Annotated in this window: 212 protein-coding genes, 2 tRNA genes and 1 riboswitch (1 of these 215 only partly in view); of the genes, 127 read left to right on the top strand and 87 right to left on the bottom strand. The window is 38.6% G+C overall.

Features of this window, described 5'->3' with window-relative positions; genetic code table 11:
- Positions 1-5: 5 nt before the first annotated feature.
- Both nadC and QQK06_RS05585 read right to left on the bottom strand, forming a co-directional pair.
- Positions 6-905, bottom strand: coding sequence for a carboxylating nicotinate-nucleotide diphosphorylase (nadC, locus tag QQK06_RS05590; protein ID WP_284243670.1), 900 nt, complete (start codon positions 903-905; stop codon positions 6-8).
- A 37-nt stretch (positions 906-942) separates the two neighbouring features.
- Positions 943-1464, bottom strand: a complete 522-nt coding sequence (locus tag QQK06_RS05585) for a retropepsin-like aspartic protease family protein (protein ID WP_284243669.1) — start codon at positions 1462-1464, stop codon at positions 943-945.
- A gap of 67 nt (positions 1465-1531) precedes the next feature.
- Here QQK06_RS05585 and ampD point away from each other — a divergent pair, with 67 nt between their 5' ends.
- The 7 genes from ampD to QQK06_RS05550 all read left to right on the top strand — a co-directional run bounded on the left by ampD (position 1532) and on the right by QQK06_RS05550 (position 11865).
- Positions 1532-2131: a 1,6-anhydro-N-acetylmuramyl-L-alanine amidase AmpD gene (ampD, locus tag QQK06_RS05580; protein ID WP_284243668.1), complete on the top strand. Its 600-nt coding sequence runs from the start codon at positions 1532-1534 to the stop codon at positions 2129-2131.
- Positions 2132-2169: 38 nt separating this feature from the next.
- The gene (ampE, locus tag QQK06_RS05575; protein WP_284243667.1) at positions 2170-3069 is read left to right on the top strand and encodes a beta-lactamase regulator AmpE; all 900 of its coding nucleotides are present in this window, start codon (positions 2170-2172) and stop codon (positions 3067-3069) included.
- A 630-nt stretch (positions 3070-3699) separates the two neighbouring features.
- Entirely contained in the window at positions 3700-4470 is a 771-nt protein-coding gene (pdhR, locus tag QQK06_RS05570; RefSeq protein WP_431313638.1) for a pyruvate dehydrogenase complex transcriptional repressor PdhR, read from the top strand.
- A 162-nt stretch (positions 4471-4632) separates the two neighbouring features.
- Positions 4633-7308, top strand: a complete 2676-nt coding sequence (gene aceE, locus QQK06_RS05565) for a pyruvate dehydrogenase (acetyl-transferring), homodimeric type (RefSeq protein ID WP_284243666.1) — start codon at positions 4633-4635, stop codon at positions 7306-7308.
- A 21-nt stretch (positions 7309-7329) separates the two neighbouring features.
- Positions 7330-8985 carry a dihydrolipoyllysine-residue acetyltransferase gene (gene aceF, locus QQK06_RS05560; protein WP_284243665.1) on the top strand — a complete coding sequence of 552 codons (1656 nt, stop codon included), beginning with the start codon at positions 7330-7332 and terminating at the stop codon, positions 8983-8985.
- 190 nt (positions 8986-9175) lie between these two features.
- On the top strand, positions 9176-10606 hold the full coding sequence (lpdA, locus tag QQK06_RS05555; protein ID WP_284243664.1) for a dihydrolipoyl dehydrogenase: 1431 nt from the start codon (positions 9176-9178) through the stop codon (positions 10604-10606).
- A 359-nt stretch (positions 10607-10965) separates the two neighbouring features.
- Positions 10966-11865, top strand: coding sequence for a THxN family PEP-CTERM protein (locus tag QQK06_RS05550; protein ID WP_284243663.1), 900 nt, complete (start codon positions 10966-10968; stop codon positions 11863-11865).
- Between the two features lie 83 nt (positions 11866-11948).
- Here QQK06_RS05550 and QQK06_RS05545 read toward each other — a convergent pair whose 3' ends face one another.
- Complete coding sequence (locus QQK06_RS05545; RefSeq protein WP_284243662.1) at positions 11949-13043, bottom strand: OmpA family protein; 1095 nt, start codon at positions 13041-13043, stop codon at positions 11949-11951.
- Between the two features lie 168 nt (positions 13044-13211).
- On the opposite strand from QQK06_RS05545, the gene QQK06_RS05540 reads away from it, so the two are divergent.
- The 4 genes from QQK06_RS05540 to QQK06_RS05525 all read left to right on the top strand — a co-directional run bounded on the left by QQK06_RS05540 (position 13212) and on the right by QQK06_RS05525 (position 18172).
- Positions 13212-13538: a hypothetical protein gene (locus tag QQK06_RS05540; RefSeq protein WP_284243661.1), complete on the top strand. Its 327-nt coding sequence runs from the start codon at positions 13212-13214 to the stop codon at positions 13536-13538.
- A 230-nt stretch (positions 13539-13768) separates the two neighbouring features.
- Entirely contained in the window at positions 13769-16357 is a 2589-nt protein-coding gene (acnB, locus tag QQK06_RS05535; protein ID WP_284243660.1) for a bifunctional aconitate hydratase 2/2-methylisocitrate dehydratase, read from the top strand.
- A 329-nt stretch (positions 16358-16686) separates the two neighbouring features.
- Positions 16687-17289 (top strand): LysE family translocator, encoded by a 603-nt coding sequence (locus QQK06_RS05530; RefSeq protein WP_284243659.1) that lies wholly within the window; start codon positions 16687-16689, stop codon positions 17287-17289.
- 73 nt (positions 17290-17362) lie between these two features.
- Complete coding sequence (locus QQK06_RS05525; protein ID WP_284243658.1) at positions 17363-18172, top strand: type 2 periplasmic-binding domain-containing protein; 810 nt, start codon at positions 17363-17365, stop codon at positions 18170-18172.
- A 180-nt stretch (positions 18173-18352) separates the two neighbouring features.
- On the opposite strand, the gene QQK06_RS05520 is transcribed toward QQK06_RS05525, so the two are convergent.
- Together QQK06_RS05520 and QQK06_RS05515 are read right to left on the bottom strand one after the other, a co-directional pair.
- On the bottom strand, positions 18353-19804 hold the full coding sequence (locus tag QQK06_RS05520) for a hypothetical protein (protein WP_284243657.1): 1452 nt from the start codon (positions 19802-19804) through the stop codon (positions 18353-18355).
- A 274-nt stretch (positions 19805-20078) separates the two neighbouring features.
- The gene (locus tag QQK06_RS05515) at positions 20079-20948 is read right to left on the bottom strand and encodes an AraC family transcriptional regulator (protein ID WP_284243656.1); all 870 of its coding nucleotides are present in this window, start codon (positions 20946-20948) and stop codon (positions 20079-20081) included.
- Positions 20949-21334: 386 nt separating this feature from the next.
- Between QQK06_RS05515 and QQK06_RS05510 the strand changes: the two genes are divergently transcribed.
- The gene (locus tag QQK06_RS05510; RefSeq protein ID WP_284243655.1) at positions 21335-22606 is read left to right on the top strand and encodes a polysaccharide deacetylase family protein; all 1272 of its coding nucleotides are present in this window, start codon (positions 21335-21337) and stop codon (positions 22604-22606) included.
- 42 nt (positions 22607-22648) lie between these two features.
- Here the strand turns inward: QQK06_RS05510 and QQK06_RS05505 are convergent, their stop codons facing one another.
- The gene (locus QQK06_RS05505; protein WP_284243654.1) at positions 22649-23374 is read right to left on the bottom strand and encodes a hypothetical protein; all 726 of its coding nucleotides are present in this window, start codon (positions 23372-23374) and stop codon (positions 22649-22651) included.
- 74 nt (positions 23375-23448) lie between these two features.
- Positions 23449-24198, bottom strand: coding sequence for a substrate-binding periplasmic protein (locus tag QQK06_RS05500; protein ID WP_284243653.1), 750 nt, complete (start codon positions 24196-24198; stop codon positions 23449-23451).
- A 160-nt stretch (positions 24199-24358) separates the two neighbouring features.
- Between QQK06_RS05500 and QQK06_RS05495 the strand changes: the two genes are divergently transcribed.
- The 3 genes from QQK06_RS05495 to QQK06_RS05485 all read left to right on the top strand — a co-directional run bounded on the left by QQK06_RS05495 (position 24359) and on the right by QQK06_RS05485 (position 29199).
- A complete protein-coding gene (locus tag QQK06_RS05495) occupies positions 24359-24736 on the top strand; it encodes a YacL family protein (protein WP_284243652.1) in 378 nt (125 codons plus the stop codon).
- Between the two features lie 93 nt (positions 24737-24829).
- A complete protein-coding gene (locus tag QQK06_RS05490; RefSeq protein WP_284243651.1) occupies positions 24830-26059 on the top strand; it encodes an efflux RND transporter periplasmic adaptor subunit in 1230 nt (409 codons plus the stop codon).
- On the top strand, positions 26059-29199 hold the full coding sequence (locus QQK06_RS05485; protein ID WP_284243650.1) for an efflux RND transporter permease subunit: 3141 nt from the start codon (positions 26059-26061) through the stop codon (positions 29197-29199). The genes QQK06_RS05490 and QQK06_RS05485 overlap by 1 nt, the downstream gene beginning before the upstream one ends.
- A 63-nt stretch (positions 29200-29262) precedes the next feature.
- Here the strand turns inward: QQK06_RS05485 and QQK06_RS05480 are convergent, their stop codons facing one another.
- Positions 29263-29595 (bottom strand): hypothetical protein, encoded by a 333-nt coding sequence (locus tag QQK06_RS05480; protein WP_284243649.1) that lies wholly within the window; start codon positions 29593-29595, stop codon positions 29263-29265.
- 343 nt (positions 29596-29938) lie between these two features.
- Positions 29939-30817, bottom strand: a complete 879-nt coding sequence (locus QQK06_RS05475; RefSeq protein WP_284243648.1) for an HDOD domain-containing protein — start codon at positions 30815-30817, stop codon at positions 29939-29941.
- 124 nt (positions 30818-30941) lie between these two features.
- On the opposite strand from QQK06_RS05475, the gene QQK06_RS05470 reads away from it, so the two are divergent.
- The gene (locus QQK06_RS05470) at positions 30942-32024 is read left to right on the top strand and encodes a WD40/YVTN/BNR-like repeat-containing protein (protein WP_284243647.1); all 1083 of its coding nucleotides are present in this window, start codon (positions 30942-30944) and stop codon (positions 32022-32024) included.
- Between the two features lie 82 nt (positions 32025-32106).
- Here the strand turns inward: QQK06_RS05470 and QQK06_RS05465 are convergent, their stop codons facing one another.
- The 4 genes from QQK06_RS05465 to QQK06_RS05450 all read right to left on the bottom strand — a co-directional run bounded on the left by QQK06_RS05465 (position 32107) and on the right by QQK06_RS05450 (position 39492).
- Positions 32107-33231: an NF038122 family metalloprotease gene (locus tag QQK06_RS05465; RefSeq protein ID WP_284243646.1), complete on the bottom strand. Its 1125-nt coding sequence runs from the start codon at positions 33229-33231 to the stop codon at positions 32107-32109.
- Positions 33232-33470: 239 nt separating this feature from the next.
- Entirely contained in the window at positions 33471-36353 is a 2883-nt protein-coding gene (locus tag QQK06_RS05460) for a M16 family metallopeptidase (RefSeq protein ID WP_284243645.1), read from the bottom strand.
- A gap of 346 nt (positions 36354-36699) precedes the next feature.
- Positions 36700-39135, bottom strand: a complete 2436-nt coding sequence (locus QQK06_RS05455; RefSeq protein ID WP_284243644.1) for a TonB-dependent receptor — start codon at positions 39133-39135, stop codon at positions 36700-36702.
- A gap of 51 nt (positions 39136-39186) precedes the next feature.
- The gene (locus QQK06_RS05450; protein ID WP_284243643.1) at positions 39187-39492 is read right to left on the bottom strand and encodes a hypothetical protein; all 306 of its coding nucleotides are present in this window, start codon (positions 39490-39492) and stop codon (positions 39187-39189) included.
- Between the two features lie 172 nt (positions 39493-39664).
- On the opposite strand from QQK06_RS05450, the gene QQK06_RS05445 reads away from it, so the two are divergent.
- The 12 genes from QQK06_RS05445 to QQK06_RS05390 all read left to right on the top strand — a co-directional run bounded on the left by QQK06_RS05445 (position 39665) and on the right by QQK06_RS05390 (position 59579).
- Positions 39665-40537, top strand: coding sequence for a helix-turn-helix domain-containing protein (locus tag QQK06_RS05445; RefSeq protein WP_284243642.1), 873 nt, complete (start codon positions 39665-39667; stop codon positions 40535-40537).
- A gap of 235 nt (positions 40538-40772) precedes the next feature.
- A complete protein-coding gene (locus tag QQK06_RS05440) occupies positions 40773-42122 on the top strand; it encodes a hypothetical protein (protein ID WP_284243641.1) in 1350 nt (449 codons plus the stop codon).
- Between the two features lie 52 nt (positions 42123-42174).
- Positions 42175-43317 (top strand): hypothetical protein, encoded by a 1143-nt coding sequence (locus QQK06_RS05435; RefSeq protein WP_284243640.1) that lies wholly within the window; start codon positions 42175-42177, stop codon positions 43315-43317.
- A 494-nt stretch (positions 43318-43811) separates the two neighbouring features.
- Positions 43812-44564, top strand: a complete 753-nt coding sequence (locus tag QQK06_RS05430; protein ID WP_284243639.1) for a 4'-phosphopantetheinyl transferase family protein — start codon at positions 43812-43814, stop codon at positions 44562-44564.
- A 677-nt stretch (positions 44565-45241) separates the two neighbouring features.
- Entirely contained in the window at positions 45242-47617 is a 2376-nt protein-coding gene (locus tag QQK06_RS05425) for an aminotransferase class I/II-fold pyridoxal phosphate-dependent enzyme (RefSeq protein WP_284243638.1), read from the top strand.
- 58 nt (positions 47618-47675) lie between these two features.
- Complete coding sequence (locus QQK06_RS05420; RefSeq protein ID WP_284243637.1) at positions 47676-54059, top strand: type I polyketide synthase; 6384 nt, start codon at positions 47676-47678, stop codon at positions 54057-54059.
- Between the two features lie 81 nt (positions 54060-54140).
- Entirely contained in the window at positions 54141-55487 is a 1347-nt protein-coding gene (locus tag QQK06_RS05415; RefSeq protein WP_284243636.1) for an aminotransferase class I/II-fold pyridoxal phosphate-dependent enzyme, read from the top strand.
- A gap of 59 nt (positions 55488-55546) precedes the next feature.
- On the top strand, positions 55547-55957 hold the full coding sequence (locus tag QQK06_RS05410; protein ID WP_284243635.1) for a gluconate 2-dehydrogenase subunit 3 family protein: 411 nt from the start codon (positions 55547-55549) through the stop codon (positions 55955-55957).
- Positions 55958-55973: 16 nt separating this feature from the next.
- A complete protein-coding gene (locus QQK06_RS05405; RefSeq protein ID WP_284243634.1) occupies positions 55974-57572 on the top strand; it encodes a GMC oxidoreductase in 1599 nt (532 codons plus the stop codon).
- On the top strand, positions 57565-58872 hold the full coding sequence (locus QQK06_RS05400; RefSeq protein WP_284243633.1) for a phytoene desaturase family protein: 1308 nt from the start codon (positions 57565-57567) through the stop codon (positions 58870-58872). Before QQK06_RS05405 ends, QQK06_RS05400 begins: the two co-directional genes overlap by 8 nt.
- 59 nt (positions 58873-58931) lie before the next feature.
- A complete protein-coding gene (locus QQK06_RS05395) occupies positions 58932-59111 on the top strand; it encodes a twin-arginine translocation signal domain-containing protein (RefSeq protein ID WP_284243632.1) in 180 nt (59 codons plus the stop codon).
- A 60-nt stretch (positions 59112-59171) separates the two neighbouring features.
- Positions 59172-59579: a DUF2141 domain-containing protein gene (locus QQK06_RS05390; RefSeq protein ID WP_284243631.1), complete on the top strand. Its 408-nt coding sequence runs from the start codon at positions 59172-59174 to the stop codon at positions 59577-59579.
- An 81-nt stretch (positions 59580-59660) separates the two neighbouring features.
- Here QQK06_RS05390 and QQK06_RS05385 read toward each other — a convergent pair whose 3' ends face one another.
- Positions 59661-60197, bottom strand: coding sequence for a Crp/Fnr family transcriptional regulator (locus tag QQK06_RS05385; protein ID WP_284243630.1), 537 nt, complete (start codon positions 60195-60197; stop codon positions 59661-59663).
- Positions 60198-60280: 83 nt separating this feature from the next.
- On the opposite strand from QQK06_RS05385, the gene QQK06_RS05380 reads away from it, so the two are divergent.
- The 4 genes from QQK06_RS05380 to QQK06_RS05365 all read left to right on the top strand — a co-directional run bounded on the left by QQK06_RS05380 (position 60281) and on the right by QQK06_RS05365 (position 62956).
- A complete protein-coding gene (locus tag QQK06_RS05380; RefSeq protein ID WP_284243629.1) occupies positions 60281-61012 on the top strand; it encodes an SDR family NAD(P)-dependent oxidoreductase in 732 nt (243 codons plus the stop codon).
- Between the two features lies 1 nt (position 61013).
- Entirely contained in the window at positions 61014-61451 is a 438-nt protein-coding gene (locus tag QQK06_RS05375) for a DUF2141 domain-containing protein (RefSeq protein WP_284243628.1), read from the top strand.
- Positions 61452-61460: 9 nt separating this feature from the next.
- Positions 61461-62141, top strand: a complete 681-nt coding sequence (locus QQK06_RS05370) for a TVP38/TMEM64 family protein (protein WP_284243627.1) — start codon at positions 61461-61463, stop codon at positions 62139-62141.
- A gap of 71 nt (positions 62142-62212) precedes the next feature.
- Entirely contained in the window at positions 62213-62956 is a 744-nt protein-coding gene (locus QQK06_RS05365) for a heparan-alpha-glucosaminide N-acetyltransferase domain-containing protein (protein ID WP_284243626.1), read from the top strand.
- Positions 62957-63619: 663 nt separating this feature from the next.
- Here QQK06_RS05365 and QQK06_RS05360 read toward each other — a convergent pair.
- Positions 63620-64783: an alpha/beta hydrolase-fold protein gene (locus QQK06_RS05360; protein WP_284243625.1), complete on the bottom strand. Its 1164-nt coding sequence runs from the start codon at positions 64781-64783 to the stop codon at positions 63620-63622.
- 165 nt (positions 64784-64948) lie between these two features.
- Entirely contained in the window at positions 64949-66475 is a 1527-nt protein-coding gene (locus QQK06_RS05355) for a winged helix-turn-helix domain-containing protein (protein ID WP_284243624.1), read from the bottom strand.
- A 550-nt stretch (positions 66476-67025) separates the two neighbouring features.
- Between QQK06_RS05355 and QQK06_RS05350 the strand changes: the two genes are divergently transcribed.
- Positions 67026-68444: a caspase family protein gene (locus QQK06_RS05350; protein WP_284243623.1), complete on the top strand. Its 1419-nt coding sequence runs from the start codon at positions 67026-67028 to the stop codon at positions 68442-68444.
- On the opposite strand, the gene QQK06_RS05345 is transcribed toward QQK06_RS05350, so the two are convergent.
- A complete protein-coding gene (locus tag QQK06_RS05345; protein ID WP_284243622.1) occupies positions 68431-68955 on the bottom strand; it encodes a hypothetical protein in 525 nt (174 codons plus the stop codon). The genes QQK06_RS05350 and QQK06_RS05345 overlap by 14 nt on opposite strands.
- A gap of 610 nt (positions 68956-69565) precedes the next feature.
- Here QQK06_RS05345 and QQK06_RS05340 point away from each other — a divergent pair.
- Positions 69566-69739 carry a hypothetical protein gene (locus QQK06_RS05340; protein ID WP_284243621.1) on the top strand — a complete coding sequence of 58 codons (174 nt, stop codon included), beginning with the start codon at positions 69566-69568 and terminating at the stop codon, positions 69737-69739.
- A gap of 10 nt (positions 69740-69749) precedes the next feature.
- Positions 69750-70517, top strand: a complete 768-nt coding sequence (locus QQK06_RS05335) for a hypothetical protein (protein WP_284243619.1) — start codon at positions 69750-69752, stop codon at positions 70515-70517.
- Between the two features lie 438 nt (positions 70518-70955).
- Here QQK06_RS05335 and QQK06_RS05330 read toward each other — a convergent pair whose 3' ends face one another.
- From QQK06_RS05330 to QQK06_RS19720, 6 genes are all read right to left on the bottom strand, one after another.
- On the bottom strand, positions 70956-71534 hold the full coding sequence (locus tag QQK06_RS05330; RefSeq protein WP_284243618.1) for a YagK/YfjJ domain-containing protein: 579 nt from the start codon (positions 71532-71534) through the stop codon (positions 70956-70958).
- Between the two features lie 301 nt (positions 71535-71835).
- A complete protein-coding gene (locus tag QQK06_RS05325; RefSeq protein WP_284243617.1) occupies positions 71836-72270 on the bottom strand; it encodes a hypothetical protein in 435 nt (144 codons plus the stop codon).
- Positions 72271-72279: 9 nt separating this feature from the next.
- Entirely contained in the window at positions 72280-72531 is a 252-nt protein-coding gene (locus QQK06_RS05320; RefSeq protein ID WP_284243616.1) for a helix-turn-helix transcriptional regulator, read from the bottom strand.
- A 105-nt stretch (positions 72532-72636) separates the two neighbouring features.
- Complete coding sequence (locus tag QQK06_RS05315; RefSeq protein WP_284243615.1) at positions 72637-73461, bottom strand: hypothetical protein; 825 nt, start codon at positions 73459-73461, stop codon at positions 72637-72639.
- A gap of 97 nt (positions 73462-73558) precedes the next feature.
- Entirely contained in the window at positions 73559-74797 is a 1239-nt protein-coding gene (locus tag QQK06_RS05310; RefSeq protein WP_284243614.1) for an integrase domain-containing protein, read from the bottom strand.
- A 385-nt stretch (positions 74798-75182) separates the two neighbouring features.
- Positions 75183-75569, bottom strand: coding sequence for a helix-turn-helix transcriptional regulator (locus QQK06_RS19720; protein WP_348541175.1), 387 nt, complete (start codon positions 75567-75569; stop codon positions 75183-75185).
- A gap of 173 nt (positions 75570-75742) precedes the next feature.
- Here QQK06_RS19720 and QQK06_RS05300 point away from each other — a divergent pair, with 173 nt between their 5' ends.
- Entirely contained in the window at positions 75743-77500 is a 1758-nt protein-coding gene (locus QQK06_RS05300) for an ATP-dependent nuclease (protein WP_284243613.1), read from the top strand.
- Positions 77501-77686: 186 nt separating this feature from the next.
- Here QQK06_RS05300 and QQK06_RS05295 read toward each other — a convergent pair whose 3' ends face one another.
- Genes QQK06_RS05295 through QQK06_RS05280 form a run of 4 tightly spaced genes read right to left on the bottom strand, consistent with a single transcriptional unit; the run spans position 77687 to position 84787 of the window.
- A complete protein-coding gene (locus QQK06_RS05295; protein ID WP_284243610.1) occupies positions 77687-80503 on the bottom strand; it encodes an Eco57I restriction-modification methylase domain-containing protein in 2817 nt (938 codons plus the stop codon).
- Complete coding sequence (locus tag QQK06_RS05290) at positions 80500-81954, bottom strand: McrC family protein (protein ID WP_284243607.1); 1455 nt, start codon at positions 81952-81954, stop codon at positions 80500-80502. Before QQK06_RS05290 ends, QQK06_RS05295 begins: the two co-directional genes overlap by 4 nt.
- A 25-nt stretch (positions 81955-81979) precedes the next feature.
- Positions 81980-83710, bottom strand: coding sequence for an McrB family protein (locus QQK06_RS05285; protein WP_284243605.1), 1731 nt, complete (start codon positions 83708-83710; stop codon positions 81980-81982).
- A 9-nt stretch (positions 83711-83719) separates the two neighbouring features.
- On the bottom strand, positions 83720-84787 hold the full coding sequence (locus QQK06_RS05280; protein ID WP_284243604.1) for a DNA adenine methylase: 1068 nt from the start codon (positions 84785-84787) through the stop codon (positions 83720-83722).
- A 163-nt stretch (positions 84788-84950) separates the two neighbouring features.
- Here QQK06_RS05280 and QQK06_RS19760 point away from each other — a divergent pair, with 163 nt between their 5' ends.
- Complete coding sequence (locus tag QQK06_RS19760; protein ID WP_488803635.1) at positions 84951-85247, top strand: hypothetical protein; 297 nt, start codon at positions 84951-84953, stop codon at positions 85245-85247.
- A gap of 14 nt (positions 85248-85261) precedes the next feature.
- Here the strand turns inward: QQK06_RS19760 and QQK06_RS05275 are convergent, their stop codons facing one another.
- From QQK06_RS05275 to QQK06_RS05260, 4 genes are all read right to left on the bottom strand, one after another.
- A complete protein-coding gene (locus QQK06_RS05275) occupies positions 85262-86098 on the bottom strand; it encodes an IS3 family transposase (protein WP_284246580.1) in 837 nt (278 codons plus the stop codon).
- An 8-nt stretch (positions 86099-86106) separates the two neighbouring features.
- Positions 86107-86409, bottom strand: a complete 303-nt coding sequence (locus QQK06_RS05270; RefSeq protein ID WP_284243603.1) for a transposase — start codon at positions 86407-86409, stop codon at positions 86107-86109.
- Between the two features lie 204 nt (positions 86410-86613).
- A tRNA-Ile gene (locus tag QQK06_RS05265) sits at positions 86614-86690 on the bottom strand.
- A gap of 275 nt (positions 86691-86965) precedes the next feature.
- Complete coding sequence (locus QQK06_RS05260; protein WP_284243602.1) at positions 86966-89731, bottom strand: choice-of-anchor B family protein; 2766 nt, start codon at positions 89729-89731, stop codon at positions 86966-86968.
- Positions 89732-89915: 184 nt separating this feature from the next.
- Between QQK06_RS05260 and QQK06_RS05255 the strand changes: the two genes are divergently transcribed.
- From QQK06_RS05255 to QQK06_RS05245, 3 genes are all read left to right on the top strand, one after another.
- The gene (locus QQK06_RS05255) at positions 89916-90689 is read left to right on the top strand and encodes an MbnP family copper-binding protein (RefSeq protein ID WP_284243600.1); all 774 of its coding nucleotides are present in this window, start codon (positions 89916-89918) and stop codon (positions 90687-90689) included.
- Positions 90682-91800 carry an MbnH family di-heme enzyme gene (locus tag QQK06_RS05250; protein WP_284243597.1) on the top strand — a complete coding sequence of 373 codons (1119 nt, stop codon included), beginning with the start codon at positions 90682-90684 and terminating at the stop codon, positions 91798-91800. The genes QQK06_RS05255 and QQK06_RS05250 overlap by 8 nt, the downstream gene beginning before the upstream one ends.
- Before the next feature lie 253 nt (positions 91801-92053).
- The gene (locus tag QQK06_RS05245) at positions 92054-92395 is read left to right on the top strand and encodes a DUF3718 domain-containing protein (protein WP_284243596.1); all 342 of its coding nucleotides are present in this window, start codon (positions 92054-92056) and stop codon (positions 92393-92395) included.
- A gap of 67 nt (positions 92396-92462) precedes the next feature.
- Here QQK06_RS05245 and rpoD read toward each other — a convergent pair whose 3' ends face one another.
- The 4 genes from rpoD to rpsU form a co-directional block, all read right to left on the bottom strand.
- A complete protein-coding gene (gene rpoD, locus QQK06_RS05240; RefSeq protein ID WP_431313637.1) occupies positions 92463-94310 on the bottom strand; it encodes an RNA polymerase sigma factor RpoD in 1848 nt (615 codons plus the stop codon).
- A 149-nt stretch (positions 94311-94459) separates the two neighbouring features.
- Complete coding sequence (dnaG, locus tag QQK06_RS05235; protein ID WP_284243595.1) at positions 94460-96217, bottom strand: DNA primase; 1758 nt, start codon at positions 96215-96217, stop codon at positions 94460-94462.
- A 160-nt stretch (positions 96218-96377) separates the two neighbouring features.
- Complete coding sequence (locus tag QQK06_RS05230; protein WP_284243593.1) at positions 96378-96824, bottom strand: GatB/YqeY domain-containing protein; 447 nt, start codon at positions 96822-96824, stop codon at positions 96378-96380.
- A gap of 38 nt (positions 96825-96862) precedes the next feature.
- Entirely contained in the window at positions 96863-97078 is a 216-nt protein-coding gene (gene rpsU / locus QQK06_RS05225) for a 30S ribosomal protein S21 (protein ID WP_206484954.1), read from the bottom strand.
- Between the two features lie 217 nt (positions 97079-97295).
- On the opposite strand from rpsU, the gene tsaD reads away from it, so the two are divergent.
- Positions 97296-98324, top strand: coding sequence for a tRNA (adenosine(37)-N6)-threonylcarbamoyltransferase complex transferase subunit TsaD (tsaD, locus tag QQK06_RS05220; protein WP_284243591.1), 1029 nt, complete (start codon positions 97296-97298; stop codon positions 98322-98324).
- A 6-nt stretch (positions 98325-98330) separates the two neighbouring features.
- Here tsaD and plsY read toward each other — a convergent pair whose 3' ends face one another.
- On the bottom strand, positions 98331-98930 hold the full coding sequence (gene plsY / locus QQK06_RS05215; RefSeq protein WP_284243589.1) for a glycerol-3-phosphate 1-O-acyltransferase PlsY: 600 nt from the start codon (positions 98928-98930) through the stop codon (positions 98331-98333).
- 141 nt (positions 98931-99071) lie between these two features.
- Here plsY and folB point away from each other — a divergent pair, with 141 nt between their 5' ends.
- From folB to QQK06_RS05195, 4 genes are all read left to right on the top strand, one after another.
- Positions 99072-99428, top strand: a complete 357-nt coding sequence (gene folB, locus QQK06_RS05210) for a dihydroneopterin aldolase (RefSeq protein WP_284243587.1) — start codon at positions 99072-99074, stop codon at positions 99426-99428.
- Entirely contained in the window at positions 99428-99931 is a 504-nt protein-coding gene (gene folK, locus QQK06_RS05205; protein ID WP_284243586.1) for a 2-amino-4-hydroxy-6-hydroxymethyldihydropteridine diphosphokinase, read from the top strand. Before folB ends, folK begins: the two co-directional genes overlap by 1 nt.
- 5 nt (positions 99932-99936) lie before the next feature.
- Positions 99937-100764, top strand: coding sequence for an undecaprenyl-diphosphate phosphatase (locus QQK06_RS05200; RefSeq protein WP_284243585.1), 828 nt, complete (start codon positions 99937-99939; stop codon positions 100762-100764).
- A 220-nt stretch (positions 100765-100984) separates the two neighbouring features.
- On the top strand, positions 100985-102139 hold the full coding sequence (locus QQK06_RS05195; protein ID WP_284243583.1) for an acyl-CoA dehydrogenase family protein: 1155 nt from the start codon (positions 100985-100987) through the stop codon (positions 102137-102139).
- A gap of 85 nt (positions 102140-102224) precedes the next feature.
- Here QQK06_RS05195 and QQK06_RS05190 read toward each other — a convergent pair whose 3' ends face one another.
- Positions 102225-103637: a diguanylate cyclase gene (locus QQK06_RS05190; RefSeq protein ID WP_284243582.1), complete on the bottom strand. Its 1413-nt coding sequence runs from the start codon at positions 103635-103637 to the stop codon at positions 102225-102227.
- Between the two features lie 184 nt (positions 103638-103821).
- Between QQK06_RS05190 and QQK06_RS05185 the strand changes: the two genes are divergently transcribed.
- A complete protein-coding gene (locus tag QQK06_RS05185; protein WP_284243581.1) occupies positions 103822-104670 on the top strand; it encodes a tetratricopeptide repeat protein in 849 nt (282 codons plus the stop codon).
- Between the two features lie 64 nt (positions 104671-104734).
- On the opposite strand, the gene msrA is transcribed toward QQK06_RS05185, so the two are convergent.
- Together msrA and QQK06_RS05175 are read right to left on the bottom strand one after the other, a co-directional pair.
- Positions 104735-105274: a peptide-methionine (S)-S-oxide reductase MsrA gene (gene msrA / locus QQK06_RS05180; RefSeq protein ID WP_284246578.1), complete on the bottom strand. Its 540-nt coding sequence runs from the start codon at positions 105272-105274 to the stop codon at positions 104735-104737.
- An 86-nt stretch (positions 105275-105360) separates the two neighbouring features.
- Entirely contained in the window at positions 105361-106473 is a 1113-nt protein-coding gene (locus QQK06_RS05175) for a DUF3083 family protein (protein ID WP_284243580.1), read from the bottom strand.
- 137 nt (positions 106474-106610) lie between these two features.
- Between QQK06_RS05175 and QQK06_RS05170 the strand changes: the two genes are divergently transcribed.
- Together QQK06_RS05170 and rmf are read left to right on the top strand one after the other, a co-directional pair.
- Positions 106611-106832 (top strand): DUF3820 family protein, encoded by a 222-nt coding sequence (locus QQK06_RS05170; protein WP_284243579.1) that lies wholly within the window; start codon positions 106611-106613, stop codon positions 106830-106832.
- 292 nt (positions 106833-107124) lie between these two features.
- Positions 107125-107298, top strand: a complete 174-nt coding sequence (rmf, locus tag QQK06_RS05165) for a ribosome modulation factor (RefSeq protein ID WP_284243578.1) — start codon at positions 107125-107127, stop codon at positions 107296-107298.
- Positions 107299-107386: 88 nt separating this feature from the next.
- Here the strand turns inward: rmf and QQK06_RS05160 are convergent, their stop codons facing one another.
- The 10 genes from QQK06_RS05160 to moaA form a co-directional block, all read right to left on the bottom strand.
- Positions 107387-108148 carry a HesA/MoeB/ThiF family protein gene (locus QQK06_RS05160; protein WP_284243577.1) on the bottom strand — a complete coding sequence of 254 codons (762 nt, stop codon included), beginning with the start codon at positions 108146-108148 and terminating at the stop codon, positions 107387-107389.
- A gap of 11 nt (positions 108149-108159) precedes the next feature.
- Entirely contained in the window at positions 108160-109233 is a 1074-nt protein-coding gene (gene modC / locus QQK06_RS05155) for a molybdenum ABC transporter ATP-binding protein (protein ID WP_284243576.1), read from the bottom strand.
- Positions 109230-109931 carry a molybdate ABC transporter permease subunit gene (modB, locus tag QQK06_RS05150; RefSeq protein ID WP_284243575.1) on the bottom strand — a complete coding sequence of 234 codons (702 nt, stop codon included), beginning with the start codon at positions 109929-109931 and terminating at the stop codon, positions 109230-109232. Before modB ends, modC begins: the two co-directional genes overlap by 4 nt.
- A 7-nt stretch (positions 109932-109938) precedes the next feature.
- The gene (gene modA, locus QQK06_RS05145; protein ID WP_284243574.1) at positions 109939-110733 is read right to left on the bottom strand and encodes a molybdate ABC transporter substrate-binding protein; all 795 of its coding nucleotides are present in this window, start codon (positions 110731-110733) and stop codon (positions 109939-109941) included.
- 2 nt (positions 110734-110735) lie between these two features.
- Positions 110736-111200, bottom strand: a complete 465-nt coding sequence (moaE, locus tag QQK06_RS05140; RefSeq protein WP_284243573.1) for a molybdopterin synthase catalytic subunit MoaE — start codon at positions 111198-111200, stop codon at positions 110736-110738.
- Between the two features lie 2 nt (positions 111201-111202).
- A complete protein-coding gene (moaD, locus tag QQK06_RS05135; RefSeq protein ID WP_284243572.1) occupies positions 111203-111451 on the bottom strand; it encodes a molybdopterin converting factor subunit 1 in 249 nt (82 codons plus the stop codon).
- 1 nt (position 111452) lies between these two features.
- Entirely contained in the window at positions 111453-111959 is a 507-nt protein-coding gene (gene moaC, locus QQK06_RS05130; protein WP_284243571.1) for a cyclic pyranopterin monophosphate synthase MoaC, read from the bottom strand.
- Positions 111959-112504, bottom strand: a complete 546-nt coding sequence (gene moaB, locus QQK06_RS05125) for a molybdenum cofactor biosynthesis protein B (protein ID WP_284243570.1) — start codon at positions 112502-112504, stop codon at positions 111959-111961. The genes moaC and moaB overlap by 1 nt, the downstream gene beginning before the upstream one ends.
- Positions 112497-113090 carry a molybdenum cofactor guanylyltransferase gene (gene mobA, locus QQK06_RS05120; RefSeq protein ID WP_284243569.1) on the bottom strand — a complete coding sequence of 198 codons (594 nt, stop codon included), beginning with the start codon at positions 113088-113090 and terminating at the stop codon, positions 112497-112499. The genes moaB and mobA overlap by 8 nt, the downstream gene beginning before the upstream one ends.
- Before the next feature lie 6 nt (positions 113091-113096).
- The gene (gene moaA / locus QQK06_RS05115) at positions 113097-114065 is read right to left on the bottom strand and encodes a GTP 3',8-cyclase MoaA (RefSeq protein ID WP_284243566.1); all 969 of its coding nucleotides are present in this window, start codon (positions 114063-114065) and stop codon (positions 113097-113099) included.
- Positions 114052-114206: riboswitch (molybdenum cofactor riboswitch) on the bottom strand. (Overlaps the previous gene by 14 nt.)
- Before the next feature lie 183 nt (positions 114207-114389).
- Here moaA and moeA point away from each other — a divergent pair.
- Together moeA and QQK06_RS05105 are read left to right on the top strand one after the other, a co-directional pair.
- Positions 114390-115625: a molybdopterin molybdotransferase MoeA gene (moeA, locus tag QQK06_RS05110; RefSeq protein WP_284243564.1), complete on the top strand. Its 1236-nt coding sequence runs from the start codon at positions 114390-114392 to the stop codon at positions 115623-115625.
- An 11-nt stretch (positions 115626-115636) separates the two neighbouring features.
- Entirely contained in the window at positions 115637-116347 is a 711-nt protein-coding gene (locus QQK06_RS05105; protein WP_284243562.1) for an alpha/beta fold hydrolase, read from the top strand.
- A 67-nt stretch (positions 116348-116414) separates the two neighbouring features.
- On the opposite strand, the gene QQK06_RS05100 is transcribed toward QQK06_RS05105, so the two are convergent.
- The 6 genes from QQK06_RS05100 to tkt all read right to left on the bottom strand — a co-directional run bounded on the left by QQK06_RS05100 (position 116415) and on the right by tkt (position 123906).
- Complete coding sequence (locus QQK06_RS05100; protein ID WP_284243561.1) at positions 116415-117188, bottom strand: DUF481 domain-containing protein; 774 nt, start codon at positions 117186-117188, stop codon at positions 116415-116417.
- On the bottom strand, positions 117178-118008 hold the full coding sequence (locus QQK06_RS05095) for a mechanosensitive ion channel family protein (protein ID WP_284243560.1): 831 nt from the start codon (positions 118006-118008) through the stop codon (positions 117178-117180). Before QQK06_RS05095 ends, QQK06_RS05100 begins: the two co-directional genes overlap by 11 nt.
- A gap of 188 nt (positions 118009-118196) precedes the next feature.
- Positions 118197-119261, bottom strand: a complete 1065-nt coding sequence (fba, locus tag QQK06_RS05090; protein ID WP_284243559.1) for a class II fructose-bisphosphate aldolase — start codon at positions 119259-119261, stop codon at positions 118197-118199.
- Between the two features lie 355 nt (positions 119262-119616).
- Positions 119617-120792, bottom strand: a complete 1176-nt coding sequence (locus tag QQK06_RS05085) for a phosphoglycerate kinase (RefSeq protein WP_284243558.1) — start codon at positions 120790-120792, stop codon at positions 119617-119619.
- Positions 120793-120837: 45 nt separating this feature from the next.
- Positions 120838-121851 carry an erythrose-4-phosphate dehydrogenase gene (gene epd, locus QQK06_RS05080; protein WP_284243557.1) on the bottom strand — a complete coding sequence of 338 codons (1014 nt, stop codon included), beginning with the start codon at positions 121849-121851 and terminating at the stop codon, positions 120838-120840.
- 69 nt (positions 121852-121920) lie between these two features.
- Positions 121921-123906 carry a transketolase gene (gene tkt, locus QQK06_RS05075; protein ID WP_284243555.1) on the bottom strand — a complete coding sequence of 662 codons (1986 nt, stop codon included), beginning with the start codon at positions 123904-123906 and terminating at the stop codon, positions 121921-121923.
- Between the two features lie 231 nt (positions 123907-124137).
- On the opposite strand from tkt, the gene QQK06_RS05070 reads away from it, so the two are divergent.
- On the top strand, positions 124138-124272 hold the full coding sequence (locus QQK06_RS05070) for a hypothetical protein (RefSeq protein WP_284243553.1): 135 nt from the start codon (positions 124138-124140) through the stop codon (positions 124270-124272).
- A 178-nt stretch (positions 124273-124450) separates the two neighbouring features.
- Here the strand turns inward: QQK06_RS05070 and QQK06_RS05065 are convergent.
- Positions 124451-124526: transfer RNA gene (locus tag QQK06_RS05065), tRNA-Arg, on the bottom strand.
- 62 nt (positions 124527-124588) lie between these two features.
- Positions 124589-125752, bottom strand: a complete 1164-nt coding sequence (locus QQK06_RS05060; protein WP_284243552.1) for a flagellar assembly protein T N-terminal domain-containing protein — start codon at positions 125750-125752, stop codon at positions 124589-124591.
- 227 nt (positions 125753-125979) lie between these two features.
- Between QQK06_RS05060 and QQK06_RS05055 the strand changes: the two genes are divergently transcribed.
- Together QQK06_RS05055 and QQK06_RS05050 are read left to right on the top strand one after the other, a co-directional pair.
- Positions 125980-126624: a FlgO family outer membrane protein gene (locus QQK06_RS05055; RefSeq protein WP_284243551.1), complete on the top strand. Its 645-nt coding sequence runs from the start codon at positions 125980-125982 to the stop codon at positions 126622-126624.
- 10 nt (positions 126625-126634) lie between these two features.
- Positions 126635-127102, top strand: coding sequence for an LPP20 family lipoprotein (locus QQK06_RS05050; RefSeq protein WP_284243549.1), 468 nt, complete (start codon positions 126635-126637; stop codon positions 127100-127102).
- Positions 127103-127319: 217 nt separating this feature from the next.
- On the opposite strand, the gene QQK06_RS05045 is transcribed toward QQK06_RS05050, so the two are convergent.
- The 3 genes from QQK06_RS05045 to flgA all read right to left on the bottom strand — a co-directional run bounded on the left by QQK06_RS05045 (position 127320) and on the right by flgA (position 128865).
- Positions 127320-127751, bottom strand: coding sequence for a flagella synthesis protein FlgN (locus tag QQK06_RS05045; protein WP_284243548.1), 432 nt, complete (start codon positions 127749-127751; stop codon positions 127320-127322).
- A 34-nt stretch (positions 127752-127785) separates the two neighbouring features.
- Positions 127786-128100 (bottom strand): flagellar biosynthesis anti-sigma factor FlgM, encoded by a 315-nt coding sequence (gene flgM, locus QQK06_RS05040; protein WP_431313636.1) that lies wholly within the window; start codon positions 128098-128100, stop codon positions 127786-127788.
- 75 nt (positions 128101-128175) lie between these two features.
- Positions 128176-128865: a flagellar basal body P-ring formation chaperone FlgA gene (gene flgA / locus QQK06_RS05035; protein WP_284243546.1), complete on the bottom strand. Its 690-nt coding sequence runs from the start codon at positions 128863-128865 to the stop codon at positions 128176-128178.
- A 176-nt stretch (positions 128866-129041) separates the two neighbouring features.
- Between flgA and QQK06_RS05030 the strand changes: the two genes are divergently transcribed.
- From QQK06_RS05030 to QQK06_RS04930, 21 genes are all read left to right on the top strand, one after another.
- Entirely contained in the window at positions 129042-129974 is a 933-nt protein-coding gene (locus QQK06_RS05030) for a chemotaxis protein (RefSeq protein ID WP_284243544.1), read from the top strand.
- Between the two features lie 34 nt (positions 129975-130008).
- Positions 130009-130839, top strand: a complete 831-nt coding sequence (locus tag QQK06_RS05025) for a CheR family methyltransferase (protein ID WP_284243543.1) — start codon at positions 130009-130011, stop codon at positions 130837-130839.
- A gap of 71 nt (positions 130840-130910) precedes the next feature.
- Positions 130911-131309 (top strand): flagellar basal body rod protein FlgB, encoded by a 399-nt coding sequence (flgB, locus tag QQK06_RS05020; protein WP_284243541.1) that lies wholly within the window; start codon positions 130911-130913, stop codon positions 131307-131309.
- 2 nt (positions 131310-131311) lie between these two features.
- Complete coding sequence (gene flgC, locus QQK06_RS05015; RefSeq protein WP_284243540.1) at positions 131312-131737, top strand: flagellar basal body rod protein FlgC; 426 nt, start codon at positions 131312-131314, stop codon at positions 131735-131737.
- Between the two features lie 19 nt (positions 131738-131756).
- The gene (locus tag QQK06_RS05010; RefSeq protein WP_284243539.1) at positions 131757-132446 is read left to right on the top strand and encodes a flagellar hook assembly protein FlgD; all 690 of its coding nucleotides are present in this window, start codon (positions 131757-131759) and stop codon (positions 132444-132446) included.
- A 62-nt stretch (positions 132447-132508) separates the two neighbouring features.
- On the top strand, positions 132509-133846 hold the full coding sequence (gene flgE / locus QQK06_RS05005; RefSeq protein ID WP_284243538.1) for a flagellar hook protein FlgE: 1338 nt from the start codon (positions 132509-132511) through the stop codon (positions 133844-133846).
- 167 nt (positions 133847-134013) lie between these two features.
- Positions 134014-134739, top strand: a complete 726-nt coding sequence (locus QQK06_RS05000) for a hypothetical protein (RefSeq protein WP_284243537.1) — start codon at positions 134014-134016, stop codon at positions 134737-134739.
- 261 nt (positions 134740-135000) lie between these two features.
- Entirely contained in the window at positions 135001-135741 is a 741-nt protein-coding gene (gene flgF / locus QQK06_RS04995; RefSeq protein ID WP_284243536.1) for a flagellar basal-body rod protein FlgF, read from the top strand.
- A 20-nt stretch (positions 135742-135761) separates the two neighbouring features.
- Positions 135762-136550 carry a flagellar basal-body rod protein FlgG gene (flgG, locus tag QQK06_RS04990; RefSeq protein ID WP_284243535.1) on the top strand — a complete coding sequence of 263 codons (789 nt, stop codon included), beginning with the start codon at positions 135762-135764 and terminating at the stop codon, positions 136548-136550.
- An 18-nt stretch (positions 136551-136568) separates the two neighbouring features.
- Positions 136569-137252 (top strand): flagellar basal body L-ring protein FlgH, encoded by a 684-nt coding sequence (gene flgH, locus QQK06_RS04985; protein ID WP_284243534.1) that lies wholly within the window; start codon positions 136569-136571, stop codon positions 137250-137252.
- A gap of 23 nt (positions 137253-137275) precedes the next feature.
- Positions 137276-138391 (top strand): flagellar basal body P-ring protein FlgI, encoded by a 1116-nt coding sequence (locus QQK06_RS04980; RefSeq protein WP_284243532.1) that lies wholly within the window; start codon positions 137276-137278, stop codon positions 138389-138391.
- Positions 138391-139377, top strand: coding sequence for a flagellar assembly peptidoglycan hydrolase FlgJ (gene flgJ / locus QQK06_RS04975; RefSeq protein WP_284243530.1), 987 nt, complete (start codon positions 138391-138393; stop codon positions 139375-139377). Before QQK06_RS04980 ends, flgJ begins: the two co-directional genes overlap by 1 nt.
- Before the next feature lie 49 nt (positions 139378-139426).
- On the top strand, positions 139427-141439 hold the full coding sequence (flgK, locus tag QQK06_RS04970; protein WP_284243529.1) for a flagellar hook-associated protein FlgK: 2013 nt from the start codon (positions 139427-139429) through the stop codon (positions 141437-141439).
- Between the two features lie 9 nt (positions 141440-141448).
- Positions 141449-142657, top strand: a complete 1209-nt coding sequence (flgL, locus tag QQK06_RS04965; protein ID WP_284243528.1) for a flagellar hook-associated protein FlgL — start codon at positions 141449-141451, stop codon at positions 142655-142657.
- Positions 142658-142778: 121 nt separating this feature from the next.
- Positions 142779-143591, top strand: coding sequence for a flagellin N-terminal helical domain-containing protein (locus QQK06_RS04960; protein WP_284243527.1), 813 nt, complete (start codon positions 142779-142781; stop codon positions 143589-143591).
- 284 nt (positions 143592-143875) lie between these two features.
- On the top strand, positions 143876-144685 hold the full coding sequence (locus QQK06_RS04955; protein WP_284243525.1) for a flagellin N-terminal helical domain-containing protein: 810 nt from the start codon (positions 143876-143878) through the stop codon (positions 144683-144685).
- Between the two features lie 87 nt (positions 144686-144772).
- Complete coding sequence (locus QQK06_RS04950; RefSeq protein ID WP_284243524.1) at positions 144773-145183, top strand: flagellar protein FlaG; 411 nt, start codon at positions 144773-144775, stop codon at positions 145181-145183.
- A 25-nt stretch (positions 145184-145208) separates the two neighbouring features.
- Entirely contained in the window at positions 145209-146585 is a 1377-nt protein-coding gene (gene fliD / locus QQK06_RS04945; RefSeq protein WP_284243522.1) for a flagellar filament capping protein FliD, read from the top strand.
- 93 nt (positions 146586-146678) lie between these two features.
- Positions 146679-147092 (top strand): flagellar export chaperone FliS, encoded by a 414-nt coding sequence (gene fliS, locus QQK06_RS04940; RefSeq protein WP_284243520.1) that lies wholly within the window; start codon positions 146679-146681, stop codon positions 147090-147092.
- Between the two features lie 19 nt (positions 147093-147111).
- A complete protein-coding gene (locus QQK06_RS04935) occupies positions 147112-147432 on the top strand; it encodes a hypothetical protein (RefSeq protein WP_284243519.1) in 321 nt (106 codons plus the stop codon).
- On the top strand, positions 147429-149588 hold the full coding sequence (locus QQK06_RS04930; RefSeq protein WP_284243518.1) for a motility associated factor glycosyltransferase family protein: 2160 nt from the start codon (positions 147429-147431) through the stop codon (positions 149586-149588). The genes QQK06_RS04935 and QQK06_RS04930 overlap by 4 nt, the downstream gene beginning before the upstream one ends.
- 55 nt (positions 149589-149643) lie before the next feature.
- Here QQK06_RS04930 and QQK06_RS04925 read toward each other — a convergent pair whose 3' ends face one another.
- The 16 genes from QQK06_RS04925 to pseB all read right to left on the bottom strand — a co-directional run bounded on the left by QQK06_RS04925 (position 149644) and on the right by pseB (position 164986).
- The gene (locus tag QQK06_RS04925; protein ID WP_284243516.1) at positions 149644-150333 is read right to left on the bottom strand and encodes a class I SAM-dependent methyltransferase; all 690 of its coding nucleotides are present in this window, start codon (positions 150331-150333) and stop codon (positions 149644-149646) included.
- A 14-nt stretch (positions 150334-150347) separates the two neighbouring features.
- On the bottom strand, positions 150348-151637 hold the full coding sequence (locus QQK06_RS04920) for a DUF4910 domain-containing protein (protein ID WP_284243515.1): 1290 nt from the start codon (positions 151635-151637) through the stop codon (positions 150348-150350).
- A 7-nt stretch (positions 151638-151644) separates the two neighbouring features.
- Complete coding sequence (locus tag QQK06_RS04915) at positions 151645-152415, bottom strand: AAC(3) family N-acetyltransferase (RefSeq protein ID WP_284243514.1); 771 nt, start codon at positions 152413-152415, stop codon at positions 151645-151647.
- 24 nt (positions 152416-152439) lie between these two features.
- Positions 152440-152679, bottom strand: a complete 240-nt coding sequence (locus QQK06_RS04910; protein WP_284243513.1) for an acyl carrier protein — start codon at positions 152677-152679, stop codon at positions 152440-152442.
- Positions 152672-153346, bottom strand: coding sequence for a cyclase family protein (locus tag QQK06_RS04905; RefSeq protein ID WP_284243512.1), 675 nt, complete (start codon positions 153344-153346; stop codon positions 152672-152674). Before QQK06_RS04905 ends, QQK06_RS04910 begins: the two co-directional genes overlap by 8 nt.
- Complete coding sequence (locus QQK06_RS04900) at positions 153339-153923, bottom strand: hypothetical protein (protein ID WP_284243511.1); 585 nt, start codon at positions 153921-153923, stop codon at positions 153339-153341. The genes QQK06_RS04905 and QQK06_RS04900 overlap by 8 nt, the downstream gene beginning before the upstream one ends.
- Positions 153920-155329, bottom strand: a complete 1410-nt coding sequence (locus tag QQK06_RS04895; protein ID WP_284243510.1) for a class I adenylate-forming enzyme family protein — start codon at positions 155327-155329, stop codon at positions 153920-153922. Before QQK06_RS04895 ends, QQK06_RS04900 begins: the two co-directional genes overlap by 4 nt.
- Entirely contained in the window at positions 155329-156411 is a 1083-nt protein-coding gene (locus QQK06_RS04890; protein ID WP_284243509.1) for a 4-hydroxy-2-oxovalerate aldolase, read from the bottom strand. Before QQK06_RS04890 ends, QQK06_RS04895 begins: the two co-directional genes overlap by 1 nt.
- A 34-nt stretch (positions 156412-156445) precedes the next feature.
- The gene (locus QQK06_RS04885) at positions 156446-157042 is read right to left on the bottom strand and encodes a GNAT family N-acetyltransferase (RefSeq protein ID WP_284243508.1); all 597 of its coding nucleotides are present in this window, start codon (positions 157040-157042) and stop codon (positions 156446-156448) included.
- A 150-nt stretch (positions 157043-157192) separates the two neighbouring features.
- Entirely contained in the window at positions 157193-158245 is a 1053-nt protein-coding gene (gene pseI / locus QQK06_RS04880; protein ID WP_284243506.1) for a pseudaminic acid synthase, read from the bottom strand.
- Between the two features lie 55 nt (positions 158246-158300).
- Entirely contained in the window at positions 158301-159857 is a 1557-nt protein-coding gene (gene pseG, locus QQK06_RS04875; RefSeq protein WP_284243505.1) for a UDP-2,4-diacetamido-2,4,6-trideoxy-beta-L-altropyranose hydrolase, read from the bottom strand.
- Positions 159858-159859: 2 nt separating this feature from the next.
- Positions 159860-161149, bottom strand: coding sequence for an aspartate aminotransferase family protein (locus QQK06_RS04870; protein WP_284243504.1), 1290 nt, complete (start codon positions 161147-161149; stop codon positions 159860-159862).
- 4 nt (positions 161150-161153) lie between these two features.
- Positions 161154-161927: a cytidylyltransferase domain-containing protein gene (locus QQK06_RS04865; RefSeq protein WP_284243503.1), complete on the bottom strand. Its 774-nt coding sequence runs from the start codon at positions 161925-161927 to the stop codon at positions 161154-161156.
- 1 nt (position 161928) lies between these two features.
- Positions 161929-162813: an aldo/keto reductase gene (locus tag QQK06_RS04860; RefSeq protein WP_284243501.1), complete on the bottom strand. Its 885-nt coding sequence runs from the start codon at positions 162811-162813 to the stop codon at positions 161929-161931.
- Between the two features lies 1 nt (position 162814).
- On the bottom strand, positions 162815-163981 hold the full coding sequence (gene pseC, locus QQK06_RS04855) for a UDP-4-amino-4,6-dideoxy-N-acetyl-beta-L-altrosamine transaminase (protein WP_284243500.1): 1167 nt from the start codon (positions 163979-163981) through the stop codon (positions 162815-162817).
- A 3-nt stretch (positions 163982-163984) separates the two neighbouring features.
- On the bottom strand, positions 163985-164986 hold the full coding sequence (pseB, locus tag QQK06_RS04850; RefSeq protein WP_284246576.1) for a UDP-N-acetylglucosamine 4,6-dehydratase (inverting): 1002 nt from the start codon (positions 164984-164986) through the stop codon (positions 163985-163987).
- Positions 164987-165305: 319 nt separating this feature from the next.
- Between pseB and QQK06_RS04845 the strand changes: the two genes are divergently transcribed.
- The 49 genes from QQK06_RS04845 (at position 165306) to QQK06_RS04605 (ending at position 217544) form a co-directional block, all read left to right on the top strand.
- The gene (locus tag QQK06_RS04845) at positions 165306-166784 is read left to right on the top strand and encodes a sigma-54 dependent transcriptional regulator (protein WP_284243499.1); all 1479 of its coding nucleotides are present in this window, start codon (positions 165306-165308) and stop codon (positions 166782-166784) included.
- Positions 166785-166963: 179 nt separating this feature from the next.
- A complete protein-coding gene (locus QQK06_RS04840) occupies positions 166964-168163 on the top strand; it encodes a sensor histidine kinase (RefSeq protein WP_284243497.1) in 1200 nt (399 codons plus the stop codon).
- On the top strand, positions 168150-169490 hold the full coding sequence (locus QQK06_RS04835; protein ID WP_284243496.1) for a sigma-54-dependent transcriptional regulator: 1341 nt from the start codon (positions 168150-168152) through the stop codon (positions 169488-169490). The genes QQK06_RS04840 and QQK06_RS04835 overlap by 14 nt, the downstream gene beginning before the upstream one ends.
- Positions 169491-169694: 204 nt before the next feature.
- Complete coding sequence (gene fliE / locus QQK06_RS04830) at positions 169695-170030, top strand: flagellar hook-basal body complex protein FliE (protein WP_284243495.1); 336 nt, start codon at positions 169695-169697, stop codon at positions 170028-170030.
- 52 nt (positions 170031-170082) lie between these two features.
- Complete coding sequence (gene fliF, locus QQK06_RS04825; protein WP_431313635.1) at positions 170083-171828, top strand: flagellar basal-body MS-ring/collar protein FliF; 1746 nt, start codon at positions 170083-170085, stop codon at positions 171826-171828.
- On the top strand, positions 171821-172870 hold the full coding sequence (gene fliG / locus QQK06_RS04820; protein WP_284243494.1) for a flagellar motor switch protein FliG: 1050 nt from the start codon (positions 171821-171823) through the stop codon (positions 172868-172870). The genes fliF and fliG overlap by 8 nt, the downstream gene beginning before the upstream one ends.
- A gap of 26 nt (positions 172871-172896) precedes the next feature.
- Positions 172897-173694 (top strand): flagellar assembly protein FliH, encoded by a 798-nt coding sequence (gene fliH / locus QQK06_RS04815; protein WP_284243493.1) that lies wholly within the window; start codon positions 172897-172899, stop codon positions 173692-173694.
- Positions 173695-173720: 26 nt separating this feature from the next.
- Complete coding sequence (fliI, locus tag QQK06_RS04810) at positions 173721-175088, top strand: flagellar protein export ATPase FliI (protein ID WP_284243492.1); 1368 nt, start codon at positions 173721-173723, stop codon at positions 175086-175088.
- A 33-nt stretch (positions 175089-175121) separates the two neighbouring features.
- On the top strand, positions 175122-175574 hold the full coding sequence (gene fliJ, locus QQK06_RS04805) for a flagellar export protein FliJ (RefSeq protein WP_284243491.1): 453 nt from the start codon (positions 175122-175124) through the stop codon (positions 175572-175574).
- An 80-nt stretch (positions 175575-175654) separates the two neighbouring features.
- On the top strand, positions 175655-177586 hold the full coding sequence (locus QQK06_RS04800) for a flagellar hook-length control protein FliK (protein WP_284243490.1): 1932 nt from the start codon (positions 175655-175657) through the stop codon (positions 177584-177586).
- Between the two features lie 78 nt (positions 177587-177664).
- Positions 177665-178210 (top strand): flagellar basal body-associated protein FliL, encoded by a 546-nt coding sequence (gene fliL / locus QQK06_RS04795; protein WP_284243489.1) that lies wholly within the window; start codon positions 177665-177667, stop codon positions 178208-178210.
- A gap of 47 nt (positions 178211-178257) precedes the next feature.
- Positions 178258-179325: a flagellar motor switch protein FliM gene (gene fliM / locus QQK06_RS04790; protein ID WP_284243487.1), complete on the top strand. Its 1068-nt coding sequence runs from the start codon at positions 178258-178260 to the stop codon at positions 179323-179325.
- 14 nt (positions 179326-179339) lie between these two features.
- Positions 179340-179747, top strand: coding sequence for a flagellar motor switch protein FliN (gene fliN, locus QQK06_RS04785; protein ID WP_284243485.1), 408 nt, complete (start codon positions 179340-179342; stop codon positions 179745-179747).
- Positions 179748-179751: 4 nt separating this feature from the next.
- Positions 179752-180171, top strand: coding sequence for a flagellar biosynthetic protein FliO (gene fliO / locus QQK06_RS04780; RefSeq protein WP_284243484.1), 420 nt, complete (start codon positions 179752-179754; stop codon positions 180169-180171).
- Between the two features lie 65 nt (positions 180172-180236).
- The gene (gene fliP / locus QQK06_RS04775) at positions 180237-180959 is read left to right on the top strand and encodes a flagellar type III secretion system pore protein FliP (protein ID WP_284246574.1); all 723 of its coding nucleotides are present in this window, start codon (positions 180237-180239) and stop codon (positions 180957-180959) included.
- Entirely contained in the window at positions 180959-181228 is a 270-nt protein-coding gene (gene fliQ / locus QQK06_RS04770) for a flagellar biosynthesis protein FliQ (protein ID WP_284243483.1), read from the top strand. Before fliP ends, fliQ begins: the two co-directional genes overlap by 1 nt.
- 15 nt (positions 181229-181243) lie before the next feature.
- Positions 181244-182026, top strand: coding sequence for a flagellar biosynthetic protein FliR (gene fliR, locus QQK06_RS04765; RefSeq protein ID WP_284243482.1), 783 nt, complete (start codon positions 181244-181246; stop codon positions 182024-182026).
- Positions 182026-183156, top strand: a complete 1131-nt coding sequence (gene flhB, locus QQK06_RS04760; protein ID WP_284243480.1) for a flagellar biosynthesis protein FlhB — start codon at positions 182026-182028, stop codon at positions 183154-183156. Before fliR ends, flhB begins: the two co-directional genes overlap by 1 nt.
- Positions 183157-183228: 72 nt before the next feature.
- Entirely contained in the window at positions 183229-185331 is a 2103-nt protein-coding gene (flhA, locus tag QQK06_RS04755) for a flagellar biosynthesis protein FlhA (RefSeq protein WP_284243479.1), read from the top strand.
- A 58-nt stretch (positions 185332-185389) separates the two neighbouring features.
- Complete coding sequence (flhF, locus tag QQK06_RS04750) at positions 185390-186922, top strand: flagellar biosynthesis GTPase FlhF (RefSeq protein WP_284243478.1); 1533 nt, start codon at positions 185390-185392, stop codon at positions 186920-186922.
- A gap of 28 nt (positions 186923-186950) precedes the next feature.
- Positions 186951-187793: a MinD/ParA family protein gene (locus tag QQK06_RS04745; RefSeq protein ID WP_284243477.1), complete on the top strand. Its 843-nt coding sequence runs from the start codon at positions 186951-186953 to the stop codon at positions 187791-187793.
- An 18-nt stretch (positions 187794-187811) separates the two neighbouring features.
- Positions 187812-188531: an RNA polymerase sigma factor FliA gene (locus tag QQK06_RS04740; RefSeq protein ID WP_431313634.1), complete on the top strand. Its 720-nt coding sequence runs from the start codon at positions 187812-187814 to the stop codon at positions 188529-188531.
- 48 nt (positions 188532-188579) lie between these two features.
- Entirely contained in the window at positions 188580-188963 is a 384-nt protein-coding gene (gene cheY, locus QQK06_RS04735) for a chemotaxis response regulator CheY (protein ID WP_284246572.1), read from the top strand.
- Positions 188964-188994: 31 nt separating this feature from the next.
- Entirely contained in the window at positions 188995-189738 is a 744-nt protein-coding gene (locus QQK06_RS04730; protein WP_284243476.1) for a protein phosphatase CheZ, read from the top strand.
- A gap of 13 nt (positions 189739-189751) precedes the next feature.
- The gene (locus QQK06_RS04725; protein WP_284243475.1) at positions 189752-191842 is read left to right on the top strand and encodes a chemotaxis protein CheA; all 2091 of its coding nucleotides are present in this window, start codon (positions 189752-189754) and stop codon (positions 191840-191842) included.
- 18 nt (positions 191843-191860) lie between these two features.
- On the top strand, positions 191861-192964 hold the full coding sequence (locus QQK06_RS04720) for a protein-glutamate methylesterase/protein-glutamine glutaminase (RefSeq protein WP_284243474.1): 1104 nt from the start codon (positions 191861-191863) through the stop codon (positions 192962-192964).
- Positions 192965-193004: 40 nt separating this feature from the next.
- Positions 193005-193778: a ParA family protein gene (locus QQK06_RS04715; protein ID WP_284243473.1), complete on the top strand. Its 774-nt coding sequence runs from the start codon at positions 193005-193007 to the stop codon at positions 193776-193778.
- A gap of 6 nt (positions 193779-193784) precedes the next feature.
- Complete coding sequence (locus tag QQK06_RS04710; protein ID WP_284243472.1) at positions 193785-194549, top strand: chemotaxis protein CheW; 765 nt, start codon at positions 193785-193787, stop codon at positions 194547-194549.
- Between the two features lie 98 nt (positions 194550-194647).
- The gene (locus QQK06_RS04705) at positions 194648-195142 is read left to right on the top strand and encodes a chemotaxis protein CheW (protein WP_284243471.1); all 495 of its coding nucleotides are present in this window, start codon (positions 194648-194650) and stop codon (positions 195140-195142) included.
- 71 nt (positions 195143-195213) lie between these two features.
- Positions 195214-195663 carry a DUF2802 domain-containing protein gene (locus QQK06_RS04700; RefSeq protein ID WP_284243469.1) on the top strand — a complete coding sequence of 150 codons (450 nt, stop codon included), beginning with the start codon at positions 195214-195216 and terminating at the stop codon, positions 195661-195663.
- Positions 195664-195825: 162 nt separating this feature from the next.
- Complete coding sequence (locus tag QQK06_RS04695; protein WP_284243468.1) at positions 195826-196608, top strand: MlaA family lipoprotein; 783 nt, start codon at positions 195826-195828, stop codon at positions 196606-196608.
- Positions 196609-196648: 40 nt separating this feature from the next.
- Entirely contained in the window at positions 196649-199393 is a 2745-nt protein-coding gene (locus tag QQK06_RS04690; protein WP_284243467.1) for an SLBB domain-containing protein, read from the top strand.
- A 212-nt stretch (positions 199394-199605) separates the two neighbouring features.
- On the top strand, positions 199606-200658 hold the full coding sequence (gene wecA / locus QQK06_RS04685) for a UDP-N-acetylglucosamine--undecaprenyl-phosphate N-acetylglucosaminephosphotransferase (protein ID WP_284243466.1): 1053 nt from the start codon (positions 199606-199608) through the stop codon (positions 200656-200658).
- A 440-nt stretch (positions 200659-201098) separates the two neighbouring features.
- Positions 201099-202814: a hypothetical protein gene (locus QQK06_RS04680; protein WP_284243465.1), complete on the top strand. Its 1716-nt coding sequence runs from the start codon at positions 201099-201101 to the stop codon at positions 202812-202814.
- Positions 202815-202956: 142 nt separating this feature from the next.
- Positions 202957-203778, top strand: a complete 822-nt coding sequence (locus tag QQK06_RS04675; protein WP_284243464.1) for a DsbA family protein — start codon at positions 202957-202959, stop codon at positions 203776-203778.
- A 56-nt stretch (positions 203779-203834) separates the two neighbouring features.
- Positions 203835-204266, top strand: coding sequence for a type II secretion system major pseudopilin GspG (gene gspG, locus QQK06_RS04670; protein ID WP_284243463.1), 432 nt, complete (start codon positions 203835-203837; stop codon positions 204264-204266).
- Entirely contained in the window at positions 204250-205944 is a 1695-nt protein-coding gene (locus QQK06_RS04665) for a GspE/PulE family protein (RefSeq protein ID WP_284243462.1), read from the top strand. The genes gspG and QQK06_RS04665 overlap by 17 nt, the downstream gene beginning before the upstream one ends.
- Positions 205941-207140, top strand: coding sequence for a type II secretion system F family protein (locus tag QQK06_RS04660; protein WP_284243461.1), 1200 nt, complete (start codon positions 205941-205943; stop codon positions 207138-207140). Before QQK06_RS04665 ends, QQK06_RS04660 begins: the two co-directional genes overlap by 4 nt.
- 14 nt (positions 207141-207154) lie before the next feature.
- Positions 207155-207568, top strand: coding sequence for a pilus assembly FimT family protein (locus QQK06_RS04655; protein WP_284243459.1), 414 nt, complete (start codon positions 207155-207157; stop codon positions 207566-207568).
- 28 nt (positions 207569-207596) lie between these two features.
- On the top strand, positions 207597-208013 hold the full coding sequence (locus QQK06_RS04650; RefSeq protein ID WP_284243458.1) for a type IV pilus modification PilV family protein: 417 nt from the start codon (positions 207597-207599) through the stop codon (positions 208011-208013).
- Positions 208010-208717: a PulJ/GspJ family protein gene (locus QQK06_RS04645; protein ID WP_284243457.1), complete on the top strand. Its 708-nt coding sequence runs from the start codon at positions 208010-208012 to the stop codon at positions 208715-208717. Before QQK06_RS04650 ends, QQK06_RS04645 begins: the two co-directional genes overlap by 4 nt.
- On the top strand, positions 208710-209585 hold the full coding sequence (locus QQK06_RS04640; protein ID WP_284243456.1) for a type II secretion system protein GspK: 876 nt from the start codon (positions 208710-208712) through the stop codon (positions 209583-209585). Before QQK06_RS04645 ends, QQK06_RS04640 begins: the two co-directional genes overlap by 8 nt.
- A gap of 37 nt (positions 209586-209622) precedes the next feature.
- A complete protein-coding gene (locus QQK06_RS04635) occupies positions 209623-210783 on the top strand; it encodes a hypothetical protein (protein ID WP_284243455.1) in 1161 nt (386 codons plus the stop codon).
- 5 nt (positions 210784-210788) lie between these two features.
- Entirely contained in the window at positions 210789-211334 is a 546-nt protein-coding gene (locus tag QQK06_RS04630; RefSeq protein WP_284243454.1) for a hypothetical protein, read from the top strand.
- A complete protein-coding gene (locus tag QQK06_RS04625) occupies positions 211331-211846 on the top strand; it encodes a hypothetical protein (RefSeq protein ID WP_284243453.1) in 516 nt (171 codons plus the stop codon). The genes QQK06_RS04630 and QQK06_RS04625 overlap by 4 nt, the downstream gene beginning before the upstream one ends.
- 73 nt (positions 211847-211919) lie before the next feature.
- Positions 211920-213902 carry a type II secretion system protein D gene (locus QQK06_RS04620; protein WP_284243452.1) on the top strand — a complete coding sequence of 661 codons (1983 nt, stop codon included), beginning with the start codon at positions 211920-211922 and terminating at the stop codon, positions 213900-213902.
- Positions 213903-213996: 94 nt separating this feature from the next.
- A complete protein-coding gene (locus tag QQK06_RS04615) occupies positions 213997-215295 on the top strand; it encodes a lipopolysaccharide biosynthesis protein (RefSeq protein ID WP_284243451.1) in 1299 nt (432 codons plus the stop codon).
- 22 nt (positions 215296-215317) lie between these two features.
- Positions 215318-216514: a polysaccharide pyruvyl transferase family protein gene (locus QQK06_RS04610; protein WP_284243450.1), complete on the top strand. Its 1197-nt coding sequence runs from the start codon at positions 215318-215320 to the stop codon at positions 216512-216514.
- Between the two features lie 37 nt (positions 216515-216551).
- The gene (locus QQK06_RS04605) at positions 216552-217544 is read left to right on the top strand and encodes a glycosyltransferase (RefSeq protein WP_284243449.1); all 993 of its coding nucleotides are present in this window, start codon (positions 216552-216554) and stop codon (positions 217542-217544) included.
- A gap of 106 nt (positions 217545-217650) precedes the next feature.
- Here QQK06_RS04605 and rfbD read toward each other — a convergent pair whose 3' ends face one another.
- From rfbD to QQK06_RS04560, 9 genes are all read right to left on the bottom strand, one after another.
- A complete protein-coding gene (gene rfbD, locus QQK06_RS04600) occupies positions 217651-218529 on the bottom strand; it encodes a dTDP-4-dehydrorhamnose reductase (protein WP_284243448.1) in 879 nt (292 codons plus the stop codon).
- A 14-nt stretch (positions 218530-218543) separates the two neighbouring features.
- Entirely contained in the window at positions 218544-219620 is a 1077-nt protein-coding gene (gene rfbB / locus QQK06_RS04595) for a dTDP-glucose 4,6-dehydratase (RefSeq protein ID WP_284243447.1), read from the bottom strand.
- Positions 219621-219661: 41 nt separating this feature from the next.
- Positions 219662-220210, bottom strand: coding sequence for a dTDP-4-dehydrorhamnose 3,5-epimerase (gene rfbC, locus QQK06_RS04590; protein WP_284243446.1), 549 nt, complete (start codon positions 220208-220210; stop codon positions 219662-219664).
- Positions 220210-221088 carry a glucose-1-phosphate thymidylyltransferase RfbA gene (gene rfbA, locus QQK06_RS04585; RefSeq protein ID WP_284243445.1) on the bottom strand — a complete coding sequence of 293 codons (879 nt, stop codon included), beginning with the start codon at positions 221086-221088 and terminating at the stop codon, positions 220210-220212. The genes rfbC and rfbA overlap by 1 nt, the downstream gene beginning before the upstream one ends.
- 10 nt (positions 221089-221098) lie before the next feature.
- Entirely contained in the window at positions 221099-222142 is a 1044-nt protein-coding gene (locus QQK06_RS04580; RefSeq protein WP_284243444.1) for a DUF1972 domain-containing protein, read from the bottom strand.
- A complete protein-coding gene (locus tag QQK06_RS04575) occupies positions 222135-223265 on the bottom strand; it encodes a glycosyltransferase family 4 protein (RefSeq protein ID WP_284243441.1) in 1131 nt (376 codons plus the stop codon). The genes QQK06_RS04580 and QQK06_RS04575 overlap by 8 nt, the downstream gene beginning before the upstream one ends.
- A gap of 67 nt (positions 223266-223332) precedes the next feature.
- Positions 223333-224430, bottom strand: coding sequence for a hypothetical protein (locus QQK06_RS04570; RefSeq protein ID WP_284243440.1), 1098 nt, complete (start codon positions 224428-224430; stop codon positions 223333-223335).
- 21 nt (positions 224431-224451) lie between these two features.
- On the bottom strand, positions 224452-225318 hold the full coding sequence (locus QQK06_RS04565; protein ID WP_284243437.1) for a glycosyltransferase family 2 protein: 867 nt from the start codon (positions 225316-225318) through the stop codon (positions 224452-224454).
- A gap of 30 nt (positions 225319-225348) precedes the next feature.
- The gene (locus tag QQK06_RS04560) at positions 225349-226329 is read right to left on the bottom strand and encodes a Wzz/FepE/Etk N-terminal domain-containing protein (protein WP_284243436.1); all 981 of its coding nucleotides are present in this window, start codon (positions 226327-226329) and stop codon (positions 225349-225351) included.
- A gap of 294 nt (positions 226330-226623) precedes the next feature.
- Between QQK06_RS04560 and ribH the strand changes: the two genes are divergently transcribed.
- The 4 genes from ribH (at position 226624) to QQK06_RS04540 (ending at position 229087) form a co-directional block, all read left to right on the top strand.
- On the top strand, positions 226624-227088 hold the full coding sequence (ribH, locus tag QQK06_RS04555; protein WP_284243435.1) for a 6,7-dimethyl-8-ribityllumazine synthase: 465 nt from the start codon (positions 226624-226626) through the stop codon (positions 227086-227088).
- 32 nt (positions 227089-227120) lie between these two features.
- The gene (gene nusB / locus QQK06_RS04550) at positions 227121-227537 is read left to right on the top strand and encodes a transcription antitermination factor NusB (protein WP_284243433.1); all 417 of its coding nucleotides are present in this window, start codon (positions 227121-227123) and stop codon (positions 227535-227537) included.
- Positions 227538-227651: 114 nt separating this feature from the next.
- Positions 227652-228620, top strand: a complete 969-nt coding sequence (gene thiL, locus QQK06_RS04545; protein ID WP_284243432.1) for a thiamine-phosphate kinase — start codon at positions 227652-227654, stop codon at positions 228618-228620.
- 5 nt (positions 228621-228625) lie between these two features.
- Positions 228626-229087 (top strand): phosphatidylglycerophosphatase A family protein, encoded by a 462-nt coding sequence (locus QQK06_RS04540; protein ID WP_284243431.1) that lies wholly within the window; start codon positions 228626-228628, stop codon positions 229085-229087.
- Between the two features lie 81 nt (positions 229088-229168).
- Here the strand turns inward: QQK06_RS04540 and serA are convergent, their stop codons facing one another.
- Together serA and rpiA are read right to left on the bottom strand one after the other, a co-directional pair.
- Positions 229169-230398, bottom strand: a complete 1230-nt coding sequence (serA, locus tag QQK06_RS04535) for a phosphoglycerate dehydrogenase (protein ID WP_284243430.1) — start codon at positions 230396-230398, stop codon at positions 229169-229171.
- A gap of 90 nt (positions 230399-230488) precedes the next feature.
- Positions 230489-230686 carry the final stretch of a ribose-5-phosphate isomerase RpiA gene (gene rpiA / locus QQK06_RS04530; RefSeq protein ID WP_284243429.1) on the bottom strand. The gene runs 459 nt beyond the window's last position, so 198 of the gene's 657 nt are visible here — the last part of the coding sequence; its start codon lies beyond the right edge, outside the window; its stop codon occupies positions 230489-230491.

The raw sequence follows: 230686 nt of genomic DNA, 5'->3' as shown, positions 1-230686 counted from the left end.
TAGTTTTAAACAAAACGCATTGAAAGGTCGACCGCTTTAATATGCTTGGTTAGTGCACCGACAGAGATAAAATCAACGCCTGCTTTAGCATGATTTTCCATGGTTGCCAGGGTCATATTACCGGATACTTCCAGTTTGGTTTTTCCTTGCGATATGCTGTCTCTTAAGCTAACCGCCTGTTCTATCATTTCTGGTGTAAAATTATCTAACATGATGATATCAGCTTGTGCATTTAATGCCTGAGTCAGTTCGTCCACACTCTCTACTTCCACTTCTACCGTTTTATTCGGATGATTTGTTTTGGCTGTGCTAATTGCCTGAGTAATAGAACCACAAGCGGCTATATGGTTTTCTTTAATTAAAAACGCATCAAATAAGCCAATACGATGATTAACGCCACCACCGCAAGTAACGGCATATTTTTGAGCGCTACGTAGGCCAGGCACAGTTTTACGAGTATCTAATAATTTTGTATCCGTGCCAGCTAAGCATTCAACATATTCACTAGTAATAGTGGCGGTGCCTGACAAGCTTTGTAAAAAATTTAACGCCGTGCGTTCACCAGTTAATAAAAGTCGGGCATTACCGCTAAGTTCAAATAAGGTGGTATTCGCTTTAACTGCTTGGCCATCGTTAACAAACCAGGTGATTTTAGTTGCCTGTTCGCCACTAAAACCATAAATAGCATCAAGTTGTTGAAACACTTGGTTGACCCACTCCACACCGCAAATAATACAATCGTCGCGACTGATAACGTTCGCCACCGCAGTATTTTCTGCAGGAATCAGTTCTGCGGTGATATCTTGGGCATTTTTTAGTTCTGTTTTATTCGTTGCCCCTAAGTCTTCACATAACGCCCAGGTAACGGTTTGTTTAATATCTTTTAAAAGCTGTGGAGCTAACATGGTTATTTAATTCTCTTGCTGATCTATTGATAGGTAATTACTGACGCAGTACCAGTTGTTTTCCTGATTGAGTGAATTCTACCTTTTTTAGTGCGCTCATGCCCAATAGAATTTCATCTGCTTGCATGCCTGGGTTTATGTTGGCATTAACATCATTCAGAATAATATTGCCAATGGTCAGTTCATTAATATGCGTTTGAAAAACACGCACTGAACCATTCGCTGTTTGTACTAAATAACTCCCTGTTTTTGTTAATTCAAGTTGTTTAGCTAAATGGGCCGGGATAGAAACACTGGTAGCGCCAGTATCTAGCAAAAAGGTCACAGGGTAACCATTAATAGTGCCCTGAGTGACGTAATGACCGTAATGGTTTTGTTGTAATACTACTTCCGCTTGACCGGCATTTGTTAAGCGATATTCCGGCTGTTGATTAGGGTTCCATTGCTTTTCTAACAGATCTTGAAATAAATAGATCAGCAGAATTATCGCGATAATCCAGGCAAGCCAGATAAAATATCGACCGAATACAGAAGAGTTGTCATTAACAGGTGCAGGCATGGCTTTTATTCGTTAAGGGCTCGCAGTATGATAGCGGGTATGCTGATAAATTTATCCTGACTATTGTATGACAACTGATGCTAATCACTCAAATCTTTCTCAAATTAAAGCTAAATTTCATCTCGTTGACGGATGGTTAACTGAGGTTACTAAATGCCCATCGCCCCATTATGATCAGCGTGAACAGTGCCAGAAAGGGCAAATAGACTTATTAGTGATCCATAATATCTCACTGCCAGCAGGAAAGTTTGGTTTACCTTATATAACTGACTTGTTTTTAGGACAGTTAGATCCTGCTGCTGATCCGAGTTTTGAAGATATTTATCAGTTGCGAGTCTCTGCGCATTGCTTAATTCGCCGAGACGGCCACATCATTCAATATGTTTCTTTTAATGATCGTGCCTGGCATGCTGGAGTATCAAATTATCAAGGCAGGGAAAAATGTAATGATTTTTCTATTGGTATTGAGCTGGAAGGAAGTGATGATATTCCTTATACTGAGGAACAATATCAACAACTTAGTGCGTTGACGCAGGCATTGAAATATCATTACCCCAAGATAAGCGATAATATCGTTGGTCATTGTGATATTGCCCCTGAGCGAAAAACAGACCCAGGCGATGCGTTTAACTGGGGATATTACCGCCGTTTATTACAAAGTCACTGAAACAACAACCTTTAGAGTATTATGATGGAATGTAACATATGAGTCTAATTAGTTTGCTAATTGCGTTAGCAGCAGAGCGTTATTTATCTTCGTCGGCCTGGCAGTTTGGCACCCATTTTTCGAAGTATAAGGCATTTTTTACTGGTGTTATTCGCATAGGTAAGCCACAACAATCCTTAGTGGCTAATGCTCTGTTTATTTTATTACCGGTGATTACTTGTTATTTATTGCTTGGATTAGTGGACGATGGTTTGCTCCACTTCTTATTGTCAACCTTGATTTTGATCAGTTGTTTTGGCTGTATAAAAACGCGCGATACTTTTAAACAATATTTATTGTGCGCATTTCGTGGCGAACAAACCTCCTGTGACATGCATTATCAGCAATTATTACAGGATAAAAATTTACCTGATATCGGTTTTGGTCAAACGCTGATCTGGCTTAATTATCGTTATTTTATTGCCATTATGTTGTTTTTCGTTATTTTCGGCGCGCCAGGAGCGTTAGCGTATCGATTAATCAGTAGAGTGAATGAGCAGGCAACTGAACGTGAACAGGATAAACTGCACAATATAGAACAAGAAAATGACGAACAGCAACCGTTTACAGAAAAGATAGATGCATCTCAGGAAGTAGCACAATTTAACCAACAACTTTTGTTTTGGCTCGACTGGCTGCCTGTGCGTATTGTTGCTTTTGGTTATATGTTAGTGGGGCATTTTTCTCGGGCAATGCCGACTTGGCTAGAAAACCTATTTGATATAGGAAAATTGCCACATCAAATACTGGTTTCAGTGGCAGAAAAATCAGAAGATTTTATGGTTGATCATAGTGACTGTACCGCAGAACCTTGTTTATTAGTGCGTTTAGCTAAGCGTACCTTACTGCTGTGCTTAGCCATTATTTCTTTACTGATCCTTACCGGTGTGATGAGTTAATTGTGGTTTAATCGCGCGCCTCGTGCATAACGAGGCTTAAGACCATTTAACAGTAGTTGTTAAAGTGTAAGTTATCATGGACTAACTCCCCAAAGGGCTATTTCTAACAGCTTATATACTGCGTGATTGATTTTAACAAGGGAATCACCATTCTTTGCATTCAATGCCTTGCTTCTAAGTTGTTAAACTCTTGCTAATTGACCAAATATTTATCTAGGTTGGTAGTTAATTTCGCCAAGTAAAACCTGTCTATCCGGCGTTATATCAACAAATTAATATAGACGAACTTTGAAACTGCATCAGTTTTTCGGCTTGTTACCTCTTTTGTTGAGCATAATTAAAAGACAAGCAGTAACTGAATAGCTATTCAGTTACTGCTTAAGCCATTCTTAGGGGATAAGTACAATAATAGAGCTTAGCTAGTCGTATTGTTGCTCGGTGTTATTTTCCTAATAATCCTCTCCCTTACTTAAATGGCTATAGTTGTTTTTTTGTTCGCCTGAACTATGTTCTATTTACAAAATCTATTTATTTTGCTATTTTTACGTCACTTTAAAATTGGTAATACCAATTTACCATTGTGTTTTTGTTATTTAAAAACGATTATTTCAGGCTATTTATTGAATTTTTATGGTACTAGGTCAGATTAAACATACCGTCAAACAGGCGAAACTTTCCGATGTGATTTTGTCGCAACTTGAGACAATGATCCTGGAAGGCAGTTTAAAGGCCGGTCAAAAGTTACCTGCTGAGCGAGATCTGGCGAAACAATTTAATGTTTCTCGTCCATCGTTGCGTGAAGCAATTCAAAAGCTAGAAGCTAAGGGGCTAGTCAATCGTCGTCAGGGCGGTGGAACCTTTGTTAGCGAGCAAATATTAAAAGGCTTTTCTGATCCGCTGTTTGATTTGATGTCGCAAAGCAATGAATCACAATTTGATTTGCTTGAATTTCGTCATGGTATTGAAGGTATGTCGGCTTATTATGCGGCGATGCGTGGCACTAAAGCAGATTACGAAGAAATTCGCCGTCAGCATGATGCTATTGGCGAAGCACAGCTTGAGCATAATTACCGCGAAGAAGCTAAAGCAGTATTTGAGTTCTATTTGGCGATTTGTGGTGCTTCTCACAATGGCGTGATTTTGCATTTGGCACGCAGTATGTCGGCGGTGGTTATTGATAATATTGAACAAAACTTAACGATATTAGCACAACGTCCTGATATTTTTGCCAAAATTGCCGAATATCGCACCCATTTAATGGACGCGATTTTAAGTGGTCAGCCACAAAAAGCGTGGGGGGCTAGTCATCGCCATCTCGCTTTTATTGAAGAAGTATTACTGAATTTAACCGAAGAACAAAGTCGCATGGAACGTTCAATGCGCAGAATGCAAAAGTTATAACAATTTTTGTAATAGTAAAGAAAAAGTCAGGAATATTAACCTGATAGCGGCAATGCGTTTGCCGAGCAGTTAGCAGATTAAAGCAACTTAAGTTAAGCGGTATTTAGCTTTCTTTAATCTACAAATTTTAATTTTATATAACAAAACGGAGACTAAGTGATTATGTCTGAGCTCCCAAATAACGACATTGATGCTATTGAAACACTGGAATGGATCGAGTCAATGGAATCGGTTCTGGAAAATGAAGGCCCAGAACGAGCACATTTTCTATTAGAAAAGTTAATTGATCAAGCACGTCGTAGCGGCACACATTTACCTTTTGATGCAACTACTGCCTATGTTAATACTATTCCGCCTGGGCAAGAACCTCATATGCCAGGTGATCTTACCATTGAAGCACGTATTCGTGCGGCAATTCGCTGGAATGCAGCAGCGTTAGTGTTACGAGCTTCAAAGAAAAACTTGGAACTTGGCGGTCATATTGGCTCTTTTGCATCATCGGCAACTTTATATGATGTCGGCTTTAACCACTTTTTTAAAGCGGCATCACCAAAAGATGGTGGCGACTTTATATTTGCTCAAGGTCATATCTCTCCAGGGATTTATTCTCGTGCGTTTGTTGAAGGTCGTTTGACTGAGGAGCAAATGGATAACTTCCGTCAGGAAGTGGATGGCAATGGTTTATCTTCTTATCCACATCCGCATTTAATGGATGATTTTTGGCAGTTCCCAACGGTTTCAATGGGCTTAGGGCCATTACAAGCAATCTATACTGCTCGTTTCTTAAAATATTTAACTGATCGTGGTATTAAAGATTGCTCAGGGCAAAGAGTGTACTGTTTCTTAGGGGATGGTGAAACGGATGAACCAGAATCATTAGGCGCTATTGGCTTAGCGGCTCGTGAAGGGTTAGATAACTTAACCTTTATCATTAACTGTAACTTGCAGCGTTTAGATGGCCCGGTTCGTGGTAATGGTAAAATTATCCAAGAACTTGAAGGTACTTTCCGTGGTGCTGGCTGGGAAGTGATTAAAGTGATTTGGGGGTCTTATTGGGATGCCCTATTAGCACGTGATACTTCAGGCAAGTTGCTACAGTTAATGAATGAAACCGTTGATGGTGAATATCAAAACTGTAAGGCGAAAGGTGGTAAATATACTCGTGATAACTTCTTCGGTAAATATCCAGAAACCGCTGCTATGGTTGCTAATATGTCTGATGAAGATATTTGGCGCTTAAACCGTGGGGGTCATGATCCAGTAAAAGTTTATGCCGCATATGAAAAAGCGATGAACACTAAAGGTCGTCCAACGGTGATTTTAGCGAAGACCGTTAAAGGTTATGGTTTAGGCCAATCGGGCGAAGCGCAAAACGTTGCCCATAATGTTAAGAAAATGGATCTTGAATCGATCAAAGCGTACCGTGATCGTTTCAATATGCCTATTTCTGATGATGAAATTGAAGATTTACCTTTCTTTAAATTTGATGAAGATAGCCCTGAATTAAAATACATGCGTGAGCGTCGCCAGGCGTTAGGCGGCTCTTTGCCGGCGCGTCGTCAACAGGCTGATGAGAGTTTAGAAATTCCACCACTTAAATCGTTTGATGCGATTTTGAAAGGTTCAGGTGAGCGTGAAGTGTCATCAACCATGACTTTTGTACGTGTGCTTAATAGCTTGTTAAAAGATAAGAAAATCGGTAAACGTATCGTGCCTATTATTCCGGATGAAGCCCGTACTTTTGGTATGGAAGGGTTGTTCCGCCAAGTAGGTATCTATGCCAACGAAGGTCAAAAATACATTCCGCAGGATGCCGACCAAGTAGCTTATTATCGCGAAGATAAAAAAGGCCAAGTATTACAGGAAGGGATTAATGAATTAGGTGCGATGGCCTCTTGGGTTGCTTCAGGCACTTCTTATTCAACTTGTAATGCCACGACTATACCTTTTTATATCTACTATTCAATGTTTGGCTTCCAGCGTGTTGGCGATTTAGCGTGGGCAGCGGGTGACAGCCAGGCACGAGGTTTCTTATTAGGTGCAACCGCAGGTCGTACAACCCTAAATGGTGAAGGGTTGCAACACCAAGATGGTCACTCTCACGTTCAAGCTGGATTAATTCCAAACTGTGTGACTTATGATCCAACTTATGGTTATGAAGTGGCGGTGATAGTGCGTGATGGTTTGCGCCGGATGTATGAAAATAATGAAAATATTTTCTACTATCTGACGTTAATGAATGAAAACTATCAGCACCCAGCAATGCCGGAAACAAAAGACATTGCTGATGAAATCATTAAGGGTATTTATAAGCTAGAAACAGTTGCTGCGAAAAAAGCGAAGGCAAATGTTCAGTTAATGGGTTCAGGCACCATCTTATTGCAGGTGAGAGAAGCGGCGCAAATTTTAGCCAATGATTACAACATCTCTAGTGATGTTTATTCAGTCACCTCATTTAACGAACTGGCGCGTGACGGTCAGGAAGTGACGCGTCAAAACATGCTCAACCCAGAAGCTGAGCAGCAAGTGCCTTATATTGGTCAGGTGATCAAAAAAGAAAACGGACCTGCGATTGCTGCAACTGATTATGTGAAAGCCTATTCTGATCAAGTCCGTGCTTTTATTGATACTCAATATCGTTGTCTTGGTACAGATGGTTTTGGTCGCAGTGACAGCCGTGCAAACTTACGTCGTCATTTTGAAGTGAACGCCGATTATATCGTGGTAGCTGCGCTCTATGAATTGGCTAACCGTGGTGATGTGGAACGTTCTATTGTCAGTGAAGCTATTAAACGTTTCGATATTGATACTAACAAACTTAACCCACTTTACGCTTAATCAGGAAATAGGAGAATTATTATGTCAGATGTTCAACAAGTTCTAGTTCCTGATGTTGGTGGCGATGAAGTTGAAGTGATTGAAATTTGTGTCGCTGTCGGTGATAGCTTAGAAGCCGATGAAGGGATAGTCACGGTTGAAACCGACAAGGCTTCTATGGACATTCCGGCGCCAATTGCTGGTGAGTTGGTGTCATTAAGCGTTAATGTTGGTGATAAAATCAAAGAAGGCGACTTAATCGGTGAAATGAAAGCCGTTGGGACGACAAGTGAAGCTCCTGTAGCTGAAGCTACTCCTGTAGAAAAAGCGGAACAAAGCCCAGTAGTGGCCGAGCAAACCGCGCCAGCGGCTGAGCAAGCACCTGCTGCAACTGGTGGCAGTGAAGTGATTGATGTTGTGGTACCAGATATTGGTGAAGATGGCGAAGTAGATGTTATCGATGTCTTAATTGCCGTTGGGGATGAAATTGCTGAAGAAGACGGCTTGATCACCTTAGAAACGGATAAAGCGACCATGGATGTGCCATCATCTCATGCTGGTATCGTTAAAGAAGTGTTAGTGGCAACTGGCGATAAAGTTAAGCAGGGATCGTTAGTGATCAAACTTGAAACTAACAGCGGCGCTCCTGCTGCGATTGAGCAGCCTGTTGCTCCAGCTCCTGTAGCTGAAGCACCAAAAACAGCACCTGCACCTGAGAAAAAGGCAGCACCTGTGCCTCATCATCCACAATCTGGCGTTAAGTCAAGCGGCGCAATTTATACTTCGCCATCCATTCGTCGTTTAGCGCGTGAATTTGGCGTTGATTTAACCTTAGTCAAAGGTAGTGGTAACAAAGGGCGCATTTTAAAAGAAGATGTTCAGTCTTACGTTAAGTATGAATTATCACGTCCGAAAGCCAATGCCGGCAGTTCAGTGGCTTCTGGTGAAGGTGGCTTACAAGTAGTAGCGGCTAAGCCGATAGATTTCGCTAAGTTTGGTGAAATTGAAGAAAAACCGTTAACACGGATTCAGAAGATTTCAGGACCGTTTTTACATCGAAACTGGGTGACTATTCCTCATGTTACCCAATTTGACGAAGCTGATATCACGGATGTAGAAGCATTTCGTAAAGAACAAAATGTTGTTTGTGAAAAACAACAGCTTGGTTTTAAGATCACACCATTAGTGTTCATTATGAAAGCCGCAGCTGATGCATTGCGAGCGTTCCCGGTATTTAATTCAAGTTTAAGTGATGATGGCGAAAGCTTGATCCTTAAAAAGTACTGTAATATTGGCGTTGCGGTCGACACCCCGAATGGCTTAGTGGTGCCGGTAGTACGCGATGTCGATAAAAAAGGCATTCATGAACTATCGCGTGAATTACTGGAAATCAGTAAAAAAGCGCGTGATGGCAAGCTTACGGCTAGCGATATGCAAGGCGGTTGTTTTACTATTTCAAGTCTAGGTGGTATTGGTGGTACGGCATTTACGCCGATCGTTAATGCGCCAGAAGTGGCCATTTTAGGGGTGTCAAAATCAGAAATGAAACCTAAGTGGAATGGTAAAGAGTTTATTCCGCGTTTAATGTTGCCATTGTCTATGTCTTACGATCATCGCGTGATTGACGGCGCTATTGCTGCACGCTTTACTGTTCATTTAGCTTCAGTGATGAGCGATATCCGTAAGTTAATATTGTAATTATCCCATAATTCAAATCGGTAATAATGAAATCTGCTTGTGAAGTTTTTATTATTACCGACATTATTTGATTAAAAGATGGCGATTTTTATTCACTTTGAGTAAACTTCGCACCATAAAAAAATTCAGTTCCAATGGCTTACGATTTATTTGAATGCCATTGTACAAACCAAAATAATTTGAGGTTAGCATGAGTAACGAGATTAAAACTCAAGTCGTTGTTTTAGGTGCAGGTCCTGGTGGTTATTCAGCAGCATTCCGTGCAGCTGATTTAGGTCTGGACGTAGTATTAGTTGAAAGCCGTGAAACGTTAGGTGGTGTTTGTTTAAATGTTGGGTGTATTCCTTCTAAAGCATTACTGCATGTTGCTAAAGTAATTGATGATGCGGCTGAAATGGCATCACACGGCGTTACTTTTGGTAAACCTGAAATTGATTTAGATAAAATTCGTGGTTGGAAAGAAAGCGTTATCGGTCAGTTAACCGGTGGTTTAGGCGGTATGTCTAAAGCGCGCAAAGTAAAAACTGTGACAGGTTTTGGTAAATTCACTTCTGATAAAACTATCGAAGTGGAAGGCGCAGACGGTAAAACTACCATCACTTTCGATAATGCGATTATCGCTTGTGGTTCTTCAGTCATTGATTTGCCATTTATTCCTAATGACGATCCACGTGTGATTGATTCTACTGGTGCTTTAGAGCTTAAAGATGTACCGGAAGAAATGTTAGTGCTTGGTGGTGGTATTATCGGTTTAGAAATGGGCACAGTATATAAAGCGCTTGGTTCAAACGTTTCTGTGGTTGAATTTGCTGATCAATTAGTACCAGCAGCCGATAAAGATATTGTGCAAATTTATACCAAGTACAATAAAAAGAAATTCAATATCATGTTGTCAACTAAAGTTGTGGCAGTTGAAGCGAAAGATGATGGCTTATATGTTTCTTTTGAAGGTAAAAATGCACCAGAAGGGCAAGTACGTTACGATAAGATCTTAGTTGCTGTTGGTCGTAAGCCAAATGGTCACTTAGTTGCCGCTGATAAAGCAGGCGTCAATGTTGATGAGCGTGGTTTCATTAACGTTTCAAATGAGTTACGTACTAATGTGAATCATATTTTCGCCATTGGTGATGTGGTTGGTCAACCAATGCTTGCTCACAAAGCGGTACACGAAGCACACGTTGCAGCTGAGGTAATTGCGGGTAAGAAACATGTATTTGACCCGCGTTGTATTCCTTCTATTGCGTATACTGATCCTGAAATGGCTTGGGTGGGTGTTACAGAGCGTGAAGCGAAAGATCAGGGTTTAAACATTGAAGTGGCAAATTTCCCTTGGGCAGCCTCAGGTCGTGCGATTGCTTCTGCGCGCACCGAAGGTAAAACTAAGATGATCTTCGAAAAAGAAACCGGTCGTGTGTTAGGTGGTGCTATCGTTGGTATCAATGCTGGTGAAATGCTAGGTGAAATTTGTTTAGCGGTTGAAATGGGTGCTGATGCAGAAGATGTTGGTTTAACGATCCATGCGCATCCGACATTAAATGAATCAATTGGTTTAGCGGCGGAAATCTTTGAAGGTTCAATTACTGATTTACCAAATGCCAAAGCGGTGAAGAAAAAGAAATAATTCGTTATTTTTAAAAGAAAAATTATCGTTAAAAAAGCCAGCATCAAGCTGGCTTTTTTATTACCACATTTTAAGTGTCAATATTTTTTACAATTATCTGGATCACTTCAGTGTGATGGATAGTTCCATATTTATAATATTCTGTTATTTTTTAGTAGGTTAAGAAAATTGGTATCTATTCAACTGCTATTTAAATTTATACAAACCTCAGTTTCAATAAATAACTGTCTAATTTTTATACTTATAAATCAGGTATCTAGTGAAATGGCTTCAGATATGCATAGAAAGTGTGCAGGGAAGCTACATTAGGTAGCGGTGCTTCCACTATATTTTACATTAATAGAGTAAGGTGGTTTGATATGAATAAGACTAATCGAGTTAGTTGTTGGCGTACGATAATTATTTCTGCTGTTTGTTATTTGTCGACGCTTACTTCTGTTCAAGCGGGAGTGATTGTCACAGAGTGGGAATTTGATACTTGGGCTGAATTTACAGCAGCAAGTTTTACCGGCGGTACAGGGACAACAAATTTTTCTGACTACGAGTTATCATGGGGAGCTGACGGGGGAGATTATGCTTCACCAACAGGCGATGCTTCAGATAACCAAAGTGCGTTAACTATTGGTACAGGTACATCAGGTGATGATCGATTTGGAGGTGGTCATGTGACAGGAACGGTTGATACTATTCTTGGTTTTGCTCCACCGACACCACCAGATGAAATTGGCTTAGGGGTCAGTATGACTCACTGGAACAACCCCATTAACAGCAATTTTAGTTTCCTTAGCTCAGGAACCTTAACTGACCATTTAACACTAACAGCTTTATCACCATATGCGGGGAGTACAGAGCCAGCCCCTACATTAGATATTATGTTTAACTTTTTGGAAACGCCAAATGCAGGTTCAGGAGGCTTTTGTTTAGATGGCTCTGCTGTGCCGGCTGCAGGTTGTGGCGATTTATTTGGCTTTGACAATATATCAACATCAGGTATTCCGTTTACCTATGATGGTGTAGATTATGGCCTTGATATTCTAGTGTTTGATGAATTTGGTGGCGCAGCACCAATTGAAGCATTAGGAGCTGATTATTGTGCAGCCTTAGGTTTAAGCGCTACCTGTGTTGGATTTGTTACACCAGAAGACGAGCATACATCATTGCAATTTGGTTTTAGTGTTAGACAGGTACCAGAATCTAGTACTATCGCACTATTAGCCATTGCGCTAATTAGCTTAAGTTTAAGGAAGCAAAAACGTTAATAGTATTAAGTAGTTAACTTATAGTAAAAAGCCAGCATTGTATTTAGCTGGCTTTTTTATACTTTAAATATTTAGCAGTTACCTTATCGTTTTACCGGTACTTTTTGAGCGCCTGTGATGGTTGCTTCAATGCGGCGATTTACCGCATGAGCTGAGGCGGTATTAGCGCTATTTTTTAATTGCTGCTCGCCATGGCCAATTGCGGTTAAACGGTTGGCAGCAATTGAGAAGTCATTCACTAACATATTAACAATTGCTTGTGCGCGTCTTTCTGAGAGCTTCTGATTATAGTTAGCATCACCTTGCGCCGAAGTGTGACCGTGTACGGTTAACCTGGTTTGACGATAACGCTGTAAAAAATCAGCCATTTTAGTAATTTCTTTTTTCCCTTCGGCATTGATATCGCTTTTATCATTATCAAAGTTAACTAACAATTCAAAAGTTTCTCTCTGCTTCATGTAAACAGTACAGCCTTGGGCGTTTACTTTATGTGTGAATGGCGTGTTAGCACAATTATCCTGGCTGTCAACTACACCATCCTTATCGCTGTCTTTTGGTAGCGTTTTTGTCACTTTTTTAGCTGTGGGTGAACTTGTTTTAGCGTGAGTAGGTTTTGGTGTATTGGTATCAAAGTAATAGATGAAGCCTATTTTGCTGGAAAAATCAGTATAGTTGTCATCTATTTGATAATGGCCTTTTCCTTCAATATAGAAAGCTGCATTATCGTTAATAAAGTAACGGTAGCCAGCACCTAGATCGGCAGATAGGTTAGATTTGTCGATATCAAGAAAATCGGCGCCAGCGACAAGGTAAAGGCTTTTTTGATAAGGGAAGTACAACATATCTAAAGCAACACTTGAACCATCTTCAACGTCATAGCCTTTATGTTGAGTGTTGATATTTAAGTTGCTATATGAAATACGAGCTTCGTATGATGGTGAAAGGCGGTGACCATATTCTGCACCAATACCAGAGCCATGAGCAATTTCAGAATGTTTGTCTTCGCTAAACAAACGATCATTATCAGCTTCAAGGTAAATGCCATGGCCTCCGATATAGCTTTGACCGACAAAGATGCTGGCATCGGGCTGTTCGTTAGCAAGTAGTGGCAAAGAAAATAGTGAAAGGCTGATCACCTGACAAAGTTTAGAAAATTTTGAGTTAGATAACAGACGCATATTGAGATCCCTTATATTGTCGTCAACAGAGGTAAGAATAAGTCGCATATTTTACGCGAGTACTGCCGATAGGCCTAGTATTACAAGCCTGTTTTTATTAGAAAAGTAGATTAAATAACTTGAAAAGCGCTATAATTTAGCTAGTTGTTGATTAAGGAAAGAAAAGCAATGAAAATCTTGTTGGTGGTTTTATTTATATTCTCTGGTGCAGTGAGTGCAGCTGAGCAAGAAGTCAATTATGATTTTGATCATAAAGTACATTATAAACAAAAGCGTCTGGCGCCTGGACACTATCAAATTGAAGCGTTACAGAAAGAAAAAACACGCTTTAGTCAGTTAGCAACTTTCTTGTTGCGTCATGCTTATAAGCTTTGTGGCAGTTATGACTTTGAATTAAAAATACTCAGCGGAGTGGAGCAATTTGACGATCGTCAAATGAGCCCTAATTATATTCAGCCATCATTATCTGCAAACCTTGTTTGTCCTAAGAAATAGACTATCTTTAATCTACATGAGCCTATTGTCTGGTAAACCAGTTTTTTCCAGGCAAGTGATTAATATTTAATAAGTATAACTATTTTTTATAATAGTTATAAGTTTGCTGAATGGTTGTGAGATTTTAATTACGAAACGGTTATCGTATAATCACGCCGAAAATTTTCTAATCAATAGTAATTGCTAAGTGGGCTACTTAGTGATTTCTACTTATCACAGGGGTGAACGCCGTGCTTCAAGAATATCGTAATCATGTAGAAGAGCGTGCCGCAGAAGGCATAGTACCAAAAGCGTTAGATGCAGAACAAACTGCTGCATTAGTTGAATTAGTGAAAAACCCTCCAGCAGGTGAAGAAGCGTTTTTATTAGAGTTATTAACCAATCGTGTACCAGCAGGTGTAGATGATGCTGCCTATGTTAAAGCCGGATTTTTAGCGGCTGTCGCGAAGGGCGAAGTAAGTTCACCAATTTTACCGGCTGAAAAAGCAACTGAATTATTAGGCACCATGTTAGGTGGTTATAACATTCAGCCGATGATTGATTTGTTAGACGATGCTGCACTGGCAGATAAAGCAGCACAAGGGTTATCACATACTTTATTAATGTTTGACGCATTTTTTGATGTTAAAGAAAAAGCGGAAGCAGGTAATGCGGCTGCGAAAAAAGTGATGCAGTCATGGGCAGATGCCGAGTGGTTTACCTCGAAAGAAAAAGTGGCTGAAAAAATCACGGTTAAAGTATTTAAAGTTACTGGTGAAACTAACACAGATGACTTGTCGCCAGCACCAGATGCTTGGTCTCGTCCTGATATTCCTTTACATGCCAAAGCGATGCTTAAAATTGAACGTGAAGGTATTAACCCGGATGAAGAGGGTTCTGTCGGTCCGATTAAACAAATTGAAGAATTACAAAAAGACGGCATTCCATTAGCGTATGTAGGTGATGTTGTTGGTACTGGCTCTTCTCGTAAATCAGCGACTAACTCAGTGCTTTGGTTTATGGGGGATGATATTCCATATGTACCAAATAAGCGCGCAGGTGGTGTTTGTTTAGGTGGTAAAATAGCGCCTATTTTCTATAACACGATGGAAGACTCAGGTGCTTTACCAATTGAGCTAGACGTTCAGAAAATGAATATGGGCGATGTTATCGATATTTATCCATACGAAGGTGTGGTGAAAAAAGGTGACGAAGTTATCTCTACCTTTAAGTTAAGCCCTGTATTACTTGATGAAGTTCGTGCTGGTGGTCGTATCCCGCTTATTATTGGTCGTGGTTTAACGGGGCGTGCTCGTGAAGCACTAGGCTTAGCGGAAACTGATTTATTTGCTAAACCTGTCGAGACAGAAGCGTCTTCAAAAGGTTACACCTTAGCGCAGAAAATGGTAGGTAAAGCTTGTGGTGTAGAAGGTGTTCGCCCAGGTCAATACTGTGAGCCGAAAATGACGACTGTTGGTTCACAAGATACTACCGGTCCTATGACTCGTGATGAGTTAAAAGATTTAGCTTGTTTAGGTTTCTCTGCTGATTTAACCATGCAGTCATTCTGCCATACTTCTGCTTATCCTAAGCCGGTAGATGTACAAACACATCATACTTTACCTGATTTCATTATGAATCGTGGCGGTGTTTCGCTTCGCCCAGGTGATGGTGTTATTCACTCATGGTTAAACCGTATGTTATTGCCTGATACTGTCGGTACAGGTGGTGACTCTCATACGCGTTTCCCATTAGGTATTTCATTCCCAGCAGGTTCTGGCTTAGTAGCGTTTGCTGCCGCAACTGGTGTTATGCCACTTGATATGCCAGAGTCGGTATTAGTGCGCTTTAAAGGTGAAATGCAACCAGGTATTACCTTGCGTGACCTAGTACATGCGATTCCTTACTATGGTATTAAAAACGGTTTATTAACTGTTGAAAAAGCCGGTAAGATCAACGAATTCTCTGGTCGTGTATTAGAGATTGAAGGTCTTAAAGGTTTAACGGTTGAGCAGGCATTTGAACTTTCAGACGCATCTGCGGAACGTTCAGCTGGTGGTTGTTCTATCAAGCTTGAAGAAGACGCTGTTAAAGAATACTTAGAATCTAACATTGTGATGCTTAAGTGGATGATCAGCGAAGGCTACGGTGATGTTCGTACCATTGAACGTCGTATCAAGGCAATGGAAGAGTGGTTAGCAAATCCATCTTTAATGTCAGCTGACGCTGATGCAGAATACGCTCATGTGTTAGAAATTGACTTGAATGAAATTAAAGAGCCTATCGTTTGTTGTCCAAATGACCCTGATGATGCCAAGTTATTATCGGAAGTAGCTGGCACCAGTGTTGATGAAGTATTTATCGGTTCTTGTATGACTAACATTGGTCACTTCCGTGCTGCTGGTAAGTTATTAGAAAACTACGGTGGTACGTTAAATACTCGTATGTGGGTTGCACCACCAACTAAGATGGACCGTGACCAACTAACGGAAGAAGGTTACTATTCTACCTACGGTAAAGCAGGGGTACGCATTGAAACACCAGGTTGCTCGTTATGTATGGGTAACCAGGCACGTGTTGCAGACAAATCGACAGTCTTATCTACCTCTACGCGTAACTTCCCAAACCGTTTAGGTACAGGTGCAAATGTTTACTTAACGTCAGCAGAATTAGCAGCTGCTGGTGCAATTATGGGTAAAATACCTACGCCAGCCGAGTATATGGAATATGCAAAAACTATTGACGCAACGGCGGCAGATACATATCGCTACTTAAACTTCCATAAAATGGAACAATATACTAAGAAAGCTGATACGGTTATTATGCAAGAACCAGCTTAATTTTGTCTTGTATTTGAACTTTATGCGGTATTGTCAGCGTTTATCTTTCCATCACATATATATCTATTTATGTGATGGGGCATAAGCTTGACGGCTTTGCCTAAAGCCCAATTATTTAGCAAAATCAATTAGCTTGATAAAAGTAAGAAGTCGTCCTTAGGGCGACTTTTTTTGTTTGAGCAGGAATAAAAAGCCTAAAACCAATGCGGTGTTAGGTGTATCGGATTTTTTAACTGTGTAGGTTGTATTTTATGATTTTTGTATATGTTAGGTATTCAAAATTTTAGGTACAGTGTTAATCACGTTTTGCATCTTTTAAGGACTAACATATGGAATTGATTGCATTAGTACTGTTTGTTTTATCTTCTTCGGGCACTCCTGGGCCAAATAATGTGATGTTGCTCACTTCGGGCGTGAACCATGGTTTTAGAAAAAGTATCCCTCATGTCCTCGGTATTAACATTGGCTTTCCATTAATGGTGATCGGCGTTGGCTTTGGCTTAGTGACTTTATTTAAACAGGTGCCTAGCTTCTATTTATTGCTTAAAGTGATTGGTATCTTATATTTGCTGTATTTAGCTTATAAAATTGCCACTTTATCCGGTAAATTGTCGACAAATGAGGAAAACAACCCGTTTACTTTTACCCAGGCAGCATTATTTCAATGGTTCAATCCTAAAGCATGGGTGATGGCGGTTAGTGCAATTGTTGCATTTTCTTCTACCGATGGTAGCGTAGCCATTGAAGTGTTTTCCATTGCGGCCGTGTATTTAATCTTTGGCTTACCTTGTTCGCTGTTCTGGTTGAGCATGGGGTTAGGGCTGCAGTCAGTGTTGAACAAGCCAAACTTTCTCATTTGGTTTAATCGTTGTATGGCTGTTATCTTAGTGCTTTCTGTTATTCCGATGATACAGTCAACAGTGACTAGATAATGCCGATTAAGTGGAATTTGCGTGTTTGTCGTTATAGCTAACAAAACATTATCGGTGCAATAGCGAAGATAAAGTGCCACACTTATTATTAGTACCTAGTAATTTGTCATGTGAGAACCTCGTTATTGCTAACTTAAATATTGTAGTGATAGTCGCTTTAACTCTTTTTAGCGCTAAGAATAGTAATGCTTGTTTATACCCGGAGAGGGTATTTGTTGTCGGGGTCGAAGCAATTGAATATAGTCCACACTATAACTTTGTTAGCCCCAGTCAGCCGAATTTTTTTGGTGACTTTATCAAATGGCTGGAAAGAAAAACTCAATGCCAATTTTTAGTGAGATCGTTGCCAATAAAACGTTTAGTATTGGAATATGAACAAGCAGGCAAGTTAGATTTTATTTACCCAGACAACCCAAACTGGCATCGTGGACAAGGGGGCGCCCGATATTTTAGTGAAGAGCTAATTACGGCGCTTGGTACAACAATCGTTCAACAGCAGAACCTTAATATTCAAGTGAGTAATTTTAACTCGTTAGCTTTTCCTCGCGGTTTTTCTCCTGTCGCCTGGTACCCACTTCAGAATATGTATGATATTAAGTTTATCGAAACCACCAATGCTTTAGCTGCATTGAAGATGGTTGATACCGAAAGAGCTGATGGTGCTGATATTGAATATAATGTTGCACAATATTTGATGCGGAAAAATCATATACAAAACCTTAAGATAGCGAAAAATTTGCCATTCACACCAACCTCTTTTCATTTATCTACGCTAAGGGAAGTTAAGATGCTGAATTATATTAATCTTATTACTCAACAGCATAAAAGTGAGATAATAAAAATAAAACAAAGGCTTCATATTATTGAAAAATTACCTCAATAATAAACAAGTAATGAGCGATGTTTACATCGTGTTGAGTAAAGCTAATATATAGCGCCAGCGCTGAAATTTTCTCTACTGTCAGCAGTTACCACAAGGTGAATGGTGTGTCTTATTATCAAATAAAAATTTTTATTACGTGGTGACGTTGCTGCTATCACTGATAGTGATAGCAGCGTCAATTTAGTCACGAATTGAAATTGAATAAGATGAGTTTATTAAGCCTTTATGACCCACTTTACGGGAAGATAATCCTCCGGTGAGGAAAATGGCTTGATCGGTTTGATAATTTCCTTTATTGGTAACATCAATAGCCCCCATAGCTAAATGCCATCCTGTAATATTGGAAAGATCTAGCCCTGTTAGTTCTGGTGCTAGAATTGACTGAATCGGTAGGGTTGAAGCACTTGGACCATAATAATGAATGCGGACGGAGTCCTTAAGGGTTGAAGGTGTTTTATCATTCAAATAGGCTAATAGTTCTATTTCACCATAATTGTATCCTGCACCAGAGAAGTCAAACTGATAGTCTTGCTCAAGGTTTAGTAACAAATCAACCATTTGTTGTTGGTAACTAAATTCTCGAATGGGTTCAGGTAAGTTGACATCTAACAGCTCATATATATTGTTTGTTAATTTTTGTTCATAGAAATAACTAAATTTATTGTTTGGCAAATCTATGCCTGGTAGATTCACGCCGACAATAGGGTTATAGACATCTAAAAGATGTAAATCGTCTTGTTTATTCAGGTGTTGATCATAACTTAAAACGCTAAAGTCATTGCCTGTTAGGTTTGAGGTCAAGGCAAGTGATTTACGCCAGTGGGTAAAATTACGAACAATAGGGGGAAGCGAAAGCTCGTTGATATCGTTTAAAATGTGCTCTTGAGCGGGAAGATTAACCATTGCCAACCAATTATTCTCACTGCTATCAAAATCAATACTTGCTGCCATCATGCCGGTATAAATAAAATTGGCGTTGTTAGGATCTGTGCTCTGGGCTTTACTGTTAACAAAAACGGGAGTTTCTGGGTAGTTGCCGTTTTCCGGTTTACATATTTTTTGAGTTGGAATGACATTTAATGGCTGGCCATCAAATGTGTATTCTACAACTGCGTTGCCAGGGACATGAATGGATATTTCAGCACCGTCTTGATAAAAATCATCCGGTACGGTGAAGTACAGATCACGGGTTTCACAACTACAGCTTTGTTCACTATTATCGCTAGTTAATACTAGGCCGTGATCTTGTGAAGGTACTCCCTCTATTACTGTTGCAAACCAGTTAACCGGAGTGGTTTGAGGGGAAGTATCTATCAGCTTGATAATGTTTAATTCAGCATGTTCAGAGGTAAAGGTTACGTCACCGTCGCCATCAGGAATGATTTCTTTGAGTTTATGCCAATCTTGGTCATAAATAAGTAATGAAAAGTCACTATTGGCAAGCGTTGTGCCGCAGCGAGTGAGCGATTTGAACTGAGCAGAAAAAGTATAAGTTTCTGGCTCAGGTATGGTTGGCTCTGGTAGTGAGGGCTGGGCAACCTCATTGTTTGAAGTTTTGTTACTTCCACCACATGCACTCAATAAAATTGTTGAGAGAACAAGTGCAATAGTTGGTAATTTATAGCGTGTCATGAAATGTCCTTTTTATTTTCAATATAGAATAAGCAAAATTGTGACTGTTTTTATATATAGCGATTAAAAATCAATAGGTTAATCTTGTTTGATGGCGTCTGATCTTTATTTGGGATAACTACTTAGCGCTAAAGTGTGTGCATAATTTATATGCTCTTTAATGCTAGATACAGTTAAAAGATGTAGTTAAAGGTAAGCAAATATGTAGAGGATCCCATTTTATTGATTAGAGGAACGAACTAATATTTACTTTCATGTCTTTGTTATTAAATAATTAAATTGTGACAGGGTTCTTTATTTTATTGCGGTATTCTTTTGGTGTTGCGCCTTTAATCATGCGAAATCGTCGATTGAAGTTGGAAATGTTGTTAAATCCGCAGAGATCGCTAATGGTTGAAATTTGGGTGTCGCTATCAATAAGTAGTTTACAAGCTTTGCCAATACGTAGTTGATTAATAAATTGATTCAGCGTGTGTTCAGTACGTTGTTTAAAAAATCTATGTAAATGGTTGGTACTCATATAGACCAATGACGCTAGCTTCTCTGCGGTTAATGGCTCGGTATAGTGCTGATAAATATAGTTAATTACTTTGTCGAGTTTAGCGACAGCTGTGTCTTGCTGATATTGATTACTAAAGGAGTTGGACGATAACACTTTTGCCTGTTGATCGTTAACCATCAAATCGAATAACTCGATTAACAATAAGTAGCGTTTAAGTGGCTCGGCATGACACATCGCTTTGCATATGTTGAGTGATTCTCTTGTGGTCGCTTGACTAAATTCTATGCCGCGCTTTGAGCGCTCGAGTAAGTTTTTAAGGATACCTAGCTCAGGATTGTTGTAAACCAGATCGTCGAGCCATTTTGCTGGAATTTGTGCGACATAAACAATCAATTCATTATGTGGGGGAGTTGGTTTACAGTGCCAACTATGAGGTAGTTTGGGTCCCATTATTACTAAGTTTGGACCATTATAATAGCTAGTATGATCCCCGATATGTTTAGAACCAGCACTATTAAGCGTCAAGCAAATTTCATATTCAGGATGATAATGCCAGTTAAATTCAATTGTGGTTAAATTCACCTTGGCAAAACGCCATGAGCAATTATCGCTGGGAATACTTTTGCCACAAATAGCTTTCATTCAAGCTTCCTATCTTCCAATATATTTATTGATTTGTTGTAAAATTCGATAATTTCATTTTTCGTTTTATCGATATCGGTTGATGAAGACTATCAAGAGTATCACGTGTTGATGGCTTTGTGTACTGGGAGTATTTATGATAAATGTAACAAAAACATTGGTGTATAGCTCTTTTTATTGTCGAATTCATGATGGTTTTATGAATTTTTTGCTATTTGTAATATCAAATTTAAGTATTGTTATTTTTCTGATGTTAGAAATTTACGTAAATTTGCTAGATTTGTACCACTTAAAGTTTTTCACTGACTTAGGATGTTTATATTCTTGGTATTGACATTGTATCTGCCAAGAACTTTTAACACTCATGAAAAGGAAAGGGGATAACTATGAAATTAACAAATTTAGCTTGTGGTATTGCGTTAGCCTGTACGGCTTCATTGGCTACAGCGGCGGATAAAACTATCTATTTAACTTTTGATGATGGTCCTATGAATGCTACACCAGCGTTATTAGATACGTTAAAAACGGGTGGGATCAAAGCGACATTTTATATTAATGCTTGGCATTTAGATGGTATTGGCGATGAGAATGAAGATCAAGCATTGGCGGCATTACAACAAGCGTTGAATGATGGCCATGTTATTGGTAATCATAGTTATGATCATATGGTTCATAATTGTGTTGATGAATTTGGCCCTGATAGTGGCGCTGAATGTAATGCGACAGGTAACCATCAAATCCATTCATACGTAGACCCGGTATTTGATGCGTCTATGTTTAGTAAAAACCTTACGGTTATTTCACAATACATTCCAACAATTTCAAGTTACCCAAACTACAAAGCTGATCAATTGGCACGCTTGCCGTATACAAATGGCTGGCGTTCAAGCCAAGAGCTTAAGGCTGATGGCTTATGTGCAACATCTGATGATTTTAAACCTTGGGAACCTGGTTATGTTTGTGATCCACAAGATCCATCAAACAGTTCGTTAGCGGGGATAGAAGTGTCGAACATCTTGGCTGATCAAGATTATATTATTCATGGCTGGGATGTTGACTGGGCACCTGAAAATTGGGGGATTCCATTTCCTGCTAATAGTCTGACAGAAGCTGATCAAATGTTAACTTATGTTGATGCGGCGTTAAATGCTTGTGCGCCAGTGACGATTGATCCTGTTAACTCTAAAGCACAAAATTTTCCATGTGGTGACCGTTTACATGCAGACAAAGTGATTATTTTAACTCATGATTTTTTGTTTGAAGATGGTAAGCGTGGTCAAGGAGCTAGCAAAAATCTGCCAAAATTAGCTCGATTTATAACATTAGCAAAAGCAGCAGGTTATAGCTTTGATACCATGGATAACTATGCGCCGCAGTGGCAAGTAGGGGCTGCGTATGACGTAGACGATTACGTTACTTACAATGGGGTTATTTATAAAACAGAAAGTGCCCATACTGCACAGGCTGACTGGTTACCAAGTACTACACCATCATTATGGTTACGTAATATGCCATCTGTTGTTTGGCATGAAAATGTCTCTTATCAGGAAGGTGACTTAGTGAGTTATATGGGGAAAGAATACCAGGTGGTTTCAGCGCATGTTTCTCAGCCGTCATGGTCACCTAATGTAACTCCTGCACTTTATACCGAGTTATAACTAAACGATAGTTAGTGTAAATAGTAAGCAGCTCTTTGCTTACTATTTACCTAATTTCTTTAACACTTTTTTCATGTGAGCTTTAAAGCTTTTATCAAATTTAGACTGACCACAACTAAAGCTTTCAACCGAGGTCACTCCTTCAATACCTACAGTAGATAGATCTTTTTTGATAAAGCAAGTACCGTCATTTCCCTTGATGATTTTTAAATCACTGCTCATTTGGTAGGTTGCTTGCTCGTTTTTTTCTTCTTTACTCAATTGTGTTGTTGAATGTCGAATTGGTTCGGGCTGACCGTTCATAATCGAGGCTGATTTTTTTTGACTATATTCAAAACTTTGTTGCTCAATTGTTTTTTGATCCAGCTGTTGCCTTAAATGTTCTAGTTGCTGGATTGCGGAAAACTTTAGAGCTTTTTTTGATGCAGTTCTTGGAGGTGTCTCAGGTTGTTTTTTTGTCGCTGGAGCTTGCGTAATTGTACTTTTTTCAGTTTGTTCCGCCGGCGCTTCAGGCGCTTCTTTACTCGTTTGCTGTTTATCTGAGTCTATTATTTTTTGTGATTTTTTCTGTTGTTGCTGTTCTACTATGTCATCAGCTAAAGGGTCTGATGGTGGAGCAGGTTTAGGGGGAATGTATAAAAAACTGTTAATTGCTTTCGGTGTGATTTTTTTTTGCGTAGGTATCACTAAGTTATAACTCACTAAAAAAATTATTGCAGCATGAATTATCAAGGCAAAACTGATTGCTGAAAAACGTCCTTTTAACACAAAAACACTATATCTTTTATAAGCCTAAGGTGTTCAATAGACAGTAGAAATATTTAATTGTTCACTTGGGGAGTTTATTTTTCTCGCCATTTTTCATATATCTCATCAATTTTACCTGAGGTGATCAATAATTGTTGAATATCATTTAAGCGCTGGAGCTGGTCAACTAATTGAGATTTTTTTGATATGGCAAAATAAGAACCGACAGCTTTTTGAAAATGAAAACTGGCGGCTTTGAGTTGCTGTTTAGTATTATCTGGTGACAACCAAGGAGTAATAGACTCTTCTCGTTCAGGGAAGGTATCAATGCGACCTTTTAATAATAATTGTATTAATTGCTCATACGTTGTCACAGGCATTTTTATCAGCGCATTATCTTGATCGAAAGTATCAAAGTAGAGCGCGCCACGAATGGTGCCAATACGCAGTTTTTTTAGGTCGTTATAATTATTGATTGTTAATTGACTGTCTTGTAATAAATAGAAATTTAACGGGTAATATTGAATACTAAAAGGCTGTGCTAAAAACTGCATATACTTCGCTCGTTCTGGTGATTTTTGTATGCCTACAACAACATCTATCTGACCTTCTTTTACTAGTAATATGCAGCGAATAAATGGACAAGGAGTATAAATAAGTTCGGTATTTAGCCGTTGGGCGAATGACTTAATAATGTCGATATTGATGCCAACGAACTCATTGTTTACATAATTGACATAGGGCGGTTCGATATAAACACCGACTTTTATTGGTAAAAATGCATAACTTTTACTTGAATACATTAACAGAAAAATAACGATGAGGAATAGTCGTTTAAACGTCAAATGTCTTACCGAGTAAAAAGCCTTGGTAATAATTATAATGGAGATCGTTGCTTCGTGCGAAAGTTTACTGATTTTGCGTTCTTTCAGGCGTTTTTTCTTCTATACTTAGCCAATAGAGATAAAACAATAAGGCTTTTAGCTGTGCGGCTTTGGGGTGACTATGGAATATGAATTTATTCATGATGCGATAACAGGTAATGCAAAAGCACAATTTTCATTAGAACATCAAATCATAGGACCGTGGTTAGAGACAGAAATAGGCGATAATACTGAGAAGCTGACCGAACTGTTAACGGCACTTGAACAAGTTTCATCAGGAAAAACACAAGAACTGCTGATCACGGGGCGTGAATATTCTGTGATATTAAGTCAAGATGATATTCAAGTACAGGTGAATGCTCTGCTCAATGGTGAATGTCAGTTACCTGAAGAATTACAATCTGATGAATTACAATTCGATGCACTGGATAGCTCTGCCTGTGGTATTGAAGATTTTAGAAGCATACTTTTATCTTGGGCTAAGTTTACTAAAGGCTAAGTTTACAATTTTTAAACAAAATCGTATTGAAATATATTCTATTAGCGCAATAATACCCTTTCTATTTTTTATACCTGAAACTCTGAGAACACTATGGCTAATAAACAGTCGTCTGCTAAAGTTCAACCTCGTATGGTGCCGTTACGTTATGTACTTACTCCTATAGCAATAGTTTTTCTTGCTATTGTTATTTTAATGATTGTCAGTGCTGTTGCACCAAAGCCAGCAAAGAAACCAATTGAAATTAAAGCGCCATTAGTCGAAATTATGCCGCTAGTAAAAGAGGCGGTTACCTTCCATATTGAATCGCAAGGTTCAGTTAGTCCACGTACTGAAACCACGTTGATTTCACAAGTATCAGGCAATGTCGTTAACGTGTCAGATAAATTTAAAGTGGGTGGTTTTTTTAAACAAGGCGAAGTGCTGTTAGAAATTGATGATATAAATTATCAGGTGGCGTTAGTACAGGCTGAATCTCGGCTAGGGACCGCCCAAGCTAGTTTAGTAGAGGAGCAGGCCAGAGTCGAACAAGCAAAAGAAGAGTGGCTGTTATCAGGTAAGTCATTAGCAGATGCGCCATTAGTTGCACTGCGTCAACCACAATTGCAAAAAGCACAGGCGGAATTGAAAGCTGCTCAGGCTAACTTACAACAAGCTAAAGTTACACTTAACAGAACCAAAATTGTTGCGCCATATGATGCCATGTTAAGAGCTAAATACGTCGATATTGGTCAGTTTGTTTCAACTGGCAGTCAAATCGCTATGACCTTTGCAGTAGATTATGCTGAAGTGCGTTTGCCGGTTAAACAACGAGATATCTTGTTTTTAGACTTGCCAAAAATTAATCAGGAAAAATCATTTGGCTCAGCGGTGGAGTTAACGCTTGTTATTGGCAATGAGCAATTTCACTGGTCGTCAAAAATAAGCCGTTATGAAGGAGTTGTCGATAGTCAAAGCCGAGTGCATTATGTGGTCGCTCAAATCGATAACCCTTATGCACTGTTAGGAGCTACTAGGCAAAGCGAATTACGTATTGGTACCTTTGTAAATGCTAAAATTACCGGGCAAACTGTTGAAAATGTTATTGCTATTCCTCGTAGTGCAATCTCGGGTGCTAATACGATTTATTTACTCGATAGTGACAACAAACTGCATATCCAAACGATTGACGTTTTACGCTCAGATAGTGAGTACCTTTATACACAGGATGAGTTAAACCCAGACTATCAATTAGTGAAGACTAAATTAGAAACCCCCATTGACGGTATGACATTAAGAACATTGGCGTCTGAAAGTACGAACGTGCAAACAGGTGAATCCTAATGACAGTTCATAAAGAGCAGTTTACCGGCACTATTGCTTGGTTCGCCCGCAATAGTGTTGCAGCTAACTTGTTAATGATGTTTATTTTAGTGGCGGGGTTTATTTCTTATCAACACATTAATAAGAAAATGTTTCCGGATTTTAACCCTAATAGTATTCAGGTCATGGTGCCGCATTTAGGTGCGTCGCCAGAGGAAGTAGAAAAAAGCGTTATTCTGAAAGTGGAAGAAGCACTGGAAGATATTGAAGGCTTTAAACGTGTGACTTCTCGTGCCGAGGAAGGGGTCGGTATCGTGACTATTGAGTTGCAATCTGGTTATTCGCTGGCAGAAAAATTAGACGAAGTGCAGATGCAGATTGATACGATCACTACCTTTCCTGAACAAACGGAAAAACCAATCGTCACTAAGCAGGAATTTAAAGGCCAGGTGATGTGGTTGTCGATGAGTGGTTCGATGTCGCGCAGAGCAAGACAGAACTTAGCACAGGATATACGTGATGAGATCATGTTACTACCGAGCGTTAATAGTGCCGAGGTAGTTGGTAAGCGTGATTATGAAATCAGCATTGAAGTGTCAGAAAACAAGCTGCAACAATTTGGTTTAACCTTTGATGCGGTGACGCGGGCTGTGCGTAGTTCATCGCTTGATATGCCAGGTGGTACTATTAAAACACATGGCGGTGACATTCAGTTGAGAACTCAGGGTCAAGCTTACACTGGGAAAGAATATAGTAAGCTGGTATTGAGAACTGGGAAAGATGGTACTCGCATCGTGTTATCTGATGTTGCGAATATCAAAGATGGTTTTGTTGAAAGTGAAGATTTTGCCACCTTTGATGGAGAAAGCACCACCAGTATTATGGTGCAATCAACCGGTGAGCAAAATGATCTGGCGATAGCGGCGGAAGTGAAGGCTTATGTTGCCAAGAAAAGTACTCAATTACCTGAAGGTGCAAAATTAGCGGTTTGGGGCGATTCTTCATTTTATCTATCGGAACGTCTAGATATGATGCTCAGTAACCTATTGATGGGGGCGGCACTGGTGTTTTTGGTGTTAACGCTATTTTTGCGGATCCGTATCGCGTTTTGGGTAATGTTAGGTATTCCGATCAGCTTTCTCGGTGCCTTGTTAATGATGCCGCTATTAGGTGACTGGTCAGTATCAATCAACCTGTTAAGTTTGTTTGCCTTTATTATGGTGCTCGGTATCGTTGTGGATGATGCAATTGTCATTGGTGAAAGTGCCTACTCGGAAATTCAGCGTTATGGTCATTCCAGTGATAATGTCATTCGCGGCACTATGCGAGTGGCAATGCCGGCCACTTTTGGCGTACTAACTACTATCGCGGCATTTGCTCCATTATTGATGATAGATGCCACCTTTTCGGCGTTCTTTCGCGCTATTGCTTTAGTGGTAACCTTTTGTCTGATCTTCTCCTTAATTGAATCAAAGTGGATCTTACCCGCGCATTTAGCGCATATGAAATACGTACCGTTAACTGATGAAACCGCGAATCGCTTAGAACGATTTCAAATGCGTTTTAAGGAAAAGCTAGAGTACTTTATTCACTATGTTTATCAGCCTAGATTAAGACAGGCATTGGCAATGCGTTACAACACGATGGCATTATTTATCGCTGGGTTGCTTCTAACGCTCTCATTGATCACTGGTGCGTTTGTTAAAGTAGAAGTGTTTCCTAATGTGCCGAGTGATTTTATTCAGGGCAATGTGACTATGATTGATGGTACTGCTCCTCGTGAACGTAATAAGGCGATTGATAAAATTGTCGCGGCGGCGCATAAGGTTGCAGAAGAAAATAAAATTGATGGTGTCAGTTTTATTAAACATACCATGGTGTTTACTCAAGGGAATACTCAGGCGACATTCTTACTGGAATTGGTTAAATCTGAAGACCGGGATTTAGATGCCTATGAAATCGAAAAACTGTGGCGGGATGAAATTGGGGAAATTGCCGGCACCAAAGAATTACGTTTTTTTGCTGGTACTAATGCCGGCGGTGGTGCTGCAATTGAGTTCCAATTAACTGGAAAGAACGATCTAGAACTGGAAGCCGCAGCTCATGACATTCAGGAACAGTTAAAAACCTACGACGGAGTTTTTGATATTCGTAATTCTTTTAGCCGTGGTAGTCAGGAGATCAAGTTAAGCATTCGTCCTGAAGCTGAAACGTTAGGACTCACCTTGTCAGATCTAGCCAAACAAGTGCGTCAGGCGTTTTATGGTGATGAAGCACAGCGTATTCAGCGAGGCCGTGATGAGTTAAAAGTGATGGTGCGCTATCCGAAAGAGGATAGGTTGTCGATATCAGATCTGGAAGATATGTGGATCAGAACACCTAGCGGTGAGCAAGTGCCATTTTATCAGGTGGCTGATATTGCCATAGGGCAAGGGTTTTCCTCGATCACTCGCATTAATCAAAAACGTTCGATCACCATTTCAGCGGATATTGATAGTGAAAAAGTAGAATCACGTAAAGTGATCAGTGAAATGAATGACACCAGCATTCCTGAGATTTTGTCGAACTACCCAAGCGTACAATATGGCGTTGAAGGAGCCAGTAAAGAGCAGCAAGATTTTCTTCGTCAGCTCGGCATTGCTGCTATTGGCGCATTGTTTTTGATCTACGGTCTGATTGCTATTCCAACAAAGTCTTATACCCAGCCGTTAGTGATCATGTCTGTGATCCCTTTTGGCATCATAGGCGCGATATTTGGCCACTGGTTACTAGGTAAAACCATTAATATGATGTCAATTTATGGTTTTATTGCCTTAACCGGCGTGGTTGTGAATGATTCCTTGATCATGGTGGATTTTATTAATAAGGCGAAAGATTCAGGGATGAGGATGATAGATGTGGTTTGTCAGGCGGGTACGCAACGTTTTCGAGCGATATTGTTGACCTCGTTAACGACCTTTTTTGGCATCTTCCCATTGTATTTTGAGCACAGCCTACAGGCGCAATTTATCATACCTATGGCTATTTCGTTGGGGTTTGGTATTGTTTTTGCGACAGTGATCACCTTATTCTTGATCCCTGCGTTATATCTGATTAAAGAAGATATACGTAATTTGTTTAGCAAACAACGAGAAGAAAAAGTTCAGCCAGTGGAAAGTTAACAGTCTTCGTTATTTTTAAGCAAAAGCGCCAGCATCATGCTGGCGCTTTTTTGCTATTAATCGTCAGTTGTTGTTAAAGGTGACAGTTACCGGAATGCGCATCGTGTCACGTTTAATATATTTTAACGCGTGTTCGGGGGTTAACTGATAAAAGCCACCGGCCGTTTGATAGTGTTTAATCGACTGTTTGATCAACGCACTAGCCGATTGAGCGTTAGCACAATGCATGGAAGAAATAACCTGATATTCACCGGGTAAATTAATTTTATGAGAAAGCTCTTGAGCAATTAATTCAGGATGTTTTTCACTTGCACCAACTCTAACTACATCTGTAATAAAGCTGTGTTGTAGGATATAGATAAACTGTGGGTTGGTATTAGTTAAACTGATGTCCATATCAAATCGCTTTATAATTATTCGTGACTGTTTTAAATTCTATCATATTGATGAAACTAAGGCGTATTGCTCTTTGTAGTATAAGCCTTGTTAAATTCCAAAGCTTACTGAACGCGGCGCCGTCTTAGAGGCACAGTGGCCTGCGTTAAAAGTTTTTATCGCTCATTTATCTAGAATAACTACACCGCAAAAATATATGCTAAAGCTCAACATGCCTTAGCTTTAATGTAAGCAAAAGCTTAATTATATTCGCGAGTATTGCTAGGTTAACGGGATTCTAGCTGTTAAAAATACATAGTGCAGCTTATTTTTTGTCATTAGCGCTGAATGTGTGAGTAAACCGCTAAATTTGCTGCTCTGCACTATCTTCGAGTAAGTCCTGATAATCTTCATCCGCCATATCTAATATTGCCAGTACTGAATCGCTGATATAAGGCCAGTCTGCTGCATCACGAAAATACTTATGCCGATGGACGATGTTTTCTGCCATTTTTAGAATAGCAAAGTAAAAGCGCTGGCTTTGATTGCTTGATGTGCTGAGAAACTCTCGGTCGTGATGGCACAAAATTAGCTGGCAAATGTCTTTCGGTAGTCGCCAGGAAGACGCAACGTAATAGCCTAAAGTGGCGTGGTTAACCTGATAAACACTTTCTTCAATGGCCGTTAGCGTTTCTGATGGTGTTTTTAAAGCGTGCTCATAGGTTTGGCTATAATCTGCATATTTTGATGCCATGACAGGAATTCCACAATCATGAAATAATCCTAACGTGAATAATCTGTCTTTAGAGACGTTTTGTGTTAATGAATTACCGATCAGTACGCTGGTATTGGCGATGTTATTGGCATTATGCCAAAATTCTTCCAAGGTGATGCTTGAATCACTTTGCTGAAAACTTTTTCTTAATAAACAATTGGTTACTAATAGTAAAATACCTTCGCTGCCAATATATCTTGCTGCCATATGAATGTCAGATATTGAGCGTGACAGACCATAAATAGGAGAATTAACGGTTTTTAATACTGTTGCCGAAATGGCGACGTCTTGTGAAATAACCTGTGCTAGCTCATTGATATCAGGTTCTTTATTCGCCATTAGTTGCTGCAGTTTTATTAATAAGCTGGGCTGAGGAGGAATAGCAAAGCCTCGGGCAATATCTGCAATTACTTTATCATCAACCTGTAGCATCTTTTTATCTAATACCGTGGTATAAAATTTAAGCAAATTACTATCGCTTAAAATCAATTGATTTACAATAATTTTAGCGCCTTTTCATTTTATTACTTGTACTTTGTTTTGATCTATACAATAGTGATTTCTTATCAATTTAACCAATAAGGACAAAATTTTGCTTAAGAAAATAAGTGCTTATCTAAAAGTTTTAATAAGTTACAGCTGTGGATTATTATCTCTGCTGTTACTTGCTATCCAAGTCAATGCGACGACTATGGCACAATTGCCCTCTTGGCAGCATCAGCAAATGGAAGGTGTGCCGTCATTGCGCGGTTCAGCGATTATTAACGATTCATTATGGGTAACAGGCTCCAATAACAGCGTTTTTGTCAGTCAGGATGGCGGTCACAGCTGGCATAATAAATCGGTGCCGCATTCGATTGTTACCGATTTTAGAGATATTGAATTGTTTGATAAAAACACTGCGATTGTCATGGGGGTTGGTAATGGAAAGCAATCGATGCTTTTTAAAACGACTGATGGTGGTGATAACTGGCAGTTACTTTATCAAAATACCGCTGAGCAAGGTTTTTTTGATTCTATCGCCTTTTGGGATAAATCTACTGGTTTACTGATGGGAGACCCGGTGGATGGCTATTATGTTGTCAAGAAAACTGAGGATGGAGGTAAAACCTGGCGTCGTATCGCGAGAAACAAATTACCAAAATTGTTAGAAAAAGAAGCCGCATTTGCCGCCAGTGGTAATACCTTAATTGTCGGAAAAAATGGACAAGCCTGGTTAACAACTGGTGGCTTTTTAGCATCGGTTTATCAAAGTAACGATTATGGAGAGACATGGCAGCGCTCTACGGTACCGTTACTAGATACCACTCAAACCGCGGGGGGGTATGGTTTAGGGCTTAATCATCAGCAACAGCCATTTGTCGTTGGTGGTGATTATCAGCAGCGTCCGTCTAGATACGCGAATATGGCAACCTTTGTGGATGGTCAGTGGCAAAAAGTTAATACAGGAGACCGAGGATTAAGAACCGCGTTTAGTTGCCAGGGGGTTATTTGTATCACTACCGGAAAGACCAATAATGATATTTCTTATAACGGCGGTAAAAGCTGGCAAATGTTAAAACATACAACGACAACCGAAGATAAAGGGTTTTATACGCTAGCGTCCGATAATTTTAGGTTTTTATTTGCAGGGGCTAATGGTCAGGTCGCAATTCTAGATTTTCGTTCTAAATAGTAACAAATAGAGTAAGTGAAAATATAAAAAAACGCTGAGTAACTAGGTAACTCAGCGTTTTTTATTATTTGCAATATGCTATTTACTTGGCGATGTTTAATTTTTTGCGACGTGACGTCATTAAACCTGCAGTAGCTAAACCAAATAAAGCGATTGTTGTTGGTTCAGGTACTTGCGTAACTGAGGCTAAATCCCAACCCATGGCATCAAAAGCAATTTCGTCCAACATGGAGATCTGGCCAAACTCACCAAATGCGAACGTTGGATCCATGATGCCGATACCTAAATTGTCTTTGAAGTGACTTGCTTGACGACCGTCACCACCATGTACGCCGGTTGAAAATGGGGCTAATGCTGTAGCGCCACCGTCAACGGAAAAATAGCTATCGGCACCTGGGCGCCAATCCAATACTCCAGCGCCCGCTAATACGCTTTCTTCCGAATAGCGGAATAAATCTAGTGTATTGGCAACGACATAATTGTCCAAATCTAAATCACCAAAATCTTCACCTGAATTATAAATAAAATCGTATGTATCAACACCACTGGTAAAACCTAAGGCATGACCGATTTCGTGAATTGCCACCCCAACAAAGTCCATTTTATCGTTATCGATACCGTTTTCCCGATCAAAATCAAAGGCAAAGGCCGAGCTAAATTGGACAATGGCATCGATTGCTTCAAAGTCCGAACCAGTTGCGTCTGTTGATAAGCCTAAGGCTTTTGCATTGGCTTGCGTCACAGCAATAGCGATGTTATCTATGGTGCCGTCTTCATCTAAACCTGGTGTCGCACCACCGATACCATCTGCTTCAGAGTCTAAAAAGCTACGGGCACAAACACCGGCACCTTGATCTTCACATGTTAATGTATTGGCGTTTAGTGCATCTGCAACGGACGTTGCATCATTAATCATAGCTAAAGCAACATCTTGATAATAATATAGGCTACGGTTTGAACGTGTTGAGCCAATGACGTTTTCTTCAAGCTCAGCAAAACTGATATTTAAATTAACGGTAATATCATCGGAAAATAAGTTTTCCCAAAAGCTCGCTGCTTGCTGAAAACCCGCTAATGCTTGTTGACCTTGATCACCTGTAAACTCTGAGGCATCGTAGTCTAGTGCGATAGTGGTAGCGTTGGCTGATGGCAGTAGTACTGTTGCTGCTAAAATTGCGCCTGCAACTAATGAATATTTTCTCTTCATACTTGATCCCTATTGTTATTATTACTTAAAGGTATTGTTGTTTTTATGTTAATGGTATGTTGCAATAAATAGACCTATTTTATAACCATTTGAATTATAAGTTTTTATTTTTCAGAGGGCTTCTTTGTTGTTAATGTATTGTAAAAAAAGTTGACAGTAAAAATGGAGTGCTGCGGGGTTGAAATAACAGTGACAGTAGCAGGTATATCAGAGGGTATACCTGCTATAAAGGTTGGATGCTAAATTTTGTTTCCGTTACGATCTAGTATTATTGGTTCGCCAAGTCCTAATGCTTTGATGCGAGGCAACTGAGTGTTCGCATCACCTACGACTAAATAAACCATCTTGTCGGGATTAATGTATTTAGCTATGGTTGCCTGTGCCTGAGCTAATGTCAGTTGTTCAAGTTGCTGTTGCTGTTGCTCAACATAATTGTTCGCTAGGTTATAGCTGCTAATGTTTTGTAGTACTCCCAATAAGCTACCGGTAGTTTCAAATGCCCGGCTATTTGATTTTCGTAGCACAGATTTAGTATTTGTTAACGCTTGCTGGTCAAAGTCTTTGCCGTAGTTAGTTAATATCTCTCTAAAGGTTTGTAGTGACTCTAGCGTGACATTCGAACGTACGCTGGAACGAGCACTAAATACGCCACCAGAATTTTCTCTGCTAAAACCAGAATACGCACCATAGGTGTAGCCTTTTTGTAAGCGTAAAATTTGGAATAGCTGTCCTGAAAAGCTGCCGCCTAAATTATGGTTAACGGCAACGGCAGGGTAGTAATCTTTGGCATTGGCAACCATGGCTGGATTTCCGATGCGAATAAATGACTGCTTTGCGCCTGGAACATCAACAAAATAGACCTGTGCTTTTTCTACCTGAGGCAATTGAGAGGCTGCTGGTAAGGTCACGCTTGATTTCGGTAGTTCTTGTTTTAATTGCGTTACGCTGGCTAGTACTTGATCTTCACTAATATCACCGGCGACATGCACGGTGGTGAGATTAGCGACGATATTTTGTTGATAATAAGCTTTGACATCGGTTAAAGATATATTATCAACATCATTGATATTACCAGTAACAGGTGACCCTAGCTTAGTGTTATCACCATACATTAACTTCGCGTAGACCTTTTGTGCAATATTGCCTGGGTTGGCATTGGCTTGCTGAATTGATGCTTTACTTTCTTGCTTGATTCGTTGCCATTCAGACTCATCCCAGCGAGGTTGCAATAATATCTCTTGGGCAAGTGCCATCGCTTGAGAATAGTTTTTCGCAAGGGTACTGCCGGATAAAGTAATAAATTCATCGTTGGCGGTAAAATTAAGTGTTGCGCCAATAGCGCCTAACGCTTCTTCCAGTTGTTGTGGCGTTTTGTCTTTTGTACCTTCCATCATGATGGAGGTCAGCAAATTAGCGACGCCATTTTTATTGGCAGGATCGAGTAAATGACCCCCTTGAACCCGGATGGAAAATGACACTAAAGGCAGTTCAGTATGCTCAATCGATAACACAGATAAACCATTATCAAATTGAGTTGCTTTAACCTCGGGTAGCGAGATCGGATTTAACGTTCCGGTTTTAGGCATTACTGAACGATCGAAAGAAGATGGGGCTTGCGCGATTGGTGCTAATTTTTGCTGCTCTGATTGAGCGGCCATTTGTTGTTCAGCTCCTTGAACTATTTTTTCTTCGACGACATCTGCTTTTTTGGCACCGGTTAATGCCAGTTTCTGCTTACCTTTAGGGACAAAACTGGTGGCAATATAATTTTTGTTAAAGATATACTGTTTAAAGACGCGCATGATATCGTCACGAGTGACGGCGCGATAGTGTTCTATTTCCTTTGTTACTAGTGCCGGATCGCCAGCAAACTCGTTATGTTGTGCGATAGTCGACGCTTTATTAAACACGCTGGTGAGCTGGTTGTAAAATGCTGTTTCGCGTTTCGTAAGTAAGCGCTTTAATTGCTGTTCACTAAACCCTTGTGTTGCAAACTCCTGCAACGCATTATCAATACTGACCTTAACTTTATCTAATGGGGTATCGTTAAAGGCACGCACCGTTAAAGTGAACCTGCCAGCCAGTTCAGCACTACTATTATTGGCGTTAACCGCTGGCGCTATTTTGTCTTTCTCGACTAGGTGTTTATATAAAACACTGTCTTTACCTTCGGTTAACAGTTCAGCTAAAATATCGAGGGCATAGGCATCTGCTTGATATTGCTCAACGGTGGGGAAGGTTAGCGTTAATTCCGGTAGAGTGGCAAAGTTATCTTCATGGTATAAAGAAACGCTTTCTTTAATACTGACAGGCATAGGTGGCAATGGCGTAACATCCCCTCTAGGTTGCAGCTCGCCAAAGTACTTCTCTATCCAGGTTTTAGCCTGCGCTGATTCAAAGTCACCTGCCAGTACTAAGGTCGCATTATTAACGCCATACCATTGTTGATAAAACTCGCGTACGTCTTTAAGGGTCGCATTTTGTAAATCTTCCAGGCTGCCAATGACATCCCAGCTATACGGATGACCTTCGGGATAAAGTGCTTTAAGGGTGACGTATTCGGTATGACCATAGGGTCTGTTATCCACGCCCTGGCGTTTTTCGTTTTTAACGACTTGCTTTTCGTTTTCTAATCCTTGCTGGGTGACGGTATTAATAAAGTAGCCCATACGGTCTGATTCCATCCATAGCACTTGCTCTAAACCATCGTTGGGAACCACTTCATAGTATATAGTGCCATCTTGCCAGGTACCGCCATTCAATACGCCGCCCATGTTGCCGATGTGCTTGATAAAGTTTCCGGCGCCAACATGCTCTGAATCCTGAAATAGCATGTGTTCAAAAAAGTGAGCGAAACCAGTACGACCAGGTTTTTCTCGGTTAGAGCCAACATGGTATTGAATCGCTAAGGCAACGACAGGGTCTGATTTGTCCTGATGCAATACTACTTCCAGACCATTCGCTAAAGTATATTTTTCTAATGCTAAGGTTGGCGTAGATGACTGAGTAGTTGTGGCAGGTAATTGCTGTGGTTGTGCTGTAATGCTTGATTCATTGCTAACACAGCCATTAATCGCAATGGTCAATGCGCCCAGTGCAAATAGTTTTGGTATTGATTTCATAGAAGACCCATTTGTATTTTGCTTGTTATTGTCGTTATTAATAGTTGTTAAATAGATGTTAATTGACTGTAGGCTAGCTGATAAGGTTTATCAACATTTAAGCCATATACCGGAGAGATATTTTGTAAAAAATAATAAACAGCCGCTACGTTTGCTGTGTTCAGAAAGTGAGTGACAATGAAAGCAGCGTAAAATCAGTTGTGCCAGCAATAAGCTTAAGCTGCAATGGTTAAAAAGGTAGCTGAGAGTCAATCGCCGTAAACAGAGAAAGTAGGAGTTGCCAAACCAGCAGTATAGTTAGTGCTGCCTAAAGCTGGTTTGACAACCGTTGATATAGCTTTATTTGTTAGAAACTACCACGAATACCGACAGCGATATTACGTCCCGGCAATGGGGCTATATTTTTCAGATAAGATGAGTGTACTCGGGCATCTTCATCGGTAATGTTGGCTAATTTAACAAACAAGGCGGTGTCAGCACCAAAACCATCAAGAAAATAGTTGATGTTAGCATCAACCATAGTGTAACCATCAGTCTTTGTTTCAAATGCTGCAATATCGTGTTGGTTAAAATAATGGCTAACCGAGAGCTCACTATTAACCTTCTCCCCTTGATAGTTCAACTGGGCGCCTAATCTCATTGGTGGAATACGAGGTAGGTTGCCGCCGTTATCAAGTTTTGCTCGGATATAATCGCTAAAGACGGTAAGTTTTAACGGCTTAGTAACTTGATAGACAAATTCAGCTTCAACTCCGTAGAGTTTTACATCATCTTGGCGGTAGGCAAATATCGGTAGGGCATCTTCTTCATGTTCATCGTCAGCACCAATAGCTTCATCATCATGTTCATGACCCGTTTCAATCGTAAAACCGGTATCTTGCTGATAATAATAGTCACTGACATGGTTATAAAAAGTACTGATAATAAAACCAAAATCACCTTCAAATTTACGCCAGGTAAGATCTATATTGTAGGAACTTTCTAAATCTACGTTTTGTGTACCTATGTCGGTATGTATGTCATCGCTTTGCTGATGGAGTTGATAAAGCGCGCCTACTTCAAAGGTGTTAGTGCCAATATGAGGACCATTGGAAAATAACTCTGATGCCGAAGGGGCTCGCTGCGAAAAGGCTAAAGACATGCCAAGGTTGTAGCCGGGTTGATAATCCCAAACTAAACCAAGAGAAGCACTGATCGGATTAAAGCTTTGCTCATTTAACGAGAGGCTTTCGTGATCGTCATGTTCTTCTTCATCGTGCTCTTCGTCGTGATGATGGCTATCCATAGTGCTATTCGGGGTGAGTGTAACGTGCTCAACCCGAGCACCCATTTGTAATAACCAATTGTTACTGAGGTGTTTTTCTTCTAACCAGCCGAGCGCAAAGGAAGTGGTTTCCGATGGTGGTGTAAAGGCTTCCTCTCCTTGCGCCTGAAAATCACTATTTTTAAAGTGTAAGGTCCAAGCTCCGCTCCAGCCTTGCCATTCCTGATGATAAAGATCGAAACGTGCTTCAGAGGCTTCATTTTTGAAGGTAGTACCCACTTCACCGTTTTCAATTTCCTGATGCTGGTAATCGGTATAAGCAAACTTGGTAGCGATGCGACTTAAAAACTTATCTTCAAAGTTTAAGTCGCTGATCATTTGAATACGATTTTGTGTCAGATCTGCGTAAACTTTTTCTTGGTGTGCTTCTGATTCTTCAACTTTTTGGTCGTGCTCTTCATCATGGTGTGCATGGCCCGGAATACCATATTCGCGATCTAGGCGGCCATAAGAAAAACCGATATAACCATTCTCCAGTAAATAACTTGCGCCAACAGTGAAACCGGATGAGTTAGATGCACTGTTGGCTAGTGTGCCTTTTTCTTGCTCACGATGATGGTCTTCTTGATGCTCGTCGTGCGCTTCGTCTTCTTCTAGGTTGGCAAATCCAGGAATATCATAATCATTAGATTCACGCCAAAAGCCATCTAAATGCATAGCATATTGACCTTGACCAGTATTAACGGCAAAAGATGCTTCATTTTCATCGGAAACACTATGATGTTGTGCTAAATATTCTAAGGTGGTATCAATGCTAGTTGGTACGCGATTATCTACCACGTTTACCACACCACCAATGGCACCACTGCCATAAAATAAAGTAGCTGGGCCGCGTAACACTTCAATTTGAGTTGCGGTACTGGTTTCACTGGAGACCGCATGATCGCCACCCACACGCGAAGCATCACCCACATCTAAGCCATTTTGGCTGATCAATACCCTAGGGCCGTCTAAGCCACGAATAATCGGGCTGCTGGATACAGGTCCATAGTAAGTTGAATGGACACCTACTTCATTTTTTAATGTTTCACCCAAGGTTGATGCTTGTTTCATTCGTAGCTCATCAGCTGACAGGACATTGACTGGTTGTGCTGATTCGATTGTTGATGAATGTAGTGGGGTAGCGTGAACATCAATAATTTCCATGACCGAAGGCGTTAACTGTATCTGTAAGTTGCTGACATCTTGTTCGGTAATGGTGATTTTTTGGTTAAAGTGATTGAACTTGCTTGCACTAACATGAAGCTCAGCAACCCCTTTATTGACGTTACTGATAACAAAATAGCCATCGTTATTGGTAAAGACGTGTGTTTTTTCTTTATCAATATGAACTTCGGCATTGGCGACTGGTTTGCCATTAGCATCTGTTACTTGACCAGAAATATCCTGTGCCCAACAGCTGGCACTACTATAGGAAGAAGTGATCGCCAAGGCGATCATTACTTTGTTAAATTGCATGGATTAACCCTTAAATAAAAAACTTTGTTTAGCCCGGAGGCATTTAAAAAATTAAAGTGTTTTAAATAAAGGAGGTGCGCGTAGCTGAGGCCTAATAAATTGAACCCGCGCTAATACAAGTAGCTGTTCAATTTTCGCCGAGGCACGAATAACCTGCTGATTGAAGGTAGTGACGACATCGACGTCGTCAACTTTATCTAAATGATTATGACATAAATGACATTCAACGCCGTTATCAAGTTGAGCTGTGATCTCAATATGTGAATTATGAACAAGCAGCGCAAACAGCCATACAGCAAGCAATAGTATACTGTATTGGCGATATATGCGGCTTTGAGTGTAAAAGTATTTGTTCATATAATTGTGATAATATAACACCTAAAAAAGTGAATCAATCAGCAGTCATATATATTTACATATCTAGCAAGGATAATGGCTTAATTATTTTTCATATCCGATTAGAAAGCGCTGATATCTTCATCTACACTTAGTGGCAATTCAAGATTATGACTGACAAGGATGTAGCATAATGAGTCAGGTGCAAGTTAATATCGCACTGATTAAAAAACTTCGGCGGACATTAGGATTGAGCCAATCTGATATGGCTGCTGCGAGTCAGAAAAAGCGGTTAAATGTCGCGCTATCAACTATCAAGCGGATAGAAAGTGGTAAGTCAGTTTCGCTTCGAACCATTCGTAATATTGCATTATTTCATCAATGCCCAATAGAAAATTTAATGCTAAATGATAAATATGATGAAGGTAATAGCATTGATGGCTTATTTACTGATGGGAAAACTTTTGGTGAAAAAGAGAGTGTATTGTGTTCGTCGGGTTACGATTTTGAGCTGGAGCAATTTGAAATGAGTTTGATGCGGGCGCTTAAGTTATCAAGCCCGCATCTAATTTGCTTAAAAAGTGATGAGCCAAACGCCATCGACTCATTGGTTGCTGATTTGTCAAAATTGGTGGCACGAAAAGATATTTGCTCTTATGAAGTGTCGATTGAAAAAGCGCATCACTTGTGGTTTACGCCGCTGCAGCATTTGGCAAACCTATTTATTGAAAGTGATGATAGTAGAGGTGGGTCAATCCCTCACCATTTTTATCAAGAAAAGAAGGGACAGTTCTGGTTACAGGATATTATTACCATAGCGAATAAAGATAAGCTGCCACGTGTTATTTTTATTAAGCAAATTGATAACGCCCAAAAGTTACTTATTAATAGTCTGGTTAAAATTATTCACGCCGCTAGGCAATGTCCGTTGGTTTTCGTTTTAACCACTAAAGGTGTGTGTGAAAACTTGTCACTGCTACAGCAAAGCCTCAACGTTAATGTGCCTAAACTCACCATTGAGTTAGCTGTTGGTGCAGCAAATCCTGCTTCTGTTGCTTTAATGTAAAAATCAACTCTAGTTTATCCGCTATTTTCATTGTTAAAACGGTTGTGATGCTGCAGTTTTTGGGGCGTTATTTCTTGCTATTTTTTTGACACCAAATTGAACTCAAACTGACACTAAGTTGAACCTACGGTTTAGGCAATGATGTCTTACACTTACCTTCGTTATTTCACCTTTTTGGGCTAGCCAATGTGCAGGATGGCGAGCTTTTCTATCTGTCATTACTTGGAGAAAAACTATGACAACTACTACGGATGTTTGGCAAAAGTATGCAACTGAACTAACTAACTTAGTCACCGCGGGTCAATTTGATAGCAATAGTCAAGTGATCTCATTTGCCGGTACTACGTTATCGGTAGATTTAGGGAACGCAAATGCAAAAGTAATTAATGATGTTGTTTATAATATCGCTAATACCATACCCGCTTATAGCCCTTCTTATGCGGCTAAAGGGGGGTTGATCAGCTCATATGCATCGTTTCTAGATGCGATTGATTTAAAAGGTGACCCTAATCCGAATCTAGATCCGGAAATTAATAACGCTACTACAGCATTTAATAATGCGCAAACTAATTTTATTGATGTGCAAACTAAAGCTTATAGTGCCTGGGCTAATTTTAAAACGGCTTCAGGTTCAGACGTTTCTTTCTTTACTTGGGTACAAAGTAACTATCCAGTTTACATTCAAGCGAAAAGCACGCTACAAGCGACAGAAAGTAAGCTGCAACAGTTAAATATTCAAAAATATGGTCAAGGTTATCAAATCATTGCAAATGCGATAAATATGGTGAGCTCATCTTCAGGGGCTTTAGATATTACTGCACAAACGCCATATAACATGGCGGTAGCTTCTGGAGCTACTGCTCCGGCAGGTAGTGGTCCTGCAGTATTACCAGGTGAAGCACCTCAACAACCAGCATCACAACTAGTTGATAGTTATGCGCCTGCTTATAACTTAAATGCATTTACTACTAAGTATCAGGAATGGCAGGCGGCCAGCACTAATAATCAACGTACCGGTGGCACTATTTCCGTATCATCGAGTTCAAAAGCTTCTCAATGGAGTCAATTTGGTTGGAGCGCTAATGTTGGTGGCCTATTTGGCGACTTTTTATCAATTGTTGGGGCTGGGTCAACCAGTGGTCAAACAACTACATTTAATACCCAATCAGAATCTTTTGGTCTAGAGGTGTCATTCACAGGCTTAGGTACTTTCCAATTGAATCAAGGAAAATGGTATCAAGCAGGCTTGGTTCAGGATTATAAAAATAATCTTAAGCCTAATTCTCCTGACTTTTTCGGTGAACATGGTTCTATGGGGCTTATTCCAACAGAAGCTATTGTTGGTTTTGAACCTGAGATTACCTTAACACTTGATCAGGCGGACTATGATAAGTTTGTGCAAACTTGGCAGGCGAATGCGTCAGCATCGTTAAATTTAGGGCCATTTCGATTAGGTAGCGCCAATGTTTCTACTTACGGTAGTCGTCAAGATATTAACTTTGATGCATCAAGTCGTCAGATCAAAATTGGTCCAGTGAAAAGTACCGTGCCATTATTACTAGGTGTCATTAGTACTAAAATCTAACCGGTAGCATTGAGGAATAGCGTTATTCGTAGCGCTATTCTTAATCATATATATGGACTCGACCAGCGCCTGGCAATATTATGCCGATAATATTGTGAAGCTAACCGTTGGGCAAATCGACCCTCAACTGCAGTGGTTTTGTAGTTCAGGGTTAACCACCCCATATGCGTTAGTGAATGCTGAAAATCAGCTCATCAATGATGCCGTTTACCGGCTCGGTAATAGCATTCCAGCGCTAAGTAATTCTTATATTCCGTATAGCGATTTATTTACCAGCTATCAATTGTTCCTAAACATGTTAACGCCAGAACTATTAGGCATGGCAAGCTCAGGTAAGGTTGCAGTTGCGCCAGATATAAAAGCGTTACAGCAGTCAATTGCTAAACAACTGTCTGGATTAAGTAGAAATCCACTATCTTTTGTCGATAATCCTGCGAACTTTATTAAGCAACGAAGTGTTGTTATCAAATCTATACATCAGCAGGAACAGTCGTTGTCACAGGCGTTTAAGCTCAGCGATCAGCAAAGATATGCCAATATTATTAGTGATGCCCGCAGTAAAATATGGCTGGCGAATAATATTACTGAGGCTACTGGCTGGAATATGAGGTCATCGACAACTGCTGGGCTTTATTTTCCACGTTATGAAATGCCGGGCTTTGTTGAGCAGTTTTCCCATTGGCGAAGTGCTAAAGTAAATCCGGTAACCATTGAAATTAATCAATCATCAATCAATCAACAAGCTTGTCACAATGTTTCTCAATGTCAGGCGATGGCACTTGATCAGAATTTATCCCCAAATATCAATATCAATGATCCTATTGTTAGGCAGGCCTCAACAATAGAAGTGGGTTTTCAGCGTCTAGGCAGCTTTGATATTAACCCCGGACTTTGGTTTAACCTGTCATTGATAAGACTGCAGCGCAGAGCAAAACCTGATGCTATGTCGTTATTCTTTGGTGACAATGGCACATTAAAACTCATGCCGAGTAAGATTATTCTGGGATTTCGTCCTTGGGTGCGGTATCGAATGACTAGCGCTAGTTATCAAGCAAGTAAAGCCGCATTTAAACAGCGAATTACCAGTTTAAGCGGTAAGGATTACAAATTTAAAGATGTCGAATCAACAATAGAATACGGCCCAACTACTACATCTTTACCAACATTCGTGGGGGTGTTATCTACTCGGTTGTAGTTTAAATGTATGATTTTTATTTAACTTACCCCTATTGGGGGAAAATATTGATGAGAAATTAGTTAGTAACTAAATTTGATTTCAGCATTATGCTTTAAACTGGTGCTTTATTAAAAATCTTATCGACCAGTAGTAATTAGTACTTGAGCTGCATATGATGTAACAAAAAGTGCAGGGCTAGGCATGCGTTGTTAGGGAAACTGTAAAGCAGATACATTTTTACTCTTTCAATGGGATTAAATGTTTTGCTTGTATTTTTCAAGTTTCTGTCTAATTTGGTTGGGGTGTTGATGATAGGCTAATGCCTTTATAACTTCGACTTATACATTGCTTTGTGAGTTTGTATTTAAGTGGACTAGAACACGAGACTTACCGATTATGAGCGATATGTATTACTCAATGTTATTCAGCAAGAATATTTAATGTGCTAGCTATCCTGAGATTGATGTGTGTTGTAAAATAATTCTCTATTGCTTATTAACATGTCATTTTTAGTGAAAGAAATCCAACAGAAAAGTTTATGCTCACATCGCGATAGCAACTTTATCACAGACCAAACATTCACCTATGACAAGAAAAGTCATATTTATTTCTTTTCTTGTCATTTTGACAATAAATTATATGACAAAACCTTATTTAACGATTTACAGATCTATTATCCCCCAGAACTGGACGCTTCTGTAGTCAAAAGGCAGGCTGAATTTCTTGCTGGAAGAATATCAGCAAAAGAAACATTACTGCGTTCAGGTTTATATCAATCGAATCCTCCCACCATTAACATTGGTCAACAGCGAAATCCTATCTGGCCAGAACATTTAATAGGCTCAATAAGTCATACACATAATCATGCGATGTGCGCTATTTCACTGAAAAAACATAATAGCTGTATAGGTATAGATATAGAAAACCATATGTCAGACGAACTAGCAGATAAAATAGGCTGTTCAATCTACTCTGAGGACGAAATAAAAAAATTAGTCAATGAGAAGTTATCCCATAAGCTTGCTAGCACGCTCATTTTTTCAGCCAAAGAAAGTTTATTTAAAGCAATCTACCCACTTGTAGGAAGGTATTTTGATTTTGATTGCGCTACTGTCACTAAATTTTCTTTAGCAGAGAAATATATATACTTGAAAGTCAGTAAAGCAATAATGAATGAAGGGATTAATATTGCCGATGAATATAGGTGCAATTTTATCCTTCTTGAAAACTCATTGATTACTACAATAAATCAGCGGGCTAGATAATATTAGAGATAATGTCTAAATTGAACCTACATGAAACCTCCCTAGACATAAATGTAACATTTTATATAATCATAAAAAGTGATAAAAGATACATATTATCAACCACGGAAATATTATACTTTTTTGACAGTTAAGTTTTATTTTTTTTAATTATTTCAATGGTATTCATATCATTTCCCGTCATAAAAGCGTAAGTTCCCCACTAAAAACTACCGAATAAAAAAAAACAGTTCACTTTGTTGAATAGTTACCACTTTTTTAACATATGTTAACGATTCACATTAGAAGATTCTCTAAATTATCCCCGTCAAAGATTATCAAGAAAAAAAGTTAAGAGATAAGGCATTCCTGCAACATTATTAGTAAGCGTATATCAACGATATAACCATGATTTGCTTTATTAATATTTGATGAATTGTTTATGAAAATATTGATATTTTTACGTTAGAGCACAAGGTGACACCCTAAGTGTTATATATTATAAAAGTATAAGTATCTGCTTTATTTAGAAGAATTTTGTATGTAAAAAGATAGTCTAACTTCCTATATAACAAGACTATAACCACCTTTTAGCAGTACGGAACGCTAAGCGAGTATATTTTATAGAATGAAATTTCATCTGAATTTCAATGGTTTAGTGATGCATGAATTTACAATTAAAATACAAAGGTATCAATATGGATATTAAAGAAGAACTTAAGTCGGATATAACAGTACACAAAAGTTTATCTATCGATAAATTAGTCAGTAATGAGTGGGACAGCATAGTACCTCGAGCTACCGGCCTAAAATACGATGTCCTTAGCACATTCGAAAAATCAAAAGTAAATAATTTGATATGCTCTTACTTAACCTTCAAACATAACGATAAGCTATTAGGGAAAGCAAACCTTTATGAAGTCTCTATGGACTTCACTTCAATGGATAAAAATTTATCTGATAACGCTAGAAAATTAATCAAAGATTGGTACCCTGATTTTTTAAACCTATCTATGATTGAATGCGGTTTATTTGCAATGAATGGTGATGGGCTAGTTGTATCTAATGAAGCAGATTTACCTAATGTAATTGCTAAAACAGCAGAAGACATTGAAGCTGTCGCCATAGAAAAATCATTAGACTTGTGTGTTTTTCGTGATGTAAAAATCAATGATTACCACCACTACGAGCAAGTTTTACTTCCTTTAGGTTACTTACCTTGTGCAGGATTCACTAATGCTGTTCTAGACATTGAGTGGGAAAGTTTAGACGACTATTTATTGTCAAGAAAATCAAAAACTCGCCATAAACTTAAAAATACCTTAACCATTGAAAAAGACTTTAATTTAACGATAGAGATCACTTCTCAATATAGTCATTTAGCAAAAGAAATGGCGACATTGTGGTCAAATGTTAATGCATCATCATCAGACTATAATCGCGAACAACTAGATGAGCAGTTTTTTTACGAATCAGGTCAACGCCTGAATGAATCCAGCGAAGCCATATTGTTCTTTCATAATAAAAAGCTTGTTGCTTTTATGTGGAACTTAATTGGCAGTGAAGATTATCATATGGCTGACTGGGGAGTTGATTATAGTTTTGAAAAATATCGTGAAGCCAATTTTTATCGCGCAGCATCAGTTTTATCAGTAAAGCGCGCCATTGAATTAAACAAACGACGAATGCAATTAGGTATGACAAATTATGTACCTAAGAAGCTACTTGGCGCAAAAATGCAGCCATTAATCTATTTTATCAAACACACGAAAAACTCGGACTTTACTTCAGTTGTGACTAGAATGATCACAGACGCTATTGATCATCCAGAAGAGCTAAACTATTACCCTAAAACACCTAACTGGCCTGACACAATGTCAGTTGATACCTACAAACAATTAATTAATAGCAAATCGTATTTATATAACGAACAAGACGTACTGCACTCAGTAGAATCTAATTATGAAATAGATATCCTAAAAGTAGGGGGGTTATATAGTTTTTATTCTGATATCAATGACACTGATATTGATCTTGCACGCAGTAACTTTTTTCGTTGTGCTGATGTGGGACAAACAACAGATATTATTGTAAAGACCTTATCTGACGGAACGAAGAATACCAGTAATGCACCAATGTTTTCTGGTGTCAGTAACAGCATTAAATCATTACAAGAACGGTTTGCGTTATTACTCAATAAAGAACAGAGCCAAATTTTTCCTTCGGCCACCTCAATTCATCAATCAGTATTGGGGGCAATATTAAATAATGACTCACTTATCTTCATAGACGACGCTTGCCACCCTGGTTTATGGCAGGCAGCACAACAATCAGGTGCAGAGGTTATTTCTTACTCTCACAATGATGTTAACTCTCTGGAAGCATTAATCAGTCAACATGAAGATCGCAATGCTTTAGTTGTCAGTGAATCCATTTTTTCTCTGTTAGGAAATAGTGCGGATTTAGAAGCACTTGTTTCACTTAAACAGCAGCACAAATTCAGACTATATATCGATGAAAGCCAGGCTTTTGGCATAATAGGTGAACAAGGCGCTGGTCTTGCAGAGTTTCTCAATGTTTCTCAAGATATTGATATTATTACCGCCTCTTGTATTCCTGGTTTTGATATTGACTGTGGCATAGTTTGGGGGACAAAAAAGTGTATCGATTATATTAAACATGCCAGCCTAGATTTAATATTTTCGGCAGGCGTTTCTGATATTGACAGTGCGCTACTGAATTATGCCCAAGACAATATTTCAACCGTTATCGCTAAGCGAACAAGCTTTTATCACCGTATCAACGAATTTGTAAATACGTTAGAACAGCAAAACTTTAGCGTTATTTATCATGACACATCGGTCGTCACTATCGTACTTTCAGACTTTATGTTGGCATTAACAATTCAACGGAAATTACTTGATCAATCGATAAAAACAATTGTCGTCGGTCCCCCTTCAGTACCTGAAGAAATGACGTTACTCAATCTAAGATTTCATGAGGATATTAATGAGTCACACCTAAACCATTTACGCCAAGCATTTAGCGGTATTTCAACAGCCATTTACGAATAATATGTAGGTTGATTCATCTACTAATCAACCAGTTTTTTTAGATATAAGGAAATAAAAAATGTTAACTACAAATAAAGAACCATTAGCTATCGTAGGTATAGGTTGTCGCTATCCAGGTGGTGCAAATGATGTCGAAAGCTTTTGGCAAATGTTAGCAGAAGGCGTTGACGGTATAAGTCAAGTACCAATGGAACGCTGGGATCAACGAAAATTTTTCGATAAAACAGATAACCGCCCAGGAAAAACCAAAGTGATGCAAGGCGGCTATATTAAACAATCTCTCAAAAAGTTTGACCCATTATTTTTTGGAATTTCACCACGAGAAGCAGCCTTTACAGACCCACAACAACGCCTTTTACTTGAAGTGCTTTGGGAAACATTTGAGGATGCGGGTTTAACACAAGATCGTTATCAAGGTTCAAATACCGGCGTTTTCATTGGCGCATTTAACCTTGACAATCTACTACTACAACTTGGTCGAGATAACTTAGAAAAAATAACGTCGTCTACTGCAGCTAGCGTTACTATGACAATGCTGTCGAATCGTCTCTCTTATACCTTTGATTTGAAAGGTCCTAGTTTAACAATCGACACGGCTTGCTCATCATCAATGGTTTCAACACACTACGCATGCCAAAGCATATGGAATGGCGAGTGCGAAATGGCGATCAGTGGTGGGGTCAATGTTATCTCCCGGCCTGAATACATGGTATCAATGAGTAAAGGTGGCTTCTTATCCTCTCATGGTCGTTGTAAATCTTTTGATGCCGACGCCCAAGGTTATGTTCGTGGTGAAGGTGCGGGAATTATTCTCATTAAACCATTAGCAAAAGCCCTTGAAGATAACGATCATATTTATTCTGTCATTCGAAATACCGGTGTAAACCAGGATGGTCATACACAAAATGGTATCTCATTCCCTAGCTCTACATCCCAAAAAGCCTTAATAAAGCAAGTTTATAAAGAGGCCAATATTAATCCTTTGGATGTTTCATATATCGAAGCACATGGCACAGGAACACAAGCTGGCGACCCAATCGAAATAGATTCTCTCGCATCCACATTCACACCAAAAAGATCTGCCGAAAAACCATGCTATGTTGGCTCAATTAAGTCAAACATTGGTCATACAGAATCGGCTGCTGGTGTTGCGGGCATTATCAAAGCATCTTTATCAATTGAAAAAGGAATCATTCCGCCAAACCTTCATTTTAACAACCCTAATCCAAACATTGACTTTAAAGATGGGGTAATTCAAATTCCAGTTGAAAATACGGTATGGGATGAAGGTAATAAACCCCGCATGGCATCGGTTAATTCATTTGGCTATGGCGGTACTAATGGTCATATCATTTTAGAGCAACATATCAACGGTAGCTCTGCGCGGAAGAATACAAAAAATGATACTGCATTAAATCAGCACCCTTTACATTTAATTCCATTAAGTGCAAAAACAACGGATGCTCTTAAAGAGGTTTGCCAAAAGCTATTCACACACTTACAAAGTAGCTCAGGTCAAAATATCTCAATAGATGAGCTAAATTACACACTCGCATTACGCAGAACTGCACTTCAAGAGCGAGTTTGTTTTGTTGTTAGTGACAAAGAGAATTTAATAGAAAAGCTAGCGCAATTTGCCAGAGGTGAAGTTCCTGAAGGTTGTGTAACAAGTAGTCAAAACAGCGATGAATCACAAGGCTTAGTTTTTGTCTTTACTGGTATGGGACCCCAATGGTGGAAAATGGGGCAAGAGTTGTATCACAAATCCCCTATCTTTAAATCTGTGGTTGACGAGTGTGACAACATATTTTACAAAATTTCAGGTTGGTCAATAAAAGCTGAAATGCTGGCTACGGAAGCAGAATCGAATATGGCGCGTACTCGTGTGGCACAGCCAGCAAATTTTATTATTCAAGCCGGATTATTAGCTCTTTATAAAAGTTGGGGGATCCAACCATCAGCAGTAGTTGGTCATAGCGTAGGTGAAGTAGCATCAGCATATGCATCTGGGGCATTGACCCTTTCTGACGCATTAAAAGTAAGTTTCCACCGAAGTCGACTACAACAAACAGTCGCAGGTCAGGGCAGTATGTTAGCTATCGGCATGGGAGGACAGAGTGCCTTTGATTTAGCTGACATGTATGACGAAGTATCTGTAGCTGCTGTCAATTCAAATTCAAGTGTCACGCTTGCAGGCAACGAAGAACAGTTAGAAGAAATTGCAGGAATATTAGAGCAGCAAGGTATATTTAATCGAATATTAGCTGTAGAAGTTGCTTATCACAGCTATCAAATGGATCCGATTAAAGATGAATTAATTAGCGTCTTATCTGATATTACCCCTAATCAAGAAACAACCCTTTTGTACTCAACGGCTACAGGTCAAGCAATAAGCGGCACCCAATTTGACGCTAACTATTGGTGGGATAATGTTCGTCAGCCTGTCAGTTTTGAAAAAGCTATCAAACAATTGATTGACGATGGTTATCAAGATTTTGTTGAAATTGGTCCTCATCCAGTAACTCGTAACTTTATTAGTGAATGTTTGTCTGATAAACAAACTGACGGAAAAGTAATTCCTAGTCTGATAAGAAAACAAGATGAGCAAATACAGTTTTTCCAATCTCTCGCCTGTATATTTAATCAAGGCTACAAACTTCAATGGCCTGATGCAGTTGTCAATGCCAATTATTGTAAATTGCCTAATTATCCTTGGCAGAGAGAGGAATATTGGAATGAATCCAAGCTATCTAATAATTTCTTACTTGGTAGCGGCGAACAACATCCTTTTTTCTACGAGAAATTAATGACTCCTGAGCCATCTTGGCAAGTAGAAATAAATGACAATTTCTTCCCTTTCTTACCCGATCATAAAATTTCAACTAGAGTCGTCTTCCCTGGCGCTGGTTATGTTGAAGCAGGTCTAGCTTTACAGAAGTATCAAAAAAATAAAGACGCAAGTTTTACCATAGAAAACTTAAAGTTCTATCGCATGCTAATGATAGATGAGGAAAAAGCCCAGCAACTAAGAATCGTTGAAAACCAGGGGCAGTATCGAGTTTATTCGAGCGATGTCAATAATGACAACTGGACATTAAATGCAAGTGGAGAATTAATTGCTCTACCAGTTGGCAAAAACGCAGAACCAGTCGACTTAACATCGTTGAAAGCAACTACCAATCGAACGATCAATATAGAAGAATTGTATCGAGCATTTGCAAAACGTGGGTTGGGCTATGATGCGCATTTTCAAACAATAAAAGAAATACATGCTGCAGATAATGTTGTCATCGCTAAACTTGTAGTCAATCAGGATGAATCAGACAATGATTTTGACCAATATCAAATTTATCCCACCTTACTTGATGGCGCTTTTCAAAGTTTAATTGCTTTAACAGATAACACTAATAATGCAACTCCGATGGTACCTGTTGAAGTTGGTCAAATAACACTTTACCGCCAACCTGGTAAAGAGTGCTGGTGTGTTGGAGAATTAATTGAGCAAACTGGCAGTGCGATGACATGTAGCATAAAGTTGATTGATGCTACGGGGGAAGTTTTAGTCGAATTACAGCAACTCGTTTGCCAAGCATTAGCGAGTGAAGAAAGTGAGCAACTCACCACAGATATAACGCAATGCTTTTATCAGTATCAATGGCTGTCAACTGAACAAGATACCACTGAACTTAATACGAGTGATTTGTTAATCAATGAAAACTGGTTAATCATCGCTGATCACAGTGATGAAAAAAGCTTTAAAGTATCTCAAGCAATACAAGCACGAGCATCTGATGCTAACGGCCAATACTCATCAATAGATTTGAGTCAAATGACAAATAACACTGAGTCCGATGATTACTTAGATGAGCTGTCAAACCTAGTAAGCGAGTATTTACAAAAAGGGATTACTCAATTAATTTATATTCCTGATTGCAACACTACCCCATTAGATTCTGAAGAAACAGTCAATCAATGTATTTCTCAGAGTTTACCTATGGTCAGTGTTGCACGCTGTATATCAAACCTCACCCTTGATAATGTAAAGAATAACGAAATAAACTTCGTATTTATAAGTCAAGGTAGCCAAGCGGTTACACCAGTAGAAAAAATTAACGCAGCTCAATCAGCAATTAGCTCACTCACGCATTTATTAGGCAACGAGATTGCAAATATTCAACCACGTCATATCGATTTTAGTGGTGAAGAAAGCTATTTCGCTGAAGAAATGTCGCAATTATGGATTGACTTAACAAACAAGGATAACTGTGAAGATATAGCATACCGTGGTGATTTAAGGTTTGTTAAAGTGTTAGCTGCTAAAAGTGTTGAATCAGGTGAACAAAACGTAATTGAACAGCATAATTCACAAACCTCGGCAATCGCAATTGACCTAACGGCGCAATCATCCAATCAGGGCGGCTATCAGCTAATACTTCCGAGTAGTCCAGGCGATGGGCAAATAACTATACGTTTGCATTCTGCTCATACAAATGCGGGTAATTTAGCAGCAAATAAACAACCTTTAAACGCTTTGTCTGTTCCACATGTAGCAATGGCAACTGTTGTAGAAAGTGAAAGTAAAGAGTTTGGCAAAGGTGATCTAGTCGTTGCGCTAATCACAGATCAAACATTATCTAACGTCGTTACCTTGTCAGAAAGCTACTGCGAGAAGCTTGAAAAAGACATACAACCTGAAATTGCATTACGCTATATTGGCCAATTAAGTGCATTAGCAACGCTTGATAGCGTCAAAGAAAAACTTCATGGCAATGTGTTCATTCAAAATGGTCATACAACCACAGGCACCGCGTTAATACAATTAGCGTTGGCGCAAAACTGCAAAGTTTATACAACGGCACCTACGTCTATATTACGCCAAGAATTAGCAGAACTTGGCGTATCTATGGTTGCAGATAATTCAGACTTAAGCTACATCAGTCAACTGAATCAATCAACGAATAATGAAAAATTTGCTTTAGTTATCAATGACCTTAATAAGGAGCATTTTACACACTGCTTTAAGTTACTAAGTGAGTCAAGCTTGTATTGCCACGTTGCACAAGAGAAATCAGGAGTTTTGAACTTTCCTGAAAGTGCTCAGCTACCAGATAATTATCAATACTGCTCAGTCAATGTTTTAAACCGTTTAATAACAGATACTTCATATCGTTCTGAATATCACGTGAATTGGTTGGCAGCTGTTAGAGATAATAAATTCTCCCAAGTAGCAGAAGCTCGTATCAATTTCTCTCAATGGCCCGTATTACAAAAACTCATCGAATGCGCCGATGAAACAGCCCCAATACGTATAGACTTTGATAACGCTAACATTGAAATTCATCGTACTGACAATATCCCATCAGTTAATCGTCAGTCGACATATCTTATTACAGGTGGAACAGACGGTTTAGGCTTAGAAATTGCGCGTTGGCTAGCTAATCAAGGAGTACAATCACTGGCATTGGTCAGTCGCAAAGGTTCAACTCGTACTCAGGCACGCAATTTTGTCGAAGAGATGGAAAAACGACAAATAAATGTTCAACTTTTCGATGTTAATATCACTGACAAACAAGCAGTAACAGATTTAGTCAAAGATATTGAAAGCACAATGCTACCACTAAAAGGCATTATTCATGGTGCCATGGTTTTAGATGATGATCTTACTGTCAACATGAACGCTCAACGTATGAAGTATGTATTAGAGCCGAAAGTTGCTGGAGCGATTAACCTTCACAATGCAACAAAAAACATCTCACTAGATCATTTCATTTGCTTTTCATCCATCTCCTCAATTATTGGCAACATTGGGCAAACTAACTATGTAGCCGCTAATGCGTATTTAGATGCGTTTGCACAACAACGTCACCAACAAGGGCTATCTTCAACCACGATAAATCTTGGGGTTTTACAAGAGATTGGCGTCGTTTCTCGAGATCAGGATTTAGCAAATATATTGACGGCAAAAGGCTTAAAAGGATTCACGACAAATGATGTACTAAAAGGTCTTGGCTATCTATTAAATGAGCAACCGAGACAAGTAGGCTTCTTCGACATTGATTGGTCAGCTTGGGCACAAGAATCACCCAAATCTTCTGCTTCTAGTCGTTTTAAAGGACTAGTAGAAAAAGCGAAGGCCAATAGTGAAATTCCTGCTGGACTTGTTAGCTTATTGGAGTTGATTGACGATCAGGAAGCATACTTCTCTCGTTTGAAAGAGATATTATCAATAGAACTTAGTCAACTACTCAATATGTCAGTTGATGACATTAGTAGTGACCGTAGCATTAGCGAGTTAGGTATAGACTCCATAATGAGTGTTGAATACTCTGCCAATTTACGGACAAAATTTGGCTTCAGTGTAACGTCAATGGAACTACTAAGTGGACCGTCTCTAGACCAAGTGGCTAATACTTTAGCCCTTCAAATAAGTGAAAAATATTAACCAGTAATATTGTAGCGGATTGAAAATAAGAATTTTCAATCCGCATTTACTACAACAGCGTGATAGTAAAAGGATAAAATTATGTACGCTTTAGAAAGTGAAAAGAAATCAATAGATTCGAAAAACTCAGACATTGCTAATCGTAAAGCTAACGTAATGGCATTATTAGCCAAACAAAAAAACACATCAAAAGTCGTCAAAGCACCACCATCACAACAAATAAATGCGCGAGCCTTTGATATTAGAGATTTTGATAATTACCCAGAAGTCAAACAATTTAATCAGGTAAAAGCACTGTTAAACAAATGTGGGGTTGAAAACCCATATTTTAGAATTAACGAAAAAGTTGCAGGTAATGTCACCCAAATTTCTGGCACACAATACATTAACTACTCAAGCTACAACTACCTAGGTTTATCAGGTCTAGAAGAAGTGCAAATAAAAGCGAAAGAAGCGATAGATATCTATGGTACATCGCCATCTGCTAGCCGCCTCGCCGCTGGTGAAAAACCCATTCACGGAGAGTTAGAACAGAAAATAGCTAACTTTATCGGTACTGAGGCAGCGCTAGTATGCGCCGGCGGTCATTCGACAAATGTTACCGTTATAGGTCATATGTTTAATAGTAACGACTTAATTATTTATGATGATTTAAGTCACAATAGTGTTGTAGAAGGTTGCATTCTATCTGGTGCTCGTCGCATTGCTTTTCCTCACAATGACACAGAAAAATGCGAACAAATCATCAAGGAGAATATTAATAACTACCAGAAAATCGTTATTATCATTGAAGGTGCTTACAGTATGGACGGCGACTTGGCACCACTGGACAAATTCGTCCGTTTAAGAAAAAAATATCCAGTATTACTTTATGTTGATGAAGCACATTCATTAGGTACTGTAGGTAAAACAGGGCGGGGCATAGGTGAATATTATGGTATCAATGCTCAAGAAGTCGACTTCTGGATGGGGACGTTAAGTAAAGCATTAGCAAGCAATGGTGGTTATATTGCTGGACGTAAGAGTTTAATTAACTACTTAAAATATACGACACCAGGATTTGTATACGCAGCAGGTATCACTCCAGCAAATGCTGCTGCCGCTGTCGCAAGCTTAGATGTTATTGAACGATCAAACGAACGTGTTCAACGTTTACAAAAAAATACCCAGCTCTTTATTCAAAAAGCAAAGCAGTCAGGCTTCAACACCGGCCCAAGTTGCGATACACCCATCGTACCAATAATTGTTGGTGATTCAGAAAAAGCCATTATTCTGGCAGACAAATTATTTAAAAAAGGGGTTAGTGTGCATCCTATGTTTTATCCATCAGTACCTTTAGGGGAAGCAAGGTTACGCTTTTTCATCAGTAGTGAGCATACAGTAGAAGATCTCGATACAACAATTCGCGTGTTATCTGAATCAATATAACACCTTTATTTACATGAGATTAATAATACATAACGTCCAATAAAGATTACGAGTCCAATATGAATTTTAATGAACAACAGTTTAAAGTCATCAGGGTATTACAGGACGGTATCATTCCTCCGTCAAATGATGCCCCGGCAGCTTCAGATTTACCTGTTGCAGAAATATTTGCCAGTATAGCCGCTAGTTGGGATAGCGATACGTTTAATAAAACAGCAACAGCTTTAGATATTATCAACGGCATTTCTTTATCTTTTTATAACCAAAATATTTGGGATTTGTCCGCAGACAACCTGCAAACGCTGACAAATGTAATCGCGGAAAATGAAGATCTTCGCCCATTTTGGGTCCCGTTCAGAATATTAACGACATTAAATTACTACGGATTACCCGCTGCCTATCAAGCCATAGGTTTACCTGGCCCAACAATAGATCAAGGCGGACTAACCCCCGAAGGTTACCCAGTTTAAGGATTTGGAAAAGAATATGTCAGATATACAAAAATATGATGCAATCGTTGTCGGTGCCGGAGCAATGGGAGCAGTGTTTGCGCACGAATTAACCGAAGCAGGTATGACAGTTTTATGCATAGAAAAAGGTCCTTTTTATAAGGATCATGAAAAAGAGTTTATCGAAAATGAGCTTGAAACTTTCCGCTTTATATGGGATTACACGGGCTATAAGATCACCGGTGATGCATTTGATGGTGGCCCAAACCTTGGAACTCAAGTTGGCGGAGGTACATTATCATGGACAGCAGCTGCCTTTCGTATGTTTAAACATGATTTTCGCTTTGCCTCTAAATTTGGTTGTCCAGAAGGTGCCAATACAGCGGATTGGCCCATCAATAAAAGGATGTTACAGCCATTTTATAATAAAGCAGAAGAACAAATGGGGGTTTCTGGAGAGGCAACCGTTTGGGATGAACAAGGTACGCCATTACCACCAAACCCACCGATGCCTATATACCCGAGTTCACGCCAATTACAGCAAGGCTTTGCAAACTTAGGATTGCGCTCACATGCTGGGAGAGTCGCCACCAACTCACAAGCATACAATGGTAGAAGCGGGTGCGTAAATTGTGGTTATTGTCGCTCTGGTTGTCGCACTGATGCAAAATATCAAGCTGATGAGGTTTTAATAAAGCCTGCGCTTCGAACCGGACTTTTAACCTTAGAAACACATAGTGTCGTCACAAAAGTCGAAACTAATAACTCTGGAAGGCGAGCTACAGGTATTAGCTATGCTAACTTAAACACAGGGCTGACATCTCAAGCAGAGGCCGATTTTATCATTTTAGCTAATAATCCTTTTGAAATTCCTCGATTATTACTAAGCTCTGTAAGTGACAAACACCCAAATGGCATAGGCAATAAATATGACCAAATTGGTCGAAACTTCTATTCTCATGCAACATGTATTGGCATGGGGATCACGCCTTATGAATTGAATACCTATGTTGGTCATAGTATGGCTAATGTCATGTCACTTGATACATGCGTAAACACTGAACGAGATGACTATATCGGTGGCTTTACATTACTTTCATTAAATGGTTCTGGCGCAGGTTCATTAGCCGCTTTTCCTCTGCATAAACTTAATGGTCTAGCGCTTAAAGAAGAAATGGCAGATTACAATAAATCTATGGTCGCCATTGCTTTTATTGAGGGAATGCCTGTGGAATCGAACAGAATTACTGTTGACTGGAATAACCTTGATGATTTGGGTATGCCGCAACCTCATATCCATTATGAATGGCATCAAAATGACAGAAATGCATTTGCTCATGCAACAGACAAATTAAATGAACTCATGTATGCCGCAGGATCAACTAGAACATACACATCAGAACTTTTTGAAAGTCACCCTATGGGGACAATGAGAATGGGATGGAACCCAAGAAAGTCAGCAACAGATCGTTTTGGCCGAGTGCATGGGGTTAAAAATATCTATATTAGTGGTGGATGTTTATTTCCAACAGGTAGCTCAGTAAACCCAACATTAACTATGCATGCGCTAGCACTACGTTCATCCAAAAAAATCATTAAAAAATGGCATAGAAAACAAGGTGACTACCATGGATGATGTCAATAAAAAGCATGTTGCCGTTATAGGGGCTGGCCTTGCTGGATTAATTTCAGCATTAACCATTCAAAAACAAGGGCACCAAGTTACCTTAATAGATAAACGCCACCAAGTTGGGGGGCTTTGTGGTACTTTTTACATCGGTGAACGTGAATTTGTTATTGCGTGCAATGACTTTGGTGAAGGGCTAGTTAAAATGCTGGCTCAACTAGATGTTAAGCTAGACTTTGAATATAAGAAATCCTCTATTTTCTATCGCAATAAATGGTTCAATGCCTCACCTGATATTGATATGGTAAAAAAATTAAAAGGTGATTGGAAGAACCTTTGTCGATTAATTTTAGCCATTTTAACGCAGCAACTTCCGTTTAAAAAAACACAGACTATTGGTCATTTTGTTGATAAACATACAACCCCTGGGGCAGTTAACGACTTAGCTAAAATAATCTCTTATTTTATGGGTGTTGCGCCTAATGATATTCAAACGTCCTACTTCACCTTAGACAAAACCTACAACTATGGTTACATCAATATGGCCTGCCCTGTTGGTGGACCGCAGGTGATGTCTGATGCAATTGCCAATGAGTTTACACGATTAAAAGGAGCGTTAAGACTCAATAGGCATGTCACTAACGTTACTCCTGATAATGATAAATACCATATAGAGTTTAATAACGGTAAAGATGAAATTATTGTCGATGCGGTAATTGATACATCTGAGCGTGCAAGTAACTACTCTGAAGGCACTAAGCGAGGCCTACCACTATCAATGCTATGCCTTAGTGTGAAAAAAGAATTTATATACCCAGAAGATACACATACCCTGTCTTACTATCAGGAAAATGTATCTTCTTGGTTTACAGCTTTAGATAAAGGAGAAAAACCTGATAAATTTGGCTTTCATGTTTTTAAGAGCGATTTAAAGCAACAAATTGAAGATGAGTACACTATCAATGCCTATTTCTATTTACCTAGGGATATCAACCAACTAGATGAAGAAGGCCGTTCATATTATTGTGATTACATTCTTAGTTGCTTAGAGCAAATGTTACCCGGGATAAAGCAACACATTGTGTTTCAAGAGCTCATAACACCTGATGACTTTGTTCATTATCATGGTTTATCAAGCCGAGTAATGCCATTTATCCACCACGACAATAAACCAACGATAAAAACCGATAATGACAATATTTTACGTGCTGGACATACCATTTATCCTCCAGGTGAACATGCAGGTGCAGCAGCCTTATCGGGGTATATGGCTGCTACACATTGGCTGAAAAAAAATAACCATACTTAAATTACTAAACACATGAATGATTAAGTTATTAGTAACATCAACCCAAAGAGGAAAAGTAAATGAAGTTAGTAATGGATCGGCGCAAGTTTTTGGCCAAAACACTCACCTTAGGAGCGGCAGCTGTTTTACCGCTACCTATTCTAGCCTCGGCAACAGAAAAAAAAACATCGAATAATTCACTCAATGTGAATTGTGGTCGCATGATGGCAAATGTCAATTTGAGACAATATTACCATTAAGCAAAATTAAACTATCTGCAAGGAAAGCACTGTAATTAACAACTGCAGTGTTTATCTATTATGACAAATACCGTTACATTAACTGAACAATCAAATAAATGGCGTGAAGCTGAAGTTATTATTTCAAACATTGATACGACCCGTGGAGGTGACATAGTGATATTAATCTATCAGAAAGATGGTTTTCCGAAAGATCATGCTAAGGCCCTAAAACGTTATAAAATCGTACCCAAAAATAAAACTCAAACATTACAAATTAATATTCCTAAAGGCGCATTTGCTATAAAAGTACATCATGATCAATTGAAACTGAACAAAGTCAGAAAAAATTGGACCCGAATATTGCCAGCAGATGGTTTAGGATTTTCAGCTGGTGCAAAGATACGCTTTGGCCCCCCGTCATTCAATGCAGCAAAAATTCAGCAACCCAAAAATGGTAAGATAAAAATTACGATGGTATACCCTTAATTTATCGCAAATGTATTCAAAAGAATCGCTTTACAACTGCATCAAACTATAACGTCGTACGCTTTCATGTTTAAGACTGCATTATTTAGTATTACTTGGTGATTGCTGATGTTTAATGCGACTTAATGCAACCGGTGTTATTCCTAAATACCTAGCGATGTCATTTTGTGTCACCACATCATAAATATCAGGCTTCTTTTCTAACAATTTTTGATATCGCTGAGCAGCAGACAAACATAATAATTCATATTCCCGCTCTTCTTTTTTCTTAGCAAATAACATCAGAATATCAATGACAGAGTTGGCAACCTCAATATTGGTTTTGGCCTCTGATAGTACTTTTTTATAAGGGACTTTGAGTATTTTTACTTTCTTTAAACAAAGTAAACTAAAATTACATCCTCCCCCATGTAACGCCTGTAAACTGCCAATAGTATCTCCAGGAAATAGAAATGATTTTATACATTCTTTTCCTTCTGCAGAGAGATAATATGCTTTCAAAACCCCTTCGAGAATAATATAAATATATTGATTTTCCTCACCTTGAGAGAAGATATAAGATTTTTTCTTTAATACTTCAACCTTGCCATAACGCTGGGCTAATTCATTGAAATTCATTTTTTTAACCTATGTTAACGACTAAGCGCATCAGATTAACTAAATTCGTATCCAAGTAGTTTATTGCTTAAATAGAGAAAGATATGCAATTAATCAATAAAAATATTCTGATAACGGGCGCAACTTCTGGGATAGGACTTGAGCTTGTAGAGCAACTTTATAAGAAAAATACTATTTATATCATCGCCCGTAACCAGAAAAAAATCAATACGTTAAAAGAGAAGTTTGCGTTAGTAAAAGTATTTAAAGCAGACTTAAATAATATAGATGAGCTTAAGTTGGTATCAGAGGCGCTTCGTTCAGAAACACCCCACTTAGATGTGTTGATAAACAATGCTGCTGTTCAGTATACACCAACCTTTATTGATGACGACTTTGATTTTGATTCCATTGAAAGAGAAATCACCACGAACTTTACATCTTTATGTTGCTTAACTCATCTGCTATTACCATTGCTTAATCATGAAAAGCCTGCTGCCATATTAAATGTTAATAGTGGATTAAGTTTAGTCCCTAAAAAAACATCCGCGATTTATTGCGCGACCAAAGGCGCACTCAATATTTTCTCGCAAAGCTTAAGGTATCAGCTTCAACATACCAATATAAAAGTTATGCAGGCATTTTTACCGCTCGTTGATACTGCGATGACTAAAGGGAGAGGCAAAGGAAAAATGTCACCAAGTAAAGTAAGTGCGCTGATCATTGATGGTATCGAAAAGTCAGTTGATGACAATGACATTGGAAAGGTCAAATTGCTGCGGATATTACTACGATTTTTACCCTTTATAGCAAGAAACATTATGAGGAATCATTAACATGAAAACACCTATAACGCTGTTTATAACCATCCTATTAACCCTCTTTATTGCCATGCCTTTATTCGCTAAAGAAGTTTCAGTTAATATTCTGAATATAGATGATAAAAAAGCAGGCAACATTATCGTGATGCTATTTGCCGAAGAAGGTTTCCCACAAAAGCATGACAAAGCCATCAAAACACACATAAAAAAGGCCACAACAAACCAAATGACATTTGTTTTTGAACAAGTGCCAGAAGAGTTCGCTGTCAAGGTTTTGCATGATGAAGATGAATCAGGGGAAGTAACCAAAAATTGGACGGGTATTATCCCAAGTGAAGGACTAGGTTTTTCAAACGGTGCTAAATTAAGTTTTGGCCCTCCAGACTTTGATGAAGCCAAGCTATTAAAAAGCAATATTGAAGATTCACTAGCAATACAAATAATTTACCCATAAGGATACGTTATGAAAGCCTTGATTAAATTAATGCTCATCTTAGCGCTCTTTTTTGCAAGCACTTTTATTGTAATAAAGCTTACCGGTGTGATCAGTGTTGATAAAATAGAAACTTGGCTTTCATTAGCTAAAGAAATTAACCTCTTCTATGTTGCACTAGTGGTAACAGCTCTATTATTCGCTGACTTGTTTATAGCTGTACCGACATTAACTGTGATGATCCTGAGCGGTTACTTCTTAGGTCACTTTTATGGTGCAATAGCCTCTATTACTGGCGTTATGCTGGCAGGAATATGTGGTTATGTCGCAAGCTACCTATATGGAGAAAAATTAGAAAAGCTCATTGTCAAAAATCTCGAAGAAAGAAAAGCTTTAAGAGCACAGTTTGAACAATACGGGGTATTCATGATTTTACTCTCTCGTGCAATGCCAATATTACCTGAAGTGACGGCATGCATGTCAGGTATCACTAGAATGAACTTTGGTAAATTTCTAATTGCTTGGATATGTAGCTCAGTACCCTACGCAATTATTGCAACTTATGCGGGTTCTATTAGTACATTAGACAACCCTAAACCAGCTATTATTACGGCAATAGGGCTGACTACAATATTTTGGAGTGGTTGGTTCATTTTCCGAAAAGTCCAAAAATATAAAGCCAATAGACAGCAGGCAATTCAACAAAGCTGATATTTCGTATTTTTTTACTGAAAATTAGCCTGACAAAGCTAATACATTAAGGCTTTTATGATGGAGATTTTATGTTAACAACCGGACTTTTTATCAATCTCAGACCGTACAGCACGATAACTAAAGCATCAACTGCGTCAGTAAGGCATGCTGGCATTGATATCATGAGAGCGACGGCCGTGATCTTGATGGTAATATTTCATTTAGCATACGATCTAAATTTTTTTAATGTTGCCGCTATTGATATTCCAAATGGAGATGGATGGCGAGAGTTTAGAGTACTTATCGTCACACTTTTTTTACTATCAATGGGGATTAGCCTTAAACTTGCTTATCCAAGCCAATTACATTGGTCAAAGTTTATAAAAAGAATAACAAAGCTCGGTGTAAGTGCTGTTCTCATTTCTTTCGCGTCATTATTGATAGTGCCTGAAAACTGGATATTTTTTGGCATCATTCATTTCATATTCTTTGCAAGCCTTTGTTGCATAGCATTCAGAAACTCACCCAATATAGCGCTAATAATCGGTGGTATTATTTTACTTGTCGATTACATGCAATTAGTGCCACGGCGCTGGCCATTCAATTACATTGAAGCTTATTTACCACAATATACAAATGACTACACGGCTATCTTTCCTTGGCTAGCAATACCTTTTATTGGCATTTGGTTAGCCCATCAAAAGTTATTTGTTAACTATCCATTTAAAAATATAAAGTGTCCCAAATACGCTGAGTTTATCAGCAAAAATGCGTTAATAATTTACCTGTTACACCAACCTATTTTTTTTGCTATTTTTTACCTTTTTAAATAGCTGTCTATAGATAGTCATTAAATTATGATCCAAATTACATTTACAGTAACCTGACTGTTAAATAGAAAACTAGCACTTGATAGAAAACTTGTTACAACAAAGCTCAATAAAAAATCCCGAATTACTTGTCAAAACAAACAGCCTAATTCAACGTCTCCAGGGTTCTCTTGGAATAGATACTTGGTGGCTCTACCAGTAAAATACATTTCGGCTGAGAAATTGTAAGGGCTGAACTTGATAACTAACAGCCGTTGGTAAGATTATGTTGACGCTATGGGCGGTGTTTTCGCCAGGCGTAATCAGCAACCAATTAAACTAACTTATGATGTTTCAGAGAATAGTGAAACGGGCGAATGTAAATCGAATAAATACGGTGATGGGTTCATAAAAACAGTGAAAGGCATTATGTATCAGGGGCAGAAAATTATGACGCGATTTTTAGTTGGAGAATAGAAAGAGCAAACGCAGTTTGCTCTCCCTTGGAATTCTGTAAATAATTGTACTAAGTATGATTTAGGTCGGAAAAGAGCGAAAAGCGGTTGTTCGCTTTAGTTTAATAATGAACACTAATGACTAAGTAAATAAAGAGTGCTTTACTTCTCTATGGTTTCATTGAAGCTTGTTGCGCTAAACCAACAAGCTTCAATGAAACCATAGAGTAATCTACTCTTTACTCGTTAGATTTTGAATTGCCAGCTCATAGGTTGACTTAAATGGACTAGATACTGGTACCAATTCATTAGCTTTAATATAATTCACGCGAGCTAATTTATACTCTTTCTTTGCTTCATAAGTTTTAGCTAGCTGAAAATAGGAATAGGCGTGACTTGGAAATAGCTTTAAGTTGTATTCATATGCTTCAATAGCTGAGTCGTAACTTTTCTTATAATACAAGCTGTTTCCTAAGTTTATTAGCCAATTTTCCGAGGTGAAATTAATTTTAAACGCCTCTTTTACTTTTTTACTATGTGTTTCAACTAGCTTTAACCCTTTAGCGCTCTCTAAGAAAGGTAACTCCCATTCCATGAATATCGCTTTAAGGCCGTGAAACTGAGCGTCAAATACTACAGTAAGGTGGTTTTCATCAGGAAATTCTTGAGCTATCATCGGGTATGTAGTGTCTTTCTCAAACAGGTTAATAATTGACGTATAACTGGTTGCGATAGTACCTTGCTCACTTCCTTTGCTAAGAAATAAAGGCTTTTTCGGTAAAGAATTATTTTTTATCAATTCTTTAGCTTCATTGACAATGCGCTCATTATCCCAGCCCAACGATGGACTGATCGCCATAAATCCATCAAAAAGGTTTGGCTTGTTTACATAAGTATAGATACTAAAAAGCCCGCCAAATGAATGACCGGAAAAAATTTTAAAATCTGCCGTTCTATATTTTTTATCCACATGCGGAATAAGCTCCTGTTCGATGAAAGCTAAAAACTTATTAGCTCCCCCATATTCTGTACTTTGGAACCACGGATGTTTTTTGTCTTCTTCATTAAATATTTTAGGTGTTAAGTCTCGAGTCCTGTTTGAGCTGGTTTGAATACCTATGAGAATCAACGGTGGGATAATGTCAGATTGTATTAAAAAATTGACCGTACTGACCATTAATTCAAAGTGGGCATCGGCATCAGTAAAATATATAACCGGATAAGAATATCCACTTTTATCGTAGCCTTTAGGTAAACTAACGAGAAGTCCTCGCTGTTCATTTAAAATAGCTGAATGAAGCGTTTCACTTTTTCCAATTGTTATTTCCTTTGCTACTGTGGCGTTGATTGAACAAATGGTAAGCAATAAAAGCAAACAGAATATTCTTATCATCATTTTCCCTATAATTAAAAAGTTGCGCAGTGCAATCCTTATCACTATCTACGCGTTATTGTTTGATAACTTTGTACTCCTTTCTCACTCTACTTTGTTAATAAAGCTTTCTATAATTTTCTAAAGCCACTGTTTTTATTGAATGTTTTTCGTATTGACACTATTGAATTAATTGAAACTCATGTGTTTGGTTTCAAGGAAATAATCCAATTGCGAATCCAGATTTCGATGTTTAGCAATGGTAATAGCCTGCTCTATTGAATATTGGAATTTTTCTAGTTGTTTTTGTATTTTTGCAAGCTTAGCTAAATTTGCCCAAGATTGAGCCTCGCCGACTGGACAGCGTAAAACTTGATAGTGTTCTTTTTCTTCTTTGTATAATTTCTCGACTAGTTCATAATCTTGAGTGTTTAACGCGATGGCTGCTTGTAGGTTTTTAATTTGTGCCATTAACAACCAGTCATTATTTTTCTTCGCAGATCTAAGTGCTTGTTCGGCGAATTTTGTCGAGGCTTTATCGTCATAGGTGACGTAAAAACTTAGGGCCTGTAGGTAAAGTAGCTGGGTTATCTGACCGTCATCTTTGGCTTTGAGCACTGCGGGTAGCACATTTTTAATGTGTGTTTTCGCTTTTTCAAACTGTTTTAACCTAAGTAAAACTTCTATCAATATCCGCTGGGCCGTGTAATTGTTTGGATTACTGAGTACGATACTTTCTAGCATTGATTTGGCTAGTTGATAGTTGCCTTCATCGCGCCTCTCAATAGCCGTACCGAGCATTTGATTATTGAAGTCAGTGTCATACGTGAGACTTGGTGACAGCGCCCCCCCACCTATTTGCTTTGCAATTAGTTGGCTAAAGTCATCAATTAAGGATTGTATTTTTCCATTAGTAATAACGCCTTTTTTCACATGGTTACGATAATGAAACGTGTAAACTAGCTGGTAATCGTGCGGTGTACCTAATAACTTTGATAAGACAATAAGTTCTGCACCAGAAACTTGAAAGATTTGTTGTATGTCTTTTACTTGAATATTGTTTTTGGGGGTGTTTGCTCGTTTTAAAACTTGTAAAACGTAATCGGTTGCCAAAACAGCATTGTGCTTTGAATTAGGTAAACGTTGAATGACCTGATCCATCATGCCAAGTCTAACCCAATTATGATCGTTACCAATAATATGATTTTGGGCAGGCAAAATCATGATTGAGCCTTTTAATTGTTGGTGAGTATTTTGATTTTCGGTCGACGTGTCGTATGTTTTAAAGGCAAACATTAACACGACCGCAGCAAAGAGCGAACAGATCAGAACAGTGAGTACATTTGCTTGGGTTTGCGTGCGCATAGTGTTAGCAGGTTGCGTTGAGTGACTGGCAATTTCGGCTGTTACCGAATCGAACGAACCAACTTCCGGTAGCCATAAATATCCCTGTTTTGGAATGGTCTTGATTACATTTTCATTCGGAAATAACTGTCGTATTTCATTAATAGACTGAAAAACAACCTGCTCACTGACAACCGAGTCTTTCCACACTGTTTCTAATAACATTTTTTTGCTAAGAGGTTTTCCAGAGTTCTTGATTAACAAGAGCAACAACTGGCAGGTTTTGGGGCGGATATCAAGTGGGGTACCGTCAACAATAGTGACTGATAATGCTTCCTCACAAACGTGGTGGTTTAAAGTTTGGTAAATCAAATTATATGTCTGTCCATAGGGCTAATATCTTTAACCTAACACGCAGTTTTAAAAGCAACAACAAACAAAACCATGATTGTTTGGAGCAGATATGAGTTTGAGTTCAATGTCTGCAAATGGCACTAAGCAGAACTTAAGAAAACAGTAATGAGAGTTAGCTACAAATTTGCTACTTTTCTTAAAGCTTGATAGAAAATGTTAGTGGCTAATTACGCTTGTGCATAAAAGCATAACTTGGCCGAGTTGCTAAAGCATAAAATGGCCGAAAAATAGTTTTAACTTTTGTTATTAATTTATCATTAGTTGATTCTATCATTTGGATTCAAGGATATTGGCGAGTTAAAACAAAAATAAAAAATTTAGAGCCCCCATGGATCCAATTACTAGTTATTTTGTGAATAAATCTTAATTTGGACTGTCATGATTTTTTTAGTAAGAATGAAATTTATTATTGAAAGTATATAGAACTTGAAACATCTTATTGAGTTTAGATTGTAGTTTAGCTGTGAATTAACCAGTTGAAACGTATTGAAATAAAGGACTTGGAAGTATGTTTAAAAAATTGCTAAACAGGTTTAGAAAAGACGAAATACAAGAACAAAATGTGGCAGAATTTACTGAGCTGAGTGAAATTAGCGAAGCAGAAGCATTGGAACTTATTGACGAATATAAATCAAAGAAGAGTTTGAGTGCCAGAGAAGAGTTAATTTTGGAGGTAGTTAGTGATGTACATGTCAATAAAAATAAACGAAGTAAACCTTCGAAGGTTGAAAGTGTTGAAATTATAAAAAAGGAAGATGGGCTGTTTACATTTCAAATGAGCGATCATGAAAGGCATGAACCAAGAAATCAATCAATAGCATTGAATGATTACGATAGGGTATTTTGGTTAAATATTATAATTGCATGCGATGGTCCAGATGTTGATAAAGGAAGCTATTCACAGGAAGAGAATAAAACAAAGAATTTTGGGACGTTAGATAATGCTAAGAATGATTTGAAGGCGTTCCTCCAGTTTTATACTCCAACCAGATTGGGAGCTCCAAATCTGGTTTATAAATATAAACTAGGCCGAAGTGCAGGTTATTTTGATAAAACTATTGAATTGGATAACCCAAGTAGCCAAGAAGTGATAGACGCAGTTGAGTTGGGAAAATTATGGGTAAAGAACAATGTTAACGATCCTGAATTTTTATCTATTCAAATAAACTTTTTCTTTAGTGGGCATGGTTTTAACAATAGTGAAGAAAGTGGAATTGTTATTTCAGATGGAGATTTTTCATCAGCAGCCATAGCTGAATCTATTTTAAGTTGCTTACCTAGTAGTGAAGATTGTAAAAGCCCTTGCAGATTGGACTTATTTTTAGATTGTTGCCACAGTGGAGCAGTAGCAAGGGATATAATGGATTACATTTATAATATTCAGGAGCCCGAAGAGAAATTAACTAGAAAACATGCAAAGCTAGGTTTTGGTAAAATATTTTGTTCATGCTTAGATGATGAATCAAGTATAGAGTTGAGTGATTTGAACCACGGCCTTTTTACATTTACTTTTTTAAATGAATTTTCGCGGAAAAGTTTAATATCTAGTAAAGAAAACAAAATAGGGCTTAGAGACGTTGGTTGGTATAGTGATCTGCAGCAGCACCCTTTTATGGTTGATTATACGTCAAGTGATAGCGGTTTAGGAATGGTTAAGTTCCCTTCTATGAAGCTTTTAAACGACAAAATAAAGACGGAATTATTTAATAACGCATTTGAAAAACAATTTAATAAGGTGCTAGAGAGCAATGACTTTAAAGTGGTGGATGGAGAAACTGTAGTCAACCCTCTAGAGATTACTTTGGGAGCACTGCGAGAATTAAGAGTAGCTTGTTATTCTCAAGAGACAGCTATTAGAGAAAAGCCTTCAATAAGAAAGGCTTTTTCGAGAAAGGAACATAAAAATCATGAGCTTAAGTGGTTTTAAACTGTGATTTTATGGCCATTGGTGCAATCATAGGAAGTGTAAAGCCTAAAAGTTGCGCGTATAATTGAAGGTCAGGGTAGTCAGCTTTTGAGAAATACAAAGTACCACCGATAGCATATACCCATGTAATGCAGCATATAGTTGACCAGAATACTAAGGACCACTGAACAGTACTCCAACTGCTCAATTTTGAAGTGTCCTGTGTTTGAAAAATTCTAATGGTTGCAGCAACTATCACGGTTAAAAAACTGGCAAAGTTGTCAAAGGCAGCTTGGTTTTTTGCAATACCACTTAATGATATTGCAAGAAAATAGATAGAAATGGCTTCACCAGGAATAATTTTTTGAAGCACTTCGAGGTGTGATGGAACTTCGACTTCGTTATTTGTTTTTTCTAGGGGTTTATCGTTAGTATTTCCTTTTAACACGTACTCCTTACCTAAAGGATATTTGGACTTATTTTCAAGCCTATATGCATTACCTGTTAAATATTTGTTTATCCAATTAATCATTTTATTCCTTGTTATTGTTAAGGCCATTGACTGATATTTATTTGAGATGTATTGGTCTGTAGTTGTCAACTAAAATTGGCCAAATTTATGTATGATCTTCCCCTACCAATGCGAATCTCATACAAGAAAAATACCTTAAGTTACTTTGTACTAAAAAGAATTTGTAGATTACGTCAAATATTAAAAATGTAAAGCTGGAGAATTATTAGTAATGTTTAGAGTGTGTTTTTTTGAAAAACTGGCCAGGTTATGCTTTCGTTGACACCATAATATGGCCAAAGTGGCCAAGTTATGCTTTGATGCACATACGCTGAAGGCATTGAATTAAATGGTGGCCCCTCCGTGACTTGAATTTTTAATTATTGCCTTTGATTTTGAAAGACTTTTTATTTTAGTTTCCTGGTGGTGTTACTATCATTGTTACTAAAGGTAAAAGTCAGCTTGTAAGGCTATATGGTTACATTTTGTATTTTTACATAGTTTGCCAATGTAGCGTTAATCGCGTATTGTTAAGTAATAAGCGGATTTAAACATATTACTACTAGAGTAAACTTAATTTAAGTAGTAGAATCCCTCTCCCATTGTACTAGTAAGAGAAAGGTGGTATTTCATGAACGTGAATTCTAAAAGCGCTGAGAATGCTGACTCTACAAGTGATAATGTAAAAATTAACAAAGATGGTATTGTCAGTCTTAACTTAAAAAGTAAGTCTGTACAGTCGAAACTAATAGAACAGATAAAAAAGCTTAAGCTTTATGAGAATGAGCTTAAAGTAGCAAAATAAAGGGACTTATATGGGCGCATTGGCGCTTGGTATAGTGCTTATCATTGGTTACTTCTATCAAAGTCACCATCCGTATAGGCGCTTAGAACTGATTCGTAGTACTGGTTATCATATATATTTTAAAGCGGGCCTTTCTGGTTTCGTCTTACTATCGATCTCATTATCCTTCTGGTCAATTATCGACTACTTTGACTTACCATCCTCTTTTATCGAGCATCTAAATCTAAAAGATTCAATAGTCTATATAAAAAATGGAAAACATTGGGCTGATATAAAGTTAGTAGCTATTTTTGCCTTAATGTTTATTTTTACTCTAGTTTATATTGGTATAAGAAGCTGTTTTAAAACAGATAATGAGTCGCTTAATAGAGTCAAAAAGATTGCTCATGAGTTAGAGTTACTTCTAATCGAAAGTACGGAAAATGTATCACCAATTCGGGTGGAGCTTGATTGCGGTAAAGTTTATGTTGGTATATCTGAGAAACCAAACATTGATCGCGGTGAAGTCAGTTTTATAGCGTTATTTCCCCTATTAAGCGGTTATGTCAACGATGAGAAAAAAATCATTTTCAACAACAACTATTACTTACATTATGAAAAATATATACATGGTAATGAATTTGAAGAAGGTGACTCTCATTCAAGCGTTGCCGATTTTTCAATAGTTATACCAATAGAGCAGATAGTTGTAGCAAGTCGCTTTAGTATTGACGCGTTTATTCAGTTTAGAAATGATAATGATTCCGAGCTAATAGGCCCGCCCAAACCTTCAGAATGATAGAGGCCATATAGGCCGCCAAAGCCGTTTCTTTGTAACATCCTAAACAATCGCTTTGGTGTCCAATGCTTTCCTCTACTCGTCTTAAAACTCACCTCGTTTAGGTGACTACAAACAAATTTATATGAGGGTGGGTGAAAACGCTTTTTCTTGATTAACCTATAAACAAATGAAATGACGTTATTGTTTAAGTCTTTTTGCTCTTGCCGTTTCATAGAATTCCTTGCGCGTATTGGTGTTCAAATACCCTTTTATGATGTAAGAAAATACCCTTTTTTATTGTGAGAATTAATACCCTTATTTGCTCTTATTTAAATAAACCATTATCTAAACCTAGTTGTATTTTCCGCAGTTAAAGTTAAGAATATAAGGAACGCTTTATTCGCATCTAAATTTATACCCTTTAAGGACTCCAAAAACTCCTAATCTGAACCTAACTTAGCTGGTTTTTAAATTAAATATTACACGACTTGTACCATAGTTTTTAGTTTGAGTTGGTTTATAGCCTTTGCCGCGAGCTTTAGCTAAATAAGATATGCGCCATATAGCTTTTTGAATTGAATCGTAATCATCGCGCTTTAAGTTGTAATAGCAATTCTTTGGTGTGAACTCTGAGCCTTGTAAACCCAATTCCCAGATTTCTTTTATCTTTGGCAATATCTCATGGGGATGACGTACTTTATGACCATCAACCATTAGCACATAGTGATAGTGTTGGTGCTTTTGGTTCTCTTGCTCTCTACACCAGCAAAAGCCAATTCTAGAAAGTTTATATTTTCGTTCAAGCCAGCGGTGAAAACGCTTATTAAATTTTGTAATTATGTCGTTGTTTTCTGTATATCCGTAAACTCTTAGGTCAAAGCGAATAAGGTGAATTTTGCTATGGTAACTTAACATAGCATCCACTTGACCAATCATGGACTTGATAGTGTGCGTAAGTAATCCACTTCCTTTTGAATTAACCCACCACGTTTTGCCATTTATAGTTATTGCTTTGTCTCTAGTTATATATTTCATTTGTATAATAAATAACTAATAGAGCATAAAAGGATATTATTAATTACCTAGTTCGAAGTTAGTAAACGCTATACATTGCCAGTATCAATAAATTTGGGGCTAGTCTATTAAAGTTGAAAATATTAAGGGGTAAAAACCTATAAATAACGTACAATAAAGAACAAGTCTTTTATATATTGATTGTCTGGGTTTGTAGTCACTAACGTTGTTTTCAATGCTGTCTTAGCTATAATTTTGTTGTTAGTTGGTGGAGTGGTCGCAAACTACAGCCACCAACTAGTTAATATAAAGCCTACTTTGGTTAGTCCTCAGTGGGCTTTTTGCTTTCTATACGTTTTTGGTACTCTTTGTCTGCTTCAGCCTTTTCTTGCTTTGCTTGTTCAAGGCGCTTAACAGCATTTCTAGAACCATAGTAAGAGCGGTCTTTATATTGCTTTCTAGCAATAGTACGGGCGTCTTTATCTTGCTCCCAGTCACAAGAAAAGTGTCTTTCATCAAGCCAATAGAAGGCTTGTTTCTTACCGTTGTACTCGTCTTGCTCCGTATGAATAAGCCAGTGTTGATAATACTCACCAGTAAGTTGTTGAAGATAAGCACGAAAACCGCCGCCTAGTTCATTACATAGATTATCTCTAGCATGCTTATCCCCATCGGCAAGAATTGAAAGTAACTCATAGGCAGGGCTATTAGACTCTGGTAAAGCTCCATCAGGGGCAGTAAATAATAAGTTATCCATTTTTCCCCCTTATATTGCTTGTTTACGTGATTGAATAAGCTCAGAAACTAGTGCTTTTATTTTCTCTGGCGGTTGCTCTGCGATCATGGCACTTAGTACAGCCTCGCATTCTGCTTGTACAAAACCAATGGCTCTTGAGCCTAAGCTAATTGGAGAAGGCCATAAGCCATCTTTAATACGGTTGTATAAAGTAGATTTAGAAAAGCCTGTGATATTTAAAACATCAGGCTTTCTGATGATTTTTTGAAAATTGGAGTTCATATAAAAGTCCTCTGTGTTTATTGAACTTTTATAGAATATTGGTGATTCACCTTAATTTGGTGGCTAGCCAAAAAGTTGTTTGGCTGATTTTGGCTAGCCAAAGCTTTAAAGCTTTAACCTCTCTTCTAACTGTTTTAGCGCCATAGAAATATCTTTGTTTAAATTACTTAATAGGATTTTGTTTTCCTCATCGTTGCTGATGCTAAGAGCATCAACCGCTTTTTCAATAGCTTCTTTAATCTGTTTCGCATTTGGCTTCTCGCCCCTTTCAAAAATATTGGATTTCTTACTTAATAGCCAAGCCATAATGGCTAAAGAGTCAATTAAAGAAGATTCAGGTGTTCTTAAGTTGTTAATCTTTGATGGTGTGTTAATACCTATTGAATATCCTGTTTTTAAGGTCTTGTAACTTTCAGAGGGATCAAATATGTTTGATTTTTCAGGTAAGTGCGCTTCGAACCATTTAGCTATACTAACTTTAGTGAACATAGTTTTATCCAAATCTGGCACAAAGCTTATTTCTGGATAATCAGGCCCGTATCTGAATAATTCAAAGACTTCCAGTGCGGTATCATTGGTAGGTGCTATATCAGGGGCAGTATCATAAAATCCACCCTCACCTGAACGATAGTCATACCATTGACAAGCAATTCTTGCCTCATCAATTAAGGCTTCATAAATGTTTTCTGCTAACTGAAGTTTCTCACAATCATCATAATAAACGTTTATTTCTTCTCTTGTTGTTCCGCCTTTAGTAATCCCTTCATCATTATATGGATTATTTAATTCCGCTTCCGCATCATCGATGATAGGTTTGTAACGCTTTAAATGGTCTTTAACCATTTTAATGGAGCTACTATATTTAGATAAATCAGAAGCAATTAATGCGGCATCGTTTATTGTAAGGCCGCGCTTGAACCTATTAATCATGTGACTTCCTCTTTTCACATCCTCACAATATATTGGGAAAATGCTGAGGTAAGCATCTTTCACCTAAAATGATCAGTTTTAAGCTATCCCAATGAAATTAACCTACTACCTTTAAACTTTTTTTGGAATTTATTATTTTTCCAGATTGAGCTTTTTCTATATGTTCGGACCACCAAGTCATCATTACACGTCTACGTTCAAGGTACTCAGCGCGATTGTAAGCGCGTCTAACTTCGTTTTTATCTATATGTGCTAGTGCTGCTTCAATCACGTCAGGATCAAAGCCTTGTTCATTTAAGGTGGTACTAGCTAACGCTCTTAGTCCGTGAGAAACAAGTTCTCCAGCAAAGCCCATACGTTTTAATGCCATGTTGGCACTTTGGCTGTTTACGTGGCTGTTATTGTTTCTGTGGCTTGGGAATAAATACTCGCTATTGCCGCGAATAGAATTTAGAAATTCTAGTAACTCTAATGTTTGCTGTGTTAGTGGGATAGTATGAGGCTTTTTCATTTTCATACGCTCAGCAGGGATTACCCACACTTTATTCTCTAGGTCTATATCTTCCCACTTGGCGGTAGCTGATTCGATAGGGCGCGTCATAGTGTGTAACTGCCATTCGACTAGTGTTCGTGTTACTCGGGTTATGCTGGCGTTATAGAGTGCTTTCATTAACTCTGGTAAGCGTTCAGGCTTAATGGTTGCCATGTTTTTCTTTTTAGGGGCAGGGAACAGCTTGGTTATATCGGCTAGATAGTTAATTTCGATTAAACCACTGGCAACAGCTAGGCGCATGATTTCATTAATATAGCGACAAAGGCGTTTAACAGTCTCTAAATTACCTTTGTTTTTTATTGGGGTCATTATGTCGATAATAGTTTTAGGCTTAATCGCATTAACAGGCATGTTCTTTAATTCAGGTAAAACATGTTTTTCTAACGCTTGCCATGCTTTGTCTGCTGTTTCTGCTTTAACTTGTTCTTTTTTTAACGCAAGCCATTTATTCGCAACAACACCAAAGGTATTTTCTAGCGCTTCTTTTTTTAGTTGCTCGGTTTCTTCGCGGTGAGATTTAGGATCAATATTTTGCGCTAGTAGCTCTCGTGCTTCTTTACGCTTGGCTCTAGCTTGTGCCAGTGTTACTTCGGGATACTTCCCAAAACCAATATTAGCGCGCTTTTTGGTATATGGGCGGTAGTAGTTAAACAGCCATAATTTAGAGCCGTTGGTTTTAACCCTAAGCTGTAGGCCTTCGCCATCAGCAAGGTTATATTCCTTATTTCTAGGCTTTGCTTGTTTAACTTCTGTATTGGTTAATGGGGTAGTAACTCGCGCCATAGTAACACCAAAGTTAGTAACATTAAGTAAGTGTTACTACGAGTGTTACTTAAAAACTTGAATGTAGCAAGTTCTTATTAACCGTTAGAAATCTTTAAATTTAGCTACTTTAGGTGTTTTTGTTGAGATGTTTGAGTATTGTTAACCATTTCTAAAGGTGGAAATGGTGGCCCCTCCCTGACTTGAACACGGGACCTACCGATTATGAGGCCCCGTTGGCAAGTTTGTAATCGCTCAGTTAATGCAGCTTTGAAGCTGGCTCTGGCCATTAGTTTACGAGTTTCGTTACCAGTGAATCGTTGAGTGGTCACATTTACTGGTAACGTCTTAAACAAGATTATTTTAGATAGGCTATCCTCAAAAGTTACCAATCACTCGTACCATACTATTGCTGCACTTTTTCTCTAATCCAATCATTGATATCACTTCTAACCCAAGCAACAGATCTGCATCCTAGTTTAACTGCTTTTGGGAACTCTTCCATTTGTTGTAACCGATACAAGCTGGATCTCGATAATCCTGTCATTTGAACTACTTCTTTCATTCTAATTAGATCACTGGGGTTTTTATTTTCGAATTTATCAGCGTGAGTATTTGACTGATTTGAATTAAGTTTTGGCATCGTCTGTGAGACAAACGAGCGTTTTGATATCTGCGATTGAAATGACTCGAGATGGCGTTGAACTTGCTGAAGTTCATGTATGGCGTTATTGGTTCTGAAAGATAGTTGTTCTAGGTACTTTTCTAGTAAATCATACTCAAGTTTATTCATGTGTTAGTTTTCCGTTGTGATAATAGTTGCAACTATCTTCCTTGATATACTTTAGTACTAGTAACAAACGTTTTGTCTAATTATTTAATTAGTAATCTTTAACACAATATTTAATAAGGTTATTATCAGGCTACTTTGTTTAAAAATTTATTTATTATCATAAGGATATGCTCGTGCACCGTATTGCTGAATTGGAAATTAAGAATTACCGCTCTTGCGAATTAACAAGAGTTAAACTGGAAGCATTTACGCCGTTAGTTGGCTATAACAATGCTGGTAAAACAAACATACTCAAATGTTTAGATGCTCTTGTGACAGGGAGAGGTCAATCGCTTGCTAACTTTAATGACCCGGAGAAACCAATTGAGATAGTTGCTCATTTAGTGGGGCTAGATGACGATACGTTAAGTCACCTTTCTCCAGCTCAAAAGTCTAGCTTAACGCCCTACATCGAAAACAACTCTTTGGATATCCGCTTCTATCAAGAAAAGCCCGGTACTGGAAGAAATGCAGCGACACTTGGAATTAGAGCTCCAAGTAATCTTCAAGATGAGTGGAGTAATCCAAATGGATTGCCTCAAGCCGTTACTACTCTATTTCCCGAACCTACATTTATTAATTCGATGGAAGACTCTGCTGAAGATGTTTCAAAGTTCAAAGCTGGAAATACTATTGGAAAACTTATTGCCAACTTACAAAAAGAAGTTGTTAAAGCTAAGGGCGATGAAATAAACACAGCGCTGGCCGCTATAGGTAAAAAGTTAAACCTAGATGGAGAGGAAAGGTTAAAAGAGTTCTCTGATTTTGATAACTCAATTAACGGGAAGATCGGAGACTTTTTCCCCGGATTAACCTTAAATTTAGATATACCAACGCCAAGCATTGGAGACTTGTTTAAACAAGGTAATATCAAAGTTAAGGAAAGCGGAAACCAGCAAACTACTGACTTCGCAAATATGGGACATGGAGCTCAAAGAGCGATACAAATGACACTGATTAGGCACCTTGCTGAAACTACTAAAGATGTAACAAAAGAAGGTAAAACAAACTTATTACTGATAGACGAGCCTGAATTATTTTTACATCCGCAAGCAATTGAGCAAATTAGAGGGTCTTTGAAGGTATTGGCAAAGAAAGGTTATCAAGTTGTCTTTTCTACACATTCTCCTTTTATGATCGAACAAGCTGATATTCCAACCACTAATATCGTCAGGAAAAACGATATCGGAACAGTTGTTGAGACAAGACTAAAAGAAGCTGTAGAAAAAGTACTAGACGACAACGAAGCTCAAGCAAGATTGTTATTTGACACATATAATCTAGGTCAGATTCTATTTTCGGATATGGTTTTGGTTGCTGAAGGCGATACCGAAAAACACGTTCTACCTACTCTATTTCAATCGGTAAGCGGTAAGACACTTGGTGAATCTAAGCTGTCTTTAGTGATCGCAACTGGTTCTCCCAATATTCCGGGAATGCTGTCGATTCTTAGAGAAATGAATATTCCTGCTAAAGCAATAGCAGATTTGGACTTTGCGTTTACTGTAGCGAAAAAGAAAAATTTGATTGAAAAACAACATCCATCACTAGAGTCTTGTTTAGACATCATTCAAAAAATTCAACCAGTACATGGGTTTTCCCTTGATGGCAGAAACCCTACGAAGGGGAATGGATTTAAAGCTGCTGACATTTATGAGTTGGTGGCAAAAGAACATGAGGCTCAGGAGCATATTACAAATTTACGCGAACATTTCAAAGACAACTCGATCTGGTTGTGGTCTTTAGGTGCTATTGAACCGCATTTATGTCTGAACGCTAAGGAAACTGGTGAGTGGTACAAGTTTAAGCAAAATCTTATAGAACAAGCCATAGAGGATGTCGTTGAAGACGTAGAACACATCAATGAATTTGTTGATTGGTGTTTAAATTAGCTCTTTAGATAATAATTAACCAAAAGGTACTTGAAGCCAACTCTTAAAAAATGGCCTTTTTACTTTTAAAAGGCCAACTCCGCTAAGGCTTTTCCTAACATGTGTCAGATCAACATAGTTAACTTTCTGTATTTACAGGTAAATTCCATGTAGGCATACTTATACTTTATAACTATCTAAACTTTATTAAATAATTATTGGTAAGTCAGTGTCACCACTCTCCAGCATTTCTTTTGCAAGTTCAGTTGGTACGTAACCAAAAGAACCTTGTTTTTTAGAGTTAACAATCTCTTGAAAAATATTACTTTCAGAACCTTTTTGTTTAGAAAAAAGATTGTTATATGTTAACTCGGTTACAGGAGTTCCGTTTCTCAAACACTCATAGGTGTATAATGCCATATGTTTAGTAATATTCGATTTGTCACCATTCATCTTAGGCTGTTTTCTATCTAAAATCTTAAAGTCTTCCAAAATCAATTCAAATTCTGATAACTCTAGGTTAAATATAGATGCTACACATGCGTCAATTCTTGCTCGAATAAATTCCTTGCTGTCTTCTTTCAACTCTTTCCTAGTATAACTAGATAACCAATTGTTAAGCTCTAGATTTTCAGACTGTATTGCGGAAAGCTGGGCGCAATCACTAATTAAAATTTTACCGATCTCTGAGTTAGGTTGCACTCTAGGAAACGGTATTAAGTTCCAATGAAAAAAGTTTAAAGTTGTTGTTATACGCCTTCTAATTAGCCAATCGATAACGAAGCTGTTTGCCATGGCTGTCCATATTAAATGTAGGCTAGGATCTTCATTATCAAACCTGCATGTAGGGACCTTGTTACCGCAAATAGTGTTTCCCGGAATTAATGCAGCTAATACTGTTCTTTCATTTAAGGGGCCAGTAACATCACAGAATCCAGCCCTGGGGCTTGTGCACTCAGGCCTTTTTTGTACGCAATCATCTTTGGACATATAGTAATGAGGAAGCACTTTTTTATTGGTAAAAGTTAGAGGCTTCCACACAGCAGTTCTAGCTTGCCCTGACATATATCCTTTGGCTGCATAATCATATTGGTGAACCATCTTTCCTTCAATTACAGGGAAATATGACTTTTTATCGTGACTTAACAGTCCCGATTTTGAATTGTGAGCTATCTCATCCTGATTTAATTCGCCTTGTCTAACAAAATGGTTACTTCCATTAGTCATATCTACTTCACGCACGAACTTTACATTCCATGCGTTTGATACTGTTTCCCCGAGCAAAGGGAAACCAGTACTTAGTTTTAGCAGTAGGTCTTTTTCATATTTGTTGGCAAGTTTCGGTATGTTTAGGATAGATTTACTAATCTTCTGAATCTGTTCGTATGGTAAACATATATTTTGACCATTATCTAAAGCAACTTTAGAGCTTATGTCAGGTAATTCTGTCAAATTAAATCTAAGATCTTGAATGCCAGCTCTGTGCTCCTTTTTATAAGATAGGATTAAAAACTGAAACATTGGGTGAATTTGAAAGAGGCGCTTTTTATTCAGAAAATCATAAATTTTCTCAAAAGTTCCATTTTTCAAATACAATTCTCTTAGTCCCGCCGCACCTTCTGAAAATAGAAAGGAGCTTGGAATTATCAGCCCTATTCTTGCTGTTGAAGTGCTTATTTCAAAAACTCTTTCCATGAAGTATTTGTATAGGTCTGCATCACCTCTAGTTGTAATACCATTTTTCGTAAATGATTGCGCAGAATAGATACCAGACTTCGACAATACTCTAGAATATATCTTTGTCTTTTTTATGTATTCTTCCCAAAGTTCTTTGTTTATACCTGACTTCGATACATATTCTTTTAAATCTTTCCCTTGATAGTTCTTACTGCAAGGTAATATGTGAGAATAAAACTCTTTGCTATTTGGTTTAATTTTTCCCCAAGGAGGGTTACTAATTACTACATCAAAGCCCGAATGCTCTCTTGAAAACACGTCTGGAAATTCATAGTCCCATGAAAAAGGCGTGTAAATAGCACTATTCTTAGTGGCTGTTTTTTCTAATACGCCATTAATATGTTCAGAAAAGTATTCATTATGAATTTTGTTATATTTATTCAAGCTCTTTAGCTCAGATGATTTGCTAAGAGCTGTTTCGTGACCATTTAATTTTGCTTTGTATCCCCCATATTTCAGTTTGTTAAGTGTTAGTCCAAGTAATGAGTCACCAACTTTTACGTTACGTTCTAAAGCTTTTGCAACATCTTTGCAATTGTCAGCTTCGAGCAAAAGTATTGACTTCGCAACTTCTACAATTAGCGGATCTATATCTACGCCATGTACACAGTTTTTAATGACTTCTTTTATTATTTCTTCTAATGGTCTGGTCTTATCAATCTCATAAATTTTTTGAGCTATTAGCTTTGAACTTTCTACGAGGAACAATCCAGGCCCTACGGCGGGATCAATGATTTTAATGTCGAGAATCTCTTCCACTGAAGTTTTGTTATTCAACAAAGGTGATAAAGAGTAATCGGAGAGCAGTTCAACCATACTCTTTGGAGTAAAATATACTCCTGAACTTCTTCTATCTTGCGTGGTTCCAATTTCTAAATTTCCACCTTCTCCCTTAATTGGGAGAGCACCATAAACTTGCTCAAAAGACTGCCCTAGATATTCTAAGGGGAAATTTGTTTTACTTAACGTTTCTGAGACACTCTCAAAGTATTGCTGGACTAATCCAAGAATTTTACCACTATGTATGTCTACGTCACTTTGATGACTAATTAGGTCTATCTGGATGGCAAAAGATTTAAACGTTTCACGCCAATTGTTCTCGTTTATCGATGTTAAGCTTTTGCTTTTTAGACTGTTAGTTATTACGTCAAAGGTTAAGGCTACAGCAGCTCTATATTCACCTAAATCTTTAAGTTCATCTCCGTCTGTAGTACTCAAGTGTTTGTAAAAACTATTGACCCCATTAATAAATATAGAGAAAAACTCTTTATAAGTTAGCTCTTTCAAGTTGTGCTCCAAATATTGTTATCAAAGGTCATCAGTTTTTCAGGATTGAGGCTTTCTACGCTCTCACTCAAGAGGAGCGTTAAAAATTTTGAAATTTTTTGATCCATTAAGTTTAATTTTTCTAAGCTAGTTAGACTCGCCAAATCTATCGTAATCGCTACTATTAACCATGTTAAACCATGGCTTTCTACTCTCCACGCTCTTATAGGGGGCCGCTTAACGTCATTTTCACTATCCCCAAGGTGTGGATACATTAAAACTCCAATTTGGCATCCGTGAGATACTAGCGACGCTACTAGTTGGTAGGTGTCTGAATTTTGTGGTTTTTTAGTTTTCCCTGACTCTTGTTCAAATATCTTTTTATATTTTGCATCAACTAAAATATGTGGTGATTTGTTTTTATAAATAACATTGTCGGGGCGTGTAAAAAAAGATCTCGTGTGAGCAGTAATTCCTTCGGCATATAGTTTTGTATCTTGTGAAGAAACAAAAACCTCACTCCCTAAAAATCCTGTCGCAACTTTAAGGGTCGCTTCAACATATTTTTCATATAGTACTTCTGTGTTTATGGTGTAACCATAGGTGTAAGCAGAACCACCGTTTGAAGTTACATGATTTCCAAGCGCAAGACTTGAGGCTATTTCCAAAGCCTCATCATAGTGTTTAAATTGTGATGGCGTCGAAAGAGGGAGCTTCCTTGGTAGGAAGTGGTTTCCGGAAAAGGTTGGAAACCTTTGCTCTAAATCTCGAAGCTTTCTTTTTACTGAAGAATCAAAAACGATGTTTATAAACTTTGATATTGCCCATGCTAGAAGCCTATTATATTGATTATCGGTGCTTCTATAGTCGACATCACAGACGAACTGATGGGGTTTCGAAAAAGAGTTTACTATTGTTCTTTCTATTAGTAATCGTCCCCTTAAAACAGAGCCTATCTCTTCAGTACTTTTATAAGTAGATATCATATCTTGATTTAAGGCGGCTTCAAGTGAATCGCAGTACGCCAAAGCAATGTGATCGATGAACCTTAGTTTTTTATTTTTTGTGCCGTGCCCCTTTAAATAGCTGTATCTTTTATGTTTAGCTCTATAAAGAAGTTCTAATAGTATGTCAGGCCAAATATCACTTTGCGTGCTGTGAATAAACTTTGGGATAACTTCGATTTGTTTGTTTGATAGAAGAATAGAGCCGGTTATGTTTGAAACTCGGAGACAATGATTACCATTAACTTTCTTAAATGAAAATGGTGAGCCTCTGAGTCCTAAATCTTTCTTTAGCCTCTGACTATACTTTTCAATATTATCTTTTATCAATAAATACTGGTCGTATTCAATATCACTACCATAGACATCTTCAAGTGGGAAAAATTTTCCTTCCAAAACTCGTATATGAGGTTTAATACCGCTATTTGCTGTTGAAGAAATGTTAGTAACTTGATTCTGCGTGCTCATTGATTGTTCCAAGTCAAATACATTGTTACCCTTCATGAGCTGTGTTTTCTTGGTCACCACAAATTATTTTTATGTGTCTTAAGCACTCCTCTGGTGTACTTCCCTGATTTGACTCTATGAATGAGGCAGCGCCTAATTGTTCGAACTCATCATCGGGCCTGTTGACTCTTAAGGGTTTTGTTTCTTCAGTTAATTTTAATATCGCAATAAGTTGTTCGATACGACTATGAAATAACTCTTCTAATTGTGGAATAACCTTATGCAGCCACACATCAACTAACACCTCTTCGCAATACTTTACGTCTTCAAAGTGATTACATAGAGGGCTGAAATACCAGTGACCTAATTGGTAATCTTTTCCAATAAATTGGGCGATTGAGCAATTTAGGTAGTCCAACAATTCTATAGATACCTTTTTAACCTCTTTAACGTCTTCCGAATCAGCTTCAAAATATAAGTGTTCTTTTAACTCTCTCAAGTCTGGCTCCAAGGGTACTATGTGAAATCTTCTTCTGATTGCAGCATCTAATGGAGCGACAGATTTATCAACAGAGTTCATGCTAGCTAAAGTGAACAAATTTTGAGGCAATGAAAAAGGAACTGGAACTTCTAAGGGTTCTCCTTTAGGTGATACGTTCACTTTGGAATCACTTTTCATGTAAGGAAGGGTAATTTCTACCGTTGATGATGTTTTTTCATTGCTTGAGTTGAGCCGTTTATTTGGTTCAATTAGTGTTATAAATTCACCGAGGATCCTCGATACATTACCTCTATTAATTTCATCAATAGACAGTAAAGACGCGTTTTGAGTATTTCTACAAAATTCAGATAATTCTAATAATACTCCCGGCGTTGGTACAAGACTCAACAATTTTTCGCTTTCCGGATCGGGTCGTAATCCAATAACAAAATCTTCGTAAGAGTAACTTTGATGGAAAGTAACGAACTTATGTAACACGTCATCAAACTCTGCATCCAAGCGAGAAACTACAGAGTCCTGTTCTTTTTCAGTGTCTAGCTCTATAGCTGGGCTATTAAAATTACTAATTACTTCTTGCATTAAATGAGTTTTGCCGGTTCCCGGAGGGCCGTATAAGAGTACATTCTTTTTTTCTTTTAAAAGCTTTATTATTTTTTCAGAGGTTACACTCATTTTACTTCCTATTTTGTAGGTACCAAATGAGCTTGATTCGATCTCTACTCTTATCTGGTGGGGTAATCTGTCAAGTTCTTGCTTCGTAAGCCACCTTGCATGAACTTTCCCTTCAAAGTCTTTCGCTAAAAAGATGTAATCATCATGGCCATTGTCAGGTTTGCAGGTTAATTTAGGACCTGTTCCTTTTGAGTTCTGTTTTACATTCCCATTTTCGTCTATTACCTCAACTATCTCTCCGTTAAAGCCTCTTGAATTTAACCAAAGTGGATAGCCACCTTCTGGGTTCTTTTTTTTGATTGGAGTTTGTTTTGGCAAATACCAAGTAGGTCTACTTTTATCTTCCGTGCCACGAAAGGTTACGTTTAAGCTGTATGCATCTATCGGTTGTTCACCTTCAAATGGCTCAATGGGAACGACTATTTGAAAGCCTTCTTTTATTTCATCCTCAGTTTTATTACTGCCACTAAGGAAAAAGTCTTGAAAAACCTCAAACCTTCCAAGCTCTATACCCTGCTGTGAATCACTAGCACCAGAGAGAGCATCTATAGTTGAGGTATTTGCTTTTCTCCATAGTATTTCTTTTAATTTCTTTTTGGCCATATTAGTCCCTTAATTTTTATTCATTTTTAAATGGTAAAGGCGCTCTACTAGTGTGTTACCTTTGTGAGAAATTGAACTACTTTTATACCGTTTGTAACTTTTTTCGTGTGTGGTGACCGAACCGTATTTTGAAAGTATTTCTAGAATGATCTCGTGCGGTATCTGACCATCTTCGTTATAGCTGAGCAGAAAATGGTCACATTTTGCTTCACTTAATAAATCTCTAAGAGCGTCGGGGGCTTTTCTCTTGTAGCAGTAATCTGATGATAAATCTTGCCAGCTTCTTAAACCTGTAGAACCAGTTATATTGGGCTCGTCACCAAGAGCAATTGTTTCAAGGATATGATAGTAAGCAGCATATTGTCTCTTTGTGTAAGGTGGATCAGCGTACACTACAGTACCACTAATCTTCTTAATTAATTCGTTAGCATCTTCGTTATAAGTTTGATGTTCTTTATCACTTGTGACTACTTCTATCGTTTCGAGTTTGAGCTGGTTCAGTGCTCTTTTTTTCCACTTCTTCAAGTAACACCCATAGGTGCCAGCCGTATTTGCAACTCGATTTGCTGCTTTCATTAAACTTACAATCAATAATGACTCTTCAGCTTTAGTTAGACTGTATTTCCAAGATTTAATTTTTTCTCTAATAGCATCTATTTTTCCCGCATTGGACTCTGTAAAGTACATCCGTTCATGTTCTGTTTTATGTAATGATGCGGGGGAATAGTTGGACCATATATAACCTTCTGTTGGAGGTAATGCATTAAGGTATTCAATGACCAATTCAAAAGGAGAGCTTTCACAAGCTGTGTTTGAGTTACCAGTAATTTCAGGTAATACACTTTTAAAGTTAGGAGTTTCTTTGTTTAGCAGAGCGGCTTCTGCAAATCGATTACACATCCCAAGCATATCATTTGCTTTGACTTCAAATCCTACCTTCATTGCTGCTGCTGATACACAACCAGTGCCACTAAACAAATCAATGAAAGAGCCGTCGGTCGGTATATTTTCTTTTTCAATAACGCCAAAAATAAAATCTAATAGATTGTTTTTGTGACCTAAAAACTCAATTGCCATTAATCTGTTTTTTACCTGTTTTACGTAAATTATACGGTTCGACATTCTAACCGATTGAAACAAGTCCGTGAAGACAGAAAGGTTAAAATACCTGTTTAAATATACAGACTGTTGGCTGTGCTTTAGAAGTAGGGGATTATTGGTTGTAAAGAAGGAAAATAGTATGTCAATCTACAAACGCAAGAACTCAAAATTTTACTATTGTGAAATATCCTTTAACGGAAAAGTATTGATTCGTAGTACAAAAACAACAAAGAAGTCACTGGCTCTGCGTTTTGAAAGTCAGCTAAGAGAGACATTGTATCGTCAGCACGTTTTAGGTGACAGGCCAACTATTAAACTCTCTACTGCCATACTTGAATACTCAAGTAGCAAACTAGGTTCAGTTAATAAACAAAATCTAGATGCTCAGATTAGAGTTCTGAAAACTCAACTATGTCGAGTTGTAACAGTCAAATAAACTTGGAGACTTCTTTAGGCTCTTTTTCTTAATTTCATCTCATATTCTGCTGGTGAGATGTTCCCCAATTTATAATGTCGCCGTTTCTGATTATAAAACGGCTCGATGTAATCAATAATATCAGCCATTGCCTCACGCCTAGTCTGATAACGGCGATAGTTAATTCTTTCTGATTTTAAGCTGCGGAAAAAGCGATCCGTAACCGCATTATCTAAACAATTTCCAGCACGACTCATACTAGAGACTAATCCGTGTTCTTTCAATGAGCGTTGAAATGCTTCACACGTATATTGCACGCCCTGATCTGAATGGAATAGCACTCCATCAGTTGGCTGTCGTTTATTTACAGCTAAGCGTAATGCGCGTGTTGTTAACTCGCTATTTGGCTTATCTGAGAACGCCCAGCTGATCACCTTGCGAGAGCACAAATCCATAATCACCGCTAAGTACAACCAGCCTTGCTGTGTGCGGATATACGTAATATCGCCAGACCACAGCTTGTTTAGTTTTTGTGGATTAAACTGACGATTTAAATAATTAGGTGCAATCACAGATGGTCTACCGCCAGCCGGATATTTATGCTGTTTAGGTCGTTTAGCTACTAAGCCTAGCCGTTTCATCGATGTACGGACACGATGAAGCCCAATATCAAAGCCTAATGCTTGCAACTCACCGTGCATACGTACTTTGCCGTAAGTAGCGTCCATGTCCACATGTATTTGCTTCATCGCAGCATCAAGCTTTACACGCTCAGCACAAATAGGCTTTGGTTTAGCTCGATAATAAAATGAGCTAAACGGTATCGATAAACAACGGCATATTTGCTGAACCTTACTTCCTGCCTTTTTCAGCTTGGCAGCTACTTGCTGCCGTTGCTCATTTCCATAGCGAAAAAGGCTGAAGCTTTTTTTAACAGTGTATTGTCACTTTGTAGTTGCTTAACTTGTTTCTCTAATTCTTGGATGCGGATTTGCTCTGGTGTTAAGGCGCTGGCTTTGGGGGTATAACCTTTTTGTTCTTTTCGGTATTGGCTTACCCAACGCTGAATTGATGACAATCCAACATTCATTGCTGCTGCCGCATCTTTGTGTTTATAACCGTGAATAATGACTAGCTCTGCACACTCACGTTTAAATTCTGCTGTTAATGTTTTCTTTGGCATTTTGACCTCGTTAGTTAATGTAATTTTACCTCTAACGAAGTCTCTAGTTAAATCATACCGTTACAAACGTGGCTACTTTTTAAAATGAAATTTAGGGAAAATAGAGGTGGTCCTAGTTGACCTTGGTCGGGATTGGCGACTTATCTGGTAAAACAGAAAATAGTGAGAAGTTATTCACCATCAAGCCCACGTATTTAGTGGAGATGGTGGCCCCACCCTGACTTGAACAGGGGACCTGCCGATTATGAGTCGGATGCTCTAACCAACTGAGCTATGGGGCCACATTTTTAAAGCTTGGACTTGCTTTTCTACTCTTACCACTTAAGCCCGCTCATTATGAGTCGGGTGCTCTAACCAACTGAGCTAAGGGGCCATTTTGATAGGTGTTTAACAAAGTAGATTTGTAAAACGGCGTGCAGTATAAGCATTTTTTATTTTGTTGTCACCCTAGTCTAATTAAAAAAATACTGCTTTTTAATTCGTTAGCTTATTTGTTAAGCAATTGGCCTGTCTTTGGACAATTGCTTAACGTATTTTTAAGTGTTGAGATGCTATTTTATTTTCTGCCAAGAGAAATATAACGCATGCTCAATACTAATAAACAACAGTATGTTAACCAGTAAGTGCTACCACCGCCACCGGATGATTTGCTTTTTGTTGGCGTTGGCGTTGGCTCTGGAGCGGCAACTAGGGTAACTGTGATTTCTGATGAGCTTGAGGCGCCACGAAAATCGGTGGCGGTAAATTTAAAGGTTAGTTCACCGGCGCTACCGGGCGCGGTAAAACTTGCTGATAATGAGTCGCTATTACTTAAATTGACGCTAACACCTGAGGTTTGCTCCCACAGGTATGTCATTTCATCATTTTCAGGGTCAGTGGCTTGTGCGGTTAGGGTGACGCTTTGTCCGGTATTGGCCTGGAAATTCTCATTTAGGATTACTGCTGGCGCTTCGTTGCTATCGTCATCGGCGATAGTGACCGTCATTTCACCGATAGCACCTATTTGGGTATTATTTGGTTCGCTAAAAACGATAGAAAGGCTTTCAATAGGCTCTTTTGTTTCATCATTGATTAATTGAACTGTAATTGTTTTATTTTCGTTATCACCTGTTAGCCAACTAATACTGCCTGATTGTGCTATAAAATCTTCTCCTGACAGTGCGGTCTCAGCTATTAATGTGTAATTAACGCTAATATCTTTGTTGGTATTGCCATTTCTCGCTGCTGCTATTTCAAATGTCTCCTGATTCTCACTAGTTTTTATTGTTTCCTGTATAAAGGAAACAGAGCTATTTTCAGCGTTTCCATCAATTTTTATTGTTAAGTAACTAGGACTGGATAAAGTAGCTCCATTTTGTGGATCAAATAATCGGACAAAAAATGTTTTGGCTTTTCCGTCTTCATTTAACTGTTCGACATTTATGTTGATCGATTGAATGCCATTTATATTTTCATCCCAGGTTAATTCACCAGAAGTAGATTCATAATCAACACCTGAGAGGGCACTACCAGAAAGTAGTTCGTAATTTACAGAAACAGAAGTTGCATCGTTTGATGCATTACTACGGCGGATAGGAACATTGACCTTTTCTCCAGGAAGTACATCTAAGTCACTACTATTGAAATAAATAGTGCCTTGTTCTGATGCTAACGTATTGTCTTCTAATATATATAAGCCGCTATTTATATCACTGACTAAAATATTACCTGAAGGCAGAAAAGGGTAAACGCCCCAGGCGCCGTTAAAGCTGGCGTTATTACTGACGGTAAAAGTATCAAAAAAACCTACTTGCTCGGGGTCCACAGGATCTGTGATGTCTAAAATTGTTAAGCCGCGTTCATAGTTCGACATATAGTAACGATTACCGCGGACAAAACCATTATGATCAATCGCATTTGTCGGGCCTGTCCAAGTACCAGTCAGTGTTGGTTGTCTTAAGTTATTGACATCAAAAACCCGTAATGTGGTATTTAATCCTAATCTGGCTTCGTCCAGTTCATCATGAACGAATACGTATTGGTTATCTTCGGTTGACCATCCGGAATGAACATATTGTGGGTTACTATAAGTGCCTTTGCCCAAGGAAGTCACCTGACTGCTATTGGTGATATCCCATAGCAGCATTTCTGTTTCGTTAAAGTCGATAAATACGCTACAGAAAGTATCAGCGTTGACACAATCACTGTCTTTTCGTTGATCAGTGATCATCATCGATGCACCATCGTGAGTATAAGGGCGGCTTCCTGTAGATAAAGAGTTACTATAGTTATCGGTTAATTTAGTAATGGTTCTTGGATTTGATAATGCGTAGTTTTGGTATTGGCCACTTTTACGATCTGTGCCTATTAAATGCAATAATGGGGCAGCGTCGGAATTGGCAATATTAAGTGTGTGATCGACATTCGATATATAAATATTATGCGCCTTGTAAACAGTGGTGTTTTTCTCTACCAGGCTGATGGAATGAGGTAGGTTATTTAAATCAATAATAGTGACATTGTCGGTACTGGTGGCATTGGAACCGTCTAAGGTAACATAGGCATAGGATTGCCAAAGGTTAAGTTCAGGATCAAAAAACTGATAGACTTTAATATCACGCCAAATTACATTATGCCCAGCGATGGCACCCACCTCTACCGGATTACTCGGGTTTGATACATCAACCACGGATGTCCCTGAATCTAACCCTATAATGGCGTATTCTTTGCCAGTATTTAAGTCGACATGCCCCCAAATATCACTACCTGCTTTGGCATCAATTGAAAAGCTGCTCAGTGGCATATGGCTGAGTAAGTTGACATTGTTACAGCTAAACCCACCTGCAAAGCCATTGTTACATGGTGTATTTTGCTGAGCTTGTGAAAGATGAGAATACGCGGCTAATTTTTCTGCTAGTGCCGGGTCTTTTGCCAGCGCTTTGGCATCGGTAATCACATTAAAACCTCTTTGCTCCAGTTCAGTAGCAAACTCGGGAGGAACACCCACTAAGGTTGAGACATTTATATCTGGACTCTGATTTTGATAATGATCAAATTTATTAAAGCCGCCTTTAATTGGCACTAAATTACTTTGCAGATAAAACAGCTCTTCGGTATTTTCTATTTTGTAACTGCCACCGGCCACTAATACCTTATCGCCTTTATTTGCTCTTAATGCGGCGTAGCCAATAGTTTTACAAGGGCGTAATACGTTATCACAGTTGCCGATATCTTTGCCGTCTGGCGAGACAAAACGCGCTTTATCATGCTCAGAATGAGCAAAGGCTAACCCGCTGGTTAACAACAGTAACCCTGCTGTTAGGTATGCTGTTAATGTTCTCATGACAATTCCTTGTTATCTGCCGATATAATATTGGAACAGATTTAAATAAATTAAATTTCTACTACTTCTATCGTTATAAGTTACACGTTAGCAGTAATAGGCGATATTTTGAACTTTTTTGCTGTCGCGAATGTTACAATAATGTAAAATAAATTGTGCATAAGCAATAAGAGATAGAAAATTAATGATAATTTCTCGTTTAATAGCAGGTTTGCTATTGCTGATATTGTTTGGTTGTAGCACGGAAAAAGTCGATAATCAGCTTGAAATTTCTATGCGCTTTAACCAAAAAATCGTTAGTTGTAGTAGCGAATTGAGTCTTGGTGACAAGGTTTGGCGTATCGGGCAAGTGCAGTTTTTTATCGCAAATGTTGAAGCACAAGACGCGAAGGGAAGGTGGCAAACGATACTGTTAAAGTCTATGGCAACACAATCGTCAACACTCGCTCTTGTCGGTCAAAATTGTGCTGAAAAAGACAAAGCTAACTGGCAGTTAACCTTTGAACCTGACGTTAAATTATCGCAATTTCAGCGACTGCGTTTTCAGTTAGGGGTACCGTTTGAGTTGAATCATCTTAATCCTCTAACGCAAACAAGCCCTCTTAATGTTTCCTCTATGTTTTGGGTGTGGCAAACCGGGCATAAGTTTGCGCGCATTGAAATGCAAAGTGCGTCAGATAACTGGATATTCCATTTAGGCTCAACTGGTTGTCTTTCACCTAGTGTAATGCGTGCACCAAGTGAGCCTTGCCGTTACCCTAATTTATATTCATTTGAGCTGGCGTTAGATAATCATGATCAATTGGTTTTTGATTTAGCTAAGCTGTTAGACAAAGTGGAACTAGGTCAACAGGCACATTGTCAATCAGAGCATGACAACCCTAATTGTCGGCGTTTATTTAATAATTTATCTCATGTAAGTGGGCAGTCAGTATTTAGGATGGCAACCAGTGAATAGATTTTTTGTCATTTTATGTTTGGTAGTTGGCGTATTTGCATGTTCCGAAAAACAGCCACCGCAAGTTGAGTATCAATGGCCGTTAATGAAAGGTTTTCCAAAACCTCAAGTTCCGAAAGATAACCCCATGACTGAAGAGAAAGTCGCATTAGGACGGGCTCTTTTCTACGACAATAATTTATCATTTAATCAGCAGCAGTCTTGCGCCAGTTGCCACCAGCAGCAATATGCTTTTGGTGAAAATATTGATCAATCGATAGGTAGTACAGGAGAGCAGCATAGGCGTAATGCGCCAGCCTTGGTCAATATAGCTTACAACAAAACCCTGACTTGGGCACATGATGGCTTAACGACAATCGAGCGTCAGTTGTTATTACCTATATTTGGCGAAGCACCGGTTGAATTGGGGGTTACTGGTCATGAGCAAGAAGTGCTTAAGCGTTTTACCAGTAAAGAATATCAGCGATTATTTGCGCAGGCATTTCCAGGGGAAGAGTTGAGCTTTGATTTAATTGTAAAAGCACAGGCGAGTTTTGTTCGCAGCTTGATTTCATTGAATTCGCCGTTTGATCGCTATGCTTATGCGGGCGATGATAATGCTTTGTCTGAGTCGGCACTTAGGGGAATGAATCTGTTTTTTTCTGAGAAGCTGGAATGTCATCATTGTCATGGCGGCTTTAATTTCACTCAATCAACCAGTCATGAAAAGCAGCTGCTTGATCGCCGGCCATTTCATAATACGGGCTTGTATTTTGTCGAACGGGTAAATGGCTATCCGGTAAAAGACATTGGTTTAGCGGAAATATCGACACTAGCACGCGATAATGGGCGTTTTAGGGCTCCAACTTTACGAAATATCGAAAAATCAGCTCCGTATATGCATGATGGCAGCATTAAGACTTTATCTGATGTCTTGGATTTTTATGCAGCGGGTGGTCGTAATATCCAGCTAGGGAAGTATCAGGGAGACGGCAGGAAAAATCCATTGAAATCGCCATTTGTTAAAGGTTTTGCAATGAGCGAACAGGATAAAACCGATCTCTTAGCGTTTTTATCGAGTTTAACTGATGAAAAGTTTCTGACAGATAAAAATCTTGCCCAACCTGAATAAGACTGCTATTAGCCGTGCGACAAGTGACTTTTAGTTATTAAATTCTGTGTATGAATGTAATAGTTTAGACATATATTGAGTAGAAAACTGTTCACAAAACAACAAGCTTTATCATAAAAATCAACGAGTAAACATATTCTTTTTTAGTCAATAATTTGACATTTCTATTTACATTTGCCTGCCGTTTTTTGAAACTATTTTCTCAATTTAGCTCACTATTACAGTGTAACCACTACTTGTAGGAGAGAGCACCATGAATACGTTTAAAAAATTAATTGTAGTATCAGCACTAAGCACAGGTTTTGTATTTTCTAGTCAGGCAGTAGAGTTAAAAGCAGCGGATAATAGTACTTATACTCAGCTTTGCCTGACTGCAGTGTCGAGTAGTCGCCCAGCGATGTATAACGCGATTAAAGCGAGCGGCTATAGTAAAAATTTTATAGCCAAGAATTTACGTTGTAATGCAGATGATCTTATTAGTTTTGTTCAATCATACGGTAAGAATGCAGATGATATGATCAGAGCAATACAGAATCGTGGAACTCACGTATCTATTAGCGATATAGCAATGCTGAAACGCGAGTATATGAAATAAGATAATATATAAAAAGCCAGCGATTAAGCTGGCTTTTTTAATGCTATTTTATAATGGTAAGTACTCTTTACTCACCATCTAAGAAGCTTTTTAGTTGTTCTGAGCGTGAAGGGTGGCGTAACTTACGTAACGCTTTTGCTTCAATTTGACGAATACGTTCACGCGTTACATCAAACTGCTTACCAACTTCTTCAAGTGTATGGTCAGTATTCATATCAATACCAAAACGCATTCTTAACACTTTAGCTTCACGGGCAGTAAGACCTGCTAATACCTCATGAGTAGCATCTTTTAAATTTTCAGAGGTTGCTGAATCAACTGGTAATTCACCGCTACCATCTTCAATAAAGTCACCTAAGTGCGAGTCTTCATCATCACCGATTGGTGTTTCCATTGAAATTGGTTCTTTAGCTATTTTTAATACCTTACGGATTTTATCTTCCGGCATTATCATACGTTCAGCTAATTCTTCCGGTGTTGGTTCTCGGCCCATTTCTTGTAGCATCTGACGTGAAATACGGTTAAGTTTATTAATCGTTTCAATCATATGCACTGGAATACGAATAGTTCTGGCTTGATCGGCAATTGAACGAGTGATCGCTTGTCTGATCCACCAAGTTGCATAGGTCGAGAATTTATAACCACGGCGATATTCAAACTTATCAACCGCTTTCATCAAACCAATATTACCTTCTTGAATCAAATCTAAGAATTGTAAACCACGGTTAGTGTATTTTTTCGCGATAGAAATTACCAAACGTAAGTTGGCTTCAACCATTTCTTTTTTCGCGCGGCGAGCTTTTGCTTCACCAATTGACATCCGACGGTTAATATCTTTAATGCCATGAACATTAAGGAAAGTTTCTTCTTCTAGCTGGTTTAGTTTATAGATACAACGCTCAACATCTGCCTCTATGTCAACCATTTTGGCTGAGTGAGGTAAACCTGCATTCTTTTGTTCTTCAAACCAGTCTTTTGATGTTTCATTGCCAGGGAAAACCTTAATAAATGTGGTTTTCGGCATGCCTGCACCAACAACACAATGTTTCATGATCAAACGTTCTTGCACACGCAAACGATCCATTACGCTACGCATGTTCTTCACTAAACGGTCGAACACTTTCGGTACTAAACGAAACTCTTTAAATACTTCAGCTAATTCATCGATAGCTTTTTGAGCATCAGCATGGCCACGACCTTTGGCATCGATAACTTTATTTGCTTTTTCATAAGCCGCACGCAATAAGCCAAATTTTTCACGAGCAAGTTCAGGATCTGGACCTGTATCTTCCTCTTCTTCGTCTTCGTCTTCTTCGTCGGTATCGGTATCATCTTCATCATCTAATTCTTCATCAGACAATTCAGAGCCTATATGAGTTGCAGCAACGGGAATTTCTTCTTCTTCGGCATCAGGATCTAAAAAGCCAACGATAATATCGCTTAAACGACCTTCTTCGGCTTCAAAATTATCCCATTGCTCTAATAAATAATTAATCGCAGGTGGATATTCTGAAACACTACGTTGTACTTCTTTAATGCCTTCTTCAATACGTTTGGCGATAACAATTTCGCCTTTACGTGTTAAAAGCTCAACGGTACCCATTTCACGCATATACATACGAACTGGGTCAGTTGTTCTGCCAATTTCACTTTCTACAGTGGCAAGTGCTTGAGCAGCAGCTTCGGCAGCATCTTCATCGGTATTGGCTTCACTCATCATTAAAGTGTCGCTGTCAGGCGCATGTTCAAATACCTGAATACCCATGTCATTGATCATACGAATAATGTCTTCGACTTGATCTGAATCGATTATATCCTGAGGAAGATGATCGTTAACTTCGGCAAAAGTTAAATAACCTTGTTCTTTACCTTTGGTTATTAACTCTTTAAGTCTAGATTGTGGGGCTTGATCCATTGACGAGTGTCCACCTTTTTGGCTATCAAATTACGAACAGTAAAGCCGGAAATTTTAGCAAATTGCTTATAAAATTACCAGCAAAAATGTTGTTTAACTTGAGGTTAATAATGTAAATTATAGCAAGCTTCTGGTTATTCTTACGGGTTTTACGCATTTAATAACGCTTGCAGTTCCTGTTTTTCGTTTGGACTCATTTGTCCCGTTCTTGCTTTTTGCAATAACTGCTCTGTACGTTGTTCGACAAAGCTATCTAATAGTTTTTCTATGCTGTCTAAAAAAACATTTTCTGCCGCTTCTGCAGTGACATGATGTTGCCAGCATATTAGTTTAGTCAGTTGTTTACCTTCTGCCGTTCCTCTAAAGTGTTCAATAAGCTGAGCGCTGTTTGCCTTACTGTTGTTTTTACACAAACTGATCAATTGGTTTAACAAGGCTACGCCAGGCATATCTAGCTGGGCTAAAACATATGGGTCTGGCAGTGCATCTACTATATGGGGATATTCAAGTAATAATGCAATAGCTAATCTTACCGGGGTTACTTTTGGTTGTTTTTGTGTGGCTTGTTGTATGCTACTTTGGTTAGCTTTTTGGTTGAGCTTGGCTAATTGTTTCTCACTGCCAGCGCCAAAATTATGCGCAAGTTTAGTGATGATGCCGTCTTTAATTGTGCTTTCTGGCATTTTTGTCAGCAAGGGTTGAAATGACCCCATTAAAGCCGCTTTACCTTCCAGAGAATTCATCTCTGTTTGTTGCATTAGATGTTCAAATAAAAATTCAGTTAATGGTGTTGCTTGTTCAAGGATATGCTCAAAGGCTTGTTGACCTTGTACCCTGATTAAAGAATCGGGATCTTCACCATCTGGTAGAAAAACAAACTTAAGCGAATAACCATCTTGGATCAGTGGCAAGGCATTTTCCATCGCGCGCCATGCTGCATCTTTACCTGCTCTGTCTCCATCATAACAACAAATGACTTCTTTTACGGTACGAAATAACGTTTGCAATTGCTCAGGTGTGGTGGCAGTGCCTAATGAAGCAACGGCGTATTCAACACCGTGCTGGGCCAGAGCAACCACATCCATATAACCTTCGACGATAACAATGCGTTCGAGTTGTTTATTGGCTTGTTTCGCTTCATATAGGCCATATAGTTCTTGGCCTTTATGATAAATTCGCGTCTCTGGTGAGTTAAGGTATTTCGGTGTACCATCACCTAATACTCGACCGCCAAAGCCAATAACTCGACCGCGTTTGTCGTGGATAGGGAACATAATGCGGCCACGAAAGCGATCATAAGGTTTATTTTTATCTCCTTGAATCGCCATGCCCAAATCGATCAGTTGCTGCGTCACATGCGAATTTTTAGCAAAGGCACGCATCATGTTGTCCCATTGATCGCTGATATAACCGATACCAAATTTTTTCGCTATCTGACCACTGAGACCTCTGCCTTTTAGATAATCAACTGCAACAGCTTTATCTTCAGCTACTTTTAGCTGTTGTTGGTAGAAGCGGCTGATATCTGCCATTAGCGCATAATCATCTTGTTTTTGCTGATAAGCTTGCTGCTGTTGCTTGATTTGTGCTGGAGACTGATTGTTTTGCTCTCTCGGCACTTCCATATTGTAATGGGCGGCAAGCTCTTCTATGGCATCGGGAAATTCTAAGCGGTCAAATTCCATTAAGAACGAAATGGCATTACCGTGTTCGCCGCAGCCAAAGCAGTGGTAAAACTGTTTATCTGGACTGACGCTAAAAGAAGGTGATTTTTCAGTATGAAACGGGCAGCAAGCCTGATAATTTTTGCCCGCCTTTTTTAATGGTACACGTAAGTTAATTAATTCAACAATATCAGCCCGAGCTAATAAATCATCAATAAACTGTCGGGGAATCATGCCTGCCATTAAAATAAAAGACCTGTTAAATAATGAAAAAGGTAGTACTCAGTTTACCTTTGATATTAGCGTTAAGACAATAAAAAGCGTTTATCTACTTTATAGTGAAATAAAAAAGCCGCCTTTATTTATATAGAGGCGGCTTTTAAGAAAAAGTTTAGATCCGTGACTATTGATTGAGTACGGCTCTGACTTGGCCACTAACGGCACCTAAATCAGCTTTACCCTGCATCGCTGGCTTTAAAATTGCCATCACTTTACCCATATCAGCCATAGAACTAGCACCTGATTCGGTAATTGCAGTTTCAATTAATTGTTGAATTTCATCTTTTGATAGTGGCTGTGGCAGGAATGTTTCCAGTGCCGCAACTTCTGCCTGTTCATTTGCAGCCATATCTTCTCGACCACCATCCGTGAACATCTTGATAGACTCTTTACGCTGTTTTACCATTTTGGTCAAAATAGCAATAATATTGTCATCAGTTGCTTCGGTGTTGTGATCAATTTCGGCTTGCTTGATAGCAGACAATGCCATGCGGATAACGCCAAGACGTAATTTGTCTTTGGCACGCATGGCATTTTTCATTTCATCTTTGAGGTGGCTATGTAAGCTCATTTTACTAAAGTTAGTAAACTCAAATAACTAAGGTGTTCTTAGTACATGCGAACGCGACGAGCGTTCTCACGAGAAAGCTTCTTCGCAGCACGTTTTACTGCCGCTGCTTTTTTACGTTTACGTTCCCAAGTTGGTTTTTCATAACATTCGCGACGACGAACTTCTGAAAGGATACCTGCTTTTTCACATGAACGTTTAAAACGACGTAGTGCTACGTCAAATGGTTCGTTTTCTCTTACTTTAATTACTGGCATTGTGCCTCTTACCTTAGTTATGTATCTATATAAATCGGCTTCAGACTCGACAATTTGCCTCGCCATTCACCCGCTCTATCAAAAATGGGTGACGTATTCTAATGCTAAGCTACCACCGTTGTAAAGTTATAATTGAAATTGGCTGGTGAAAACCTATCGAACTAGGTAGAATTGCGCCTTTGAAGTTTAGGTCTTATCAAATCGGTTAACAGAAGCTATGCGAATTTTAGGTATTGAAACATCTTGCGATGAAACAGGAATTGCGATTTATGATGAATCACAAGGTATTATGGCGCATCGTATCTATAGTCAAATAGCTGTGCATGCTGATTATGGTGGTGTGGTGCCGGAGCTGGCGTCGCGTGACCATGTGCGTAAAACTATTCCGTTAATCAAGGAAGTACTAAAAGACGCTAATATGACCCCGCAAGAGTTAGATGGCGTCGCATATACTGCGGGGCCGGGATTGGTCGGCGCTTTATTGGTCGGCTGCTCGATTGGCAGAAGTCTCGCTTATGGCTGGAATATTCCTGCGGTGCCAGTGCATCATATGGAAGGACACCTGTTAGCACCTATGTTGGAAGATGATGTCCCAGAGTTTCCGTTTGTCGCATTATTAGTCTCAGGCGGTCATACCATGCTGGTGCGGGTTGACGGCATTGGTCATTATCAACTTTTGGGTGAGTCTGTCGATGATGCCGCGGGTGAGGCATTTGATAAAACGGCCAAATTACTCGGTTTAGATTATCCTGGTGGGCCAGTACTTGCAAAAATGGCAGAGCAAGGGGAAAAAGGAAAATATAAATTCCCTCGGCCAATGACAGATAGACCTGGACTTGATTTTAGCTTTAGCGGCTTAAAAACTTTTGCCGCTAACTGTATTCGTAAAGAAACGGAACAACAGGGAGTTATGAGCGAACAAACCCATGCGGATATTGCGTATGCGTTTCAGGAAGCTGTGGTTGATACCTTAGCCATTAAATGTCGCCGGGCGTTAGAGCAGTGTCAGTTAAAACGACTCGTTATCGCAGGCGGTGTCAGTGCTAACACGGAACTAAGAGCCAAACTGGCACAAATTACCGCGAAATTAAAGGGCAAGGTTTATTATCCTCGGCCTGAGTTTTGTACCGACAACGGGGCGATGATAGCTTATGCCGGTATGCAACGATTAAAAGCAGGGGTAACCACAGATTTAACTTTTAAAGCGACGCCCCGTTGGCCGTTAGATACCTTGCCGCCGATATAGATAAGGTTAAGAGTTGAGTTTTTTACTGGTGATCTTTGGTTCTGTGCCTTTGATTAACCGGACAATATTTGCTTTGTGTCGAAGAAGGATCAAAATGGATAGCATCATCGCTGGATAGGTATAGAGCGGTTTTAACAACCAGATATAAAATGGTGCTAGTGAAACTGAAACAATTGCTGCCAGACTGGAATAATGAGTGATTTTCGCGACGCTATACCAGGTTAATACCAGCAAACCACCTAAATCTAACCCTATTGGTAATAATACGCCAAATGCCGTAGCAACGGCTTTTCCGCCTTTAAATTGAAAAAACACTGGGAACATATGTCCCAAACAACTCGCTAATGCGATGATACCTAAAGAGATAGGGTCTACTTTGAGAAAATAGGCGCCCCATACCGGAACCGCACCTTTTAAAATATCAAATACTAAGACACTGATAGCGGCAGCTTTACCGCCGATGCGGTAAACATTAGTAGCCCCGGGGTTATTTGAACCCTGAGTTCTTGGATCTGGCAGAGATAAAAGTTTGCAGACCAGAATTGCACTGGAGATTGAACCTACTAAATAGGCCAGGATAGTTAATCCTAGTGTCAGCCACAACATTGCAGCGCAATCTCCTTGAAAATATTTCTAGACTTTAGCAATTGTACCTTTATCTAAGCTAGTTTTTCTACTCTTAGGCAGGTAAACTCGCCATTTATTGTTAGCTTGCCACTGATCGTTATTGATTGAAAGAGAATAAACATGGATAAAGTCTTCATTAAGGGCCTGAGTATACAAACCACGATAGGGTTTTATGCCTGGGAAAAAGAAATTAAACAAACCTTAGTTATTGATTTATCTATGGGTTGGCATACTGCCGCGGCAGCGGAAAATGATGAACTTGCCAAAACCTTGGATTATGCAGACATTTCGGAAAGAATAGCAGAGTTTGCTAATCAGAATCCGGTGGATTTAATAGAGACCTTAGCAGAGCGTCTAGCGACATTCTTAATGCAGCAATATCACATTCCCTGGCTTAAATTGTCTATCGGTAAACCCAATGCGGTGCATAATGCGCAAACAGTTGGTGTTGAAATCGAACGAGGCCAAAGGGTGTAATGGCGCGAGTCTACCTATCAATCGGCACCAATATCGAGCGTGAAAAAAATCTTTTCAGCGGTTTGACAGCGTTAAACAGACAACTTGGTGCATTAACCTTATCTTCATTATTTGAAAGTGAAGCGGTCGGTTTTAGCGGCTCACCGTTTTATAATATGGTGGTTGGTTTTGACACTTCGTTAGATATTACCAGCTTGAGTCAGCAATTAAGAGAGCTTGAGTATGCACACGGCCGGGAAATTGATGCGAAAAAATTTAGTCCGCGAACTTTGGATCTAGATATTTTACTTTATGATGATTTAGTAGCTCAAGAGCCTGTGCAAGTGCCGCGCTCTGAAATTACGTTTAATGCCTTTGTCTTGTGGCCACTCGCCGAAATAGCGCCTGATGTGCTCCACCCAATATTAAATCAAACATTTGGCCAGTTATGGCAAGCATACGATAAATCACAACAACAACTTATAAAGGTGCCATTAAGCTGGTCACCAGAACAGGAATTTTAAAATTTATGTCAACATTGGAGATATTTTTCTTAGCTTTGATTCAGGGATTAACCGAATTTTTGCCAATTTCAAGCTCTGCTCATTTATTATTACCTTCACAATTATTTGGTTGGCAAGAGCAAGGGATAGCCTTTGATGTAGCGGTACATGTTGGGTCACTAATGGCGGTGTGTATATATTTTCGTAAAGAAATTGGCGATATGTTAATTGCCTGGTACGCAACATTAACGCCAAACAAAGAAGATGATGCGGCATTAACTTATGATCAAAAACTTAATGGTAAGTTAGCGTGGTGGATTTTATTTGCCACTATACCTGCAGGATTGTTTGGTTTATTTGGTAAGGACTTTATCGAAGCGCACTTGCGTACTGCACTCGTGATGGCGATAACGACACTTATATTTGGTGTGTTCTTAGGCTATGCGGATATTAAGGCTAAGCAAAATGTTAGTTTAGAAAAGCTTGGTTTCAAAGGGGCATTTTTGATCGGTTTAGCGCAAGCGATAGCGTTAATCCCTGGTACTTCTCGTTCAGGAATAACTATGACCATGGGACTAATGCTAGGCTTAACCAAAGAAAATGCCGCGCGTTTTTCATTTTTATTATCGATTCCTGCAATTGCAATGGCAGGCAGTTACTTAACGGCTAAGCTGATTTTTGATGTTGAACCGGTTGATTGGTATGCGATGGCAATGGGGAGTGTATTGGCATTTATTAGTGCTTATGCCTGTATTCATTACTTTTTGATCATCGTGGCCCGTATGGGAATGATGCCGTTTGTGATTTATCGTTTGTTGCTTGGCGCAGGGTTATTGTGGTTTGTACTTGCCTAAGACTAGCTTGATAAAGATTAATTGAACGCGCCAAAAGGCGCGTTTTTATGGACAGGATGTACGATATGTCGCGATAGCATGGATGTATGGATGCATAAAAGCGGCGATGAAATGACTAAAAGACAAGAAGGAAGTTAACGTAAACGTTAAATAATTGATGTGTAAAACTGGATCTTTGTTTACACTATAGCGATAAGAATATAGTGATTGTGAGGAATGTATGGATCTTTCATTAACTGAAGAGCAAATGATGATTCAGGATATGGCAAGAAAATTTGCTGAAACTGAGTTAGCTCCTGTTGCTGCGGAGCTTGATGAAACGCAGAACCAGGAAATATTTCTGGCTAACCTGGCTCAATTAACAGAGCTAGGTTTTATGGGCCTCAACGTTAAAGCTGAGTATGGTGGAGTTGAAGCGGGTTCAGTAGCCTTTAGTGTCGCAATCACAGAATTAGCAAAAGCTTGTGCATCAACAGCGGTAACAACCTCTGTGACAAATATGGTTGCGGAAGTCATTCAGGCGGTTGGTAATGAAGAGCAAAAGCAGTTATATCTTCCTAAATTATGTAGCGGTGAGTATAAAGCTGGCGCTTTTTGTTTAACGGAGAACACTGCGGGGTCAGATCCTGCAGGAATGAAAACTACTGCGGTTAAAGATGGCGATGAATATATTATCAATGGCAGTAAGTTATTTATTACTAGCGGCACTTTTGCTGGCGTTTTCGTGGTTTGGGCAGTAACCGACCCTGACGCGCCAAAAGGCAAGGGCATTTCTTGCTTTATTGTCGAAGCAGGTACACCGGGTATGACGGTGGGCAAAACCGAAGATAAAATGGGGCAAAAAGCCTCACCAACGAATGAAATTCATTTTGAAAATTGCCGAGTGCCCGCCAGTGCCATGATGGGACAAGAAAATAAAGGTTTCGCTGTGGCCGTTGGTGAACTTGCCGGCGGGCGTATTGGTATTGGCTCTCTTGCCTTAGGCGTAGGCTTAGCTGCGATGGATTATGCGAAAGCGTATATGGTAGAGCGTAAGCAGTTTGGTCAATCAATTGCTGATTTTCAAGGATTACAATGGAAATTGGCTGAGCGTTATACCGATCTAGAAGCGGCGCGTTTATTATTAATGCAAGCGGCTTATACCAAAGAACAGGGCTTACCATTTGGCAAGGCTGCCTCTATGGCGAAATTATTCGCTACCGAGAAAGCGAATATTGCATGTTATGATGCACTGCAATTAATGGGCGGTGCTGGTTATATTAAAGAGTATCCACTAGAGCGTATGGCGCGTGATGTGCGGGTGACTTCGATTTATGAAGGCACCAGCGAGATCCAGAAAGTGATCATCGCCCGCGATTTATTAAAAGACATTTAAATTCCGCAGAAAGTGAATTTTTATTAGCCCTGTAGCTATAAACTACGGGGTTTTTTATTGCTATATTTCAGTCATAGATGCAGTTTTATCTTTCGAGGCAGTGAACGGTATTTTTACCTTTATCTTTAGCGTAATACATCGCATTGTCGGCAGAGACAAACCACTGTTCAGCCGTTGTTTTACTGTCTAACTCTGCAATACCTATGCTACAGGTAACTACGGGAAAATCATCTTTATGTGCTTCAACTAACGCTTGTTGAAAGCGTTTAGCGATCACCATGGCTTCATCCGGTTCAGTTTCAGGACACAATAAGACAAATTCTTCACCGCCCCAGCGGGCAACAATATCTGAATCTCGGGCGCAGTGACTGAGAATTTTGGCAAATTGTTTGAGAATATCATCGCCGGTTTTATGGCCGAAGTTATCGTTAATTTGCTTAAAGTCATCAATATCTATCATTAACAGACAAGCGGTGGTGCTATACCTATGCTTTAAGCGAATTTGTTGTTCGATAATTTCAGCCAGATGACTGCGGTTATAGAGCTGGGTCAGCGGATCTCTGATGCTGATTTCAGCTAATTCCTGGTTTTTTTGATCGAGTTGTTGATAGAGGTTTTTTAAGATCTGATTCTTAGCTGCAAGTACCTTGCTGTATTTTACCGAGCGGATATAGGCAGCTGATAAGATCAGAATTAATAACGTAAAGAAAATTGCGGTTTTAAACACTACGGCATAATTAGTTTGTTTAACTAAATTGGCCATTTTTAAATAGCTAAAAACTTTATTGTGATCTTCTGAGGTTAGCTGGGCAATAGCTTGATTTATATAAGGTAAAAGTTCAGAACTCTCTTTAGCTACGCCCATTCGTAATTTATCTTCTAATTCTGCAATGCCAACAATTCTTAGTTGGGCGAGTGCATGCTGCTGAATGATTTTATTGGCGGAGTAAAACGAACCAACAAAATAATCAACTTGCTGATTGGCGACCTTGATTAAGCCAGCTTTTTCATTCTCTACCGTGATCAGCTTCATCTCGGGAAATTTACGTGTTAAATATTGATGCATCCGGTAGCCATCAACAACCGCAACAGATTGTTTGGTAATGCTGGAAAGATTACCTACCATGACTTGATCATAATGACCATAGAGTGCGTTGGGGGCATGAAAATAAGCATCGCTAAAAGATAGGAATTGTTTGCGTTCTATCGAGCTATTGAGCAAAGGGATCACTTGGCATTTACCATTTCTTATGAAAGAGAGGGTTTGTGCCCAGGTTTGAGTTGGTACAAAGGTAAAACGTAAAGAAGAGCGTTGTTCAATTAGCGTCAGATATTGTTTCGAGATACCGATATGCTGATTATTTTCGATTGATTCGTAAGGTGCCCAATCTGGGTCGACGCAATAGCTAATCTTAGTGGTTGCCATATCTTGAGGATAGGCGTCTGTGGTAGAAAAAAATACTAATAGCAGTATGGAAGTGATTAAGCTTTTCTTCATTGGTGTTTTTACACTATTGTCATGAATTATTGCGTTACATTCGGATACAGCCTCAATCCATTTATAACTATAAGTTGAAACAAGACTAATTGATAGTATTGATGCGTTTGCCAGAAGGAGCCCCTTGTTATCGCTGATTTAGTCCCCAAATTAATTAGCATAGTTTAGTTAACAGGAACTCCCAGTGTCGACGAATAGTATTGCCATGACCTTGGATAACTTTCAGCAAATTGTGCTGGAACAGTCAAAAGAAAAACTTGTATTAGTGTCATTTTGGGCGGAACAAGTCCCAGAAAGTGTTGAATTAAAAGATAAATTAACCACTAAGGTGGCCGATGCGGATGAGTATTTACTTCATGCGACGGTTGACTGTCAGGCGCAGGCGCAAATAGCGCAACAATTTGGTATTCAAGGTTTACCTACGGCGGTGTTAGTTAAAGATGGTCAGCCAATCGATGGCTTATCTGGCCCGCAAACCGAAGAATCTATTACTCAATTTTTAGATAAGCATTTGCCTAAACAAGAAGACTTATTACTTGCCCAAGCACGTCAGCAAGTGAGTGAAGGTGATGTTAATCAAGCGTTTGCAGTAATATCACAAGCGCACCAGTTAGCACCGGAGCGGGCTGATATTAAACTTTTACTCGCTGACGTTTTTATTAGTACAGGTAAAACTGCAGAAGCAGAGCAGTTGCTTGATAGTATTAAAATGGTCGATCAAGACAGTGAATATAAAGCGGTGATGGCTAAGCTGGAATTAGCGACTCAAGCGGCTGATTCTCCTGAGATTCAGGCATTAGAAGCACAGTTGCAATCGTCACCGGATGATATTGATTTACAAAGAAAACTTGCCGCACAATACAGTCAGGTCAATCGCAATGAAGAAGCGTTAAGCTTGTTATTCTCTATGGTACAAAAAGATGCCGGTGATCAAAAAAGTAAGGAATTATTACTGGATGTATTAAAGGCGTTGCCGGATGGCGACCCGCTTGCCAGTAAATTCCGTCGCAAGCTCTATACCTTAATGTATTAATTGTGTTGTAGTTAATGCTAACAATGCCGCTTACTCGCTACTAGCGGCATTGTTTTTTATTGCATTATTTTAATTTTTCGGCAAATTTCTTTCTAAACTTGGCTAGTTTGGGTGAAACGACTGCCTGACAATACTGATTCTCGGGATTGTTATTGAAGTAGCCTTGATGGTATTGCTCGCCACCGTAAAATTTTTGTAGTGTAACCACTTCTGTGACAATAGGCTGTTCCCAAGTTTGTTCCTGAGTCATTTGCTCAATTATCTGCTCAGCAGCGATTTTTTGCTGCTGATTATGATAAAAAATTGCGGAGCGATATTGCGTGCCAACATCATTGCCCTGGCGGTTAAGCTGTGTTGGGTCATGTAAGGCAAAGAAAATTTCCAAAATATCACGATAGCTTATTTTGCTGCTATCAAATGTCAATTGTACCACTTCTGCATGGCCGCTATTGCCCTGACATACTTGCTCATAACTCGGGTTTTCTGTCGTGCCGCCCATATAACCTGATTCAGCTTTTACTATTCCTTGTAAACTGTTAAATGCCGCTTCAATACACCAAAAGCAGCCACCGGCTAAAGTGGCTTGTTCAATTGTTGTTGTCATCATCTTCGCCTGAATATTTATTTACTTAGCTGCATAGTAATCAAAAATTTAGCCTGGCGATAGTGAATGTTTTTTATTAATTAGCGTTAATAATCATATGCAACATGCTGATGAAAACGGACCATGATTTCTTCTTTTTCTGGCTGAATCTCTAACTCTGTTGCCATTAGGCGCATAGCTTGCTCAATTTGATTTAAAAATCGGCCGTAGCCGTAATCATCGCTGTTATCCTTAGTCGCAACAAAAATCAGTTGAACATTATCAACCAGTTGGTCTGCCTGCCATTTACTGACAATGCCACATGGGCTCAATTCTGGGTTATAACCGAGCATTTGTAGTTCACCAACCCGTGATATTAATTCATGTTCGCTGTATCGGATAATCGGGACCAGACCATTGGCAACTAAGGCACCATTATTTAAGTTAAAACGCTTTGCAATTAATGAGAAAGTATCGGTGAGGTAGGTATATAAAGGGTTATATGGATCGTCAGAGCTTGGATCTATATCCACCAAGTTTAAAATATGGTTATTAATCGTGATATTGATCACCGCGTAAGTGATGGCGGAATGTATGATCGGCAAATTTACTTTTTGGCTGTGATAGCGCTGATTAATTGCTCTGAGTTTATGCGCTTTGATGCCAAGGCAGCCTTTTTGTTTCGCAAACAAATCATAAGTTAAGTGCTGGTGATCTCTCACTCTAAGTGCATTTTTCGCTAAGGCTAATGTTTCTCGGTAAGTAGCGAGCAGCTGTGCAACGCGTTGGTGAAAATTAGCGGCATTAACCCGTAGATCATCCCCCGTGGCTAAAAATAGCAAGGTGATCTTTTTTACTCTGACATTGGCGTCAAAAAATGAGTTTTGCAAACTGTGTTTTTGTGGATCATAGTAGAATAGGATTTGCTGACTGGTTTGCCATTGATGCATTTCCTGACTATACCTCACGCGCACGAGCTTATCATTGGCAACAAAAATGCAGCTCTCAAGTTGGTGATCATTACTTAAAGTAAATAGCAGTTGAGATAAACTTTGATAGAATTGATAATACGCTTGCTGGCTATCGTTAGCTAGCTCGGGTGATATACGCTTGATTAATTCATCGGTAATGGCAAATTCAGCCAAGATGTATTGGTTATCTCGGGCATTTGTTGGAATATAGGCTTTATGAGCTGCGCTACGTTTTCTAACAATGGACATTTAATTTCCCTATTTGTTAAATGCTAAATGTTAATTTTGCGGGAATTATAGGTGGCTGTTATGACAGTTTTATGTCACCTTAGCCACAAAATACGGGATTCGGTTATTTCTCTTTTTTCATTTATTGCAGTAAAAATATGTTTTCAGATCAACAAGCATTAGTTGCCGCTATTAACCAAACCATGCCGTTTGGTAAGTACGCAGGTAGAAAATTATTACAACTACCAGAACCTTACTTGGTTTGGTTTAACAGTAAAGGCTTCCCTGAAGGAAGGTTAGGGCAGCAACTGGCTTTGGTTTATGAAATCAAACTCAATGGATTAGAACAGGTGATGGCACCTTTGCTTAGCGATAACTGATTTTTCAATTTTGTGTGTTTTTTAAACAAATTTATTATATCAATATTGTGCTTATTGCTGAATGAACTATGTAGTGAAATTTAATCAGCTGTTTTTCAAATAATTATTAAATGTCAAATTTTTTAATGGTAAAAATGCACTATCTAGCAAGATATTTTTACATTTTTATGACAATCTGTTGCTTGCAATAAAAATTTAATTGTTCTTAAATAAAGTGTCGATAGTTGTTTTTATATCGGCCACCAAACATCTAATAAAGCTATATATATTAATTAGTTATGGAGACTCATTTATGAGAAGACAAAAAAGAGATCGTTTAGGTAGAGCGCATTCAAATGGTTATCAAGCTGGCTTGTCAGGTAGAAATAAAGAAAATTGTCCTTATCAAAATAATGATGCAAGATCCGAGTGGCTCGGTGGTTGGCGAGAAGCAATGACAGATAGAAATTCTGGATTATTTAAATAAAAACTAATATTTTCAAGCGAGTACTAAGCCCTCAAATTGAGGGCTTTTTAATGTTCAAGGGAAACGGTATATCAAAAATGACGGAGCATCATTTTCCTTCTGTAAGTGAACCACATACCTCACATTTTGCTTGTTTGCTCAAACTAAACTGCTGCCATTGGTTATGTAGGCCATCATAAAGATTAAGCTGATTATAACTTACCGGGATCTCCGTTAATAACTTGATAGTTTGCAATGCCTGCATGCCTGCGATAATCGCTAACACTGGCCCGATAATGCCTACTGTTTGGCAGTTGTTTGCCGGCGCTTTTTCACTTGCCGGAAACAGGCAGTGATAACAGGCACTGTCAGGTTGTCGAGGATCAATGACGAGTTGCTGACCGTCAAATCCCGTGGCTGCGCCGACAACAAAAGGTACTTGATGTTCTACACATAGGCGATTAACTAGGTAACGGCTGGTGATATTATCAGTGCAGTCAACTACAACATCCGCCAGAGGGATATAATATTGCGCGAGTTCCTGATCGAGCATCTCATCTACTACTTCAATAGTGACATCACCATTATTGTGTGCGAGTTTATCCGCCGCTTGTTGGGCTTTATTTTCACTGACATCCTGCTCGCCAAATAGCACTTGGCGTTGTAAATTGGTGATGTCTACCTTGTCACCGTCAGCGATGATCAGTTTACCAACACCCGCAGCGGTTAAATACATGGCAACAGGATTACCTAAGCCGCCCATGCCTACGATTAATACCGTGGCATTACGTAATTTCATCTGACCTGCTACGCCGATTTTATCAAGCATAATTTGTCGGCTATAGCGGAGTTGTTCATTGCTGGTTAACATAATATCCCCGTTTAAGTACGTACGGCACTGGCTTTAAATTGTATGTAAACCCATTGTGCTTTGGCTAACGCTAGTTTTTCCAAGGAGTAGGAAGAAATACTGGCGAAAAAGGTCTGGTTATCGCATATCAACTGAACCAGTGTTTGGTTGTTAATAGTGTCAATGTCAGCTATTTGTGCTTTTAACTGATTAACAATTGAGCTTGCGACGGGTTCTTGTCTGCTAATACTAATTTCATTGGCAAATATATAGCAGCGTAACTCCTGTCCTGGTTGTACCTGTTGCTTTAGTTGTGTAGTGAGTAGGTGAATTTGTTGATCACCGATTTGCAAACTAGTGATGCCGTGTTGGTTATCTTGTTCGACAATAGGTAATGACAAACTGGTTTGCTGTGCAATTAAGCCAGAATGATTGAGTTGGTGGATCACTTGGTGGACATTGCCATAATGTAATACCTGTCCTTGTTCCAGTACGAGTAACTTATCTGCTAATTGCTGTATTTCATCGAGATGATGACTGACATAAAACATGGGTAAATTTAGCTGTTGGTGAACTTGCTTTAATAAACTTAGTAACAGGCTTTTACTCTTTTGATCAAGTGCACTTAACGGTTCATCTAACAACAATAGTTTGGGTTCTGCCAGTATAGCCCGAGCCAATGCAACCCGTTGCTTTTCTCCTGATGATATTGTATCCACTCGCTTGTTAAGTAGTGGAGCTATCTGAGTCAGTTCGATAATATCGCTTAATGCTAACCTTGAATGCTGACAGCGTTTGATCGCAAAATTGAGGTTATCAACAACATTTAAGTGAGGAAATAAACGAGCGTCCTGAAATACTAACGAGATGTTTCTTTGCTCCGGTGCGATAAAGTGTTTGCTGTCGCTGTCCAGCAGCGCTTGGTCATCAAAATAAATGCTGCCATTGGTTTCTTTATTGAGCCCGGCAATACTCATCAATAAGGTAGTTTTCCCTGAGCCTGAATGACCTAAAATTCCTGTGATCCCATGCAGATCTAAGGTTTGATTGACCGAAAGGGTAAAGCCTAAATTAGCATTACTGACATTGAGTGCAAGTGTGCTCATCTATCATCTCCGCTTAATTGTTGATGATGATTTTTCGGCCGATGATTTAATAAATAAATTAATGAAAGCAAGACAGTGGAGGCAATTATTAGCGCAAAAGCCAGTAAATGAGCTTGCTGGTAATTAAAGGCTTCAACATGATCGAATAGTGCAATTGACAATACACGGGTTTCTCCCGGAATATTGCCCCCTATCATTAATACTACGCCAAATTCGCCAACGGTATGGGCAAATCCCAAACTGGCGGCGGTAATAAAGCTGGCTTTAGTCATCGGGAGTACAATATTGAAGAAGCGGTCAATCGGCCCTGCACCTAACATTGCGGCAGCCTGCAACATATTATCTCCTAATTGCTCAAAGGCTTTTTGCAGTGGCTGAACAACAAAAGGCAGTGAATAAAGTACTGAACCAAGCACAATAGCGCTAAAGCTAAATGCCAATTGATAACCAAAAAGCTGCTGCCAAAGTTTGCCAAAAGCAGAATTAGGGGCAAAAGTGATTAACAGATAAAAACCTAGCACAGTTGGCGGTAATACTAAGGGTAAGGCAACTATCGCTTCGATAATGACTTTGTAGCGTGAGCGTAAATTTGCTAAATACCAGGCCAGTGGCGTACCAAGTATTAATAACAGCAAGGTGGTGAGTCCCGCCATTTTAATCGTTGTCCACAGTGCTAACCAGTCGTTTGAGTATTCCATTATTTTTTTAGTTGTTAGTGATTGCGCTAGCGCTATGGTAACCGAGTTGGTTGAGCTTTTCTTGGTTTGACGGAGCAAGCAGAAAGTCACTGAATTTTTGTGCCTTGGCTATTTGCTGTGAGGCGGTGATAATGACTAATTGTTGCTTGATCGGTTGATAATGATTAACGGGAATTTTAATGCCTGAGTATTTGTTCTGTTTTAGCTGACTCAGTGCCACTATGCCTGTTGTTACCGCGCCACTTCTGAGCTGCTGAAATGTTTGATTGATATTAGTGCCAGTAACTAACTGTTTTTTTAGTTCTGGCCATAATTGCAGTTTGACTAAGGCTTGTTTTGCTGCCTTACCGTATGGGGCAAGTTTTGGGTTGGCGATAGCAAATTTTTGCTGATTCTGTCTTAACTGAGTAACCAGTTTGTCTAGTGATGGCTTTGATTCTTGCTGCCACTGGCTTGACCAAAAAGCCAGCTCACCTATGGCATAGGTTTTTAAGCTATTAGCATTGGCCTTACCTAAGCTTATTAACTTTTGTGGCCGAGTCGTATCCGCCGCTAGAAAAATATCGTAGGGGGCACCGTGGGCGATTTGCTGAAATAAGTTGCCGGTGGAACCGGTAAATACTTGTGTGCTAATGCCAGTTTGTTCGGTGAACTCTGGCAGCAGGCTATTAAGAGGGGCGACAAAATTAGCGGCAACGGCAATACGTAATACTTGCTTATCCTGACTGGCTGAAACTGAAAAAGTTAGCCATAGGGTAACAACTAAAAACCATAATCGAACAGGCTTGCTAGTTGTCAACATGGTTATTGCTCCCATTGCTTTGCTTTGTCTTGATCGCTCGCTCTTGCATCCAGCCAGTACGCTCCTTTATCGGTTAATTCTTTTTTCCAAAATGGGGCTTTGATTTTTAGAAAATCCATAATAAATTCATTAGCGGCAAAAGCATCGTGTCTGTGCTGACTGGTGACACCGACAAAAACAATCTGCTCACCAACTTTGAGTTCACCGATACGGTGGATGACGGTAACCCGATTGATCGCCCATTGTTGTTTTGCTTGTTCGATAATGTCAGCCAGCGATTTTTCTGTCATGCCCGGGTAATGCTCTAAAAACAGTCCGTGAATATTTTCACCGAGATTTTTATTTCTTACCCGGCCGCAAAAGGTTACTACCGCGCCATCACTGTCATTATCTTGCTCTAACAGGCTAACTTCATCAGCGAGACAAAAATCATGTTGCTGGACTGATATTTTAACCGCATTTTTCATAGTTAACCGCCTGTTACCGGAGGGAAAAATGCGACTTCATCACCAGCTGCTACCTGATGTTGGGCAGAAACCATATCGTTATTCACGGCGGATAATAATGAGCTGTGCATCAGGTGCTCACTCCATTGTGGGTGAGTTTCAATTAATTGCTGTTTTACCTGCTCAACAGTGTTGATATTTGTCGCTTCAACGGTCAGTTCACTACAGCCTAGCTTTTCTCGCAATGCCGCAAAAAATACCACTTTGATCATCTTATGCTCCTTTGCTTTTTGCTTGCCATGAACCAGACTTACCGCCTTCTTTACTTAACACTTTGATACCGAAAATTTCCATACCTGGATCAGCGGCTTTACACATATCAAATAAGGTTAAACAGGCAACAGAAACTGCAGTTAACGCTTCCATTTCTACGCCGGTTTGCCCGGTTAAGCGGCATAAACTGCTTACTTTTATCTGATTAAGATGCTCATCCACTTCAAAATCAACTTTTACTTTGGTTAACATCAAAGGATGACATAACGGGATCAGGTCACTGCATTTTTTAGCTGCCTGAATACCGGCGATACGGGCAACGGCAAAAACATCACCTTTTTTGTTATCCCCGTGATGGATTAACGCCAGCGTTTGCGGTGTCATCTTAATAAAACCTTCAGCGGTCGCGGTGCGGGAGGTAAGCGACTTTTCGGTGACATCCACCATGTTGGCTTCCCCGTGCTGATTGACATGGCTTAACTCAACATTTTTATGGTCAGTAGTCATTAGCCGCGAGTCTCACATGCATTAACATTTTCGGTATTTAAATGAGGAACAAAATTACAAGGGCGATGGCTGGCATCAAGTTGTTCTTTGATGAGTTTATCCCAGGCAGTGCGGCAGGCGTTAGTAGAGCCAGGCACACACAAAATCACCGTTTGGTTGGCAATACCACCAAAAGCGCGAGACTGAACGGTTGATGTACCGATTTCTTCTAATGAAATGGCGCGAAAAACTTCGCCAAAACCTTCAACGTTTTTATCAAATAACGGCATCAATGCTTCCGGAGTATTATCTCTTAAAGTAAATCCGGTGCCGCCTGTGCTGATCACCGCATGGACGTTTTCATCCGCAATCCATTTTGAGACGATGGCACGAAGTTGGTAAATGTCATCTTTGACAATTGCTTTTTCTGCCAGCTGATGGCCGGCAGTTGTGACACGTTCAACCAGTAGTTGTCCCGAGGTGTCGTTACTTTCATCGCGGGTATCAGAGACTGTTAATACGGCTATATTTAACGGAATAAAGCTATTTGAACCATGGCTAGACATGAGAACTCCTATGGTTAGAAAAATGTTGTTGTGCTTGTTGCCATTGTTCTGGTGTATTGGCATTAAACAAGGCTAAGTTATTTTTCGGCGTCAGTGTTTTGCTTGGTAACCCGGCTAATAACGCGCGAATAGAAGGGCCCTTACCTGTTTTTGTTATTGTATTTAAGCTTGCAAAGCTGTGATTAAAAAACTCTTGTACTAATGCGGTAATGGGTAAATAAAGTGGCAAGTAATTATCGCGAAAATAGCACGGTTGTTGAGAAAGCTCGCCTGCCAGTTTGAGTTGTTTTAGCGAATTCACATCCATTAAAGGCAAGTCAACTGGCAATATTAATAATGCATTGGGCTGATATTTATTTAATATGGTGTAAATACCGCCCATAGGGCCAAGTTGCTCTACCTCATCAGCAATGCCATGTTGTTTACCACTGACTACTACTTGAGCAACCCCTGTTTGTTTTAACAATTTTTCACTAAAGGCCAGCAGGCTGTCTTGTTTACGTGTCAGTAGGGCTTTATCTGTCCCCATGCGGGAAGACAAGCCTCCAGCAAGTACGACACCTAAACATGTATTCGTTAAAGCCATCGCTGATTACCCGCCTAACATTGCCAGGTTTTTAGTTGCGCCGGTTAAATTTTCATGCAAAAAGTGTGTTGCTTTTTTGTCATTCATCATGGCGGCGATATGAGCTTTGAGTGGTTCGACATCATCTTGTTGTAGATAATCTCTTAATTCCAACCCTTGTTCAGTAAATAAACATAGGTGCAATTTAGCTAATGCACTGACTCTGAGACGATTACAGCTAGCACAAAAGTCTTTGCTATAGGGCATGATCAGGCCAATTCTTCCCTGATAATCCGGGTGATAAAACTCTTGTGCCGGACCTGATGCTTTATCTCTGATCGCAGGGAGCCAACCATCCAAAATTAAGTTTTGTTTAATGCGAGAACCCTGAACATGTTGAGCGTCAAAGAATGCCTGATTATCACCGGTTTGCATTAATTCAATAAAACGTAAGGTCACAGGTGTGTCTTTTAGCCAGTCCAAATAACGTTGAATGTCGTATCCATTGTATTCCCGCATCAGTACGGTGTTGACTTTAACCTGTGTATTATTCGTCAGTGCAATATCGACCCCTTTTAATATATGGTCGAGTTTATTATGGCCGGTAATGGTGTGAAACTGGCGTGGATCTAAGCTGTCGATACTGACGTTAATCGCATCAATGCCTGCATCTAACCAATGGTTAATTTGCTCAGGTAACTTATAACCATTGGTGGTGATAGCCACTTTTTTAATGTTTGGCGTTTGCTTGCACATGGCAATGATTTCGGGCAGATCTTTACGCAGTGACGGTTCGCCACCGGTAATGCGGATTTTTTCCGTGCCCATTTCACCAAAAGCTTTAGCAATGCGGGAAATTTCTGCCAATGAGAGAAAGTTACGATCATTATCGCACTGATAACCATCAGGCAGGCAATAGTTGCAACGAAAGTTACATACATCGGTAATTGATAGGCGTAAGTAATAAAACTTACGGCCAAAGTTGTCTGTTAACATTCCACCTTTCCAAATGTCGGGAGGCTAATTTGTTTCCAAATTAACCCTGGCGATTATCGTAATAATCACGGCTAATAGCGCATATTTATCAAACATAGGTTAAATAAAGGTAGCGCGAGAAGCTCGGCGAATCTATACCAAATTGACGAATGATTTAGCCAATTTGGTATTAGCTATCACTATAGCAAAAATTTATGGAAGAATAATATTATTATTGCTGATCAGTTAACTTGATTTATATCAAAATATTACAAATTAGAGGATAGTTATCTGATTATAGATACTTGATAATAACGCCACGATAACAGAAAGAGTAAAAATATAATGGTTGATTGTTGTTCTGCGCCAGGTTTGTTGCCATTTTCACAGGCATTAACAAAAATGCTTTCCGCTATAACACCGGTAACGGATACTGAAGCTGTGCCGTTGACTCAGGCGTTAGGTCGAGTGTTAGCTCAGGATATTGAAAGCCCGGTAGCAGTTCCGCCAAATGATAATTCTGCAATGGATGGTTATGCCTTTGCCTTGGATAGTTTGACAGCCCAGCAAAGCTTAACCTTAGTTGGACGTTCTATGGCTGGACAGCCATTTCAGGGACAGTGTCAGGCGGGAGAGTGCGTTCGGATCATGACAGGTGCTAAAATTCCCGAGGGCTGTGATACAGTGGAAATGCAGGAAAACTGTCAGGTTCAAGGTCAGCAAGTAGAGTTTTTGGCAAAGAGAAAATGTGGTGATAATGTACGGCAAACCGGCGAAGATATAGCCGCCGGTGCGGTAGTTTTTACCTCCGGTCGTAGCTTAACGGCAGCAGATATTGGTGTCTTAGCATCATTAGGGGTTGCAGAGGTTAGCGTTTTTAGAAAATTAAAAGTGGCACTGTTATCGACTGGTGATGAATTAAAACAGCCTGGGCAATCTTTAGCTCCGGGTGATATTTATGAAAGTAATAGCCACTTTTTAACTGCCATGCTGAATAATTTAGGCGCTGAAGTCCTGGATTTTGGCATTGTTGAAGATAGTGAACAGGCAATTAAAGAAGCGTTTATTCAAGCAGATTTACAAGCAGATGCGGTGATTTCATCGGGGGGCGTTTCTGTTGGGGATGCGGACTACACCAAAAAAGTATTATGCGAACTTGGCGATATTAACTTCTGGAAAATTGCGATGAAGCCAGGCAAGCCATTTGCGTTTGGTACCTTGCCTAATTCTTATTTCTTTGGGCTACCAGGGAATCCAGTATCTGCGTTAGTGACTGCTCACCAACTCACATTGCCCGCGCTATTAACTATGCAGCAGGTTCGTTATCAACCGCCGCTGTTACTGAAAGCAAAAACGCTATCTGTTTTGAGAAAATCCCCAGGACGGCAAGATTTTCAACGCGGGATAGCGTTCAACAATGAACAGGGAGAGTTAATGGTTAAAACCACTGGCAGTCAGGGCTCAGGGATTTTAACCAGTGTTGCAGAGGCGAATTGTTATATTGTACTCGCGGCAGATAGCGGTAGGGTAGAAGCGGGTGAATCGGTTAATATTCAAATGTTTGATAAATATCTGCAATAGTGAGTAGTGCTTTGGATATTTATTTTTTACCAGGCACTATGTGCGATCAGCGGCTATGGTCAAATTTGGTGGAGGAGCTTGAAGGTTTAACGGCAAACTCGTTTCATTATCATTTTTTAACTTTAGCTCGGTCACAGACGATTGATGAAATTGTTGATGATGTAAAGCGTCAATTACCACAACGCCCTATCGTGCTGGTTGGTTTTTCCCTTGGCGGTTATTTAGCCAGTGCGTTTGCGGTTAAATATCCGCACAATATTGATAAGCTAGTGGTGTTATCTAATGTACCGAGTGCATTGCCACAGCAAGAGATAAAGCATCGTAGTCGTACCATTAGCTGGATTAAGCGACACGGCTACAATGGCATTCCAACGCAGCGGGTGTTGGATTTATTAGCGCCAAGTGCCCATAGAAATAACGCGGTTATCAAACTGATTAAAGCAATGGATGCTGCCCTTGGCAAAGAAGTGTTATTACAGCAATTGCAGGCAACAACACTGCGCGAGAACTTAGCGGCTAAGTTAAAGAGACTTGCTTGTAATAAATATTTTGCTGTTGGGGATAAAGACACCTTAGCTAGTGCAGAGTTGCTAAAACAAATGGCAAATGAAGATGTAGGGATGCAATTAACAGTTTTTGCCGGTACTGGCCATATGCTGCCGTTGGAGCAACCAAAACAATTGGCGTTGTGGTTAGCTGAATGCCTAGAGAATTTCAACTAGGTATCGTTAGTAATAAAAAAGCAACCTCTTAGGGTTGCTTTTTTTGGTGTTAAAATACTGGACTAAATTAAAAGCTATAGACCAATGTTAACGCCGTTTGAGTATCGGTATTTTCGACACCATCATCCACTTTTGTGTTGTGGTCGATAATAAAAGCAAATTTTAATGCTAAGGTTTCAATCAGTTTAGTCGTGATTGAGGTTTCTGCTTTGTATTTGCTATTTTCACCACTTTTTGGTGCATATTTAGCGCTAAGCGTTTGTTTAAATTCAACGTGTTCGTTGATTTTTCTAAGGTATAATGCCTGCGCCTGAATGATAAATGCGCTCTTAGTTTCACTATCCATATCTTCTGTTGCCGCAGTAACGTCACGTTTATAACCCGGTCCGATATCAGCAAAAAATGACGCTTTCTCATTTTTAAACCATTCGCGACCCCAACCTGCAGAAACTGAGCTTTGGTTGTCAAAGCCGCTGAAACGGTTATCTTCATATGAAACTGCACCATAGACATAATTTTTGCTATTAGTATCTAAGGTGTAGTTGGTTTTTGAGTCAAAGGTCCATTTTTGATCGGTAGTATCAAAATGCTCGTCACCGTTTTCATCTTCTTTTTCCGTTTTTTTCACTAACAAATCCAGCGCAACGGTAGAGCGCCATAGGTCTTTTTCATATTTGAAATCAAAACCGGTTTTAATATCTGCACTTTTAGTGTTGCCGGTTTTATAAAGCATACCTAGTTCTGCTGAGGCGGTAATCAGTGATTGTTCTTTTTCCGCTTCTTCGGCATGACCGATCAAAGGTAAACAACACAGGGTGGCAAGGATTAATTTATGATTCATTGGCATTCTCTTGGTTTACATGTACAGATAATTGTGGATAAGGAATTTCGATACCGGCCTTGTCGAGCTCGACTTTAATGTTTTCTAGCAAGGCAAAGTGTACTGGCCAGTAGTTTTCAGTTTTCACCCAGGGACGAACAACCAGGTTCACTGAGCTGTCAGCTAGCGCACTAACACCTATAGTCACTGCAGGTTCTTTTAATACTAATTCATGTTCGTTAACAACCCTGGTTAATACTTCCTTGGTTTTTGCTAAATCGGCATCGTAACTAACACCTATTACCAAGTCGATACGTCGGGTTGCCTTTCTTGAGTAATTAGTGATAGTGCCGCTGGTAATAGAGCCATTTGGGATGATCACCGTTTTATTATCACCAGTGCGTAGCTGAGTAGAAAAAATATGCACTTCTTCAACTATGCCAGCGGTACCAGCCACTTCAACGAAATCGCCAGATTTAAATGGTTTAAAGCTGATCAATAAGATCCCTGATGCAAAGTTAGATAATGAGCCTTGTAACGCTAAGCCAATCGCTAAACCTGCTGCACCGACAATAGCAACCAGTGAGGAAGTGTTAAATCCTAAGTGCGAAATAGCGGCGATAAAGGCAACCAGTACTAATAAGCCATAGGTGAGACTGCCGATAAAGGAAATAACTGTTTGATCAACGCCTTTATGGGTTAATATTTTTTGTACGCCTTTGCTAATGAGCTTAGCGATTAATTTACCAATAAATAATATCGCTAACGCGACAATAAATTGAATGGCAAATGCTTGTAGCATGGTTTGGTTGTCGGTGAACCATTGACTGATTGAGTCCAAAATCACTCTCCCTTCGTTATTTTGGGAGAATTATAAACAATCCAAGTTGTCAGACCAATATTAAATTGTGTTATCGCAGGATTAATTGCTATTAGTTAAGGCTAATAGCGAGGGACATAGAAACTATGTGAGTTAACGCCAGCATTTATTGTGATTGTTGCTGGCGTTAATTTTTTAGAATAACCGCATTATTTAATTAACGCGTCTAATTCACCAGCGCTGTATTTTTCGAACATTTTTTCTAATGAAATAGGGTTAATTTTGCTTGCATTACCAGCAGTACCGAATGCTTCATAACGGGCAATACAAATTTCTGTCATTGCTTTCGTGGTTTCTGCTAAGAATTTACGTGGATCAAACTCACTCGGGTTATGTGCTAAAAAGCGACGGGTGGCACCGGTAGACGCTAAACGTAAGTCGGTGTCGATGTTAACTTTTCTGACCCCGTTTTTAATGCCTTCCTGGATCTGTTCAACTGGGACACCGTAAGTTTCAGGGATATTACCGCCGTATTCATTGATCACGGCTAACCATTCTTGAGGTACAGAAGAAGAACCGTGCATAACTAAATGAGTGTTCGGGATACGCTGATGAATCGCTTTAATGCGATCAATTGCTAAAATATCACCCGTTGGTGGACGGGTAAATTTGTAAGCACCGTGTGAAGTACCACACGCAATGGCTAAAGCATCAACCTGAGTTTTTGCGACAAAGTCAGCAGCTTCTTCAGGATCGGTTAACATTTGATCCATAGTTAGCTTACCCTCAGCGCCAATTCCGTCCTCTTCACCTGCCTCACCGGTTTCCAATGAACCCAAACAACCCAATTCACCTTCAACGGAAACACCACAGGCATGAGCCATTTCTACGGTACGACGGGTAACATCAACATTGTATTCATAACTGGAAGGGGTTTTACCGTCTTCCATTAATGAACCGTCCATCATTACTGATGAAAAGCCAAGCTGAATCGAGCGTTGACAAACGCTTGGTGACGTACCGTGATCTTGATGCATAACTACTGGAATATGAGGAAATTCTTCTATAGCTGCTAGAATAAGGTGACGTAAGAAAGGAGCACCAGCATATTTTCTTGCACCTGCAGAGCCTTGTAAAATAACAGGACTATTAGTTTTATCAGCAGCAATCATAATTGCTCTAACTTGTTCTAAGTTGTTAACGTTAAATGCTGGGATGCCGTATCCATTTTCAGCCGCGTGATCTAACATCTGGCGCATAGAAACTAAAGCCATGAAATAACTCCTAAATTGTCATTTATATTGGATCTTGATAGTAAAAATAATGGCAGGTAAGTTTCAAAGTGAAAGTTAACTGCTTTCATTTCGTAATTGTAACAGAAAAAAAAATGATTGTGCACTGGCTAAAATAGAGAATAGTGTGGTCAGAGTTGCTGAATTACAGCGAAATATTACTTTTGGTCGACTTTTACTAAAATATTGGCTTCGAAGTGAAACTTTTTGCAAGATAATCCTGATATTGATGTAATTTTACTACGAAAAAAGATGCGTTTTTTTAAGAAAAAGGTAATAAAAAACCCTTAGCTTAAGGTTAAGGGTTTTTTATTCAGTTAACAGACTTTAGTACCTGTTATTTTGCTCTTTGTTCGAGTATTTCGACTGCCGGCAATTTTTTGCCTTCTAAAAATTCTAAGAACGCGCCGCCACCTGTAGAAATATAAGAGACTTTATCGGCGATATTGTATTTATCTACTGCCGCTAGCGTATCTCCGCCGCCGGCAATAGAAAACGCATCACTGTTAGCAATTGCCTGAGCGATAACTTCTGTACCTTGACCAAACTGGTCAAACTCAAACACACCGACCGGACCATTCCAAACAATAGTACCTGCATTGGCTATGATATCAGCAAGTGCCTGCGCAGAATCAGGACCAATATCAAAGATCATATCGCCATCGCTAACCTCATTCACTGCTTTTAGGGTTGCTACCGCATCTTGAGAAAATTCGGTACCGGTAACAACATCTGTTGGTACTGGAATTGAACCATTATTGGCTTTTGCCTGTGCTGTTAGGCGCTTAGCTTCATCAATTAAGTCAGCTTCGTATAACGACTTTCCTACTGGATGGCCTTGAGCGGCAATAAAGGTATTGGCAATACCACCACCAACGACTAGCTGATCAACTATGCCTGCTAATGAGTCTAAAACGGTTAATTTTGTCGAGACTTTTGAACCACCAACAATGGCGACTAATGGGCGCGCTGGGTTATCGAGTGCTTTCCCTAGTGCTTCAAGTTCACCCGCTAATAACGGACCTGCGCAAGCCGTTGGAGCATATTTGGCGACGCCGTGAGTACTGGCTTGGGCACGATGCGCTGTCCCGAATGCGTCCATGACAAAAATATCACATAATGCCGCTAGCTTTTGCGCTAACGCATCATCATTTTTCTTCTCGCCAGGGTTAAAACGAACGTTTTCAAAGATCACTAACTCACCTGGTTGGATTTCTATGCCATCAAGGTAGTCTTTTTCCAGACGAACATTGGCTGTTAAAGCGTTTGCTAAATAGTCTGCTACTGGCTGCAGTGAAAACTCTGCGTTGTATTCGCCTTCTGTTGGTCTGCCTAAATGCGACATTACCATGACCTTGGCACCAGCATCTAACGCAAGTTTGATTGTTGGTAATGCGGCTCTTAAGCGAGCATCTGAACTGACTTTTCCGTCTTTGATAGGAACGTTTAAATCTTCACGGATCAAGACGCGTTGTCCGGCGAGATCCAAATTCGTCATTTTAATCACTGACATGATAATTTCCTGATTGTGTTAAAAGTTAAATAAAAATAGAAAGTATTAAAGTAACTTAGCCATTGCTTTAGTCGTGTCCAGCATACGGTTAGCAAAGCCCCATTCGTTATCGCACCAAACCAACATTTTCACTAGGCGCTTATGACTGACCCGGGTTTGATTGCCGTCGACGATGGCTGAATGTGGATCATGGTTATAATCAATCGACACTAAAGGCTCTTCGCTGTAGCCTAAAATACCTTGCAGACCATTATTTTGCGCGGCGATAATCGCCTGATTAATATCGCTGATACACACATCGCTAGATACCGTCAAACTTAAATCCATCGCAGTAACATTAGTGGTTGGCACCCGAACGGCAATAGCTTCAAAGCGTCCGGCAAATTTTGGCAAAATACGCTCTATGCCGGCGGCAAGTTTGGTATCAACTGGAATAATAGACTGACTCGCGGCTCGAGTACGACGTAAATCTGGATGATAAGCATCAATTACCTGCTGATCATGCATTGAAGAATGAATAGTGGTTATTGTGCCACTCTCCACGCCGAAAGTGTCATCAATCACTTTAATTACTGGCACTATACAGTTAGTGGTGCAAGAGCCGTTACTGATCACTTTATCTGCAGGCGTTAAACTTTGCTCATTGATACCATAGATAATAGTGGTATCAACATTGGGATCGGCTGGGTGAGAATAAAGTACTTTTTTAGCCCCGTTCGCCAAATAACGTTCGCCGTCTTGCTTAGTTGCATATTTTCCAGTGCAGTCTAAAACAATATCGACCTGAGCATCTTGCCAATCAATGTGTTCAATATTTTCACAGTGCGATAGCTTGATATCATCCCCGGCAATATTGAGGGTGTTATCTACCAGACCGACGGCAAATGGAAAACGTCCATGGGTGCTGTCATATTTTAATAAGTGGGCGATACCTTGTGGCTCAGCTATTTCATTAATAGCAACGAGTTTAAGATCCTTGCGGTGATTATTTTCATATAGGGCTCGGGCAACATTGCGACCAATGCGGCCAAAACCGTTAATAGCTATATTTATCGGCATAAGATTTGAGTTGGGCCAAGTAGGCCACGACTTAATATTAACTTAATAATATCAAGTCGTAGCGGCTTTTTACGCTAAGTTATTAACTGTGTTAATAACATTGTCGACAGTAAAGCCGAAGTGCTCCATTAATACGCCACCAGGTGCTGACTCGCCAAAGGTAGTCATGCCAACAACAGCACCATTAAAGCCAACATATTTATACCAGAAATCAGTATGAGCTGCTTCAATAGCAACGCGCTTAGTCACGGCACTTGGAAGTACTGATTCTTTATAGTCAGTATCTTGCGCATCAAAAATGTTCGTAGAAGGCATAGAAACGACACGAACCTTTGAACCTAACGTATCCGCCGCTTCAAGTGCCAATGCGACTTCTGAACCAGTCGCCATAAGGATAACTTCTGGTGTGCCTTCACTGTCACGTAGGATATAACCACCTTTAGCAATATCTGCTACTTGCTGACTGTTGCGTGCAAGGGCTGGTAATCCTTGGCGAGAGAATATTAATGATGTCGGTGCTTTTTGACGCTCAATCGCATTTTTCCAGGCAACTGCTGATTCAGTAGCATCGGCCGGTCGCCAAGTCACCATATTTGGTGTAGTACGTAAGTTCGTCAGTTGTTCAATAGGTTGATGGGTTGGGCCATCTTCACCTTGACCGATAGAGTCATGAGTATAAACAAAGATGTTTTGTATGCCCATTAATGCCGACATCCGCACTGCGTTACGAGCGTACTCCATAAACATCATAAAGGTTGCGCCATAGTTAATGAAGCCACCGTGTAATGAAATACCGTTCATAATGCCTGACATGCCAAATTCACGCACACCATAATAAATATAGTTACCAGCAGCGTCGCTATCTATGCCTTTTGAACCAGACCATAAGGTTAAATTTGAGCCAGCTAAATCGGCAGAACCACCTAGAAGTTCAGGTAAAATTTTACCGAAAGCTTCGATAGTATTTTGTGAGGCTTTACGCGAGGCAATATTTTCTGATTTTTCCTGGCATTGCTGAATAAAGTCATTTGCTTTAGCTTCAAAATCTGCTGGTAAGTCACCATTAATTACGCGGCGTTGATATTCGGCCGCTAATTCAGGGTAAGCAGCTTGGTACGCAGAAAATTTCTCGTTCCAAGTTGTTTGTGATGCTTGGCCTTTCTCTTTTTGATCCCATTCGGCATAGATATCTTCTGGCACTTCAAATGCAGGGTGTGACCAGTTTAAAAATTCGCGCGCAGCGATGATTTCATCATCTCCTAACGGGGCACCGTGACAGTCGTGGCTGCCTTGTTTGTTTGGAGAACCAAAACCAATAACTGTTTTACAACAAATCATGGTTGGTTTGTCGGTAACAGCTTGAGCTTCTTTTATTGCTTTAGCCACTGCTGCTGCGTCATGACCATCAACATCGGCAATGACATGCCACCCATAAGCAGCAAAGCGTTTTGGTGTATCATCTGTGAACCAGCCTTCAACGTCACCGTCGATAGAAATACCGTTATCATCCCAAAATGCGATTAATTTACCTAATCCTAAGGTACCAGCTAGTGAACAAGCCTCGTGAGAGATGCCTTCCATTAAACAGCCGTCACCTAAAAAGCAGTAAGTGTAATGATCAACGATATTATGCTCAGGACGGTTAAATTGCGCTGCTAGCGTTTTTTCCGCAATTGCCATACCTACGGCATTTGAGATCCCTGCACCTAATGGCCCTGTGGTAGTCTCAACACCTGGGGTGTAACCATATTCTGGATGGCCTGGCGTTTTTGAATGTAACTGACGGAAGTTTTTGATCTCTTCCATTGGTAGGTCATAACCACTGAGGTGAAGCAATGAATAGATCAACATCGAACCGTGGCCGTTTGACAAAATAAAGCGATCTCTATCGGCCCAATTTGGATCGGTAGGATTATGCTTTAAAAAATCACGCCAGAGGACTTCGGCGATATCCGCCATACCCATAGGGGCACCTGGATGACCTGATTTAGCTTTTTGAACGGCGTCCATGCTTAATACACGGATGGCATTGGCGAGTTCTTGACGCGATGGCATATTTGCTCCAACTGTAATAATTTTGATGAGGGTGTTTTAGTGACGCTATTTTCGCCTAGACCGACCCTTGACTGCAAATGATATTATGTGATTTGTTATATTTTTTAGCAAAATTCTCAACTTACCTTTGTTTTTTTATTTAAATCATTGAAATAAAAATGTTTATCGTATAAGTTCTTTCGTGCAGTAAGAGTTTGACAATAATAATAAAACCTATAGCAGGACAGAATAATGAATAAACCGTCTTCTAAAGGGATCAAACTGACAACCGTTATCATAGCTGTATTTGTATTAGCATTGTCAGCGGTATTGAGTAATACCTCAGTAGCTGAAAACACGGAAGTGCTAACAGAACAAGCCAATTAATTTTTGGTCAGATGTACATAAAAAAGCCTCGCACTTCAACTGCGAGGCTTTTTTATGTACAGGATGTACGGAACATCGAAATTTCAGGAACATAATTTCTCTTTTATTTAGCTATTGTAGGGCGATTCGAGTGCAACGAGGCAGGACAAGCAGTTTAATAAATGTGTGGTGGAATAAATGGCGTCCCCACCAGGACTCGAACCTGGAGCAGCGGCTTAGGAGGCCGCAGTTTTATCCGGTTAAACTATGAGGACGTAATATTTTAATAAATTTTAACAAATATCTTAATACTGTAAAGGGGAAAATCACTAATAGATTAATACCTTACCGCGAGATCATATCTTTGGATATTACCTAATACGCTGGCATCATTGGTGACAGCTTGCGCACTTTCCAAGTTGACTTGTTCGACCTTAACCATAAATGGACTGACATTAAAGCCTGCGTAAATCTTACCGTTTTCAGTAGTAAAGTTTTTGAGATGTAATAATGAAAATTCATCACCTACTTTGACACCATGTTTACTGCCAATGTTAATCATTATCTCGTCCCCGGCTACGCGGATAATTTTGGCTCGGGTTGGCTGACACATCATATTGTCATCAATATCAGTAATTACGTCATTCAGCGTTTGTTCTATGGTGCTACCAAATTTGCTTTGCCAGAAAGTGTTGGAGTTCACATCGACTTGGGCACGTTTAGTAAATGTCCACGGGGCTGAGCTCTGGTAGCTGTGATTGAATATTAACTCGCCGTTTGAACCGTTATAAATATAGACAGCAAAATTGAAATGGCGATCGTATTCGTCTTCCTGCCAAAATAGCCAGCTGTTATTTTCCTGATTGGCAAATGAAATATCTTCTATTTCAGAAAACATCACGTATTGGCTATCAGTAATATCGGCCAGCGACATTGCAATATGTTTAATTTTTTCCGCTCTGACGCTATTATTATAACGAGAAAACGCAGAGTTATTTTTTAATGCCAGTTTAGTATCGAGATACATGCCCTGATGGCGAACTTTTTCTGATAATTTTTTAACTAACACTTTATCTAGCTGATAAATGCCACCAATGTTCGCTTGTTCTCTGTTTTTTAAATGGCTTTTGGTGATCAGTAGCGATTTGCGATAGTCCGCAGAAAAACACTGCCGTTCCTGTGGTAGAATATCTGCACGAATAGTGACGGTAATCGTATCGTTATGATGTAACTCATCGATGAGCTCAAAAGAATTAATAGTGCCACTGGCGCGGATATTGATTTCATCCTGAGTCAATAATCCATTGACGACTTGTTGCACACTTGATACTGAGGCTCCGGCGACCAGTAATGCCTTTTTCAATGCATTTTCGATGGCTTTGGTTTTAGCAAGCTTGCTATCATCTTTAGTGACAAATGCTTGTCCTTGAGCCTGGTACCATTGTCCATAGGCGAAATGGCTGTTGAGCAGTGTTAGTATCAATATGGCGATGAAACGCATGGCTTTTCCTACATTACTAAATTTGGCATGGTCTGAGCCTATCTCACTTTATGAATAAAGTGGCTACACTCAAAGTAACTACTAAACCAATATACCGACAAAAATTAAACGGAACTTACATATCTTGGATTAAGCATTATTTATGCCTAAAATGAAATAGCATAAAGTTGGCGTAAATAATGCTAGAAAAACCACAGAGAATTTTGATTGCGATTGAGGAGTACTCAATGAAAAAATGGCTATTATTAACATTACCTTTCTTGGTGTCATGTAGCATGATGTCAAGTAACGACGATTTTTATCGGGTTGTACAGCAAGAACGAGGTGAGATTGATGCCTTTAAACTCCCTAAACATGCAATAAATGATGTAGTAAAAGGGCTTGCTTATCAAATGCTTGAAACGAGTTCTTTCGTCAATCCACAAACACCGATAGCAGTAACCTCATTTGTTGATTTAAAAGATTTAGAATCAACTAACTGGTTAGGTAATCAGCTATCTGAAAACTTTATTCATGAGTTACAGCGTCACGGCTTAATTGTTGTCGACTTTAAGACTACTGGGCATATTCGTGTCACTAAGGATGGCGATTATGTTTTTACCCGTGATTGGAAAGAGTTGCCTGAACGCCAGATTATTGACTATGTCGTCACAGGTACCATGACCAAACAAGACGATGGTATTATGGTTAATGCCCGTATGATAGGTATGCAATCAAGAGTAGTGGTGGCTAGTGCTCAGTCATTTATTCCTAATTGGGTTATTGGTGATGAAATCAGTCGTATAGAAAATGTCAGAATGGTAGATGGCATGATTATCAGAGACAGTGAGATGCTCACCAATGAAGCACGAGCAGTAGAAATTCAGCAATAGGTGGCGAGCAATGAAAAAATCTCTAATAACTGCCGTAATCCTTGGCATGAGTACCTTATATTTAACTGGTTGTAGTAGTATTTACGATAAACATGTGCAGTGGCAACGGGTTAAACCAGAGCGTTTTCCGGTGTTAAAGGCGATAGGGCAGGCTCCTATTAGCTTACAAAAATCACAGAATAAAACCCAGCGGATGTTAATGGCAATTAAAGCATCTAAACTTGCCGCTTATGCAGAGTTAGCCGAACAAGTTTATGGTCAGCACATTAATGATAGCACGACAATGGCAAATCTAATCGTAAATAATCAAGAACTTACCGCTTCGGTTAACGGTATTATTCGCGGTGCAAAAGTATTAAAGAGCTATCCAGTTGGTGATACTTATACTACTGAGTTGTCATTAGACTTTAACGATGTTTATGATTTGTATCTTGCTAACAGCAATCACAAAGAAATAAAAGACGTGCGATATTACTGATCCTATATTTCCATCAATAAAAAGACAGTTAAAAATCCGGCAACTTGCCGGATTTTATGTATAGGGTGTACGGTATATCGCAATAGAAGTGTGCCTGTATACGAGTGGATGGGTATAGAAGCTAGAGCGCAGCAGAATGTCAGAGTCAAATATGAGGGAAATGTTGCGGGCTAAAAATATGTATAGCAGTAACGAAATTTATTTGATTTGTGGTTAATTAGGCTTTGATCCCCAAACTACTTAATCCACCGCTGGTTTTGCCTTTATTATCGTAGGTCATTGAAGATTTATTATGATTTTGTAACAGCGTCGTTTTCATGCGTTCTACGGCGAGCGATGATTGCTGAATAATTTGGCCATTGATTTGATTTTTTTCTTTGCAACGAACTAGCACAGCTTCTATATCGGTAAGTATTTCAGTAAACAAGCCTTGTGCTTTTTCATTTTTAAATTGTAGACTTTGTTCAAATTGCTTATCTAACGCTTGGATAGTCAGTAATAATTGATTTTTTTGCTCAGAAATTTCCGTCAGCTTATCGGGATCGTGTTGTTGTAAGATCTGCTTTTCATTATCAATAATTACTTCTAATTGTTGCAATTGTTCAAGCTGGGTTTGCAATTGAGAAAAATATACTGATTCTGACGACACCTGACTATCCTTAATTCATTATTATGCTTGGTTATTACCCAAGTTTAAATTCAAAGTTAGCTATGCTAGCGGCTAACTTTTCAGGGTTAATTTTGTACTCGCCAGACATTATGGCTTTCTTAAGTTGTTCTACTTTTTTCTGGTTTACAGCTGAACTTTCATTGGCCTTTTTCTGTAATTCGCCTAATTGTTTTGCCTGAGGGGTAATAGAAACTGAGTCTTTACTCGCTACTTTTGATTGCTCAGCCGCAGCAGAGTTTTGTGTTGCTTGCTGTTTTACTTGAGTTTGCTGATCAATTTTCTGTTTAACTTGATTATTATTGGTCAAGTTGTTGATATTCATAGCCATAATTAAATCCTATTGGCAACTAATACTAGATTTCTATCTTTTTATCGGCAAATTACCCTGTTACTTTAACATTTTTTATAAATTAATTACCACTTGATTAATCGATTTAACCTGCGCGGTGATCACCTTACCGGAACGGGAATTTCTCACTCTGACTTGCTCATCAAAGGTTGCATTTTTAAGCGCAATGCCAGAGGTTTTAATGATAAAGCTATCAGATTCGGCACTGATGGTTACAGTTTCTCCTTTACACACTACACAAATCACCTTGTTAGTAATTATAGCTCCTGCTGTTAATGTACGCTTGGTGCGGGCACCTAATACTTTTGATGGTTCGTCAATAACTTCACCTCTGATCCGGTACAAGTCATGCCATTCGATGCGGATATTGTCATTTGATAAGATACTGCCTTTAGCAATTTTTCCATTACTGACTAACACTGGCACGGTAGTTTCTACTTTAACCGGGAGAAATAATTGCCAGGGTGTTGAACTTTCACAAGAAATTTTCACATTTAGATTTCTACTAGAATAGTTTTCAGGTATATTTGCGCTCAGCGGCACCGAGCAAGGCTTAATAGTGATCCTGGGGTCGATTGTTGCCGGAGTGACCTGAATTTTTCCGTTTGCTGGTTGCTCGATGTTTTGTTCAACATATGCTTTTGCAAAATTTATGACATCATCAGCACTATAGCTTTTCGCATTGCTGGAAGCTAAAACGGGTAACAACAGTGAAAATGTTATAAATATCTTTAATTTGCTCATAAATTTTGTAATCTAGTACTAGGGAAATTCAAATACTCGTCTATGCTTTATTTATAGAGAGAGTAACGGGCTAAATCCGTCAATTTTCAGGCGAATTTAACTAGGTAATATGTACAATCAAGAATTGTGCCTAAATGAGTGAGCGGTTAATTAGGTCCATTCTATATGAGGTTTTTATGGCTGGTATTTTAGATTCAGTAAACCAACGAACCCAGTTGGTTGGTCAAAACAGGCTTGAGTTATTGTTATTTAAGTTAGTTGGCCCGCAGAGGTTTGGAATAAACGTATTTAAAGTGCGGGAAGTGATGCCATGCCCTCGTTTAACCTTGTTACCTAAGCAGGACAAATTTATTAAAGGGGTGGCTCATATCCGTGGGCAAACGATTTCCGTTATCGATTTAAGTAAAGCGACAGGCGGCCCCGAAATTACCCCTGATGAAAATTCATTCGTTATTATTGCTGAGTACAATCGCAGTGTGCAGGGTTTTTTGGTTGCAGGTGTCGAACGTATTGTTACCTTAAGCTGGCAAGACATAATGCCGCCGCCAGAAGGGACTGGAAAGTCCAGTTATTTAACTGCGGTGACAGAAATTGATAAAGAAATGGTTTCCATTTTAGACGTAGAAAAAATTCTTAATGAGATCAGCCCTGTGTCAACGGAGCTTAGTGACGATGTTAAAGATGAGTCTTTCGGTAAAAGTATTGGTGAGCGGGTAATTATGATTGCCGATGACTCCACCGTTGCCCGTAACCAGGTAAAAAGAGCGTTAGAGCCACTTGGGCTAAATATGGTGTTGGCAAAAAATGGTCAGGATGCATTAGATCAGTTAAATGCGTTAGCGGAAGGCTGTGATTCCATCGACGAAAAAGTGGCATTATTAATTTCTGATATTGAAATGCCGGAAATGGATGGCTACACCCTGACGGCAGAAATTAAGAGTAATGAACAGTTGCGTAAAATGCCAGTGATATTGCATACTTCGCTCAGCGGCGTCTTTAACAACGCTATGGTCGAAAAAGTAGGTGCTGAAGATTTTATCCCTAAGTTTCATCCTGATGAATTAGCGACAGCGGTGAAAAAGTGGTTGAACAAAAAAGAGCTATCTTGATTTAGCGAGTAATTATTAAGGTGGAAACAATATAGTGGCATCTCGTCAGCTTGATGATAAGAGCTATCATCAATTTAGAGAGTTTTTGGAGCAACAATGCGGGATCGTACTAGGTGAAAATAAGCAGTATCTAGTAAAAAGCCGCTTGGCACCGTTAATGGCAAAATTTGATATTGCCACCTTAGGTGAGTTGGTTAACCGCACGTTAAGCCCAACGGAGCGGCAACTACGCGCCTCGGTTATTGACGCCATGACCACCAATGAAACCTTATGGTTTCGTGACGAATATCCGTTCGAATTGTTGAAAAAACGTTTATTTCCAGAATTTAAAGGACAAAAAACACCCGTTAAAATTTGGTCGGCGGCTAGTTCTTCTGGTCAGGAACCTTATTCTATTGCAATGTCCGCGATGGAGTATCAGCAGAGTAATCCGGGGAATTTGCCTGGCAGCGTGCAAATTATTGGCACTGATATTTCAAATACCATGTTAGAGCACTGTAAATATGCGCGTTATGATTCATTAGCGTTAGCGCGAGGTTTGTCGGCAGAACGTAAGCGTTTGTTTTTTGAGTCGGCTGATAACGGTATGCTTAAAGTCAAAGATCCCGTCAAAAAATTGGTTAATTTCAGACAACTCAATTTATTAGGTAGTTATAGCCTAATGGGGCGTTTTGATATTGTCTTTTGTCGCAATGTATTAATTTACTTTGCACCTGAAATTAAAAAACAAATTTTATCGCAAATACACGGCGTGCTAAATCCTGGAGGTTACCTATTTTTAGGAGCTTCTGAGTCGTTATCTGGCCTGAACCAAAACTTTGAAATGATCCGTTGTAATCCCGGTATCGTTTACCGTAAAAAGTAACCCTCCTCCTATTTAAAAAATCTATGGCATAAATATTGAATGGCTTCTTCCAGAAGATTGGAGGTAGCTTTATGGCCATAAGTTTTGAGAAAGCATTTGGGATCCTTCCTGATAGTTTACAAGTGCGGGCAAAAAATGCTGAAGTAATAGCGGCAAATATTGCCAATGCAGATACCCCTGGCTACAAAGCCAAAGGCATGGATTTTCAAACCGCATTAGCACAAGCGGCAAACCGGCAACAGGCCGGCATGACAAAAACCCATGAAAAACACTTCGATGTCCGCACTGAAATTAATAATGATGTAGATTTTCGTGTGCCAAATCAACCAGATACAGGTGATGGTAATAATGTTGATGTACAGATGGAACGAAACTTGTATCTAGAAAATTCAATGCACTATCAAGCCAGCATTCAATTCCTTAATAGTAAGATTAAAGGGTTGAAGCAAGCGATATCTGGAGGTAAATGATAATGAGCTTATTTAATGTCTTTGACATTTCTGCGACTGGGATGAGCGCTCAATCTGTCCGCTTAAACACCACGGCGAGTAATATTGCTAATGCCGACAGTGTTAGCAGCAGTATCGATCAAACCTATCGTGCTCGCCATCCAGTTTTTGCCGCCGAGATGCAAAAAGCTGCCGCAGGGCAAAGTAATGGCGAATCGGTTGGTGTTCAGGTATTAGGGATAGTGGAAAGTAATAAACCGCTCAATGTTGAGTATTCGCCGGAGCATCCAATGGCAGATGCTAACGGTTATATATATAAGCCGAATGTTAATGTGGTGGAAGAAATGACCAATATGATTTCAGCGTCTCGTTCTTATCAAACTAACATTCAACTGGCTGAATCAGCGAAGAATATGTTGAACAAAACCTTAATGTTAGGTCAACGCTAGTGACTAGAGGGGAATAATTATGGAATCGGTAACTGGCGGTAACACATTAGACAATATGCGCTGGAAAAAGGACGACAATACTGTTAAGGAAGAAAATGACCGTGGCATGTTAACGCAAGAAGATTTCTTTGCCTTGTTAACCAAAGAATTATCTCATCAGGATCCGACCAAGCCGGTTGAAAACAATGAGATGATTTCACAAATGACAGCATTTTCAACTACTGATGGCGTGTCTGAATTGAATGAGCAATTTAGCGCCTTTGCCGCGACTATGTCGTCGGGCCAAGCCTTACAGGCGTCATCTTTAGTTGGACGCAGTGTATTAGTGGATGAGAATGTGTTTGGTAAAGCGGCGGGTGAGTCGGTAAAAGGTAAATTAGTCACTGATGAACCGGCTAGCAACGTTAATATTTATGTTGAAAATACCGCTGGTGAAATTATTCAAACGGTCCCTATTGGTTCAGTACAAGCTGGTGAGTTTACCTTTACTTGGGATGGTCAAATGTCTGACGGTGAACCAGCTCCTGAAGGCGCCTATCGTTTTCGTATTGCCGGTTTAGTCGATGGTCAGGCATCAGAATTGCAAGCAATGACTTATCGCAAAGTCGACAGTGTCACCCTGGCTGGGCCGGGCGGCAGTATTTTATTAAACCTAAATGGTGGTAGCTCAATGGCATTATCTGATGTTGTTGAAGTTTCCGAAGGCTAGTAGCCTGAATATTTAAATATTCAGGCTACAGCAAGTACAGAATTTTTATATGAGGTGAAGTTATGTCATTTAATATAGCACTAAGCGGGTTAAATGCCGCGCAAAAAGACTTAGATGTTACATCTAATAATATTGCCAATGTGAATACCACAGGGTTTAAAGAGTCACGTGCCGAATTTGTCGATGTTTATGCTGCGTCGTTATTAGCCGGCGGTAAAACCAAAGTCGGTGACGGTGTGTTGACTGCCGATGTTGCGCAGCAGTTTGCTCAGGGCAGTATTAAATTTACCAGTAATGCGCTGGATTTGGCGATCACCGGCAATGGCTTTTTCGCTACTGTACCTGAATTAGATAGCTTGGAAGTGTCTTATACTCGGGCCGGTGAATTTAAACTCAATGCTGACAACTTTGTTGTTAACTCGGCTGGCGGTCATTTATTAGGCTTCCCGGTTAATGCGGATGGTACTTCATCATCGGTCGCCTTAAGTACCGCAAAACCAATTCGTATTCCAACGGCTTCCGGTGCGCCGCAGCAATCATCGGAAGTAGATATTCGGATGAACTTACCGGCCGGTGATGCGGTGCCACCATTTGCCTTTGACCATACCGACCCGTTAACCTTTAATAATTCGACTTCGGTAACTATCTTTGACTCTTTAGGTGACAGCCATGTCATGACCTATTATTTTCGAAAAGTCGCTGCCAATGAATGGGATGTGCATACCGCAGTTGACGGTACCTTAGTGAATGTTGTTGATACCGGTACCGGTACTGGTACACAAAGCGATGGTGTTACCCCTGCAGCAGCTGGTGCTGCTGGTGCTGCCCGTTTGTATTATAGTCCTGGTGGTGATTTTGTCGGTCAATATCCTGATACTATAACAACGACTATCTTGGGAGCTGGTATTTTAACTAACGGCGCAGATCCTAATCAGACAATTACCGTAGACTTTAATTTAGATACTACCGGGCCTAACCCGAATGAACCAACCCAGTTTGCTTCCAACTTTGAAGTCACTTCGTTAGAGCAGGATGGTTTGGCGGTTGGCCGTTTAACCGGTCTGGATATCGATGCCGATGGTCTGGTACGGGCTACTTACAGTAATGGTACCTCTGAGCCATTATCTCGGATTGCTTTAGTCGGTTTTGCCAATAACCAGGGCTTAACTCAGGTCGGCGGTACTTCGTGGAAAGAAAGCCTGGTTTCCGGTGAACCACTAGCCGGGGAAGCAGGTTCAGGAACGTTCGGGACTATTAACTCGTCGGCGCTGGAACAATCGAATGTTAACTTAACGTCCGAGCTTATCGACTTGATTTCCGCCCAGCGAAACTTCCAGGCGAACTCACGGGCACTGGAAGTGGACAATCAGCTCAACCAGACGATTTTACAAATCCGTTAACACTAATGTTTAATTGATAACAACAAAAGCAGCACGATGTGCTGCTTTTTATTTTTAATTTTTTTCTTTATAGTTGCTTGTGAATGGCAAAAATGGATTTTTGCATTTGCAATCTTTCCTTTTTGATATTCTTATAAATTTTAAATAGTTATAGAAAGAGGATAAAAATGATTAAAGGAATTATTGTTAGTGTTGCATTATTGAGTGCCTCAGCCCACGCTGAATTTATTGTAAAAGACTGGAAAGTTCCAGGTGATGGGCTAATTATAGAAGATACTGTTTCTCAGCTAGAGTGGTTGAGTCCATCGGTTACTATGGGAAGTCATGTTTCAAATTCTTTATTCAATGTCTATCGAAGAACACAGGAAACTGTCGAACCAGGATATGAATTTTTGAATTATGATCTTATTGGCTGGCGTATTGCCAACCATGAAGAAATGTCTAGTTTGTTTATTCATTCATTTCCTTCTATTCCAGAGTATATAACCCGTGATGATCAATTCTCTATTGATTATCCTGCTCCAACTCCTGTAGAGGCTCAAGCGGCAATAGATTTTGTTTCTCTATTTAAAACGGCTAATTATACTAGCTCTGGAATTTATTGTAGGAATGATATAGATGTAACTCAATATTCTTCGACCGACTCTGGTTGCTCAGTATGGTCTGTAATTACTGGAAGCAAAGTGGAAGGATTAGATCAAACTATATATGGTGCTAATGTGATAGGAAGTTATGGTAAGTGGTTGGTTAGAGGGACACTTGTACCTGATGAAGATACATGCCCATCGATACTTACTGAAATGACTCGTCAACAGGCAATTGAATATATAGAGCATTTAAGTAGTCAATTGACGGATCCGAATGCAACAGTAATTACTCCTTTAGATTTTTAGTCAATAATACTAAGCCCTTTTAAATAAGGGCTTTTATGTACAGGATGTACGGTATAGCGTGGGTTCATGGACGAACAGGAACGCATATGTACCGTAGGCCGTCCTGAGCGCAGCGAAGTGCGATAATTACGTTTTTTGTTGAGGCAAGTCTCAACCTACACCTCGCCATCCACCAATAGATTTTTCTTTATCGTTTAACTTTTCATCTCTGGCACTTTATTTGCATTTATCCAGTTAAGATAGATTTTACCTGGATTGACGATGGATAAGATGCTCTATATCGCCATGAGTGGCGCCAAGCAAAATATGAAAGCGTTAGCGATTAATGCCAATAACTTAGCCAATGCTAAGACCACTGGTTTTAAGGCAGACCTAGCGCAGGCGCGCTCGATGCAGGCATTTGGTGAAGGGCTGCCAACCCGAGTGTTTGCCATGACGGAAAAATCCAGCCAAAACTTTGACAGTGGTGCTTTGTTAACTACGGGACGGGATCTGGATATTGCGGTGCAAGGACATGGCATGATTGCAGTTCAGGCAAGAGATGGTCGTGAAGGTTACACCCGTGACGGGCATTTATCGATAACTGAAGATGGCTATTTGCAAACTTCCCGTGGTGATTTAGTAATGGGTGACAGTGGACCTATTAGCTTACCGCTGCCAGTCAATAATATCGAGATCACTGCCGACGGTACCATCATGGTTCAACCTGCCGGAGCACCAACTACCATACAGGAAGAAGTGGCACGGATAAAACTGGTTAATCCTGATACCCGTACCTTAAAACGTGACAATGACGGTTTATTCCGTGGCAAGTTAAATGAATCTGATGCCGACGTTTCCGTACAGCTACGTAGCGGTATGTTGGAATCAAGTAATGTGAATCCGGTTGGTGAAATGACTGAGATGATTGCTTTGCAACGACAATTTGAAATGCAGTTGAAACTTATGAAAACCGCTGAGGAAATTGACTCAGCCAGTGCATCGCTATTGCGTGCATTCTAGATGAATTATTGAGGTGACTTATGAACGCAGCATTATGGATCAGTAAAACAGGCTTAGATGCACAATCGAAAGATATCGCGGTGATCTCCAACAACCTGGCTAATGCCAGCACCGTTGGTTTTAAGAAAAGCCGGGCGGTATTTGAAGATTTACTTTATCAAACCATTAATCAGCCCGGTGGTCGTTCAGCACAAGATACAGAAATGCCGTCTGGCTTAATGCTAGGTGCTGGTACTAAAGTGGTGGCAACCCAGAAAATTCATTCACAAGGGGATATGATCACTACAGATAATTCCCTAGATATGATGATTCAGGGCGAAGGATTTTTTCAGGTACAAATGCCGGATGGCTCTTTGTCTTATACCCGTAATGGTCAATTCACTATGGATGAAGAAGGCAATATGGTGACGCCAGGCGCCGGTTATTTATTGCAACCACAAATTACTTTGCCGGAAGATGCGCAGAGTGTGATCATTTCACAAGACGGTGAAGTGTCAGTAACGTTGCAAGGTCAGGCAGAACCTGCGGTAGTCGGGCAAATCAATACCGTTAATTTTGTTAACCCAACCGGGTTAGAACCTATCGGACAAAATTTGTTTGTTGAAACTGCGGTTAGTGGTACGCCACAAGAAGGTGTGCCTGGGCTGGAAGGCTTCGGCATGATAGTTCAAGGGGCATTAGAAACGTCTAATGTTAATACCACCGAAGAATTAGTGAACTTAATAGAAAGCCAACGGGTGTATGAAATGAATTCAAAAGTGATTTCAGCCGTTGACCAAATGCTTAGTTACATTAATCAGCAATTATAATTGATTGAGGTACGTCATATGAAAAAGTTAAGTCTACTACTTTGTGCATGGATGACGTTAACTGGCTGTGCCAGTGTAGAACAAGCGAAAACATTACCCGACGATCCGGAGTTTGCACCGATCTTACCGGAAATGGAAGAAGAACCAATTGTACCTACTGGCTCATTGTTTCGACCTAACTATGTCAACAATATTTATTCCGATTCAAAAGCCCATCGCGTCGGTGACATTATTTCGGTGATCTTAAGTGAAAGTACTCAAGCACAGAAAAATGCCAAAACCGAATTGAAGAAAGAGAATAGCGCCAAGCTTGATCCTATTACCGGTCTTGGTGGCACTTCAGTCACCTTTAAAAATGATGCGCTACAGTTTGGGCTGGATCAGGAGTCTGAGTTTAAAGGGGATTCAAAAAGCAATCAGGGTAACAGTTTAAGCGGTAATATTTCTGTCCACGTCTTGCGGGTATTGCCAAACGGTAATTTAATGATCCGCGGTGAAAAATGGATGACGCTTAATAACGGCGATGAATATATTCGACTAACCGGCATTATTCGTTCTCAGGATATCAGTTCCAGTAATACCATTATTTCTTCTAAAGTGGCTAATGCCCGTATTCAGTATTCAGGTACTGGTGCGTTTGCTGAGGTGCAGGAGCAAGGTTGGTTATCGCGTTTTTTCAGTAGTTCTTGGTGGCCGTTGTAGGCAGTCTGCCAGTGGAGATTAAGATGAACATACATTTAATAAAAATTGTCAGCCTAAGCTTATTCCTGTTAACACAATCTGTTAGTGCGCAACGGGTTAAAGACTTAACCGACGTAGCTGGCGTAAGAACTAACCAATTAGTCGGTTATGGTTTAGTGGTAGGTTTACCTGGCACCGGCGAGCAAAGTCCGTTTACTGAACAAAGCTTTAAAACCATGCTTAGCAACTTTGGTATAACCATGCCGAGTAATTTAAAGCCAAAAATTAAAAATGTTGCCGCAGTTGCTGTACATGCAGAGCTACCGGCTTTTGCTAAGCCTGGACAAACAATAGATATTACAGTTTCTTCCATGGGGAGTGCGCAAAGTTTACGTGGCGGTACATTATTGCAAACGATTTTAATGGGTATTGATGGTCAAGCCTATGCCGTTGCTCAAGGCAGTTTAGTGGTTAGTGGCTTAGGTGCAGAAGGTTTAGATGGTTCAAAAGTGCTGGTTAATACGCCAACGGTTGGTCGTATTGCTAATGGTGCGATTGTCGAGCAGGAAGTAGCATCGCCTTTTAATACTGGCGACCATATTACTTTTAATTTGCATAATGCTGATTTTAGCACTGCCAAGGCGCTTGAAAAAGTGATCAACAGTGAATTTGCTAATCCAAATGATCCGGCAACTTATATTGCTCATGCCATTGATAATACTTCAGTAAAGGTGACAGCACCTCGTGATCCCAGTCAGCGAGTGAGTTTTTTAGCGGTATTAGAAAACTTAGAATTTGAGCCAGATTCTCCATCGGCGAAAGTTATCGTTAATTCTCGTACAGGCACTATTGTGATTGGTGCTGATGTTCGTTTATTACCAGCGGCCATTACCCATGGTGGCATCACAGTGACCATTAATGAAACGCAAGATGTTTCTCAGCCAGATGCCTTTTCTGAAGGAGAAACTGTGGTAACCACGCAATCGATTGTTAATGTCGATGAAAGTGATAACCGGATGTTTGTTTTTGATCCAGGTATTACCTTAGATACCTTAGTACGGGCGATTAATAATGTTGGTGCCGGCCCCGGTGATGTGATGGCAATTCTTGAAGCATTAGAACAAGCGGGTGCGTTAAGAGGAGAGCTGATCATTATTTAATGATCAGTGATGTTATGACTAACCGAATGAACGAAGCACAAAATTATTTAGACCTTAACGGCTTAAATAGTATTCGTCAGCAATCAAAAGCAACCGATAAAGCATCTAAAGATGAAGCATTAGCAACGGCTGCCAAGCAGTTTGAAGCGATATTTATGCAAATGTTGCTCAAAAGTATGCGTAGCGCGCAAGATGTGCTGGAAGCGGATAGTCCATTTAATTCACAATCAACAAAATTCTATCGTGATATGCACGATCAGCAACTTGCACTGGAATTATCAAATAACGGTTCGTTAGGTTTATCTGATTTAATTGTTCGTCAATTAGGTGGTGATAGTGAAAACTATACGCCAAGCAGTGTATTAAAATCGCAGGTGGCGAGTTTTGACGCTGCTAACAAAAAAGATCCAACTGAGTTAGCCATGCCTGAGCGACGTCAATTTACTGACTATGTGACTCAGCGCTCGGCAGCGCAAAATTCTGCAGATTCCGTTAGTACGGCAAAAGAAAATGTCGCCTTTAAACAACCACAAGATTTTGTCAGCGCTTTAACTGAACCGGCAAAACGGGTCGAGCAGAAATTAAATGTGCCGTTTCAGGTGGTGATTGCTCAAGCGGCGTTAGAAACTGGTTGGGGACAGAAAATCATTAAGACACCTCAAGGTCAAAGCTCAAACAACCTGTTTAACATTAAAGCGGATAGCCGCTGGTCAGGTGATAAAGCACATAAAGAAACCTTAGAATATCAACAAGGCGCTATGGTGAAAAAACGCGAGCCGTTTCGTGTCTATCAAAATATCAGTGAAAGTATTAATGATTACATTGATTTTCTATCTTCAAGTGACAGATATCAAGGCGCTCTAGAAAAAGCTCATAATGTGGAACATTTCCTGCATGGATTACAGAGTGCTGGTTATGCGACAGATCCAAACTATGCCAAGAAGATCATGGCAACTCTGCAAAAAGTATCCAGCCTAATTAAATAAAACAACTTGATGATTAAGTGTTTTAAGCCATTTATTAGGAGTATCAGTTATGTCGGTAAATTTGTATCAAACTGGGGTGAGCGGCTTGCTAGCTGCGCAGCAACAGTTGGCAACGACTGGTCACAACATTGCCAATGTTAATACTGAAGGCTATAACCGCCAACGTGCAGAACAAAATGCAGCTATTGGTATTTATACCGGAAATGGTAACTTTATTGGCTCTGGTACTTATGTTCAAGATGTTACCCGAATTTATAATCAGTTCTCTTATAAAGAGCAGCTACATAGTAAAACCAATCTCGGCTATTCCGACACCATACATAACAGCCTTAATCAGTTAAATGAAATTACCAGCTTTTCTGGTGGGGCAATTGGTAATTCAATTGAAAAGTTTTATCAAGCCATGAATAGTATTGCGGATAACCCAAGTGATTCAGGGTTACGCAGCATAGCATTGAGTCAGGCAGAGATTTTATCTAGCGACTTTCGCTCGCTTAATGAAAATATCGATCAAATGGAAAAATCAGCTAACGGTGAAATTCAATTAATGGCTGACAAAATAACCAAAATTTCATTTGAATTAGCAAAAATTAACGATCAAATTTTGCAAAATGACGCTGCTTCATTAACCGGCCAACCTAATGATTTACTGGATCGTCGCGATCAGCTAATAACTGAATTGAGTGAATACACTTCAGTTAATACGGTTACTGATGCCAATGGCGTGATGACGGTGATGATAGGCAGTGGATCGACGTTAGTTGCTGGTATTACCCCGTTATCCTTGTCAATTGAGGCAGGTGATCCTGATCCAATGCAAACCTCATTACAGTTGAGTAGTGCTAATGGCCAGGTAGAAATCAATAAAAATACTATTGGTGGAGCACTTGGAGCGAAATTTGAATTTCGTGATGAGCATTTGAGCAAGATCCGTAATGAAGTTAATCGCTTAGCAATGGCGATTTCACAGACGTTAAATAAAAGCCAATCTGAAGGCTTAGACCTTAATCAGCAGCAGGGACTCAATGTATTTACCGATATTAATAGCGCAGGATTAATGCAGAGCCGGGTGAGTAATTTCAGTGATAATACAGGTACGGTTTCAGCTAGTGTTAATATTACCGATGTTTCTTTAGTGCCAACGGATGAGTTTCAAGTGGAATGGGATGGCGCTAACTATGTCATGACTAATATGACTGACAATAGCACACAAACTTTAGTATTAACGCCACCAAATACTTATGACACAGGTATGGGCTTTTCATTTGTTATTGATTCTGGTGCTCCAGCTGCGGGCGATAAATTTTTGGTTCGTCCTACAGAAAATAGTGCAGCTTTAATGCAAGTTACCTTAAAAGATGCGGATGGTATTGCAGCCAGTACGCCAGTTGAAGTGAAAGCGTCGGAAGATAACGTCAGTTCAGGCGCGTTGAATATTATTGCTATGAATGATCCTGTGGCAGCGCGCAACTTTGTAAATGTTACTAACAGTGGCCTAACTGTTGATGTCTATCAAAATGGTGCTAACTATGATTACCGTATTTATGATGCGGGTGTCACGCCACCTAATCCGCCTTCTACTGCTGGTGCGATAACATCAGGCAGTTTTGCACCTGGTGCTACTGCGGTCATTGACTTACCTCCTGCGCCAGCAACAATGGCGTTTCAGATAGAGATCAGTGGCGACCCAGTAGGACAAGGAGCATTGGCACCTGAAGTATTTGAAATTAAAGATGCTTTTGGTATAGGTAATGGTAACAATGCTGGCTTAATGGCGTTAACCCAGGAGAAAGGGATTTTAAATAATGGCAAGGAAACTTTTAGCCAAAGTCTGGGGATTTCAACGGCGCGTGTTGGCTCTGATGCTAAGTCAGCTGAGTTAGTGGCTGATACCGCCGATGCACTTTTTACTCAGGCCTATAACCGAAATCAAGAAACTTCTGGAGTCAATTTAGACGAAGAGGCGGCGAATATGTTGAAATTTCAGCAAGCTTATCAGGCATCTTCGCGGATCATTTCTGTTGCTAATGAAATTTTCGATACCTTGTTGGCGGCAGTGTAGCAGGAGTAAATGATGAGAGTTTCAACCGCACAATTTTATTATCAAAATAGCCAACGATTAAGTGAGAAACAATCGGGCGTTAATGATCAAATGAAGTATATCTCTAGTGGTAAGCGAGTACTTACTGCTAAAGATGATGCCGTTTCTTATGGTACATTAGTTGGTTATAAAGATGAATTGGCAAATATTGAAAAGTACCAAAAAAATATTATCCAGGCAGAAAACCGTAATCAATTGCAGGAAAATTCATTTGCTAATGCAGAATTATTAATGCAGCAATTAAAACAGCTTTTTATTCAGGCAAACAATGGCACGTTATCCGACAGTGACTTATCTTCTTTAGCAGACTTAGGTGAAGATATTCAAAGTCAAATGCTTGATATTGCTAATGCAAAAGATGAAACGGGTGGTTATGTTTTTGCTGGGTATCAAATTGATAAAAAGCCATTTAACTTACAACCTGACAATAGCGTGACATATGTAGGGGATAATGGGAAAAGAGAACTACAAATAGCTAAAAGTATTTTGGTCGAAACCAATCAACCAGGTGATGAAGCTTTTCAACAGGTTGATAATCCGATTGGCGATTTTTCTGCGACATATGTCAATAATAACTCAGGTATTTCAGTAGGGCGTGCGGTTGTGGCTACTCCAAGTGCTTATGATCCGTTAACTAATCCACCTGATTACAAATTTGTCTTTACTTCTGCTACCGATTTAACTGTTACCGATGGTGGTGGTGCGACTGTTTTTACTACTGCTGCATATGTTCCTGGGCAAACTGTTGCCTTTAATGGTGTGGAAGTTCAAATTAGTGGCAATCCGTTGCCGGGAGATGAATTTGATTTAACTCCCGATGATAGTGTCGGCATTTTTGAAACTATTAAATCAGCGATAGATTGGATGAATGTTGGGGCTTCACCCGTAAATAGCCAACTGCACCAAGTAGATTATGGTGAAATTTTAGATCAGATTGAGGCAGGTTTAAACCATATCACCACTCAGCGTACTGAATCTGGAGTGCGACTGAAGATGATTGAAACTCAAAAAAATAATCATTTAGATTCAGAGCTTTACCTCTCACAGGGGCAATCACAAATAGAAGATTTGGATTTTGCGAAAGCAATCGCAGCCTTTGAACAATCACAAGTTGCGTTACAAGCAGCACAGCAAACGTTTATTCAAATAAAGGGATTATCTTTATTCAATTATATTTAAATCAATACTTGGCATAAATAGTGCTTTAAATAAATTGTGTCAAAAATTAATGTGTAATGTGGTTCCTATTTAATGTTGTTATCAGCACAGAACCACTACCTAAACTTAGGAGATGATAGCAATGGCTTTAGTAGTTAATAGTAATATTTCATCATTAAATGCCCAACGTCAGTTGCAGCGTTCGACCAATGATCTTGGAACGTCTTATGAAAGACTTTCATCTGGTAAGCGTATTAACAGCGCAAAAGATGATGCGGCAGGTTTACAAATTTCAAGTCGATTAACTTCCCAGGTAAACGGACTTAATCAGGCGTCACGAAACGCAAATGATGCAATCTCACTTGCACAAACAGCAGAGGGGGCATTAGACGAATACACTAATATGATTCAGCGTATGCGTACCTTGGCAGTTCAGTCATCAAATGGTTCAAATACTGATGCTGACCGCATAGCGCTTAACGCTGAATTTACCGAACTAGAATTAGAACTTGTAAGAATAGCAAGCTCAACCAGTTTTGGTGGGGTTACTTTGTTAGATAGTACTTATTCTGCTAACTTCCAAATTGGAGCTGATGCCGGTCAAACGATTTCTATCTCAATTCCTGCAAACTTTGGAACTATTGTTGGTACCGCAGAAACGATAACTGACTTTGCTGGTGCTCAAGCGGCGATTGACAAAATGGATAGTGCGTTGGCAACAGTGAACAGTACAAGAGCTGATTTAGGTGCCAAGCAAAACCGCTTTAGCTCGGTTATTCGTAGTAATGATAATACCGCACAAAATGTTTCAGCATCTCGCTCTCGTATACAAGATGCCGATTATGCGAAAGAGTCTGCAATACTAGCCCGTAATTCGGTATTGCAACAGGCATCAAGTTCAATGTTAGCTCAGGCTAACCAACAACCACAAATTGCACTTTCATTATTGCAATAATGTGCAGCTATTGAGAATAAAAAAACGGCAAATTATTGCCGTTTTTTTATATTTAATGGAAAATTTACACTATTAATATTATTAGGGATGAAAAAATATAAATAACAAAATGATTTAATTTCAATGTGTTGTGTTGTCTGTGAGTGATTTTTATTAAATTTTTTCTAAAAAGTTTAAAGTTATTTTTTTTATGTCCGATAAAGGTTGTAAGAGGCAAATAGACAAAACGTTAAGCCTCTACCATTAATTAACTAAATGGGTGGCTTAACCCGGAGGCTTTTATCATGGCATTAGTAGTAAATAGTAATATCTCATCAATTAACTCACAACGTCAGCTTGCTCGTTCTACAAATGAATTAGGTACTTCATATGAAAGACTATCATCAGGTAAGCGTATTAATAGCGCCAAGGATGATGCAGCTGGTTTACAAATTTCAAGCCGTTTAACTTCTCAGATTAATGGCTTAAATCAGGCTTCACGTAATGCAAATGATGCTATCTCATTAGCGCAAACTGCAGAAGGGGCGTTAGATGAATATACCAACACCATCCAGCGTATGCGTACCTTGGCTGTACAATCATCTAATGGTTCAAATACAGATGCTGACCGTCAAGCATTAGATGCTGAATTTTCTGAACTAGAATTGGAATTAGTAAGAATTGCCAGCCAAACGAGTTTTGGTGGTGTTAGCTTATTAGATAGTACTTATTCAGCAAACTTCCAGGTTGGTGCTGATTCAGGGCAAACTATCTCAATTAGTATTGGAACTAACTTTGCAACGCTTGTTGCCGCGGCTGAAACCATTACTGATTTTGCTGGCGCTCAAGGGGCGATTGACAAAATGGATAGTGCTTTAGCGGCAGTAAACAGTGTTCGTGCTGACTTAGGTGCTAAGCAAAACCGTTTTGGTTCAGTAATCCGCAGTAATGATAATACCGCGCAAAATGTATCAGCTTCACGTTCACGTATTGAAGATACAGATTACGCGAAAGAGTCTGCTACACTAGCTCGTAACTCAGTGTTGCAACAAGCGGCAAGTTCAATGTTAGCCCAGGCTAATCAACAACCACAAATCGCATTATCGTTACTATAATAGTAGTTGATAATGGACTTACTAAAATGGCACTCCATCTTAGGGGTGTCATTTTAGGTTAAAGTCATCACAATTTCGGAGGTGTTTATGGCAGTTAAAGTATCAAACGATCTTAATAGCAACGCCGTAAGTGTTAACCCTTTAAGTTTAGCAACTAAAGAACAACAACCAACGGGTGATGTAGATGATAAGTTGGTTGAATTGAAAGAAAAAGTTGATGAACCAGAAAAATCGCAGTTAACAGCTGAAGAAGAAGTGAAAGAGTTAGAAGAAGCTGTTGCAGTCATCGCTGATTTTATCAACATGCCAATGAAAAATATCAACTTTGCTAAGGATGATGGTTCAGATAAAACAGTAATTAAAGTATTTGATTCAGATAGTAAGGAGTTAATTAAACAATTTCCTTCTGATGAAGTACTGGAAATTGCTAAGCGAATAGTTGAATTGCGTCAAGATATTGGTAAAAGAACTGGTATACTTCTTGATGAAAGGGTTTAATTTGTATTATTAATTGGAGGCCAATATGGCTACTATTACCGCGCTCGGAATAGGATCAGGTTTAGATCTTGAAGGAATTGTCGAAGCATATGTTAATTCTGTTGCAATTCCGGAAGAGATACGTCTCCAAGAAAAAGAAGAAAGACTAGGTTTAGAGTTATCAGGAGTAGGAAGCTTTAAATCTGCTTTAAGTAGCTTTGATGATATTTTATCCCGCCTTGCCGAAGACGATGCTTTTAGTAAGCAAATTCTAACTTCTTCAAGTTCTGCTGTTGAGGTAACCAGTAATGGTTTTGCCAGTAATGGTAGCTTCAGTATTGATGTAGAACAACTTGCCCAAAGTAATAAATATAATTCTACTGTATTTGCCGGTGGTTCCTCTTCAACAGTAGGTTCCGGTAATTTAACTTTTGGTAATGGTACCGATAGTTTCGTTGTTGCTATCGATGCTGCCGATTCCCTTTCAGATATCCGCGATAAAATTAACTCAGCTAGTGATAATTTTGGTGTAAACGTTAATATTGTAAACGGTGATACCGGTTCATTTCTGGTTTTTGGTAATGAAAACACAGGTGTTGATAATCGGCTAACTATTTCAACCGATGATGCAAGCTTAGATAATATTTCAACCAACAATACTGAGGTTCAGTTAGCTCAGGACGCTAAAATCATTATTGATGGAACCACAACTGCGTACAGTGGTACCAATGAGTTTAAAAATATTATTGAAGACTTAACTATTAACGTAAGTGAAAAAACAGTTGCAGGATCGCCTGCTACAATTACTATTGAACAAGATGTTGAGTCAGGCGAGGAACTAATTGATGAATTTATTAAAGGCTATAATGCCGTTTTTGATAGCTTAACTGGGCTAGGAGCGCCTGAACAAGGTCGTTTGGCATTCGATCCAAATGTTCGACAAGTAAAGCAAGGCTTGGCGAATATGGTGATTGAGAGTATTAGTGGTTTAACAGGCTCAATTGATAGCTTGCGTGATATTGGGCTTGAAGTTAATAAAGATGGTTATTTAGAAAAGTCGACCTTTAGTTCACCTAATATCCCTACGGGTAGCGAGCGATTAAATAACGCTCTTTCTACTCAGTTAGAGGATGTGGCTGAATTTTTTAGTTCAAGTAATGGTTTAGCACAGCAGATGTCAGATTATCTCGGCACTTTTATTGATAGTGACGGAGTTTTGACACAGAGGCAAACAAGTTTAAATGAACAAATTAGTGAAATTCCAGATGAATGGCAAGCGTTGGAAGATAAATTACGTAACTATGAAAGTACATTGCGCTCGCAGTTTACTTATCTTGACTCTGTTGTTTCACAGTTTAATGCAACAAGTGCATTCCTGACATCATCACTGGCCAATATCAATGGCAGTGGAGGAAAGGAGTAAGCTAAAGTTACCATTTTATTAGCTTATTAACAAAAAACTCCCTAGGATGGTATGCTTTATGCTTGTTCTTAAATGAGTTCTATAGGAGTTATCATGAGAAAAAATTTACAATCTTATAAACAAGTGGATATTAAATCTTCTTTACTGTCTGCAGATCCCCATACAGTTATTTCTATGCTTTTCAATGGTATTTTTGATGCGTTAGCTATTGCCAAAGGTAGTATTGATCGTAAGGACTATGAAACTAAATCTGTTTCAATATCAAAAGCGATCAGTATTCTTAGATCATTACAAGATTCGTTAGATTTTGAAAGCCAACCGGATATTTCTAAGAATTTTAATGAATTTTATGAAGTTTGTATTGATAGGCTGATTGATGCTAGCACAACTTTAAATGTTGAAACTATTGATGAAGTCGTTGGGTTACTTCGCTCAGTTGCAGACGCGTGGCGAGATATACCTCAGGATGCTAAAGAAGAAGGCTTAGAAAAGCTTAAACAGAAATAAGAGGCGTAATCGGGTTTTAATGAATCAAGCTTTGATTGAAAAAATTAAAAAATTAACGCTTGATATTGACAAGCTTGTCCAAGAAGGAGATATCTTTTCTTGTGAAGGTTTGTTAATAGAGAGGCAGCAACTTCTTGAACAATTGTTTGCGGAGTTTAGTGCTATACCTGAGCCGAAAGTTGAACAAACAAAAACAATAGAAGCACTTTTTACCTGGATAAAGAATACGGATGATTTAGCGTTACAAAAAGTTGTTGAAGAGAAGCAGCTTATTGGAGAAAAAGTGTTATCCAAAAATAAAGCTAATAAAGCGATAAAATTATATCGAAGTATAGAATGATGAACGATGAGCTAGGTAAACAAAAATTATTAGATAAGTATCAACAGTTAGAACAACAATTAAAACGAATTAAATTAAATTTTACTAGCTTTGCAGAGCAAGAAAGTGCTTTACAACAAGAAGCGAATAAAATGTCTTTGCTCGTTTCTCCTGAAGAAGAGCTACTTGCTCGTTATCAAGTTAATTTAGAAGCATTTAAAAATTATTATCCTGATATTTATAACTTTTACCTAGATTTTGAACCGAAAAAGTATGCACTGAATATACAGGATGGTTTTGTAAATGCTGTTGATGTAAAGGCCGCTCGTAATTTTTATGAATATCCTGCCTTTTTAACGACTAAATTACAGTTTGATCAATTTTTACATTCAGATATGTTAAAAAAGTTTCATTTCAATGAGTCAGTTGAAAATGAAGCTAAATTTTCTCATGTTGATTGTCTTGATAACATCCAAGCGCTCAATCACCCTAAAAAACAGCCATTTTCTTTTGATAAAAGAAAACATTTGTGTTCTATGATAATTTTTGGTGTAGCTGCTGGCTATCATCTAGAAATGATTGCACAAAAATTTGTTTCTCAATGCCTTTATATTATCGAACCAGATATAGAACTTTTCTATTTATCTTTGTTCTGTATAAATTGGCAACATATTTTGGAAACAATAGATAAAAAGAACGGTAGAATTTATATCTCTATTGGCGAGCAAAAAGACACCTTTTTTGATGAATGTATGGATATGTCAGCAATTAGTGGACGTTATCAAATGTCGCATATTGCAGGATATATTCACTATATATCGGACGAAATGGATGAAATTATAAAAGAGTTTAATCGCCGTTATTTTGAAATGGGCCAAGGTTGGGGTTTTTTTGACGATGGTGTGATTGCTATAGCGCATATGTTAGGAAACTTTAAAGACAATGTGCCGATTATAAGTAAGGATGCTCAGTTTAAAACGAATTGCCAGGAAAAACCGGTATTTATAGTGGGTAATGGACCTTCATTGGATGATTTAATTGGTTTAATTGAATCATATCAAGATAAGGCTATTATTATCAGCTGTGGTAGTGCGTTAAGCGCACTATATGAATATGGTATTAAACCAGATTTTCATTGTGAACAAGAACGAACTTTTCCTGTTGCTGAAAAAATTGATCATTATTGTCCTAAGGAATTTTTAGAAAACATTATTTTATTTGCTCCGATGAATGTTCATCCCGAGGTCTTTAATAAGTTTGAGCGAAAATTTATGGCGGCTAAAAGTAACGAACCGTCTACTGCAATGTTGATGGCAACTGAGTCTGCTCAAAAGTACTATGATGCTTATCTTTATATTAACCCTACTGTCGCGAATACTGCGTTATGTTTAGGTTATGCTCTTGGTTTTAAAGAGTTTTATTTTATGGGGGTAGACTTAGGGCATAAACGTGGGGGCAGTCATCATAGTATTAATAGTCTTTATTATTCAAAAGACAATGAAGATAAAGGGTTGTATAAAATTGCGGAAGGAAAAGAAACTGAACTAGATGGAAATCTAGGTGGTAAATTTATCTGTGACGATTTCTTTTATACCTCAAATCTTTCGTTAAGCAGAATGATCATGTCTAATGAAGATCTTAATTGCTTTAATCTTAGCGATGGTTCCTTAATTAAAGGTGCAAGACCTCTTTTACCAGAAGAGTTTTCGCAGCAATTTTCAAAACTTTCAGCTTTTAATAAACCTGAGTTGGTTCAAGATGTTTTTGAAACAGCGACTATTGATGATAATCATCAGTTGTATCAAGAGCTAGTGAATAACTTGGCGTTTGATGACTTTGATGAAATTTGTCAGCAGCTAATATTGTTATCACAAAAGCCCATTGAAACATTTGATGATGCGATAAATTATCTGATGGATAATACTAAGGTACTAAGAGCTTCTAAAGGGCATGTGCATGACCTTCTTGTAGGTACCTTGATGCATGTACAAGTAACGCTAAATCATTTGCTTTATGGTGGAAAGTCAGAAGAAGATGGCTTAGCTGTTTTTAAACAAGGGATAAGTTATTTTAATGACTTTTTAGCAATTGCCCCTCAATATTATCGTGAAAATGCTTTAACTAGTCATTATTCAGACTCTAAATGGATCCGAAAATTAGCAGAGAGCTCTAAATAATCGTATGTGATTCATTAAGTTTTATAGTAATGAATCACATAAATTTACATCGTAATTACTTTTTTTGTGCTACAAAAACATGCCAGTGGTAGTTTAAGCCAAACCAATCCATGTGGATATCTGCAAAACAAAAGTTTTCAAAATGTGAGGAAAATTCTTCTTGGATTTCTTGTTGACTTGAAAAACACCTCATTATTTCTCCATTACGCTGATTAAAAAAATCATTTTTAATCACCTTATAGCCAGATATCTCACTGTCTTGGCTTTTGTCAAAAATAAAGCTAGTGGCTTTGGGAATTGAGCAAATAATCCATCCACCTTTTTTAATTACTCGCGCAAGCTCGTTTACATGTTGAGGAAAGCTTGTCTGTTCATGTGACATATAATAGCAACTGTTCCAGCTCAATAAAAAATCAGAAAAGTTCTCATCAAATGGAAGGTTTGAATTTGATCCAACAAGCAAGTTTGTTTTAATGTTTAGAGCTTGTAAGTTACTTGATACAGACTCTACTATTTCTTCTGATATTTCAACACCATAAGACTCCATACTTAGCGCTGAAAATAATGATAAGTGACGACCATCACCACAACCAACATCTATAATAGACTGACCCGCCTTAGGTTTTGGCATTTTTAACTGTGGAAATTCGCCTTTAAAAATTCTAATGACCCCCTCAGCAGGGTAGGCAATTTCAATGTTGTTATTATATAGCTCATTCCAATTTTGTGCTGCAGAATAAGTCATAGTTATACCTCTATTTAAGTATCTGTCTTCTTTTTAATAATGTGATGGCTTAAGAGTGTTTGGCATATCTGGTCAACGTCCCAAATGGGTAAGTTTAATTGATCTGCTATCTCTAATAAATCTGCTTCACCATCACAATAGGTGATGGTATCCATCATGTTTTTAACTTCTAAGTCTAAAGATTTTGTGCTTGTGGTTGGGTACAAATCTCGTCGACCCATTTGAGGTTCGCAAAGAATACTGGTTACATATTTTTCGTTTATTTCTATTGCTAATATAGCATGCTTGATTGTGTTATACCCGCCATGTAGACCTTCTTTTGAAATCAACGAAAGGTTATCTAAAGACGTATGATATTCAGGGTAGCAACCATATTTACTTCTCATTACTGAACAAATAGGTAAGTCGATGCCCGGGCTACAGTATTGTCTTTCATCACTTCCTCTATCTAAAAAACTATAACGGTCAAAACATTCAACCTGGTGGTTGAGAGTGTGTATGGCAGCTCGATCAGCGAGAGTATTTCCTTTACGAGATGGCAAATAAGAATATGCTCTATCATCACCAACACAGGTAATATTAAAACCAGCAACAATATTTTTTTTCATCTTGGCTAAGTTTTTACTTAAATATGCAATTGAGCCAATTGTTTCAGGAATAAAAATGATACGATAAGTGTATTTACGATTACTCAATGCTTTTATCCATTGAGCTAAAAATGTTGTCACTGCTGGTCCAGATAATTCGTTATTTGCCATTGATGGGTGACATATATAAGTTGATAAAAATATCTCTTCAGATGTCTCACCAGGTATAATTAATTCTCCATAAGTTAGTGAACCATTAGTGAGATTACTATCGATATATACATGATATATACCATCGGTTAGCTCTTTTCTTTGACTCTCAGTCAAACAGAAACCCCATTGCTCTTTATAATATGAAGTAATATAGGGAATCGCATTGGGTTGTTCTGGTAATGAAAAAAGGTGAGGTTGCAAAGCTTCCAAAGTGATTTTTTGATTTACTGGGGTTGAGTAACCGACTACATGTAGATTACTTTGCTTGAAGCTTATTATTTTGTTACCGTTAGGGTCTATAACATACGCATCATTAATGTTCCATTCCTTGGGTATTTGCCAATCGAAACATTGTGTTCCTGTCGGTACTTCGTGTATTGATAATTCAGGAAGATACTCTTTTAGTATTGACAGCGTTTCTCTTACTCCGTTGCCTGTGATGCTACGGCAGATAGGATAAAGCCTTTGACAAAGTTGAAAAATTTCCTGACCAATATCTAGCATAATAATCCTATGTTGTTTTTTGTAATAATAGGTTGGGAGATGATTTTATGTTTTGTTTTATAAGCTCAAAGGTATCTTTAGCTGAAATTGCACCAATCATTCCTCTTCCCACGTTACATTTTTTATATTTTAGTGTGTTAACTGCTAGAGAGTTAAATTTTTCAAAGTTGGCTTCGCTATTTTTTAATTCTAAGTCTCTTACCCATATTATTGACTTTTTATTAAAAATCTTGCCTTGTTGAATAACCATTCCTTCGAAGGTTTTATCGTACCTGTAAGGAACCTTTAGGCATCTTTCTACATAGTGAATAAAAGTTGAACCAGCGTCAAAATTGAAATTACAGATAATACCATTTGCTTTGTAAAATCGATCAAAAAATGAGTCTTCGCCATAACTGTTTTGAGGCAAATTTTGCGTTAATTCCATTGCCTTTTGTCCAATTGCAGCCACCGAAATGTTAGCATCTAAAGAGCGGCATGCACCTGGATGTTTTCTAAGCATTTCAGTGAAAAAACCGCAAGTAGAAGGAGTGTTATCAACATCGAAAGGTAGTCCATTTGAGTGTGAATAGGTAAATGTTGGTACGACTAATGTTCCTTCTGCTCCTATTACATCAAATACCCCATCAAGCAAGGTATTAAAGATGTTTTCGTGTGAACGCAGCCCTTTTGGAATGCCAAAAAAGCCAACGTTACTATGTGAAAATAGAATATCACCTTTGGAAATACCTATATTTTTTAACGCATTAGAAATATCTTGTTGGGTATAATCATGCATTTTATATATTCATAATGTCGTTTTTTATGTATTTATCGTTGAAAAGATGATTTCAGAAAGACCTTGTATGGTTGCAAAGCGTCTATCCTGAAAGTGCTCTTCAGTTAAAGTGATGTCAAACTCAAGTTCAATGTCGTTTATTAAAAAAATGACATCCATTGAATCAATAAAACCTGACTCAAAATAATTCATCGTTAGATAGTCAGCTGGTAATTCAACTTTAGTGGCAAAGTAATCTGTGAGCCATTGAATAACTTTATCCACAGTCAATATCCTCAATAACAAAGCAGCGAGCCGGTGCTCCATCTCCATTTTCAATTTTTAGTGGTGCAACATATAGAGAAACTTCTGGTTGAACTATTTTGTCCAAGTCTATTAAATACTCAACAATAATGACGCCAGCTCCAAGTAATATTTTGTGGTTAGGTGCGTCTTTGGGGGCCATTCTGTGATTTTTTGGATTGTCTGGCTGAGGAGTGTCTAACGCTATGAGTTTACATCCTTGCATGACTAACCATTGACATGCATCTTCAGATAGATAAGGGTGGTCAGAATAGTAAGCGTTAGTACCAAGTCTTTTATGCCAATCAAAGCGAAATATTAATTTTTCAATAGTACGGTTATTAACTTTTTCTTTTAGCATTTCCTTTGATATTTCTACAAAGTCATCAAGTTCAGAAAAGTCTAAAACAGCGGCTTTGCCGATAAGCCTATCCATGTCTATTTGCTCTACTGTTTCCCCCTCAGGAATAAAATGGCGAGGAGCATCTATGTGTGTACCCGTGTGCGTACCTAGAGTGAGCTTTCTCGTCTCTCGATTTTCTATACCATGGCGTCCTAATTGGGTAATTTCTACAAATGGGTGCCAGTGGGCAGCAAATGTTTGCATGCCTTCCTTTATTGTCATGGTTAAATCTATTATTTTACTCATCTTGTACCTCTATAAATTCACAATAAGCTCCTGTTGGAGTTTTTGCGATGAATATAGTTAATGTTTTATTGTTGATGTTTACGGTAAAAAGCTCCGTAACTTGATTACCATTTCTTACCATCTTTTCACGAAAACCTGCCACATCTTTTGATAAAAAAGCAATACAAGTGAGACCTTTAGAATCTAAATATGAAGGCGGTAAAAATTCATTATATTCTAATGTAAGTTCCATATTCCAGTTACTAATAGGTCTGACTAACTTTAATGTCTTGTCGAATTTAAATCCCAATTGATTTACCCAAAAATCTACTTCTGCTTTTATATCATTGGTGAACAGGCTTAATTTTTTATCAACAAGTAGGAATCTTCCAACTCCTTTAGGGATGATGTTGTCACTATATTGAATATCTTCAAATTGGTAAGGGTGACTATTGAAAAGTGTTAATGTGTGAATTTTACTGTTGCTATTCATCCACAGAAGCTTGTTACTAGGGTTAGTGATAGTTTCTCTAAAAATAACTTCAGCGTTAGGTGTGTTGGAATTAACACTAATAATATGTGAAATGCCTAATATCATAAAACACCGTCTGTTAGCTTTTCTTTAAGAAGTTGTTTTTGGATTTTGCCAGTGCTGGATTTTGGTAAAGCCGATATACTTATGAATTTTTTTGGGACGGCCTCTTTGATTAAATGATGCTCGCAGTGTTTTATAACCTGTTGTTTATCAATGGGGTTGTTAGATACAATAAACGCTACGGCAATCTCTCCCCAAAGTTCGTTATGCTCACCGATAACTGCGACCTCTTGAACCCCTTTAATATTATAGATAGTTTCTTCAATGGCTCTTACACTAAGGTTTTTACCACCACTGATGATAATGTCTTTTTTTCTACCCGTAATATATAGGTATCCATCTTCATCAACCTTGCCTATATCACCGGTTTCAAATAATGCTGACATGTTATTTTCGGATAATTCTTCATCAGTAATAATTTGGGTGTAAATGGTATTGGACTTTATATAAATTAATCCTTCATCATTTTCATCTAATGTCGTTGAAATAGGGGAAATACGCACAGTGTTATTTGCTAACAACTTACCGACAGAGCCTTTTTTTTCTTTTGTGTATTTACTATTGGTACTGATAAATAAAATCTCAGTCATACCATAGCTTTCATAGCAATTCACACCGAAAATTTGCTCAAATTTATTTTTTACAGCTAACGGTAGTGGAGCTGTACCGACAAATGTATTTGAAATATTGTCGTTTATCCAAGCTTTGGTTTCTTGAGATGCGCCTAATCTATTTAAAAGCATCAGCATTGTTGGAGTTAACCAAAGAGTATTTCCTGATAATTGTATTGCACTTTTCCAAAACGTTAAGGCGGTTAGCGCATTAAATTGTGGGCAAATTACTACACAGCCTCCGGTAAGTAATGGGCAGAGAATAGTATTTAGAAAACCTGCCATATATCCCATGGGTAAGCAATGTATCATCCGACAAGTCTGATTAATTCCTGTTGCCTCATTGAATTCTTCAGCACTAGTTAGTAAGGAATTTATGTGATGGCATATCCCTTTAGGTTTTGATGTAGTACCTGAAGTAAATGCTATTAAGTAAGTTTTTGATATCACTGGAGAGATATTTATTTCGCTGGTGGTTCTTGAAGGCGCAGCTTTGATATGTAATTTAGGTTTTGTGATATCAATAATATATTCTTTGTCCCTATCAGGAAGTTCTGAATTTACAGGGACAATTGTATAGCCACCCCATAAAGCCGCTAAGTAGCAAAGAATAAAATCTAGGCTATTCTCTAGTTCTACGGCAATGATATCATTTGGTTTAAGGCCTTGTTGTCGCCATTGAATAACTAAGCCGTTAACTAGCTTTGTTAATTGAGCATAACAAAGAGTTTCAGTGTCACTTTGGATAGCTATATTTTGGTTATTATGAGAAAAATGCTTGGAGAGCTTTTCAATCATTAATACTCTCCCTGCTCATTAATTGCATAGTGCTGATAAAGTGGCTGCCACTTGGATGTAGAATCTTGCTTTTGTAATAAGGAAGCTACTTTCTCCACTAATGGTTTAGGAGCATTTAATTGGTCATGTTGGCATACGGCAATAATCAATCTTCTTGGGTCAACACGGTATTTTTTGGCTACATCGGTAATTATTGGCATATAACTGGAGTGAAATTGCCCTAAGCCAGAGGTAATATCAATTGAAGATAACCCTCTTTTTTGAATAAGGGGTTTAATATGTTTTTCTCCTATTGTCATTAGTTCAATGGGATCTATGTCGAGTAGTATGCCTTTACGCATTAAAGCGCAAATAAAATGTTCAGTGGCTGTATTACCTGCGCTGCGACCAAAGCCTTGAAGTGATGTATCAATCAACTCGACTCCATTTTCTTGTGCAATTAAGCTGTTTGCCATTCCCAAACCTAGGTTGTTATGACCATGGAAACCTAGCTTTATATTTGGAAACTTACCTTTTATTATATGAATATAATTTTTTAATTCTTGTGGTAACATGCCTCCAGCAGAATCAACTATATATATAAAATCACTGCCTTTTTCTGATGCATCGTGTGCTATTTCTGCAAAATCACTTGGCTCAGAAGTATAAGATTTCATAAAGTTAGAGCATACTGTCATTCCTAATGCTTTAGCTTTTTCAATAAAAGGGTACGCTTTTTTATAGTCATCAACGTTTGTCCCTATGCGAATAAAATCCATGCCATAGTCTTTCGCTATATTTAAATGAGCCAAATTTGCTATTCCAGGTATACAAAACATGCCCCATTTTGCGGAGCTAATAGCTGTGGCTGCCGCTTTCATATAATTTTCATCAGTATCAGCAGCAACTCCCAACCCTGCTTCTGAAGCACCTAAACCAATACCGTGCCCAACTTCGATTAATTTTATCCCTGATTTGTCCAAGGCGGCGGCGATAGTCACTGTATCATCATAAGAAAATTGAAAGTCAATTTCATAACTTCCATCTCTAAGTGTGCAATCTAGAATGTCTGGCTTGTTTAATTTATTTTCTGTACTGCTCATTTTTATCGCTGCCTCAGGCTAGGTGAAAATTTAGCTAATTATCTTTGTCACTAGTTTTTTCTATAAACAAATCATTAAGGTAACTCTTATCATATTGAGAATTAAAGTAGCATAATTCTATAAGGTCATTTGGGATACCATTATTATCGATATAATGTAGCTTCCTGACTCCTTCTTGGAGATAGCCAGCTTTCAAAAATGCTTTTATACTTGCAATATTTGATTTATATGAATAGGCCATAAGTTTTCTTAGCTTTAATTGTTCAAAAGCGTATTGGCTAATGAGCTTAATTGCTTTATTAGCGAAGCCCAAACCCCAGAAGTTTTTATCGCCAATGAATAAGCTTACATCTCCTATCCCATGGTGAAAATAAATAGGGCCTATTTTAATATTACCGATATGATGGCCTGTTTTTTTGAGTCTAATGGTAAATAAAAACTCTTTGTCTGAATTTATAATGTTTGTTACAAACTGGGTTATCGAAGTGATATCTTGTTTTTGAAATCGAGTTTCAAGAAATTGGTTTATTGACGAGTCGTTCAACCAATCTACGTAAGTTGAAGAAATATCATCTAATGTAATCTCTTGTAGATAAATCTCTGAGATCTGTTTGTCGATAATTTTTATCATAGTTTAATTCGCGTCAATAACATACTTCCTCACATTATTTAAGCTAAATATATGCCAGCTTGTTATCGTTTTAGGGAGTTTATTTTAATGAAATACAAAGTGACTTCAAAGCCAAAAGAAGGTCTTTTGCTACAGTTTATCAAGTAGATATTAGATGTCATGATTAATTAGCTTCCAATTAACAGCTGTGCCGGCTGAGATATTACAGTTTACAGTTTTACCTAGAATACTTTTTAAATGTTTAGGTGCTAAACCAAAACCAGGACGAATACGTTTAACATGTTTACTTGTAATTGTTTCGCCTTTTCTAATAGGTTGTACAAAATACAAGGAACGACGAAATTTTCGGTTATCAAGCTCCGCAGTTTTACATTCATAGCCTGCATGGCCTATAGCGGCATAAGCAATTTTAGTTTCTTTTACTAGCTGTTTAAATTCTATGGGATCTAAAGAGAATTCTACGTCTGGACTGGGCTCGTTTTTATTAAGTGTAAAATGTTTTTCAATTACACACGCGCCTAAAGCAATCGAGGTCACCGATACTGTTGTTTCTACGGTATGATCTGAGAGTCCAACCAATATGTCAAAGCGTTTAGCAAGATCTGGAATTGTGGCTAAATTAGCTTGTTCATATGGCGTTGGATACCCGCTAATGCAATGAAGAACGACAAGTTGTTGACAACCATTGCTTTTTGCAGTTGCAATTGCTTCATCAATTTCTTCTATGTTTGCCATCCCTGTTGACATAATTATTGGCTTGCCTGTTTGGGCTACTTTTTCAATCAATGGTAAATCTGTAATTTCAAAAGAGGCTATTTTATATGCTGGTGCATTTAACTCTTCGAGCAAATCAACAGCAGTTTCATCAAAAGGCGTCGAAAATAATGTTATGCCAACTTGTTTTGCTTTTTCAAAAATTGCTTTATGCCACTCATAAGGAGTCTCCGCCCATTTATATAGGTCATATAGAGAATAGCCATCCCATAAGCCACCAGTTATTTGAAAGTCGGGCTGATCGCTTTTAATGGTCATAGTATCTGCTGTATAGCTTTGGATTTTTATTGCATCAACACCTGTTTGAGCTGCAACTTCGATAGCTTTAAGTGCTTTTTTAATATCACCGTTATGATTAGCCGACAATTCTGCAATGATATAAGGTGGATAATTAGGGCCTATTTTTCGGCCATCTATTTCTATTTCCATAGATAGTTCTTGTCTCAATTCTGAATGTTTAAGCATATATAATATAGCATCCACTTTACGTTGAATGTTGGTACATATCTGTTGATATTTTTGTAAAGCCAGCCAATAAAAATAATTTATTGGATGGCACATTTTCTGGGTGCACCTGCGCTAAAAAATAGCTATTGGGTTTTTGCTTTATTAACGTTTTTAGTGCTAAAAGCCCAAGTTTTTTTCCTTGGAATTGTGGATCGATAATAATTGAAATCGTATGAGTAGGTTTAGTTGACTTTACCTCAATTGGTGTAGATTTATCTAAACGTATCATGCCAACAGCTTGCTGGTTGGCTAGTGTTAATATAAATAGCTCTTTATTTTTATCGAGTATACATTTATCAAACCATAAGGAATGCTCATGCCAACTTGGTGGCTTTGGGGTATTTGAATATTGACGAATACTTTCTTGACGTTGCCAAGAGAATAGTAGTTCTTTATCAAGTGCCGTTGCAGGTCTTAACGTTAGTTCTTGATTTAACCCAATGAGTATTGGCGTAACTCGCCTTGAACCATTAGCATCACAGCAAGTGAAAGCGTTTCTACTTAATTGTTGATACAGAGTATTATCATTGAGTAGTACCATTAAATTTTGATAAATACGTGTAGCATTTATTTCATCAATTAACCCCGTTGTTAAAACAGCATTTTGCTTATTTAATTCTTGGTTTAATGTTATTTGATTTTCAGCCGTGACTATTGAAAGAGTTGGTAAACCAAGACTACAACGCTCCCAAGAAACTGAACCACAACTACCAATAGCTATGTCTGCTTGATACATAAGTTCAGCAACGTTGTCAGATCCAATAATCAATTGGATATTAGTTATACCCTTAATTTTTTCATGAACACGATCAGAAAATTGAATATTACTTGGTAATATGATGGTTAAGCTGGAATTTTTTCCTTCTTTTTGTAATCGTCCAAAAGCTGATAATGTCTCAGTCACCATTTTTAATGGATCACTACCACCTAGCATAAGTAAAATGCTGGAGGTTGTTAGATTTGCCTTTTTTCTTTTTATTTGAGCTTGCTCTCGCCACAGAGAAAACTCTTCTCTAAGTAACATATACGCTTGCCCTAACATCAATAGGCAATGATTTGGCACTAGATTTTTATAACTAGTCGCTTGTCGGTTTAATGTTTGATCTAACAATATATCACAATCGTATTCACGGTTTGCGAGGTCATCAATGACCATTAGCTTTTGACAGTAAGGCCGCATTGCTTGGTGCCAATACTTATCAATTGCGTAGTGATCAACAATCAATAAATCAACTTTGTTACTTTTTATTGAAGAAGTAGTAAAGTAAGGACTAATTTGTTCTATTTCCGTGTCGAATGACTCTCCTAACCAAGTAGATGTATCTGACTTAATTATTTTTTTTCTCGGCTTTGGTAAAGGATATACTTGATAACCAGCAGCGATTATATCAGCGAAGATATGACCTGTAAGGATTCTAGAGATAAAGCAAATTTCAGCGCCACGTTCTGTTAATGCTTTGGCCAACGTTAAGCAACGCATAACATGGCCTATACCTATAACATTTGATGCATCAACACGAAAAGCTATTTTCATTATTACCTAACCTTAAACACAGGCTCAAGTAGCTTACCATGAAAAACGTGCTCAAAGTTTTCATGTTTAACCGTGCTTTTAATCAATGAAAGTACTTCTTGATAAGCGTTAAGTAGCGCATCAATGTCTTCTTTCTGATGAGCAAAATTAAGGTTATGACCACCTCCGAGCAAAATGCCTCGTGCAGCCATTTCTTGTAACAATAGTGATTTTAACTGTAGCGCAGAGTAGTTACCATAATCGGTAATATGTAAGAAAGACCAAGCTGGGTGACCAGTAACCGATAGCCATTCATTCGCATTGAGTTCATCGATAAGTTTACAAAGTTGACTTTTTAAATACTCTCCCAACTGATGGATATGTGTTAAGACGTTGTTTGTTCTCATTTTATCTATAGTGGTTTTAGCTGCAGCAAGTGAAAGCGTTTCTCCAGCAAAAGTACCTGAGAAAAAAATATCTTCCATAAAAGCCATGATATCTTTGCGGCCAGTAACTACGGACAGTGGGTAGCCGTTTGCCATACCTTTACCTAAAGTTGCAAGGTCTGGTGTCACATTAAATAGGGCTTGTGCACCACCTAAAGCAAAACGAAAGCCTGTTATGGTTTCATCAAAAATAAGTAAAGTACCATGCTGATGGCACAACTCTTTGACCTTTGCTAAAAAATTATCTTCAGGATAGGCGATATTCATCGGCTCCATGATAACAGCAGCAAGTTGTTCTGATTGCTTGGAAAATAGCTTTTCTAATGAAGCGATATTATTAAATTCAAATTTATGCGTAAGTGCTTTGGTCGCTTCTGGCACGCCTAAATCTCTAGTGGTTGAACCTATATACCAATCTTGCCAGCCGTGGTAACCACAAACAGCGACATGTTCGCGGCCTGTATAGGCTCTTGCAAGGCGAATCGCAGCAGATGTTGCATCACTGCCATTTTTGCCAAAACGTACCATTTCAGCACAAGGGACTAGTTCTACAATTAATTCAGCTAGCTCCATTTCTAGTTTATGGGGTAACGAAAAAGTGACGCCTGATTTTATTTGTTTGATAACAGCGGCATCAATATCAGGATCGCAAAAACCTAAAGAAACGGAGAGTAAGCCACTAACAAAATCAATATAAAGGTTACCGTCAACGTCCCAAGCATGACAGCCGTTAGCTCGCTCGATAAATAGTGGGGATGCGCCTTCTGGGTAGGAAAATTTACTTTTACTAAAGGTTTGTGAGCCAAGAGGAATTGTTTTTTCCGCTTGTTTAAGTAAGTCTATAGATTTTTGATATCTGTTTGCCATGGCTTTACTTCTGTTGTTTCGATATTAAGTTATCGGCTAATTGTGACTTTTTTAAACCTTCATTGCGTTTAAATTTACTGTTTATTTGATTGAGCTCAGGATGTTCTGTCAGTAATGCGAGGATGTCATTAAGGTCAAAATAAGGTTTTTTAGGGGATAAATATTGAAAAAATTGTTGAATCAACTCAAAGTCTTCTGGCTCATCAACTGTCCAGCGCAGGTGCGAGTAATCTGTAGGGTGAGTGTAGTTTTGGTAATTAAATTGTTCTGCGTGGTTTCTAAAATAGGTTGTCACATGTTCAAATTCTATCGGGCTAATGGCATTATTTCTCGCAACTTTTAGCGCTTTGGCCGTAAAAATTTCAACATCCAAACCATCGGGTAACGTAGCTGGTATGCAATTGGATGTATAGTCAGCATGAGTCGACATGTGTAAGTTAATGACTTTGTTGATAATGTTAACATCAATAACAGGGCAATCACCTGTAATTCGAATGACATGCTCACTTGGAAATTGCAAATGGGCTTGGTAGTAACGTTCGAGTACGTTACTTAAGCTTCCCCGAAAACAGTTAATTTTTAAATCAAGACAAAGTTGCTCAATAGCATCATCATCTGGTTCTATACTGGTTGCGACTATAATGTCGTTAATCGTTTTTAGTTGTTTTAATCGTGCAAGCTGGTGAGCAAGCATCGGAACACCTAAAATTGGTTTAAGCACTTTGCCTGGTAAGCGCGTCGAGCTCATACGTGCTTGTAAAATAATATTGATACTCATTTTAACTGGTTGACCAATAGCTAGGGTTAATTAAATTTAGTTGGTTCGTGGCAATTGATGCAAGTTGTTTGTTGCTATTTTCGCTTAAAGGGGAGCTTTTTAACTCTTTAATTGTTTTGGTTATTTCTTTTAGTTGATTAAGCTCAGTGATTCCGACAACCCAGTAATCAATAGCTTTTTGCATCATAGCAAAACTTAAGCAAGCCTCTATGGGGCTATATTGATGTTGCTGACAATACAGGTAGAAACGTTCTAATTCATACTGAAACTGATGGAAATAGAGGGGTAAAGACTCTCTATTCATTAAAAGTAAGCCTTGTAGAAAAAGTGAACGGGCGTGTACTTCAATGTTGTATTTTTCAAGTTTTTGTTGAATGGGGGTGGCAAGAAAACGTTGATCGAGAATATTACATGGGACTTGCACTAAATCTACGTTGAAATTTTCTAAAATTGTCAGTAGCTGCTCCGGGTTGTAGACTGAAACTCCAATTTTATGACAAAACCCTAATGTTTTTAAATTTAACAGTTTTTGGTAATTTTGCTTTGCATCTTTGCCTGTTAGTTCATCTGCATTGTGTAGGAGTAAGCCGTATAATGAAGGGCTGTTTAGTCGCTGACAGCTCTGCTTGACTTGGTCTGTGAGTTCTTTATCAGTTAGGTCAGTAACAGATAACTTACTAATTATATTAAAGTATTCAGGATGTTGAATGTTTTTGCCAAGTACATGCTCACTATTGCCATAAGCTATCGCTGTATCTAGCGTGTGAATACCTTGTTGTAGAGCATACGCTAAAATTGCTTTTACTGCTGATTGCTCTACTTTGCCTTGTTGATTTGAAATCCCGTAATCTAGACCAAACTGTGCAGTTCCTAGGGCTAATTGCATACTAATTCTCTAGTAAGGCTAGTAAGGTATCGATAACATATTGCTGTTCTTGAGAGGTCAAATCAGGGTAAAGCGGTATTGAAATTGAATTTAGGTAATATTGCTCTGCATTTGGGAAATCACCAAAAGAAAAGCCTAGTTGTTGATAATAAGGTTGCATATGAATAGGGATATAATGTACTTGTGAAAATATGCCTTTTTCCCTTAATGAAGTAAAAATTTTCTTATGTATATTGGCACAATTATAAGGGAGTTGTATAACATATAAATGATATGAAGAGTAAGTCTCTATATTCTGATACAAGCTATCTAAAACTGTTTTTGAGAAAGCTTGGTCATATGTTTTTGCTAATTCATTTCGTTTTGCAACAAAATCATCTAAACGATTTAATTGACTAATTCCTAATGCCGCCTGCAACTCAGTCATTCTATAGTTAAAGCCAAGCGTTTGTTGTTGATAGTACCAAGGGCCATGACTTGGCTCGGTAAACAGGCTAGGCTCAGTTACTATGCCATGACTTCGATATTGTCGTAAGTGTTTTGCTAGTTTGGGCTGATTAGTGAGTGCCATACCTCCTTCTGCGCTGGTAACAATTTTTACTGGATGAAAGCTAAAGACGCAAATATCACTGTATAAGCAATTGCCAACTGGAAGGTTTTGATATTTTGCACCAATAGCATGTGATGCATCTTCGATTATGGCAAAATCATACTGTTTAGCGAGTTCAGCGATAGCTTGCATATCGCAAGATTGTCCAGCTAAATGGACGGGTATCACCACTTTCGGTAAACAGTTATTTAACTTCGCAATTGCTAATTTTTTGGCGAGAGCCGTTATCGACATATTACCCGTGTTAACATCGATATCTACAAAGTCTATGTTTGCTCCACAATACAGTGCGCAATTGGCAGAGGCTACAAAAGAGATTGGTGAAGTCCAAACGTTATCTTCAGCCTTTACACCAAGTGCTAAGCACGCTATATGCAGTGCTGATGTTGCACTGTTTACAGCTACAGCCATACTAGCCTGGCAATATTGCGCTACTTTTTGTTCGAATTTAGGTACTAGCGGACCCTGAGTGAGATAATCTGAATGTAGTACTTCGATGACAGCTTCAATATCGTCACTCGAAATATTTTGTCTACCATAAGGAATAACCTTATTCATTGCTTACAAACAAGCCTCTTGGTTAAATGCTTTAATTTCATCTATAGAGAGGTAATGGTTATTTGATTTAGAGTTGTATTCAAAACCGTGAACAACGGGTTTACCCTTTTCATTTATTGCATTAACAGTAAAGTCATTACTTCGGCTGGAAAATATAATGGTTGGGGCAATAACAAAATGATCTTCATATTCGTATGTATGGTACGAATCATCTGCAGGGCACATTACTTCATGTAATTTTTCACCGGGTCTAATACCAATAATTTTATGTGGTAAATTAGGGGCAATGGCTTTTGCCAAATCTACAATATTGATTGATGGAATTTTAGGGACAAAAATCTCACCACCAAACATACGTTCGAAGTTCTTTAAAACAAAATCAACCCCTTGTTGTAAACTTATCCAGAATCGAGTCATTTCCTGATGCGTAATAGGTAAATGATCAGTGTTTTCTGTTATTAGCTTCTCAAAGAATGGCAATACAGAACCTCTAGAGCCGACAACATTTCCATAGCGAACTACGGAAAATTTAGTACGATGCCCACCAGAAATATTATTTGCGGCGACAAAAATTTTGTCTGATGCTAATTTTGTTGCTCCATATAAATTTACCGGGTTCGCCGCTTTGTCGGTAGAAAGAGCGATAACTTTTTCAACATTATTATTTAAAGCAGCATCAATGACATTTTCTGCGCCATTAATATTCGTTTTTACACACTCCATGGGATTGTATTCTGCCGCTGGTACTTGTTTCATGGCGGCAGCATGGATAATAAAGTCCACTCCTCTCATCGCCCTATTTAAGCGCTCTTTATCACGAACATCACCGATAAAATAGCGCATACAAGGTGCGTTATAGACCTGCTGCATTTCAAACTGTTTAAGTTCATCTCGAGAATAAATGATGATTTTTCGGGGACTACAGGTATTTAGTAGTGTTTCGACATATTTTTTACCAAATGAACCAGTACCACCTGTAATAAGGATACTTTTATTGTCGAACATAGATGCCATAGTACTATTCTCATCGGCTAGTGTTTGATAATTAGAAAAGCAAAAGCTGTTCCAGTTAATTTGTTTTTAAACCAATCTATTTAAATCAAGTATATAGAAAGATACTAAACTATGTAAATTATTGTTATTTAATTGACTTATTTGGCTCAATCAATAAGCAGTTTTTAACTTTTTAGGTGAATGATAATGGTTAGTTTGGTTTTTACTGTCAAACATATGACAGTAAGCGTCAAAAATTTGTTGATAAATTCCTGTTCCCAGATACAATCAAAGATAGTATCTGAAGAACTTATAGGTTTATCAAAGAATTATGCATGGCCAAAAACATATTCTTGTAGTTGATAATGACGTTGCCAGGCGTCAGCAAATGGAAACGGTATTATCTTTTATTGGTGAGCATTTTTATACTTGCGCAGAAGATGAAATTGATGAGACGTTTCAAAAATACAGCAATACGCTGACTGTTATTATTTGTGGCCAGCTGTCCGAACATTTAGTGCGTTTAGTGAAAGCTAACCCGGCTTGTCCTTTTATTTTACATGATGTATTTGATAAAAATGCTGTTGAAGATTATATCAATGTGATTGGTGAGATCTCGACGCCGCTCAACTACGCGCAATTAACAGAAATAGTGCATCATTGCCATCAATACCATAATAAGTTGCCGCATAAAAAAGGCGGCCATGCCAGTAATAAAGTATTATTTCGTTCACTAGTGGGCAGTAGTGAACCGATGCAGCACGTACGGTTTTTAATTGAGCAAGTAGCATCAACGAATGCCAATGTCTTAATCCTAGGCGAATCAGGTACGGGTAAAGAAGTTGTCGCTCGTAATATTCATAATCTATCAAACCGCAGTAAGGCACCGTTTGTACCAGTCAATTGTGGCGCAATACCACCAGATTTATTGGAAAGTGAATTATTTGGCCATGAAAAAGGCGCATTTACCGGTGCTATTTCTACTCGCAAAGGGCGTTTTGAATTAGCAGAAGGCGGGACTTTATTTCTCGATGAAATCGGTGATATGCCGCAGCCAATGCAAGTTAAGTTACTACGAGTATTGCAAGAGCGCACTTTTGAACGAATTGGTGGAGCTAAGAGTATTAAGGCTGATGTCCGCGTGATTGCCGCGACTCACCAGAACTTGGAAGAGATGATCAAAGAGGGTGGCTTTCGTGAAGATTTATATTATCGGTTAAATGTCTTTCCGATTGAAACGCCAGCTCTTCGCGAGCGAAAAGACGATATTCCGTTATTATTACAGGAGCTGATTTCACGCTTTGAACATGATCAGGGACATTCTGTTCGTTTTACCGAGCAGGCAATTGCCTCGTTGCAGGAGCACCCTTGGTCTGGGAATGTCCGCGAGTTATCAAACCTTATTGAACGAATGATCATTATGTACGGTGAACAGGTGGTCAATGTTAGCGAATTGCCACGTAAATATCGGCATATTGATGTTGAAGAGTATACACCGGAATACCCAGAAGAGTTGCAAGAGCGGGAAGCTATTAATGAGTTGTTCGCTGGATTTGACTATGACTATGAAGAAGATGACTCATTCGCAGATGATAAAAACAGTGAAGAGCAGCAGGCAAATCAGGTCGATAAATTGCCAGAGCAAGGACTCAATTTAAAAGAATATCTGGCAGATCTGGAAGTGTCTTTGATCACTCAGGCACTGGAAAAGAATGACTGGGTCGTGGCGCGTTCAGCTGAATTACTTGGTATGCGCCGTACAACACTGGTTGAAAAAATGCGTAAATATAATATGCAAAAGTCGGATTAACCTCGTCTGATGAATGGTAAAAATAGCGTAAGTTAATTGTTAAGTTTTGATAAAAAGTCAATAAAGACAATTTATTGACAACATACTTTATACATTTAACGCTTTGTAATTTATATAAAAATACTATTGGCATAAAAGCTGCTTTAACTAGATTGTTATTAGTAATCGAGTAAAGCATTATGGTTGTTGCCTATTCTAATCAATCAACAGAAAGTTCCAAATCAGCAGGCGAAAATAGTCACCTATTTCGCCAGGCAACTTTTGAGTTTATTGAACAGTCATACCGGGACAATCGTCTGGTACTCGAACAAGAATCTTATCAGGGTGAGTTGGCACTACTTCGTCAGCAATCAAACCAGTTAGAAAAGCTTATCGATGTGATGCCAACGGGTATGATAATGCTCGACGGTGATGGTGTGGTTGTTAAAATCAATAAAATAGCCAGCCAGTTACTTAATGAACCGATTTTGGGTCAGCCTTGGTATGACGTGATCCGTCGCTCGTTTAAGCCACGGGCAGATGACTGGCACGAAGTTTCCCTAAATGATGGTCGAAGAGTGAAGCTGGAAATCAGCGCATTAGTTGATCAGCCAGGGCAGCTTATTATGATCACAGATCTTACCGAAACCCGATTATTGCAAGATAAGTTAAGCCAATTACAACGTTTGTCATCGTTAGGACAAATGGTGAGTAAATTAGCACATCAAATTCGTACACCGCTCTCAGCAGCCATGCTTTATGGTGCGAACTTAAAAAGTAAAAAGTTGCAGTCACAGGAGCGTGATAATTTTCAGGAGAAACTGATGTCACGCCTTCATGATCTAGAGCAGCAAGTCAACGACATGCTGTTATTTGCTAAAAGCGGTAAGCAGCAAGTGGTTTCCCCTCTATCCGTGAATGAAATTGTCCAGTCATCAACTGATGGTTTGGAAGCGTTAGCGGCGCAAGCGGATGCAAAAATTAATATTCAAACGTGCCCGGATGATTGTCATGTGCTGGGTAATCAAAATGCGCTCACTGGAGCAATCCAAAATTTAATTCACAACAGTTTGCAAGTGATAAAGACAGGTGCGGTCATCGATATTTCCGCATATTGCCGTGATAACTTCGCCTATGTCAGTGTGAAAGACAATGGGCCAGGGATCAGTAATGAGCTGGCAGCAAAAATTTTTGAACCATTTTATACCTCTCGGGTACAAGGCACAGGTTTAGGTCTTGCTGTTGTTAAGTCGGTTGCACAAGCACATCAAGGTGATGTTTATTTGTTGAGTAAAGCGCATGAAGGCGCACATTTTTGTATCAAATTGCCGCTGCTTATGAGCGAAAAACCGTCAACTGAAGTTAAACCATCACAGGAGCATACTGATGAGTCAAAGTAAAATCTTAGTGGTTGAAGATGATGCAGGCTTACGTGAAGCCTTAATCGATACGTTGAAATTAGCGGGTTATCAATGCGTTGAAGCTGAATCTGGTGAATCGGCTTTATTGCTATTAAAAAATCAATTAGTTGATTTAGTGGTTAGCGATGTTCAGATGGGCGGTATGTCCGGGCTTAGTTTATTGAAAAGCATTAAATCGAGCTATCCCAATCTGCCGGTATTGATCATGACGGCGTACGGCACCATTGATGATGCGGTTCAGGCGATGAAAGATGGAGCTTGTAACTATATGGCGAAACCTTTTGCTCCTGAAGTCTTGCTTAACATGGTTAACCAGTATGTGCCAATGCAAACATCTGAAAGTTACGAGCCTGTGGTTGCCGATGCTCGAAGTGTTGAGTTACTAAATTTGGCGAAAAAAGTGGCGACAACCGATGCTTCTGTCATGGTACTTGGCCCGAGTGGCTCAGGCAAGGAAGTGCTGGCGCAGTATGTTCATTATCATTCTGTTCGTGCAGACAAACCTTTTGTTGCGATAAATTGTGCAGCTATTCCTGAAAATATGCTGGAAGCTACTTTATTTGGTTATGAAAAAGGGGCATTTACCGGTGCTATTCAGGCTTGTCCTGGAAAATTTGAACAAGCACAGGGCGGTACTATTTTACTCGATGAAATCACCGAAATGGACTTAGGTCTGCAGGCAAAAATTTTACGGGTATTACAAGAGCGTGAAGTAGAACGCTTGGCTGGCCGTAAAACCATCGCCTTAGATGTGCGAGTTATCGCTACTAGTAACCGTGATTTAAAAGAAGCTGTTACTGAAGGGGTTTTCCGCGAAGATTTATATTATCGCTTAAATGTCTTTCCGTTAACCTGGTTACCTTTAGCGCAGCGCCCTGATGATATTGTGCCGTTAGCGAAACATTTAATTGAACGCTTATGTCAAAAAAGTGGCGAAGCGATTCCAGAATTAACCGCGGCGGCGCGTAATAAGTTAACCACTTATCAGTGGCCGGGAAATGTGCGGGAGTTAGACAATGTTATTCAGCGAGCATTGATTTTACATAGTGAACAAAAGATTGATGCCAGTGATTTACTAATCGAAAATTTCGACACGCCAAGTGTTGCTGAAGTTGGAGGGATTGAGAGGGCAGAAGATAAGCTGGGCAGTGAACTAAAAATGCAGGAACATCAAATTATTTTAGATACGCTGCAGGCCTGTCATGGAAGCCGTAAAGCAGTGGCGGAACGTTTAGGGATCAGTCCTCGTACCTTAAGGTATAAAATTGCTAGAATGCGCGATAGCGGCATTCAAATACCAGCCTAACTATATTTTCTAATATTGATATCAGTCAACCCTAGGGTTGGCTGATTTTTCGTCATGCCTTTTATTTTTTGTCTTGTATTGTTTTTTAATTCTTATTATTCAAAGTGTTAATGTGGTGGTAAAAAATTTACTTCTTGGCACTGAGCTTGCTTTAATTACTGTATTAGTTAGTTACTCAATAAATTGACACAAGCGAGAAAGCTCATGGATATCAAAACAAACTCATTGTATGCCCAAATGCAAAGTATGCAACTTGAAGCCATGGGCAATCGTACTTCACCCGTTGAGAATAATGTCAGTCCGGTTAACTCATCTACTAATGATTTTGGTAGTATGTTGAAACAGGCAATAGGCTCGGTTAATGACGCTCAAATGGCAGCGAAAGATAAACGTAATGCCTTCGAAATGGGAGATCGTAGTGTCACATTGGCTGATACTATGGTGACCGCCGCGAAAGCTGGTATTGCTTTTGATGCTACAGTTCAGGTGCGTAATAAGTTTGTTGAAGCTTATAAAGAAATCATGAGTATGCCGGTATAAGTACCGATAATTTTATTGACGTAGTAACGCAATTATTAAGCGGAGAAGTTAAGTGGCCGATACCAGTAATACAGCATTAGCAGCCCCTGATAGCGGATCAGATCTTGTGGCCAGCGACAATGTTGACAGTCAAATCGAAGATCAAAAGTCGGGTTTTTCCTCAGCACTTGGCAATGTCGATGTACTGCGTCAGCTAACCTTGATCATGGCCTTGGCAATATGTTTAGCCATTGCTGTGTTTGTGATTTTATGGGCAAACCAGCCAGAATATCGTTATTTAACTAAGCTGCCGACCGAGCAGTTGATTAAAACCATGGATTTTCTTGACGCCAATAAGGTTGAGTATCGTCAGGAAAACAATACCATTTCGGTACCATCGGAAGAATATCAGGATATTCGTTTGTTATTAGCGCGTGAAGGTTTAACTGATGAACCTGAAGCGGGTAATGAAATCATTATGCAGGATATGGGCTTCGGAGTTAGTCAGCGTTTAGAAAGAGAACGCTTAAAGCATTCCCGTGAGCAACAATTATCCCGTACTATTGAAGAGTTAAAAACGGTGAGCAGGGCTCGGGTACTATTAGCCATTCCGCGTGACAATGTTTTTGCCAAGAGAGAGAAGAATCCATCGGCTACAGTAGTATTAACGCTACGTAAAGGGCGTCTACTTTCAGAAGAAGAAGTTGATTCTGTTGTTGATATTGTTGCTTCTGCTGTGCAAGGGTTAGATCCTAATCGCGTTACTGTAACCGATCAAAATGGTCGTTTGCTCAATTCTGGTTCACAAGATTCTATTTCATCGCGCTCACGTAAAGAATTTGAGATCGAACAAAAACGTGAAACCGAGTACATGGAGAAAATTGATAGTATTTTGATCCCAGTCGTTGGCTTAGGTAATTATACCGCGCAAGTTGACGTTACTATGGATTTCACTAACACCGAAGAAACCCAACGCCGTTATAATCCCGATTTACCTGCACTGCGCAGTGAAATGAAAGTGGAAGATACCTCGCTTGGCGGTTCTGTTGGTGGTATCCCGGGCGCGTTAACAAATCAACCGCCACTGGATTCAAACATTCCTGAAAATGCAGTTGGGGCAAATGGTCGAAAAACCATGCCGAGCCGCAAGCATTTAGAGTCGACAAAAAATTATGAATTAGATGAAGCGATCAGTTATACAAAACAACAAACTGGAGTCATTCGTCGTATTAGTGTTTCCGTCGCTCTAGATTATTTAAGTCAAACGACGCCGGCACCTGATGGTGCAGAAGATGGTCAATCTACTATAACTCAAGTACCGCGAAGCGCAGCAGAGCTAGCGAATATTCGCCGGTTACTACAAGGCAGCATAGGTTTTGACTTGCAACGTGGCGATGCGCTAGAAGTTGTCACTCTGCCATTTTCACGTGTTGAAGTGGATGATGTAGTTGAATTGCCGCTTTATCAACAACCCTGGTTTTTCAAAATGTCAAAGTTGGGGGTGGGCGGTTTAGTGATCATTATCCTAATCTTGTCTGTGGTACGTCCAATGTTGAAACGTTTAATTTACCCAGATCAAACGCCGTCAGATTATGGTGATAAATCACTGGATACTCATATTGATCTAGGTGATGAAACCATGGATATGTTAACATCAGACTTTGATGCAGGTTCCGTTGGTTTTGCGCCGGATGGTAGCTTACAGTTACCGGATCTGCACCGTGATGAAGACGTATTGAAAGCGGTTCGTGCACTCGTGGCAAATGAACCTGAATTGTCCTCGCAAGTAGTGAAAAGTTGGTTGAACGAAGATGAGTGATGAATCCCAAGAATTAGCACCAATCAAATCAGGTTTTGATGTCGATAAACTTGATGGCTCAGAAAAAGCGGCAATTTTATTGCTGAGCTTATCTGAAGAAGATGCTGCACAAATCTTAAAACATCTTGAACCTAAGCAGGTACAGCAGGTTGGGATGATCATGGCGGCGATGGAGGATTTTACTCAAGAAAAAATCACCGCTGTCCATAAGCTATTTATTAATGAAATTCAAAACTTTAGTACCATAGGTTTCCAAAGTGAAGAGTTTGTTCGTAAAGCATTAACCGCGGCATTAGGTGAAGATAAAGCGGGTAACCTTATCGATCAAATCGTTATGGGTGGTGGCGCTAAAGGCCTAGATTCCTTGAAATGGATGGACTCTAAGCAAGTGGCTAATATCATTCGTAATGAGCATCCACAGATCCAAACTATCGTCCTGTCATACTTAGAGCCGGAACAATCGGCTGAGATCATGAGTCAGTTTGCCGAGAAAACGCGCTTAGATTTAATGATGCGCATTGCTAATCTGGAAGAAGTACAACCTGCCGCACTACAAGAGTTGAATGAGATTATGGAAAAACAATTTGCCGGTCAAGCCGGGGCACAAGCAGCGAAAATGGGCGGCTTGAAAGCTGCTGCTGATATTATGAACTATCTGGATACCAATATTGAAGGTATGTTGATGGATTCTATCCGTGAACATGATGAAGAAATGAGTCAGCAAATCCAAGACTTGATGTTTGTCTTTGAAAACCTTGCCGATGTTGATGATCGTGGTATTCAGGCGATATTGCGTGAAGTGCAACAAGATGCCTTGATGAAAGCGATAAAAGGTGCCGATGATACGCTGAAAGATAAGATCATGAGCAATATGTCGAAACGAGCGGCTGAAATGATGGAAGATGATCTGGAAGCCATGGGACCTGTACGTATCAGTGAAGTGGAAGCGGCGCAAAAAGAAATTCTTTCGGTTGCGCGTCGACTTTCTGACGCAGGTGAAATTATGCTTGGTGGCGCAGGTGGCGGCGATGAGTTCTTATAAGCTCGTTAGCCTAAAATTTAGCTGATATGAAAAATTTTAACTCTGTTAATCAAACCGACAAGATAGTTAAGGTTGCTGAACAAGATGAGCTTGATGTCTGGTCTTTACCATCCGTTGAGCAGGAAATTGACGAATCTGATGTTGCGACTAATGCGTTAGGTAAAAAACCAACCTGGCGTTATGAGCCTCCCGAAGAAGTTGAAGAAGAAATCGTGCCGTTAACTGCGGATGAGATCGAACAAATTCGTCAGGCCGCTTATGATGAAGGTTTTAATCAGGGTAAAGAAGAAGGCTTTGCCACAGGGTTTGACGAAGGGAAAAAATCTGGCCATGAAGAAGGTGTGAAACTTGGCCATCAAGAAGGAGTAGAAGCCGGACTGGCGGAAGGTCAAGCGACTATTGAACAATTAGCGCAACAATGGCAGACATTAACTGAGCAGTTACATCAGCCTTTAGCTCAAGTTGAGCAAAATATTGAACAACAGTTATTGCATTTAGTGGTACAGCTTACTGAAGCCATTACCTTAGAAGAAGCGAAAACCAATCCGGCTATTTTAATTTCGGCCATTTCTGCCGGAATGAAAGCCTTGCCGAGCCATGATGTGCAAACACAAATATTACTGCACCCTGAAGATATTAAATTAGTTGAACAACAGTTTACCTCAGAATATGTTGAGGAGCAGGGATGGCGGCTAATGGCTGCACCGCAACTGGATCGCGGTAGCTGTCAAATTGAAAATAGCACTTCCAATATCGATCTCTCGATAAAATCTCGTATCCGAGAAGTCTTGGACTCATTTTTGCAAGATGCATTACATCAATAAATTTTTTGTAAAGTGTCAAAACACTGATGATCGATGTTCAACGAATTAATCAACGATTAACAAATTGCCAGCAGTTTATTCACCCTCATAGAGTGTCTGTTGCTGGTCGTTTAGTGCGTGTGGTTGGTCTGACACTAGAAGCGGTTGGTGTTAAAGCGCATGTTGGTAGTCAGTGTCTGGTGGAAACGGCGCACGGGGATCTGATCGCCGAAGTCGTTGGCTTTTCGAATGAAATTACTTTTTTAATGCCAGAACAAAGTTTGCAGGGCGTTTTGCCTGGCGCCCGAGTCGTGCCGTTAGCAACGAAAACCCGGTTGCCTTTATCGATGGATTTATTAGGCCGAGTGGTTGATGGTGTTGGTAAACCGCTCGATGGCAAAGGACCGATTAAGCATGCAGAAGATTATCAGTACAACAGTAAACCGATAAACCCATTAGCTCGGCGTGCGATTTCAGAGCCTTTAGATGTTGGTGTCAGGTCAATTAACAGTTTTTTGACTATAGGACAGGGACAACGTATGGGACTTTTTGCTGGTTCAGGAGTTGGTAAAAGTGTCTTAATGGGCATGATGACCCGAGGGACGACTGCGGATGTGATTGTGGTTGGTTTAGTGGGTGAACGTGGACGGGAAGTAAAAGAATTTATCGAAGAAATTTTAGGTGAGCAGGGGCGAGCACGCTCTGTAGTGGTAGCGGCGCCTGCTGATAATTCACCGCTGATGCGCTTAAAAGGTTGTGAAACTGCAGTGCAAATTAGTGAGTATTTTCGTGACCAGGGATTAAATGTTTTATTGCTTATTGATTCTGTTACCCGTTACGCACAGGCACAGCGGGAAATTGCGTTAGCGGTTGGTGAGCCACCAGCGACTAAGGGGTATCCGCCGTCAGTATTTTCTAAATTACCGCAGTTGGTTGAACGTGCGGGTAATGGTGGTGATGGACAAGGCTCGATCACCGCATTTTTTACTGTGTTAACCGAAGGTGACGATCTGCAAGACCCTATAGCTGATGCGGCGCGAGCGATATTAGATGGTCATGTGGTGTTGTCACGAGAATTATCCGAGGCGGGACATTATCCAGCGGTGGATATTGAAGCGTCTATTAGTCGGGTAATGCCTATGGTGACCAGTGAGGAGCACCAGGAATTAGCCCGTCAATTAAAACAAGTGTATTCGCTCTATCAGCAAAACAAAGATTTAATTTCTATCGGCGCTTATAGTAAAGGCAGCGATCCGCGCATCGATCAGGCAATTCAGCTATTACCGGTAATTAACTTCTTTTTACAACAAAAAATGAATGAAGTGATCCCTTATGATCAAAGCTTAGTGCAACTACAGGAGATACAGTCTGCCGCACAAGCTCATGCACAGAATCAGCATAGCGCTGAACATTAGCCTGATAGTCGTTAAATCAGCAGGAGGTTGACGATGTCGATGAAGCAACTTGATACCTTATTTAAGTTCGAGTCAGATAAAGAACAAAAAGCGGCGCAGCAACTGCAAATGGCTGAACGTGATTATCAGGAAAACCTCACCCGCCTGGAAAGCGTTGGTGCATTTCGTCTGGAATATATGAAACGTTTAGATCAACGCTCAATTGCGGGTATTGATAGCGCGACCTACCGTCATTTCCATGCTTTTGTTGCGAAACTGGATAATGCTGCTGAGCAAGTGAAAGTCGCTATCAGGCAAGCAAAATCTTTAGTTGAACAGCGCCGGCAGCAGTGGTTAACGCAGCGGCAAAAGGTTCAGGCGGTTGAATTATTGCGCGAGAGTAAACGTAAACAAATGCAAAAAATAGCGGCAAAACAAGAACAAAATATGTTTGATGAAATTGCTACTCAGCAATATATCCGACGAAGAAACTCCCGATTTGCATAATTTGGAATGAGTTTTGCAGAAGATCTCTCAGGTGGTGGAGAGCACAGGTAAATTCGCTCAATAATTTTTAAGGTAAAATTATGTCACAGGTTAGTGTTTTAGCTATAGATGTCGTTCAAGGTGTTGATTCTATTGGAGGAAATAGCAACAAAGCGGCTGGCGAACAAAGCAGTTCCGCAGATTTTTCTCAAGTGATGAGTCGACAGCAACAAGGAAAAAGCGGCAATACTGGAGACAGTAACGGCAAAAAAAGTCAGGATCTAGAGTCGCATGTCTCATCAGTACCGGCTAACGCTAGTGAGCAAGTATCACAAGATGAAGCTAAACAGGCAGGGTCTGTGGCTGATGATAGTGATGCAGCCAGTAAACAACAGACAGTGCAGCAAGGCGGCAAACAAACGAATAGCCAAGATGAAACCGAAATAGCTAAAGATGTCAGTCAGTTAACTGAACCTTTGGATGCTGAGGGTAAAGCTAAAGTTAACGATATTGCGCAGCAGTTATTAGCATTTATTCAAGCGTCAGATGATGTTAATACTGAAACCACTGAGCTTATCCGTGGTGCCGGTGAAAAAATGCCGGTTTCTGAGCTGGCTATTTCATTGAATAACAAAGGTAAAGTCGCTTTTGCCAGTGAGAGTGAAAAAGTTACTAAAGTAACTAGTACCGCAAATGAGTTATCAGATAACGCTGAAGAAAATACCAAACAAAAAGAATCAGCATCATCGGAAATTAAAAAAACATCAATAGAAAAAAATGGCTCAACAGCTGAGAGCGTTATAAAGAATAATGGTGAAGTGATTAGCAAAGAGGCGGCTAAGCAAAACTCTAAAAGCAGTAACGCTGGTGAACTTGAGCAGTTAGTAAAAGAGGGGACGGCGGCACAATCAACTAAGGTTGCGAAAAGTATTTCGATTCAGCAAACACCACCTATTATCAAGCAAGAAAGTGAAAATGTTGAGCAACTTGTACGTAATAAGGAATTACTACTATCTGGTGCAGATGGTGAATCAGGTATTGCTGAAGTTGAACAGAAAACGGCTAGCTCTCAGTCAGCAAATAACAAACAAACGGTTAATATCCAAGGTGAAGCTGTTAAAGTAGCGGTTGAAACGCCAGTAAAAAGTAATACTGATAATACCGTTAGTCAAGAAAGCTCAGATAGCGAAATTTCTGCTGTAGTGACCGCGGAAAATAATAGTGAACGAAAAACCTCAGCTTCGACAACTCAGCGCAGCACTAATCAAACAATAGCGGCTAATAATGTAATGGCACAGCAAAATAGCCAACAACAGACGTCGTCAGAGCAATCTTCAAATCAGTTTTTGCAGCAGCAATCTGGAAAAGAAAGTAATGAACAGCTTATTGAACAGACATTAAATGTAAATAAAGCGCAGGCTACTAGTGAAACTTCTCCCGCGATGCCGGCAAAACCGTCTGTTATCAATGAGCCAAGTGCCAGTCATTTAGGGCAACATGCAACTGTGATGGCTGAAGAGCACATGTTCCAGCATACCATGGCAAAAGAGCATGCGGATTCTATCTCAGTGCAGTCGGCGAAAACAGCCGTACAAATACACAATGAAACTATCGCTATTTATCGTAAAGATTTTTCAAGTGCGGTTAAAGATAAAGTGATGGTGATGATCAACCAGAAAATCAAACAACTGGATATTCGCCTTGATCCACCAGAACTTGGTAGCATGCAAGTGCGTTTGAATTTGCAAAATGAACAAGCAGCTGTGAATTTTGTCGTGCAGAATCAGCAAGCAAAAGAAGCGATTGAACAAAATATCCATAAATTAAGAGAGATGCTTTCTGATAGCGGTGTTGATGTCGGTGACACCAATATTGAACAACGGCAACAACAAGGTGCTGAGCAGAGCTTTGCTGGTCAGCAAACTATGGAAGGGGATCATGGTGTTGAAGGGGAGTTACATGACGAGACTATGGTTAGATCTCAGGTGAATTTGTATAAAGCTTCAGCAACTGGTGTTGATTACTACGTATAATGCAAGAAAAGCATTTGCTAACAAGGCAATCAAGGATATAGTTTAACTATTAAGAAATTCAGTAGTTAAGGACTGAAAATGGCTGATGAAGAAAAAGAATTAGAGCTAGATAAATCAGGCAAAAAGAAAAAAATGATTATTATTATCGCAATCGTGGCGGTATTAGTGATTGGTGGTGGTGCGGCATATTTCTTCTTAGCAGGGGGAGAGCCGGAAATTCCACAAGCTGAGCTGGATGCAGCGTTAGATTCCGGGAGCGGTGATGGTGCGACACAAACTGCTGAGCCAACAGGGGCGAAAGCTGGGACAGCGTTATATGTGCCTATGCCTAGGCCTTTTCGGTTTAATGTCCCAGGCGCTTCGCGTGATCGTTTTGTCGAGATCCGTGTGCAATTATTAGTACGCGGTGGTGATAATGAAGAGGCGGCGAAAAAGCATGTACCTCTAATTGAAAGTACCCTGTTAGCTGTGTTTTCACAGTCTAATGCCGATGATTTGGCCACTAGTGCAGGTAAAACATCGTTAAAGCAGAAATCGTTAGCAGAAGTACAAAAAATTATGACGGATGTCGAGGGTAGTAACATAGTAGAGCAAGTGTTATTTACCGGGTTTGTTATGCAATAACAGTGTGAATATTGAGCGTTAATTAAAGCGGATAAAGAGACTATCGAGTGAGTGACTTATTATCACAAGACGAAATCGACGCGCTATTACATGGCGTAGATGAAGTTGAAGAAGAAGAAGTACAAGAGGATCAAGTCCAGGCCGAAGGGACGAGTGACTATGACTTTTCCTCGCAAGATCGTATTGTCCGTGGTCGGATGCCGACCCTCGAAATGGTGAATGAACGTTTTGCCCGTCATATGCGTATTAGTTTGTTTAATATGATGCGCCGTACCGCTGAAGTGTCAATCAATGGTATCCAGATGATCAAGTTTGGTGAGTACGTACATACTTTGTTTGTACCGACCAGCTTGAATATGGTGCGTTTCAGACCGTTAAAAGGTACCGGGCTTATTACCATGGAAGCCCGTTTAGTGTTCATCTTAGTCGATAATTTTTTTGGTGGTGATGGCCGCTATCATGCGAAGATTGAAGGGCGTGAATTTACTCCTACCGAACGTCGTATTATTCAAATGTTACTTAAGTTGATCTTTGAAGATTATAAAGAAGCCTGGTCGCCAGTGATGGATGTCTCGTTTGAGTATTTAGATTCAGAAGTGAACCCGTCGATGGCAAACATTGTCAGTCCGACGGAAGTGGTGGTGATCAGTTCGTTCCATATAGAACTGGACGGCGGTGGTGGCGATTTCCACGTTGCCTTACCTTATTCTATGTTAGAACCGATTCGTGAACTGCTTGACGCAGGTGTGCAAAGTGATAAAGAAGACACAGATATGCGCTGGTCTAAAGCATTGCGTGATGAAATTTTAGATGTGCCAGTAGAGCTATCGACGAAATTTTTAGAAGTGGATTTACCCTTATCCAAAATTATGGAATTAGAGGCTGGGGATATTATTCCGATAGAAATGCCGGAACATATCACCGTATTAATTGAAGAACTACCGACCTTTAGAGCAAAACTTGGTAAGAGCCGAGACAATGTTGCGCTGCAAATTCAAGAGAAAATTAAACGTCCAGAGTCAGTGAAAAATGAACTAACTATCCTAACTAAAGGCGGTAAACGTTTAGACAGTGATGCTGAACTGCATCTGCTAGAAGATGATTTAGAGTATTAGATAGAGGCAAAAGCATGAGTGATGAAAATGAAGATTTAAGCATGTGGGATGAGGCAATGGATGAACAAGCCGATGCTGAAGCCGCAGGTGACGAAGATTCGGCCGAAACGGTCGAATTAGATGAGCTTAAAGAAGAGGATGCCCCCGTTAGTGGTGAAGAACAGCGTAAACTGGACGCTATACTAGATATTCCGGTCACTATTTCAATGGAAGTAGGGCGTAGTCATATTAGTATTCGTAACCTGTTACAGTTAAACCAGGGCTCGGTAGTAGAGTTAGACCGTGTTGCCGGTGAAGCGTTAGATGTCTTAGTTAATGGTACCTTAATTGCCCACGGTGAAGTGGTGGTAGTCAATGATAAGTTTGGTATTCGATTAACTGACGTTATCAGTCAGGTTGAACGTATTAAAAAGCTTAAATAACGTTATGACTTTGCGAAATTTAGTACTGCTTATTGTGACTTTTTTTTCTTGCGTTAGCCTCGGGCAGGAAGAAACTGTGCAAGTGGGTAAGCATGCGAATGTCAATTTAGATGCCATGAGTATGATCATGTCATTGTTAATGGTGTTGGTGCTGATCATTGTTAGTGCTTGGCTGTTAAAAAAGTTTAACTTAACCAATCATTCAGTCGCTGGCATGAAAGTAATTGCTAGCTTACCGTTAGGGACGAAAGAAAAATTAGTTGTAGTGCAAGTGGGAGAACAGCAGTTGTTATTAGCTGTCAGTCAGCAGCAAGTATCGTTAATTAAAACGCTGGAGCAGCCCCTTGATATTGCGATGCCTGTCACTCAGGAATTTAATCAAACCGTTAGTCGTTTTTTTAATAAGTCACGCCAAGATAAATAGAGCAATAATTCATGCAAAAGAAAGTTAATAGAAACCATATTTTTTACTTAGTAACGTTTTTATTAATGGCTTTTACCGGTGGTGTGTATGCGGCAGATGATTTGTCAATGTCGGCATTAAAGCTGACTACTAATCCAGATGGCTCGCAAGAGTATTCGATTACGCTGCAAATTCTGATCTTTATGACGGCGCTGAGCTTTATTCCTGCCGCCGTGATCATGATGACATCTTTTACCCGAATCGTTGTCGTGATGGCCATATTAAGGCAGGCGTTTGGCTTGCAACAAACTCCATCAAATCAGGTGATCATTGGTCTGACGTTATTTATGACCTTGTTCATTATGACGCCGGTCTATAACAAGATAAATGAGAGTGCGATTCAGCCTTATCTGGCAGAACAATTAACCTCAGTGCAGGCAATTGATAAAGCTAAAGTACCGCTGAGAGCCTTTATGCTTGAACAAACCCGATTGAAAGATTTAGACACCTTAGCGCAAATGGCAGGTATTACCGAAGTGGATAAGCCAACGGATCTGCCAATGACAGTGATCATTCCGGCATTTGTTATCAGTGAACTGAAAACAGCATTTCAAATTGGTTTTATGCTATTTATCCCGTTTTTGATCATTGATTTAGTGGTTGCCAGTATCTTGATGGCGATGGGGATGATGATGTTATCGCCAATGATAGTTTCTTTGCCATTTAAGTTAATGCTATTTGTCTTGATCGATGGGTGGAATCTTGTTATCGGCACCATTGCTACTAGCTATGGTATGGGAGGTCCCTGATGAGTCCAGAAGTCTTTGTTGATATTTTGCGTGATGCGTTATTTCTGGTCATTGTATTGGTTAGTGCTGTTATTGTGCCCAGTTTGATTGTTGGTTTAATTGTCGCGGTATTTCAGGCGGCAACATCGATTAATGAACAAACCTTAAGTTTCCTACCACGATTAATCGTCACCCTATTAGCGTTGATTTTCGGTGGACACTGGTTAGTGCAAAAGTTAATGGATTATTCTTTTCGCTTGATTGCCAGTATTCCCAGCGTTATTAGTTAATAAGGCGTAATGCTAATGGAATTTACCGAGTCAGTCGTTAATCAATATATGGCAGACTTTCTCCTGCCTTTAGCACGAGTGTCCGCACTGATTATGTCAATGATAGGCTTTGGTGCCAAAGCGATCCCTCGACGTATTAAATTGTTTTTATCCATTGCCATTACGATTGCGATTATGCCTGCTATTCCACCGACTGAAGTGGCTAATCTATTTTCATTTCAAACCACCATTTTAGTGGCTGAACAGACAATTATTGGCGTGATGCTAGGGCTAGTGACTATTATGGTTGTTAATACTTTTACCATGGCGGGTCAAATAATTGCGATGCAAACTGGTTTAGGTTTTGCGTCATTAGTCGATCCTGCTAGTGGCATGAATGTCCCGGCAGTTGGGCAATTCTTTCTGATCTTATCGTCGTTGCTGTTTTGGGTTATGGATGGCCATTTAGCTTATCTTCACTATATTGTCGCCAGTTTTGACACCTTGCCTATCCCGTTAGAAAATTTTAGCACGATAAAATATAAAGAAGTGGTGGAGTGGGGCAGCTGGATGTTTGCTACTGCATTATCTTTGGCTATGGCGCCGCTAACGGCGATGCTATTGATAAACTTTTCTTTTGGTATTATGACTCGGGCAGCTCCACAGTTAAACATTTTTGCTATTGGATTCCCTATTACCATGTGTTCTGGTTTATTAATTATGTGGTTAACCATGGGCAATTTTCTTACCCATTTTGAAGCGCAATGGCAACGGGCGTTAGAATTTAGCTGTTATTTGATTGACTGTGAGGCGCGCTAATGGCTGAGTCTGATAGCGGTGAAAAAACAGAAGAGCCGACGGCGAAAAAGCTCTCAGAAGCGCGAAAAAAAGGTCAAATAGCCCGCTCTAAAGATCTAGGCACTATGTTTGTTCTGGTTGGTAGCGCCATTGCTTTGATGTTCATGGGAAATTCACTCGTAGAAAGTCTCGCGTTTATGATGAAGAATCAGTTTTCTTTAAGTCGACAGGAAGTGATGGATATTAATGCATTATTTGCTGTCGCCAGCACCAATGTTTCACTCATTATTAAGCCTATGGGATGGATTTTTGCCATTATCATATTAGCGGCTTTTATTGGTAATACGTTACTGGGCGGTATTAGCTTTTCCTGGGAAGCCATGATGCCAAAACTCAGTAAGATGTCTCCCATTGCGGGCTTTAAACGTATGTTTGGTATAAAAGCCTATGTTGAGCTGATTAAATCCTTAATGAAGTTTTTCGTGGTATTTTTTTCAGCTTATTTATTATTAACCAGTTTGTTTGAGCAAATTCTGTCGTTAAGTATCGAAGCTATCCCATTTAATTTTGCTCATGCAGTCGACCTATTGCTGTGGATGTTTTTGGCACTAGGGCTTTCTTTGATCATTATTGTTGCGGTAGACGCTCCTTATCAAAAATGGGATCACACCCGGCAATTAAAAATGACGAAACAAGAAATTAAGGATGAGCATAAAAATTCAGAAGGGAGTCCTGAGAATAAAGGTCGCATTCGTCGTACTCAATATGAAATGTCACAACGTAGGATGATGGCAGATGTCCCTGAATCTGATGTGGTGATCACTAACCCAACGCATTTTTCTGTCGCCCTTAAATATGATGCCAGTCAAGGAGGGGCACCGCAGTTAGTGGCGAAAGGTATAGATGAAATGGCGATACATATTCGCACTATTGCTAAAGAGCATGGCGTCGAAATTATCGCTTCGCCCGCACTTGCTCGTTCATTGTACTATACAGCCGAAGTTAATGAAGATATCCCTGAAGAGCTCTTTGCTGCTGTTGCTCAGGTACTGGCCTTTATTTATCAGTTAAACGAGCATAAAAAAGGCAAGGCTAAGCGTCCAGTGCCATTAGCAAAAAGCTTACCTATTCCAGATGATTTTCGTTATTAGCGCTTTACACTATTAATTGGTACAAGATTTGCAATTTTGGCGTATGCGTCAAATTATTATCGTGTCGATTAAATGCAACTAGTAGCTCATTTAAATCAAATCAAACAGAAAAAGCTCAGGGTGTTATCCGGTATAGGAACGCCACTGTTAGTGATGGCGGCATTAGGTATGGTGATCCTTCCTATGCCCGCGTTTTTATTGGATATTCTTTTTTCTTTTAACATTGCTTTATCCTTAGTGGTGTTGCTGATCACTGTTTATACCTTAAAACCATTGGAGTTCGGCTCGTTTCCTGCGGTATTGCTTATTGCAACTATTTTGCGCCTGGCATTAAACGTTGCCAGCACCCGGGTAGTATTACTTGAAGGGCACGCAGGACCCGATGCCGCGGGTAAAGTGATCGAAGCTTTTGGCTCTGTGGTTATTGGTGGTAACTATGCTGTTGGGTTAGTGGTTTTCCTTATTTTAATCATTATTAACTTTGTCGTGGTGACTAAAGGTGCGGGTCGTATTTCAGAAGTAACCGCACGTTTTACTTTAGATGCTATGCCAGGGAAGCAAATGGCGATTGACGCGGACTTAAATGCTGGCTTTATAAATGCTGAGCAGGCACGGGAACGTCGTGTTGAAGTCACTAGTGAAGCGGATTTTTACGGTTCGATGGATGGTGCCAGTAAGTTTGTTAAAGGGGATGCTATTGCCGGAATTCTCATTTTATTTATCAATATCATCGGTGGACTGGTGATTGGTATGGTGCAACATGATCTATCTTTTGACAGTGCGGTAGAAATTTATACCTTATTGACTATCGGTGATGGTCTGGTGGCGCAAATTCCTGGGTTATTATTGTCGGTTGGTACGGCAATTGTCGTAACGCGTCAAAATACCAGCGAAGATATGGGATCTCAAGTTAGTACTCAGCTTGGGCAGGAAAAGTCATTATATATTGCAGCAGGTGTGATGTTTGTTATGGGAGTTGTCCCTGGCATGCCACACCTGGTGTTTTTGTTGTTTGCCATACTTATCGCAGGTGGTGCTTTTATTGGTAGTAAATATAAATTAGCCAAAGCAGCAGAAGATGCAAAAAAAGCGGAAGTTGAACAAGTTGAAAGTAAGAAACAGCAAGCGGAAGTCAAAGACCTTGGCTGGGATGATGTTAACCATGTCGACATTGTTGGGCTGGAAATTGGCTATCGTTTGATCCCCTTGGTCGATAAAGCACAGGGGGGCGAGCTACTTAATCGGATTAAGGGAGTTCGTAAAAAATTATCACAAGAGTTTGGTTTTTTAGTTCCGGCGGTGCATATCAGGGATAATTTAGATTTAGACCCAAATTGCTATCAAATTTCTCTGATGGGGGTTACGGTTGGTGAAGCGGAAATACGTCATGACCAAGACTTGGCGATTAACCCAGGTCAGGTATATGGTAAGCTAGATGGCATCGCCACTAAAGATCCTGCGTTTGGCTTAGATGCCGTATGGATTGCTCAGTCACAGCGGGAACAGGCTCAGGCGTTGGGCTATACCGTAGTGGACGCCGCTACCGTATTAGCAACCCACCTTAGTCAAGTTTTAACCAATAATGCTGCACAGTTATTAGGACATGAAGAAGTACAAAACTTACTGGATATTCTAGCGAAGAGTTATCCTAAATTAGTGGAAGGCCTGATCCCGGATGTCTTAACCTTAGGTACGGTCGTGAAAGTACTGCAAAATCTAATGAATGAAGGGGTTGCTGTGCGCGATATGCGTAGCATAGTACAGACGTTAGTGGAGTATGGTCCTAAAAGCCAAGATCCTGAAGTATTAACCGCTGCAGCTCGTATCTCTTTACGTAAATTTATCGTTCAGGAGCTAGTCGGCTCTGAAAATGAAATCCCCGTCATAACTTTGTCACCAGAGTTGGAACAAATGTTGCACCAGTCAATGCAAATGGCAGGAGACGATGGTGCGGGTATTGAACCTGGTTTAGCGGAACGGCTACAGAAATCGTTAACCGATGGTGCACAACAGCAAGAAATGGCAGGAGAAACGCCAATTCTGTTGACCTCGGGCATACTAAGAACTGTATTGGCTAAGTTTGTTAAATATACAATTCCAGGTTTGAGAGTAATTTCTTATCAAGAAATTCCAGATGACAAGCAAATTAAAATTGTCAGCTCTATTGGCCAATAGTCTTCTGTAACAGCTTGTTGGCAGTCAGATACCGTTAAGCATTCGGTAAGGGGTTTTCGTGAAAATTAGACGTTTTGTAGCAAAAGACATGAGATCAGCGTTGGAGCAGATCAAATATGAATTGGGCGCGGATGCGGTGATCATGTCTAATAAAAAAATACCTGAAGGTGTTGAATTAATGGCCGCGGTTGATTACGCACAACAAGTACCTGCTGCAGAAGCCGACGTTACTGATGCTGGCGCAGCTGGTACTGATGATGCTGCTCAATCACGGGATATTGACAATGATGTCGTTTCATTGAGTAGCCAACGTCAGACTACACCTATAACACAGACCCAGTCGCAAGCTCATTCAGATAGCGTCCAAACTAACACACCAGCAGACAGCTTATCGGCATTATTACAACGTCAACAACAAGCGACGGCAACTGCCAACGTTCAGCGAACTCAAGGTTCACCAGTGAACAATGATATTGAGCAGCAGTTAAAGGCGTTTACCGACAGATTAGAGCAAGGTGATATATCGAAAACTGGCACTGATGCCACGGCTAAGATAACTGAAAGCATTCAAATGGCAAGGCAGGATATTAGTGAGCTAACGCCTCAGCAAGCTACTCAGTCGCAGCAACAAACGATAGCTGCGGGGCAAACAGCCGCACATAGTTCAGCAGAGATAGAACAAATGCGTCAGGAAATGCTGTCAATGCGCCAATTATTGGAACATCAGTTGTCTGGATTAATGTGGCAAGATATGGCGCAAAAAGATCCAATGAAAGCATTATTAGTCAATCGTTTATTAGAACTCGGCCTCAATGAACATGTCGCAGATCATATTGCCAGTTGTATTCCTACTGATTTAAATGAAGAAAATGCCTGGCAGCAAGCAAAAGCATTGCTAGCTCAGCAATTACACACAACGAATAATGACATCATTCGCCGTGGTGGTGTGGTATCACTAGTTGGTCCGACTGGAGTTGGCAAAACAACGACGGTAGCTAAATTAGCCGCGCGTTTTGCTCAAATTCATGGTGCGGATCAAGTGGCAATGATTTCAACCGATAGCTACCGTATTGCTGGTTTTGAGCAATTATCAACTTACGGACGTATTATCGGCTGTCAGGTGAAATTAGCCAAAGACGGCGAGGCGTTAGAAACATTACTGCAACAATTTTCGAATAAAAAGCTGGTCTTGATTGATACTGCGGGAATGGGGCAAAGAGATATGCGTTTAGCTGAGCATTTAGCTACCTTGATCACTAATTCCCGTGTTAGAATTCGTAATTATTTAGTGCTAGCGGCCAATGCGCAGCATCGGGTGATGCAAGAAAACGTTGAGCGTTTTAAAAAGGTGCCATTAGCCGGCTGTATTTACACAAAACTTGATGAAAGCCTAAGTGTTGGTGAAATTATTGCAACTTCTATTCAAAATGGTTTACCAATAGGGTATCTTACTGACGGACAAAGGGTTCCTGAAGATATTAAAGTTGCAAATACTGAAAAATTGGTTACGCTTGCAGATAGACTTGCAACAAAACTTAACCGTCAGGTAACGCGGCGTCCTATGCCGACATCACAAGCGATGGCTATGTGATAAAATTGATATTAGTAGAGTAAAATGAATGATAGATCAGGCAAGTGGCTTAAGAAAAATGCAGCATAATAATCAAGTAAAAGTCATAGCAGTTTCTGGTGGTAAAGGTGGTGTCGGTAAGACTAACGTTTCATTAAATACTTCGATCGCATTAGCAATGCAAGGCAAACGGGTGTTAGTGCTTGATGCTGATTTAGGTTTGGCAAATGTAGATGTCATGCTTGGCTTAAGAGTCAAACGAAATATCTCTCACGTGTTATCTGGTGAGTGCGAACTTGACGATATTATTATTGATGGTCCTGCTGGCATTAAAATTATTCCGGCAACTTCTGGCACTCAATCTATGGTGGATTTAACACCGTCTGAACATGCGGGGTTGATCCGCGCCTTTAGTGATATGCGGACCGGATTTGATGTGCTTATCGTCGATACCGCAGCTGGGATCTCAGATATGGTGCTCAGCTTTGCCCGCGCTGCACAAGATGTGTTATTGGTGGTGTGTGATGAACCGACATCTATTACAGATTGTTATGCATTAATGAAACTGCTGAGCAGAGATCATGATGTTTTTAAATTTAAAGTGGTAGCTAACATGGTTCGTGGTCCCAGAGAGGGGCAGCAACTGTTTGAAAAACTTTCTAAAGTGTCTGACCGCTTCTTAGATGTCGCACTTGAGTTAGTCGCCATTATACCGTTTGATGAAAATATTCGAAAATCAGTACGCAAACAACAAGCAATTGTGCAAGCGTTTCCAGATTCTCCTGCAGCTAAGGCATTTATGGCGTTAGCAACTAAGGTGGCTAATTGGCCAATTCCACACCATCCTTCAGGGCATCTCGAATTTTTTATTGAGCAATTATTAGAGCATTAGTCATAAGAGTGGACTATTTTGGTAAAAGCGAATGCCTATAACGTACACATCGATAAGAGTGCTTTATTAGAACAGCATACGGTTTTAGTTAAACGCATTGCTTATCATTTATTAGCGAGACTTCCTGCCAGTGTCATCGTCGATGATCTGATTCAATCTGGCATGATTGGCTTGTTAGAAGCGGCTAATAATTTTGATGCGACCAAAGGTGCAAGTTTTGAAACTTTTGCTGGTATTCGCATTCGTGGTGCCATGTTGGATGAAATTCGCCGTGGAGACTGGACCCCTCGCTCTGTTCATAAAAATAGCCGGATGATCAGTGATGCGATAAAAGCGTTAGAAGCAGAATTAGGCCGTGATGTTACTGATATTGAAGTTGCTGAAAAACTTGATATTTCATTAAATGAGTACCATCATATTCTTAATGAAGTCAGTACGGGTAAAATTGTCGGTATCGATGACTTAGGGGTGAGCGAAGATGTTATTCAAAGCTCTGAAGACAGCAACAGTAATGACCCCTATCAAGACATCGAACAAGTTATCTTTAAAAAAGCATTGTCTGAATGTATTACTACTTTACCTGAAAGAGAAGCTTTAGTACTGTCATTATATTATGATGAAGAATTAAATTTACGTGAAATTGGTCAAGTACTTGACGTCAGCGAGTCAAGGGTAAGCCAAATTCATAGTCAGGCATTACATCGATTAAAAGCGCGTATGCAATCTTGGCAAAGTTAAGTACAATATATATATATAGAATTATGAATGAACTCCCTGGAGGGTGCCTTGGATAAAAATATGAAAGTACTTGTTGTTGATGATTTTTCAACAATGAGACGTATCGTGAAAAATTTGTTACGTGATTTAGGGTTCACTAATATTCAAGAAGCAGACGATGGCAGTACCGCCTTACCTATGCTGAAAGAGGGTGACTTTGATTTTGTTGTTACAGATTGGAATATGCCAGGGATGCAAGGTATTGATTTACTTAAAGCTATCAGGGCCGATGCGAGTTTAGCCCATATTCCGGTATTAATGGTGACTGCGGAAGCTAAAAAAGAGCAAATTGTTATGGCGGCTCAGGCGGGTGTGAATGGTTACATTGTGAAACCGTTTACGGCAGCAACATTGAAAACCAAGCTTGATAAAATCTTTGAACGCTTAGGTTAATTATACGCTTGTTGTTACGTAAGGACGTTACATGACTATAGATAATGGTGTCCATGTTTCATTGGAACAAGCGAAGTTGCTTGTTGAATATCTTGAAACGGATCAACAAGATAAAGCTGATGAATTAATTGCTGAAATTCAGAACCCGATTAATTCCGAGTTATTTGCCGAGATAGGTAAATTAACCCGTCAGCTTCACGATTCACTAATGAATTTTCAGTTAGACTCTCGTTTGAATGATTTGGCAACGGCAGATATTCCGGATGCTAAAGAAAGGTTAAACTATGTCATTAGTCGTACCGAAGATGCAGCCAATAAAACCATGGATGCTGTTGAGTCTATTTTTCCTGTTGTTGACACCATTCAAAGCCAAATCCAAACGGTTGATCCCTTGTGGACAAAGTTAATGCGTAATGAATTAAGTGTCGACGAATTCAAAAGTCTGTGTCAAGACATCGATATTTTGCTCAAAACCACGAGCAAAGAAACCACTCATATGCATGCCTTAATGACGGATGTATTAATGGCACAAGACTTTCAGGACCTGACCGGCCAGGTGATACGTAAAGTTATCGATTTGGTCAGAGAAGTTGAAGATAGCTTAATTAATATGTTAACGGCATTTGGTATTTCTTCAGGTGAAGCAGGAGAAAACGTTAAGCCGAAAACGGGTGAAAATTTAGTAGAAGGTCCAATCGTCAACAAAGAACAAAGGGATGATGTTGTCGCCGATCAGGACGATGTCGATGATCTTTTATCTAGTTTAGGTTTTTAATAGGAGTTGCTGGATGTCTTATGAAGCGGATGAAGAAATTCTTCAGGACTTTTTGATTGAAGCTGGCGAAATACTTGAAAGTTTATCAGAGCAACTTGTTGAACTTGAAAACGATCCAGATAACGCTGAATTATTAAATGCAATATTCCGAGGATTTCATACTGTTAAGGGCGGTGCTGGCTTTTTATCCTTAACCGAACTTGTCGATGTATGTCACGGTGCGGAAAACATTTTTGATATCTTAAGAAATCATCAGCGCACCGTTACCTCAGAGTTAATGGATGTCATTTTACAAGCACTTGATACCATTAATGATATGTTTGCCTTAGTGCAGGCGCGTGAAGAATTAACTCCTGCATCCCCCGAATTATTAGCTGAATTACATCGATTAAGTGTGCCAGAAGGTACAGAAGCGGCGGCACCTGAAACAACACCCACACAAGCAGAAGTGTCAGAGCAAAAAGAATCGGTGCCAGGTTCAGATGATGAAATGACCGAGGATGAATTTGAACGCTTACTCGATGAGCTGCATGGCGAAACCAAACCAAGTGCACCAGTACCATCTTCTTCGACCAGTTCCAATGAAATTTCTGATGACGAGTTTGAAAGCTTACTTGATGAATTGCACGGTCAAGGAGCTTTTTCTGCTGAAATGGCTAAAGCGAGTAAGGCTGAAACAGTTCCTAATGATCAAATTGATGACGATGAGTTTGAAAATCTGCTCGATGAATTACATGGTAAGGGCAAAGGGCCACAAACAGTAAGTCAAGCTACGACTGCAGTAACTCCGGCTCCAGTTCAGCCAGCAGCTAAACCTGCTGAAGCGGTAAAACCTGCTGCCAGTGCGCCGGTAAAACCGGCAGCGAAAAAAGCCGCAGCAGATAAGAAAGCAGCGCCAACGACAGCTTCTCAAGGCGAAACTACTGTTCGCGTTGATACTCAGCGACTCGATCAAATAATGAATATGGTCGGAGAGTTGGTATTAGTGCGTAATAGGTTAACCAGTTTAGGCATGACCAAGGAAGATGAAGAATTAACTAAGGCGGTGTCTAATTTAGATGCAGTTACCACTGACTTGCAAGGGGCAGTGATGAAAACACGGATGCAGCCAATTAAAAAAGTCTTTGGCCGTTTTCCCCGTGTTGTACGAGATCTTGCGCGTAGCTTAAATAAAGAAATTAAGTTGATCCTGGAAGGGGAAGAGACTGATTTAGATAAAAACCTAGTGGAAGCGTTAGCAGATCCACTCGTGCATTTAGTACGTAACTCGGTCGACCACGGTATTGAAGAGCCAGATGTACGTCAGGCGAATGGTAAAGAACGTGAAGGAACCGTGATCTTATCTGCATCACAAGAAGGTGATCATATTTTGTTAACCATCAGAGATGATGGTGCAGGGATGAATGCGGAAAAATTAAAAGAAATTGCTATTGAGCGTGGCGTGCTTGATATTGATGCAGCAAATCGCTTATCAGAGCAAGATGCATTTAATTTGATTTTTGCCCCTGGTTTTTCTACTAAAACTGAGATCTCTGAAGTATCGGGTCGAGGTGTTGGTATGGACGTGGTGAAAACCAAAATTACTCAGTTAAATGGTACGGTTAATATTGATTCTGAATTGGGTATTGGTACTGTATTAGAAATAAAAGTACCACTCACTCTAGCTATTTTACCTACCTTAATGGTGATAGTAGGTGAGCAAACTTTTGCCTTACCACTGGCTGGTGTTAATGAAATATTCCATTTAGATTTAACTAATACTAATGTAGTTGACGGTCAGTTAACAATCATTGTCCGTGAAAAAGCGATCCCACTGTTTTATTTAGATCAATGGCTGGTAAGAGATTATCAGGAAAAACCAAGAGATAAAGGCCATGTGGTTATTGTGCAATTAGGGGCTCAGCAAATTGGTTTTGTTGTTGATAGTTTGATTGGCCAAGAAGAAGTGGTAATTAAACCGTTAGACAGATTATTGCACGGTACACCAGGTATGGCAGGAGCCACTATCACAAGTGACGGCGGTATTGCGCTGATTATAGATGTGCCTAGCATGCTTAAATATTATGCTAAAAAATCTATCGTCAACAAAAAACTGCGTTCATAATATTTAAAGAGATGACAAATGACCTATAAGGTTTTAGTGGTCGATGACTCGAGTTTTTTTCGTCGTCGAGTCAGTGATATTATTAACAGTGACAAAAACTTAACCGTTATTGATGTTGCTGTTAATGGGATTGAAGCAGTAGAAAAAGCAAAGCAGTTAAAACCTGATGTCATTACTATGGACATTGAAATGCCGTTACTTAACGGTATTGAAGCGGTTAAGCAAATCATGGCCAGTTCACCTACGGCTATTTTGATGTTTTCTTCTTTAACTCATCAAGGGGCTAAGGCTACTTTAGAAGCCTTGGATGCTGGTGCATTAGATTTCTTGCCGAAAAAGTTTAATGAAATAGCCAAGAATACCAGTGATGCCGGCAGTGTTTTAAAGCAAAGAGTATTAGAACTTGCGCGTAAGAAAGGACGTTTTCCTATTCGTTTGTCGTCGCGGCGAGAAACGAACACGACTGCATCTGCCAACCGACAGCAGCCTGTTCGCGAAACGACTCCTAAAACAACGACTTCAACAAGACAATCTAGCACCCCGATCAAATCATATAAATTGCTTGCAATAGGCACTTCTACCGGTGGACCTGTGGCATTACAGAAAATTTTAACCCAATTACCGGGGAATTTTCCTCTGCCAATTATAATGGTACAACACATGCCTGCCGCATTTACTAAAGCGTTTGCTAGTCGGTTAGATAGCCTTTGCCAGATATCTGTTAAAGAGGCAGAAAATGGTGATGTGCTCAAACCAGGTTGTGCATATTTAGCACCCGGTGGTATGCAGATGGTGTTTGACGGTAAAGACAGTTCAGCTAAAATCAAGGTGATGTCAGACGATTCAGATCGCATTGCATTTAAACCGAGCGTTGATATCAGTTTTGGCTCTGCCGCTAAAATTTACGGAGAATCTGTACTTGGTATTATTTTAACCGGTATGGGGTCAGACGGGCGTGAAGGTTGTCGTATGCTGAAGGCAAAAGGAGCCACCATTTGGGCGCAAGATGAAGAATCCTGTGTGGTTTATGGTATGCCGCAAGCGGTGACAAATGCGGGTATTTCGTCGATGAACTTATCCTTACTAGACTTTCCATCAGCGATATTGAAAGAAGTGCAATAAGGCCGGTAATTTTTATTTGATAATAGGTTAAGGTGGCATTTTGGTTGTTTGGACAATAGCAAATCAAAAAGGTGGAGTTGGAAAGACAACAACAACCATTTCATTAGGCGGATTATTGGCTGAACGGGGCAAACGCGTTTTGCTCGTTGATACTGACCCGCATGCCTCTTTAAGTTATTATTTTGGTATCGAATCCGAAGATCTTGAATTAAGCGTTTATGATTTATTTGTTCAGGTGTCGAGCAAAGAGCAAATCATGCAGAGCTTATGTCCTACTAAATATGCCAACATCGATATTCTTCCTGCCACTATGGGGTTGGCGACGTTAGATCGCTCTCTAGGTACTAAAGGTGGTATGGGACTGGTACTGAAAAAAGCAATGCAAAAACTAACGGGTGAGTATGATTATGTGTTAATGGATTGTCCGCCTGTTTTAGGGGTGTTAATGGTAAATTCATTAGCGGCTTCTGACCGTATTATAGTGCCGGTACAAACGGAATTTTTGGCATTAAAAGGCTTGGACCGGATGATGAAAACTATGGATATTATGCAAGGCGAGCAAGACAACCCATTTACTTATTCCATAGTTCCGACCATGTATGATAAACGAACTAAAGCATCACTTTTAGCTTACCGTAAATTACAAGAACTATATGGCGACAAAGTTTGGCCAGGCGTGATCCCTATTGATACTAATTTTAGAAATGCTAGTGAAGCACAAAAAGTGCCTTCAGACTTTATGGCATCGACTCGGGGCGTTTTAGCCTACAAAAATCTGCTAGACTATTTAATGAAACTACAAGGTAAGAATTAAAAGATAATGAGTAAATCGTTAGCTGCAAGCAAAAAATTAATGCAAAATTACCTGTCGGAGCTTTTAACCGAAGATCCCCAGGAACAGGCAGCTGAGCAAACCGAAATTGTAGATAAGAGTAAGCTTGATAAGTTATTGCAACAGGCCAGTGTTGCTCATGAAGTTGATAAGGCAAAACTGGATGCGATTACGTCAGTAAAATCTGAAAATAAACTAGTTGAAAAGTTAGATATTCCAGTAGAAAAGGGTGCTGAGTTAGCACAACAAGAGATTACCACCCATAAAAGCCAGGCTGACTTTGTTATTCAGCCGGAAAAAGATTATCGCAAAGGCAGTTTTCAGGCGATGTTTTTTGATGTTGCCGGATTAATCGTAGCAGTGCCGCTGATCGAACTCGGTGGTATTCATAATGTCGATAAAACAACACCGCTTATGGGAAAACCTGATTGGTTTAAAGGGGTGATGTTGCATCGCGAGGAAAAGATCAATGTGGTGGATACTGCATTGTGGGTGATGCCTGAAAAATGCAATGAACAGCTATTAAGCTCGATAGAATATCAATATATTATTATGCTTAATAATAGTCATTGGGGTTTAATGGCTGAAAATTTGGTCGATACTGTTACCTTAGAACAGGACGATGTTAAATGGCTGGAAAATTCAACTAAGCGCCCCTGGCTTGCTGGTTTAGTAAAAGACCGAATGTGTGCGTTAATTGATGTTGATGCTTTGATCAAAATGCTCGATGACGGTGCTAATATCAGTCAGTAACTGGATTAAACAAAAAACACTATTAATATAAATTAGTTAGCTACTATACTATATTGGTAGATAGATGAATAAAGTCAAAAATTTAAGAGGCTAGCAGTATGTCTGATGAAAGACGCAGTGCGAATGAAAGTATAGATACTAATGATGAAGTGCTTCAATGGGTAACTTTTCAATTAGATAGCGAAACTTATGGTATTAACGTAATGCAAGTACAAGAAGTGCTGCGTTATACCGAAATTGCCCCAGTGCCTGGCGCTCCGACCTATGTGTTAGGTATTATCAATTTACGCGGTAATGTAGTGACGGTTATTGATACCCGTTCTCGCTTTGGTTTGGAATCCTCTGAAGTTACCGATAATACCCGTATCGTCATCATTGAAGCTGAAAAGCAGGTCATTGGTATACTCGTAGATAGTGTTGCTGAAGTGGTTTATTTGAAAGCGTCTGAGATAGACGTTGCTCCTAATGTTGGCAATGATGAAAGTGCGAAATTTATTCAAGGGGTATCAAATCGAGATGGCGAGTTATTAATTCTGGTTGACTTGAATAAGTTACTTTCAGATGAAGAATGGGATGAATTAAAACAGTTCTAGCTTGCATGGTATTTAGTAATTAGATGTATGCGTTAATGATGATTTAGTGTGTGAGTGTTGAAATAGATTTTATGGATCAAACGATATTGCTGCTCGTTGCGATTGTTTTTATTGTCAGCATTTATTTGCTTTATTATCTTTTAAAAAGACGATTTGAGCAGCGCATCAATACATTAGCAACCCAACTGTCGAGTATTGAATTTGTCGTCAATGACGTCAAAGAGCGTTTTCACTCACACGATGATGTTTATGCCAGTAAGCAACAGGAATTACAATCTTGGCAGTTAGAGCATCAACAAGTGAGTCAGCAACTCGAACATCGCATTAAAGTCATCCAAGAAAAGTTGCAAGCCTACCAAGAACAGTTAACGCAACTGCAACAACAGCAACCACAAGACAGGCTTTATACCAGAGCGCAAAAAATGGTTGCGCTTGGCGCAGATATTGAGGAAATAGTTCAAGAATGTGGCTTGCCAGTGGCAGAAGCTGAAATTTTAATCGCTATGCATAAAAAATCTTAGTGAACTTCCGATCTATATATTTTTTTCTTTCTAGATTACTTCTTTACAATTTTTAGACATTTTTCTGCCATTTTTAAGCGTCTTATGATACCGCCTATCTCTTTCGCGTGGTAAACTCCCGCCTTGTTAAAATTTATAGATGAAAATCAAGGAAAGGTTGCAGTGCAAAAGACGAAATTTTTCAGTTTATCCACTCAATTTTTAATATTACTAAGCTTGATTATAATCACAGGCTGTTCTTCTGTTCCAGAACAGTCTCAAGCTAATGGTGATGTAAAAGATCCTTTGGAGTCTATTAATAGACCGTTTTGGACATTTACCTGGGATTATGCCGATAAATATGTACTTAAGCCAACATCGCAGGCTTATGTCGAACATGTTAATGAAGATGTGCGTTTTAGTTTATATAATATGGCACTGAATTTAAATGAGCCTTCAACCATTATCAATCATTTGCTACAAGGTAAGTTTTCAGACGCCGCAAAAAGTACGGGTCGTTTTGTGTTAAATTCAACAATAGGTCTGTTGGGGATATTTGATCCCGCCAGTGATTTTGGCTGGGGCAGAAATCAGGAAGAATTTGGCGAAGTTTTAGGTAAGTATGGCGTAGGTGACGGTCCGTATTTAGTAGTACCAGCTATGGGACCAACATCGGTTCGAGAAGAAGTCGGTGATTATGTTGATCGGTACTATTGGCCATTAGCCATCATCGATTTTTGGCCAAATGCCTTAAGGGTTGGTGTTATTGCACTTGAACAGCGTGCTTCGCTGACTGATCAAGAACAGTTGATAAATGATTCGGTTGATTCTTACGAGTTTGTGAAAAACGCCTATTTTCAAAATATGAGATATAAGGTGTATGATGGCAATCCACCGATTGAAGTTGATGAAAGCGATGAAGAATTAGAAGCCTTTATGGATGAATTTGAAGAGCTTGAGCAATAATTTCCTTTTGTAGAATAATAGAAGAAATCTGGTCTAATAAATGAAAAAAATACTACACACAATTGGCTTATGTGCGTTTATAGTCTTATTTGGTAATGCTAATGCTGCCCAGCTGGCAAGCAATATTACACCTCAACAATTGCAACAATTTAAGCGATTATCGCCGGCACAGCAAAAAAGTTTGGCGCAAAGTATGGGAGTGGATTTACGTACCATTCAGAAGCAAATTAATTCGTCAGAAAAAAATCAAAATACCAGTGAAGATACTCAACTTCAACAGTATATGCCTCGAGGTACTCAGTTTGATGAATTAGGTAATCCGATATTTGATCCTGAGGAAGAACTACTTGACGAAGAGCAAGAAGATGATAGTGAGCCTAAGCCTTTTGGTTACGATGTTTTTGCTAATGCACCATTAACTTTTGCGCCAACATTAGATATTGCGGTACCAGAGAACTACATTGTTGGTGCTGGTGATAGTTTATCTATTCAAGTATTTGGGAAAGATAACTTTGATTACCAGTTACCCGTAACGCGAGAAGGAAAAGTCATTATTCCTGAACTTGGTGCGTTTGCGGTTTCTGGTATGACATTTAATGAAGTGAAACAATTTTTAGCTAATGAAATCAAAAATAAAGTATTAGGTGTAGAGGTTGTTGTTGCCTTGAGTGATCTTAGGTCAATTCGGGTATTTGTTTTAGGGGATGCCTATAAACCTGGGCAATATGTTTTGAGTTCATTATCAAGTATTACTCATGCATTATTTGCTGCAGGCGGTATCAGTGATATCGGAACGCTTAGAAATATTCAGTTAAAAAGAGGCGGTAAGTTAGTAACTACGCTGGATTTATACGACTTATTGATCAATGGCGATTCTTCAAACGATGTGTTGTTAAAATCAGGTGATGTGGTATTTATCAACCCTATAGGAGATAAAATCACTGTTGATGGTGAAGTTACCCGCCCGGCAATTTATGAATTACAAAAAGGTGAGACTTTTCAAACGGCAATTAAAATGGCTGGTGGGTTGTTACCTTCAGCTTACCCTACTTCGACTGTGGTTGAGCGTTTTAATGCGCGTAATTTAAGAACCGTTAAAAATATCGATTTAACCCAAAGTGATGTATTAACACAAGAAGTGCGTGCTGGTGATTATATTAAGGTAATGAAAACCTCTGATATTGTTGAAGATTCAGTAACTATTATCGGCGCTGTTGCCAGACCTGGTAAGTATCAATGGCATCAAGGGCTACGGATAAATGATCTAATACCTGATGTCAACATTCACTTATTGGCTGATGCAGATTTAGCTTATGGCTTGGTGGTAAGAGAGAGAGATAAAGCGCGAAATATTGAGATACTGCAATTTAGTTTATTTAATATTATTGCCGATAATCGCTCTCAAGATAATCTGGAATTACAGCCTCATGACAAAGTGTTAATTTTTTCTATGGATGAAATTAAAGCAGAGCGTTTGAGCCGGCTTGATGACTTTGCTTTTACGTCTGAGCAATTAAAAAAAGAAGAAAAGCAACAAGCTAAAGATAACTTTCAAGAAAAAATGTTTTGGCTAGAATATGATGCAGAAGATAAATATCAGAAAAAAGATGAGTTAGATGAAACAGTTGAGTTAGCATCAAAGACGTTAGAAGAGTTAACCGGGGGCAAGGTAAAAGAGGAAGTGGGTATTAGAGAGCTTAATCCGTTTTCTCGAAAGAGGCTTTTATCACCGATTATTGAAAAGTTAAAATTACAGGCTGCATCTGGAAAGCCGATTCAGTTAGTTGAGATTGTTGGCTCAGTCAAGTTTCCAGGTATTTACCCGTTAGCAAAAAATGCCAAAGTTAACGATTTATTAAAAGCTTCCGGTGGCTTATTAGAATCTGCGTTTTTACAAAAAGCTGAAATTACCAGAAATGAGGTTGCCAATAATATGGCGTCAAAGAATGCGATTGCTTTGAATTTATCTCAAGTGTTAGCAGGAAATGAAGAAGATAATATTCTATTACAGAGTAAAGATAGATTAAACGTATTGCAAATACCTTCATGGCAGGAAAACCACTTAGTAGAACTACGTGGCGAATTTATGTTTCCTGGTAAATATACTATTCGCCGAGGTGAAACTCTTGGTCAGTTAATTGAGCGGGTTGGTGGTTTTACTGAATATGCCTATATAGAGGGCTCAGTGTTTACCCGCGAAAAATTGAAACAGTTAGAGTTACAAAATTTATTGAAAGTTTCTGAAAGTTTACGGATGGAAATAGCATCAAAGAGTTTGGCACAAGATAAAAACTCTCAAATGGTGGATTATAGCCAGGCAAAACTGTTACTGGCTGATTTAACCAAGGTCAAGCCTGTAGGGCGATTAGTTGTAGATCTACCTCGCCTGGAAACTGACAAAAGTGTTGATGTGTTACTAGAAAACGGTGATGTTTTGTACGTGCCGACTATTCAAAATTCTATAAACGTTATCGGGCAAGTACAAGTGGCGACATCGCATTTTTATCAAGATAGTTTAAGTGCGTTTGATTATATAGAGTTAAGTGGTGGTGTTAAGCAGCAGGCTGACGATGACAGAGTCTATATTATTAAAGCAAACGGTGCAGTTGAAGTACCGAGCTCGTCTAGTTGGTTTTCATCTAATGATAAAAGCCAGTTAAAGCCAGGAGATACAGTGGTAGTACCGTTAGATTCAGATTATATGAATAACTTGACACTATGGGCGACAGGTACTCAAATTATTTATCAAGCTGCGGTAGCTATTGCTGCGATATCAGGAATATAAGTGTTGTAATTATTGAAAAGGTAAGAGCCTGATAGAACTTACCTTTTCAAATTTTTTACTTAGTTGGCTATCTAAATTGTTAAATTTAGTTATTAAACGTAATTATTTCCATTATTTCCTAGATTCCCGTAGGTGAGCCGACTATAATTGGCGCAATTTTATATATTCATTTGTTGATTCGAGTATTTGACTAAAAATACCAAGGCTTTTCCATGTTTCTTATATTAAGCGCTTTAATTGTTGCTTTTATTGTTTCGATTTCTACCATTAAAGTATTATTGCCGTTAGCCCCACAAATAGGCTTAGTTGATTTACCTAATGAACGCAAAAAACATGATGGTGCGATTCCGTTAATTGGTGGTATTTCTATTTATACTGGCGTATTAATTGCGTCGACGCTATTTATTGAACAAAGTCAGATTGTGAATTTATATTTTATTTCTTCTGCGTTACTTGTTTTTATAGGCACTATGGATGATATTTATGATTTAAACGTTGCACCAAGAATGATTTTTCAAGGGATAGTTGCGACCTTAATGGTATTTGGTGCTGGTATTTATATTCAGGATCTCGGCAATTTATTTACAACAGGTAATACAAACATAGGCAATTATGGTATGCTATTTACTATGTTTGCCTGTGTAGCTGCGATTAATGCGTTTAATATGATAGATGGTATTGATGGCTTGGCGGGTTCCATGAGCATTGTTAGTATTGCTTCTATCGCTATTTTAACCTTGTTAAATGATAACTCAGCCGATATTTTATTGCCGCTTATTTTGGTCGTCGCCATTATTCCTTATTTGTTTTATAACGTGAGTACGCGAAACCCTCGTGGTAAGAAAATTTTTATGGGAGATGCTGGCAGCATGTTTATGGGATTAACAGTTGTTTGGTTACTTGCTCTTAGCACGCAAAACACGCCTCACGGGCAGGCTGCTTTTAGGCCGGTTATCGCACTATGGGTAATAGCAGTGCCATTAATGGACATGTTTGCGATAATGCTTAGACGAATTCGTAAAGGGGTTTCGCCATTTCAAGCAGATAATGGCCATTTACATCATATCTGCATTCGGTTAGGGTTAACTTCTAGGCAAGCATTACAGGTTATAACCGGTTTAGCTGTTTTATGCTCATTAATTGGTATTTTAGGTGAAGTCTTATTAGTGGATGATTGGTTGATGTTAGTCGGGTTTCTATTGCTATTTATTGTATATTCTTATGCTTTGCAGCATGCGTGGAAATTTGTACGTATGTTTAAGTAATTCTGTAATGTGTTTGTTTGTATCTGGCAAATAGAGTTTTTGATTGATTTTTGAAAAAACAATCTTGATTGTCCTTTTTTTGAACACTTATACCGATAAAATTGATTATAATCGAGTTTTTACCAATAATGTGTTGACATCACAGTAACTTGAATTTAAATTTCCTTATGTTTGTAATGTTAGATAATATCTCTTTTGTTTATGTAGGCAGTGATAGCTTAGTTAATAAATAGGGGAGGGCATGCCAATAAATTTCGTTATTTATTAGTTATGGCTGAACTATTAACAAAAACAGAAGGAATGTTAGAAAACTAGAAATTACAACGACAGAAAACTAACATTATTTTTTATAACAACTTGTTAGTTTTACATGAACACGTGTTCACAAGTCTTAACGATATAATTGTTAAGATTTAGAAATAAAATGGAGAATATCTCAAATGAAAAAATTTAATTTAGCCGCGCTACCGTTAGCTGTTGCAGGTATTGTTGCTTCTAACTCGGCGTTTGCTGGTACTCAAGCTTGTTTTGAAGTGTATAAAGGTGCTGATGCACTAGCTGTTGCTGCTTTTGATACAAACTACGCTGCTGCCGCTTGTATTGCTGAAGCTGATCGTCTTGCTGCCGGTGCTGCAGATTTAGAACCAACTGCAGAAGCTGCTATTGCTTACGAGTTAACTGGTGACTTAGACGTAGATTTTGACGCATTAGATGGTGTGGATACAGATTTACACATTGTTTACATCCCAACTACAGATATTCCATCTGGTACGTTGATCACAATGACAATTACAGGTGCCACATTTGCTAATAACGCTGACATCATTCACTTAGTGCAAGATGAAGATGGCGCTGGTGCAGGCACAACGTTTGCTGCTGTAGCTTCTACTGATGGTGCGGTAGATGGTGAAAATACCATTACTTTCTTAACGAAAGCTGGTGTGACTATCACAGCAGGTACTCGTTTAGCGTTATCTCAAGTATCAACTGGTGCTGTATCTACAGCTATTGAACCTATAAGTATTAATATTTTAAATGAAGGCTGTACAGATCCATCTTCTTCTCAAACTGTTACTATCCAAGCAAACAGCGCAGTAACTGATGGTGGTACAGGTTTCTCTATCGCTGGTGCTGCTTCAACTGCTCAGTTAGTTGCTGATATTAGCCCTCAATTTGTAACTTTCTCAGGTTCAACTTCAATTGAAGAAGAAGTAAACGCAGAAAGTACAGATAGTGAAGGTGCTGCTATCGTTGCTCGTACAGAGTTTGTTTATGACGCTTCTGCTACTTTAGCTGACAGGTTCACTGTTAATGCAAGCCAAGTATTAAGTATTGCTGGTTTTGCTGACCGTGCTCCGTTACTTGACCAATCAATCGCATTAGATGCAGACGATCATTTAATTACTCGCTTTGTTACTAGTGCTGATCCAGGTGCTACAGTTGAAGCTGGTATTTATAATTCAATGACAGCTGCATCAGGTGTCCTAGCTGCACAAATCGATGTTGAAACAGGTACAACATTTGGTACTATCGCACAAAGCACTGCTGATGCGACTGCGTATTTGACAGAAGCAACTGATTTATTCACGGCCGTTGCAGGTACACAAGCTGAAGCTGCGCCTGCTGCATTAGCTGGTTCAGTATATAACGATGTTTGGTATGTACTTGAAAACACTGACCCAGGTGTTGGTGTAATGAACTTTAACTATACACATACTCCTGAGTATACGTTAGAGTTAGACACTGCTGGTGAATTAGATCACTGTGTGCAAGAAAGAACTATTCACGATATCGGTGTAAATGGCGCGGTATTGAAAGTTCCTTATACTTTCGACACAAATAACAACTTCGTACGTATCACTAACGAGCACAACGAAGAAGCTGAAATTACTTTAGACATCTTTGATGAGTCAGGTAACCAAGCAACAAGTATTGCTGTTGGTAATGTTGGTGAGCATGCATCAGTTGTATTACGTGCCAATGAGTTAATTGACTTAGCTCAAGCTGCTGGTTACATGGGTGTTGGTGACCGTCACACTATGACGTTCACAGTTACTGCTCCTCGCGATTCTGTACACGGTGTAAGTGTTCAAGCAATCCCAGGTGGTGTTGACCGTGTAATGCCGGTATTAGATCAAAATGTCTGGACTCAGTAATAGCTTAATTTGCTATTTAATAGCTTAGTTAAGTTATTTAAGAAAGCCCCTTTCGGGGCTTTTTTTATGTAGCTATGCGATATATATTTGCTTACAGATGAGTAAATATTGAAAAACTTTTTATGAAATACTGAGGATTAGTATGCAGTTTTACTCTATCTTTATAATACGATTGATGTTTGTTTTTATGATTATTGGTGGTGGTTTAGGAAGTGCTGTTGCTAGTACAACTAATGGTGCAACGGATAAGTCAGTTGAGCAATTACAAGCAGAAGTTAATCAAATAAAACAACAGCTAATAGTAATAATGCGAAATCAGCAAGCGATTGCGAAACATACAGGGTTAATAAAAGAAACTGAAAAGCAAGCACTTACAGGGCAGCCCATTTTAACATTGGGCAATAGTGCGATAATTGGAAGTGCTGAGGCAAAACTTGTTTTAATGGAGTTTACTGATTTGCATTGCCCATTTTGTAAAAAATTTCATGACAATACGTTTAGCAAGTTAAAAGAAAAATATGTTGAATCGAATGAAGTACTTTTCGTTGGAAAGCATTACCCTATTGTTGCTCTTCACAAAAACGCATTGATTGCGGCTAAAGCATTGGAATGCGCAAGAGAAAGCCAACCTCAAAACCAGATTTTATATGAAAATGCTAAAGCATGGCTATTTAAGACAGGTAAAAAATTTGATGAGTCTTATTACTCTGAATTTGTTCAAGGGCTCTCTTTAAATGAAGATATGTTTAATAGTTGTGTCACATCTAATAAAGTAGAGCAGACTATTAACGCAGATCTTCAATTAGCAAAATCTATAGGCATGTCTAGGACACCATCATTTGTTATAGGTTTTCAAAGCGCGGGTAAGGTTAAAAACTGGAAAATTATCGAGGGTGCTAAAACTTTTGAACAATTTAGTGATGCAATCGATAAGTTTATTGCGACGGCACAAACTAAAGATTAACGTGTTGGTTTTGGTCGGTTACAATATTGGTATGGCTATTCGTAGGGAAATTGTTGATGCATCGTAAGAATATTTTTGTACAAAACAAATTAAGTAAATCTTCCTATTGCAGAGGATTTACGCTAATTGAACTTTTGATCGTCATGGTTATTTTGGGGCTTTTAGCTTCATTAGTTGCGCCAAAAATGTTCGGAAAGATAGGTTCATCTAAACAAAAAACAGCGCAAACACAAATAGAAATGCTATCGACTGCGCTGGATATGTATCGCTTAGATGTTGGTCACTATCCAGATTCATTAAAAGAGTTAAGGCACTCAAATAAGCCAAATTGGCAAGGACCTTATCTGCCTAAAAATATTCCAAATGATCCTTGGGGTAACGCATATGTGTATAAGTTTCCTGGGGATATCACCGACTACGAATTAATGAGCTATGGCAGTGATGGAAAACTTGGTGGTGAAGGTGAAAGCAGTGACATCAGCTACTAGTATTATAAAGTATCTGAATCAGGATTTCGGTGTTCCTAAGAATAAAATTTCAGAAGCTAAACGGTTACAGTCAAGTCTCAGTACTTCTCTAGAGCGTACGTTAGTCTCTATGGGAGAGCTTGATATAAATGTTTTACCTGAACTTTATGCAAAAGTTTATCAAGGAAAGGTTTTACCAACTTCTGCTACTGCTCTAGATAGTGAAAACATTACGTTATTGCTAAATGATAAGTTAAACATTGATTATGTTTTATCGATGGATGCTGTACCAATTGCATTGGATAATAATGAACTTTCAGTCGCTGTTGCAGGAGTTGAACATTGGGAGTTATTTGACTATTTTAGGCTAACTTCTTATGAAATGGTACTAACGTTTTGTACCGAAAAGCAGTTGGCTTTGATAAAAGAAGAGTTTGAGCTAAATTTATTATCTGCAAAGGAAAGTCGCCAAGATGTTGATTTAGTTGGAGAGGGTGAAATAGAGCGCCTAAAAGAACTTGCGCAGGGAGCCCCTACGATTTCATTTGTTAATCAATTAATATCTCATGGTGTGAAGTTAGGTGCCTCTGACTTACATATTGAACCTATTGCAGAACGTTATCGTGCACGTTATCGCGTTGATGGTATCCTGCATGATGCCGATCCTATACCTCAAAATTTACAATTAGCTGTAATTTCACGTATTAAAATTCTTTCTGGGATGGATATAGCGGAAAAGCGTAGGCCTCAAGATGGCAAGATAGAAACTAAAGCAAATAATATTGATTTAGATATCCGTTGCTCTTCTTTACCTTTAGGTCAAGGTGAAAGTATGGTTATGAGATTTCTTATTAAACAGTCTGTGAAATTTGATTTAGCAGCTTTAGGGTATGAAGCTGATCTAGCAAGAAGGGTTGAGCAAGATTTAAAAAAAACAGCTGGAGTTATTTTAATGACTGGCCCTACAGGTTCGGGTAAGACAACCAGTTTGTATTCATATCTTACGCAGTTAAATCGACCAGAGGTTAAGATTATTACTCTTGAAGATCCAATTGAATATCAATTAGATGGGATAAATCAAGTACAGGTAAACAGTGAAATTGGCTATGATTTTGCGAAAGGGCTTAGAAGTATAGTTAGGCAAGATCCTGATGTTATTATGGTGGGGGAGATCCGTGATAATGAAACAGCCCGTATTGCTTTACAATCAGCATTAACAGGTCATTTAGTTTTTAGTACAGTGCATACTAATGATGCAGCTACCGCTTATACTCGCTTATTAGATTTAGGTGTAAAGGAATATTTATTAAACGCTGCTTTAACCTCTATTCTTGCACAGCGTTTAGTACGTCGTTTATGTCAATGTGCATCAAATAAAGATGATACTGAAGCAAGTAACTTGATAGCCCAATATCAATTAAATAAATTAGCAGAGAAGTATAATATTGAAATTATGCATTTGAAAAACTTGGTCGGTTGTGAATCATGTGGGTACACTGGATTTCAGGGGCGGGTAGCTATTTTGGAATATTTACCCTGTGATCATGAAGTTAAACAGCTGCCCAAAGATGAAAATTTCTTTCTTAAAGTTGCTGATTATATGAAGGAAAGTGGTTTACGAACATTGAGAGAAGACGGTTTTTTAAAAGTTATTAAAGGTGAAACGACACTTGAAGAAGTGTTGCGAGTAACAGGATGAGCCAAAAATTTAAATATAAGGCGTTAACCAAAAGTGGAGAGAAAGTTACAGATTTTCTTTTTGCAAGTAACATTGATAAAGCTAGAATAGAGCTTAAGCAAAAAGCTTTAATTGTGTTATCTATCACACCTGAAACAGGAACAAGTTTTACGGGCGGAGAATTTAAAGTTAGTAGTGCTGATCTCGAGCAATCAACGAATCAGCTCGCTACCTTGTTAGAAAATGGATTAAGAATTAACGAAGCGCTTGATATTTTAGTTGATACTGCTCCATCGCAGGGAGCGGCCATTGTTTGGAAGGAGATATATACAAAAGTACAAACTGGTTCGACCCTTCATTCTTCATTAGAAAATTATCCAGAGTACTTTGATGTACTCTATTTAGAGATGGTTAATATTGCTGAAAATACCGGAACTTTACCTCAAGTTTTCCGTAGTTTGTCAGATAATTTGTCATTTCAAAGAGATTTGAAAAATAAATCTATACAAGCATTAATTTATCCGTTGATTATTTTACTTGTTTGCGTGTGTGCTATATTTTCAATTTTTAATTTTGTTGTACCCAATATGGAGAGCGTGTTTACTTCTGCAAAGAACCTGCCTTCATATACTCAATGGCTTTTGAATACAAGTCATTTTGTCAGTGAAAATAATCTATTTATATTGTTTTTTGTCATAGGAGGAGGCGTATTTATTACAATGCTTTGGCGTCAGCCAAAAACTAAGCAAAGTATTTTAAGTACGATAGCGAGTTTTCCATTGCTTGGAAAAATGATACAAAAATCTGAGCAAATACGTTTTTGTTCTGCAATGAGTTTAACATTAGCAAGTGGGCTGAATTTATCTGATTCGTTGGTTTTAAGTATAAAAACATTAACTTCGGAAAAAAATAAAGAGCATTTAGAGCAATCAAGACTTAAAGTAGATTCTGGAAAAACGTTAGCTGATAGTCTTGCTGACAGCCATTTTCTAGATCGAGTTGCGTTGTCGTTGATTAAAGTGGGGGAACAGAGTGGTTCACTCGAACGTTCTTTTAATGAAATCACTCAAAGGGCTAAAACAGATTTTGAATCTTGGATACTGAGGATGACAACTTTACTTGAACCTTTATTAATAATGATGATGGGGGCAATTGTCGGTGGTGTCGTTATTATAATGTTGTTAAGTATTGTTTCTGTAAATGATTTGTCACTTTAAGGATGTAAGTAATAGTGGGTAATGGAAAATATCATTCATCAGGATTTACCTTAATAGAATTAATGATTGTTATGCTACTTTTAGGTGTTACAACAAGTCTAGTCGCCCCTGACTTGTATAATAATCTCCAGCGTTCAAAGTTAAATACAGAAAAGTTAAAAATAAGATTATTGGCTGAACTGAGCGTCGAACATAGTTTTTTTAGTGCGAGTGAATTACAGATTTCCTTTGAAGAAAGGACTATGAGTATTCATCAACTACCTAATGAAAGTAAAAAAAATAAATTGTTAAAGAAGATTAGTAGTAGTTATTTTGACTTTGAAAAAACTGTTATTACTGTTTCTCATGGTAAGTGGTTAGGAGAAAAGGTCGTTAAGTTTAGTCAGCCATTTAGTGAAGAGATTGATTCACTTCGGTTGATCGATTAGGTAGTTACTGCTTTATAGAAGAGTATAAATGATAAAAGCAAAGCGTTTAAGTGGTATGACATTAATAGAAGTTCTGATAGCTTCAGTTATTCTATTTATTGCTATTGGTACTGTTTCAGGGGTGCATAAAGTCTTAAATTACTATCAAAGAATAAACATGCTGGATTATGCTTTATTATTAAATCAATCGTCATTTTTTGACTATTTATCATATTCGTTAGAGCAAAATACTTTATCCGGAAGTTATCAAATAGGAGGTTATCTATTAGTTTGGCAAGCTAATTTGGTTAGCGCGGCTCCTGTTATTAAATCATTTGATCCTGAACTAGGTAATGAGACTGGGTTTAAAAATACGGGAAATGTTTTTTTATATAGTGTTGCATATTACTTTGAGCAATATCCTGACAAAAAGTTTGAAGTAACACAGTTAGTAGTTAAGAAATGATTAAAAACCAGGGATTTAGTTTGTTGGAGGTATTAATTGCTTCAACTATATTTGCTTCCGTGTTAGTCGTCGCCTCTAGCGCTTTTAAGTTTTTTGTTAGTACTGAACAAAGACCGCTTAACAGTGAGTCCGTGATGAAGCAAGCTATGGAGATAATTAAGGTTAGAAATTCAATCAAAGGATTACAACATTATTATTTAAAAAACAAATATGAAGACCTTGCTCTCCCAAAGTTGTTTTTTTTAGGTGAAAATAATGGCTTTACTGGCATATCCAGAGAGGCAATGAATTTTCCATCTCAGCCAACACGAATAAGCGTATCAATCGTGCGAAATAATGAGAATAAAACTAGCTTAAGTTATTGTGAGTTTGACAATAAAACTTATTATCCCGAGTTAGAGATTGAATCTTCATGTGAAAACCCGTTATTAATTGCACAAAATATTAAACAAGCGAAATTTTCATACTTTGGTTGGTCGTCATTGCAAAGTTTATACGGTAATTCAGCTTATTCTCCTTTACTTGAAAGAGAAAAAGAGTGGAGTCCCGTTTGGGATGCTAGAGAAAGAGGTGTTTTGCCTCAGTATATTAAGGTGGAGCTTGAATACGAAATTATAACTGATAGTTATCAGCCGTTGCAGCTTTGGTTTCACATTTCTGATGCAGATCCTGTTAGCTATAGTGTAAATAATCGTAATGAATAAAAATTGTAGAGGCGCAGCGTTAGTTATGGTGCTATTTATTGCTGCTATGTTAGTAAGTATATCTGTTTTACTCATCGCAAAAACTAAACAGCATGTTGAACGAATCAGTATTGCGAAAGAATTCTTACAGGCAGAACGCCAGATTATAAGTGATATAAGTTATTTTATATATATTACTCAAACTTCACCTTACGCAATTTTGGGGGATAGCAATTTAATTGACTACGATAGGAGTACTTTACCAAAGGGAATAAATCTTCAAGGGGTTCCATTTTCATTTCGTAGTTCAGTATTTACAGTTCAGGATATGGGAGGGTTAATATCTATTAATCCTTTAGAACGTGACAGATTAATGAAGTATTTGAGCGAATCCGGCTGGCCAAGTGAGCAGGTTTTTAGCTTTGTTGACGTGTTGGAGGACTGGCAAGATAATGATGACTTTCAACGGATTAACGGTGCTGAAAAACGTAGTTATGGGGTAGTGGGATATCCATTAAATCAATCGATACAGGATGTTAAAGAATTAGGTTTGTTAGAAAATGTAGAACCTACTTTACTGACCAAATTGGCTAATGATAGTAATTTAATTACTTATGGTGCAGGACGACAATCATTAGGTAGTGTGCCTGATAAGCTTTTACCTACATTTTTTGATGAATTTGAAGCAAAAAAAATACAAACAATAAGGAATAAGCAACGACAGGAAGAGACAAAAGTTTTTACAAATGATTACACCAGTGGTAACTGGATTATTAAAGTAAGTACTAGTAATAAGCAAGCTAGATCAAGTAAACTGTTTCATTTATTTCGTCGTTTTGGTGAAGCTCGGCCTTTTGTTATCAGTAACTGGCGAGAATTAGCGAAATAAGTACTGTTAGTACAATTTATATAGAAAAGGTTTTTAGGTGAGTGTTCCTTCATTGTTTTTAGGTCAAACAGGGCTTTATCAATTTATATTTCAACAAAAAGATAAGCGATTCGACAAGCTTAAGTCTAAAGTTAATTTTAGTGGGCTTAAAGAGAAGTTTTTTGTTTCAAGAGATTGTTATTGGGAAAAAGTAGTTTACTATCCGACAGGAAATTTATTTGAGTTATACAAAATAATAAATTCAGAAATTATTGATATATCGCCTATAAATGGAAACACAAGTGCTTATATTATAAATATCTCTGCTCAACGTTCAATAATACTATATTGTTGTTTTACTGTTGAAACTTGTGAGAGAATGAAGCAATTAGGAATATGGTATTTTATTCCGGAAACATTAGCTTATTATCGTGCATTGCATGAAAATATTGGGTGCTACCTCTGTAAAAATTCCTTGTCTCCATTAAATGGTGATAATATTTCTGAGGACATTATTTCAAATGAGGTAGTTATAAAAGTTGAAAATGATGATTTATCGTCACTATCTTTGAATAGTAAAGCTGGCTTGCGAATTGTAGCACCAATATTTGAGTTGAGCTCGGAAATCTTAACAGAAGAACTACGTCATATTATTTGTAAGAGAGGAATGTATGATGTAATTGACTTTAGTGCTCAATTAATTGTCTTAGCTAGAGAAAAAATATCTGGTAAGAAGCCTATACTCAAGAATATATTACTTTTTAGTATTACTGCTTTATTTACTTTTGTATTCGGAAAGTCTGTATTTCTTAATTGGGAGTATGAAAAATTGCAGCAAGAAATATCAGCAAACAGAGACAAAGCAGCAAAAGCAATTCAACTTTCAAATCAATTGAAAAATGCAAAATTAGGATTTGAAAAAATAAATCAAACGATTAATGAACACTCATCAAAAGTAAAAATACTTGAGATCCTTAGTCAAATTAGTAATCAAGATGAAAAGTTAATCTTTCAATCCATTAACATTCTGCCGTCTGAAATTCAACTCCAAGGTATTGCGTTTAGTTCTACTGAATTATTAACGTTATTGTCAAAGGTTAAAGGTTTCAATTCTGTCGCATTTAGTTCACCGCCAGTGGCAATAAAAGAGCAAGGCGAGCGTTTTAATATTAGTTTACTTTATGACGAAAAAATTTACGTGGATACGTATAGGAAATAGGTCATATGAAACATAGAAAATTGTATTTGAATGCCCTATTGGTTCTATTAGTTATTAAGTTTATTGTTTTTCCCTGGATAGATTGGGTCGAAGAAAAAGAGTTTGCCGTATCTCAGTTAGTTTCTTTTTATGAAAAGCAAGAGTTTGCAATTAATAATGAAAAGGCTATTCAGGCTCATTTAGACAATGTAGAAACAGCTCTAAGTACATTAAAAAAACCGATGGAGTTGCTCGATAAAGAAAAAAGTGCAAATACTTTATGGTTTAAATTAATTGACTCCTTAAAGTCCAAAAACGTTAAAATATATAATCAAAAAGTTGAAATTGAAAATTTACTTACTGCTGATGTGGGATATGTAACTGGACGTTTTTTTATCTCTGGAGATGCAACGGAAGTAGTAAAATCGATTCTGCATTTAGAGAGTAACGCACCATACGTTTTTTTAGAACAAGTAAACTTAAATGCCTTAAAAGGCGCTAAAAGTGGGGAGTTGGTTGCTCAGTTATATGTTGGCTATTGGTTTACTCATAGCAAAGAGAGTACACAATGATTAAGAGTAAAGAGCAAGTTTACTTTTTAGTGGCGGGAGTATTTTTAGGTATTATTAGCACTATTGTAAACTTTACTATGTTGCGAGTCGAAGAAGTTAAAGAAGATAGCAACTTGCTTGCTAACGATAATAATTTGCTTATTAGCCAGTATTTAGTCAGTCATAGTGATATAAAAATGGACAAACTTCTAGCATTGTTTGGTTTAAACAAGGCCCCAAAAAAGCAATTACCTGAGGATGGCGGTCTTTTGTTATCTGAAAATATTACGGTGAGGATAGTGGCACAGGCAAAAATTAAGAATGAGTTACATACCATTTTAGAAGCGGTCTCACCAAAGGAAGTAAAGTACTTTACAGTGAAAGTTGGGACTGTGATAGAAGGAATGACAATAAAGAATATTTCATCGAAGCAATTGGTTGTGGAACATAAGAATGAACAATACATTGTTAAAATCTTCCACCCTAAAGAACTTAACCTAAATAAAATAGAATCAAATAATGATATTCAGTAACAATCCCATTATATGTCGTTTATTTTTAGCGACTTTATCATTTGTAGTCGTGAGCTGTAGCTCTACGTCTCAAGTGGAACAAAATAAGAGCCGAAGTGATAAGGATAACTTTACTATTGAAGACTCTATCATTGCTTCAAAATTAGATGAAAAAGAAAACTTATCCAGAGAGTTAGTTGCTATGGATAGCGAAGCAGTCGTAAAAACCAAGTCTTCTGAAATAATTTCAAATATTTCTGGTTTTGGTATTTTGGAGCAAACGGCAAAAATCCCCCCCATTTTTGATAATAGTGAAAAAGTAACAATTAGTGTAGATAAAATGTCCATTGTTGATTTTATTCATTATGTATTTGATGATTTATTGGCGCTGAATTATGTTATTTCTTCTAAAGTGGGAGGGAATAAAAATAAAGTTTCATTGAGTTTAACTGACAGTGTCTCTAAGGAGATACTGTATTCTACTGCTAAAGAGCTTTTGGAAGATAATGATATTGCTATGTTACGTAAGGATAATATTATTTATTTTCAAAAAAAGCTTAAAGATAAACGTTATCAAAGTGCATCGGTAGGAATAGGTCGGACACAAGCAGATATACCCTCTAGTACTGGAGAAATAGTTCAAATTATACCTTATACCTATACTAATAGTCGAAGTCTCGCTAGTGTCGTCAAAAAACTCACTGGAATAGAAGTGAAAATTGATGCGAAGCGCAAGATGGTTATGGTTGAAGGTAGTGCCAATGATATCATCGAAGTGATGCGTGTTTTACAAATGCTGGATGTTCCTAGTTCTATTGGAAAAGAGATCCGATTAATTAAGTTAGCTTATATTGCTCCGGACAGTTTAGTCGAGAAGCTTAAGGAATTACTTGAGAATGATGGTTATCTTGTAGGGAAAGATAATGACATTACTTTTGTCTCCGTTCCAAGGTTAGGAGGTGTTGTTGTATATGGTGCGAGCAAAGAAGCGGTTGAACGTGTTGAGTTATGGACTGAAAAATTAGATATTGCAGTTGCTGGAAATGAACCTAGATTTTATATCTATCGCCCACAATTTAATAAAGCTGTAGACCTTCAAGCATCTATAGGTGGGATGATTTCGGCTATTTTAAATGAAACTTCTCACGAGCAAAACTCTATTTCTCCGTCTAGTAATTCTGAAGTGAAAAATGTGTCGAGTAGTAAAGGAGTTTCTACATCGACTATGTCGGTAGATCCTGTACAAAATTCACTGATTTTTTATACCACTGCTGATAAGTATCGAAAAATAATTCAATTGCTAGAAAAGCTGGATAAACTTCCAGGTCAAGTTATTTTGGATATCGCTATTGCTGAAGTAACGTTAGGCGATAATGTTTCCTCGGGAATTGATTGGTTTTATAATTCTAATGGTGAGAGCTCACCAGGAGTAGCTCGAGGTGGGAAAGAGTTTTCTGCTGTGTTGAATGATACGGGAAGTCTTATCCTTGATGGGATAAATGGGGATTGGCGAAGTGCGATTAATTTTATAGCGTCTAAGTCGGATGTTAGAGTGTTGGCAAAGCCATTTTTAATCGTGAAAGATGGGGAAAGTGCAAGTATTAATTCTGGTGACCAAATCCCTACACTTACCCAAACAAGTACCAGTGATACAGACAGGGTGACTAATTCTGTTCAGTATATTAGCACGGGTATTCAAGTGTCTGTGACACCAACAATTAATGCCAAGGGGTTAATAAACCTGGCTGTTACTATGTCTAGTAGTTCTTCAACACCCAATGATGAGCTAACACCAACAATAACGAATAGAACTATAAATACCAATATTTTTAGTGCCGATGGTCAAACGGTAGCTTTAGGTGGACTTATTAGTGAAAAATTAGTAGATGAAGATAATCATGTCCCTCTATTAGGTAGTATTCCTTTGCTTGGAAAAGCATTTTCTTCTACTTCTAATAAATATTCAAGAACAGAATTAATCATGCTTATCACCACTAAGGTGGTCAAAAATGTGAATGAAGTCGATGAATTTAAAGATAAGGTTTTTGACTTGTTTAGTTTTCCATCGTCTAATTAATCCGAACGAGCTTTAGGTCAATACTTATTATGTATTCAAATACTACTATTATACTGATTGATTTAATAATGGATAAAGCGTGAGTAATTAAATTTTGCCTTTTTTATGCAATATTAAAGAAAGTGCTATAGTTCGTAGCATTCTAGTATTAGTTGGAGGAACAGCGGGTGCACAGGCCGTAACTTTCTTGCTGTCACCTATTATTACCCGCTTGTATACCCCAGAAGCTTTGGGAATTTTTGGGAGTTTTATTGCTATAGTTGCCGTTTTGTTACCTATAGCCGCATTTAGTTTACCAATTGCAATTGTTTTACCAGAAAAGAATGAAGAAGCTAGAAAAATTGCCAAGCTCGCAACATTTATTAGTGTATTTTTCTCAATTGCTTTGGCTATATTTTTTATTATTTTTAAAAGTCAACTTGCTGTATTTTTTAAGACAAATGAAGATAGTTCGTTATTATTAATATTACTTATTTCATTAGCTGTGTTATTGGGCACTATTCTAGCTATTTGTTCACAATGGCTCATTAGAAATAAACTATTTATGATTAGTGCAAAAACAATGATGTTGCACTCGATAATATCTAATACTTTGAAAGTCATAATTGGCTTATTAAGCCCTACAGGTAAAGCTCTTATCATATTAAATGTTTTTGGCACATTGCTCCATTCAATATTACTTATAGCTTTTGTAAAAAAAAACAAGAAAAATGGTGCAGCCGCTATCCCTATCGGCGCATATTTTGATGTAAAATTATTGAAAAAGTATAAAGCCTTTGTTGTCTACAGAGGGCCACAAGGTGTATTGGCCAATATAAATCAGAACATTCCTATTATCTTACTTGCTAGTTTCTATAGTCCTGCGGTAACTGGGATATATGTACTTTGTAGAACTGTTTTAATTTTACCGATAACTTTAATCGCAAAATCGGTTAATGATGTTATCTACCCTCAAATAAATAAAGCATATCTTCAATATAAACCGATTGTACCTTTACTTAAAAGTACTACAATGGGTTTAGCTGTATTAGCTCTTCCTCCTTTATTGTTGTTTATCATAACTGGCCCACAGTTATTTGCATTTGTTTTTGGTGAAAACTGGCAGCAGTCTGGAGAGTTTTCACAATGGCTTACCATTTGGTTTTATTTTAACTTTATTAATAGAGCATGTGTTGCAGCTATTCCTGTGTTAAAATTAGAGGCTTTTCTGTTAGGGAACAGTATATTAAATTTCTTATTATCTATTTTAGGTTTTTTCTTAGGTAATTTTCTGTTTTCTGAGGAAATTTACGCAATAGCGTTATATAGTTTACTTGGTATCATCCCACAAGTTTTTCTTATTATATATGTTTTTATTTCAGCCTTAAAACACGATAGGCTGCTGGGTGAATAGTTTTCATCTGAGAGGTTAAGTTTTGAAAAAGATAGTTTTATACGGTGCTTTTGATAGGTATAATTACGGCGACAATATTATGCCAATGTTATTTGATGCTTTTATAAATAAGTATCAATCAGGGCTGCTCGAAAGTTACAAGCTCGATTATGCATCAATTAGTGATTCAAATTTAGAAAAATATCATTGTTACAAGTCAAAAAGTATTAATGCTTTAACTGATGAATTGGAGGAAGGTTCGGCTATTATAGTTATTGGTGGCGAGGTTTTATGTGCTAGAAGTCATGCATTATTCATGCATATGCAAACTAGCTGGACGCATAATTTCTTGTTAAAGGTGTTTCGTAAGTTGTGCCCTTCATTATTTTATAGTTTTGCCAAGCTTCAATATTCTACTCGTTGGGAGTTTCCTTATTTACCATCGCAAGAAGCTTTCCGAAATAAAATAAAAGTTATATATAATACGGTGGGTGGAGATCTTCAAAACCTTAGTAATGTAGAATTAAAAGATGTTGTTCGGAGGTTGAATAGTTCAGATTATCTTTCAGTACGAGATATAAGAACAGAAAAAGAGTTAAGTCAGCTAAATATTCAAACGCATTTATCACCTGACTCAGCTTATATCATGTCTGATTTGTTTACAGATGGTGAGTTAGTTAGCAAAGTAAAAAATGAGTTGATAGTTTGTACGGCAAGTGAGTATATTGTTTTTCAGGCTGCACCTGCGAAAGTGGCATGCGATATAGAAACTTTAAGCACCATAATTTCAAATCTTTATCAAGAAACGAATAAAAAAGTGCTTTTACTTCCTATTGGCTATGCTTCTGGCCATGATGATTATTATCTACTTAAAAAAATTAATGCTGTATTAACTAAAGAAACAATCCTAGTACATGATTTGAATGTATGGGAAATCATGTATGTTATTAAACATGCAAGTATGTTTTTTGGCACAAGCTTACATGGGGTTATTACTGCAATGTCGTATGGAGTTCCCCATTTCGGTATAAATCCTAATATTACTAAGTTGAATGCCTTTCTATCAGATTGGAGTGTTGCACCATTTAATAAGTGTTATCCAGTTGAGAATTTGTTAGATTTACCGTCATTAATAAATAGTCAATCTATTAATGAATTAGCTCGAAAAACGAGTGAAAATATTAAGAAGGTTAAAGAAAATAACCTGAGAATATTAGAGACTATTTGTAATGATTTATAGATTTATAAGTTGGCTTGTTTAGATTAAATAGATACTAATGAAAAATGGTAGAATGGATATATCGATAGCTTTAGCCACTTTTAATGGTGAAGCCTATATTAGGCAACAATTGCTAAGTATTGTTGAACAAAATGTTAAACCTGATGAAATTGTTGTTTGTGATGATAATTCTGCAGATAAGACAGTTGAAATAGTTCTGTCAATAGCTAAAAAGTTCAAAGATATTAATTTTATTGTTAGAGTAAATGAAACTAATCTGGGGTATAGCCAAAACTTTAGTAAAGCCTTAGAGCTTTGTAGTGGAGAAATTATTTTTCTAGCTGATCAAGATGATGTCTGGTATGAAAATAAAATAGAACACATTATTCGTCTATTTCAAAATCATCAGGAGAAAAGTTTAATAATTCATGATTTGATGTTTTGCGACGGTTTGCTAACTCAGCAAGGTCAAACGAAATTGCAGAGGTTAAAAAAAGTATCAAACCCTATGGATACATATGTTGTTGGTATGGCTACAGCTGTTAGGCGTGATTTTTTGCAACTATGCTTACCAATACCTGATTTTAGTTTTATAAGTCACGATGCCTGGTTGCATCATTGTGCGGCTATATATAACCAGAAACTAATATTAGATGAAGTACTCGCTGATTATCGAAGGCATGAGAATAATGCTACTAAAGAAGTTTCAATAAACTCAGCAAATAAGATGGGGCCTTTAGATTATTTCTATTTAAAATTAGATAAGCGTCAGCAGCAATTAAATTTAAATAAGCGTAAACAGTTTGTTTCTGTTTTATTGCAATGGTTAAATCAAAATAATGCAGAAGTTATTAAAAATTGTATTTTGGATGAAAAATATGTTTTAACTGAAATTGCAAAACTTAATGATGAAATAGTGCATTTAAATTTTAGACTATTCGCACTTAAACAAAATTTTTTATATAAAAATTTATTGATATTTTCTAATTACTTTCATGGAAGATATAAGCATTTTAACGGCATAAAAAGCGCCTTCAAAGATATTTTATAAAGCGAATTAAAAGAGTTACCCAAGCGAATTAATTCAGATTAATCTCCAGGGTAACTATTACTTTTTAATTGTTTTTCTAATTAGTTCTGAACAAAATATAGGCAAATCAACTGTCGGCTTCCTTAGTAGAAGCAAGCCTTTTAATACATTTGTTAAGCTCAATTGTCCAGTGGTTAGAATTTAATATATCGTAAGACGTATTTGCATTTAGTAGGCTAAAATGAGGCCTTGGTGCTGGTGTAGGGTAATCTTTTGTCGGTATTGGTTGTATGGGAATCTTTGTTTCTAATACTCCGTATTGATACGCTATATTTTGGATAGCAACTGCAAAATCATACCAAGAAGCTACACCTTTATCACTCCAGTGATAGATACTTTTTAATTGCTTAACTTGAGTTAATTTCCAAATAAACCGAGCTAGTCCGTTAGCGTTAGTTGGACAGCCTATTTGATCTGAAACAACACTTAATGATTCTTTTTCTTGCATTAAGCGGAGCATAGTTTTTAAAAAATTATTGCCAGATACCGAATATAACCAAGAAGTTCGTATGACTGAACTGTTTGTTGGGTGACATTTTTTTACAGATAATTCTCCTGCAAATTTAGATTTTCCATAAATACTTTTAGGGTTTGCTTTATCTTCAGGAGTGTATGCGATGTTATTGGAACCATCGAATACAAAGTCAGTTGAAACATGTAAAAATCGAGCATTAACTTTTTCACTATAAATGCTCATGTTTTCTACCGCTAACTGATTAACTGCATACGCTTGTTGATGTTCCGACTCAGCTTTGTCAACTGCAGTATAAGCTGAAGCGTTAATGATAACGTCAACCGGAAAATTAGCTAGTGACTTCTCTATAGCATCAAGCGAAAGGATATTTGTTTCTTCTCTACCTAGAAAAAGTAAATTTACATTTGAAGGGGCCTCAAAAACTAGTTCTTTTGCTAATTGCCCATTTTTACCAAAGACTACGATATTCATATGATACTAATTGATTATATGAGATTGTCATTGTTACCAAGACGTTCTCGTTGATAACTGCCATCTTGAACATGACGACACCAGTCTAAGTTATTAAGGTACCATTTTATTGTTTTTAATATACCAGACTCAAAGCTTTCTCTTGGTGACCATCCTAACTCTTCATTAATTTTAGTTGCATCTATTGCATATCTAACATCATGACCTGGTCTGTCATTTACATAAGTTATTAGCGTTTTAAAATCTGTTAGGTTATTGGGTTTATCTTTAATTAACGTATTTAGGTGATCACAAATTATATTGATAACTTCAATGTTCTGCTTTTCATTGAAGCCACCTATGTTATAGGTACTGCCAACTTTTCCATCTGTCACAACTTTATAAAGAGCGCGAGCATGATCCTCAACAAAAAGCCAATCTCTCACCTGTTCGCCATTTCCATAAACAGGTAAATTTTTGCCTTCCAAGGCATTCAGAATAATTAGAGGAATTAATTTTTCAGGGAAATGAAACGGGCCATAATTATTTGAACAGTTAGTTATTACAACCGGTAAGTTATAGGTTCTGTGCCAGGCCCTTACTAAATGATCGGAAGCTGCTTTTGATGCAGAGTAAGGAGAGCTTGGATCGTAAGGTGTTGTTTCTGTGAATAGCCCTGTTTCACCTAAGTCTCCATAAACTTCATCTGTAGATATATGGTGGAATTTAAAAGCATTTCGTTTACTTTTGGGTAATTGAATGTAATAGTTTTTGGCCGCTTCAAGCATATAATACGTACCTATCACGTTTGTTTGAATAAACTCACTAGGACCATCAATTGAACGATCAACGTGACTTTCTGCTGCTAGGTGCATTATATAATTAGGTTGATATTGAGCTAAAAGTTCAGCTATTTTATTTTGTTCACAAATGTCAGCTTTGATAAAGTGATACCGCTTATTTTTTTCTACTGATTTGAGAGATTCTAAATTACCAGCGTAAGTTAGTTTATCAACATTGATAATTGTATGTGTAGTTTCATTTATTAAGTAACGGATTAGGGCGGAGCCAATAAAACCAGCTCCACCTGTAACTAATATTGTTTGATTCATAATAAGTTTTTTCTATACGTCATTAGTAATTAATGAATACTCTACTTATAGTATTCGGCATCTTTAAATAACTCACCTATTTGATCTTTTGCTGACAAAATGGGTGGGGTTGATTGTTTTATTGGCCAATTAATATTCAGCTCTTGGTCATTCCACAAAATGCTTCTTTCATATTCAGGTGCATAATAATCGGTACATTTGTAAACAAACTCAGCAGACTGAGAAGTTACATAAAAACCATGGGCAAAGCCTTCTGGTACCCATAGTTGTCGCTTGTTTTCAGCAGATAATAAGGTTCCAAACCATTGGCCGAAACTAGGGCTTGATTGCCTTAAGTCAATAGCAACATCATATACTTCACCACTTATGACCCTCACAAGCTTGCCTTGAGTATTTTTAATTTGATAATGCATACCCCGCAATATTCCTTTGGAAGATTTACTATGGTTATCTTGCACAAAGGATACGTCTGCAACATTTTTTTTAAACCATTCTGCACGAAAAGTTTCTAAAAAAAAGCCTCTATCATCTCCAAATATTTTAGGCTCCAATATTTTTACATCGGCAATATTTGTGTCGATAATTTTCATTAAAATACTCTTTCATTAATTAGCTGTAATAAATATTCACCATAACCACTTTTTCGTAATGGCTCTGCAATTTGAATTAATTGCTCTTTAGTTATCCACCCATTTCGAAAAGCTATTTCTTCAGGACAATTGATTTTTAGTCCTTGGCGCTTCTCTATTGTTGCAATAAATTGTGCGGCAGCCAGAAGATCATCATGCGTACCCGTATCTAACCAAGCTGTGCCTCGTCCCATGATTTCTACATTGAGTTCGTTAAGCTTTAAGTATTGCTCGATAATATCAGTAATCTCTAGCTCTCCGCGTAAAGAAGGAGTGACATTTTTTGCAATATCAACAACTTTACTGTCAAAAAAATAGAGACCAGGTACTGCGTAATTTGATTTTGGACTTTGCGGTTTCTCTTCTATTGATATCGCTTTTCCTGATTTGTTAAACTCAACAACACCGTATGCGCTAGGCTTAGAAACATGATAACCGAATATGGTACCGCCTGAAGATTGATTATTTGCGTTTTGTAATGCTTTAGTTAGATCATGTCCATAAAACATGTTGTCGCCAAGTATTAGTGCTGCAGGTTGTCCCGCTAGAAATTTTTCTGCAATTAAAAATGCTTGGGCTAAGCCTTCAGGACTTTCTTGTATTGCATAACTAATACTGATACCGAAGTTCTTTCCGTTTCCAAGTAAATTTTCGAATCTATGTATTTCGTCGGGCGTTGATATTAGCAAAACATCTCTTATTCCCGCTTGCATTAAAGTTGCTAGGGGATAATAAACCATTGGCTTATCATAAACAGGCATTAATTGTTTACTAACAACTTTTGTAAGTGGGTACAGGCGTGTGCCGCTACCACCAGCTAAAATTATTCCTTTGTGCATTGTTTTGGCCTTAGGTGATTAATTCTAAATATTGTTTCTTTACAATATTCCATGTATATCTGCGTTGTGCTATTTCTCTCATTTCGCAGTTTTTTTCGTGCTGATCTATTTTTTGAATATTAGCTAGCAGTTCATCTTCGTTTGCGAAATAAATAGCCTTATGCTCAGTTGTTTCTCTATTATATGAGCAATTGAAAGCTAGGATGTTTTTGTTGAAATGCATCATTTCGACAAGCGAAGGGTTAGTTCCTCCTGCTGAATGCCCATGAATATAAAAAGAGCAGTTATTTCTAAGTTCAAATAGTTGTCGTATATCGTATATTGGATCAATTAATGTGATGTTATCATACTGACAATAGCGTTTACTCATTCTTTTACCAAATTCACTACTATTCCAGTTACCAACAAATTTGAGTTTTTTTGAACTATGACGAAAAGCTTTTAATATTAATTCAACGTTGTTTTCGGGCTCAATTCGACACAATGCAAGTGCATAATTGTCGTCTTTGCCATCGGAACTATCAAGTAAAGCGTGGTCTCCTCCATAGGCTATTACTTTAGCATCAGCACCATATTCAAGTTTGACATAGTCAGCAATTGCTTGGTTATCGGCAATAATTGTAGTTGAATATTTGATAGCTACTTTTTCTGAAAGCTTTAAGAATTTTTGGGCAAACCACCCCCACTTGTCTCGCTTCCACTCTAAACCATCAATATTTGTTATAATTCTTGCTTTAGAAAATAGACGGATGAGAGGCAAAAATAATGCTCCTGATACACCTAAGAGTAATATATTTTGAGATCTTTTCAAAGTAGCATGCAATAAAGACAAAATATCATAGGGAATACTTTGAATACCGTTTGCTTGCAAAGGAATATAATGTAGTTTTGCATTTTTATATGTTTTTAAAGTGGCTTTATAGGCTTTGGATGAACAGTAAACGCTTATTTGATATGAATCGTCTTTTTCGTCTAACAGGTTTTCTACTAGTGTTTCAAACCCTCCGTAACAGGCTGGAACACCAACTGTACCAACGATAGATAATTTAGGCATGTTGCTTGAAAACCTCTGAAAATCTTTTTTGAAATTGTGTAATAGTATAAGTGTTTAGATATTTGCTTCGTGCTTTTAACCCCATGTTAGCTAAGTCGTTTTTATTTTTAATACAATAGGCAAACAAATCGGCTAATGCTTGAGGATCATTTGGAGAAATCAGAAAACCATCTATTTTATCTTCTATTAACTCTAAAGCACCTCCATTATTTGTTGTAATAACAGCTTTTTGAGCTCTCATTGCTTCCAAAACCGTGGTTGGAAATGAGTCAACGATTATTGAAGGAACTAAACAAGCATCATATTTATAACTTTTTTTTGCTGCATTAGCATCAAATCCTTTTAATATGATTGAATTTGTGAGTTTCTTTTCTAGCAATACCGTTTGATAATCCTTGAATAGGTGGGAACTTAGCGGTGGAGCATCACCGAAAACGTGAATTTCAATTCTGTTTTTAAGCTTTTTTGGCAGTTTAGATACTGCGTCAGCAACTAACCAATGTCCTTTTTCTGGCATTACTCTTCCAATAAAGGAAATAAATACTTTATCTTTTTCTTTAGAAAGTAATACCTTCGAATTATTAGTAATATCGGGAATCCCATTTCTGACAATATAATATTTCGAAGCATTTTTTACAGATATATAGTTTTTTACCTTTTCTGAAACACAGATTATGCAATGAGAAAACAAATAGGTAAAAAGCCTCATTATTTTACCATGTGGTGTTCCTTCTAAGTATTCGTGGCAGTGCAATAAGTTCTTTTTGAAAACAACTCTAGATATAAAGCTTAAACTAAATAAAGATAAAGTATTTATGTAGATTATATCTGTATTCTTTCTTATTTTGACGAAAAGTTTGATTATTAAAATATTTTTAACAACCCAAGATAAAAGTCCTTTTGGTGTTAACATGGCTCTATGAGCAATAGGTAATTGTGGACATTCTTTGAAAATAACAGAGTCGGAATGTAACTCTTTGAGAGTGCTAGACATCTTTTTTGTTATTTTTGGAACATAAACAATGCATTTGTATTCCTTTGAAAGAAAAGATAGTACATATGTTAGAATGTTACTTGCACCATAGTTATCATCTACAGGATGAAAAAACGTAATTGTCTTCATAGAGCTTTCGAGTTATTCATAAGGGCGAATATATTATACATGGGTTAAAAGCAATTTATGAGATCGCTTAGGGATTAATTTGATCTTGATATTGAGATTTATAAACATATAAAACTAAATAAAGCATTAAGTAATATGATATTGATAAAAACTCGTGTGTTAATAAGGGAACAAAGAGGAAATATATAATGGCAACGTAAAAAATAGCTTTATTTACTTGGATTTTTTTAGCAATAGGTAAAACTATTAAAAATAAAGTGAAAAAAGCAAGATAACACGCTGTGCCTAATATACCAAAGTAATATAGTAGAAACATGTAGCCGTTTTCTATGTAATTAATATCCATGTATGAAGTGCTGTAAAAAACATCTGGTTGTTTAAAGTTACCAAATAGAATGTTGCTACTCTGACTATTAAGGTATTGCTCCCAGATCCCTCTTGTTAAGTCAATCCGACTTTGCAACGTAGAAATAGTAAATAAAACATTATCTGAAAATAGTGAAGCCACTATACCTACTACAATTAACATCATAAAAAATAGAATCATATGCTTTCTACATATTAGTAATATAGTCTCAATAAGAGTGACTCTATTTAGTGCAAAGTTTGCTAACACTAAAGTGAACCTTTGTTTTAGCTTTTTCGTATTTGAATTCGTTGAGAATAGTGTAATGCATAAATATGAAAGAATTCCTATAGTTCCATATGTTTGAGGGGTCGAGGTTGTGCCTTTAAACGCGAAAACATAAGGTAGCCCTTTTGGCAGCATACTAGATGCGAAATTCCCTATTCCAAAAAATGCAGTAAAAATAGATGCAATAAAACCAAGTAAAAAGAGTAAAAATATAGCTGGTTTGATAATAGAATTAAAGTAACTGGCATTTATAGGTAACGATAAAAACCAAATAAATAAAATGCACAGAACAATCATCGATTGTTCAAAGTGAGCTACTCCCGTAAAAAGTATGCGAATTAATAAAAAAGATATGAGCGCCAAAATGCTAATCACTTTTGTTTTAGATATTTTGATATAACTAATATTCAATAATGTTAGACTCAATAAGGTGAATTTTGTCACTCCACCAGGTAAAGCTGTAACCATTGATGCTATAAATATCAAAAATATTGATGTAATATTAAAAAGGTTCTCTTTTCTAATTATCATATAGGTGTGGCTGATTGATTATCACTTATTCTTGTTTAAATAAGTGAACTTAATTAGGAAATTTAGTAATTTACATATTAACATGAAATCGAGCTGTAAAAATGCATTAATAAAATGTGGTGTTAATTTATAATAAGACGGAGCATAAGGAATAAGTTGAGTTACTAATCTTGATTTTTGTCTCTTTGTTAAATTATGTTTACTAACTAAATGATTACATGCTAATTGAATTTTATTTGTTTTTTGAAGGGTAATTCTTTCGTGAGGATGGCTGACATCAACAATATAGCTGTAATTATTTACACATTGCGCATCACCCAAAGACAATAGCCTAATCCAACATTCAAGATCTTGCCATGCAGGCATGTCAGTATCGAACCCATTAATTGATTTAATAATTTTTGTTTTTGTGAATACTTGATTTCCTATATCGTTATTAAAAAATAGCTGATTTCTTTTTACGAGTGACTTTTTATCACACTTTATGTACTTGTCGGCTTTTTCCTTTTTTTTAACGCTACTATATAGCGCAATGACCGACGGCTTTTTATTTTTCCATTCGTTTATAAAGTCTGATATTCTATTTTCTACGAAATAATCATCGTCATCTAATCCTGTTATGTATTCACCGGAAGCGTTAAGTATTGCTTTATTTCTCCCGTAGCAGGCACCAGAATTTGAGCTGTTTATCAAAAACTTTATGTTTTTATGCTTTCGGCTTAATTCATTTAAATACTCATGAGTGCCGTCTGTTGAGCCATCATCAACAATGAGTAACTCTATTGATTTATATGTTTGATTCAGAACTGATTCTACTGCTCTTCTAAGCAATATCAGTCGATTATAAGTCGTAATGTATACTGTTACTAAATTGTTTTGATATGTCATTTGTATAAACTTTGGGATACTAAAAATTAATTAACAAGACTTTGTAAAATACCGAACTAGAATGAATATCAAAGCAATGAATCCACCTAACATTGTTCCAATGATCACAATGAGTGCTCTTTTAGGACTTTCTTTTGTATCAGGAACTTGAGCAGGATCGATAGTTTTCAATACATATTCGCTTTTTACATGAATTAACATCATGCTTTTAGTTTGTTCTTCAATAAGTTGGTAAAAAACGTTTTCCATGTTACTTATTTGAGTCAGCTTAAGTTGCTTATTCAGATAATCTATAGAAGCTTTTGTTTCTACTTGATCTTGATGTCTCATGAACTCGTTAATATCTGTAATAAGCCAAGTTAACCATTGTTTGGCAAGTGTAGGAGAGTAATACTCAATTGATATATTGATGATAGAGGTTGTTTTGTCTTGAGTTATTTCTATTCTTTCAAGGAAGTTTTGATAAGCTTCCCATAAGGAAGGTTTAGCTTGCTTTGGGGGAGATACACTTCGAAGCCACTCTTTCTTCGATTCATTGTATATTTCACTATCTATTATTAATGTATTGGTTTCAGGCTCCCAGTTCTTTGCTGCCATTAGTGGGACTAACAAATTGTGATCTTGAATGAACTTCTCTATAAATGAACGTGATTGCAATATTTCTAGCGTTAAAGCCGTTTTATCAGCTTGACTTGCGGCCAAGTTAATACCTGCGATACTAGCTAAACTGCCTAATTGATTAGCTAAACCTCCTAAGCTATTGGCACTTGTATTACTATTTACTGGAGAAAGTAATGTGGAAGCTTTATATGTATTCGGTAAAGTCAATGTGTAAATAATTGAACAAATAGCGAAAAGAATACAAACAGCAATTATATAAAATTTTTTTCTCCAAGTTTCCTGCCATAATTCTGCCAAATTTATTAGCTCATCATTATTATATTTTTTTTGCACAGGTATCTTGGAAGTACTGGGTTGGTTTATTGATTGCTGATTTATTAAATTTGACACAAGTAATACTTTATATAATTCGAGCCTGAGCTCATACGGAGTCGGTTATTATATAGATACGATATGTATACTGTAAAGTTTTAGTTATTGGATGAATCGACCAGACTACCCTAGACGTTTTCTTGGTTCATAAATTTTAGGTGGTAGCTCGTGCAACCTTTATAAAAGTTTATTTACAGTTTCATTTTTTTAATTGAGATTTATCGGATGTGTAAATATTGATTACAAACCAGTACCTAATTTGCTGGTTTTTTGTTAGAATCGCGGCAATTTTTACTCTTTGGGTATGTTTTGATGAATGTTATTGAAGGTTCTTTTGTCGCATCAGGCAAAAAATTTGCGATTGTAGTCTCTCGTTTTAACCATTTTATCGTAGATAGTTTATTAGCTGGCGCAGTTGATACTTTAAAGCGTCACGGTGATGTTGCTGAGAGCGATATTACGGTAATTAAAGTACCAGGTGCCTATGAGTTGCCATTAGTTGCTAAAAAAGCGGCGAAAAGCGGCAAGTATGATGCCATTATCGCAATAGGTGCGGTTATTCGTGGTGGTACGCCACATTTTGATTTTGTTGCTGGTGAATGTAACAAAGGCTTAGCACAAGTATGCTTAGAGTCTGAAATTCCGGTGTCTTTTGGTGTTATCACCACAGACTCTATCGAACAAGCGATAGAGCGAGCAGGCACTAAAGCCGGTAATAAAGGCGGTGAAGCGGCGCTTGGTGCATTAGAAATGGTTAATGTGCTGTCTCAGCTATAATCTAAGCTAGAATTGTTAAACAGGATATTTTTGTGAAACCATCTCCGAGAAGAAAAGCCCGTGAACTAGCGGTACAAGCGGTTTATTCATGGCAAATGAGTGAAAACTCGGTTGCTGATGTTGAAGCACACTTTTTAACCGAAAATGCGAAACGTCGTTTTGAAATTGAATATTTTCAAAAGCTATTTCGTGGCGTAACTTCGCAGGTGAGCTCTTTAGACGCAGCTATAGAACCTCATGTTGCCCGTCCATTGGATGAAATAGATCATATTGAAAAAGCGATTTTACGGGTTGCTGTATTTGAATTAAGTGACTGCGCTGATGTGCCATATCGAGTGATAATCAACGAAGCGATCGAATTAGCGAAACTTTTTGCTGCCGATGATAGTCATAAATTTGTAAATGGCGTACTCGATAAAACGATTAAACTGATCCGTCCGCAAGAATAATTTGCTTGATAAAAATCTTGATTAGTAGTGAGGCGCCTGACTTAGTGCGCCTTTTATGTTTTTAACGGTAAAAAAATTAGGCGCTATTATCATTTAACTGATGTTAATTACATTATGAAAGAATTCGATTTAATAAGAAATTACTTCACTGAACAAATAGTAAAACGTAAGGATGTGTTTTTAGGTATAGGTGATGATTGTGCCTTATTAACGCCACCTGAACGTCAATATTTGGCGGTAACCACAGATACTCTAGTGGCTGGTGTGCATTTTCCTGAAAACACACCAGCTAAAGCCGTAGGTCATAAAGCGGTTGCCGTTAATTTATCTGATCTTGCCGCTATGGGGGCTGAGCCGTGCTGGATTTCTGTCGCCTTGACCATTCCAGAAGCAGACGAAGACTGGGTTGGAGAATTCTGTCAGGGGATGTTTGAATTATGCGAGTATTATAATGTTCAGTTAGTGGGGGGAGATACCACTCAGGGGCCGCTTAGCATTACTATTACCGCACAAGGTACTGTACCTTATGATAAACAAATAACCCGAAGTGGTGCTAAAACTGGTGACTGGCTTTATGTCACCGGAGAAATTGGTGATGCGGCGTTAGCGTTACAACATTATTATCAACAAATTGAGTTACCCGAGGATGTGTTGGCGCTTGTTCAAAAGCAACTAGATTATCCGGTACCTTGTGTTTTAGTTGGACAAGCCTTACGAGGATACGCTTCTTCAGCGATTGATTTATCTGATGGCTTGTTAGCCGATCTCAGACATCTATGTGAGAGTTCGAATGTCGGTGTCAATCTGGTATTGGATCAGTTGCCTATTTCAAATGCCCTATACGACAGTCTGGGAGCAGAAAAAGCTATCGAGCTAGCGTTACAAGGCGGCGATGATTATCAGCTGTTATTTACTGTCTCTGAAGATAATAAGGTTGGTATGGAAACCGCGTTAGCGGATATTGGCGAAACCATCACTTGTATCGGGCAGTTAAATCTCTCCGGAAAAATTACCACAACTTTAAATAGTCAGCCAACGCAAATCAATGCTAAAGGCTTTGAGCATTTTGACAGTGACCAATAATTGATATGAATAAAGCTCGTTTTCGTTTAGCTGATCCGATTCAGTTTCTTGCACTTGGGTTTGGCAGTGGTTTAGCACCGAAAGCCCCTGGAACCTTCGGTACACTAGCGGCAGTACCGCTGTTTTTGGGCTTGAGCTTTCTTAATGCTAGTTACTTTTTAGCCATTGTTGTGCTAATGGCGATTTTGGGCGTATATATTTGTGGTCATGCTGCTAAAGCGGTTAATGTGCATGATCATCCTGCGATTGTTTGGGACGAATTTGTTGGCTTTTTAATCACTATGTTATGGCTACCAGTAACGGTAGAAACTGTGATTGTTGGTTTTCTTCTATTTCGTATTTTCGACATTATTAAACCTTGGCCGATCAGCTGGCTAGATAAGCATTGTCATGGTGGCTTTGGTATTATGATCGATGATGTTGCTGCTGGCCTTCTGGCTCTTGCTTGTATGCATTTTATTTATTAGTTCAACTTGTCGAGGTTACCACGACCAACAAAAAGCCCAAGCTAATTAGCTTGGGCTTTTTAGTATTTAATAAGCAAATTGCTAATGTAGGATGCGTGCTTTTATCGTGCCTTCAATTGCTTTTAATGCCCGTAGCGCTGTTTCACTGTGATCCGTTTCAACATCGATCACCACATAACCTATTTGATCATCTGTTTGTAAGTATTGTGCGGCAATATTGATGTTGTTTTCGGCAAACGCCAAGTTAATTTTAGTTAATATACCTGGTTGGTTATGGTGAATATGCAATAATCGGCTGGCGCCAATATGACTTGGCAGCGAAACTTCCGGGAAATTTACCGCAGATAAGGTAGAGCCATTATCCGAGTATTTCGCTAGTTTGCTTGCTACTTCTAAGCCGATATTTTCTTGTGCTTCTTTGGTGCTGCCACCTATGTGTGGCGTAAGAATAACATTATCAAATTCACGTAGTGGTGAAATGAATTCTTCATCGTTGCTCTTAGGTTCAACTGGGAAAACGTCTATTGCAGCACCAGCGACTTTTTTCGTGGTTAACACTTCTGATAGTGCGTCGATATCGACTACTGTACCACGTGAGGCGTTGATAAAAATTACGCCATCTTTCATGACATCAAATTCAGCGGCACCCATCATATTTTGTGTTTGGGGGGTTTCTGGCACATGTAAACTGACCACATCTGCCTCTTGCAATAAAGAGGTTAAGCTCGGTGCTTGGCTGGCGTTACCTAGCGGCAATTTGGTTTCAATATCATAAAAGCGTACTTTCATGCCGATAGTTTCCGCCATTATTCCCAGCTGCATCCCGATATGACCATAGCCAATAATACCAAGAGTTTTTCCGCGTGCTTCGACAGACCCTGTCGCTGATTTATTCCAGATACCACGATGCGCTTGAGCACTTTTTTCAGGGATACCGCGTAGCAATAATAACAGTTCACCTATTACTAGTTCAGCTACTGAACGAGTGTTAGAAAATGGTGCATTAAATACCGGGATACCACGCTTTTGTGCTGCTTTGATATCTACCTGATTCGTACCAATACAAAAGCAGCCAATAGCGACTAATTTTTTAGCATGACTGAGCACTTTGTCGTTTAACATAGTGCGAGAGCGAATACCAATAAAGTGGACATTGGCTATTTTTTCAATTAGCTCGTCTTCGGCTAATGAAGTTTTAAGGTATTCAATGTTACTGTAACCTTGGGATTTTAGTTCTTCTAGTGCGCTTTGGTGAACGCCTTCAAGTAACAAGATCCTGATTTTTTCTTTGGCTAATGATTTATTACTCATAGTGCTTAATCGCTCTCGATAAAAGTGTTTAGATGGCTAGATATCCAAATCTAGTGCTAAACTAGCATATAGTGTATAAACTCTAAAGTGTTATTTTACTATTTTTGCGCCTTGTGCGGTGCCTAAAATAAGTAGATTGGCGCCGCGATTAGCAAATAAGCCGTTAGTTACCACGCCTACTATGCTATTGATGGTGTTTTCCAGCCCCTTTGGATCGATTATTTCTAAGTTATGCACATCGAGAATGACGTTACCATTGTCGGTGACTACACCTTGACGATATTCTGG

Origin of the sequence: Thalassotalea insulae (assembly GCF_030161395.1) — a bacterium.
Classification (GTDB): Bacteria; Pseudomonadota; Gammaproteobacteria; order Enterobacterales; family Alteromonadaceae; genus Thalassotalea_E; species Thalassotalea_E insulae.
This window is presented reverse-complemented; position numbering and strand designations above follow the sequence as displayed.

What these genes read in the sequence shown, in the direction of transcription:
- QQK06_RS05200 (WP_284243585.1), top strand. Translation starts at nt 99,937, where the DNA reads ATGTCAACATTGGAGATATTTTTCTTAGCTTTGATTCAGGGATTAACC.
- QQK06_RS05435 (WP_284243640.1), top strand. Translation starts at nt 42,175, where the DNA reads ATGGACTCGACCAGCGCCTGGCAATATTATGCCGATAATATTGTGAAG.
- fba (WP_284243559.1), bottom strand. Translation starts at nt 119,261, where the DNA reads ATGGCTTTAGTTTCTATGCGCCAGATGTTAGATCACGCGGCTGAAAAT.
- tsaD (WP_284243591.1), top strand. Translation starts at nt 97,296, where the DNA reads ATGCGAATTTTAGGTATTGAAACATCTTGCGATGAAACAGGAATTGCG.
- QQK06_RS04705 (WP_284243471.1), top strand. Translation starts at nt 194,648, where the DNA reads ATGTCTGATGAAAGACGCAGTGCGAATGAAAGTATAGATACTAATGAT.
- fliJ (WP_284243491.1), top strand. Translation starts at nt 175,122, where the DNA reads ATGTCGATGAAGCAACTTGATACCTTATTTAAGTTCGAGTCAGATAAA.
- flgK (WP_284243529.1), top strand. Translation starts at nt 139,427, where the DNA reads ATGTCGGTAAATTTGTATCAAACTGGGGTGAGCGGCTTGCTAGCTGCG.
- msrA (WP_284246578.1), bottom strand. Translation starts at nt 105,274, where the DNA reads ATGACAACAACAATTGAACAAGCCACTTTAGCCGGTGGCTGCTTTTGG.
- rpsU (WP_206484954.1), bottom strand. Translation starts at nt 97,078, where the DNA reads ATGCCAGTAATTAAAGTAAGAGAAAACGAACCATTTGACGTAGCACTA.
- QQK06_RS04920 (WP_284243515.1), bottom strand. Translation starts at nt 151,637, where the DNA reads ATGCTAGATATTGGTCAGGAAATTTTTCAACTTTGTCAAAGGCTTTAT.
- QQK06_RS05260 (WP_284243602.1), bottom strand. Translation starts at nt 89,731, where the DNA reads ATGAGAACATTAACAGCATACCTAACAGCAGGGTTACTGTTGTTAACC.
- QQK06_RS04605 (WP_284243449.1), top strand. Translation starts at nt 216,552, where the DNA reads ATGAAAAATGGTAGAATGGATATATCGATAGCTTTAGCCACTTTTAAT.
- moaE (WP_284243573.1), bottom strand. Translation starts at nt 111,200, where the DNA reads ATGAAAAATGCGGTTAAAATATCAGTCCAGCAACATGATTTTTGTCTC.
- QQK06_RS04950 (WP_284243524.1), top strand. Translation starts at nt 144,773, where the DNA reads ATGGCAGTTAAAGTATCAAACGATCTTAATAGCAACGCCGTAAGTGTT.
- QQK06_RS04885 (WP_284243508.1), bottom strand. Translation starts at nt 157,042, where the DNA reads ATGATAAAAATTATCGACAAACAGATCTCAGAGATTTATCTACAAGAG.
- QQK06_RS04645 (WP_284243457.1), top strand. Translation starts at nt 208,010, where the DNA reads ATGATTAAAAACCAGGGATTTAGTTTGTTGGAGGTATTAATTGCTTCA.
- QQK06_RS04570 (WP_284243440.1), bottom strand. Translation starts at nt 224,430, where the DNA reads ATGATAATTAGAAAAGAGAACCTTTTTAATATTACATCAATATTTTTG.
- QQK06_RS05325 (WP_284243617.1), bottom strand. Translation starts at nt 72,270, where the DNA reads ATGGATAACTTATTATTTACTGCCCCTGATGGAGCTTTACCAGAGTCT.
- QQK06_RS05510 (WP_284243655.1), top strand. Translation starts at nt 21,335, where the DNA reads ATGAAATTAACAAATTTAGCTTGTGGTATTGCGTTAGCCTGTACGGCT.
- fliR (WP_284243482.1), top strand. Translation starts at nt 181,244, where the DNA reads ATGGAATTTACCGAGTCAGTCGTTAATCAATATATGGCAGACTTTCTC.
- pdhR (WP_431313638.1), top strand. Translation starts at nt 3,700, where the DNA reads ATGGTACTAGGTCAGATTAAACATACCGTCAAACAGGCGAAACTTTCC.
- QQK06_RS05190 (WP_284243582.1), bottom strand. Translation starts at nt 103,637, where the DNA reads ATGAAGAAAAGCTTAATCACTTCCATACTGCTATTAGTATTTTTTTCT.
- rfbA (WP_284243445.1), bottom strand. Translation starts at nt 221,088, where the DNA reads ATGCACAAAGGAATAATTTTAGCTGGTGGTAGCGGCACACGCCTGTAC.
- QQK06_RS05480 (WP_284243649.1), bottom strand. Translation starts at nt 29,595, where the DNA reads ATGGACATCAGTTTAACTAATACCAACCCACAGTTTATCTATATCCTA.
- flgA (WP_284243546.1), bottom strand. Translation starts at nt 128,865, where the DNA reads ATGAGCAAATTAAAGATATTTATAACATTTTCACTGTTGTTACCCGTT.
- fliP (WP_284246574.1), top strand. Translation starts at nt 180,237, where the DNA reads ATGGCTTTTACCGGTGGTGTGTATGCGGCAGATGATTTGTCAATGTCG.
- flgH (WP_284243534.1), top strand. Translation starts at nt 136,569, where the DNA reads ATGAAAAAGTTAAGTCTACTACTTTGTGCATGGATGACGTTAACTGGC.
- QQK06_RS04840 (WP_284243497.1), top strand. Translation starts at nt 166,964, where the DNA reads ATGGTTGTTGCCTATTCTAATCAATCAACAGAAAGTTCCAAATCAGCA.
- QQK06_RS05385 (WP_284243630.1), bottom strand. Translation starts at nt 60,197, where the DNA reads ATGAATTTCAATGAATTAGCCCAGCGTTATGGCAAGGTTGAAGTATTA.
- QQK06_RS04925 (WP_284243516.1), bottom strand. Translation starts at nt 150,333, where the DNA reads ATGACTTATTCTGCAGCACAAAATTGGAATGAGCTATATAATAACAAC.
- QQK06_RS04660 (WP_284243461.1), top strand. Translation starts at nt 205,941, where the DNA reads ATGAGCCAAAAATTTAAATATAAGGCGTTAACCAAAAGTGGAGAGAAA.
- modA (WP_284243574.1), bottom strand. Translation starts at nt 110,733, where the DNA reads ATGTTGACAACTAGCAAGCCTGTTCGATTATGGTTTTTAGTTGTTACC.
- QQK06_RS04905 (WP_284243512.1), bottom strand. Translation starts at nt 153,346, where the DNA reads ATGAGTAAAATAATAGATTTAACCATGACAATAAAGGAAGGCATGCAA.
- pseC (WP_284243500.1), bottom strand. Translation starts at nt 163,981, where the DNA reads ATGAATAAGGTTATTCCTTATGGTAGACAAAATATTTCGAGTGACGAT.
- ampD (WP_284243668.1), top strand. Translation starts at nt 1,532, where the DNA reads ATGACAACTGATGCTAATCACTCAAATCTTTCTCAAATTAAAGCTAAA.
- QQK06_RS05400 (WP_284243633.1), top strand. Translation starts at nt 57,565, where the DNA reads ATGGATGATGTCAATAAAAAGCATGTTGCCGTTATAGGGGCTGGCCTT.
- QQK06_RS05245 (WP_284243596.1), top strand. Translation starts at nt 92,054, where the DNA reads ATGAATACGTTTAAAAAATTAATTGTAGTATCAGCACTAAGCACAGGT.
- QQK06_RS05445 (WP_284243642.1), top strand. Translation starts at nt 39,665, where the DNA reads ATGAGTCAGGTGCAAGTTAATATCGCACTGATTAAAAAACTTCGGCGG.
- aceE (WP_284243666.1), top strand. Translation starts at nt 4,633, where the DNA reads ATGTCTGAGCTCCCAAATAACGACATTGATGCTATTGAAACACTGGAA.
- QQK06_RS05170 (WP_284243579.1), top strand. Translation starts at nt 106,611, where the DNA reads ATGTTTTCAGATCAACAAGCATTAGTTGCCGCTATTAACCAAACCATG.
- flgJ (WP_284243530.1), top strand. Translation starts at nt 138,391, where the DNA reads ATGATCAGTGATGTTATGACTAACCGAATGAACGAAGCACAAAATTAT.
- QQK06_RS04890 (WP_284243509.1), bottom strand. Translation starts at nt 156,411, where the DNA reads ATGAGCAGTACAGAAAATAAATTAAACAAGCCAGACATTCTAGATTGC.
- flgB (WP_284243541.1), top strand. Translation starts at nt 130,911, where the DNA reads ATGGCCATAAGTTTTGAGAAAGCATTTGGGATCCTTCCTGATAGTTTA.
- QQK06_RS05010 (WP_284243539.1), top strand. Translation starts at nt 131,757, where the DNA reads ATGGAATCGGTAACTGGCGGTAACACATTAGACAATATGCGCTGGAAA.
- QQK06_RS05440 (WP_284243641.1), top strand. Translation starts at nt 40,773, where the DNA reads ATGACAACTACTACGGATGTTTGGCAAAAGTATGCAACTGAACTAACT.
- QQK06_RS05195 (WP_284243583.1), top strand. Translation starts at nt 100,985, where the DNA reads ATGGATCTTTCATTAACTGAAGAGCAAATGATGATTCAGGATATGGCA.
- lpdA (WP_284243664.1), top strand. Translation starts at nt 9,176, where the DNA reads ATGAGTAACGAGATTAAAACTCAAGTCGTTGTTTTAGGTGCAGGTCCT.
- QQK06_RS04895 (WP_284243510.1), bottom strand. Translation starts at nt 155,329, where the DNA reads ATGATTGAAAAGCTCTCCAAGCATTTTTCTCATAATAACCAAAATATA.
- QQK06_RS04845 (WP_284243499.1), top strand. Translation starts at nt 165,306, where the DNA reads ATGCATGGCCAAAAACATATTCTTGTAGTTGATAATGACGTTGCCAGG.
- QQK06_RS05085 (WP_284243558.1), bottom strand. Translation starts at nt 120,792, where the DNA reads ATGTCAGTGATTAAAATGACGAATTTGGATCTCGCCGGACAACGCGTC.
- QQK06_RS05375 (WP_284243628.1), top strand. Translation starts at nt 61,014, where the DNA reads ATGAAAACACCTATAACGCTGTTTATAACCATCCTATTAACCCTCTTT.
- fliO (WP_284243484.1), top strand. Translation starts at nt 179,752, where the DNA reads ATGACTTTGCGAAATTTAGTACTGCTTATTGTGACTTTTTTTTCTTGC.
- pseG (WP_284243505.1), bottom strand. Translation starts at nt 159,857, where the DNA reads ATGAAAATAGCTTTTCGTGTTGATGCATCAAATGTTATAGGTATAGGC.
- folK (WP_284243586.1), top strand. Translation starts at nt 99,428, where the DNA reads ATGGCGCGAGTCTACCTATCAATCGGCACCAATATCGAGCGTGAAAAA.
- QQK06_RS19720 (WP_348541175.1), bottom strand. Translation starts at nt 75,569, where the DNA reads ATGAATAAACTTGAGTATGATTTACTAGAAAAGTACCTAGAACAACTA.
- QQK06_RS05390 (WP_284243631.1), top strand. Translation starts at nt 59,172, where the DNA reads ATGACAAATACCGTTACATTAACTGAACAATCAAATAAATGGCGTGAA.
- QQK06_RS04725 (WP_284243475.1), top strand. Translation starts at nt 189,752, where the DNA reads ATGTCTTATGAAGCGGATGAAGAAATTCTTCAGGACTTTTTGATTGAA.
- QQK06_RS04835 (WP_284243496.1), top strand. Translation starts at nt 168,150, where the DNA reads ATGAGTCAAAGTAAAATCTTAGTGGTTGAAGATGATGCAGGCTTACGT.
- pseI (WP_284243506.1), bottom strand. Translation starts at nt 158,245, where the DNA reads ATGGAAATAGAAATAGATGGCCGAAAAATAGGCCCTAATTATCCACCT.
- moaB (WP_284243570.1), bottom strand. Translation starts at nt 112,504, where the DNA reads ATGTCTAGCCATGGTTCAAATAGCTTTATTCCGTTAAATATAGCCGTA.
- pseB (WP_284246576.1), bottom strand. Translation starts at nt 164,986, where the DNA reads ATGTTCGACAATAAAAGTATCCTTATTACAGGTGGTACTGGTTCATTT.
- ribH (WP_284243435.1), top strand. Translation starts at nt 226,624, where the DNA reads ATGAATGTTATTGAAGGTTCTTTTGTCGCATCAGGCAAAAAATTTGCG.
- QQK06_RS05585 (WP_284243669.1), bottom strand. Translation starts at nt 1,464, where the DNA reads ATGCCTGCACCTGTTAATGACAACTCTTCTGTATTCGGTCGATATTTT.
- QQK06_RS05540 (WP_284243661.1), top strand. Translation starts at nt 13,212, where the DNA reads ATGAAAATCTTGTTGGTGGTTTTATTTATATTCTCTGGTGCAGTGAGT.
- QQK06_RS05395 (WP_284243632.1), top strand. Translation starts at nt 58,932, where the DNA reads ATGAAGTTAGTAATGGATCGGCGCAAGTTTTTGGCCAAAACACTCACC.
- QQK06_RS05340 (WP_284243621.1), top strand. Translation starts at nt 69,566, where the DNA reads ATGAACGTGAATTCTAAAAGCGCTGAGAATGCTGACTCTACAAGTGAT.
- QQK06_RS04745 (WP_284243477.1), top strand. Translation starts at nt 186,951, where the DNA reads ATGATAGATCAGGCAAGTGGCTTAAGAAAAATGCAGCATAATAATCAA.
- fliN (WP_284243485.1), top strand. Translation starts at nt 179,340, where the DNA reads ATGAGTGATGAAAATGAAGATTTAAGCATGTGGGATGAGGCAATGGAT.
- rpoD (WP_431313637.1), bottom strand. Translation starts at nt 94,310, where the DNA reads ATGGATCAAGCCCCACAATCTAGACTTAAAGAGTTAATAACCAAAGGT.
- QQK06_RS05050 (WP_284243549.1), top strand. Translation starts at nt 126,635, where the DNA reads ATGAAAAAATCTCTAATAACTGCCGTAATCCTTGGCATGAGTACCTTA.
- QQK06_RS05425 (WP_284243638.1), top strand. Translation starts at nt 45,242, where the DNA reads ATGGATATTAAAGAAGAACTTAAGTCGGATATAACAGTACACAAAAGT.
- fliE (WP_284243495.1), top strand. Translation starts at nt 169,695, where the DNA reads ATGGATATCAAAACAAACTCATTGTATGCCCAAATGCAAAGTATGCAA.
- QQK06_RS04720 (WP_284243474.1), top strand. Translation starts at nt 191,861, where the DNA reads ATGACCTATAAGGTTTTAGTGGTCGATGACTCGAGTTTTTTTCGTCGT.
- aceF (WP_284243665.1), top strand. Translation starts at nt 7,330, where the DNA reads ATGTCAGATGTTCAACAAGTTCTAGTTCCTGATGTTGGTGGCGATGAA.
- QQK06_RS05270 (WP_284243603.1), bottom strand. Translation starts at nt 86,409, where the DNA reads ATGCCAAAGAAAACATTAACAGCAGAATTTAAACGTGAGTGTGCAGAG.
- QQK06_RS04870 (WP_284243504.1), bottom strand. Translation starts at nt 161,149, where the DNA reads ATGGCAAACAGATATCAAAAATCTATAGACTTACTTAAACAAGCGGAA.
- wecA (WP_284243466.1), top strand. Translation starts at nt 199,606, where the DNA reads ATGTTTCTTATATTAAGCGCTTTAATTGTTGCTTTTATTGTTTCGATT.
- QQK06_RS05345 (WP_284243622.1), bottom strand. Translation starts at nt 68,955, where the DNA reads ATGATTAATTGGATAAACAAATATTTAACAGGTAATGCATATAGGCTT.
- QQK06_RS05365 (WP_284243626.1), top strand. Translation starts at nt 62,213, where the DNA reads ATGTTAACAACCGGACTTTTTATCAATCTCAGACCGTACAGCACGATA.
- QQK06_RS05060 (WP_284243552.1), bottom strand. Translation starts at nt 125,752, where the DNA reads ATGCGTTTCATCGCCATATTGATACTAACACTGCTCAACAGCCATTTC.
- QQK06_RS05495 (WP_284243652.1), top strand. Translation starts at nt 24,359, where the DNA reads ATGGAATATGAATTTATTCATGATGCGATAACAGGTAATGCAAAAGCA.
- QQK06_RS04565 (WP_284243437.1), bottom strand. Translation starts at nt 225,318, where the DNA reads ATGACATATCAAAACAATTTAGTAACAGTATACATTACGACTTATAAT.
- QQK06_RS05055 (WP_284243551.1), top strand. Translation starts at nt 125,980, where the DNA reads ATGAAAAAATGGCTATTATTAACATTACCTTTCTTGGTGTCATGTAGC.
- QQK06_RS05360 (WP_284243625.1), bottom strand. Translation starts at nt 64,783, where the DNA reads ATGATGATAAGAATATTCTGTTTGCTTTTATTGCTTACCATTTGTTCA.
- QQK06_RS05160 (WP_284243577.1), bottom strand. Translation starts at nt 108,148, where the DNA reads ATGTTAACCAGCAATGAACAACTCCGCTATAGCCGACAAATTATGCTT.
- QQK06_RS04575 (WP_284243441.1), bottom strand. Translation starts at nt 223,265, where the DNA reads ATGAAGACAATTACGTTTTTTCATCCTGTAGATGATAACTATGGTGCA.
- fliQ (WP_284243483.1), top strand. Translation starts at nt 180,959, where the DNA reads ATGAGTCCAGAAGTCTTTGTTGATATTTTGCGTGATGCGTTATTTCTG.
- QQK06_RS04900 (WP_284243511.1), bottom strand. Translation starts at nt 153,923, where the DNA reads ATGATATTAGGCATTTCACATATTATTAGTGTTAATTCCAACACACCT.
- flhA (WP_284243479.1), top strand. Translation starts at nt 183,229, where the DNA reads ATGCAACTAGTAGCTCATTTAAATCAAATCAAACAGAAAAAGCTCAGG.
- QQK06_RS05465 (WP_284243646.1), bottom strand. Translation starts at nt 33,231, where the DNA reads ATGAAGAGAAAATATTCATTAGTTGCAGGCGCAATTTTAGCAGCAACA.
- QQK06_RS05550 (WP_284243663.1), top strand. Translation starts at nt 10,966, where the DNA reads ATGAATAAGACTAATCGAGTTAGTTGTTGGCGTACGATAATTATTTCT.
- flgC (WP_284243540.1), top strand. Translation starts at nt 131,312, where the DNA reads ATGAGCTTATTTAATGTCTTTGACATTTCTGCGACTGGGATGAGCGCT.
- rfbD (WP_284243448.1), bottom strand. Translation starts at nt 218,529, where the DNA reads ATGAATATCGTAGTCTTTGGTAAAAATGGGCAATTAGCAAAAGAACTA.
- QQK06_RS05000 (WP_284243537.1), top strand. Translation starts at nt 134,014, where the DNA reads ATGATTAAAGGAATTATTGTTAGTGTTGCATTATTGAGTGCCTCAGCC.
- fliS (WP_284243520.1), top strand. Translation starts at nt 146,679, where the DNA reads ATGAGAAAAAATTTACAATCTTATAAACAAGTGGATATTAAATCTTCT.
- plsY (WP_284243589.1), bottom strand. Translation starts at nt 98,930, where the DNA reads ATGTTGTGGCTGACACTAGGATTAACTATCCTGGCCTATTTAGTAGGT.
- flgM (WP_431313636.1), bottom strand. Translation starts at nt 128,100, where the DNA reads ATGGCTATGAATATCAACAACTTGACCAATAATAATCAAGTTAAACAG.
- QQK06_RS04700 (WP_284243469.1), top strand. Translation starts at nt 195,214, where the DNA reads ATGGATCAAACGATATTGCTGCTCGTTGCGATTGTTTTTATTGTCAGC.
- QQK06_RS04960 (WP_284243527.1), top strand. Translation starts at nt 142,779, where the DNA reads ATGGCTTTAGTAGTTAATAGTAATATTTCATCATTAAATGCCCAACGT.
- QQK06_RS05415 (WP_284243636.1), top strand. Translation starts at nt 54,141, where the DNA reads ATGTACGCTTTAGAAAGTGAAAAGAAATCAATAGATTCGAAAAACTCA.
- QQK06_RS04730 (WP_284243476.1), top strand. Translation starts at nt 188,995, where the DNA reads ATGACTATAGATAATGGTGTCCATGTTTCATTGGAACAAGCGAAGTTG.
- tkt (WP_284243555.1), bottom strand. Translation starts at nt 123,906, where the DNA reads ATGCCATCGCGTCAAGAACTCGCCAATGCCATCCGTGTATTAAGCATG.
- flgG (WP_284243535.1), top strand. Translation starts at nt 135,762, where the DNA reads ATGAACGCAGCATTATGGATCAGTAAAACAGGCTTAGATGCACAATCG.
- QQK06_RS05450 (WP_284243643.1), bottom strand. Translation starts at nt 39,492, where the DNA reads ATGAACAAATACTTTTACACTCAAAGCCGCATATATCGCCAATACAGT.
- moaA (WP_284243566.1), bottom strand. Translation starts at nt 114,065, where the DNA reads ATGTTAACAGACAACTTTGGCCGTAAGTTTTATTACTTACGCCTATCA.
- QQK06_RS05460 (WP_284243645.1), bottom strand. Translation starts at nt 36,353, where the DNA reads ATGAAATCAATACCAAAACTATTTGCACTGGGCGCATTGACCATTGCG.
- QQK06_RS04955 (WP_284243525.1), top strand. Translation starts at nt 143,876, where the DNA reads ATGGCATTAGTAGTAAATAGTAATATCTCATCAATTAACTCACAACGT.
- QQK06_RS05350 (WP_284243623.1), top strand. Translation starts at nt 67,026, where the DNA reads ATGTTTAAAAAATTGCTAAACAGGTTTAGAAAAGACGAAATACAAGAA.
- fliH (WP_284243493.1), top strand. Translation starts at nt 172,897, where the DNA reads ATGAAAAATTTTAACTCTGTTAATCAAACCGACAAGATAGTTAAGGTT.
- QQK06_RS05530 (WP_284243659.1), top strand. Translation starts at nt 16,687, where the DNA reads ATGGAATTGATTGCATTAGTACTGTTTGTTTTATCTTCTTCGGGCACT.
- rfbB (WP_284243447.1), bottom strand. Translation starts at nt 219,620, where the DNA reads ATGAATCAAACAATATTAGTTACAGGTGGAGCTGGTTTTATTGGCTCC.
- QQK06_RS04800 (WP_284243490.1), top strand. Translation starts at nt 175,655, where the DNA reads ATGTCACAGGTTAGTGTTTTAGCTATAGATGTCGTTCAAGGTGTTGAT.
- moaC (WP_284243571.1), bottom strand. Translation starts at nt 111,959, where the DNA reads ATGACTACTGACCATAAAAATGTTGAGTTAAGCCATGTCAATCAGCAC.
- fliI (WP_284243492.1), top strand. Translation starts at nt 173,721, where the DNA reads ATGATCGATGTTCAACGAATTAATCAACGATTAACAAATTGCCAGCAG.
- QQK06_RS05380 (WP_284243629.1), top strand. Translation starts at nt 60,281, where the DNA reads ATGCAATTAATCAATAAAAATATTCTGATAACGGGCGCAACTTCTGGG.
- QQK06_RS05455 (WP_284243644.1), bottom strand. Translation starts at nt 39,135, where the DNA reads ATGCAATTTAACAAAGTAATGATCGCCTTGGCGATCACTTCTTCCTAT.
- QQK06_RS04580 (WP_284243444.1), bottom strand. Translation starts at nt 222,142, where the DNA reads ATGCCTAAATTATCTATCGTTGGTACAGTTGGTGTTCCAGCCTGTTAC.
- flhB (WP_284243480.1), top strand. Translation starts at nt 182,026, where the DNA reads ATGGCTGAGTCTGATAGCGGTGAAAAAACAGAAGAGCCGACGGCGAAA.
- QQK06_RS04650 (WP_284243458.1), top strand. Translation starts at nt 207,597, where the DNA reads ATGATAAAAGCAAAGCGTTTAAGTGGTATGACATTAATAGAAGTTCTG.
- QQK06_RS05100 (WP_284243561.1), bottom strand. Translation starts at nt 117,188, where the DNA reads ATGAATCATAAATTAATCCTTGCCACCCTGTGTTGTTTACCTTTGATC.
- QQK06_RS05420 (WP_284243637.1), top strand. Translation starts at nt 47,676, where the DNA reads ATGTTAACTACAAATAAAGAACCATTAGCTATCGTAGGTATAGGTTGT.
- QQK06_RS05320 (WP_284243616.1), bottom strand. Translation starts at nt 72,531, where the DNA reads ATGAACTCCAATTTTCAAAAAATCATCAGAAAGCCTGATGTTTTAAAT.
- QQK06_RS05030 (WP_284243544.1), top strand. Translation starts at nt 129,042, where the DNA reads ATGGCTGGTATTTTAGATTCAGTAAACCAACGAACCCAGTTGGTTGGT.
- QQK06_RS05490 (WP_284243651.1), top strand. Translation starts at nt 24,830, where the DNA reads ATGGCTAATAAACAGTCGTCTGCTAAAGTTCAACCTCGTATGGTGCCG.
- QQK06_RS05175 (WP_284243580.1), bottom strand. Translation starts at nt 106,473, where the DNA reads ATGTCCATTGTTAGAAAACGTAGCGCAGCTCATAAAGCCTATATTCCA.
- moeA (WP_284243564.1), top strand. Translation starts at nt 114,390, where the DNA reads ATGGTTGATTGTTGTTCTGCGCCAGGTTTGTTGCCATTTTCACAGGCA.
- mobA (WP_284243569.1), bottom strand. Translation starts at nt 113,090, where the DNA reads ATGGCTTTAACGAATACATGTTTAGGTGTCGTACTTGCTGGAGGCTTG.
- QQK06_RS05230 (WP_284243593.1), bottom strand. Translation starts at nt 96,824, where the DNA reads ATGAGCTTACATAGCCACCTCAAAGATGAAATGAAAAATGCCATGCGT.
- QQK06_RS04675 (WP_284243464.1), top strand. Translation starts at nt 202,957, where the DNA reads ATGCAGTTTTACTCTATCTTTATAATACGATTGATGTTTGTTTTTATG.
- flgL (WP_284243528.1), top strand. Translation starts at nt 141,449, where the DNA reads ATGATGAGAGTTTCAACCGCACAATTTTATTATCAAAATAGCCAACGA.
- QQK06_RS04630 (WP_284243454.1), top strand. Translation starts at nt 210,789, where the DNA reads ATGAAACATAGAAAATTGTATTTGAATGCCCTATTGGTTCTATTAGTT.
- QQK06_RS04640 (WP_284243456.1), top strand. Translation starts at nt 208,710, where the DNA reads ATGAATAAAAATTGTAGAGGCGCAGCGTTAGTTATGGTGCTATTTATT.
- folB (WP_284243587.1), top strand. Translation starts at nt 99,072, where the DNA reads ATGGATAAAGTCTTCATTAAGGGCCTGAGTATACAAACCACGATAGGG.
- QQK06_RS04865 (WP_284243503.1), bottom strand. Translation starts at nt 161,927, where the DNA reads ATGAGTATCAATATTATTTTACAAGCACGTATGAGCTCGACGCGCTTA.
- QQK06_RS05545 (WP_284243662.1), bottom strand. Translation starts at nt 13,043, where the DNA reads ATGCGTCTGTTATCTAACTCAAAATTTTCTAAACTTTGTCAGGTGATC.
- QQK06_RS05315 (WP_284243615.1), bottom strand. Translation starts at nt 73,461, where the DNA reads ATGATTAATAGGTTCAAGCGCGGCCTTACAATAAACGATGCCGCATTA.
- QQK06_RS05290 (WP_284243607.1), bottom strand. Translation starts at nt 81,954, where the DNA reads ATGAGCACGCAGAATCAAGTTACTAACATTTCTTCAACAGCAAATAGC.
- QQK06_RS05070 (WP_284243553.1), top strand. Translation starts at nt 124,138, where the DNA reads ATGAATAAACCGTCTTCTAAAGGGATCAAACTGACAACCGTTATCATA.
- QQK06_RS05370 (WP_284243627.1), top strand. Translation starts at nt 61,461, where the DNA reads ATGAAAGCCTTGATTAAATTAATGCTCATCTTAGCGCTCTTTTTTGCA.
- ampE (WP_284243667.1), top strand. Translation starts at nt 2,170, where the DNA reads ATGAGTCTAATTAGTTTGCTAATTGCGTTAGCAGCAGAGCGTTATTTA.
- QQK06_RS04915 (WP_284243514.1), bottom strand. Translation starts at nt 152,415, where the DNA reads ATGCATGATTATACCCAACAAGATATTTCTAATGCGTTAAAAAATATA.
- QQK06_RS05310 (WP_284243614.1), bottom strand. Translation starts at nt 74,797, where the DNA reads ATGGCGCGAGTTACTACCCCATTAACCAATACAGAAGTTAAACAAGCA.
- moaD (WP_284243572.1), bottom strand. Translation starts at nt 111,451, where the DNA reads ATGATCAAAGTGGTATTTTTTGCGGCATTGCGAGAAAAGCTAGGCTGT.
- QQK06_RS04935 (WP_284243519.1), top strand. Translation starts at nt 147,112, where the DNA reads ATGAATCAAGCTTTGATTGAAAAAATTAAAAAATTAACGCTTGATATT.
- QQK06_RS05335 (WP_284243619.1), top strand. Translation starts at nt 69,750, where the DNA reads ATGGGCGCATTGGCGCTTGGTATAGTGCTTATCATTGGTTACTTCTAT.
- QQK06_RS05255 (WP_284243600.1), top strand. Translation starts at nt 89,916, where the DNA reads ATGATAATTTCTCGTTTAATAGCAGGTTTGCTATTGCTGATATTGTTT.
- QQK06_RS19760 (WP_488803635.1), top strand. Translation starts at nt 84,951, where the DNA reads ATGTCAATCTACAAACGCAAGAACTCAAAATTTTACTATTGTGAAATA.
- QQK06_RS04860 (WP_284243501.1), bottom strand. Translation starts at nt 162,813, where the DNA reads ATGCAATTAGCCCTAGGAACTGCACAGTTTGGTCTAGATTACGGGATT.
- modC (WP_284243576.1), bottom strand. Translation starts at nt 109,233, where the DNA reads ATGAGCACACTTGCACTCAATGTCAGTAATGCTAATTTAGGCTTTACC.
- QQK06_RS05485 (WP_284243650.1), top strand. Translation starts at nt 26,059, where the DNA reads ATGACAGTTCATAAAGAGCAGTTTACCGGCACTATTGCTTGGTTCGCC.
- flgF (WP_284243536.1), top strand. Translation starts at nt 135,001, where the DNA reads ATGGATAAGATGCTCTATATCGCCATGAGTGGCGCCAAGCAAAATATG.
- QQK06_RS05285 (WP_284243605.1), bottom strand. Translation starts at nt 83,710, where the DNA reads ATGGCCAAAAAGAAATTAAAAGAAATACTATGGAGAAAAGCAAATACC.
- QQK06_RS04710 (WP_284243472.1), top strand. Translation starts at nt 193,785, where the DNA reads ATGAGTAAATCGTTAGCTGCAAGCAAAAAATTAATGCAAAATTACCTG.
- fliL (WP_284243489.1), top strand. Translation starts at nt 177,665, where the DNA reads ATGGCTGATGAAGAAAAAGAATTAGAGCTAGATAAATCAGGCAAAAAG.
- nadC (WP_284243670.1), bottom strand. Translation starts at nt 905, where the DNA reads ATGTTAGCTCCACAGCTTTTAAAAGATATTAAACAAACCGTTACCTGG.
- QQK06_RS04680 (WP_284243465.1), top strand. Translation starts at nt 201,099, where the DNA reads ATGAAAAAATTTAATTTAGCCGCGCTACCGTTAGCTGTTGCAGGTATT.
- modB (WP_284243575.1), bottom strand. Translation starts at nt 109,931, where the DNA reads ATGGAATACTCAAACGACTGGTTAGCACTGTGGACAACGATTAAAATG.
- rmf (WP_284243578.1), top strand. Translation starts at nt 107,125, where the DNA reads ATGAGAAGACAAAAAAGAGATCGTTTAGGTAGAGCGCATTCAAATGGT.
- serA (WP_284243430.1), bottom strand. Translation starts at nt 230,398, where the DNA reads ATGAGTAATAAATCATTAGCCAAAGAAAAAATCAGGATCTTGTTACTT.
- QQK06_RS05405 (WP_284243634.1), top strand. Translation starts at nt 55,974, where the DNA reads ATGTCAGATATACAAAAATATGATGCAATCGTTGTCGGTGCCGGAGCA.
- dnaG (WP_284243595.1), bottom strand. Translation starts at nt 96,217, where the DNA reads ATGGCAGGCATGATTCCCCGACAGTTTATTGATGATTTATTAGCTCGG.
- epd (WP_284243557.1), bottom strand. Translation starts at nt 121,851, where the DNA reads ATGCCGATAAATATAGCTATTAACGGTTTTGGCCGCATTGGTCGCAAT.
- QQK06_RS05410 (WP_284243635.1), top strand. Translation starts at nt 55,547, where the DNA reads ATGAATTTTAATGAACAACAGTTTAAAGTCATCAGGGTATTACAGGAC.
- QQK06_RS04930 (WP_284243518.1), top strand. Translation starts at nt 147,429, where the DNA reads ATGATGAACGATGAGCTAGGTAAACAAAAATTATTAGATAAGTATCAA.
- QQK06_RS04625 (WP_284243453.1), top strand. Translation starts at nt 211,331, where the DNA reads ATGATTAAGAGTAAAGAGCAAGTTTACTTTTTAGTGGCGGGAGTATTT.
- fliD (WP_284243522.1), top strand. Translation starts at nt 145,209, where the DNA reads ATGGCTACTATTACCGCGCTCGGAATAGGATCAGGTTTAGATCTTGAA.
- QQK06_RS05520 (WP_284243657.1), bottom strand. Translation starts at nt 19,804, where the DNA reads ATGACACGCTATAAATTACCAACTATTGCACTTGTTCTCTCAACAATT.
- QQK06_RS04690 (WP_284243467.1), top strand. Translation starts at nt 196,649, where the DNA reads ATGAAAAAAATACTACACACAATTGGCTTATGTGCGTTTATAGTCTTA.
- QQK06_RS04540 (WP_284243431.1), top strand. Translation starts at nt 228,626, where the DNA reads ATGAATAAAGCTCGTTTTCGTTTAGCTGATCCGATTCAGTTTCTTGCA.
- flgE (WP_284243538.1), top strand. Translation starts at nt 132,509, where the DNA reads ATGTCATTTAATATAGCACTAAGCGGGTTAAATGCCGCGCAAAAAGAC.
- fliG (WP_284243494.1), top strand. Translation starts at nt 171,821, where the DNA reads ATGAGTGATGAATCCCAAGAATTAGCACCAATCAAATCAGGTTTTGAT.
- QQK06_RS05515 (WP_284243656.1), bottom strand. Translation starts at nt 20,948, where the DNA reads ATGAAAGCTATTTGTGGCAAAAGTATTCCCAGCGATAATTGCTCATGG.
- QQK06_RS04980 (WP_284243532.1), top strand. Translation starts at nt 137,276, where the DNA reads ATGAACATACATTTAATAAAAATTGTCAGCCTAAGCTTATTCCTGTTA.
- QQK06_RS05280 (WP_284243604.1), bottom strand. Translation starts at nt 84,787, where the DNA reads ATGGCAATTGAGTTTTTAGGTCACAAAAACAATCTATTAGATTTTATT.
- gspG (WP_284243463.1), top strand. Translation starts at nt 203,835, where the DNA reads ATGCATCGTAAGAATATTTTTGTACAAAACAAATTAAGTAAATCTTCC.
- rfbC (WP_284243446.1), bottom strand. Translation starts at nt 220,210, where the DNA reads ATGAAAATTATCGACACAAATATTGCCGATGTAAAAATATTGGAGCCT.
- thiL (WP_284243432.1), top strand. Translation starts at nt 227,652, where the DNA reads ATGAAAGAATTCGATTTAATAAGAAATTACTTCACTGAACAAATAGTA.
- QQK06_RS05330 (WP_284243618.1), bottom strand. Translation starts at nt 71,534, where the DNA reads ATGAAATATATAACTAGAGACAAAGCAATAACTATAAATGGCAAAACG.